Raw genomic sequence first — 227335 nt, 5'->3', positions numbered from 1 at the left:
TTGTTGATCTGGGGGATACACTTGCTCGATTGAAATATTCTTAAATATGAAGGCTACTTCATTACGTCATCACCTTCACAATTCCTTGATTATCGCCCATCGATTTCTTAGCTATTTCTTGCCAATCCCAAATCGGTTCGATAGCGCAAGCATTACAGGGGCTTATCCTTGCCACCTCGTTCCGCGGCAAGAAATACGGGCCGGATGGAGGACGATCGCCCTCGCAAAGCCACGGCACCGACTCGCTCGACGCGCGGTGCTCACTCCTCCGCCAGCGCCTGCTCCAGATCGGCCCAGATGTCCTTCGGGTCCTCCAGCCCGACCGACAGCCGGACCAGATCGGGCATCACGCCATGCGCGATCAGCTGTTCGACCGGATAGGTCGAATGGGTCATGCTGGCGGGGTGCTGGATCAGCGTCTCGGCATCGCCCAGCGACACCGCTCGGGTGATCAGCGTCAGGCGGTTCATCACGCGCTTGCCACCCTCATAACCACTATGCAGCTGGAACGCGATCATGCCGCCGGGCAGCGCCATCTGCCGCGCGGCCAGATCGCGCTGGGCGAAGCTGGCGAGGCCGGGATAATGGACCGCACTGACCGCCGGATGCGCCTCCAGCCGGGTTGCGATCGTCATCGCCGATGCGGCATGGCGCTCGACCCGCAACTCCAGCGTCTTCAGCCCGCGCAGGATCAGCATGGCGTTGAACGGCGACAGCACCGCGCCCGTCATGTCCTTCAGTCCGAACAACCGGATCTGCTGGATGTCCTCCGCACGACCCAGCACGACCCCGGCGACCAGATCGCCATGACCGCCCAGATATTTCGTCGCCGAATGCACGACGAAGTCCGCGCCCAGCGTGACCGGGCGGGTAATGACCGGCGTCGAATAGGTGTTGTCGACCACGCTCCACGCGCCATGCGCCTTGGCGAGCCCGCAGACCGCCGCGATGTCGACCAGCCGCATATTGGGATTGGCGGGCGTCTCGAAATAGACGAGCTTGGTATCGGGGCCGAACGCCGCCGCGACCGCCGCCAGATCGGTCATGTCGACATGGGTCACCCGGATGCCGAACCGGCCCAGGCCATGCTGCATGAAGGCGAAGGTACAGCCATAAAGCGTGATGTCGGTCAGGATCTCGTCGCCCGGCCGCAGCAGCGTCCACAGCGTCGCGGTGATCGCACCCATGCCCGACGCGGTCGCCAGCGCCGCCTCCGCGCCCTCGAGATGGGCGATGCGCCGCTCCAGCAGGTCGAGCGTCGGGTTGGAGATGCGGCTATAGACATGGCCCGGCCGCTCGCCCGAAAACCGCGCCGCGCCGTCCTCCGCGCTTTCGAAGGCGAAGGTCGAGGTCAGGTGCAGCGGCGGGGTCAGCGCACCGTCATGGTCGAGCGGGTCATAGCCATGATGGATCGCCGCCGTCGCGAAGCTGAATTCGGCATGCTTGGTCATATCGGGGCCTTCCTGTCCGCCAAGACCGCATCCTATGACGAAGCGTCCCCGTCGAAATTGCGTTTTCCGCCAGAAATCGCGCCCGACTTGGCAGAATCTGCTAAGACCGGACATGGACGCAAAAGATCGGCAGATCATCCGCCTGCTCCAGCAGGACGGCCGCCTCACCAACCAGGACCTGTCCGAACAGGTCCACCTGTCCCCTTCGCCCTGCCTGCGCCGCGTGCGCCTGCTCGAAGAGGCGGGGGTGATCCAGGGCTATGCCGCGATCGTCGACCAGCGGTTATACGGCCTGCCCGTCACCGCCTTCATCCGCGTCCGCCTCGAACGCCACGCCCGCGCGCTGGTGCAGCAATTCGAGGACGCCATCCGCCAGTTGGACGAAGTGATGGACTGCCACCTGTTGACCGGCGACGCCGACTATCTGCTGCGCGTCATCGTCGCCGACCTGGAAGCCTATGAAATCTTCATCCGCCGCAAGATGCACGCCATCCCCGGCATCGCCAGCCTCGACACGACCTTCGCTTATGGCGTGGTGAAGAGCAGCCGGACCTTTCCGACGCGGTGATGGGGGGCAGAGATGGCGGAGCGGGAGGGATTCGAACCCTCGATACGGTTTTGCCGTATACTCACTTTCCAGGCGAGCGCCTTCGACCACTCGGCCACCGCTCCGCATGTGTTCATGCCTGGAACACGCGCCCCTAATGCGCTTCTCGGCCTCGCGCAAGCGATTGCGTGGGGCGGGCGGCTGGGGCAGTCTCGTGTGTCATGACGATCGCGCTTCTGCTTGCCGCGCTTCTCGCGCAGGCCTCGCCCGCTCCCGCCGCCCAGGCGAGCGATCCGCTGCCCGGCGACTGGATCGCGGTTCCCGATGACGAGGTGCTGATCTTCACCCTGTCGAACGGCAGGACGGTGACGGTCCGCCTCGCCGCCGCGCAGGCGCCGGTGCATGTCGCCAATATCCGGGCGCTGGCACGGGCGCATTGGTGGGATGCGGGGACCAGCGTCTACCGCGTGCAGGAGAATTACGTCGCGCAATGGGGCGACGCGACCGAGAAGAAGCCGCTGCCCGCCGGCATCGTCGCCAATCCGCCGGCGGAATATGTCCGTGCCGGCAACAGCGCGGTCGCGCGGCTGAGCCGGCCCGATCCCTATTCCGCCTGGGCGGGCTATAGCCGCGACGGCTGGCCGCTGGCGGGGAACGCGACCGGCGAATGGATTCCGCATTGCTATGGCATGGTCGGCGTGGCGCGCGATCTGGCGCCCAGCACGGGGACCGGGGCCGAACTCTATACGATCATCGGCCATTCGCCGCGCGGGCTGGACCGCAATATCGCGGTGGCGGGACGCGTGATCGACGGCATGGAGGCGCTGTCCACCCTGCCGCGCGGGACGGGCGATCTGGGCTTCTACAAGGACGAGGCGCAGCGACTGCCGATCGTCTCGGCCAGGCTGGCGAGCGAATTGCCGGCGGGCGAACGGCCCCGCTTTCAGTATCGCGAGACGGTGTCGCCGCGTTTCGCCGCCTGGATCACATCGCGCGAGAATCGCAAAAACGATTTCTTCACCGTGCCCGCCGGGGGCGTGGACATCTGCGCGGCCCTGCCACCGGTTCGCAAGGCGCCCTGAGACGGCGGGGGAGTGCTTCCCCCATCACCCGTTGGGGCGGCTTGCCGGTCCAAGTGCGCCCATCCCGCAACGGCAAGTGTAAACACAATAAAAACAGAGTTTTCGCCTGTCGGAGCAATTGCGCTTGATCGGCCGCAAGATCACGCCATCCCCCTCTGTTCCTCGTAACAAAGCAACGCTACAGCGATGGCTGCGCCACGTTCGAGGGAGACGGACGAAGCATGACCGCGACTGCCCATGCCGACATACCCGCCGGTTTTGCCGCCGTTCTGGCGCGCAACGGCGAGATGGGGCGGTTGATCGCGGGCCATGACTGGGCCGCGACGCCGCTCGGCCCGATCGCGTCCTGGCCGCAGAGCCGGATGACGGCGATCGGCATCGCCCTGTCCTCGGCCATTCCGATGGCGACGATCTGGGGGCCGGAGGGCATCCTGATCTACAATGCCGGCTATGCCGCCTTTTCGGGCAACCGCCATCCGGCGATTCTGGGCGCGCGCCTGCTCGACGCCTGGCCGGAGGCGCGCGCGTTCAACGAGCAGGTCGTCCTGTCGGGCATGAACGGCCAGAGCCTGGCCTATCGGGACCAGGCGATGATGCTGGAGCATCGGGGCAGCAGCGAGCAGCATTGGCTGGACCTGGACTATACGCCGATCGCCGACGAACAGGGGCGGCCCGCCGGCGTGCTGGCGACGGTGATCGACAGCAGCGCGCGGATGCGCGACCGGCAGGAGCGCGAGATCGCGATCGTCGCCGCGCGCGAGAGCGAGGCGCGGTTCCGCAATGTCGCCGATCACGCGCCGATCATCATGTGGGTGACGCAGGCCGATGGCCGCTGCGTCTACATCAACCGCGCCTGGACCACCCAGACCGGTTTCGACATCGACCAGGGGCTGGATTTCCACTGGATCAAGGCCATCCATGCCGAGGATCGCGCGCTGGTCGAGAACGCCTTTCGCGCCGCGACCCGCGATCAGGTGGCGTTCAACCTGGAGTTCCGTCTGCGCCACCGCGACGGCGGCTATCACTGGGCGACGGTCACCGCGATCCCGCGCATCGACGACGGCGTCTATCTGGGCATGGTCGGCTCGGTCTTCGACATCGACGAGCGCCGCCGGGCGGAGGCGACGCTGCGCGACGTCAACGCCGTGCTCGAACGCCGAGTCGCCGAGGCGCTGGCCGAGCGCAAGCTGTTCGCCGACATCATCGATTCGACCGGCACGATGGTGCAGGTGCTGGGCTTCGACCATTGCTATCTGGCGATCAACCGCGCCGCGGCGGACGATTTCGAGCGGATTTACGGCCTGCGCCCGCATATCGGCCAGCATAAGGGCGACGCGATGGCCGCGCGGCCCGAAATCCTGTCGGTCATGCGCGATTACTGGACCCGCGCGCTGGCGGGCGAGGATTTCTCGGTCATCCAGGCGCTGACCGACCAGCTGGGCGAGCGGCGGCACTACGAACTGCGCTTCAGCCCGCTGGTCGCCGCCGACGGCACGCCGATCGGCGCGTACCAGTTCGCGACCGACGTCTCTGACCGGTTGGCCGCGCAGGAGAAGCTGGCCGATATGGAGGCGCAGTTGCGCCAGAGCCAGAAGATGGAGGCGGTCGGCCAGCTGACCGGCGGCATCGCGCACGACTTCAACAACCTGCTCCAGGTCGTGGTCGGCAATCTGGAAATGCTCGACCGGTTGCTGCCCACCGACGAACAGCCGCGCGCCCGGCGGGCCGCGACCAACGCCATGACCGGGGCCAAGCGCGCCGCGACGCTGACCCAGCGGCTGCTCGCCTTTTCACGCCGCCAGCCGCTGGCACCGCAATCGGTGGACCCGGTGCGGCTGGTCGACGGACTGTCCGACCTGCTGACCCGGACGCTAGGCGAGCAGGTGACGCTCGACATCCGCGCCGAGCCCGAACTGTGGCGGGCCGAGGCCGATCCCAACCAGCTGGAAAGCGCGATCCTGAACCTGGCGGTCAACGCGCGCGACGCGATGCCGCATGGCGGCACCCTGTCGATCACGCTGCGCAACGCCCGGCTGGACGGTCATGCGACGATGGTGGCGGGGCCGGTCCCATATCCCACTGATCCGGGCGACTATGTCGCGATCGATGTCAGCGATACCGGCACCGGCATGGACCGCGCGACGCTGGGCCGCGTGTTCGAGCCGTTCTTCACCACCAAGGAAGTGGGCAAGGGCACCGGTCTGGGCCTGTCGATGGTCTATGGCTTCGCCAAGCAATCGGGCGGACAGGTCCAGATCGACTCCAAGCCCGGCCAGGGCACCTGTGTCTCGCTGTTCCTGCCCCGCTTCGAGGGTGCGGTCGAAGCGCCGGTCGAGGCCCCCGCCGCACCCGGCGGCGCGGTCCAGGGGTCGGAGACGATCCTGGTGGTCGAGGATGACGCGGACGTCCGCGCCTATTCGACCGAGGCGCTGCGCGAACTGGGCTATGACGTGCTGGAGGCGGAGGACGGCGCCAGCGCGCTCGCGCTGCTGGAGGCGCCCGAGGCATCGCGCATCGCGCTGCTCTTCTCCGACGTGGTGCTGCCCGGCGGCATGACCGGCGCCGACCTGGCCTCGGCCGCGCGGTCGCTCCACCCGGCGCTCAAGGTGCTGTTCACCACCGGCTATGCCCGCGACGTGATCGTCCATGGCGGGCGGCTCGACGCCGGCGTCGCGCTGATCACCAAGCCGTTCGACTTTGCCGACCTGGCGGCACGGATACGGGCGATGCTGGACGGGTAAACCGCACACCGGAAAGGTGTCGCCGATCGCGATTACCTCCGTTTTCGATCAGTCTTCGGCATTGCGGATCGAAAATACGATTGCTCCTCTCACGATCCATTGAGATCGATGGTGTTGCCGGATACCTTCCCGGGTTCGTGCCGGCTTGTTGCTTTGCGTCATTCTCAATCCATTTCCGTGGGGGGATCATGCAAAAGTTTCTACATGCCGCTATCGGTATCGCCGCGCCTTTCGCTGCAACGGCGCAAGGTGCGCCGCCGCCGCAAAACGATAGCGCCGTCGTCGCCGAACAGCCCGCGAGTGCCGAACAGGTCGAGATCGACCGTATCAACCAGAAATATCAGGGCGAATATCAGCAGATCGAAAATCAGACCGACGATCTGGAGAAAAAGGGCGACATTTGCGGTTCGGGCACGGTGAAGTGGGATGTCACGACGACCGCCTTCGACGTTCCCGAAGTCACGATGAAAACGCGTCGATTCAGTTTCGACACCATCAAGACCACGTTCAAAAACCGTGGCTTTTCGCTCGACCTTCCGGATTGTAGATGGAAAATTCGGAACATCGGTTTCGGCATCAAGACGAAGCTGTGGTCATGCGGCATGAAGCGCCAGGACTTCAGCACGAAAATTCCCGAATTTCGGAAAGCACGAACCGATTTCTCGTTCAACATTCCCGAATTCCGCAAAAAGCGGATCGAATGGAAATATCACATGCTCAAGATCATGAGCCTGGATTCGATTTCGGCATCCTGCAAGGAGCTTGAAGGCGAAGGCATCAGGATTCAAAAGCAGACCGAAGAGATCAACAAAAACCACATGGCCGAACTACGGCCCGTGCTGCGCAAGCAGATTCAGGATGGCCTTGCGGAGATGTCGCGATCGGCCATGGTGGCCGAGCAGGACATGGCCGCCGCGCTGGCGGACATGGACAAGAGTATCGCCGAACTGGCGAAGAACGGGCAAAATCCGGCCACCATCATGACCGAGGTCGATGGCCAGCAGGTCAGCCTGGTCGATGCGCGCGCTCAGATCGCCAGGCAACGCACCGATCTGCAGACGCTCCTTGCGCAGCAACAGGCCGAGATGGAGGCGCGGCTGGTCGAGCTCGATCAAGGGCTGACCGCTTAGGGCCGATCGACATTCACCCCATTCCTCCCCTTGCAGGGGAGGTGGCAGGCCGCAGGCCTGACAGAGGGGTGTTCCGGCTGGCAAGGTCAGTCTAACCAACGACCGGTGACACCCCTCCACCATGCTTCGCATGGTTCCCCTCCCCTTACAGGGGAGGAATGAAATCCCGCAGGGGTTTGCTAAGGTCACTCGCGGGCATCTGTCCCCGGCTTGTGCGACGTGCGATCGTCACGCACCCGATTCAACGACTTGCGCGTTCGGCGCAGCGGGTCGAAAGGACAGGGATGGCGACGCGGTTTCGGCAATTCTGGAGCGAGGAGGAATGGTCCTTCGCTCCCCATGAACGGCCGACCATTCCCGGCTCTCCCGGCAATTTCGACCATCCGCTGCGCCGCCGGCTGGCCTATGGCCTGATCGCGGTGCTGATCGGGCTGACCGGCGGGTTGGGCAATGCGCTGGTCCAGGTCAATACCTTGCAGTTGCAGGGCGCGTTGGGGCTGGACCCGACCGAGATCGCGTGGCTGCCCATCGCCTATGTGATGACCAACGCGTCGATCAACCTGTTGTTGATCAAGTTCCGCCAGCAATTCGGCCTGCGCCCGTTCGCGCTGCTGTTCGTCGGGCTCTATACCGTCCTGGCCTTCGCGCATCTGTTCGTACGCGATTTCGGCACCGCCATCGCGGTGCGCGCGGCCAGCGGCATGGCGGCGGCGGCGCTGTCGTCGCTGGGCCTTTATTACATGATGCAGGCGCTGCCCGCGAAATGGCGGCTGAAGGCGATCGTACTGGGCATCGGCGTGCCGCAATGCGCGACGCCGCTGGCGCGCCTGTTCTCGCCCGAACTGCTCGCCATGTCGCAGTGGCGCACGCTCTATATGTTCGAGTTCGGGCTGGCCGCGATCAGCCTGGCTGCGATCGTCGCGCTCCGCCTGCCCCCCACTCAGCGGTTGAAGGCGTTCGAGCCGCTCGATTTCCTGACCTTCGCGCTCTATGCGCCCGCGATCGGGCTGATCTGCGCGGTGCTGGGCCAGGGGCGGCTGATGTGGTGGACGCAGGCGGCATGGATCGGCTGGGCGCTGGTCATCGCCATCCCGCTGCTTACCGCCGCTCTGTGGATCGAGCATAACCGGGTCAATCCGCTGCTCAACACCCGCTGGCTGGGGTCGGTCGACATCATCCGCTTCGCCATCGTCACGCTGATGGCGCGGATCGTCCTGTCCGAACAGAATTACGCCGCGGTCGGCCTGCTGACCACGCTGGGCCAGAATAACGACCAGTTCGGGACGCTGTTCACCATCGTCTTCATCGCCTCGGTCGCCGGGGTCGTCGCCAGCGCGGTGACGCTGGACGTGACCCGGCTGACCCATCCCGTCATGTTCGCGATCGCGCTGGTCGCCGTCGCGGCCTTTGCCGACAGCTTCTCGACGAACCTCACCCGCGCGCCGCAGCTTTATGCGACACAGGCGCTGATCGCCTTTTCGACGACCTTCTTCCTCGGCCCCTCGCTGCTGTTCGGCATGACCCGCGCGCTGCAACAGGGGGCGGGGCATGTGATCAGCTTCATCGCGCTGTTCGGGATGCTCAATTCGGTCGGCGGGTTGGGCGGCACCGCCTTGCTCGGCACCTATCAGGTGGTCCGCGAGAAGGCGCACAGCGCCGCGATCGTGCAGAATATCGACCCCACCGATCCGCAGGTGACGCAGCGTATCCAGGCCGGCGGCGTGCGCGTGTCGGGCGTCGTCTCCGACCCCACCCTGTCACGCGCGGAGGGCGGCGCGCTGTTGTCGCAGGCGGCCACGCGTGAGGCCAATATCCGCGCCTATAACGATGTCTTCCGCCTGGTCGCAGCGCTTGCGGCCGCCGTCACCCTGTTCCTCGCGCTGCTGACCTGGCGGCGCAATCGGCGCGCCCGCGCCGCTGCCAAGGCCTGAGCCATGACCGACACCCGCTCGCCCGTCTCCCCCACCCCGATGACCGAACAGGCCGCCGCCGAAGCCGGTGCCGGGCCGGTCGACGCCGCCCCCGTCCCCCCGCCCGCGCCGCCGCCGGCGTCGGGATGGCGGCCGCCCTCGGGCGGGTGGCGGTCGCGCGCGCTGATCCTGGTGCTGGTCGTCGGCGGCATCGCGGCGGTGCTGGCGGCCTGGCGGCTGCCGCCCTTTTCCAGCAGCATCCAGTCGACCGACAACGCCTATGTCCGCGGTCGCACCACCGTGATCGCGCCGCAGGTCAGCGGCTATGTCACCGCCGTCCTCGTCCGCGATTTCGAGACGGTGCGCGCCGGCCAGCCGCTGGTGCGCATCGACGATCGAATCTACCGCCAACGCGTCGACCAGGCGACCGCGCAGGTCGCGGCGCAGGAGGCGACGCTCGCCAATAGCCGCCAGGCGCAGGCCTCGCGCACCGCCAGCCTGTCCGCGCAGGACGCCGCCGTCGCCAATGCCGACGCGCAGCTGATGCGCGCGCAGGCCGATATGGCGCGCGTCAACGATCTGGTCACCGACGGCTCAGTGTCCTTGCGCGAACGCGACCAGACGCTGGCGGCACTGCGTCAGGCACAGGCCGCGCTGCGCCAAGCCAAGGCGGCGCGCGAGATCGCGCAGCAAGACGTCCGCACCGTCGTCGTCGGGCGCGGTGGGCAGCAGGCGGGCGTGTCGGGCGCGGAGGCCGCACGGCGGCTGGCGCAGATCGACCTCGCCAACACCATCGTCCGTGCGCCCGAGGATGGCCGCCTGTCCGAGGTTGGCGTGCGGCTGGGCCAATATGTCACCGCCGGATCGCAGCTGATGTTCCTGGTGCCGCCCGAAACCTGGGTCATCGCCAATTTCAAGGAAGCGCAGACCGCGCGCATGGCGGTGGGCCAGCCGGCCAGCTTCACCGTCGACGGCCTGAACAATGCCCGGCTGACCGGCCGGGTCGAGCGCATCTCGCCCGCCGCCGGGTCCGAGTTCGCGGTGCTCAAGTCCGACAACGCCACCGGCAACTTCACCAAGGTGCCACAGCGTATCGCGGTGCGCATCCGCGTCGATCCGGGCCAATCGCTCAGCCAGCGTCTGCGCCCCGGCATGTCGGTACAGGCCAGCGTCGATACCGCCGGCGGGCCGGTGGTGCGATGAGGCGCGCCGCCCCTTCCCTGATCGCCGCGCTGCTGCTGGCGGGCTGTATCGGCCCGCGGCCCGAACGGCCGGCGGCCAGCGCGGTCGTCGCGCCCCCCGCCTGGCGCACGACGCTGGGTCCGGGCAGCCCGATCGCGACCGAGTGGTGGCAGGCGTTCGGCGATCCGCAACTGACCGCGCTCGTCACCACCGCGCTGGCGAACAGCCCCGATCTGGGCAGCGCCGCCGCACGGGTCGAGGAGGCGCGCGCGCAGGAGCGGCTGGCACGGGCGCAGCTGTCCCCCAACATCACCGCCGGACTGCCGGTCAGCGAGGCGCGGACCGTCACCGCGCTCGGCACCGGGCTGGACGCCTTCGGGACGCAGCCGCTGGTCCAGGCCAGCTATGATTTCGACTTGTTCGGCCGGTTGCGCAGCGCCCGCGCGGCGGCGCGCGCGCAATTGCTGGCGACCGAGGCGGCACGCGATACCGTCCGGCTGGCGCTCGCGAGCGGGGTGGCCAGCGGTTACGTCACGCTGCGCGCGCTCGATCACCGGCTGACCATCGCACGCGAGACGCTGGCCGCCCGCGCCGACGCGCTGCGCATCGCCCGGCGGCGCGCGGAAACCGGCTATACCTCGCATCTGGAGCTGCGGCAGGCCGAAGGCGAGTATCGCTCGACCGAGCAGCTGGTGGCCGCCGCGCAACTGGCGGTCACGCGCCAGGAGAACGCGCTGAGCGTGCTGGTCGGCGGCACGCCGGGGCCGATCACGCGCGGCCTGCCCATCGACCGGCTGGTCCGTCCCGCCATCCCCGATGGCCTGCCCGCCGACCTGCTGCGTCGCCGCCCCGACCTGTTCCAGGCCGAACAGGCGCTGGTCGCCGCCGACCGCTCGCTGGACAGCGCGCGCGCCGCGATGCTGCCCAGCCTGGGGCTGACCGGAACGGCGGGCGTCGTCCTGTCGAGCGCGCTCAAGAACCCGATCACCATCTTCTCGATCGGCGGCAGCGTGCTCGCCCCGATCTTCGACGCCGGCCGCCTGCGCGCCCAGGCCGATGCCAGCGCGGCGCGGCGCGACCAGGCGGCCTATGCCTATCGCAAGGCGGCGCTGACAGCGTTCCGCGAGGTGGACGACAGCCTGGCCTCGGTCCGCCGCTCGGGCGAGCAGGCGGTGGCGCTGGCCGGACAGCGGACCGCACAGGCCGATGCGCTGCGTATCGCCTCCAACCGCTACCGCGCGGGCTATTCCTCCTATCTCGAACAGCTCGATGCGCAGCGCGGCCTGTTGAACGCCGAACTGGCACTCGCCGAGGCGCAGGCCAATCAGTTGACCGCCTATATCACCCTCTATCAGGCGATGGGTGGCGGCTGGTCGGACGCGGCGATCCAGGCAACCGCGCGCTGAACACCGGGAAAAGGGAACGCCATCCGCGCTGACGCGCTTGTGCCCCCGGACTCGTTTAGCATGGGAGAGCCGATATGGGCGTGAAAGCCATTTACAAGACGAAAGCGACGGCGACCGGCGGCCGCGACGGTGCGGCGCGCAGCGAAGACGGCTCGGTCGACGTCAAGCTGGTCGTCCCGAAGGAGATGGGCGGTCCAGGCGGCGAGGGCGCCAATCCGGAAAAGCTGTTCGCGGCGGGTTATTCGGCCTGTTTCCTGGGCGCGATGAAGGCGGTGTCGGGCAAGGAAGGCGTGAAGGTGCCGCAGGACGCGACCGTCACCGCCGAGATCGGCTTCGGTCCGCGTGACGAGGGCGGCTATGGCATCACTGCCGACCTGACCGTCAATCTGCCCGGCGTCGACCGCGCCGATGCCGAGCGGCTGATGCACGCCGCGCATCAGGTCTGCCCCTATTCCAACGCCACGCGCGGCAATGTCGATGTCGGCCTGACGCTCGCCTGAGCCGACCACGACGGCATGTGAAACCTCCGGGCCCTTCGCTTTTTCGAAGCGGAGGGCCTCCTTTTTTGACAAGGGACCGTTCATGACCCGCCCCGCCGGCACCGAATCCTTCGCGCTCAACCAGACCATGCTGCGCATCCGCGATCCCAAGCCATCGCTCGCCTTCTATCAGGACGTGCTGGGCATGACGCTGCTCCAGCAGCTGGATTTCGAGGAGATGCGCTTCTCGCTCTATTTCCTGGCCTATCTGAACGACGGCGAATCGATCCCGCAGGACCCGGCCGAGCGCGCGCATTTCATCTTCGACCGCGAGACCACGCTGGAGCTGACGCACAATTGGGGCACCGAGTCGGACCCCGATTTCAAGGGCTATCATGACGGCAATGCCGATCCGCGCGGTTTTGGTCATATCGGGATCAGCGTCGCCGATGTGGCGGGCGCTTGCGAACGCTTCGAGTCGCTGGGCGTGCCGTTCAAGAAGCGGCCGCAGGACGGCAAGATGAAGGATATCGCCTTCATCACCGACCCCGACGGCTATTGGATCGAGATTCTCTCGGCCGCCGGCATGAAGGACAGCCTGCCGCCGCGCTGACGACCCAGTCCCTTCCCGACCGAAAAATGGTTCCGCAACCGGATATTTACCGGTTCGGACCATAACGGGCAGATCGGAGAGGAAGGGAAGGGATTCGCAAGCCCCTTCCCGACCAAGTGCGAGTCTCCCACTCGCGGTCGATGGAGGGACCATCATGATTACCTGGTTCGCCAAAACGGCACCTGTTCGCCAGAAATTCGACGTGTTGACCGTCGTCTATGGCGCACTGGCGACCGCCGGGCTGATTGCGACCATCATGGCACATGGCGGCGTCGCGCCGACCCTGCCGATCATCCTGTCGGCGGCGGTGCTGCTGATCACGCTGGCCGTATCGCGCGTCAGCCGTTCACTGATTTGCAACCCCTATGTGGGCAGCGTCGAGGCCATGGAACGCCTGGCTGCCGGCAACGTGCACACCGATGTGCCCTATACCGACTATCGCGACTGTATCGGTCGGATGGCGAAGGCCGTGGCCGTGTTCCGCGACAATGCCGTCGGCGTGCAACAGGCCGCGCAGGCGCAGCAGGTCGTCGTGACCGCGCTGGGCAAGGGCCTGGGCGAACTGGCCGAGGGTAATCTCGATCAGTCGATCGATACCCCGTTCCCGGCCGAATATGAAAAGCTGCGCGCCGATTACAACCGCGCGGTCGGGGCGCTGGCGAGCACGATGGGCACCGTCATTGCCTCCACCCACGGCATCAATTCGGGCGCCAGCGACATCCGCCAGGCCTCGGACGACCTGTCGCAGCGCACCGAGCAGCAGGCCGCCAGCCTGGAGGAAACCGCCGCCGCGATGGACGAGATCACCTCGACCGTCCGCCAGACCGCCGAGGGCGCCAACCGCGCCAACCGCGCGGTCGCCGATGCGCGGGTCGAGGCCGAACAGTCGGGCGACGTCGTGCGCCGCGCGGTCGACGCCATGGCCGGCATCGAGCGCGCCTCCAGCGAAATCTCCGAGATCATCAGCGTCATCGACGGCATCGCCTTCCAGACCAACCTCCTGGCGCTGAACGCCGGTGTCGAGGCGGCGCGGGCGGGCGACGCGGGCAAGGGCTTCGCGGTCGTCGCCTCCGAGGTGCGCGCGCTGGCGCAGCGCTCGGCCGATGCCGCCAAGGACGTGAAGTCGCGCATTCTCGCCAGCTCCGAACAGGTCGAATCGGGCGTCGGCCTGGTTAGCGAGACCGGCAAGGCGCTGGAGCGGATCATCGCGCGCATCACCGAGATCAGCGGGCTGGTCGGCGACATCGCCAGCTCCGCCGAGAAGCAGGCGGTCGGACTTCAGGAGGTCAACACCGCCGTGTCCGCGATGGACGGCGTGACCCAGCAGAACGCCGCGATGGTCGAACAGGCCACCGCCGCCGCCCGCTCGCTGGCGGTCGAGGCCGATGGCCTGGCACGCGAGGTCGCCCGCTTCCGCATCGCCCATGGCGGTGGCCATCATGACGGCTTCGTCGCGCCGCCGGCCGCACCGATCGCACCCGCCGCCTCGTCGCTGCCGGTCCATCAGTTGCAGCAGCGCGCCGCCGCCGCCGGTCGTCGCATCGCGCAGACCTCACGCGCCGCCCGTCCGCCGGTGGCCGCGCCATCCCCGTCCTTCGCGTCCAGCGCCCCCCAGTCGAGCGGCAATGCCGCGCTGGCGGTCAGCGACGACGACTGGACCGAATTCTGATGCCGGCCCCGCCCTTCTGAACCGGGGCGGGACCGCTTCTTCCCTTCCTGCCGCTGCCTCGAACTGCCGACTGGAGTTTCACCGTGACCGCTCTGTCCCTTGCCCCCGTGCTCGACACCACCGCCGCCGCGCCGCTGCGCCAGGCGCTGCTCGACCTGATCGCGTCGGGCGACGCCATCGCGCTGGACGGTGGTCAGGTGACCCAGGCCGGCCAGGCCTGTCTCCAGGTGCTGGCCAGCGCGCAGGCGATGGCCGCCTCGATCCGCACGGACTTCGAGTTGCAGAACCCGTCCGAAGCGCTCGCTTCCATGATCACGCTGGCGGGCCTCGACCGCCTCGTCACCCCCGCCGCCTGAAAGGCCCGACCCGATGAATCTCGACGAGATCCAGCAGATTTTCTTCCAGGAATGCGAAGAAGGCCTCGGCGCTCTGGAAAGCGCCTTCGCCGATCTGAAGCGTGGACGGCATGATGACGAGACGATCAACACCGTCTTCCGCTCGGTCCACTCGATCAAGGGCGGCGCGGGTGCGTTCGGCCATGACCGGTTGCAGCATTTCTCGCACCATTATGAAACGGTGCTCGACCTGATCCGCAACGGCACGCTGCCGCTCAGCGAACCATTGATCGACCTGATTGTCGCGGCGTTCGACACGCTGACCGACCATGTCGCGGCCGCGCGCGGCGAAGGCGGCATGCCCGCCGACCAGGCGATGCTCGACCGCCTGGCCGCCGCCGCCGAGGGCAAGGTCGAGAACGGGGCCGAGGCCGCACCCGAGGTCGAGGCGGTCGCCGACACGCCCGCGCCCGCGCCCGCCCCGATGGACGATTTCGACGCGCTGTTCGCGATGCTGGAGGAACCCGCCGCACCGGCGGCCGAGACCGCACCGGCCGAATGGATCGTGACCGTGCATCCCGGCCCGCGCGCCTTCGATCACGGGGCCGAGCCGATGCTGGCGCTGCGCGAATTGTCGCGCATGGGCGCCCGCACGCTGTCGGCCGATCTGTCCGACCTGCCGCTGCTCGACGGGCTGGACGCCGAACGCTCCTATATGGGCTTCACCCTGGCGCTGCCCGGCACGACCGACGAGGACGACATTCGCGCGGTCTTCGACTTCGCCGATCCGCAATGCCGCCTGACCGTCACGCGCGCGACCGAGGAGGTGGTTCCGGCCGCCCCCGCGCCCGAACCCGAAGCGGTCGAGCCCGCGCCGGCGGCCCCGCCGGTCGCCGCGCCCGCGCCGGTCGCCGCCGCGCCCGCCCCTCTGGCCGCCGTTCCCGCCGCGCCCGCGCCCGTCGAACCGGCCGCCCCCTCGCTGGCCGAGGTCGCCAACAGCCCGCGCGTCGCCGCGGCCGCCGCGCAGACGATCCGCGTCGACCTCGACAAGCTCGACCGGCTGGTCAATCTGGTCGGCGAGTTGGTCATCACCCAGGCGATGCTGGCGCAGCGCCTGTCCGAGAACGAGATGGGCTCGATCCCCGAGCTGTCCGACCTCGACCACCTGACGCGCGAGCTTCAGGATTCGACGATGGCCATCCGCGCGCAGCCGATGAAGACCGTCTTCAGCCGCGTGCCGCGTATCATCCGCGAACTGGAGGTCGAGACCGGCAAGCGTGTCCGCCTCGAGGTCGAGGGTGAGATGACCGAGGTCGACAAGACCGTGGTCGAGCGCATCGGCGAGCCGCTGACCCATCTGATCCGCAACGCCGTCGACCATGGTCTGGAAACCCCGGCCGATCGCAAGGCGGCAGGCAAGGACGGCGAGGGCGTCGTCACCCTGTCGGCCGCGCACCAGTCGGGCCGGATCGTCATCACGGTCGCCGATGACGGACGCGGCATCGACCGCGCGCGCGTCAAGGCCAAGGCGATCGAGCGCGGCATCATCGCCCCCGATGCGCAACTGTCCGAGGAAGAGATCGACAATCTGATCTTCGCGCCCGGCTTCTCGACCGCCGCCGTCGTCTCCAACATCTCGGGCCGCGGCGTCGGCATGGACGTGGTGCGCAAGAACATCCAGGCGCTGGGCGGCCGCATCGGCATCCAGTCGGAACTCGGCAAGGGGTCGAGCTTCTCGCTCAGTCTGCCGCTGACGCTGGCCGTGCTCGACGGCATGATCGTCACCGTCGGCGACCAGACCTTCGTCATCCCGCTCACCCATATCGTCGAGAGCCTGCGCCCCGGCATCGACGAGGTGCATTTCGTCGGCGGCCAGTCGCCGCTGCTCGACGTGCGCGGCACCTATGTCCCGGTCCACCGCGTCGGCGAACAGCTGGGCGTCGGCGGTGCCACGCGCAAGCCCGAGGACGCGGTGCTGATCGTGGTCGAGAGCGACCAGGGTCAGGCGGTGCTGATGGTCGACTCGATCCAGGACCAGCGTCAGGTCGTCGTGAAGAGCCTGGAGGCGAACTACCGCGCCATCCATGGCCTGGCCGGCGCGACCATCCTGGGCGATGGCCGGGTCGCCCTCATCCTCGACGTCGATGCGCTGATCGGCCGCTGGCGCCGTGACGGCCGCAGCGGCGGCGCCTTCATCGAAGACCTGGCCGCATGAACGCCCCCGCCGCCATCCCCCAGCGCGAGATGGAGTTCGCCTTCTCGGCGGCCGACCATCGCGCGATCGCCGAGATGATCTATGCCGAGTCGGGCATCCTGCTGCCCGACAACAAGGCCAAGCTGATCTACGGCCGGCTGGCGCGGCGGCTGCGGGCGTGCGGGCTGGAGAGTTTTCCCGACTATCTTGCGCTCATCGCCAATGACACGGAGGAACGCGCGCGCGCCGTCGATGCGCTGACCACCAACCACACCTTCTTCTTTCGCGAAAACCATCATTTCGAGCATTTCCGCGACGAACTCTGGCCCGGTTTCGCCGATCGCCTCGCCTCGGGCGGGCGGGTGCGGGTCTGGTCCGCCGCCTGTTCCAGCGGCGAGGAACCCTATTCGCTGATGATGACCATCCTGGGCACCGACACCCGCGCGGCGGCCAAGCTGGCGGGTCAGGATTTCAAGATACTGGCGACCGACCTGTCGCCCAGCGTCATCGCGACGGCGCGCGCCGGTCGCTATCCGGTCGACACCACGCGCACCATGCCGCCGGCGATGCGCCAGGCCTGGTGCCAGCCGGCGGGCGACATGGAGGAGCTGTCCCCGACGCTGCGCGCGCCGATCGCGTTCCGCGAACTCAACCTGTTGCGCAGCTGGCCGATGCGGCGGCCGTTCGACGTCATCTTCTGCCGCAATGTCATGATCTATTTCGACGAGCCCACCAAGGCTCAGTTGCTGGCCCGTTTCGCCGATCAGCTTGTGGCTGGCGGCATTCTCTACATTGGTCATGCCGAACGCATCCCGCCGGAAGTATCGGCGCGCTTTCACTGCATCGGTCGCACCGCTTTCCAGAAAGTTTCCTGATGGCCGTTCGTACCCTGATCGTCGACGATTCCCCGACCATGCGCGCGCTGATCGCGGGGATGCTGAGTCGCGATCCCGATATCGAAGTGGTCGGCGCCGCCAACGGCCCGCACCAGGCGCGCGAGATGATCAAGGCGCTCGATCCCGACGTCATCACGCTGGACGTCGAGATGCCCGACATGAACGGGCTGGATTTCCTCGAGCGGGTCATGCGCCTGCGCCCGATGCCGGTCGTCATGCTCTCGACGCTGACCCAGGCGGGCGCGGACACGACGATCCGCGCGCTGGAACTGGGCGCGGTCGAATGCTGCGCCAAGCCGGCGGCGAACTGCCTCGATCCGCGCCTGGCCGAAAGCGTCAAGGCGGCGGCGAGCAGCCGGCGCATCCGGGTGCGCGACATGTCCGCGCCGCCCGCGCCCGTGGCGGCCGCCAACTTCACGCCCCGCGCCGGCTCGCTGATCGCGATCGGCGCATCGACCGGCGGCGTCGAGGCGCTGATCCAGGTGCTCAGCGGCTTTCCGGCGAACTGCCCGCCGACCGTGATCGTCCAGCACATGCCCGCGACCTTCACGACCAGTTTCGCGGCACGGCTCGACCGGCTGTCCAAGCCGACCGTGGCCGAGGCGCGTCACGGCCAGCCGCTGCTGCCCGGCCATGTCTATCTCGCGCCCGGCGGCACCCATCATCTGGAGGTCGGCGGCACTGAGGGCCAGTATCGCGCGCGGCTGATCCCCGACGATCCGATGAGCGGCCATCGCCCCTCGGTCGACCGGCTGTTCCACAGCGTGGCCAAGAATGTCGGCGACAAGGCGGTCGGCGCGATCCTGACCGGCATGGGCCGCGACGGCGCCGACGGCCTGCTGGCGATGCGGCGCAAGGGCTCGTTCACCGTCGGCCAGGACCAGGAAAGCTGCGTCGTCTATGGCATGCCCGGCGTCGCGCAGGAGGTGGGCGCGGTGACCAAGCAGCTGACGCTGACCCGCGTCGCGCCGGCGATCATCGAACGGTGTCGCGCATGACCCCGTCACCCGCCGGCATGGCGCGCAGCGATGGCTTGCGACGAATCAACATCATCCAGGGCGAGACGCGCGTGTCGCAGGAACGCGATGTCGTGCTGACGACCGTGCTCGGCAGCTGCATCTCCGCGTGCCTCTACGATCCGATCGCCGGAGTGGGCGGATTAAATCACTTTTTATTGGCCGAACCGGGCGCGGCGGAAACCGATCCTAAATCCATGCAGCGCTACGGTGTCTATGCGATGGAAGTCTTGATCAACGCCATGATGGCCCTGGGAGCCCAGCGACACAGCCTGAAAGCCAGGCTGTTCGGTGGCGCGACCATGCGCGACGGGTTCCGCGACATCGGCGGCGCCAATGCGCAGTTCGCGCGGCGTTTCCTGGCGGACGAGCGAATCGCGCTGGTCGGCGAGGATGTCGGCGGCGTCAGCGCGCGCCGCGTCGAATTCCGCCCCGCTCTGGGCCTCGCCCGGTGCCGCCACGTCACCGATACCGTGGCGCCGATGCCGCGGATCGCCCGCCCCGCCCCGCCGCCGCCGCCCGCCGCGACCGGCGACGTCGAATTTTTCTAATGTCTCTCGATCCTTCCAGGAAAGGCCAGTTCGTGTCCCAACTCATCATGACCGTGGACGATTCGCCCAGCATGCGAATGCTTCTGCGCGCCGCGCTCACCGATATGGGATATCGGGTTCTCGAGGCCGAAGACGGCGTCCATGCCCTCGATACGCTCGACGGCGTGACGGCCGATACCGTGCCCGACCTCGTCATCACCGACATCAACATGCCCCGCATGGACGGTTTCGGCCTGATCGAGGCGCTGCGCCGCCAGCCGGGTCATCGCAACCTGCCGATCCTGGTGCTGACCACCGAAAGCTCGGACGAGAAAAAGGCCCGCGCGCGCGAGGCCGGCGCGACCGGCTGGATCGTCAAGCCCTTCAACCCCGAAAAGCTGGCCGCGGCGATCCGCCGCGTGCTGCACTGATCCCATCCAGAGAGGAACCGACCATGTCGCGTCAGCTCATCACCTTCCAGCTCGGCGACCAGATCCTGGGCGTCGACATCATGGCCATCCGCGAAATCCGCGCCTGGTCGCCCGCGACCCCGCTGCCCAACGTGCCCGCGCATGTGCGCGGCGTCGTCAACCTGCGCGGCGTGGTCCTGCCGGTGCTCGACCTGCGCCACCGGCTGGGCTGGGGCGTGACCGACCCGAGCGCGCGCCACGTCATCATCGTGGTGCGGATCGGCGAGCAGCTGCAGGGCCTGATCGTCGATGCGGTCAACGACATCGTCACCATCCCGCCCGAATCGATGCAGCCGCTGCCCGACATGGGCGATGCGACTGCCGCCCATTATCTCGAAGGGCTGGCGACGATCGAACAGCGCCTCATCCTGATCCTGGCGCTCGATCGCCTGTCGGACAGCGTGGCGTTGACGGCGGAAGCCGCGTAACACCCTGTTTTTTCAAGACGTAACGGCGTATCCGTTGGAAGGTAAATGCGTAATGGCGGACGTTAAGGTTCTGGTCGTCGATGACTCGCTGACGATGCGGGTGCTCATTTCGGGCGCGCTCGAGCGGATCAAGGGCGTCACCGTGGTCGGCGCCGCCGACGGCGCGGCGGAAGCGCGCAAGATGGTCGAACAATATCGCCCCCAGGTGATGACGCTGGACGTCGAGATGCCGGGCATGAGCGGCCTCGAATATCTCGCCGAGATCATGGAGGAGCGGCCGATGCCGGTCATCATGTTCTCGACCAAGACCGCCGCCGGCGCCGCCGATTCGATCGAGGCGCTGCGCCTCGGCGCGATCGACTGCTTCCCCAAGCCCAAGGTCGCGGTCCAGGCCGAACTGGACGAGATCATCGGCAAGCTGGGCAAACGGATCAAGGCCGCGCGCAACGCCGACCTGAAGAAGACCAGCGCCGCCAAGTCCAAGAAGGGCAGCCCCGCCACGCCGATCGACTGGAACGGCCGCCTGCTGGCGATCGGCGCCGACGCCGCCAACACCCAGTCGATGTTCGACCTGTTCGCGACCTTCCCCGCCAACTGCCCGCCGACCCTGGTCGTGCAGCAGATGTCGCCCGGCCTGCTGACCCCGATGATCGAGCAGTTGAAGGACCAGATCGCCCCCAAGGTGGTCGAGGCGACCGACGGCATGAAGGTGGAGCAGGGCACCATCTATTTCGCGCCGCAGGGCGAGAACCACATGGTCGTCGACACCTGGCCCAACGGCAGCCTGCGCCTGCTGGCGCGCGAGCCGGTGGCGGGCGAGCGTCCGTCCATCTCGCTGCTGTTCGCCTCGGTCGCCAAGGCGGCGGGCAGCAACGGCCTGGGCGTGTTGCTGGCGCTCGACGACGAGGACGGCTCGGCGGGCCTGCGCGCCATGCTGGCGGGTGGCGCCTATGCCATCGGCCGTTCGGAAACCGACTTCACCCTGATGAAGGGCGCGGTCACGCAGCCGGTCGCACGCGATGCGATTTCGGCTAATATCCTCAAGCTCTGCTCGAAATAAGCGCGAGGGGCCAGCGGGTGGGAAGGGAATTTGGCATGGATCAACAGCTTGCCCATGCGCTGGCCGACGAGCTGGTCGAACTGACCCGCTCGCTCGCCGACCTGGCCTATGACCTGGGCAGCGACAGCGACACGCTGCGCCGACACATGGTCAGCATCCAGTCGGTCGACCGGATCACCCAGGCGCAACTGGCGATCGCCGACATATTGCGCTCGGACGCGCCGGTCGCGGCGCGAATCGACGGGGTCACGCTGGAAACGCTGGCCGACCGCCTGCGCGAGCGGGTGGCCGGCAACGCCTGACCCCCGCCGTCCTTGGCATAGAGTGACATGAATGAACCCACCCCGCTTCGGGGGATCACTGCGAAGCTCTTCACACCGTCCCGACGCAGACCGGGATGGAACGTGAAGAGCGAGGAAACTCTGATTTCGCCCCCTCCCCTTCAGGGGAGGGGATGGGGGTGGGGCGCTTCCGCGAGCCATGCGTCGGTGGAGAGGCCCCACCCCAACCCCTCCCCTGAAAGGGAGGGGCTCGCATGGATTCGATATGATGTCGTCCTGGCCTGAGCCATAGGCCGATCAGCCGCGCGGGGTCGCCCGTGCGGCCTCGACCCGTTCGAGGAGCGGGCGCAGGCCGCCCAACCATTGACGCATCCCCTCGCGCGCCTCGTCGCTCATACTGAGCAACGCCAGGCGACGGTCGGTCGGATGCGGCGCGCTGTGGAACAGGCCCATGCCGATCAGCATGTTGATCCAGCGCACCGCCGTGGTGCGCGGCACGCCCGAGGCACGGTAGCAAGCGCTGGTTTCGACCTGCCGCCCCTCCTCCTCTTCCAGAAACACGAACAACAGCATGTCGAAGGCCGGGTCGGCGAAGAGCGACCGGTCGAAGAAGCGGCCGATCCCCTCCCGCGCGGAGCGGATGACGTTGCCGATGTCCCCGGGGGTTAGCCGCGCCTCGCTCTCGGCACGGACCAGGGTTTCGACCACATCCAGCTCATCGCGAATCCGCCGCAGCCGGTCGTCGATCCCCGACGGATCGGACCCCGCCCCGTCCGTATAGCGATCGCTCACGAAATCCACGCTAGGCCCCTGATCATCCATTCCCCCGACAGTCGGACAGCCCTTCAACGCTTTGGCCGACGCTCCCTGACATCGCCGTGCCGCATGAAATCATAGGACATGTCCATCATAGTGTTCGAGACTATCGAAGTTTCATAACCGATTGAAACTAAATTCGTTTGCACCGATCCGGCTTTTTTGGACGGGATCGGATCAGAAAAACAGCTTGCGGATCGACAGCCGGATCGTGCGGCCCAGAGGATCGAGATAACCCGGCTGATAGCCGATCGGCACGGTGCCGGTGGCGTCGGTCACCCGCTGGCGCTGGTTGAACAGATTGTCGACCGACAGGCTGATCCGTGTGCCGCGCAGCCAGGGACGCGTGCGGACCAGGTCCAGCCGCTGCCCCAGATCGGCGAACAGCCGCAGGTCGATCGTCGCCAGGCTGCCGAACGCCAGCGGTTCGGGATTGGCGGGGGTGCCGCCATTGACGCGGGTGGCGCTGCGCCAGTTGCCCGACATACGCACGCCGATGCCGTTATTGGTATAGCCCGCCTGCGCCTCCAGCTGATGCCGCGAGCTGCCGCCGCTCGCCCCGATCGCATCGCCGCGCAGCAGGTCGAGGACCGGGCCACCATCGGCGACCGTCACCCGGTCGGCCAGCGTCCAGCTGTGATAGAGCGCAAACTGCAACCGGCCGCCGCCGCGCCCGCCGCCAAAGCCCCCGCCCCGGAAGCCGCCACCGGGGCGCCCGCCGCCCGGTCCGTTCGCCCCCGGCGCACCGCCCTGCCTGTCACCGCGCGGCCCATCGCCACGGGGGGCGTCACCGCCACGTCCTTCGCCGTCCCGCCCTTCGCCCCGAGGTCCGTCGCCGCGTCGGCCGGGGAAGGCCATGCCCGCAAAGGGATTGGGGCCGGTCCCTGCACGATACGCCTCGATCTCCTTCTGGATCTTGGACTTGATCGGCTTGGAGGAGTTGAAGCCCCAGCGCAGCTGCTGCCGCTCGGTCCGTGCGAAGTTGATCGGCCGCGAATCAACGCGCAGCAGATTGCCGGCGGCGTCGCGGGTGAAGCGATCGGGAAAGGCCGCCTCGATCGCGGCGGTCGGCGTCGGGAAGGACGCGATCGGATCGTCGGTGCCGATGCGGTAATAATTCGCGGTCAGGTTGATGTCGCGGTCGCGCCAGGGCTTCAACGTCAGGCCCAGCTTCATGACATGGCGGTTGTCGGCGATCAGGTTCGGATTGCCGCCGGTGACGGCGGTGATCGTCGCGGTGGTGCCGCGCACATAGTCGAACAGGCGGACATTGGGGGTGGTGATCGTCGGATTGCCCAGCTGCTGCGCGCTCGGCGCATCCTCCTGATCGGTCCAGGAGGCGATGATCCGCACCCCCTCCAGCGGCGCCCAGTTGGCCCCGTAACCCACCGTGGTCAGCGTGCCGAAGTCCGACAGGCGATTGGCCGCGGCATTGAGGTTCAGCGACAGATTGCCGATCGCGCCCAGCACCGAGCGATCGCGATTGGCGATCGGCAGGTCGAGGTTGAGTTGGCCGTTGACGATGTCGCGCGATACTTCACCGCTCTGTTCCTGTCCGAAGCGGAACGAACGGCTGGAAAAGTCGCTGGTCTGGCCACCGAACTTGACGCTCGCCTGCGCATCGCCCGCCGGCAGCGCGAAGACGCGGCCGTTGAGGAGCGCATCGACCTGCGCGGTGGACGAGGTCGAGCGTGCGAAGTTGCGCGGCGACAGGCCGATCGCCTCGATCGGGCCATAGGGATTGGCGGTCGGATCATTCGCGTTAAGCCGCGCCTGGAACGCGGCTGTGTCCAGCCCGGTATCGGTCGCGACCCGGCTTTCGGCGCGGTCATAGGCCCCCGTCACGGACCAGCGCCATTTGCTGCTGATCTGGCCGTTGAGCACCGTGCCGAAATGCGCGGTCAGCCCGGTATTGTCCTGGGTCAGCGGGCCATAGGCGTCGGTCAGCCGCGCAATGGTCGCGGTCGTGCCGAACGGCGAATAGGGATTGCCGACCGGCAGTTGCAGATTGGCGGACGGCAGGCCGTTCCAGCTGTTGCTCTGCGTCGCCTGCAACTCGGCGTTGAACGAGGCGGCGACATTGCCCAGGATGTTGCGCGCATAGACGATATTGGCGTCCCACTGACGCTGCGCATTCTGGAGCGTGCGATAGCGGGTGACGTCGGTGCCGTTGACCGGCATCGCGGCCAGCGCCGACAGCGTCGGGACGCCCGCCAGCCCTGCGGGAAGGCCGACCACGCTGGGATTCGAACCGGTCAGCGCGGCGAGGCCGGGGTCGGCGGTGACGATATTGCCGCCCAGCGCCGCATTGCTGGCGGGCGCGAGGATGTCGCGCTCCGCCTCGGTCAGGCGCGAGCTTTCCTGATAATCGGTATGGATGCTCAACCGCTTGTCGCGGCGGATGGTCAGCCAGTCGAGCCGCCCCTGCCCCATGGCCGAGCCGCCCTCGGTCGGCACCCGCGCGATCGCCTCGGTCGCCAGTGAGCGGAAACGCGGGCGGAGGACGAAGTTCACCACCTTCTGGTCGGCGCTATAGCCATATTTCAGCGCGACCTCCTCGGGCAGGATGTCGACGCGCAGGATCGCCTCGGTCGGCAGGTCGCGGATTTCCTGGAAGCCCGCAATGCGCCGCCCGTTGAGCAGGACGACGGGCGACCCGCCGCGCCCGCTGGTCGTCTGCGGCGCGAGTTCGGTCAGCAGGTCGGCGACGCTCGACACGCCGTAGGAGCGGATGTCAGCGGGGCTGAGCTGTTGCTCGGGCGGGATGTCGCCGGGCACGGTGCCGGGCTGCCGCCGCGCGGTGACGACGACATCGCCCTCCTCCGCGCCCTCCTCCTCTTCCGGCTCGGCCTGCGCGGCGGGCGGGGTGCGGGCCGGCGTCGGCTGCGCCGTGGCGGGGGCAGCGGTAACGGTCGTCGTGACGGCCGGCGGTTCGGGTGTCGCGGCGGGCGATTTCGACGGGGCAGCAGGGGCCGGGGCCACCTGCGCCTGTGCGATCGCCGGCATCGCACTCGCCAGCATCAAGCTCGCCCACAGCCGCATGTCCGTCCCTTTACCTGAAATCGAGGCTCCGGGCGTTAGGACGCAATTGTCGCACAAATGTGCCGCGTATTCGTAACAAATGTCGCGGTTCGGGAGGCAGCACTTCCTTCCCCATAGGGGGAGTGGGACCATGCGAAGCATGGTGGAGGGGTGTCACTGCCAGCGATCGTCCCGGCGATCAGCCGGGACACCCCTCCGTCAGGCCTCCGGCCTGCCACTTCCCCTTGCCGGGAGGAAAGGCTTAGCCCGCGAACGCCTTTTCGATCACATAGGCGCCCGGCTGCGCATTCGAGCCTTCGGGGAAGCCCATCTCCTCGAACTTCGCGCCCAGCGACTTGATCATCTCCATGCTGCCGCACATCATGATCCGGTCCGTCTCCGGATTGAAGCCGTGCGCGCTCGGCAGCCCGGCGAACAACCGGCCATCGTCGATCAGCGCGTCGATGCGGCCCGTGGTGTGGAACGGCTCGCGCGTGACGGTCGGGACATAGTGGAACTTCTCGGCCGCGACATCGCCGACCAGAGGATCGTCGGCCAGCTTGCCCGCCAGCTCGTCATGGAAGGCCAGGTCGCTGACGCGGCGAACCGAGTGGACGATCACCACCTCGTCGAACATGTCATAAATGTCCGGGTCGCGCGCGACCGACAGGAAGGGCGCAAGGCCCGTACCCGTCGACAGCATGAACAACCGCTTGCCAGGCAGCAGTGCGTCGGCGACCAGCGTGCCGGTGGGCTTGCGGCCCAGATAGATATTGTCGCCCGGCTGCACCTTTTGCAGCTTGCTGGTCAGGGGGCCGTCCTCGACCTTGATCGACAGGAAGTCGAGCTTCTCGTCATAGGAGGGGCTGGCCACCGAATAGGCGCGCAGCAGCGGCTTGCCGTTGTCGCCCTGCAACCCGATCATCACGAACTCGCCCGAACGGAAGCGGAAGCTGTCGGGGCGCGACACCGAGAAGGAGAAGAGATGCTCGTTCCAGTGATGGACGCTCTGAACCGTTTCGACGCTCAGCGCGGTGGTGGGGGTCAGTTCGGGAAGGGCGGTATCGGTCGACAAACCTCAAAACTCCTTTGCGCCCCCACCCGCCGATCGTCCGGCAAGGGGGGCGAATACGTCATATGCGAATGAATCGGATGCGCCCTTACCAAGAATAGCGCAGGCTGCCTACAAAGGTCCGCGATGCCCCGTAATAGCAGCCATTGTTGAAGAAACAGCTGGTGATGTGCCGCTTGTCGAACAGGTTGGCGACGTTGGCGGTCAGGCTCAGTCCCTCCATCGCCGGGCTGACCCGGCCGAGATCATAGCCCAGCATCAGATCGGCCAGCCAGTAATCGGGCGACTGGAAACGGCGGACAACGGTGCGCCCCGCGGCGACGGTGGTCGCAGTGCCATCCGATTCGCCGACATAGCGCACGCCCGCGCCCAGGCTCAGGCCACCCAGCGCATTACCCACGCCCGCCTTGCCCAGATCATAGGACAGGAAGCTCGACGCGCTCCATTGCGGCACGCCCAGGGGCCGCGTGCCGGTGACGCCGCTCATCTGGTCGCCGGTGCCGACCACGGGCGTGCCCTGCCGGACATAGGGGTCGTTATAGGTGGCGGCGACGACCACGTCGAAGCCGGGCGCCACGGTGCCGCGCCCGTCCAGCTCGATCCCGCGCACCGAAACCTCGCCGATCTGCACCTGCGAATTGCTGGGGATATTGCCCGTGCCCGCACGCGGATCGGCGACCGGCACGTTGCGGCGGCGCAGGTCGAAGGCCGACAGGGTGAACAGCGCGGTCGTCCCGCGCGGCTGGTATTTCAGCCCCGCCTCGTACTGGCGACCGGTGACGGGGACGAAGTTGGTGCCGTCCCAGGTGCTGCCCGCCTGCGGCTCGAAACTCTCCGAATAGCTGACGAAGGGGGCCAGGCCGAGCTTTGTCTCGTACAGCGCGCCCAGACGGGTGGTGAAGGCGTTCTGGCTGAGCCGCGTCACGCGGTTCGTGACACGATTCTGCGTCGTCTGGCCATAGCTGTCCCACCGCCCGCTGGCGATCAGCTGCAATCCGCCGATCGCGATCTGATCCTGAAGATACAGGCCGACCTGATCGCGCTTGGTGTAATTGTGCGTCTGATTGACCGGGAAGGTCGGCAGCGGCACGCCGTAGACGGGCGCGAACAGGTTCAGATCGGAGATGTTGAATACCGGATTGGCATTCTGCCCGGTGTAGAAGGCCTGGTAATTCTCGCCGCGATTATGCTGCCAGTCGACGCCGGCCAGGATGGTGTGCGCGACCGGGCCGGTGTCCAGCTTGCCGACCAGATGATTGTCGACGGTGAAGGTCTGGAACGCCTCGTCCGAACCGCCGCCGCCGCGCTGTAGCGTCGAGAAGTCGCTGTTCGCATTGGCGCCGGTCCCGCGCGTCACATAGCCCGAGCCGTAGATTTGCCGATAATGCAGGTCGATCGCCAGATAGCGGGCATTGGTGGTCCAGCTCAGCCGGTCGTTCAGATCGTGGCGGAACAGGATCGTCGCCGATTTCTGGGTCCGGTCGAACGCCTCATAGGACGGCTCGGACGTGTTGAAATCGACCGGCAGCACGCCGAACGGATTGGGCAACGCCGAGCCATAGACGGGCACGCCGCTATAGGAGGCCGATTCGGGATCGCGCTGATAGTTCAGGATCAGCGTCACGCTGGTCGCGCCATCGGGGGCGAAGCGCAGCATCGGGCGGGCGTAGTAGCGGCGATTGGCGGTTTGCTGGATGAAGCCATCCGATTCCTCGGCACCCGCGATCATCCGGAACAGCCAGCGATTGTCCGCATCCAGCGGCTGGTTCACGTCGATCGACGAGCGGAGCAGCGCAAAATTGCCACCCGCCAGCTCGATGCGCCCGCCCTCGCCGGCATAGGGCAGCTTGCTGGTCAGGTTCATCAGGCCGCCGGGCGTACCCGAACCATAGGTGACGCCCGCCGGCCCCTTCACCACATCGACCGATTCGACGAGGTGGAAGTCGATCTGCGGGCTGGAATAGACGCCGCCGAGCAGCCGCATCCCGTCCATGAAGATGCCCGGCTGGAATCCGCGCAGGAACAGTTGGTCATAGCGGGTGGCGACATTGCCGCGCTGGTTGGGCGCGACGCCCGCGACATAGCCGAGCGCCTGGTTGATCGACAGCGCGTTGCGCCGGGTCAGCTCCTCCTGATCGATCGCGATGATCGTCTGCGGCGTGGCGATCAGCGGAATGTCGGTCTTGGTCCCCGACACCGCGCTCTTCTTCGCGCGTTCCCCCTCGACCACGATCTCCTCGTTGCGCAGCCGCTGGGGATCGTCGTCATTCCCGGCCGCCGGCCCATTCTCTGGCAGACCCAGAGCGAGGGTCGGCGAGGCCCATCCCAGCACGGACCCCGTGACACAGGCCGCCAGCAGCATTGCGCGAAACCCCCGCATGTTTTTCCCCAACCTTGCTATTGATAGTTACTCTCAAATGCTGCTAAAGCGAGGCCGTCACGATGACAAGGGGAAAGACCGGGTGGCGCAAGGCCGGGCCATCACTGCCGCTGCAACGATCCGCTGGCGCGGTCCGCTGGCCATGGCGTGGCGCTGGCTGACCGCAATCGTCGGCGGCTATGCCTTCGCGGTGGCGACGGCGATGCTGGCCGCGCGACTGCTCCCCGTGTCGGACGCGCTGTCCCGGGTCGAGGCGACCGGATGGCCGATGATCCTGTCCTTCCTGGTCTATGCGTCGATGGGCCTGTGGGCGTTGCACGACATCCGGCTGGGCCGGGTCAGCGCGGTCATCTGGGGCGGCGCGATCGTCATGGCGGGGCTGCTCTGGTCGCTGGGCGTGCGCGCATGAGCGGCGTCGCGGCACCCGAACAGCGCGCGCTGCGCCAGACCATGGCTTGGGCGCATGGCTGGCTGGGGCTGATCGCCGGGTGGATTCTCTTCACCATGTTCCTGACCGGCACCTCGGCCTATTTCCGGCCCGAGATCACCCAGTGGATGCAGCCCGAAATCCATGCCGCAAGGACGACGCCGGCACAGGCGGCGGCCTCGGCGGTACGTTATCTGACGCGCACCGGTGCGGACGACCTGCAATGGTATATCTATCTGCCCGAGGAACGGACGGCCGCCACCCGCGTCTTCCGCATCCCCGCCAAGCCCGACCCCAAGGCGCGCGGCGGCGAGTTGCAGCTCGACCCCGTCAGCGGCGCGCCCCTCTCCGCGCGCGCGACGCGCGGGGGCGAGCATTTCTATCGCTTCCACTTCCAGCTGCAATTGCCGCACCCCTGGGGCCGCTGGCTGGCCGGGCTGTGCGCGATGGCGATGCTGGGCGCGATCATCTCAGGCGTGATCACGCACAAGCGGATCTTCGCCGACTTCTTCACGCTGCGTTGGAACAAGGGACAGCGCAGCTGGCTCGACGCGCACAATGTCTCGGCGGTGCTCGGCCTGCCCTATCATGCGATGATCACCTATACCGGGCTGATCACGCTGGTGACCATGTACATGCCCTGGCCGGCGATGATGAATTACGCCAAGCCCGCCCAGTTCCTGCAGGCCGCCTATGACACGCCCGCCGATGTGCCCGCCAGCGGCACACGGCAGTCGCTGGTGGCGATCGCGCCCCTGGTCCGCGACGCCGAGCAGCGGCTGGGCGGCCCCGCCACCCGTGTCATCATCCAGAATCCGGGCGACGCCGCCGCGCGCGTCTCCATCGCGCTCGCCAAACAGGGTGCGATCAGTTCGCGCACCCCCGCCATCGTCTATGAAGGGGCGACCGGTCGCTTCGTCAGCCAGAGCGGCGAGCCCGCCTCGGCGATCGAGACGGCGGGCGTGATGCTGGGCCTGCACCTGGCGTCGTTCGCCAGCACCGGTCTGCGCTGGGCCTATTTCGTCATGGGCCTGACCGGCGCGGCGATGGTCGGCACCGGCCTGCTGCTCTGGACGGCCAAGCGCCGCAAGCCGGGGGCCGCGCCGTTCTTCGGGCTGCGTCTGGCCGAGCGGCTGAACATCGCGGTGATCGCCGCCTTCCCCACCGGCATGGCCGCCTATCTGCTCGCCAACCGCCTGATCCCCGCCGACCTAGGCGGCCGCGCGGAGGCGGAGGTGTCGGCGATGTTCTGGACCTGGGGGTTGCTCGCGCTGGTGCAGCTCGGCCTGCCCGCACGGCGCGCCTGGACCAGCCTGTTCGCCATCGCCGCCATCGCCTGGACCGCGATTCCGGTGGTCAACGCGCTGACCACGTCACGCTGGCTGATCCCCTCGCTGCTCGATGGCGATCACCTGTTCCTCGCCTTCGATCTCGCCTGCCTGGCGATCGGCATCGGCTTTGCCGCCGCCGCCCGGCTGTCCGCCCGCCCCGCGCCGCGCGCACCCAACCGCACCCGCCGTTTTTCGGAGCCTGCCCATGCTTGATACGATCGTCCTGTGCTTCATCGGCTTCTGGCTGCTCGCCGCCGGCTCCTATCGCCATGCGCGCGAGGCCGGGACGCTGCACGATGCGCGGTTGCGCGGCGGGCTGAAGCTGCTGGGCGGCGCGGTGCTGCTGCTGGCGCTGTCGGGCTGCGGCACGGCGGTCACCGGCGAGCGGATCGTGCGGCTGGCCGGCGCGGCGTCGATCGCGGGTGTCGCGCTGAACCTGATCCTGTCGGTGCGCGCTGCGGCGGCCTTCGCCCCCTTGCGCGCGGTCAACCGGCTTGCGGGTCGAACACGGACCAGCCAGTCCGCTGCACCAGCCGTTCGAGCGCCAGCGTACCAAGCTGCGAATTCCCGCGCGCGTTGAGCCCCGGCGACCACACGGCGATCGAGGCCCGGCCGGGCACGATCGCCAGGATGCCGCCCCCCACCCCCGACTTGCCCGGCAGGCCGACGCGAAAGGCGAACTCGCCCGATCCGTCATAATGGCCGCAGCTCATCATCAGCGCGTTGATCCGCCGCGCCCGCTGCGGTGACACCACCGAGCGCCCCGTCCCCGGATTGACCCCGCGCGCCATCAGATAGCGTCCCGCCAGCGCCAGTTGCCGACAGCTCATCGCCAGCGCGCAGAAATGGAAATAGACGCCCAGCACCCGCTCGACCGGGTGATGCAGATTGCCGAAGGCGCGCATGTAATGCGCCAGCGCCTGGTTGCGGTGCCCCGTCGCCATCTCGTCATGCGCGACCGCGGCGTCGATGCGGATGTCCTCCTCGCCGGCCAGGGCGCGCACGAAGCGCAGCATCTCACCGATCGCCTCGCGCGGTTCATGGCTGCCAAGGAGGACATCGGCGACCACGATCGCGCCGGCGTTGATGAAGGGATTGCGCGGAATGCCATGCTCGGTCTCCAGCTGAACGATCGAGTTGAACGCGGTGCCCGACGGCTCGCGCCCCACCCGCCGCCACAGCTGATCGCCGACCGCGCCCAGTGCCAGCGTCAGCGCGAAGACCTTGGAAATGCTCTGGATCGAAAAGGCCCTGTCGGCATCGCCGGCCAAATGACAATTGCCGTCCGCCTCGACGATCGCCATCCCGAAATGCGCCGGATCGACCCCGGCGAGCGCGGGGATATAATCGGCAGGCGTCCCCCGATCGGGCGCGTCCGCCATTTCGGCGGCGATGTCGGCGACGATGGCGGACAGGTCCATGGCCCCGTGGTGCCGTGCGCACGCGCCTTTGTCGAGCCGCCGCGAACCCGTCACAAACCGGCGGTAGGGAGCCGGGGCTTCTGCAAAAGCACCGAAACGGACCGACATCAGCATCATGCGCGACAGGGACACCACCCCGCCCGCCCCCGGATTCTGGACGCTGGCCGGCGTCGAGGGATGGGAGCGTTTTGCGATCCATGGCACGAAGTCGCTGCTGACCCTGTACCTGCTGACCGATCTGCTGGCGCAGCCGGGCCTGCCGGTCGCCGGACTGGCGACGCTGCGCGCCGGTATCGAGGGGGTGACGGGGACGACGACCGATCTCGCCTTCGCGTCGCAGCTTTACGGCCTGTACGGCGCGCTGACCTATCTGGTGCTGCCGCTCGGCGGCTGGATCGCGGATCATGGGCAGCGGCGGCGGCCGGCCATGTATGTCGGCGCCGCGCTGATGGCAGCGGGCATGGTCGCGCTGGCCAGCCGGCAGGGCGCGCTGATCGGCCTTTGTCTAATGATCGGCGGCATCGGCCTGCTCAAGGGCAATCTGGCGGCCGAGGTCGGCACGCTGCGCGGACGATCGGGGAGCGAACGGCTGTTCGCGGCCTATCTGGCGTTCCTCAACGGCGGCGCGATGCTGGGGCCGCTGCTCGGCGGCTGGCTAGCGGCGCGCATGGGGTTCGCCACCGCCTTCGCCGCGATGGCGGGCAGCATGATCGTCGCGATGCTGTTGCTGCGCACCGCGCCGCGCGTCGCGCCGGCCGCCTCGCCGGTCGGCGGAGATCGGCGGGTCGACTGGGCGCGCGTGATACCGGCCATCGTGGCGGTGACCCTGTGCTTCTGCGCCTATGAGCAGTTGAGCAACATCGTCCTGGTCTGGGCCAAGGCACGGGTCGCGTTGAGCGTGCATGGCTTCGCCATTCCGCCCAGCTGGCTGATCGCCGCCGACGGGCTGTTCACCATCATCCTGGCGCTGACCGCCTATCGGCTCTGGCCCCGACTGGCCGCGCGCGGGGCCGAGCCGTCGAGCGGGATCAAGCTGTCGCTGGGCGGGGTGGCGATCATGCTGGCTTACGGCGTCCTCGCGCTGCTGTCGGCGGGGGTGTCTACGGGTTCCGGGCGGATCGGCCTTGGCGGGCCACTGGCGGCGATCCTGCTGCTCGACATCGGCGTGGTGCTGGCCTGGCCGGCGGCATTGGCGATCGTCACCGCCGCCGCGCCGCCCGCCCGGCGGGGCATGATGACCGGGCTGTTCTATCTCCACGGCTTCGTCGCGCATCTGGCGGTCGGCCAGCTCGGCACCCTCTATCCGGGGATGAGCCAGCCGGGTTTCTGGATGATCCATGCCTCCTTGGCGCTGGCGGGCGCCGCCGTCGCGCTCCTGATTCCGCGCGGTCAGGCGATGACGACCTCCACCTCGCCCAGCGCCGCCGCATAATCGGGATCGAGCGCCGCATCGGTCACCAGCATGTCGACCCCGTCGAGCGGCGCGACCTGCACCGTGCCATGGCGGTCGAACTTGCTCTGGTCTACCGCGATCAGCGTGCGGCGCGACCGGTCGATCATCATCCGGCACACCGCCGCTTCGCCGACATGATAATCGGCGAAACCATGGTCGAGATTGACCGATTCGACCGACAGGATCGCCAGTGACGGCGTGAAGGCGGCGAGATAGTCGCGCGCGGTCGCGTCGAAACAGGCGCGATATTCGTAATCCAGCTCGCCACCCGCCAGCAGCACGCGATTCTCGTTGCGCCCGCCCAGCTCGGCCGCGACGCCCACCGCATTGGTGATGACGGTCAGCCGCTGGTGATCGCGAAGCGCGCGGGCGACATAATGGCCGGTGGTGCTGGCATCGATGTAGAGCGTCTGGCCATCGGCGACCAGTTCGGCGACCGCGCCGGCGATCCGCTGCTTGGCCTCGGCATGGCGTTGCAGGCGGGTGGCGAACGACCCTTCGGTCTCCACCTTGGCCAGCCGCACCGCGCCGTGCGCGCGCACCACCGCGCCCGACGCCTCCAGCACGCGCAGCTCGCGGCGGATCGTCTCCTCCGACACCGACAGCGCCTCGGCCAGGTCGCCGATGCCGCGAAAATGCCCCTCGGCCAGAAGCGCCACGATCTCATGCTGGCGGCGCTGACGTTTCATCATGATCTTTGGCTTCCTCTCGTCGGGGGCATGCTAACCGCCCTCACGTTTCGGTCAATCGGGTGGGTTATCCGGTCCGAATCGTCGCCTCCCCCACAAAAAAACGCCGATGGCCACGGGACCATCGGCGTGAAGTTGCGCCCCGATACCTGCGGGGGTCGCAGATACCGGGTCGGGGAGAGGGTGAGATCAGAAGGCGTAGGTCATGTTGAGCATGTAGATGCGGCCCGTCTCGACATAGCCACCCTTGCGGTCGTTCGACAGATACGCCTTACGCTCGCTGGTCGTCGCCCAATAGCTATGTTCGTTGAACAGGTTCTGTATCGAAGCACCGACCGTCAGGCCAGAGGGCATCGTGTAGTTGACGATCAGATTCGAAATGGTCGTCGGCTGGATATAGGTGTCCGGCCGGCTGGAGCGCAGATCATACAGGCGGTCGCCGGTATAATTGTAGTTCCACTCCGCCGCGAACCCGCCATGGCTGTAGAACAGCGCGGCGTTGTACATCACCTCGGGCGCCTGGGTCATGCGCTGTTCGCGCATCTGGCCGTTGACGAAGACGTTCGCCTTGGCCTTTTGCAGCGTGACATTGGCCTGGACGCCCAGACCGCTGAGCAGACCCGGCAGGCCCTTCAGCGTGTAACGGCCGAACAGCTCGACGCCGTAGATCTGGCCGGTCGCATCGGTGGTCAGGCCCGACACCTCGACGCCGCCCTGCTGTTCCGGCTGCGGATTGCCCCAGATGTTGTAATCGCCGCCGGCATTGGTGGTGCCGGTCGCGAACAGGACATGGTTCAGCTTCTTGTAGAAGGGGCTGACCGAGAAGAAATCGGTGCCCTGCCCCTTGATCTCGAGCGAGGTGTCATAGTTCCACGAGGTCTGCGCATCGAGGTTCGGGTTGGGGATGAACACCCCCGTCACCTCACCCAGATCGTTGCGCGTCACCTGCGTCGGCCCGAGCAGCAGGTCGAAGGCCGGCCGCGAATAGCTCTTCCGGATCGAGGCGCGGATGACCATGTCGTCGTTGGGCCGGTAATTGGCGATGACGCTGGGCAGCCACTGGTCATAGTTGCGCGAGCTGTTCACGAACTTGCCGGTGTCATTCCCCTGATCCTGGAAATACATCCCCTTGAACCGGTTATATTCGTAGCGGACGCCCGGCACGACCTGAAGCTGGCCGAATTGCAGCGTCGCCATGACATAGCCGCTCAGCCGGTTCTCGCGACCGTCGAGCCGGTTTTCCTTCAGCTTCACGGGGTCGAGATTGGCGAGCTTGGGCAAGGAGAGCTGGCGGACCTGGTTCTCGATATAATCGGTGTCGATCAGATAGATCGGCACCTGCGCGGCGTTGTTCATGAACCCGCCCAGGAAGCGGCCGGGCAGCGAGGTCAGCGCCGGGCCGGTCGCGGCATAGCGCGGCGAGTTGCTGCCGTCCGCATTAGGGAAGGTATATTGCAGCGCGCCGTCATCACCCAGCGCATTGGCGTAGCGCTTGGCGTCCTCGACCTTGGCGCCGGCCGCGATCGACACCAGGCCCTGGTCGGCATGATGCCAGGTCGTGTCGAACTGGCCTTCCAGGCGGCGTTCCCAGGTGTTCTCGAACTGCTGGGTGACGTACCACTGCTTCAGCTTCGACGGATCGGCCAGATAGGCGCGCGCCGCGTCGGTCAGCACGACCTGCGGGAAGGTACGATCGCCGATCGAGGTGACCATGCGGTAAGCGGCCGTGCCGCTGTTGGTCGCGGTGCCGATATAGGGACGGCCGGCAAAGCCCGACTGGATACGCAGCGGATAGTCCTGCGACCCGCGCGAATAGGCGCCGTGATAGTCGAAGGTGAAGTCGCCCGACCGGCTCTGGCCGCCCAGCTTGGTCGTCACCAGCTCCTGCTTGCTGTGCTCGGTGCGGAAATAATGCGTCGCGGTCAGGCCGTAATCGGCGCGGAAGCCGGCGGCGTCGTACGAACCCTTGTTGGGATTCGGATTGATCTGGTCGGGCGCCAGGCTGGTCTGACGCAGCGCGGTCTGGTCCATCCAGCTCTTGAGATTGTACCGGCCATAGGTGGAGTGCAGGTACAGGTCGGTGCTCTCGCCCTTCCAGTCGAGGTTCAGCGTGCCGCCGACGCGCTCGATCCGGTTGCGGAAGGACTGCCACTGCACGCCGCGCGGGAACAGATTGTCCAGATTGTCGCGGATCATGCCGGGGATGTTGTTGTTATACTTCTCCCAGTCGTGCTGCATCGCGGTCGATTCGCCCAGCACATGCTTCAGGCCGTAATAGGCCGAAGCATAGACGCCGAGATCGCCGACGCGCTGCGCGGTTTCGACCTGCACGGTGCCGCCCCAGGGGTCCTGCCGACGCGCATCGGCGCGGCCCGCGAGCTGGCCCTGAAGGCGGATCTGGGTGCGGTGGTTGGGCAGGTCGAACGCGGTGATCGGCACCATGTCGATGATGCCCGCGATCGCATCGCCATCGAAGCGCGCGGTCGGCGCCTTGTCGACGCGCACCGTCTGCAGCGAGAAGGGCGACAGCAGGTTCATCGAGATGGCGCGGGTGCGCGCATCGGTCTGCGCCAGCCGCACGCCGTCGAGCGAATAGGCGTTGTACGAGGTGTCGAGGCCGCGGATCGAGACATATTGCGCCTCGCCGGTCGCCGCCGCGTTGCGCGACTGGTCGACCGACGAGCTGATGCCCGGCAGGCGGGTGAGCAGGTCGGCCAGATTCTGCTGCGGCAGGACGCGCAGTTCCTCGCCCGAGACGACGGTGGCCAGCGACTGGCTGCGCAGCTGTTCGTCCTGCGCGTCGACGATCGCCTGGCGATGGCCCTTGACGACGACTTCCTCGCCGACCTGCGGATCGACCGCCGGATCGGTGGTGGGCACGGGTTCGGCGGGCGCGGCGACGGGCGCGACGGGATCGTTGGCGAACGCCGGGCCGGCGATCAGCAGCGTGGCGGCGGTGCCGCACAACAGGCGCACGACATGCGCCCGCTTGGCAGAAGCGGTCATGATTTCCCCCTGGAACAATCTTGATTGGCGACGCCCCCGGGCGCCTTCGCCGGTCCCGCTAGAGATGCCCTGTGACAGTCCGATGACTTATTGACCGAATTTTGATGAATCTTGAAAATTACGTTCAGACCGCACGACGCAGCGTCATCATTCGGGCAATGTCACCAAGGTGACGCGGAAAGCGTGCAAGGCGCGCGCATGATCCTATCCCGTCTCGCTCCCCTCGGTGCGCTCGCGCTCCTCGCCTGCGCCGCGTCCTCCGCCACCGCCCAGACCACCCCCCGCACGACCGGGCTGACGCTCGACCGTGTCGTCGGGCTGATGCGCCACGGCGTGCGCGCGCCGCTGGATGGCGAGGTGCCCAAGGGCACCCGCACCGCCAAGCCCTGGCCACGCTGGACCACCCCGGAAAGCGAATTGACCCCGCGCGGCGCCGAAGCGCTGATGGCCGAGGCGCGCGCCGACCGCGCTCGCTGGATCGCGCAAGGCCTGCTGCCCGCCACCGGCTGCCCGGCCGAGGGCGCGGTGCGAATCGCCACGAACACATCCTCGCGCACCATCGCCAGCGGCGAGGCCTATGCGCGCGGCCTCGCCCCGCAATGCCCGGTGTCGGTCACGCATCTGCCCATCGGCCAGGTCGATCCCCGGTTCGAGCCGCTGCGCGCCCGCGCGACCCGATTCGACGCGGCGGCGGCGGTGGCGGACATCAACCGCTTCACCGGCGGCATGGACGCGCTGGTCGCCCGCCACCGGCCGGCGCTGCGCCTGCTCGACAGTGTGCTGGGCTGCGGCGATCCCAAGGGGTGCGACCCCGCCGGCCCGGCGCGGCTGACGCCATCGGCGGACGGGCATGGCATCGACCTGAGCGGTCCGATCCGTACCGCGTCGGGCACCGCGCAGGTGTTGCTGCTGCAATATGCCGAGGGGCTCTCGCCCTCGGTCGGCGGCGTGCCCGTCGACGGCGCGATGCTGGCGCGGCTGGGCGGCATCCATGCCGCGCTGTTCGATGTCTATTCGCGCTCGCCCTATATGGCCGCGCACCAGTCGGCGGCGTTCGGCGAACACATGCTGGACGCGCTGACCGCGTCGCAGGGGGCCAGGGTCGACATGCTGGTCGGGCATGACACCAATGTCACCGCGCTGGCCGCGCTGCTTGGCTTCGATCTGGTCGCGCCGGGCTATGCGACCAACGATGCCGCGCCGGGCGGCGCGATCCTGATCCAGCGCTGGCACGACCGGCGGGGCCGCGCCTTCGTCACGCTCGCCTATCGCACCCAGTCGCCCGAACAGATTCGCGGCCATGCGGCCAATGTCAGCGTGAAGCCCGTTCAGGTGCGTGGTTGTCCGGTCGCTGCGCCCTGCCCGCTCGACCGGTTCGTGACGCTGATGCGCGAACGGCTCGCCCCGCTCGCGCGGTGAGGGTCGTGAACGCTTCGCTTACGTTTTTTGCGCTATGGCGGCCAGCATGTCGCCCTCCGACTCGCGTTCCGGATCATCCGCCACGGGCCTGATGCCCGTGGTGCGCGGCTGCCGCCCGCATCTGATCGCGGCGGCGCTGTTCTCGGGGTTGATCAACCTCCTGAACCTCGCGCCGACGATCTTCATGCTGCAGGTCTATGACCGGGTGGTGCCGACACGCGGGGTGCCGACGCTCCTGTTGCTGACGCTGATCCTGGTCGTCGCGCTGGCGGTCTATGCGATCCTCGACGCGGTGCGCATGCGCCTCCTCCTGCGCGCCAGCATGCGGCTGGAGCGGCGGCTGGCCCCCGCCATCCTGCTGCGCATCCTGGGCTCGCCCAGTGGCACGCCGATGGAGCGCGCGCAGGCGTTGCGCGATTTCGACACGGTGCGCGGCACGCTGACCGGCGCGCCCGTCATCGCGCTGTTCGACGCGCCCTGGGCACCGATCTACATCCTGATCGCCTTCCTGCTTCACCCGTGGATCGGTCTGCTGACCCTGGTCAGCGCGCTGCTGCTCGGGGCGATCGCCATCGCCAGCGAGCGGTTTACCGAGCCGACCGTCGCGGCCTTGCGCGGCCGCACCGCGCTGGCGCAGCGCGAGCAGGACAGCTCGATCGTCGCCTCCGACGTGGCGCAGGCGCTGGGGATGCGCGACGCGCTCGTCACCCGCCATTTGCTGGAGCGCGCCGATCTGGCGCGGCGGCAGGCGGGGCTATCGAGCACCTCGGGCCAGTTCCTGGCGGTCACCAAATTCCTGCGCCAGCTGCTGCAATCGCTGGCGCTGGCGCTGGGCGCATGGCTGGCGGTGCGACAGGATATTTCGGGCGGCGCGATCTTCGCCGCCTCGCTGCTGCTGGGCCGGGCGATCCAGCCGGTCGAACAGATATTGGGCGCGATCAAGCCGCTGACCGCCGCGCGCAGCGCATGGCGCTCGCTCGACGCGTTTTGCAGCCGCCCCGGCCCCGACCGCGCGACCACCACGCTGCCCGCCCCCACCGGGCGGATCGAGGTGCGTGGGCTGAACGTCGTCGCGCCGGGCAGCGACCGGCCGATCCTGACCGACATAAGCTTCACCGTGCAGCCGGGCGAGGTCGTCGCGCTGGTCGGCCCGAGCGGTGCCGGCAAGTCGACGCTGCTGCGTGTGCTGGCCGGCGCGCAAAGCCCCGACAGCGGCGAGGTGCGGATCGACGGCGCGTCCCTGACCGACTGGAATCACGAACAGCTCGGCCGGCATCTGGGCTTCCTGCCGCAGGTGCCGACGCTGTTTCCCGCCACCGTCCACACCAATATCGCCCGCTTCCGCAGCGTCCTCGACGGCGAGAGCGAGACGCTGGACGGCGAGGTGGTGGCGGCCGCGCAGGAGGCCGGCGCGCATGACATCATCCTGGGTCTGCCGAACGGCTATGCCACCATGCTGGAACGCGGCGAGGCGGGGCTGTCCGCCGGTCAGGGTCAGGCGGTGGCGCTGGCGCGCGCGCTGTTCGGGCGGCCGACCCTGCTGTTCCTCGACGAACCCAACGCGCATCTCGACAGCGAGGGCGAGGCGCGGCTGGCGCACACCATCGAGAGGCTGCGCGCGCGCAAGGCGACGGTGATCGTCTCGACCCACCGCACCGGGTTGCTCCAAATCGTCGACAAGGTGCTGCTGTTGCGAGACGGCAAGGTGCAGCTGTTCGACGATCGCGCCAAGGTCATCCGCCCGCAGGCCGCCGGCCGCCCCGCCGATGGCGGCATCGTCACCGCCGGGGGTACGCGATGACCGACGCCGCCCGCACCCGGATCGCCGAACGGCTGCACCTCGACGATTCGCCCCGCCGTGCGATCCGGCTGGGCGCGATCGTCGCCATAATGTTCTTCGTCGTCGGGCTGGGCTGGGCCGCGCTCGCTCGGCTGGACGCCGCCGCCGCCGGCGAGGGTCAGGTGACGGTGTCGGGCAATCGCCGCACCGTGCAGCACCGCGACGGCGGCATCGTCAAGGCGATGCTGGTCCGCGACGGCGAGCATGTCCGCGCCGGGCAGGTCCTGTTCAGGCTGGAGGGGGCCGAGGTCGCCGCCAGCGAACGCGCGCTCGCCGCCAGCGTCATCGACCTGCAAGCCCAGCGCGCGCGGCTGGAGGCCGAGATCGCCGGCCGCGCCATCGTCTGGCCCGCCGAATTCGCCACCGCCACCGGTGACGATCGCCGGCTGGTCGAACGCGCCAAGGCGCTGCAACTCGCGCAATTGCGCAGCCGCAACGCCGCGCTCGCCGCCAGCGATCAGGTGCTGCGCCAACAGGCGGCCGAGGTCGGCAAGCAGACCTCCGGATTTAATGCGCAGGCGAGCGCCACCGAGCGCCAGCGCGCCAGCCTGCAACAACAGCTGGAGAGCACCCGCAAGCTCGCCGATGAGGGCTATGTCTCGCGCAACACGGTGCGCGCGATCGAACGCTCGATCCAGCAGCTCGAAGGGGCGGACGCCGACTATACCTCTCGCTCCGCCGCCGCGCGCGAACAGATCGGCCAGACCCGCGCACAGATGGTGCAGACCCGCCGCCAGCAGGTGGAAGGGGCCGCCACCGCACTGCGCGACACGCAGTTCCAGTTGAACGAGATGCTGCCCAAATGGGCCGCCGCGCGCGAGCAGCTGGCGCGCACCGAAATCCGCGCGCCCGTCTCAGGCCAGGTGGTGGGCCTGCGCGTCTTCACCGTCGGCGGGGTGATCCAGGCGGGGCAGCCGATCCTCGACATCGTGCCCGACGCCGCGCCGCTGATCGTGCGCGCCAATTTCGCGCCGGGCGATATCGACGGCGTCGTCGCGGGCCGGCCGGCCGAGGTGAAGTTCCTGTCGCTCCACGATCGTGGGCTGCCGATCCTGGCGGGTACGGTCCGCTCGGTCTCCGCCGATTCGCTTCGCGACGAAGCCTCGGGCCGCAGCTATTTCACCGCCGAGATCGCGGTGCCGCGCGATCAGATCGCCCGCATCGCGGCGGTGCGCGGCGGCGATACCGGCATCCGCGCCGGCGTACCGGTGGCGGTCACCGTGCCGCTGCGGGCGCGCAGCGCGCTGCAATATCTGCTCGATCCGCTGACCGAGACCTTCGCGCGGTCCTTCCATGAGCGGTAAGCGCTGGGCCCCGCTCGCCGGCCTGCTGCTCGCCGGTCCCGTCGCCGCGCAAACGGTCGAGGCGCCCGATACGCTCGACCGCGCGATCGCCGATGCCTATCGCTCCAACCCGACGCTGGAGGCGGGTCGCGCCCAGCTGCGCGCGCTCGACGAACAGATCGTCCAGGCCGGATCGCCCTATCGCCTGAACGTCGGCGTCAACCTGAACCTGCAATATCGCCAGCAGGACCAGCGCACCCTGCTCGACCAGTTCGCCACGGTGCGCAGCCGGACGATGGGCGCGACGATCACCGCCTCGCAGATCCTGCTCAACGGCGGGCGGACCGCCGCGCAGGTTTCCGCCGCCGAAGCCACCGTGCTGGCGGGGCGCGAACGGCTGCGCGAGACCGAGAACGGCATCCTGTTCGGCGTCGTCGATGCCTATGCCTCGGTGCTGCGCGACCAGGCGCTGGTCGCGATCCAGACGCGGTCGCTCGACAGCTATGGCCGTCAGGTCGACCAGGCAGTGGCGCGCGAGCGCGGCGGCGACCTGACCCGCACCGACATCGCCCAGGCGCAAGCGCAGCGCGAGATCATCCGCGCGCAGCTGGCGCAGGCGCAGGCCAATCTCCAGGCCAGCCGCGCGCGCTTCGCCGCGCTGGTCGGGCGCAATCCGGGCCGGCTCGCCCCGCCGCCGCCCTTGCCCGGTATTCCCGGCTCGCTGGAATCGGCGTTCCAGATCGCCGAGAAGGAAAGCCCGGCGCTGTGGCAGGCGATCATGGCCGCGCGCGCCGGTGACGCGCGGATCGCCGCGCAGCGCGCCGAGCGCGCGCCGATCGTCGCGCTGACCGGCGGCTATGGCTATACCAGCCCCTATTCCTACCAGCTGCGCGACATGGGCGGCCAAGCGACCGGCGGGGTCAGCGTGACGATGCCGCTGATCGCCGGCGGGCTGATCGGATCGCGCATCCGCGCCGCCATCGCCGAGCGCCAGCAACTGGGGTTCGAAGCGGAGGGCACACGGCGCGAGGCGCTGGCCAATGTGCAGGAGGCATGGAACCAGGCGGTCGCCGCCGGCGAGCAGCAGGATTCGGGCCGCGTCGCCACCCAGGCCGCCGAAGCGGCGCTGACCGGCGTCCGGCGCGGATTCCAGGAAGGCTTCCGCTCCAATTTCGAAGTGCTCGATTCCGAGCAAAGACTGCTCAACGCGCAGATCGTCGCGACCAATGCGCTCTATTCGGGCTATGTCGCGCAGGCGCGGCTGCTCGCCACGCTCGGCCGCTTGCAGGCGGGCGTGATCGCCGCCGGGGTGCCGACCTATGATCCCTCGGCCAATATCCGCGCGGTGAAGAAAGAGGTGTTCGGCCCGTTCGATCCGCTGCTCGCGCCGATCGACAAAGCGGCGCGTCCCTCGACCGCCGCACCGCCCGCCCCTGTCCTGGCGACGGGCAGCGCTCCAGCGCTCCGCCCCGCGACGACACCGACCCCATCGGGCACGTTGGGGCAATCCCTGCCCGTCACCTCGGCTCCAGCCCTGCCCGCCCCGTCCTTCGCCGAGCTGAGTGACACGGTGGTCACCGGCGGACGCTGACGACCATCCTTTCCCTTCTTAGACAGAAATGACGTCAGCGTGACCCGATCGGTCATTGCGAGCGTAGCGAAGCAATCCAGGGCGTCTTGCCCGGACACTGGATTGCTTCGCTACGCTCGCAATGACCGATCCATCTCATGTCATCCTTTTCCAGAGGAGAGGATTGCGCAGGGCTCACCCCCGCGCCGCCAATTCTCCGTACAGTCGGCGATACGCCCCGATGATCGTCGGATGGTCGTAATCGCGCTTCACCCGCTCGCGCATCGTCTCGCCCATGGTCCGGCGCAGCGCGGGGTCGTCCATGATCTGCCGGATCGCCGCCGCCGTCGCGGCCGGGTTGACCAGCGGGGTGACGATGCCGCCATGGCCGCTGTCCTGCCCCCCTCGCCCCTCGATCATCTCGCGGCAGCTGCCGACATCGGGCGCGACGACGGGGATGCCGCAGGCACCGCCCTCCAGAATGACCAGCGGCTGCGCCTCGGACAGGCTGGTCAGGACGAGCAGGTCGATCCGCATCATCCAGTCCTCGATTCTGACCCGCCCCTCGAAGGACAGCGCTTCGCCCAGCCCCAATTCGGCGACCAGCGCGGCGCATTCGGCGGCATAGGCGGGGTCCTCGTCCTCCGGCCCCAGCACCACGAAGCGGATGTCGGGCCGCGCGGCGTGGACGATCGCGGCGGCGCGGATGAAGGTCTTCACATCCTTGATCGGCACCACCCGGCCGAGCAGCGCGACGACCGGGCGGTCGGGGTCGCGCGCGTCGGGCAGATGCGCGAAGCGGCGGACATCGATGCCATTGGGGATCGCCCGCACCCGATTGGGCGCCGCGCCCAGCCGCCGCTGCACGACATTATTCTCGCCATAGAGCGCGATGACCGGATCGCAGGCGGCGTAACAGGCCTCGGCATAGCTGGTGAACGCGCGCACCCACAGGTCGCGCAGGTCGCGCACGCTGCGCTCCAGCTCCAGCCCGGTATCGACCTGATCGCCGATCCAGTCGGCCATCATCACCTCGATCTGGCGTTCGAGCAGATAGATGCCATGTTCGGTGATGAAGGCCGGCCGCCCCGTCCGATAGCGTGCCCGCGCCGCCAGCAGTCCGGCAAAGCCGGTGGAGATGGTGTGATAGACCCGCGCGCGCGGCAGCGGCGCGGTCAGTACGGTCAGCAGGCCACCGAGCAGCGTGCGCATCGCCCAGAAATAATGGTGGAACGACGCGCGCGGCAGGATCGCACGGTAATGCCGCTGCAACCGCGCGAACATCGCCGGATGCGCGAGGATGTCACCGGGATCGAGCGGCCGACGCGCGCTGGCGAGCAGGTCGAGCAACGTCGCCATCGCGTCCGGCCGCCCGGTCGCGACGAACACCATCAGCGCATCGGCGATCGCGGCGGCCAGCCGGTCGGGTATGGCGCGCGGCGCGACGGCGGCGGGCGCCAGCCCGATCTCGGTGACGCCCACGACATTGGCGGGCGGGGTGATGCGGAACGGCAGCGGCGCCGGCCCCGCCTTGATCGCCACGACATGGAAGCGGATGTCGGGCAGATGGGTGATCAGGTCCTGCAGCCAGCCGGAAACCCCGCCGATGACGTAAGGATAGGCCCCCTCGACGATCAGGCAGACATCGGCGTCCTCGCCGACACTGCTCACCGCGCGGCCTCGGTGCGCCACCAGGCGGCATCCGCGTCCTCAGGTACACGCGCCGCGATCCGGTCGATCGCGTCATAATCACGCCCGTCCCAGGCCATCTCGATCGCCAGCCGCTCCGCCTCGCCCACCAGATCGCCGCGCGCCAGCAGCAGCACGGCCTCCTCGCGCAACGCCGCGCGCTGCATATCGGACAGCAGGATATTGGCGCGACCATGCTCGGCGAGCAGCCGGCCGAGCGCGGGCACCGCCGCCGCATCGCCCCTGGCGATACGTGCCTCCAGCGCGGCGCGGTGCTCGCCCAGATTATGGACGATCCGTGCCGAGGCGGCGGCGGCGAGCGCGCGGATCGTCTGGTCGGGATCGTTCAACACCTGCGCGACCAGCGGCGACAGCCCCGGCTCGAACGAGCGCACCACTGTCTCCAGCGCGCGACGACGCTCGGCCACCGGCGCATGGCGCAGGATTGCGACCAGCGAATCGAGCCGTTCCGAGACGGGAAAATAAACCCGCCCGTCGAGCAGCCGCGCCATTTCGCGCGCCGCACCGCGCCGGGGATTGGGCGCGGGGCGACCGAAGACGCGCGCATGATGATCCGACGCGGACATCCTTGCCCAGCCGCGCTCGCTCCCGCGGCCGATCATCTGTCCCAGCACCAGCCCGATCGGTCCCGCCACACCCAGGATCGCGGCGGCGAACCCGCCATGCGGGTCGGAACGCAGCCACAGGTCATAGGTCAGCGCGCATAGCAGCGCATGGCCGAACAGCGCCGCCCCCGCCCCCATTCCGAACAGCATCGCCGCACCGATCCAGGCGAGGTCGAGGATCGCCAGCGCGACATATCTGGCCGTCATGCGATCCGTCCGGCGTTCCGCAGCACCCGCAGCGGCGCCTGTCCCTGATCGAGGATCAGCGGGCCGAGCCAATGGCCTATCTCGGCCAGTTCGGCGATACGGTGCGCATTGAACCGGTCGATCGGCAGGTCGTGGAACAGCAGCACGCCGCTCAGGCCGCCTTGCCCGTCGGCCAGCGGCACCGCCGCGACGCCCAGCCCGGCCAGCCATTCGCGATCACCCCGCCGCGCGACATGGCGGACGCGCATCTCGCCCGACGCGGCCAGCGCCTCGACCATCGCCGGCGGCAGGAGATCGGGCCGGCCCATGCTGGCCCCCGTCACCGCCCCGCCGCGCAGCCAGGCACGCGCGCCGTCCGGCCCCAACCGATAGCAGGTGAAGTCGTCGCCATACGCCGCCAGCCCAATCAGTTGCGACAGCGCGCCGCGCCGCGCGGCAGGGTCGGGCGAGGACAGGCGCGACGCGGTGGCGATGATATGGCCGGCGGTGCGGGGATCGGCGGCGATGCGGCGTTGCAGGTCGCGATTGGTGCGCGTCAGCCGCTCATGCGCATCGGTCATCCGCCCGACATCGCGCACCGCCTGCGCCCCGCGCCGCAGCGCCTTGGCGAGATGGCGTTTGCGCGCCAGCGTCACCTCGCCCACCGCGACCGCCACCACCGCCCAGAGCAGCGGCGGGATCGACAGATGCAACAGCCAGTCGAGATAGTCGCGCTCGCTGCCGTCCCGATGCGCGGCGAGCAGCCACAGGCCCGAGGCGATGACCGCCGCCGCGACGCCCGGCCCGGTGCCATAGACCAAGGCCATGACGAGCACCGGAATCCAATAGGGACTGGGCCGCACCCCGGCGAATCCCAGCCCGCCGGTCAGCCATTCGTCGAGCGCGGCCAGCAACGCAAAGGCGATCGCGATTTCCAGCGCGATGCGCGCATGACGCCGCCACCGCTGCGCGGGCTTGCGCTCCGCCACCGTCTCGGGCGTCATCGCGGCGGCCCCAGGCTGCGCGTCACCAGCGCCCGGGCGAACAGCTGCTGCCCCGAAAAGCCCGGCCGGCTGATCGAGGTGATGCCACCCGACGCCTCGACCTTCCAGAACAGGCCGATCGGCGCGACCAGCCCCAGGCTGGCATTGGGGCCGTCGCCGCCGAACCGGTCGATCGTCCAGCCGGCCATGCCAGTCAGCTGCACGTCGCCCAGCGCCTCGCCCAGCATCGCCTGCACGGTGTGATTCTCACGGTCCGCCAGCGCGATCAGCGGCAGGCCCGCCGCGTCGTCGCGCATGTGCTGCACATATTCCGCCTCGATCCGATAGCTCAGCCCGAACAGCGGATAACGGCGGCGGATCAGGTAATCGAGGCCGCCCGCCAGCGTCACGCTGTCGCTCGCACCGCGTGCCCCCGCCAGGCCGTAACGATTGACGCCCAGATCGCCCTGCACGACCACGCCCGATCCCAGGCGATAGGTCCCGCCCAGTGCCGCGCGCGACAGATAGCCGCCGGCCAGCACCTGCGCCGGGGTCGCGTAGTCGGGCATGTGCCGGGTCAGCGCGACGCGCAGTTGCGCCTCGCTCGGGCCATAGGTCATCTTCACCCCGCCGCCGGTCACCCCGTCGTCGAGCGCGGCGGCGGCCAGCAACTGCAACCGCGCGGCATCGCTGAGCGCCACCGCCAGCCCGGCATCGACGATCGTCGCGGTCTCGCTCCGGCGGCGCGCGCCCGTCTCGACCCGGCTGACCAGCTGGCGGACGCCCAGGCCAGCACCGATCCGGTCGTCGAGCGGCAGATCGACACGCGCACCCGCCTCGACCTGCGCCAGATCGCCGCCTTCGCGCGCGACCAGCCCGACGCTTGCGGTGCCGCCCGCCGCCGCCATCGCGCGGCGTGCGGGGTCATCGGTCGCCCCCGCCGCGCGATAACCCCGCGCCGCGCCTGCGACATCGCCGTCGATGGCGTCCGCATCGGCAAGCAGCCGCGCGGCACGCTGGTCCTGCGGATCGCGCGCGAGCAATGCGGCGGCTTCGCGCCGCCCCCGGCCGGGATAGCCGGCGACCATGTCAGCCTCGATGCGGGCATGGTCCAGTTCATTGCCGGCGCGCGTGGCGGCGGGCGCGAGTGCCTCGGCCAAGGGACGAAAGGCGGCGATCAGCGCGTTGCCGACGATCCGCGCGTCCATCGCCCATCCCGCCGCCGGGCGCAGCACCAGGCTGACATCGTTCCAGCGCAGATCGCCGATCGCCGCGCCCGCCTGCGACTGGAACAACGCCACCGCCTCGTCACCCGGCGGGCGATCGGCATGGACGATCACCTCGCCCCCCGCCCGCTCCAGCGTCAGCACCGCGCCGGCGGGCCAGATCAGCCGCGGGTCGCCCGGCGCGACGATGCGGTGGTCGACCAGCACCGTGTCGGGCACGGTCAGTTGCGGCAGGACCACGCCGTCCGATGGGGGCAAGGCGATAACGATCATGGCCTCAGCACCGCCCGCGCCCGCCCCGGCTGACCGGCCGCGATCAGCAGCCGCGCGTGCAACGCCGCCAGTTCCATATCACGCGGCGCATCGCGACGCATCGCCGTGACCAGCGCCAGCGCCTCGTCCCGCCGCCCGAGCCGGTCGAGCAGTTCCACCCGCGTCCGCCCGGTGCGCGGCGCCTGAAGCAGCGCCCGTTCGAGCCAGGGCCCCGCCGCCGCCGGGCCGCCCAGCCGCGCCTGCGCATCCGCCATCAGCCGCAGGGCGGGCAGGTCGCCGGGCACCTCGGCCAGATAATCGCGCAAGCGGTCGCGGGTCGCCGCCGCATCGCCCGCATTCCACGCCGCCCAGGCGAGATCCAGCCGGTCACGCGGTCCGGCAATCCCCGCCGCGATCCGCCGCTCGGCCAGGCTGCGCGCCTGCGCCGGATCAAGCCCGTCGGCCAGCCCTGAGACGCGGCGCAAGGTCACCGGCTCCAGCGACCGCCCGTCGAGCAATGTCGCCATCGCCTGTCGCGCGGCGGCCCGATCGCCCGCCGCCTGCGCCAATTGCAGACGCAGGATCGCGACATCCGTGCGCGCGGCGAGCGGATGCCGCTGGACAAAGGCCAGCGCCGTGGCCGGCGTATCACGCTCGGCATAGGCGGCCAGCCAGCGCGCCTGATCGCTCGCATCCCCCGCCAGCGCGCGGGCACGCAGCCAGTCACGATCGGCGGGCGCGGGGCGCGGCCCCATCAGATAGAGCAGCCGCTGCCCCACTGCCGAGCCGGGCGACTGGTCGGCGGCCGCCCGCCGCAACAGCGCGATCGCATCGGCGCGGGCGTCGAGTGCCAGTAGACGTTCAGCCAGCACCGGCAGGTCGGCCCCCGGCCGCGCCGCCTGCGCCCCTATCGCCGCGCGCAGCCCCGCCCGGTCGCCGGTCCGCGTCATCCAGGCGGTGCGTGCCGCGTCCCGCTCCCCGGCGGGCAGGGCATCGATGGCGCGCGACACCGCCGCTTGGTCGCCCGCCCGGCTCGCGACCCGCAGCGCCAGCCAGGGATCACTCGCGCGCCAGTCGGCACCCCCCGCCCGGTCGAGCCGTGCGATCCAGTCGAGCCGCCCGCGCGCCTCGGCCCGCTGTGCCAGGTCATGCGCCAGCTTCGCATCGGGCGGGGGGATCGCTCCCGATGCCACCGCCGTGATAATCAAATCGGGGCGATCCAGCGCATAGCCGGCCGCCACGATCGCCGCCGCCGGCACGCCGCCGGGACGCATGGCGGCGGTGGCGAGCAACGCTTGCGCCTCCTTGTCGCGGCCCAATTTGCGCAGCAGTTCGATACGCAGCGGCCACGTCGCGGGCGTCGCGCCATCGGGTCGCGCAGCCAGATAGTCGAGCGCCACCGCCGGACGCCCCGCCGCCGCCACATCGTAGGCGACCTGCGCGGTCGTGACCGCCACGCCCCGGTCGATCAGCGCCCGGGTCAGCCTGACCAGTTCGGCCGCATCGGCGCTGCGGATCGCGGGGGCGAGTTCGGGCGGGGCCGGGGTTGCGGGCGCAGCGGCGATGACGGGCTTCGCCGCCGGCAGGGCGGACGGCGCGGGCGGCGCGGCGCGACGCGCGGCCTGCTCCACCTCGCGCGGTCCGGGCATCAGGGCAAGACCCAGACCCAGGATCGCGAGACCCGCCGCGATCGGCAATCCGATCGCCATCCAGCGCTGCGACGGATGGCGCCTCATCCCGCCGGCTCCGCGATCAGATGGTCGAGCGCCAGCGTCGCGACATAAGGATCGAACCCCGCCGCGCGTTCGCGGGCATAGAGCGCCGCCACCGTCCGCCGATCGGCGGGGTCCCAATAGTCCAGCGTGGTCAGGCGCAGCGCAGGGTTACGCGCCTTGGCCCCGCGCAGCCGCTCGGCCTGCCACCCCCAGTCGCTGTCCGCCAGCATCTCGTACCGCTTGGCCGCGAAGCTCCAGCGCGACGCCATCGACTCGCCGAGCAGATAGTCGATGCGTGGCGCCACCTCGGGCAGCGCGGCATAGCCCCGGTTGAGCATCAACAGGATATCCGGGAAACGCGCGCGCAGCGCCGCCACCAGCGCCGCGCCGGCCGCGACCATGCCCTTATGCCCGACCGGATCGGTGTGCTCCATCGCCTCGGCATTGTCGAGCGTGTCGAGGAACAGCCCGTCATAGCCCATCGCCAGGATCTCGGGCACCACCCGGTCGATCAGGGCAGCGCGCCAGGCGGGATGGCGCAGGTCGACATGCCGCGCATCGGGCCAGTGCGGATTGGGTGCGAGCAGCGCGCCGTCGCGCGCCAGCGTCGCGAAATAGGGGCGGTTCTTCTCCACCTCGCCCAGGCTGACATAGCCGAGCAGCTTGCTGCCCGGACCGCGCAACGGCGCGATCGGGCGCGCGTGATGCGGCTCCAGCACCAGCAGGTCGAACCGGCGCGCCAGTACCGGATCGGTCGCCGCGCCATAATCGACGCCCCAGCGCCAGCGCCGGTCGGCCGCATCGCCGCCGTCCCGCTGGAACAGCGCCGTGCCCAGCGCGCCGGCACCCATCGCCAGCAGGGTCCGCCTTCCCATCATGCCCAACGTCCTTCGCGCCCGACCACGGCCGGGTTGTTGCCCACGAAGAGCAGATAGACCAGCCGGACGGTCGATTCCGCGACCATCGCGATGCCCACCGAGGCCCCCACCACCGCGCCCGCCATATAGCCCCAGCCAAAGGCGGCGAAGCCGGCATTCCATTGCAGCCAGGTGGCCAGCGCGCTCGCCAGCGCGAAGCTCCCCCAGATCAGCACCACGCGCGCGAAGAGGTCGTAATAGGACAGGACGACGGTCGCTCCGATCGCGACGAGATGAAAGACCGCGCCCGCCGACGTATGCCGAAAGGCGAAGATGCCGCGCGGGTCCGCGCCGATCAGCTCGAACAGCGGCACCGCGAGCACCCAGGCGAGTGCGGCGACCAGCGCCTGGATCAGCACCAGCAGGCGCAGGCCGTCGGACAGCGTCTCGATCAGTTCGGCTCGCGCCTCCTCGATCCGGGCCAGCGTCGAGGTGCCGGTGCAGCGCGCCATCAGGTCGCCAAAGGCCCGGTCAAACCGCGTCTCGCCGACGATCAGCACCAGCGTCAGCCCCGGCACGATGGTCAACAGCCCCAGGAAACTGCCCGCATCGTTGATCGGATTGAGCCGCAAATGCCCCAGCGTCGCGATGCTGTCGGGGCCGGCCCAGAGCAGCCATTTGTCGACCCAGATCGCCACCGCCCCCGCCAGCCCGGCCATGCCCACGATCAAAGCCAGCCGCGAGCCGATCAGGTCGCGCCCCGGCAGGATCGGCGGCGCGGTGAATTGCCGCCGCAATATGAAAAGGACGGCGGCCAGCGTCAGCCCGGCACCGCCGGTGACGCTCGCCAACACCCAAGTTCCGCCGGGATGCCCGGCAAGGGTGAGGCAAATGCCAGCGCCACCGACGCCCAGCAGATAGGCGAGCGGCACCGCGCGATACTGGCGCAGCGCGGTCAATAGGGGCGAGGCGATCCAGATTTGCGTCAACCAGGCAAGCAGCACGCTGGCCCAAGCGGCGCGCACCAGCGGCAGTTGTGCCCACGTGCCGAACACCAGCGCGCCCAGCGCCAGCGCCAGCGCACCGCCGCCGGCCAGCGCGACCAGCAATATCCCCGGAACCCCGCCAACATCGCGCGCGAACAGCCGGTCGGCCATCAGCCGCGTCGCCAGGATCGCGATCGGTCCCGCCGCCAGTGCCGACAGGCTGAAGGCATAGATCAGCACGCTGTGCACCATCAGGGCGTCACCCGCCGCCATGGCGCCGGGCGTCCAGCGCTCGAACGCCGCCATGGCCAGTGCGGTGACCAGCCACGGCCCGGCGCTGATGACCGCGCCGTGCAGCGCGGCGCCGGCGATCCCGCCGACTCCGCCCTCACGCGCCATCCTGGCCAGTTGAAAGCCGATTCCCGCCATGACGGCGGTCTTAGCCCCTATTTATAAATAAAAATCACCGGCGGTCAGGTTGTGATGCCCGAGCAGCGCGATCGAGAAGTCGGCTAGACCGAAGGCGTCGGTATTGCCCTCGACGATGGTATATTCCTTGCCGCCGACCATCTGGTAGCTGAAGCGCAACTGGCCCGCACCGGTGAAGGCCGCGCCGGGTTTGGACAACAGGGTGAAGGCTTGGTCGCCGCGCGCGAAGAGCGAGGTGTTGGCATCGATCGCCGACAGGTCGATCTTGTCCTCGCCCGAGCGGAAATCGGTGATGACATCGCGCAGCGACGACAGGGTCGAGCTTTCCTGCGTCGATTCGAAGCGGAAGACGTCCTTGCCCGCGCCGCCGGTCAGCATGTCCTTGCCCATGCCGCCGATCAGGATGTCGTCGCCGTCGCCGCCGTTCAGCGTATCGTCGCCCCAGCCGCCGATCAGCTTGTCGTTGCCGCCCAGGCCGTTCAGCACGTCATGGCCCCAGCCGCCGTCGAGCACGTCCTGCTCGCCGGTGCCGTTGATCGTGTCGCTGAAGATCGTCCCTGTCTTGGTGATGCCGACGACATCGGTGACGCCGATCGACAGCGTCTGCAGATCGACCGCGCCCTTGGCGTCGGTGGCGATCACGGTCACGTCATAGACATTGTCGTGATCGAGGTCGGTCGGATTCTCGTAATCCGGGCCGTTCAGGAACTTCAGCACGCCGGTCGTCGCATCGATGGCGAAGGCCGCGCCGTCGCCCTTGTTCGCGATCGAATAACGGATGCTGTCGCCCAGCGCGATGTCGGGATCGGTCGCGGTGATGGTGGTGACGGCGGTGCCGTTCTCCGCGATCGACATCCTGCCCGTATCGCCGCCGCCGAAGGAGGTGATGGTCGGGCCGCTATTGGCGACATGGCCGATGGTCACGTCATGCTGGCCGATCGACCCGATGTCGATGGTCAGGATCTCGCCGACCAGGCTGGCGACGGTCGCGCCCTTGACGGTGGTCCAGTCGGTGCCCGGCGCCTTCAGGTCGACGACGACCTTGCCCTCGCCCTCGACCGAGAAGCTCAGGTCGCGACCGTCACCGCTCAACGAGATCAGCGAGGCGCGCATCGGCAGGTCGGTGATATGGGTCACGTCATCGGCCGCCTGGCCCATGGTGATGGCGTAGGTGCCGCCCGCCTTGGGCAGGAAGACCTTGTTGGCGTCATAGGCGTACCAGCCGGTCACGCTCTTGATCACCTGCCCCGCCTGCTGACCGTCGACGTCGAGCGCGAAGGTGCCAAGCGTATCGCCGGCCGATGTCACCTTGGCGGTGATCGTGTCGCCCGCCACGGTGGTGGTGATCGATGCCTTCTGGAACGCGCCGATGCGCGCGGCCAGATCGGCCAGCGTCACGAACTCGACGCCGGCGGCGGCCGCCTTGGCGATGAAGTTGGTGAACATCGACGTGACATAGGGGCTCTGCACCGCCGCATCGCCGGTCCACATGGCGGGGCCGTAATCATGCCACGGCCATACGATCACCGGCGCATCGGCATGCGCGGTCAGCGTCGCCAGTTCCTTGCCCCATTCGGCCTCCGCCTCGGCGACGGTCTTTTTCTGGAACTCGATCAGCGAGAAGTCGAACATGGTGTTGGGGGCGAGATAGACCTTGCCGTCCGCCGCATTGCCCGGGGTCATATAGCCGAAGGCGTTGGGGTAGCCCGCGCCGACGCCGGTATAACCGCCCGACAGATAGTCGACATGCTTCAGGATTTCCTGGCTGGTCGCGATCGTCTCGGGCGCGCCCGGAACCGCCGCACCGCCCAGCGATACCTGCCGGCCCAGATAGGCGCTCATCTGCTTTTCCAGCTCGGCGCGCTCGGCCCCGAACTCATAGGCGATCTGGTCGGCGGTCAGGACATTGGTGTCCTCGGGATGGGTATAGCTGTGCAGCCCGATCTCGTTGCCCGCCGCCATCATCCTGGCATAGATCGGCGCCGACACCGACCAGTCGGTCGAGCGCTGCTGCGCCGGGTCGTTGCCGATATTGACGTAATAGCTGCCGACGAAATTATAGAGCGCCTTCCACTGATCCAGGATCGGCAGCATCTTGGTATAGATGCCGGCCGAGCCGTCGGTCGGCTTCACCTCGTCCGAATACTGGCTCTGGTCCATGTCGACACGGGACGCGAACAGGCCGGCGTCGCGGGTCATCTGCAGGCCGACGCGCAGGCCGCCGGCGCTGGCCGAGCCATGCACCGAATAGTCGATCGCCTTTTGCAGCAGATTGTCGTCGGCCATCGCCGCTTCGGTCGAGAAGATGACGTTGCGGCCGCCGGTATGGGTGGCGATGGCGGCGGCATAGGTCTGGCCGTTCACCGTCTGGGTCGCGATCGTCTCGCCCGTCCCGCTGACGCTGGTGAAGGCGTTCCAGCCGACACCCTTATAGTCGCGGATCGTCTCGCCATTGGCATAGCCGTCGAGGACGCTGCCCTGCGCATCGGTCGCCTTGATGGTGACGTCGGCCGGCCAGCCGCCGGTCACGCGGGTGGCATCGAACAGCAGCTTCATGCGCGCATAGCTGTCGCCCGCCAGCGCGCTGCCGTCCGCCGCATTGGTCATGAACTCGCCAGCCGCGACCAGGCCGATGCCGAACTGCTTGGTCGCCTGTTCCAACGTGTGGGCGATCGCATCCGCCTTGTCCGCCTGCACGTTGCGGAACGAGGGGAAGACGATCGAGTCGTACTTGGCCAGCGTCGACAGGTTGGTGAGATCGTCCTCGGTGATGATGTCGAACGGCGTACCCGCCTGCATCGCCTGGGACTGCGCGGCCATGAACAGCTGCGCATACGCCGTCTTGCTGAAATAGGCGTTGGCGGTCGTCTCCGACCAGACGATCGCGATGCGGTGGGACGGGTCGGCGGTGATGCCGGTGTCGTTGAAGATGGTGAAGGGCTTGGCCGAGTAATTGCCGGGCAGGAACGCGCTGTCGTTGACGTCGTACAGCGTGTCGATCGCCTGCGGATTGCCGATCATCGCCTTGGGCACGCGGAACTCGACCGTCTGGCGATCCGCCGACCATGCCGCCTGCAGCCCCGCCATCACCAGCGTCTCGCCCGCGCCGCCCTTGTAGAGCGAGACGGTGCCGTCGGCGTTGAAGTTGACGTTATATTCCGCGCCGCCGGCGAAGCCGAAGACCTGATAGCCGGTGGCGGCGTTGCGATCGGTGTTCAGCCAGGCGGTGGTGTTCGCCCCGATCGCCATCGGCGCGGTCATCGCGAAGACGAAATCGCCGCCATCGCTCTTGGCATAGATCGAATAGCCCTCGCCCAGCCCGCTATCGATGCGGTCGGTCGCGCGCCAGTCGGACAGGTCGCCGTCCAGGATGATCGAAGTCGTGGTCGCCATATCTCGCCTCTCGACCCCTTCGGGCCATCACCCGGCGCTCCGCACGCGGAAGCGCCCTTCTGTCGGCTTTGCTGCTACGCGTGCAACGCCGCCGGCGGAACCATGGAGTCCCTGCCCATCTGTCCCGACTGTTCCAGCGCGATACGAACCGGGCGATTGGGGCTTGGCTTTTTCCCCCGATGGGACGATTCGCCCGGTTCGAGATGGAATGCGCCCGATGAGTCTGCACCTGCTTCTGGTCGAGGACGACCGCGACTATGCCGCCGGCCTTACCGCCGACCTCACGCGGCTGGGCCACCGGGTCGAGCAGGTCGGCGACGGTCGCCTGGCGCTCGCCGCGCTCGATCGCGAACAGTTCGACGCGGTCATCCTCGACCGGATGATGCCCCGGCTCGACGGGCTGTCGGTGGTCGAGACGTTGCGCGAACGCGGGCTGACCATTCCCGTCATCATGCTGACCGCGCTGTCGATGGCGTCGGACAAGGTCGACGGGCTGGAGGCCGGCGCGGACGATTATGTCGTCAAGCCGGTCGCCGCCGAGGAGCTGAACGCGCGGCTGGGCGCGGTGCTGCGCGGCCGCCGCTGGACGACCGGCGACAGCGACACGATCCGCGCCGGCGACATCGTCGTCAGTCCGACCAGCTTTCGCGCCTGGCGCGGTGGACAGCCGATCGCGCTCGCCAATCTCGAACTCAAGCTGCTGACCGAATTGGCGCGCCATGCCGGCGAGGTGCTGACCCGCGCCATGCTGATCGAGCGCGTCTGGGGTTATGAGTTCGAGCCGGAGACCAATGTCGTCGACGTCTATATCCGCCGCCTGCGCATCAAGCTGACCGAGGGCGGCGCCCCGGACCCGATCGAGACGGTGCGCGGCATCGGCTATTCGCTGAAGCCGTGATCGATGCGGCGCTCCGCCGGGTGTCGCTGCGCGGGCTGACCGCCTGGGTCCTGGCGCTGTTCCTGATCGCCACCATCGCCACGGGGGTGTCGATCATCGCCGCCAACCGCGTGACCGTGGCGCGGCTGGTCGACCGGCGGATCGATGTGGTCAGCGACCTGCTCTTGGAGCGCGAGGGCCGCGCGGGACCGATCCCGACGCCCGCGCTGCTCACGCGGATCGCGACCCTGGCGGGCCAGCGCGACACCGGCGACATCGGCGTGCTGCTGCTCGATTCCGCCGACCGGCCGCTGGGCGGCAATATCCGGTTGCGCCACGCCCTGCCGCTCGGCCGGTCGGACCTGCGCGCGCCCGCCGGGATCGCCGGGCTGTCGCATGGCCGCGCGCTGGTCCGCGATGCGGGGGCCGGGCGGCGGCTGGTCATCGTCGCCGAGACCGAGCCGTTCGACGATTACCGGACGCAGCGGACGCGCATCTATCTGATCGGCTTCGGATCGATCATCCTGATCGTGGTCGGCGGCATCATCGCCTTTTCCCGGCTGGTCGGACGGCGGATCGACGAGCAGCGCGCCGCGGTCGACGCGATCATCGCCGGCGACATCCGCCACCGCGTGCCACTGACCGGATCGGCCGACGTCTTCGACCGCCAGGCCGCCGCCTTCAACCGGATGCTCGACCGCATCGGTGAGCTGATGGAGGGGATGCGCGGCGTGTCCAACGACATCGCCCACGACCTGCGCACGCCGCTGGCCAGTTTGCGCGGGCAGGTGGCGCGCATGGCCGAGGAAGCGGACGCCCCCGAACAGGCCGCGTGGGCGCAAGGCGCACTGGCCCAGTGCGACGCGCTGCTGGCGATGTTCGCCGCGTTGTTGCGCATCGCCGAGGTCGAGGCGGGCCACCGCCAGGCGGGCTTCGCGCCCCTGGACCTCGCCGCGCTGGTCGAGGAGACCGCGACGATGATGATTCCGGTCGCCGAGGAAGCGGGCCACCATCTGACGTTCGCCGTCACCAGCCGCCCCGCGCCCTTCCAGGGCGACCGCCAGCTGCTGATCCAGGCGCTGGTCAACCTGATCGGCAATGCAATCAAACATGGCCGCCCCGGCGGCACGATCCATGTCGAATTGGCGGCGACGGACGATGGAGGGATCGCCCTTCAGGTCCACGACGACGGTCCCGGCATCGCGCCCGAGGACCACGTCCAGGCGCTGCGCCGCTTCGGCCGCCTCGACAGCGCCCGCACCCGCGCCGGCCATGGCCTGGGCCTGCCCCTGGTCGCCGCGATCGCCCGGCTGCATCGCGGGCGACTGGACCTGGGCGATGCGCGGCCGGGGCTGGTCGTGTCGATGATCCTGCCGGGGTGACACGCCCAATTAAGCGGCCGGCATTCTCGACCAATGGGCGCGCTCCGTTTTTCCATAACGAAAAAAGCGGGCCGCCCCATCGGGGACGGCCCGCCAGGTCAGGATAAGACGATCCGGATCAGAACCGAACCGTGCCCTCCAAGCCGATGGTCCGGGGCGGATTGAAGTTGGCGTAATCGCCCAGCACCGCCGCGTTCGCGGCCGAGCGGCGGTAGATGTACGTGTTGTTGAGCAGGTTGCGGCTCCACAGCGAGATCGTCATCTTCGTGCCGTTCCCGGTCAGCGGCAGGTCGGCCAGCGCGATGCGGCCGTTCATCACGAAGCTCTTGTCGGTACGCGTCGTCTCGTTCTGGAAGCTGTAGACCGGGTCGGCGTAATTGCCGTCCAGGTGGAAGCGCAGCTTGGCCTCCGACCCCGGCATCGGCACCTCGTAATCGACATAGGCCGAGGCGGCGTTGCGCGGCGTGAACACCACGAAGACCTGGGTCGGCGCGTTGTTCAGGAACGGGTTCGGCGTCGCCGGCACGTTGGTGTAAGTGTACGCATAGGACGCGCCGACCGTCATCCCCTCGACCGGGTTGGTGGTCAGGTCCGCCTCGATCCCGCGAATCTTGGACGTGCCCGGCGCGTTGCGGGTTTCCTCGGTATGCAGATTATAGGTCGGGCTGGCGGGGTTGGTGTCGACATTGTCGAAGTCGATCTGGGTGCCGGTACGGTCCATGATGTACCCGGCGACGTTCAGGCGGACGCGGCGGTCGAACAGGTCCATCTTCGAGCCGATCTCATAGGACTTCACCGCTTCGGGGCCGAAGGCGGTGAAGGTCTGCGACCGCGCATTCGCACCGCCGGCGCGGTAGCCGGTCGAGTATTTGGCATAGAGATGGACGGTGTCGCTGGCGTCGAACGCCGCCGTCACCATCGGATCGAACCGGTTGTTGTCGAAGGTGAAGGGGAAGTTGGTCGACTTGCCCTGCACCAGATAGAGCGTGCCGTTGCGCTTGTCGTGGGTGTAGCGCCCGCCAACCGTCAGGTGGAAGGCGTCGAAGCCCGCCGGGGTATAGGTGCCTTGCGCAAAGGCGGCATAGCTATAGGCGCGCGCGAAGCTGCCGCGCTGGAGGAAGAACGAACCCGGCGCCCAGCCCTGGTTGCCCGAGGTGATCGTGCCCAGCGCGGTCTGCGACAGGATGGTGTAGCCGGTGCCGTCGCCATTCCACTGGTTGGTCGAGGGCGTCGCGGCGACCTCACGCGCGTTTTCGGTGAAGTAATAGAGGCCGGCGACGTAATCGAACTGCGGCAGGCTGCCGACCGCCTGGAACTCCTGACTGAACTGGTGCTGCTGCATGAAGGACAGGCTGTAACGGCTGAACTTGCCGTTCGGCAGGAACACGGTGCGATGCGCACCGCCCGAATTGTCCCACTGGTCGGTGTCGACGCCGCGCCATGCGGTGATCGAGCGCAGCTCGAGCCCCGGCATCACGTCGTAATTCAGCTTGGCCGAGAAGCCATGGGTGCGGTCGGTGCTCAGCGCCTGCGGTACGCCGATATCGGCGCGCTTCATGCGGTTGTCGCCCGACACGACGACCAGCGGCGACAGCGGCGCGATGGTGCCCGAGGGCAGCTTGCCGCCATTGGCGTTGATCTGCGCGATCGTCGCGACCGGCAGGCCGCGTGGGTTGTAGTTGACCAGCTGGCTGTAGAAGGGCGTGTTCTGGTCCTTGGCCTGGTCATAGGACAGCTCGGCCGAGAAGCCGCCGACCGGCTTCCAGAGGACGGCGGCATGGCCGCCGACGCGGTTGAAATAGCCCCAGCCGGCCGCCCCCGGCAGCGGGTTCGTCACGAACGCGTTCTGATGCTGGAGCACGCCGTCCAGCTTGACCGAGATATTGTGCCATTCGGGCAGGTTGACGTGCAGCGCGCTGTTATAGGCGCCGTAATTGCCGATTCCGGCAGTGACCGACGCACCGAACTTGCCGGTCGGCTTGGCGGTGACGATCGACAGCGCGCCGCCCTCGGTATTGCGGCCGAACAGCGTGCCCTGCGGCCCGCGCAGCACCTCGACCCGCTCGATGTCGAACAGCGCGGCGTTCAACCCTTGCGAGCGGCCCAGATAGACGCCGTCGATATAGACGCCGACGCCGGTGTCGCGCGCGGTCTGGTTCTGGTCGAAGGGGACGATGCCACGGATACCGATGGTCAGCGCCGACTGGCGCGCCTCGAAGGTGGCGACGCGCAGGCTGGGCACGGTGCCGTCGGCCAGGTCGAGCAGGCTTTGGACATGGCGGTCCTTCAGCACGGTCGGGTCGAGCACCGAGATGGCGATCGGCGTCTTCTGCAGGCTGGTCTCGCGCTTGGTGGCGGTGACCACGATCTCCTTCAGCTGGCCGGCATCGTCCGCCGGATCGGCGGCGGCGGTCGCGGGTGCCGGATCGGCCGGCTTGGCGTCGGCAGCGAGGGCGGGCGTGGCCGCGATCGCCAGGAATGCGGTGCCGCCCAGCAGCGTCGCGCGGATGAAATCGGTCGTCATGGTCGTCTTTATTCCTATCCCCCGATCGACCTTGCCGGTCGTCGCTGGCCGCGCGGATAGGGATACTCGGAGAAGGTAGCGTTACCCTTTGGTGACCGAGCGGGACTTTTTCATTTCATCTCGCGTTCATCCGGCGCCGGCGCGCTCAGCGGGTTCACCAGTTCCAGCCGCTGCGGCACGGTGCCGATGGTGATGCCGCGCTCGCGCAGCGTGGGGAGAAGTTGCAGCAGCACCGCGCTGCGGGCGCCATACGCCGCGCGCGGGCTGGCGACATGCGCGAAGCAGTTGAACAGGATACGCCCGTCGATGATCGAGTCGATAAAGGCCGAGGGTGCCGGTTCGGCCAGCACCGCCTCCTGCTGCGCGAAACAGTCGAGCACGATCGACCGCACCAGCGCGGCGTCCGATTCGATCGGCACCGAGAACTGGATCTGGATGCGGCCCAGCGGCCCCGACAGCGTCTTGTTCAGCACCGATTTGGTGATCAGTTCGGAATTGGGGACGATTAGCGTCGAATGATCGGCCAGCTCGATCTCGGTCGAGCGCACGCTGATCCGCTTGACGTCGCCCTCGTCGGTGCCGACGCGCACCAGATCGCCGATCTTGATCGGCCGCTCCGCCAGCAGGATCAGGCCGGAGACGAAATTCTGGGTGATCGCCTGAAGACCGAAACCGATGCCGACCGACAGCGCCGAGAGCAGGAGCGCGATCCGCTCCACCCCGATGCCGAGCGAGGCCAGGCCCCAGATGACGGCGAGCGCCACGCCGATATAGCGCGCGACGAGGCTGACCGAATTGCGCCCCGATCCGTCGAGATCGGTCGCGGGCAGATAGCGCTGGTCGAGCCAGCGCATGAAGGCGCGGACGATCGCCAGTCCGATAAACAGCATCAGCAGCCCGCGCAGGATCGCGCCGGGTGAAATCCAGACGCCGCCGACCTTCACCCCCTCGGCGAACTGACCGAGCTGGTCGAACACCGCGCCGGGATCGCTGCTCGCGCCGAAGGGGCGCAGCAACAGCCCCAGCGCCAGGATGATCAGCGTCAGCCGGACGACGCCCGACAGGACCAGGCCGAACTGGTCGACCATGCTGCCGCGTATGCCAAGCGCCCGCGTCAGGGTGACGCCGATCCGGCTGTCGCGCACGAACACGGTGGTGGCGATGTCGTCGGTGGCGACCAGCATCAGATAGAGCGCCGAGCCGAGCAGCACGGTCCAGCCGATCATCAGCGCGACGAACCACGCGAACCAGATATAGCCGATGACCAGCGCCACCGCCGCCACGCCCACCGCGATCCAGGCGAGGAGGATGGCGATGCTCAGCCCCGCGCTGATCCCGGCGCTCGTCGTCTGCTCGCGCGCGGCGCGCGCGGCGCGCAATCGGCCGAGCACGACCAGCGTGGCGACGATCAGCGCGAGGTGGATCAGCGCCTCGATCGCCTGGGTGGCGATGATCGCCGAACGGCTGCTGCCGATCGCGCCCTCGAACGATCCGATCATCGTCGTCGTGAAGGTCAGGACGGTCAGGACCCAGGACAGCGGCCGCAAGCGGTTGGCGGTCTCGTCATCGAACGGCGTGATCCGCCAGGACGGCTGGCTGCGCATCAAGACCGCGCCGGTCACCGCGGCGGTGAAGCCCGCGACGCCGGTGGCGAAGACGAACCCGTCGAGAAAGCCGCTCCAGCGCTGCGGCAGCAGGCCCGACCAGCGCAGCCCCTGCACGAACAGGAACGCGCCCGCCAGCGGGCACAGCGTGCCCACCGCCACCCGCCACAGGCTGTTGGCCGATCGCCGCACCCGGCTGGGCGGGGCCTCGGCGATCAGCCGCCGCTGCATCAGCCGGTGCGCCTTCAGCCGCACCGGCCCGACCAGGACGATCGCCAGCGCGAAGCCCAGGATCGCATGCCAGGGAATACCGCCACGCCATTGCCGCTGCAGCTGGGTGCCGCCCTGCTCCAGGAACAGCCATACCCGGCGCAGGTCGCGCGGCGTCTGGTCGAGGACGATCGTCCAGAAGGTCGGGCTGAGCGGCGACGGCACCTTGGAGGACAGTTTCTGGCTGAACTGCTCGGCCTGGCTGCGGTCGATCTCGTCGATCAGCTGGCCCGCCTCGACCCCCGCCAATCGGCCGCGCTTGATCGCGGCGTCCAGCGTCGTGCGCATATTGGTCAGCGTCCGCCGCTGCGCGCGCAATTCGGGCGCCTCCACCTCGCCGGGCGTCACCGTGCCCAGCCCGGCAATGCGCGCATTGACCAGCGCCAGCTGCTCGGTCAGGTCGGCGACCGCCTGGGTCGTCGCGGTCTGCGCCTCCTGCGCCTTGCCGCGCAGATCGCGACGGTCATCGTCATCGACACTCGCATCCAGCGCCCGGTCGACGCCGCGCACGTCCAGTTCGGCCTGCGCGATCCGATCCGTCGCGGCGGCCACCGGATCGCCCTGCGCCAGCGCCGGGCCTGCCAGGGCGAAGGCCGCGACGAGCCACAGGATCAGCGCGAGATGGCGGACAGTACGGGTTAGACGGACGACAAGGGGCATGGGAACAGGGCCAATCGGAACGGACCCAGCCCTCATACCCACCCCGCCCCCGTCAGGCGAGAGGCACCCGCCGGTGTCGCACGCGCATGGCATTTGCCAGCGGGGCGGAAATTGTGTGTACCGGGGACCCGGCACCGGTCGGGTTCGTTGGGAATACTCGGGAATTTTTGAAACCATGTCCGATTCGGCCGATCTGCCCCCGCGCGCCGCTATGCCCGAGCCGCCAGTCGACTCGGTGCAGCGCGACGCGCATGTGCTGGCCGGGATCAACCGCATCCTCCGCGAAGCGCTGAGCGCCTCGACCGAGGAGGATCTGGGGCAGCTGTGTCTGGAGGTGGCCGAGGACCTGACCGGCGCGGCGTTCAGCTTTTTCGGCGAGGAGCGCGATTCGAGCGGACGGCTCGACCATCTGGCGATCAGCGAGCGTGGCTGGGCCGCCTATCGTGGCAGCGACCCCGAATTTTCGCAGCGCAAGCTGCCCAATGGCCTGAAGATACATGGCATCTTCGGCGAGGTGATGATCCAGGATCGCACCCTGATCGTCAACGAACCCGCCAGCCATCCCGCGCGCGTCGGCCTGCCTCAGGGGCATCCGGTGCTGCACAATTTCCTGGGCGTGCCGCTGCGCCACAATGGCGAGACCTTCGCCATGTTCGCGCTGGGCAACCACCCGACCGGCTTTACCGAGCGCGAGAAGGCGATCGCCGAGGAACTCGCCCCCGCCATCGTCCAGGCGCTGCTGCGCAAGCGCGCCGAAGTGGCCTCGCGCGCCAGCCGCCGCCGGCTGCTGACCCTGATCGAGGGGATACCCCAGCTGGTCTGGACCGCGACCAGCGACGGCCGGTGGACCTGGGCCAGCCCGCAATGGGTGACAACGACCGGGCTGTCGGTCGAGGAGAGCCTGGGCCATGGCTGGCAGGCCGCCGTCCACCCCGAGGACCGCGATGCCGCGCACGCCTTCTGGGCGCAGGCCGGCGATCACGGCGACCTGACCATGGAGGGTCGGCTGTTCCATGCCGAGACCGGTCGCTATCGCTGGTACAAGACGCGCGCGACGCCGGTGCGCGACGATCACGGTGCGATCATCGAATGGTTCGGCACCTCGACCGACATCGACAATCTGCGCCGCCTGCAGGACCGGCAGGAGACGCTGGTCGCCGAGTTGCAGCACCGGGTCCGCAACATCCTGACCATCGTCCGGTCGATCTTCACCCGCACGGTCGAGGCGGGCGGGCCGATCGACGAGATTTCGGATCATTTCCGCGGCCGGCTGGACGCGCTGGCGCGCACCCAGATCGTCGCGACCCAGACGGTGTCGGGGCGCGTCGACCTGGAAAACCTGATCCGCGACGAACTGCTGGGCGTGGGGGCGATCGAGGACGAACGGCTGTCGATCCGGGGACCGGACGTCACCCTGCCGGCCGATACCGCCGAGTCGATTGGGCTGGCGATCCACGAACTGACGACCAATGCGTTGAAATATGGCGCGCTTCGTCATGCGACCGGGCGGCTGGCGATCGCCTGGCATGTCGAGGCGCATCCGAACGGCAAATGCGAACTGATTGTAAAATGGGATGAAACGGGTGTACCAGCCATGCCTGTCCCGCCGGTCCGTGAAGGATTCGGGACCGAGCTGATCCGTGAGGCTCTGCCCTATGGGCTGGGCGCGCGGACCGAATTGCAATTCCGTGGTGGCGGTGTCTTTTGCGTGATATCGTTACCATTGCCGGCTGAGGACGTCGGCCAGTTGAACCGGAGTGCCGAGGGATGAGCCACGATTCGCCGCTTGCCGCCAAGCGAATCCTCGTGGTGGAGGACGAATATTTCATCGCCCGCGACCTGGAGCGCGCGCTGCGCGCTGCCGATGCGATCGTCATCGGCCCGGTCGCGACGCTGGAGCAGGGATTGGACCTGGCCGAGACCCAGGAGCTGGATGCGGCGGTCCTCGACGTCAATCTGGCCGGCACCCGCGCCTTTCCCATTGCCGATCGGCTGTCCGCGCGGTCGGTGCCGTGGACCTTCCTGACCGGTTATGACGACTGGGCCCTGCCCGCCCCCTATCGCTCGGCCTCGATCGTCGCCAAGCCTTTCCATGCCGACCGCGTCATCCGCGCGATCGGCGCGCTGATGCCCGATGAAGGACGCGCATGACCCAGCTTTCCCGCAAAATCCGTCCCGAGGATGAGGTCGAGGGCCTCGACGCGCCCGCACTCCGCCGGCTGAACGCGCTCGGTCCGCTGGACGCGGCGGATCGCGAGCGGCTGCTTGCCGCGATGGCCGAGGCGCGGATCGTGCCGGTGCGTCACCCCATCCTGACCCTGGGCCGGCCGATGCCCGAAAGCCAGATCCTGCTCCACGGCTGGGCCGCGCGCGTCCGCATCCTGCCCGATGGCCGGCGCCAGTTCATGAGCTTCTATCTGCCCGGCGACGTGATCGGGCGCGTGCATCACGCCCTGCCGATCGCCTCGGCGACGGTGATCGCGCTGACCGAATGCGTGCTGTGCACCGCCCCCGCCGCGCCCGCCGGATCGAGCCTGGAACAGGTCTATGCCGTCGGCGAGGCGCTCGACGAGGCCTATCTGCTCGGCCATGTCGTCCAGCTCGGCCGACTGAACGCGCAGGAACGGATCGGCGACTTCCTGCTGGAAATCTATGAGCGGCTGTCGCTCGCCGGGCTAACCGTGGGCGGCAGTTTCGAGATGCCGCTGACCCAGGAGATGCTGGCCGACGCGCTGGGGCTGACCCCGGTGCACGTCAACCGCATGATCCAGCAGGCCCGGCGCGACGGCGACCTGATGTGGAAATCGGGCCGCGTCCTGCTGCGCGATCCCAATCGCACCGCGCGCACGATCGGCCGCCTCCGCCCGCAGGTGACGGGTGGCCAGCCCGAGTACGGGACCGATACGGCGTCGGAGCCTTCCCGACCGGCGTAAAGGCGATCATCACAAATTGACCGATATATGTTTGCCTTTGGTCTCTGATTGGCATTTTCATCATATCGTCATCGATATTTCGCCGATCTGACATCACCTCCCCCTAACGCCCCCGTCGAACCGGCATACCGGCCGATGGGGGATCATATTCATGCTTACGTCTCGCAGCCTGCTGAAGGCTTCGGTTTCGCTCATCTTGATGACCGGCGCGCTGGCCGCACCCGCCATGGCGCAGCAGGTGCCCACCGGCCCGACCGCCGCCGATGAGGGCGAACAGGGCGAAGAGATCGTCGTCAACGGCACCTATGCCCGCAGCCTGGCGGCCGGCATCGAGACGAAGCGCCGCGCGGCCTACGGCGTCGATTCGATCAGTTCGACCGACATCGGCAAGTTCCCGACGCAGAACGTCGCCGAGGCGCTGCAGCTCGTGCCCGGCGTGGCGATCACCCGCCCGCGCGGCGAGGGCCTGTATGTCAGCGTGCGCGGTCTGGGGCCGCAGTTCCAGAACACGCTGATGAACGGGCGCACCATCGCGCTCAACGACCTGATCGAAAATGGTGGTGCTGCCGGGCGGCAGTTCCGCTTCGAGATGCTGCCCGCCGAATTCACCTCGAGCATCGACGTGGTGAAGACTCCGACCGCCGACATGAGCGAAGGCGCGCTGGGCGGCAATATCGACGTCAAGACCTTCCGCCCGCTCGAGGTCGGCAACAAGACGACCGTCAACATCCGCGGCACCTACACCACCCAGACCAAGGATGTGCGCCCCAACGTCACCGTGCTGACCAGCGCCAAGAACGGCGACGGCACCTTCGGCATCCTGGCGGGCGCGCAATATTGGGGCAAGACGGTCCGCAACGACCGCTTCATGAACTTCGGCTGGCTGCTGAACCGCTACGTCGATCCGACCGATCCGAACGCTCCGAAGCGTGGTGGCGCGCCGACCGGCCTCTACTCGCCGACCCGCACCCGCCCGACCGTCGAGACCGAGGATCGCAAGCGCATCTCCGGCATCGTGTCGGCGCAATGGGCGCCCACGACCGAGCTGGAAACCACGCTGGACGTGATCGCGACGCGCCTGGACGTCGCCTATGACGAGTTCGGCCTCGACATCTATCCCGACGACGTCAACGTCACGATCGGCAACGTCAAGCAGCTGCCGACCGTGCTCCAGCCCGGCTATACCGTCACCGGCGACACGATCACCAAGGCGACGATCGCCAATGCCCGCTTCATGGGCACCCGCGAATACAGCCTCAACCGTCACGACCTGCTGACCATCGGCCTGAAGCAGGCGTGGAACCCGGATCGCTGGCATGTCACCGCCAATGTGAACTGGTCGGCGGCGCACAGCTATCACCCCGATTACCGCACCGGCACGGTGCGCAGCCGCGCCTATTTCATCGCGCCGCTGACCTATGACGCGAGCGCCGGCTATCAGACGATGCCGACCTTCACGACCCCGGTCGATGTCACCAATCCGGCCAATTACAAGCTGTTCCAGTTCAACATCGCGCCCAAGGACAGCAAGGACTGGGATTTCTATTCGCGCCTCGACGTTGCGCATGATTTCGACGGCTTCCTGTCGAAGCTGGCGGCGGGTGGCGAATATCACTGGCGCAAGCGCGACTATTTCCGCCGCGACTATCTGATCGACACCGGCACCAACCAGCCGCTGACCAATTACGGCGCGGGCGCCTATCAGCAGCTGCCCTATGACGATTTCCTGTCGGACGTGGGCGGCAATGCGTTCCGTAACTGGCTGGTCCCGACCACCGCGGCCTATGTCGGCAATTTCTTCACCCCCGCCATCCAGGCGCAGGGCCTGTCGCTGGGCGACCGCCGTTCGTCCTTCGTCGTCAGCGAAAAGATCGCCGCCGCCTATGTCCGCGCCGATTATCAGTTCGACGCAGGCGCGGTGCCGGTCAGCGGCAATGTCGGCGTGCGCTATGTCCACACCGATCAGGTGGCGAGCGGCACGCTGACCGCCGGCAGCACTTACACGCCGGTCAGCTACCCCAAGACGTTCAACAACGTCCTGCCCAGCTTCAACCTGCGCGCCGATCTGACGCAGAAGCTGGTCGGTCGTCTGGCGGCCAGCCGCGTGCTGACCCGCCCCAACGTCACCGACACCGCGCCGCGCATCACCGTGTCGACCGATGCGCAAACCGCCAGCGGTGGCAATCCGCAGCTCGTCCCCTTCCTCGCCACCCAGTTCGACGGGTCGCTGGAATGGTATTTCGCGCCCTCGGGCATGTTGTCGGGTGCGGTCTTCTACAAAGCGATGGACGATTACATCACCCAGTCGAATACCGAGATCAACATTCCGAATCGCGGCACCGTCCGCCTGTCGAGCTCGGTCAACGGCGGCAATGCCAAGGTCTATGGTGCGGAAGCGGCCTATAGCCAGGTCTTTACCTTCCTGCCCGAGCCGTTCGACGGCTTCGGCGTGCAGGGGTCCTACACCCATACCGAGGTAAAGGCCGACTACACAGCGGGCTCGCGCACTATCAAGGATCAGCTGATCGGCCTGTCGAAGAACAGCTTCAACCTGGTCGGCTTCTACGACAAGGGGCCGCTGTCCGCCCGCCTGTCCTATGTCTGGCGCGACAAATATCTGTCGAGCACGGGCAGCACGGTGCAGGCGCCGACCTATGTCGCGGCCTTCGGATCGCTCGACGGCCAGCTGTCGGTGCGCACCGCCGACAATATGACGCTGACGCTGGAGGGCATCAACCTGGCCGGCGCGCGCCAGAACACCTATAACGACAACAATCTGCGCTTCGGCGAGATCAACTATTATGGCCGGACGATCCTGTTCGGCGTGCGGGCCGAGTTCTGATGTCGGCCCGGACCTTCCTGACGCTGGCGGCGGTCCTCGCGACCGCCGCCGCCCCGGTGCCGCAAGCCCCGTTGCGGATGAACGACATTCAGGTCGTCGGCTCGCACAACAGCTACAAGAAGCGGATCGCGCCGGCGGTCTTCGCCGAACTCGAACGCCGCGATCCCAAGCTCGCCGCCGCGCTCGATTACGATCACCTGACGCTCGCCGAACAGCTCGATCGCGGGGTGCGCCAGTTGGAGATCGACATCTTCGCCGACCCGCAAGGCGGGCGTTTCGCCGATCCCAAGGGCGAGGCCATGGCACGCGCCGCCGGCGAGCAGACCGGTTTCGATCGCGCCGCGATGATGAAGCCGGGCTTCAAGGTCTTCCACATCCCCGAGGTCGATTACCGATCCTGCGGCACGTTCAAACAATGCATCGGCCAGATCGACGCCTGGTCGCGCGCGCATCCGCGCCATCTGCCGATCATGGTGACGATCAACGCCGCCGACCGGCCGATCAACAAGCCCGGCGTCACCGATCCGCTGCCGCTGACCGCGCCGCTGCTCGATGCGCTCGACGCCGAGATCCGCGACGTGCTGACGTCCGACCGCATCATCACGCCGGACGACGTACGCGGCAAGGCGCCGACGTTGCGCGAGGCGGTGACCACCAAAGGTTGGCCGACGCTCGATCGCGCGCGCGGGAAAATCTGGTTCGTGCTCGACACGCCCCCGGACGTGTCCGACCGCTACCGCGCGGGGCATCCGTCGCTGAAGGGTCGTCCGATCTTCGGCTGGTACGACACCGACCAGCCCGAGGCCTCGGTCGAGATCGTCGGCGACCCGCGCACCGATGGCGCCAAGATCAGGCAGTGGGTGAAACAGGGCTTCATCGTCCGCACCCGCAGCGACGCCGACACGCGCGAGGCTCGCGAGAACGACCATGCCCGCCAGCAGGCCGCGATCGACAGCGGCGCACAGGCGGTGTCGACCGATTATTATCCCGGTGCGCCCGCTCGCGCGTGGAACAAGGGCTTCACCGTGACCCTGCCCGGTGGGGTGATGGAACGCTGCAACCCGGTCACGCGCGCGCCGGACTGCACCTTGCCCCGATAAGGGCCTTCATCTCCGCAACAGCAAAACGCCCGCCGATCGACCATCGGCGGGCGTTTTCTTGTCGCCGCGATCAGCCGCCCCGGCCGGCCGCCAACGCCATCGGCTCGAACGTCATATGCGACGCCCCGGCGCGCACCCGTATATCGGTCAGCACATCGTCCAGCGTCAGGTCGGCGAGCTTCTCCTCCAGCGCCTCGCGCACCGGTGTTAGCATCGCCTCCAGGCTGGGGGTGATATGGCGATCGATCACGCTGTCGCCCTCGGGCGGCTGGCGGTGGAAGGCGAAGAAGTTGCGATCCTCGACCGCATGATAGACATCGACCAGCCGGATTTCCGACGACGGCCTGGCCAGCATCGCCCCGCCGCGATTGCCCAGCTGCGACCGGGTCAACCCTGCGCTCGCCAGCCGCAGCAGAAGCGCACGGACGACCGCGGCGTTGGAATTGACACTGGCGGCGATGTCTTCGGAGCGAAGGGGCATGTCGCCATGATCGGCAAGCAGCGCCAGCATATGCAGCGAGACGACAAAACGCGTACTGGTCGGCAAGTAATCCCGCTCCTGTTTCCCCGTTCCGCTCCGGCCCCAACGCCAGAGCGGCACTGCTGACCGCATATCATACCCATGCACGGTCAATCAGTTAATAACTCAGGTTAGTCTTATACGATCACCGATGCCACGCAAGCCCGGCATCGTTTACGGTCGGCAGAACACCGCGCGGCCGGGAAAGTGCCACGCGCCCCTATCCTTTCGCGCCACCACCCAGCCGGATCTCGTACAGCTCGGGCCAGTTCTTGCCGGTGACGAAAATCCGGTGCTTCGCCCGGTCATAGGCGATGCCGTTGGCCACCGAATCCCGGTCGGTGACGCCCGCGCGCGTGACCAGTTCGCTCAGGTCGACGACCCCCTTCACCACGCCGTTCGCCGGATCGATCCGCACGATATAGGGCGTCATCCAGACATTGGCCCAGATCTGCCCGCCGATATATTCCAGCTCGTTGAGATATTTGAGCGGCCGGCCATTGACCGTGACATCCAGCGTGCGTGCCACCGCCATGGTGGCGGGGTTCAGGAAGCGCAGGCGCGGCGTGCCGTCCGACAGGATGATCTGGCGACCGTCATCGGTCATCGCCCAGCCCTCGCCGGCATATTTCCATTCGCCGAGCTTCTTGAGCGCCGGCCGGCTCCAGCGGAAACCGCGTCCGCCATGCCAGGTCACGCTGCGCAGTTCGGGGCCCCAGGCGACGATGCCCTCGCCGAACAGGCCGGAGGGCACGGTCGCCTGGCGCAGCGTCCTGCCGCTCGCCAGATCGACCTGGCGGATCACGCTCTGCCCCTCGCGACCCGTGCTTTCATAGAGTGCGCCATCGGCGATCAGCAGCCCCTCGGTGAAGGCGGTACTGTCATGCGGATAGGCGCGGACGACCACTGGCTTTTCGACCGGCGGCGGTGCGGGCGCAGGAACGGGGGCCGTCGCCTGTGGTGCGGCGGCCGGCAGCAGCAGCGCGAGCGCGAGGATCAGCGGACGGACCGTCACAGCGTGCGCACCAGTCGCGCCACCCGCGCGATCCAGGCGGGCGCCGTCACCGTCACCCCCGCCGCCCCCGGCTCCAGCGGCAACAGATGCAACCCGTCGCCGGGTAGGCCCGCCAGGCGGGCAAAGACATAACCACCGGCCGACCGGGGAACGAGGATATCGCGATTCATGGCCTCGGCGAATCTATCGGGGCCAAGGGGTTCGCACCAGAGCTCATCGCCCGCCCGGTATTCGCCGACCGCGCCGGTCACCGTGACCGCCATCATCCCCGGCGCAGCGCAGGGCGGCGACACCACCCGCGCGGTCCGGGGTGCGACCGCGCCGCGTGGCCCCAGCAGCGCCGCGACGGGCAGCGTCTCGCGCACCGGCAGGGTCACCAGATCGGTCGCGGTACAGCCCAGCGCCGCCGCGATCCGGTTGAGCCAGGGCAGCGACACGGTGCGCGTCCCCATCTCCAGCCGCCCGATCGTCTGCGGCGTGGTCGGAGGGCAACAGGCCCGCGCGACATCGTCCAGCGTCATGCCCTTGGCGCGGCGCACTTCGCGGATCGCGGTGATCATCGCCATCTCCCCCCTTGAACCTTCCCGGTTCCAAGGTGTCGGACAGTCCCGCCGCGATGGCAAGCCCCGGCCCGCTGGCGGCCGTCCCCCGGCTGGGCTAAGCGGGCGGCTCGACAGGTTTTTCTCCGGAGGTGTCGCCGATGCGGTTCGCGATCGTCAAATGCCATGGGTCGGGCAACGACTTCCCGATGATCGACGCGCGTACACTGTCCCTGAGCGAGGCGGAATGGGCGGGCGTGGCGCGCGCTCTGGCCGACCGCGCCGGACCGGTCGGCGGCGACGGGCTGCTCCTGCTGGTCCCCGGCGACGAGCGCGCCGAATTCGGCATGGTGATGCGCAACAGCGACGGCAGCGAGGCCGAGACGTGCCTGAACGGCGTGCGCTGCGTCGCGCGGGCAGGGTTCGAGGCGCTGGGGATCGACGCCGCCACCGTCCGGCTCAAGACCTCCTACGCCACCGCGTCGCATGACGCCGATCTGATGCCCGGAGTCTATACGGTGCGCGAGACCGCCGGCCCCGCCGGGCTGTCGACCGCCGCCTGGCCGATCCATGGCGCGCCCGAGCGGCTGGTCGATGCGGTGCTGCCGATGCTCGACCCCGCGCGCCGCTTCACCGCCGTCACCATGCCAAACCCCCATTTCGTCCATTTCGTCGAGACGGTGGACGAGGCCGAGCTGGTCCGGCTGGGCGAAATCTGCGAGGCCGCGCCCGACTGGCTACCGAACCGCGCCAATGTCTCCTTCGTCGAGCTGCGCGGGGACTCGCTGTTCGTCCGCACCTTCGAGCGCGGTGTCGGCCTGACCGACAGTTGCGGCAGCGCGATGGCGGCCTCGACCTATGCCGCCTGCCTGACCGGCCGGATCGCCTGGGACGTGGCCACCGTGGTGTTTAACCGTGGTGGCCTGGTCCGCGCCTTTGCGGGCGAGGACGGCATGGTCACGCTGTCGGGCAATGCGACCTATGAATGGGCGGGTTCGGTCACGGTCGACCTGGACACCGAAACGGCGAGCGATCTGGTGGTGGAGCGACGCTTTCCGGACGAGATCGCGGCATGGGAGGCGGCCAAGCGGGGGTGAGGTGTCGGGCGTGGCCTTCGACTTCGCTCAGGCGGAACGGCGGATTGGGAATAGGGCTCACCGCCGTTCCATCTGAGCGAAGCGGCAGCGCGTGACGGGCTCGCACCATGCGCTCTGCCAGACCGAGCACATGGCCCAGGCCGGATCGACATTCATTTCATTCCTCCCCTGGAAGGGGAGGTGGCAGGCCGCAGGCCTGACGGAGGGGTATCCCGGCTGGAGAGATTGGACTGCATCCGCGACCGGGGACACCGCTCCACCATCTTTAGGATAGTCCCCAGTATCAGGACGAACACCCCCGACGGACGTTTTCCATGGCATCAGCGGGTTGATGCCTTTGCTAGCGAGAACGGCATGGTCACGCTGTCGGGTATGCGACCGACGAATGGGCCGGTTCGGTCGCGGGCGACGTGCGGGGCGAGGCCTTCGACTTCGCTCAGGCTGAACGGCCGTTGAAGTGCATGGCATCGTCAGGCGCGATGGATACAGCCTGACCTCCGTTCCGCCTGAGCGAAGTCGAAGGCCACGCGACTCGCCGCGACCAACGCAACACCCCGCCACGCGGCGCGTTATCCGATCATGCTTCCCGTCCGCCGCCAGATCGCCGACCAGATACGCGACGTCGTCGGCAGCGACCGGATCGACCTGTCGCGGCCGCCCGGCGATGACGGACTGTTCGGCCCCGGTTCGGCGACCTGGGCAGTGCATGGCGATTTCACCGCGATGATGGCGGGCGGCATCGCATCGCTACTCATCCAGATGCTGCACCCTGCCGCGCTGGCGGGCGTGTGGGATCATAGCGATTTCCGCCGCGACATGGCGGGCCGGTTGCGGCGGACGGCAGGGTTCATCTCGGTCACCACCTATGGCTCGACCGAGGCGGCGGAGCGGATGATCGCGCGGGTGCGCGCCGTCCATACCCGTGTGAAGGGCAGCCTTCCCGACGGCACGCCCTATGCCGCCGATGATCCGCACCTGCTGACCTTCGTCCATGCCGCTGAGGTCGACAGCTTCCTGCGCGCGCACCGCACCTATCGCGATCCGGCCTTTCCCGATGCACGAGCCGACCAGTATCTGGCGGAGATGGCGACGCTCGCGCGGCGGCTGGGCGCGCAGGAGGTACCCGAGGACCGGCAGCAACTGGCGCGCTTCCTCGCCTCGGTCCGCACCGAGTTGCGGGTCGATGCACGAACGCGGGTGGTCGCGCGCACGCTCCTCAATCAGCCGGCACCCAGCCCGGCGCTGGCGCCGGTCAGCAAATGGCTGACCCAGGCGGGGATCGCGCTGCTCCCCGACTGGGCGGCGCGACTGCACGGTTTGGAGGCGACCAGCGCGATGCGACCGGCGATCCGGGTGGGCACGCGCCAACTGGGCGGCGCGATCCGCTGGGCGCTGGCGGGCTGAGCCAGGCCGGATCGACATTCCTCTCATCCTCCCCTGGAAGGGAAGGTGGCAGGCCTAGACCGGAATGACATCGTATCGAACCAATGCGAGCCCCTCCCCTGAAGGGGAGGGGTTGGGGTGGGGCATCGCCCCACACTGCCCGCCTGTGGAAGCGCCCCACCCCCGCCCCCCCCCTGAAGGGGAGGGGTGTGCAGGCCTGAGAGACTGGACCGCATCCACGACGGGGGCCGCCCCTTCACTATCCGTCGGATGCCCCCCTTACAGGATAGGAAAGCCGGTGAAGCGGCTGAAAGTCGATCCGGCCTACAGCGTCCCCAGCCGCCGCATCGCCGCCAGATAGGCGCGCATCCCCTCCAGCGCGCGCTCGGTCAACACCATGAACGCGCGGCGGCGATCGACGGGATCGGGTTGCCGCGCGAACAGCCCCGCCTCGGTCATCTTGCCGATCCAGCGCAGCGCGGTCGTCGGCGCGACGGCGGCGGCGATGCACAGGCTCGACACCGATACCCGCGTCCCCTCCAGATGCGCGGCGTAGAGATCGAGCAACATGTCCCAGGCCGGTTCCTCGAACAGCCCCGATCCGAAAAAGCCGTCGCGCAGCCGCCGCGCACGGATCATCCGGCGGATCAGTTCGGCATCGCCCGGCTGGACGCGGGCGGTCGCGGCGTGAAAGCTCTGATGCCGGTCGCTGACCCCGCCGCCGCGCCGGTCGTCGTCGCCATGGGTCGACAGCCGCGCCAGCACCTCGGCGATGCGCGCCACTTCGGCATTCAGCTGGCGCAGGCGTTCCGATTCGCCTTCATGGACATGGCTGTGCAGCATCGTCGCGCCGCTATTGGTCGCGCCCGCCACCGCCAGCGCGGCGACCAATTCCAGCTCGCTGGCGTCGCACAGCATGGCGACGCGCGGGCCGAGCAGCATCGCCGCGACCAGATCGATGTCCTCCACGGGCAGGCTGACGACCACCGACAGGTCGAGCGCGGTCGCCACCGCGTCGATCCGCGCCAGCGCGACCTCCATCGCCGCCGCCGGCGCGCCATGCGTGTCGATCAGCAGCAGCGGCCGCCCCGCCTGTCGCCCGATCTCCTCGGCCACCCCCGGCCAGTCGATGCTGCGCATCACCCGCCCGCCGGCCTGCCGCACCGCCTGCGCCGCCGCCCCCGCCAGCGCCGGGGCGCTGATCAGGACGACCGCGAATCCGTCGCCATAAGGATCATGCTGGTCCACATTCGCTCCCCCGCCCCGCGCCCATGGCGGCGCGCTTCGTCATCTGCGGTCGCACGGCACGGGCAACGCCAGGCCCCGCGCCCGCCGCCCTCGCCCTGCGACCCATGCGGACGTCCGGGAGTCGACGTCCGCTCGAATCAGGTGCTCAGCCGAGCGCCTTGACGATCTCTTCGACCATCTTCTTGGCGTCCGCCAGCAGCATCATGGTATTGTCGCGATAAAATAGCTCGTTATCGACGCCCGCATAGCCGACGCCGCCCATCGAGCGCTTGATGAACAACACCGTCTTGGCCTTTTCGACGTCGAGCACCGGCATGCCGTAGATGGGCGAGGAGCGATCGGTCTTGGCCGCCGGGTTGGTCACGTCGTTCGCGCCGATGACGAAGGCGACGTCGGTCTGCGCGAACTCGGCGTTGATGTCCTCCAGCTCGAACACCTCGTCATAGGGCACGTTCGCCTCGGCCAACAGCACGTTCATATGGCCGGGCATGCGGCCGGCGACCGGGTGGATGGCGTATTTGACGCGCACGCCTTCCTTCTTGAGGAGATCGCCCATCTCGCGCAGGACATGCTGCGCCTGCGCCACCGCCATGCCGTATCCGGGGACGATCACGACCTGCTCGGCCTGGCTCATCAGGAAGGCCGCGTCCTCGGCGCTGCCGCGCTTCCATGGGCGATCGACCGCCGCGCCACCGCCGGCTGCCCCGGCATCGCTGGCACCGAAGCCGCCCGCGATCACGCTGATGAAGCTGCGGTTCATCGCCCGGCACATGATATAGGACAGGATCGCGCCTGACGACCCGACCAGCGCGCCGGTGATGATCATCGCGCTGTTGTGGAGCGTGAAACCCATCGCCGCCGCCGCCCAGCCCGAATAGCTGTTCAGCATCGACACCACGACCGGCATGTCCGCGCCACCGATGGGGATGATCAGCAGGAAGCCGATGGCAAAGGACAGGATCGTGATCGTCCAGAAGATCCACGGCGCCTGATCCCGCGTGAACATCGCGACCAGAATGACGATCGCGCCAAGGATACCGAGGTTCAGCGCATGGCGGCCGGGCAGCAGGATCGGCTTGCCCCCCATATTGCCGTTGAGCTTGAGGAAGGCGATGACCGAGCCCGAAAAGGTGATCGCGCCGATCGCGACGCCCAGCGCCATTTCCACCCGGCTGACGACATGGATGCTGGCAAAGGGCTGTCCGATCAGGGGCACGACCATGTCGGCGATGTCGAAGGCGAGCGGGTTCAGGAAGGCGGCGCAGGCGACCGCGACGGCGGCGAGGCCGACCAGCGAGTGGAAGGCGGCGACCAGCTGCGGCATTGCGGTCATCGCGATGCGCCGCGCGGTGGTGATGCCTACAGCCGCGCCCAGGCCGATGGCGGCGAGGATTTCGAAGGCCGTGACCAGATCGACGAAGTCGTCGCCGAACGCCAAGGACGGGCCGTGCGCACCGCTCACGCCGCCTAGCGGCACGTGGGTAACGAGCGTCGTGACGACGGCGATGGCCATGCCGATCATGCCGAATCGGTTGCCCCGCTGGCTGGTCGTCGGGCTCGACAGCCCGCGCAGCGCCAGGATGAAGCACACACCCGCCACCAGATAGGCGAGCGAGACCCAAGGGTTGGCGGCGATGGCCTCGACCGCAGGGGTGAGCGGCGCGGGCGGCAGCGCAGGTGACACTGGGGCGATCACGAGCGCTTCTCCTTCTTGCGGTACATGGCGAGCATCCGCTGCGTCACCGCAAAGCCGCCGAAGATGTTGATGCTGGCCAGCACCACCGCCGCCAGCCCCAGCCACTTGGCCACCCCCGACCCCGTCGATCCCGAGGTGGCGGCGGACGCGATCAGCGCGCCGACGATGATGACCGAGGAGATGGCGTTGGTCACCGCCATCAACGGCGTGTGCAGCGCCGGCGTCACCGACCAGACGACATAATAGCCGACGAAACACGCCAGCACGAAGATCGACAGAATCGATATGAAGTCCATGCTATTCCTCCCCGGTATGGCGGCTGGCGGCGGTGGTCAGGATATGGCTCGTCACGCCCTCGATGTTCTTATGGATGTCGGTCGCAGCAATGCGCAGCGTGGTCAGGCCACGGTCGGCGAACCAGTTGTCTCGCGATGCATCCCGTTTTGGCCGATCGCCGCGATTGTGCGCTTCGCTATCCACTTCAATGACCAGCCGTGCCTCATGGCAATAGAAGTCAGCAATGTAGGGGCCTGAGGGATGCTGACGCCGGAATTTTAATCCGCCTGGACGATAGCGGAGGACCTGCCACAGGGTGATTTCAGGCGCCGACATATCCTGCCGCAACTCACGCGCACTGTCGCCAACCCCATCGATTCCCTGCAACATTCAATTCCTCCCCTGCAAGGGGAGGTGGCAGGCCGAAGGCCTGACGGAGGGGTGTCCCCCTCTCGATAGCGCGACACCCCTCCGACGCGCTGCGCGCGCCACCTCCCCTGCAAGGGGAGGAATAGGGGTCATGACTGCAACCTCGGATTCACCACCTGCCCGTCTTTCGTCAGGCGGATCGCATCGCCGATCTCGACATCCAGCACCGGCCGGCCGGCATCCTTGTCCCAGAAGGCCGCGAGGAAATTGTACAGGTTGCGCGCGAACAGCGCGGAGGCGTCGGCGGCGAGCAGGCTGGGCATGTTGCGGTGGCCGACGATCGTCACGCCGTGCCGCCGCACCACCTCGCCCGCGACCGCGCCCTCGACATTGCCGCCAGCCTCGACCGCCAGATCGACGATCACGCTGCCGGGGCGCATCGACGCGATCTGCGCATCGGTGACGAGGCGCGGGGCGGGGCGGCCGGGGATCAGCGCGGTGGTGATGACGATGTCCTGCTTGGCGATATGCCCGGCGACCAGCTCGGCTTGCGCCCGGCGATATTCCTCGCTCGTCTCGCCGGCATAGCCGCCCGTGCCCTCGCCCTCGATCCCCGCCACGCCCTCGACGAAGATCGGCTTGGCGCCCAGCGACTGGATCTGCTCACGTGTGGCCGAGCGGACATCGGTGGCCGACACCTGCGCCCCCAGCCGCCGCGCGGTCGCGATCGCCTGCAGCCCGGCGACGCCCACCCCCATCACGAAGGCGCGCGCGGCAGGGATCGTCCCCGCCGCCGTCATCATCATCGGAAAGGCACGGCCATAGGCGCTCGCCGCCTCCAGCACCGCCTTGTAGCCGGCCAGGTTCGACTGCGACGACAATATGTCCATCGACTGGGCGCGGGTTATACGCGGCATCCAGTCCATCGCCAGCGCCTCCAGCCCGGCGGCGGCATAGCCGGCCACCGTCTCGCGTCGTCGAACGGGATCGAAGGCCGCGACCACCCAGCCCCCCGGCGCCATGCCCGCCAGCATCGCCGGCTCGGGCGCCTGTACCGCCAGCACGATGTCCGCCCCCGCCAGAACGCCCGCGCGGTCGGCGACGGTCGCGCCCGCCTGTTCGTAATCGCCGTCCGCGATCCCGGCCCGCTCCCCCGCCCCGCGCTCGACCGCCACGCGCGCGCCCAGCGCGATCAGCTTGCGCACCGTCTCCGGCGTGGCGGCGACGCGACGTTCGGCCTCGGCGCTTTCGAGCAGGACCGCGATGCCGGGGGGCATCAGGCGATCAGCCAGATGACGATCGCAACCAGGATGGCGGCCGCGACCGCGCCCCATTTGAGCAAGGCGATCATCAGGTCATAGGTCGCGACATTGCTCTTGATGTCGCCCGTGCCGGTGTCGTTGGCGGCCATGGTCCCTCACCTCCGATATCGCGTCGGGACATTGATCGCCCCGTTCGCCTTGGCCGCGAGTGTATGCGCCCGCGTGAGGGGATCAACCCCGAAAGGACCGAATCGCCGAACCCCGCATCCTTGCCGATGATTGGAAAGACGAGAGAAATTGACTCGGCCGCGCGGACAACGAAAACTGTCCCGAATTAACGCGGATTTTAACGAAATTGCGCTATAGAGCGGCCAACAGGGGTTACAGGACTGGTTATGACGCGCAACGGCCAACGTTTGCTGCTGCTGATTGACGATGAACCTGCCCAGCGCCGGCTGATCGCCGCGCTGGCGCAGCGGGGCGGCTGGCGTACCCTGTTCGCGACCGATGCCGACATGGCCGCCTCGATCATGGGATCGGCGCAGGGGCGCGAGCTGGACGCGGTGCTGATCGATCACTGGGCGCCGGGGGCCGATGCCACCGCGCTGATCGCCGAATGCCACGCCCTTCGCCCCGAACTGCCCATCCTGATGCTGACCGCCAATGATTCGGTGGCGCAGGCGGTGGCGGCGATGCGCGCCGGCGCCACCGACTTCCTGGTCAAGCCGCTGGCCCCCGAACGACTGCTCGCCGCGCTGGAAGCCTGCGTCGCGGCCCAGACCAGCGGCGAACTGCGCCCGCTGACCGAAAAGATCCCCGCGCTGCTCGCCTTTGACGAGATCGTCGGCGACGCCCCCGAATTCCGCGCCGCACTGGGTGTCGCGGCCAAGGCGGCACGCGCGCGCGTGGCGGTGCTGATCGAGGGCGAGGGCGGCGTCGGCAAGGAATCGCTGGCCGAGGCGATCCATGTCGCCAGCCCGCGTGCGCAGCGTGAGATGGTGCGCGTCAACTGCGCCGCCACCCCCGCCAACATGCTCGACAGCATCATCTTCGGCCATGAGGAAGGTGCCTTTGCCGGCGCGTTCGAACGCCGGGTGGGCAAGATCGTCGAGGCGGACGGGTCGAGCCTGTTCCTCGACGAGATCGCCGGCATGCCGCTCGATACGCAAGGCCGGCTGCTCGACATGCTCCAGACGGGCGCGATCGTGCCGCTGGGCGCGCGCCATGCCCGCGAGGTCGATGTGCGCGTGATCGCCGCCGCCGATGGCCGATTGCTGGAGGCGGTCGAGGCCGGGCGCTTCCGCGAGGACCTCTATTACAAGCTCAACGTCGTCCACGTCGCCATCCCGCCGCTGCGCGACCGGGCGGACGACATTCCCGCGCTGACCCGCCATCTGCTCGACCGGATCGCGCAGCAGCCGGGGCTGTTCGCGCTCGACATCACCGACGAGGCGCTCGACCTGCTGCGCCGTTACGACTGGCCGGGCAATGTCCGACAGTTGCAGAACGCCCTCTTCCGCGCCGCCGTGCTGTGCGAGGGCGATGCCCTGACGCCCGCCGATTTCCCGCAGATCGCCTCGCTGGGCGATCGGCCCGCCGCCGCATCGGGCGCACAGAGCGCGCTGCATAATGGCGGGATCAACCTGTTCCGCCCCGACGGCAATCTGCGTCCACTGGAGGATATCGAGGCCGATGTCATCCGTCTGGCGATCGGCCATTATCGCGGTCGCATGACCGAGGTGGCGCGCCGGCTGGGGATCGGCCGGTCGACGCTCTACCGCAAGCTGGGCGAACTCGGCATCGATAACGCGGCGTGAGTGTCAATTCCTCCCCTATAAGGGGAGGTGGCAGGGCGAAGCCCTGACGGAGGGGTGTCCCGCTATCGAATAGGTGACACCCCTCCACCAGCTTCGCTGGTCCCCCTTCCCTTGCAGGGGAGGATTTTCAGAAACTTTACCACAACACCCCGTCGACGGGCTTCATCGGCTCGGGCGCGGGGTCGCCGATCGCCTGGAGCAGGTCGATCTCGATCGTGCGGCACATCGCGCTCAGCGGCAGGTCGTGGACCGTGTCGCTGAACGGATCGACCAGATCGTCACCGATCTGCAGCGCCGCCAGGAACATCAGGCCCGCGATCGACGACCCCACGGGCGTCGCGAAGCCCAGCGTCTCGACCAGGCCGATCGGCAGCAATACGCAGAACAGCCGTGTGAAAAAGGCCGGGATGAAGCGATACTGGTTGGGCAGCGGCGTGTTCTTCAGTCGCTCCATGCCGCCCTGCGAATTGGCGATGTCGACCAGCACCGATTCCATCTGCGTCTGCTGGATGGTGTCGATCCAGCCCTTGCGCTGGGCGTCCGCGATCCGGCGGCCGGTGCCGTCGAGCAGGCCGTTGGCGGTGTTGGTCCGCTCGAGCGCCGGCTCAGCCTCGCCGCGCGACAGGAAGCGCAGCACCTCGCCATCGACGGGCTGCTTGCGCAGCTGGCAGCGCAGCGCGTTCACATAGGCGATCTGGCGCAGCACGATCGAGCGCTTCAGGTCATGCGCATCGGGTTCGGGCAGGAAGTTGCGCGCGCTGCGGGCGATGTTGCGCGAGGCGTTGATCATCAGGCCCCAAAGCTGCCGCCCTTCCCACCAGCGCTGATAGGCCGAGTTGGTGCGAAAGCCGAGGAACAGCGCCAGCGCCGTACCGAACAGCGTCAGAGGCAGCGACGGCGCCTTGAACGGCAGGACATAGTAAGCGACGGTGACCACCACGTCCCAGATGAACAGCGCCAGCAGCGGACGCCACACCTCGGCGATGATGACACGGGTCCGGGGTACGGCATCGACGATCAAAACAGGTCTCCCTCAAGCGGCCACACCATGGGTCTCATCGCGCAGCAACGCCGAACCATCCGGTTGGATGCGCCTGCGAAATAAGTGCGGGAGGCTCGGAGGAAAGAGCGAACCGCGCTCCGGACATCAAACGTCACGAACCGCCATGGACTTGCCTTGGACCGGGCGGCGCGCAAATCGTTCAAACATAGGCATTTGCGGCGATGGCCACGCCGCCGTCACCGCGACCGCGCCGCGTGCCGCCCTTGCCGCGCGGGGGCTTGGCGGGCATGACAAAAATTATGACGTCCGCTCCCCCGCCCCGCATTCTGATCGTCGCCGGCTCCGATTCCGGTGGGGGTGCAGGCATTCAGGCGGATATCAAGACGGTGGCGATGCTGGGCGGCTATCCGATGACCGCGATCACCGCGATCACCGCGCAGAACACTTTGGGGGTGCAAGCGGTGCACCCCGTTCCCACCGATATGGTCCTGGCGCAGATCGACAGCGTGCTGAGCGACATCGGCGCCGACGCGGTCAAGATCGGCATGATCGGATCGGCCGAGACCGCGCATGCACTCGCCGACCGGTTGGAGACGCTGGAACTGCCGGTCGTGTTCGATCCCGTCATGATCGCGACCAGCGGTTCGGTGCTGGCCGATGCGGATGTCATCGCCGCCTTCCGCCGTTTCCTGGGCCTCGCCGCGCTGACCACCCCCAATCTGCCCGAACTGGCGGCGCTGGGCGGCGAGGCGGTGGTGCGGCATCAGACGCGCGCGCTGCTGGTCAAGGGCGGGCATGGCGAAGGGCCGGTGATCGAGGACCGGCTGGTCGAGCCGGGTGGCGAACAGCGCTGGCAGCATCCCCGATTGGAGACGACGTCCACCCACGGCACCGGCTGTACGCTGGCCAGCGCGATCGCGACCGGGCTGGGTCAGGGGCTGCCGCTGGCCGATGCGGTCGACCGCGCCATCGCCTTCGTCCAGGCCGCACTCGCCGCCGCGCCGGGGCTTGGTGCGGGGCATGGGCCGATGGGGCACGGGCTGGGCATGGTGCCCTTCTACCACCTGCTCGCCGCGCTCAGCCGGGAAGGCTGGAATGCCGCCGCCTTCGCCGCACGCTGGGGGTAATCCTTATCCTCCCCTGTAAGGGGAGGTGGCAGGCCGCAGGCCTGACGGAGGGGTGTCGCCCTCTCGATAGCGGGACACCCCTCCGACGCGCTTCGCGCGCCACCTCCCCTTACAGGGGAGGAATGGGCGCCTTCCAATCGCAGTTCCTCCGCGATAGAGCGCCGCCATGGTCGATCACAGTTTTCCCGCCCCCCTGTGCGGCGTGGACGAAGCGGGGCGCGGGCCGCTGGCGGGGCCGGTGGTCGCGGCCGCCGTCATCCTGCCCGAGCGGGACTGCCCCGCCGGCATCAACGATTCCAAGAAGCTGACCGAGAAGACCCGCGCGCGCCTGTGTGCCGAAATCCGCGCCTGTGCGATCGTCGGGATCGGCGTGGTCGAGCCCGAGGAGATCGACCGGCTCAACATCTATTGGGCGACGATGAAGGCGATGACGCTGGCGGTCGACGCGGTGGTCGAGACGCTGGGATGCCAGCCGGCGCATGTGCTGGTCGACGGCAACAAGTTGCCCAAATGGAACTATGCCGCCACCGCGATCGTGGGCGGCGATGCCAAGTCGCTGGCGATCGGCGCGGCCTCGATCGTCGCCAAGCATGTCCGCGACGAGATGATGATCGCCGCCGCCGAGACATGGCCCGCTTATGGATGGCACAGCAACAAGGGCTATGGCTCGGCCACGCATCTGGCGGCGCTTCGCGAACATGGCCCCACCCCACTCCACCGCCGCAGCTTCGCGCCTGTGGCGCAATGTTATCTCGACCTTTGATCGCTTATTCCTCCCCAAGCTATGCTTGGGGAGGGGGACCATCGCGTTTGCGATGGTGGAGGGGCCAGACGAACCGGCCATGCCCCTCCACCACGCCCTGCGGGCGCGGTCCCCCTCCCCATCTGACGATGAGGAGGATTTTACGGTTAACCCGAGTCGCAACCGCCACACCCCACTCCCTTGGGGGCGGAGTTATCCACAGCCCCCATATCTGCCACGAAATCGCAACACGTCGTCGAATCTGGCGGAATCCCGCGAGTCGCGAACGCGAATCGCCTCTTGACGTATGACTCATTCCGGGTGGATGCGAAGGGCTGAGGGCAGAAGGAACGCAGACGATGGGGGTCATCCAGACGGTGGGAAGGCCGATCGCGGCACGGCCGGTTTCGGCGGAGCGCGAGGATGCCCTGCCGCTCGACCAAATCCTGATGGGCGACTGTATCGCCGCACTCCGCTCGCTGCCCGACAAGTCGGTCGACATGGTGTTCGCCGACCCGCCCTATAACCTTCAACTCGGCGGCGAACTGTTCCGCCCCGATGGCAGCCATGTCGATGCCGTCACCGACGCCTGGGACAAGTTCGACACCTTCGCCGCCTATGACGCCTTCACCCGTGCCTGGCTGGCCGAATGCTACCGCGTGCTCAAGGACAATGGCTCGCTCTGGGTGATCGGCAGCTATCACAACATCTTCCGCGTCGGGACCGCGGTGCAGGATCTGGGCTTCTGGATCTTGAACGACATCATCTGGCGCAAGTCCAACCCCATGCCCAATTTCAAGGGCACCCGCTTCACCAACGCGCACGAGACGCTCATCTGGGCGTCGAAGGGCGAGAAGGCGAAATACACCTTCAACTATCGTTCGATGAAGACGCTGAACGACGAAATCCAGATGCGATCGGACTGGGAATTCCCGATCTGCGGCGGGCAGGAGCGGCTGAAGAAGGACGGGCACAAGGTCCATCCGACCCAGAAGCCCGAGGCGTTGCTCTATCGCATCCTGCTCGCTTGCACCCGGCCGGGCGATGTGATCGCCGACCCCTTTTTCGGCACCGGCACCACCGGCGCGGTCGCCAAGCGGCTCGGCCGTCGCTGGATCGGGATCGAGCGCGAGCCGACCTATTGCGCCGCGGCGATCGAACGGATCGAGGCCGCGCTGCCCTTGGACGAAAGCGCGCTGGCGACGATGCAGAGCCCCAAGGCGCAGCCCAAGGTGGCGTTCGGGACGCTGGTCGAGAACGGCTACCTCATGCCCGGCATGCCGTTGATGGATGCCAAGCGCAAATGGCGCGCGACGGTGCGCGCGGACGGGTCGCTATTGTCCGAATGCGGGCAGGCGGGGTCGATCCACCGACTGGGTTCGCTGCTCCAGAACCGGCCGACCTGCAATGGCTGGACCTTCTGGCATTATGAGCTGGAGGGCGCGCTGAAACCGATCGACGCGATGCGCCAGACCTGGCTGCTCGCGACGCAGCCCTGACCCTATTCCTCCCCTGTAAGGGGAGGTGGCGCGCGTAGCGCGTCGGAGGGGTGTCCCCCTCTCGATGGCGCAACACCCCTCCGTCAGGGCTTCGCCCTGCCACCTCCCCTTACAGGGGAGGATTTTGGATTATCACGATGCACCTGCGCCCCGTCCAATTCGTCGACACCCCGGTCGGTCTGGAAGACGGCAGCGCCCTGCGTCTGGCGGGCGGAATGCAGTGGTTCGCCGCCTATGAGGTGCGCGAGGGCCCCAACCGCCGCATCGTACCCGTCGCACGGTTCGCGCAGGAACTGGGCGGCTCCCCCCGTGCCGAGGCGCTCCACGCCGCCTTCACCACCCCCCGCAGCCCCTGGGTCATGGGGCCGCGCACACTGCGCTTCGACCAGCCGCAGGTCGCTGCGATCCTGAACGTCACGCCCGACAGCTTCTCCGATGGCGGCAAGCATGTCGGCGATCCGGCCGCCGCCGCCGATAGCGGCATGGCGATGGCGGCGCTGGGCGCGGCCGTCATCGATCTGGGCGGCGAGTCCACCCGTCCCGGTGCCGCCCCCGTCTGGGAAGGCGATGAGGTCGCCCGCACCGCCCCGGTCATCGAGCGGCTGGCACGCGGCGGCGCGCTGGTGTCGATCGACACGCGGAAAGCTGCCGTGATGGAAGCCGCGCTCGCCGCCGGCGCGGGCATCGTCAACGATGTCGCCGCGCTGCTGTGGGACGACCGCGCGCTGGAGGTGGTGGCCAAGGCGGGCTGCCCCGTCATCCTGATGCACTCGCCCGATCCCGAAAAGGGCGGGCATGGCCGGGTCGGGTATGGCGATGTCGTCACCGAGGTGTTCGATTGGCTGGAGGCGCGCATCGCGGCGGTCGTGGCGGCGGGCGTCGATCGGTCGCGGATCATGGTCGATCCGGGCATCGGCTTCGGCAAGTCGCTCGCCGACAATCTGGCGCTGGTCAACGGCCTGGCGATCTTCCACGGACTGGGCTGCCCGATCATGCTGGGGGCCAGCCGCAAGCGGATGATCGGCGCGCTGTCGAACGAAGCGCCCGTCGACGCCCGGCTGGGCGGGTCGCTAGCGCTGGCGATCAAGGGCGCGGAGGCGGGCGTCCAGCTGATCCGCGTGCATGACGTGGCGGAAACGGTGCAGGCGCTGCATGTCTGGCGGGGCTTACGCGACCGCGCCCTGATGGGATAGCGCGGGGATAAGGCCCTCGCTTTTCGGGGCCCAAACGCCCACATAGGGGCGATGCAGCGTCCCCAGCCCCAGATTATCCGCGTCATCGATTTGGAGACGACCGGACAGGCCCCGCCCACCCACGGCGTGTGCGAGATCGGCTGGCAGGACGTCGCGCTGGGCAAGGACGGCCGCTGGGAGCTGGAAGGCGAAGGCGGCAGCATCCTGGTCAATCCGGGCCGCCCCATCCCGCCGATCACCCAGGCGATCCACCATATCCTCGACGAGCAGGTCGCCGATGCGCCGTGGTGGCATGATGTCGCGCGCCGCGTGCTCGATCCCTGGCCGCGCCGTATCGCGCTGGCCGCGCACCGCGCCGATTTCGAGCAGCAATATTGCACCCCCGCCATGACCCAGTCGGCCGACTGGATCTGCACCTGGAAGTGCGCGCTGCGCCTGTGGCCCGACAGCCCCAGCTTTTCCAATCAGGTGCTGCGATACTGGCGCAAACCCGATGGGCTGGTGCATGAGCGCGGTCTGCCCATCCACCGCGCCTTTCCCGACGCCTATGTCACCGCGCACCATCTACGTGATCAGCTGAACGAGGCGAGCGTCGCGCAATTGCTCGAATGGTCGCGCAGCCCCGGCCTGTTGCCGCGCGTCCGCTACGGCCCCGATCGCGGCAAGGACTGGCGCGAGATCGATGAGGAATCGCTGATCGGCTTCCTCAGCGACCGCGATCCCGATGTCCGCTTCACTGCCGAGACCGAGATGGCGCGGCGGCAGGGCGGCGGCCATGTCGGCCGCCCCAGCGCGCAGGAATTGTTGCTGTAACAGGGACGTAACGGCTCTGGCGCCGCCCCCGCTCCTTCGATAAGGCATGGCGTCATGCAGGGGGCCAGCACCACGCCATCCGCCGAGAGCCCGATCGGCCGCATCCTGATCACCGCGATGGTGACGGGCTTCCTGGCGCTGCTGATCGCGGCCGCCACCGCCGGCTATGCCCTGCAGCAGGGCAACCGGCATACCGATTGGGTCATCCACACCTATCGCGTCGAAAGCGTGCTGACCGAGGTGCGCCGGCTGGTCGAGCAGAAGGAGACCGCACGGCGCGGCTATATGCTGGCAGGCACACGGCCCTTTCTCGACAGCTTTGACCAGGCATCGGCCGCGCTTGCCCCGCGCGTTGCCGAACTCCACGCGCTGACCGCCGACAATCCCAACCAGCGCGCGCCGATGGCCGAGGTGCTGCGCCGCCTGGCCGCGCTCGACGCGGTGCAGCGGATGACCAACAGCCTTGTCGACCAGGGTCGCGGGGCCGAGGCGCTGCGCCGGTTCCGCGGCGATAGCGGCCTGGAGCGCGTACGGCGGCTGCGCGAGACCTTTCAGACCATGGCGCATGAGGAGCGGCGGCTGCTGAACCTGCGCGACGCCGAACAGAACGCCAACCGGCGGATGTTCTCGGTCGTGGTGGTGGTCGCCGGCCTGCTGCTGGTGCTGGTCACGCTGATCTCGTTCCTGACGGTCCGGCGCTATACCCGCGAACTGGGCGAGTCGCGCGACGCGCTGTCGACGCTGAACGCGACGCTGGAGGAGCAGGTGACCGAGCGCACCGCCGATCTGGCGCTGGCGAACGAGGAGATTCAGCGTTTCGCCTATATCGTCAGCCATGATCTGCGCTCGCCGCTGGTCAACGTCATGGGCTTCACCGCCGAGCTGTCGGCGGCCGCACAGCCGCTGGCCGAGCTGATCGACCGCGCCGAGGCGGAGGCGCCGCACATCGTGACCGAGGAGGCGCGGCTGGCCGCGCGCGAGGATCTGCCCGAGGCGATCGGTTTCATCCGCACCTCGACCGCCAAGATGGACCGTCTGATCAACGCCATCCTGAAGCTCAGTCGCGAGGGGCGCCGCGTGCTGGCGCCCGAGATGATCGCGCTCGACCAGCTGGTCGAACAGATCACCGATTCGATCCGCCACGTCATCGACGATCGCGGCGTCACGGTGACGATCGAACGCCCGATGCCGGTCATCGTCAGCGACCGGATCGCGCTGGAGCAGATTCTCTCGAACCTGATCGAGAATGCGACCAAGTACCGCCACCCGACCCGCGCCGCCGAGGTGCATATCTCCGCCGAGGAAACGCGCGGCCGGGTGATCGTCGCGGTGCGCGACAATGGCCGGGGCATCGACCCGCGCGACCATCAGCGCATCTTCGACCTGTTCCGCCGGTCGGGGCAGCAAGACCAGCCGGGCGAGGGCATCGGCCTCGCCCATGTCCGTGCGCTCGCTTACCGTCTGGGCGGTACGATTTCGGTCGAATCCCAACTGGGTGAAGGCGCGACCTTCTTCCTTTCGCTACCCCCATCCCTTTCCATCGAAAGTGCCTGAATGAACGACCATCGCTCCGTTGGCATCGTCATGATCGAGGATGACGAGGGCCATGCCCGCCTGATCGAGAAGAATATCCGCCGCGCCGGGATTCTGAACGACATCCGTCACTTCACCGACGGCACGACCGCGCTCGACTATCTGTTCCATGCGCCCGACGGCCCGGCCAAGAGCGGCCCGGCGATGGTCCTGCTCGACCTGAACCTGCCCGATATGAGCGGCACCGACATCCTGGCGCGGATCAAGGAAGAGGGCAGCCCCCTGAAGCGCGCGCCCGTCGTCGTGCTGACCACCACCGACGACAAGGTGGAGATCCAGCGCTGCTACGACCTGGGCTGCAACGTCTATATCACCAAGCCGGTGAACTATGAGAATTTCGCCCAGGCGATCCGTCAGCTCGGCCTGTTCCTGTCGGTGATCCAGGTTCCGGAAGTCGAGGGCTGACCCCGCTTCCTGCCCCGGCCGCGACGGAGGGTGCGCGCATCCTCTATATCGACGATGACGACGCGCTGCGCCGGCTGGTGACGCGCGCGCTCGCCCGGCGGGGCTGGACGGTGACGGGGGCGGCCTCGGGTGCGGAGGGGCTCGCGCTGGCGGCCGAAGGCGGTTTCGATCTGGTCGCGGTCGATCATTATATGCCGGGCTTGGACGGGCTGGAGACGCTGAGCGCGATCAACGCGCTCCCCGCGCCGCCGCCGGTGGTCTATGTCACCGGATCGGACGAGGGCCGCATCGCCGTCGCCGCGCTGAAGGCCGGCGCCGCCGACTATGTGGTGAAGGCGGTCGGCGAGGATTTCTTCGACCTGCTCGCCGCCAGTTTCGAACAGGTGCTCGACCGCACCCGACTGGAGCGCGCCAAGGCGGAAGCCGAGGCCGAGCTGCGCGCCTCCAACGCCCGGCTGGAGGCGATGCTGAGCGAGGTCAATCACCGCGTCGCCAACTCGCTGCAACTCGTCTCGGCGATGATCGGCCTGCAAAAGGGCGTGATGACCGACGCGCACGCACGCGAGGCGCTGGAGGATACGCAGCGGCGAATCCGCGCGATCGCGCAGGTGCACCGCCGGCTTTATACCGCCAATGATGTCGAGCAGGTCGATCTGCGCGACTATCTCGGCGCGCTGGTCGAGGAACTCGGCGAAAGCTGGTCGAGCGACGCCCTCCCCCGCACGCTGACCCTGACCGCCGAGCCGATCCGGGTAAAGACCGACCGCGCCGTGTCGATCGGGGTGATCGTCACCGAGCTGGTCACCAACGCCTGCAAATACGCCTATCCGGGCGCGGCGGGCGAGGTGCGCATTTCGGTGGCGCAGGGCGACGGGCATTGCCTGCTGGCGGTCGAGGATGACGGCTGCGGCATGGCGGCGGACCAGAAGCCGCAAGGCACCGGACTGGGCGCCAAACTGATCCGCGCGATGGCGCAAAGCCTGCAGACGGTGGTGGAATATGACCCGGCGCATAGGGGCGTGCGCGCGGTGATGCGGGTGCCGGTTTAGGCTTTTCGGTGGCGGGCGGTCCGTGGTCTTCGACTTCGCTCAGGCTGAACGGTTGTTGTGGAAGCCCCGCTCCCTCGCTCCGTTCAGCCTGAGCGAAGTCGAAGGCGACGCTTCACCCTCACCTCTAACCGCTCCCCTCCCGTAAACGGGAGGGGATGGGGGAGGGCAAAGGGGTCTCACCGAGACCATTGTCTGTGGCCTAGCCCCTCCCCAACCCAGTTCCAGGTAAACGATGCCCCCGCATCGTTTAGGTCATGCCGGGGGCATGACCGACCTTGAACTCCCTGCCGGGAGAGGGGCTTTGAACCTCAGGGCTTACGGAACTTATAAACGAACTGATCGGTCTGCCCACGAATGGCGGGGTCGAAGACATTCTTCGAATGATCATCCGCCGGATTGCGCAGCACCCGGCTTTCCCCGACGAAGCGGAAGCCCACCGACTGGACCTGTCGCTTCACATAGTCGGGATCGATCCGGTGCGTCGTATTGGTGTTGGCCAGCCCCCGGCCCGCCGTGTCGGCATGGTCGATGATGACATAGGTGCCGCCCGACTTCAGCAGCTTGAACACCGCCTGATCGAACGCCCGCAGCGCGGGTTCGCCCGCATTGTTGGCGACATCGTGATAGTTCTGGACGGTCCAGAACAGGTCGACCGGCTTGTCCGAGGCGGGGAGATTGACCGCCTGCACCTGCGCGGTCGCGTTGGGTAGGTTCCAGCTTTGGATCACGGGCAGCGACTTCTCGGCATATTTCTGCCCGGCGGCGGGCCAATAGGCATAGACATGGCCCTTCGGCCCGACGATGCCCGAGAAGATGCGCGTCCAGTAACCCTTGCCGGGCAGGTAATCGATCACCGTGTCGCCGGGCTTCACACCCGAAAAAGCGAGCACGGCGGCGGCCTGGCGCCGCGCGTCGTCGCCCGCTTGGTCGGCGCGCGCCGGGTCGGCCAGCGCGGCAGTGATGGTAGCGGGAACCTTGACCGGAGCGGCAGGCTTTTGCTGCGCCACCGCGACGGTTGCGCCCGCCGCCAGCATCAGTCCCAGTGCGATCGCCTTCATGCCTGCTCTCTCCTGCTTGCTACCGATGCCATCATTCCCAACCGCCGTTCAGGCTGAGCGAAGTCGAAGCCCAAGCGAATCCCGTGGCCTTCGACTTCGCCCAGCCTGAACGGAGGGTAGGAATATCCGAACCAGCCCGGATTTCCCGCTCGCCCAGCCCGAACGGAGCGGGGTTTTTACACGTCCAAATTCGCCACGTTCAGCGCATTGTCCTGGATGAACTCGCGGCGCGGCTCGACCACTTCGCCCATCAACCGGCTGAACACCTCGTCCGCCGCCGCGACATCGTCCGAGGTCACGCGCAGCATCGAGCGGACCGCCGGGTCGAGCGTGGTTTCCCACAGCTGCTCGGCATTCATCTCGCCCAGACCCTTGTAGCGCTGGATCGCGAGCCCCTTGCGGCCCGAGGTTAGAATCGCCTCCAGCAGCTGGCTCGGCCGCGCCACGCGGGTCTCACCGCGCGCCAGCGTGGTCATGTTGCCGTCTTCATCGGTCGGCACGACATCGGCGGACGGCTCGGTCGCCGCATTGCGCAGCGGCACCAGCTTGGCGGCATGCGCGAAGCTCTCGGCCTGTTCGGCGGCGAGCGCGTGCAGCTTGCGCGCCTCGGCCGAGGCGATGAAGCTGGCCTCGACGATGTGGTGATCGGTTACGCCGCGCCACAGCCGCTCGAAATGGACGCCGCCATCTTCCGTGAGACGCGCCGACCAGCGCGCCTCGTGATCGCCCGACTCCAGCCGCCGCGTGGTTTCCACCACCGTCGCCATGCGCTGCTCGCGGGTCAGCACGGGGTCGAGCGCACCCGCCAGCGCCAGCACCTCGATGATCGAGGCGTCATAGCGACGCGGCACATAGCGCATCAGCGTGCGCATCCGCCGGGCATGATCGACCAGCGTTTTCAGGTCGTTGCCCGAGCGCGCACCGCCCGCGCCCTCCAGCACCATCGTCGAGACACCCGCTTCGACCAAATATTCGTCGAGCGCGGTGTCGTCCTTGAGGTACACCTCCGAGCGCCCCTTGGTCGCCTTATACAGCGGCGGCTGGGCGATATAGAGGTGCCCACGCTCGATCAGCTCGGGCATCTGGCGATAGAAGAAGGTCAGCAACAGCGTGCGGATATGCGCGCCGTCGACGTCTGCGTCGGTCATGATGACGATCTTGTGATAGCGCAGCTTGTCCGCGTTAAAATCGTCGCGGCCGATGCCGGTGCCCATCGCCTGGATCAACGTGCCGATTTCCTTGGACGAGATCATGCGGTCGAACCGTGCGCGCTCGGTGTTCAGGATCTTGCCGCGCAGGGGCAGGATTGCCTGGAAATGGCGGTTGCGCCCCTGCTTGGCCGAACCACCGGCCGAGTCACCCTCTACCAGGAAGAGTTCGGACTTGGCGGGATCGCGCTCCTGACAGTCGGCCAGCTTGCCGGGCAGCGAGGCGATGTCCATCACGCCCTTGCGCCGGGTCAGCTCGCGCGCGCGCTTGGCCGCCTCACGCGCGGCGGCGGCGTCGATCACCTTGGCGATGATGGCGCGCGCGTTCTGCGGGTTCTCCTCCAGCCAGTCGGCCAGCTTGTCGGCGATCAGCGCTTCCAGCGGCTGGCGCACCTCGGACGAGACCAGCTTGTCCTTAGTCTGGCTGCTGAACTTCGGATCGGGCAGCTTGACCGAGACGATCGCGGTCAGCCCTTCGCGCATGTCGTCGCCGGTCAGCGTGACCTTCTCCTTCTTCAGGAGGCCCGACTTGTCGGCATAATTGTTGAGCGTGCGGGTCAGCGCGGCGCGGAACGCCGCGATATGGGTGCCGCCGTCGCGCTGCGGGATGTTGTTGGTGAACGCCAGGACGTTCTCGTAATAGCTGTCGTTCCACTCCAGCGCGACGTCCATGCCGATCGCATCGCGCTGGCCATGGATGGCGATGGGCTCGGGGAAGAGCGGCGACTTGGAACGGTCCAGCCACTTCACGAAGGCGGCGATCCCGCCCTCATAATAGAGCTCGACGGTCTTGGGCTCATCATGCCGCGCATCGGTCAGGAACAGCCGCACGCCCGAGTTCAGGAACGCCAGTTCGCGATAGCGATGCTCGAGCTTGGCAAAGTCGAACTCGGTGATCTTGAACGTCGCGGGCGACGGCAGGAAGGTGACGCGGGTGCCCTTCTGCCCCGGCTCGGCCTTGCCGACGACCTTGAGCGGCGCGACCGCATCGCCGTGGGCGAAGCGCATGTAATGCTCCTCGCCGTCGCGCCAGATGGTCAGGTCCAGGAACTCGGACAGCGCATTCACCACCGACACGCCGACGCCGTGCAGGCCGCCGGAGACCTTATAGGCATTGTCGTCGCTGGTGTTCTCGAACTTCCCGCCCGCGTGGAGCTGGGTCATGATGACCTCGGCCGCCGACACGCCCTCTTCGGGGTGGATGCCGGTCGGGATGCCGCGACCATTGTCGGTCACGCTGACCGAGCCATCGGCGTTCAGCTGGATGTCGATGCGGTCGCAATGCCCCGCCAGCGCTTCGTCGATCGCATTGTCCGACACCTCGAACACCATGTGGTGGAGGCCCGAACCATCGTCGGTGTCGCCAATATACATGCCCGGCCGCTTGCGTACCGCGTCGAGGCCCTTCAGCACCTTGATCGAGGAGGCGCCATATTCGTTCGTCTGGGGGGTATCTGCCATAGCGAGTATATAGGAATTACGAGGCTTCAAAGGAAGCGAAATGGGAGAGGCTGGAACCCTTTCACGCCTTCTTGCAAGCCGCCCCGCCGACGCGGATTTCACGGCCCCGTCGGGAGCCGGCAAGCCGCTCCATGCGTAGCATCCCTTGCATATCCCACAGGACGACCCGTGATGACCGGCAAGACTCCATTTCTGGCGACGCTGTTGGCGACCATGGTCGCGCTGCCCGTTTCGGCCCAGTCGATGCGGCGCGACTATCCCAGCTGCGACCTGGCACAGCAGCGCCGCCTGCGCGCGCCGACCGGCGGCACGATCCGCGACACACGGCAGGCGCATATCGCGATGCGCGCCAATATCCTGCAAGCCGACATCAGCAATGCCCGCAAGGCGCGTCGCCTGTCGCAGGCCGAGGCGCAAAAGCTGTGGCAGAGCGTCGAGCGGGTGCGACGCGATGCCGATGGGTTTGTGGCGAAACAGGGTTTCCTGAGCGCGGGGGAGGCGACGAGCTACGGCCGGGCGCTGGACTTGGTGGCGATGCGGGTGTGTCGGTGAGGTGATGGGCTCGGTGAGACACCCTGCCCTCCCCCATCCCCTCCCGCTTGCGGGAGGGGTGCGTTACCGGGCGATGTTCGGCACGCTCTTGAGGTAGATTCCCAAGGCTGAACCAAAGCACACCCCTCCCGCAGGCGGGAGGGGATGGGGGAGGGCTAAGGTGTCTCACCGAGCCCCACCTAAAACATAACCCGCGTCGCCTCCCCCGGTACGTCCGTAAACAACCCAGGCTCGGTCCCGGTCATCCACACCTGCCCCCGCCCCGCCAGCCGCTCGAACAGCGCCGCCCGGCGCGAGGGATCGAGATGCGCCGCCACCTCGTCCAGCAGCAGCACCGGCGGCACCCCGCGCCGCTCGGTCACCAGGTCGGCATGCGCCAGCACGATGCCCAGCAGCAGCGCCTTTTGCTCGCCGGTCGAACACAGCGCCGCCGCCTGCCCCTTGGCGACATGCGTCACCGAAAGGTCGGCCCGGTGCGGCCCCACCAAAGTCCGCCCCGCCGCCGCATCCCGCCTGCGCCCCATCGCCAGCGCATGGGCGAACCCGGCCGGATCGACCGCCTCCCCCTCCAGCGCGAGCGAGGCGCGCGCGAACACGCTGTCGGGTGCCTCCACCAGCCGCTGGTCGAGCGCCGCCACCGCCGCGACGCGCGCGGCATCGACCGCTGCACCATGCTCGACCATCCGCGCCTCGAGCGCACTCAGCCAATCGGGATCGACCGGACCGTCGCTGGCGAGCAGCCGGTTGCGCTCGCGCATCGCCGCGTCATAGCGGGTGGCGTGCATCCCGTGCGCCGGGGCCAGCGCCAGCACCAGCCGATCGAGAAACCGCCGCCGCTCGGACGCGGGCTCGACGAACAGCCGATCCATCGCCGGAGTCAGCCACAGCACCGACAGCCAGTCCGCCAGCGCATTGGCGCTCGCCGCCGCCCCCTGTACCCGTACCACCCGCCGCTCGGGCGCGGAAGGCAGCGCGCCGGTCGCGATCTCGACATCGCCGACGATCGTCGCGGCGACACCGAACCCGCCCTTGCCCCCCTGCCGCGCCATCGCCGACAGCGCGGCCCGGCGCAGCCCCCGCCCGGGGGCGAGCAGCGACACCGCCTCCAACACGTTGGTCTTGCCAGCCCCATTCTCGCCGGTCAGCACGACAAATCCCGCGCTGGGGGTCAGCGCGAGGTCGGCATGATTGCGGAAATCGGTGAGGACAAGGCGGGTGAGCATTGGGACCGCCTTAAACGATCCTCCCCAGCATGGGGAGGTGGCAGGCCGAAGGCCTGACGGAGGGGGGCATCCACACAGGACGCGCCGTGCGGCGATCCCCCTCCACCACCCTGCGGGTGGTCCCCCTCCCCGCAAGCGGGGAGGATTTGGGTTTTACACCCGCATCGGCATCAGCACATAGAGCGCCGGCGCCTTGTCATTCTCGCGGATCAGGGTCGGGGCGGCGGCGTCGGCCAGGTGGACTTCCACCAAGTCGCTGTCGATCTGGCCGAGAATGTCGAGCAGATAGCGGCTGTTGAAGCCGATCTCGAAGCCCAGCGACGTATATTCGCCCGGCACCTCTTCCGATGCGGTGCCGTTTTCGGGGCTGGTCACCGACAGGGTGATCCGGTCACGGTCGAGCGCCATCTTCACCGCGCGGGTCTTCTCCGTCGCGATGGTCGAAACGCGGTCGACGCCCTGCATGAACGCCTTGGGGTCCAGCTTCAGGATCTTGTCGTTCGCGGTCGGGATGACGCGGCTGTAATCGGGGAAGGTGCCGTCGATCAGCTTCGACGTCAGGATCGCCTGGCCCAGGTCGAAGCGGATCTTGGTGCCCGACAGCGACACACCGACCGAGCCGTCGACCTCGTCGAGCAGCTTGCGCAGCTCGGCGACGCACTTACGCGGGACGATCACGTCGGGCATGCCCTCGGCACCCTGCGGACGCTCGATGGTGACACGCGCCAGACGGTGGCCGTCGGTGGCGGCGGCCTTCAGCACGGGCGCGCCATTATCCTCGGCGACGTGCAGGAAGATGCCGTTCAGATAATAACGCGTCTCTTCGGTCGAGATGGCGAAGCGCGTCTTGTCGATGATCTGCTTGAGCAACTCGACCGACAGCTCGAACTGGGTCGGCAGCTCGCCCTCGGCGATCACGGGGAAGTCGTCGCGCGGCAGCGTGCCGAGCGAGAAGCGCGCGCGGCCCGCCACGATGGTCATGCGCCCCTCGGCGGCGGTCAGCTGGACCTGCGCGCCCTCGGGCAGCTTGCGCGCGATGTCGAACAGCGTGTGCGCCGACACGGTGGTCGACCCCGGCTGGTCGACCGCCGCCATCACGCTGTCGTTGATCTGGAGGTCGAGGTCGGTCGCCATCATGCGCAGCTGGCCCTCGGCCGTCGCCTCCAGCAGCACGTTGGAGAGGATCGGAATCGTGTTCCGCCGCTCCACCACCGACTGGACATGGCTCAATCCCTTGAGCAGCGTTGCGCGTTCGATCGTCGCCTTCATCTCGAAATCCCCCGCCGGAACGACCGCATGGTCCGATTCCGATAGTGATAAATGGCCTTGGTTCCTACCCGCGAAGAAGGGGCCGGAGCAAGGCTCCGACCCCTCCAACATTGGGGTAAAACCACCGTTAATGTGGAAAACCGCTTGTCGTCAGAAGCGCAGGCCCAGACCGGCCATCAACTGGTGGCGGTTCGGGTTGATGCCGACGCCGTCCAGCTCGTCATAATGCGAGTAGCGATATTCGCCCTTCACGAAGGTGTTGGGGCTGATCGCATATTCGAGACCCGCACCCAAACGATAGCCGCCGACTTCCTGCGAATTGACGGTGGTGACGCCCGCCGTGGTGTAGCGCGCATCGAACTTGGCGTTGGTGTAGCCGGCCTTCACATAGCCGAGTGCGACGGGCGAGATCGCATAGCCGACACGCGCGCCGGCATAGAGGTCGCGCCCCGCGCCCAGGCGGAATTCGTCGCCGGGCACGCGGATGCCGTTGCTGCGCGTGTCCGAGCTGCTGCCCGAGATTTCACCCTCGGCGCCCAGGATCACCGGGCCAGCGGGGATGTCATAGCCGATGCCGGCGCCATAAAGCACGCCGTCGCTCGAGCTGCTGTCCTGACCCTGACGGTCGTTCAGGCTGTCATAGCCGATCAGGCCTTCGACGCGGAAACCGGTGAAGGGCTGGCCCGTGGTCGTCTGGGCGGTGGCCGGCGCGGCGGCGGCAAGGACGGCCGAGGTCGCCAGGGTGGCGAGCATGAGCTTACGCATAAACTACTCCGTTACTGTACAGGCCGCCGTTACAATGGCGGTCGGGGGCTTAAATGGCGCGGAACGGCCTGCGTTGCATGAACCTCAGCTAAACAGGAAAAAGCGTTGCATCCGCGCAACAGCCGCGACAGGGAAAGGGCCATGTCGACCGCCACCGCCCTGCCCCCGCGACGGGGACGCGACTTCATCGCCCGGCATGGCGAGACGGTATTCAACCGGATCGGACGCATCCAGGGCGACCGGGTCGAGCTGCACACACCCCTGACCCGGCGGGGTTTCGCCCAAGCCGAGGCGATCGGCGAAGCGCTGTCCGCCCGGATGGGCGAGTCGCCCGCGCTGACGCTCTGGTCCTCGCCGACCGGGCGTGCGCTCCAGACGCTGGCGGTGATCGCCGAACATCTGCGCGTCGACTGGCATGCTACGCGGCAGGATATGCGGTTGATCGAGCTGGGCTTTGGCAGCTGGGGCGGCGAGACGCTGACCGCGCTGACCGCGCGCCACGGCCCGGTCGTCCATCCGCATGGCATGGCGGTGGGCGCACCCGATGGCGAGACCTATCCGGCGATGGCGGCGCGGCTGGCGGCTTGGTTGTCCGACACCCACGATCATGACGGCGACCGGCTGGTCGTGATGCATGGCCTGTCCAGCCGGGTGCTGCGTGGGCTGATGCTGGGCCTGCCCGACGATCCCCATTGCGGCGTGCCAGTGGCCGAGCGCTTGCCGCAGGGGTCGATCGTCATGATCGCGGACGGCGCCGAGTCGTTGATCCATCGCGGCATGGGTGCGGCGGCGACGTGAGCGGGCGGGCGGCGTTGTTGCTGGGGATCGCGTTGCTGGCGACGCCGCTCGCCGCGCGGCAGACGATCGGCGTCTACAAGGGCTGGGGTGCGTTTCGCGATCCCGATCGCTGCTATGCCATCGCTCAGCCCGTGCTTGCCAATGGCCGCCCCGGCGGGTTCGCCACCGTCGCCACCTGGCCCGCCCGGCGACTGCGCGCGTCCTTCCACCTGCACCTCAGCGCCGCGCGCGACCGCGCCGCGCCGGTGACGCTGGCGATCGGCGAGCGCCGCTTTCCGCTGGTCGGCACCGACCGCGACGTCTGGGCCCCCGATGGCGCCACCGACCATGCGCTGGTCATGGCGATGCGATCGGGCCGCAGCATGAGCGTCTCCGCCGTCGACCCGCGCCGCCGCCCCTTCGCCGACACCTATGCGCTGGCCGGCGCGGCCGCCGCGATCGATGCGGCGACGCTGGCGTGTGTGGCGGGTTAAATGGCCTTCCTCCCCTGGCAGGGGAGGTGGCGCGCGCAGCGCGTCGGAGGGGTGTCACCCCTCTCGATAGCGCGACACCCCTCCGTCAGGCCTTCGGCCTGCCACCTCCCCTTACAGGGGAGGAATTGACGCCCGGCTTCGACCCTGTGGAAATCGCCGCGATTTTACGCTATGGCCGCGCGATGCAGACAGTTTCGGCCGCCCCCATGCCCATCCCCGGGCACATCGATCCCGTGCCCGTGCCGCGTGGCGTGCAGCCGCGTCCCGATGGTCGTGTCGACCTGATCGGCCTGACCAAGGAACAGTTACGCGAGGCGTTGCTGTCCGCCGGCATGGAGCTGAAACAGGCCAAGCTGCGCTCGAAGCAGATCTGGCACTGGCTCTACAATCGCGGCGCGACGCGGTTCGCCGACATGACCGACATCGCCAAGGCGCAGCATCCCTGGCTGGAGGAGCGTTTCGTCATCGGCCGTCCCGAGGTGGTCGAGGCGCAGGTGTCGAGCGACGGCACGCGCAAATGGCTGCTCCGCTCGCCCGACGGGCAGGATTATGAGATGGTGTTCATCCCCGACGCCGATCGGGGCACCCTGTGCGTATCGAGCCAGGTCGGCTGCACGCTGAACTGCCGCTTCTGCCACACCGGCACGATGCGGCTGGTGCGCAACCTGACCGCGGGCGAGATCGTCGGGCAGGTGATGCTGGCGCGCGACTCGCTCGGCGAATGGCCCAGCCAGCCGGAAGGGCGCATGCTGACCAACATCGTCATGATGGGCATGGGCGAGCCGCTCTATAATTTCGATGCGGTGCGCGATGCGCTGAAGCTGGTGATGGATGGCGACGGCCTAGCGCTGTCCAAGCGTCGCATCACCCTGTCGACCAGCGGCGTCGTGCCGATGATGGCGCGCGCGGGCGCGGAGATCGGCGTGAACCTGGCCGTGTCGCTCCATGCCGTCACCAAGGACGTGCGCGACGAGCTGGTGCCGCTGAACAAGAAATACGGCATCGAGGAGCTGTTGCAGGCGTGCGCCGACTATCCCGGTGCCAACAACGCGCGGCGCATCACGTTCGAATATGTGATGCTGAAGGACAAGAACGACTCGGACGCCGATGCGCATGAGTTGGTCCGGCTGCTGCGCCATTACGACCTGCCCGCCAAGGTGAACCTGATCCCGTTCAACCCCTGGCCTGGCGCCGATTACGAATGCTCGACGCCGGAGCGCATCCGCCGCTTCTCCGACATCGTGTTCGAGGGCGGCATCTCGGCCCCCGTCCGCACCCCGCGCGGGCGCGACATCGACGCGGCCTGCGGCCAGCTGAAGACCGCCGCCGAGAAGAAGAGCCGCGCGCAGCTCGACCGCGAGGCGGAAGAGAAGTTCGCAGCCTTGGGGTGATATCTTTCCTCCCCTGGAAGGGGAGGTGGCAGGCCGTCATGCCTGACGGAGGGGTGTTCCGCTCTCGATAGCGGGACACCCCTCCGACGCGCTGCGCGCGCCACCTCCCCTTACAGGGGAGGAATAGGCCTTCGCTTGAACCACCGTCGGCGGTGAGGCACTGTTGCACCGCACCATGCGTTACCCCATCCGATGATCGACTGGACCTTTCTCGCACTGGCCGCCGCCGGGGGCTTTGTCGGGGGTGCGATGAACGCGCTGGCGGGTGGGGGCAGCTTCTCGACCATGCCGACGCTGATCGCGCTGGGCCTGCCCTCCACCATCGCCAATGCGACCTCCAATGTCGCGCTCCAGCCCGCCGCCATGGCCAGCGTCTGGGCCTATCGCCATGGGCTGGAGCCGGTGATGGGCGTGTCGATGCGGCGCATGGCCGTGCTCACCTTCGTCTTCGCGCTGTTGGGCAGCCTCCTGCTGTTCCTGACCCCGCCGCGCGCCTTCGACCTGATCGTACCCTGGCTGCTGCTGACCGCGACGCTGGCGATCGCGGGCGGGCGGCATGCCTCGGACTGGCTGGCGCGGGTCGCCCGGCCGGGACCGCGCGCGCTGATGAGCGCGCAGGCGGTGCTGGGCGTCTATGGCGGCTATTTCGGGGGCGGCATCGGCATGATGCTGACCGCCGCCTGGGGATTGCTGTCGGGGCGCAATCCGGCGCAGCTCGCCGCCCCGCGCACGCTGATGCTCGCCACCGCCAATGCGGCGGCGACCCTGGTCTTCGTCGTCACCGGCATGGTCGCCTGGGCGCAGTGCGTGCCGATGCTGCTCGGCGGCATCGTCGGCGGGTGGAGCGGTGCGCTGATCGGTCGCAAACTGCCCGCCGGGTTGATCCGCGCCTGGACGCTGCTGCTCACCACCGTCACCACGCTGGTGTTCTTCTGGCGGGGCTATATCGCCTGAGCCCCCTGCCCATGCTCTCGGGCAAGGATCAGGCGGTGGCGCCGATCCCGGGGCCGGTGGCATAGGACAACGACGGCAGGTTTGCCGGCACCGGCGACCCCAGATCCGCCATCAGCGCCCGGAGATGGGTTTCCTCGTTGCGCAGGAATTGCAGAATGGTCGGGCGCAGCCCCAGCGCCGCCGCGCGGTATCCGTCCCAGTCGGCGGCGATCGCATTGGCCGACCAGATCGCAACAAAGGCCGAAATCTTTTGCCGATAGGCGGGGATCGCCGCGCGCAAGGCGAGCATCGCGGTGCCGCTGGGCGAGTCCGCATGCTGCTCGGCGATCGGAAAGACGACATCGTTCAGGAATTGCATGCGCACGCGCCCGGCCTGTGCCATCTGCCACCGAACGGCCGACAGCGCCGTCCGATCGGGGGTGACCGACTGGCACAGCGTATAATGAACACGCATCGCCTTCAGAATGTCGCCATGGAAGGCCTGAAGTTCGGACAGCATCGAAAACCTCGAAGGATCGAAATGCGCGTCACGACGACCCGCCCCGCACGTCGCCGCTGGGGAGCATCGTCATGGACCGCGCGACGTGATGCCCCCCCGGGTCAAACCGCACGTTGGAGCCAGTGGCGAACCACGGCTCCGTTTCCTGAAATCGATTTAACGCTAACATCGCGTCGTTAATTTTGGATGAAGGCCATGGCGACGATCGGCGGTGACGATCCGGCCACGCGCTTCATCATCCGTTCAGGGCGCGGCCCCGAGATTATGACGCCTCCGTACCGAGAGGCGCCGACGGGGAGAGACATGATGATCGCGCTGTGCCTGGTCCTGGCTTTGCAAACCGCCGTGTCGCCGATCACGCCGCCCGGATCACCGGCGCGCGAATTGAAGATCGACATGGCCTTTGACGAGGCGTTTTTCGATGCGGCCGATCGCAACCACGATCAGCGGCTGACGCTCGCCGAACTGACCGCCGCGATGGAACAGCGTATCGAGCGCAGCTTCGCCGCGCATGCCGAGGCGAATGCCAAGGTTCCGCTCGACAAGCGCAGCGCGATGGCGCGTGAATTTTCCGAAAACATCTTCCGCCTGCTCGACGTCGATCCGGACCGGCTGCTGACCTTCGCCGAATTCACCAAGGGCGCCACCCGCAAGACGCCTGCCATGAGCTGACGAAACCCGGAGGGCGGCCAATCCGTCCTCCGGGTCCGGGCGAGGTTATTTCGCCGTATCGCACTCGCCGATGCGGCGGCCCTCGATGTGGATCTTCTGCGACATCGGATGCGCGCCGGTCATCTCCATCTGCTGATCGGTGGTGAAGCTGGTCGCGGTGAAGGTGCCGGTAGTCTTGCTCTTCATCGTCATGTCGCCGGGCATCTTGCAGGTCAGGTCGCTTTCGACCTTGCCGCCCGCGAAGTTCGAGCTGTTGATCGTGCAGTCCGAGCCCGCGCCCTTCAACAGTTCCGCCGGTCCCTTGGCCGCCTGTTCGGCGGTGACGCAGACGCTGTTGGTCTGGGCGGGCGGGTTCGCGCTGACGCCCTTGGGCATGTTCGCCATCTTCAGGTCGCTGACCTGGGTTCTGATCTCCCATTTGCCGGGCTGGAGATTGGCGGCGGGCGAGCCTTCGCCGCTGCGGCTTTCGGTCACTTCGCCGGTCGCGGCATTGGTCGTCACCGTGGTCGAACCGGTCTTCTGGTCGCACGCCGCCAGGGACAGCGCACCGACGAGAATGAGGGGGGCAAATGCTTTCACGAACCACTCTCCCTTAGTGTTAAGCCCAGACACGATAACAGGAATTTTCCGCGCCGCCCATGGCCGCGGACCGGTCCGCGCCGATCCTCAACCCGGCCGCCGCATTTCGAAACGGGCGGCTTCGGTAATCTCGAAATAATCGGCCGGGCCGCCGCCGCGCAGGATCGGGCGCGCGCGGGCGGTCTGATAGATGCCGTCGTCGATCATCGCGGTGGCGATATGGATGCCCACCGCCTCGCCCAGGACCAGCCACTGGTCGAGCTCGCGCCCCTCCTTGGTCTCCAGCCGGATCAGCTGGGTCAGCCGGCATTCGAACGACACCGGGCTGGCCGCCACGCGCGGCGCCGCGACCAGCCTGCCCTCCGCCATCGCGAGCCCGGACAGCGTGAACTCGTCCACCTCGGGCCCGACCATCGCCGCGCTGGCGTTCATCGGCTCGGCCAGATCCACGGTCGCCAGGTTCCAGGTGAAGACCTTGGTATCCGCGATATTGGCGACCGAATCCTTCCACCCCTGCGACGCGAAGCCGAGCAGCGGCGGGCGGTAGTTGAACAGGTTGAAAAAGCTGTAGGGTGCCAGATTGTTGATGCCCGCGCGCGACCGGCTGCCGATCCAGCCGATCGGGCGCGGGGCGACGATCGCGTTCAAGGGATCATGCGTCAGCCCATGGCCGTTGACGGGTTCGTAGAAATGCCAATCCTCGGTCATGCTTGCCCCGTCGGAGAAGAGTTGATGGAATCCCAAACGCCGCCAGACCCGCAAGGAGCCGATCGGCCGCGCGTCATCCGTCGTCACGGTGTCGTGACGCGGGTGTGGCACTGGGTCAACGCGGTGGCGGTACTGATCCTGCTGGGGTCGGGGCTGGGCATCTCGAACGCGCATCCCCGGCTCTATTGGGGGCGGTACGGCGCCAATTTCGATCCCGCCTGGGCGACCCTGCCGCGCTTTCCGAGCTGGCTGACCATTCCCGCCAATTACAATCTGGCGATCTCGCGGCGCTGGCATCTGCTCTTCGCGCTGGTCCTCGGCTTCGGGCTGCTCGCCTATATGATCGGCGGGCTGGTGACGCGGCATTTCCAGCGCGATCTGCGCATCCGGGGGCGAGAGTTGCGCCCCGCCGCGCTGTGGGCCGATCTGAAGCAGCATCTGGCCTTCCGCTTTCATAATCCGCGCGATCCGCGTGCGTATAATCTGTTCCAGAAGCTCAGCTATGTGCTGGTCCTGTTCGTCGCGCTGCCGCTCGCCATCCTGACCGGCATCGCGCTGTCGCCAGGGATGAACGCGGCCTGGCCCTGGGTGCTGGAGATATTGGGCGGGCGACAATCGGCGCGCTCGATCCACTTCATCACCGCCAGCGTGCTGGCACTCTTCACCATCGTCCATCTCGTGCTCGTCATCCTGGCGGGTGCGGGCAATGAGGTGCGTTCGATGATTACCGGCCGTTGGAGGGTGCCCGAATGATCCCCGAGTTGATCCGGCGCCGTGCCATACTGACCGGCGGTGCGGGGCTGCTCCTCGCAGGCTGCGACAAGATCATCCAGCAACCGACCGCGCGTAAGATCCTGTTCGCGGGGGAGGATATGCAGAAGGGCCTGCAACGCGCGCTGATGGACCGGGGTGCACTCGCCCCCGAATATCGCCGCGACCAGATGTCGCCCGTGTTCCGCACCAACGGCACGCGCGATCCGGGGACGCCGGAATATCGGGCGCTGGTCGAAAACCGTTTTCAGGACTGGCGGCTGAAGGTCGGCGGGCTGGTCGGCACGCCCCTGTCGCTCTCGCTGCGCCAGATCGGTGAGTTTCCCGCGCGCCGCCAGATCACCCGCCACGACTGTGTCGAGGGGTGGAGTGCGATCGGCGAGTGGACGGGGCCGATGCTGGGCAATGTGCTGAAGGCCGCGAACATCAGCGACCGCGCCCGCTATGTCGTCTTCACCTGCGCCGACCTTTATGGCGGCCAGCCCTATTATGAATCGCTCGACCTGATCGATGCCTTCCACCCCCAGACGATCCTCGCCTGGGGGATGAACGGCCGGATGCTGGATGTCGGGCATGGCGCGCCGCTGCGGCTGCGGGTCGAGCGGCAATTGGGCTATAAGCACGCCAAATATCTGATGCGGATCGATGCGGTCGACAGCCTGTCCAACATAGGTTTGGGCAAAGGCGGGTATTGGGAAGACCATGTCGATTATGACTGGTATGCCGGTATTTAAGGCACTAGGCGGTGCCATATGGCGCTGATCGATCTCTTTCTGTCGCGCGCGGTCCGCAAGGGCCGCCTGTCCCTCACCCATCATGACGGAAAGGTCCGCGAATTCGGCGCGCCCGAGCCCGGTTATCCCGATGTCGCGATCCGTTTCACGGATAGCCGCGTCGCCGGGCAGATCGTGCGCAACCCCGCGCTGGCGGCGGGCGAGTCCTTCATGGATGGCCGGCTGGTCGTCGAGAAGGGCGATGTCCGCGATCTGGTCGAACTGCTGACCGCCAACGACAAATGGGAAGCGGGTCGCGCGAACCTCAATCCATCCTGGCTGGTGCGCGCGGGCGGTGCGGTCAAGCACCGTATCGACCGGATCAACATGGAGCGCCGATCGAAGAAGAACGTCGCGCATCATTACGACCTGTCGGGCACGCTGTACGAACTCTTCCTCGACACCGACAAGCAATATAGCTGCGCCTATTACACCGATCCCAAGAACGATCTGGAGCGGGCGCAACGCGACAAGAAGGCGCATATCGCCGCCAAACTCGCCATCGAGCCGGGGATGCGGGTGCTCGACATCGGCTGCGGCTGGGGCGGGATGGCGCTCTATCTGCACCAGATGTGCGGGGCGGAGGTGCTGGGCGTCACCCTGTCCGAGGAACAACTGAAGGTCGCGCGCCAGCGCGCCGAGGCGCTGGGCGTGTCGGACAAGGTGAAGTTCGAGCTGATCGACTATCGCCGGGTGGAGGGGAAGTTCGACCGCATCGTCTCGGTCGGCATGTTCGAGCATGTCGGCCCGCCGCAATATCGCACCTTCTTCCGCAAGTGCCGCGACCTCCTCACCGAGGACGGCGTGATGCTGCTCCACACTATCGGGCGACTGAACGGGCCGGGCGTCACCGATGACTGGACGACCAAGTACATCTTCCCCGGCGGCTATAACCCCGCGCTGTCGGAGATCGTCCGCGCGCAGGAGGGGCTGCGCATGTTCCTGACCGATGTCGAGGTGCTGCGCTGCCATTATGGCTGGACGCTCGACGAATGGTATGACCGCACCGTCGCGGCGAAGGATCGCATCGTCGAGCTGTATGACGAGCGTTTCTATCGCATGTGGCTTTTCTATCTGGCGGGCGCGGGCGCGGCGTTCCGCAATGGCGGCCTGTGCAACTATCAGGTGCAGCTGACGCGCGGGCGGCTCTCGGTGCCGGTCACGCGGGATTATATGTATGAGGGGGAGCGCGAACTCCGCGCGAAGTAGACATCGTTCCTCCCCTGTAAGGGGAGGGGGACCAGCGAAGCTGGTGGAGGGGTGTCACCCTCTCGATAGGGTTATACCCCTCCGTCATCGCTGACGCGATGCCACCTCCCCTTACAGGGGAGGAATAGCGGATCAGGCCTTCAGCCGCCGGATGTCCAGCACATCGACCCCGGCCAGCGTCACCGGCCCGAACCGCCCCTCGACCTCGGCGATGATGCCCTCGGTGGTCGAGCGCACACGGGTCCAGGGAATTTCGCGCACCGCGAGCACCCGGCCCTGCAGCTTGATCGCCGCCACCCGGCCATCGGTCGCCACCGCCAGCGCGCCCTGCCCGTCCGCGCCGACCACCGCGCCCGATACGGTGAAGCCGCTCAGCGCCGCCTCGGCGGCGGCGGCCACATCCTCGGGCGAGCCGACGCGGCGGTCGCGCCGCCGCCGGAGCAGCAGGCCGATTCCGGTGCCGCCCAGCACCATGCCCGCGACCACACCCGCCACCGCCCAGCCGACCATGGTCCCGGCCAGCGGCAGGCTCATCCTTTCGCGCTCGCCAGCGCTTCGAGCGTCGGACGCAGGCCGGACAGGTCATAGCCCGCCGACTCCGCCTGCATCACGATCAGGGTCGGGTTGCGCCCCGCCTTGGCCGCCGCCAGCGCCCACAGATTGCAGCTGCGCGTGCCCGAGCGGCAATAGGCCAGCACCGGCCCCTTGGCCTCGACCAGCGCCTGGGTCATCTGGTCGACCATCTCGTGGCTGAACCCGCCCGGCGTCACGGGGATGGCGGTATAGGCCAGCCCCTGATCCTCGGCCGCCGCGCGAATCGCGTCGCCGGTTGGCTGGTTCGGCTCCTCGCCATCAGGACGGTTGTTGACGATGGCGGCATAGCCCGCCGCCTTGATCGCCGCGACGTCCTCGGGACGAATCTGGGGGGCGACGGCGACGCTTTCGTTCAGGGTGCGGATCATGCGGTTCACCTATTCAATGGGCCGTTTCACCGCAACATGCGCGGGCGCCCTTCGCGCCGAAAAGACGCATCGCGGCGGGCTTGGCTCCACCCGCCCTCCGCTTTCCTGCGCCAGGCGATGATGATCCACGTCGGCAACGGAACCGATACCCCTCGGCCGGCGTCTGTCCCCCCGATACCCCATCGTCCGGAAAGAAGGCCCACCCCATGTCGCTGATCGATCGCCGTCAAGGCCTATGGGGTCTGGCGGCTCTGGGGGTGGCGGCGACCCTGCCGATCGCATGGCGACGGGCGCAGGCTGCCGCCCCTACGGGCACGGGCACGCTTGCGCTGGTCGAGAAGGGCGAAGGCCGCGTCGCCTTCTACGACATCGCCGATGGCCGCCGCCTGGGCAGCGTGGCACTGGGCACCCAGCCGCATGAGATGGTCGCCGATCCCGCAGGCCGCTACGCCTATATCGGTGGGTATGGGGTCAAGGGCTGGCAGGCCGCCGGCGATGGCGGGCATCAGCTCTGGGTGATCGATCTCGCCGAGCGACGCTTGGCCCGCACCATCGACCTGGCCCCGCATCGTCGCTGGCACGGGATGCGGATGGATGCGCAGGGACGACTCTATGCGCTGTCCGAGACCGACAGCCTGCTCGCGCGGTTCGACACGCCCGCCACCACCGACACGCCCGACCGGATGATCCCGGTCGGCGGCGCGCGCAGCCATTATTTCGTCGTCCGCCGTGACGGCGCCCGCGCCTATATCGCCGACACGATGAGCGGCGTGGTCATCATGGTGAACCCCGACGATGCCAGCTTCGCCCCCGTGAAGCAGCATATCGGAAAAGCCCCCGAAGGCCTGGCGCTCAGCCCGGACGAGCGGACGCTCTATGTCGTCGACCGTCCGACGGGCATTCTTCACGCCCTCGACGCGACGACGCTTCGTCCCCGCGCCCGCACGAGTTTGCGCGGCGAAGCGGTGCGGGTGATCGTCCAGCCCGATGGCCGGCTGATCGTGTCGAACCAGGCGGACAAGAGCCTGACCCGTCACGTGCCCGGCACCCTGGCGGAGGAGGCGCGCCTGCCCCTGCCCGCCGCCGCACCGGGGCTGAACCTGCCGGCGGGAAGCACCACGCTCTATGCCGCGCTCGACAACAATCGACTGGCGATCATCGATCTGGCGGGCTGGAGGATCGTGCGCGATTTCGCCACCGGCGACGCGCCCGACACCGCGGTGCTGCTGTGACGCACCACCAACCCTTTGCGTGAGGATCGCTTTGCGGTAGCGATGGCGTGATGGCAGCCACGATTTCCTGCGATGTCGCGATTGTTGGCGCGGGGCTGGCCGGTGGCCTGATCGCGCTGGCGCTCAAGGCACGGCATCCCTCGCTCGACGTGCGTCTGATCGACGCGGCCGAGACGGTCGGGGGCAATCACGTCTGGTCCTTTTTCGGCAGCGATGTCGCCAAGCGCGATCGCTGGATCGTCGAGCGGCTGGTCGCGCATGGCTGGCGGCAATATGACGTCGCCTTCCCCGCCCATTCGCGCACGCTCGACCAGACCTATTATTCGATCGAAAGCCGCCGCCTCGACGCCGAGGTGCGCCGCGTCCTGCCGCCCCAGGCGCTGATCCTGGGGCGCAAGGTGTTGGCGGTATCGGCCACCGCCGCCGTCTTCGCCGATGGCGACCGCGTCGAGGCCAAGGGCGTGATCGACGCGCGCGGCGCGGGCGATCTGTCGGCGCTGTCGTGCGGATGGCAGAAATTCGTCGGGCAGGAATTGCGACTGTCGCGCCCGCATGGCTGCCCCCGGCCGGTGGTGATGGATGCCACCGTCAAGCAGATCGACGGCTATCGCTTCGTCTATGTCCTGCCCTTCGCCGAGGACCGGGTGTTCGTCGAGGACACCTATTACTCCACCTCGTCCGAGCTGAACCGCCGCGCCATCGTCCAGCGGATCGAACGCTATGCCGAGGCGCGCGACTGGGTGACGGCCGAGGTGATGCATGAAGAGGCCGGCGTCCTGCCGGTCGCGATGGGGGGCGATTTCGACGCCTATTGGCGCAGCGGCGGGGCCAAGACGCCCAAGGCCGGGATGCGCGCCGGGCTGTTCCACCCGACCACCGGCTATTCGCTGCCCGACGCCATCCGGCTGGCGGCGATGCTGGCCGAGCGGACCGACTTCGCCGGTGCCGACCTGCACGACGCGACCTATCGCATGGCACGCGACGCCTGGGACGCGCGCGGCTTTTACCGTATGCTCGACACGATGTTGTTCAAGGCCGCCGAGCCCGATGAGCGATACCGCGTGCTCGAGCGTTTCTATCGACTGGCGCCCGACCTGATCGGGCGATTCTATGCGGGGCAATCGACCATGGCCGACAAGGCACGAATTTTGACCGGACGGCCACCGGTGCCGATCCTGCGCGCCATCTCCGCGCTTCGCGGCAAGTCGGGAGGTCGCGCATGAAGAGCGCGGTCGTCATCGGATCGGGGTTTGGCGGGCTGGCGCTGGCCATCCGCCTGCAATCGGCAGGCGTGCAGACGACGATCGTCGAAGCGCGCGACAAGCCGGGCGGGCGCGCCTATTATTGGGAGCGCGACGGCTTCACCTTCGACGCCGGTCCCACCGTCATCACCGATCCGGCCTGTCTGGAGGAGCTGTGGGGCCTGACCGGGCGTAGCATGTCGGAGGACGTGCAGCTCGACCCCGTCCACCCCTTCTACCGGCTCAACTGGGCCGACGGCACCAATTTCGATTACAGCAACGACGACACCCAGCTGCGCGCCGAGATCGCCAAGCTGAACCCCGACGATATCGGCGGCTATGGCCGTTTCCTCGACTATGCCGCTGGCGTCTACCGCGAAGGCTATGAGAAGCTCGGCCATGTCGCGTTCCTCGACTTCGCCTCGATGGTGAAGGCCGCGCCGGCGCTGGCGAAGTATCAGGCATGGAACTCGGTCTATGCCATGGTGTCGAAGTTCGTGAAGTCGGAGAAGCTGCGCGAGGCGCTGTCCTTCCACACCCTCCTCGTCGGCGGCAATCCGATGACGACCAGCGCCATCTATGCGCTGATCCACAAGCTGGAGCGTGACGGCGGCGTCTGGTTCGCGCGCGGCGGCACCAATCGGCTGGTCGCCGGCATGGTCGCGCAGTTCGAGCGGATCGGCGGCGTGCTGCGCCTGGGCGATCCGGTCACCCGGATCGAGACGCTGGGCGACCGCGCGACGGGCGTCGTCACCAAGAGCGGCCTGACGATCCAGGCGGATGCGGTGGCGACCAATGCCGACATCATGCACAGCTACCGCGACCTGCTGTCCGACAACCGCTCGGCCCGACGCACGGTCAACCGGCTGGAGCGCAAGCGCTATTCGCCGTCGCTGTTCGTGGTCCATTTCGGCATCAAGGGCAGCTGGCCGGGCATCCCGCACCACATGATCCTGTTCGGTCCGCGCTATAAGGGGCTGCTGACCGACATTTACGACACCGGCGTGCTGTCGGAGGACTTCTCGCTCTACCTCCACCACCCGACCGTCACGGACCCGAGTCTGGCGCCCGAGGGGCATTCGACCTTCTATGCGCTGGCCCCGGTGCCGCACATGGGCAAGTTCCCGATGAACTGGGACGAGGTCGGCCCGATCCTGGAAAAGCGCATCCTGGACGAAGTCGGCCGCCGCCTGATCCCCGACATCCATGAGCGGATCGTAACCAAATTCCATTATGCGCCGTCGGACTTCGCCACCGATTTGAACGCGCATATGGGCTCGGCCTTCTCGCTGGAACCGATCCTGACGCAGAGCGCCTATTTCCGGGTCCACAACCGCGACGATTCGATCCCGAACCTGTATTTCGTCGGCGCGGGCACGCATCCGGGCGCAGGGATTCCCGGCGTGGTCGGCAGCGCGAAGGCGACCGCGGCGCTGATGCTGGATCGGAAATAGCCCCAGCCCCCAACCCCTTCCCCCGTTCAGCCTGAGCGAAGTCGAAGGCCAAGGGATTGCAGCCGCCACAAACGGGATTGGGGATAGGACTGTACGTGGCCTTCGACTTCGCTCAGGCTGAACGGGGGCTGGGGGTCGAGAGTTAGGAGGCGTAGGTCATTATGCCGTTCGTCACGCTGTTCGCCGCCCTGCTGGCCACCACCGCACCGATGGCGGACCGCGACATCGCCGCGCCCGGCCCGCAGGGGCCGCTGAAAGGCAGCTGGACGGGGCCGGAGGGCGCGAAAACGCCCGTCGTGTTGATGATTCCCGGATCGGGGCCGAGCGACCGTGACGGCAACAACCCACAGGGGATCAAGGCCGCCCCGCTCCGCCTGCTGGCCGAGGGGCTGGCGGCAAGGGGCATCGCCAGCGTGCGGATCGACAAGCGCGGCATGTTCGCCAGCGCGGGCGCGGTGCCCGATGCCGACCGGGTGACGATCGACGATTATGTCGCCGATACCCGCGCATGGATCGCGACCATCCGCAAGACGACGGGCGCGCCGTGCGTCTGGGTGCTGGGGCATAGCGAGGGCGGGCTGGTCGCGCTGACCACCGCCGCCGCCGATCCGGCGGGCTTGTGCGGCGTGATCGTGATGGCCGGTCCCGGCCGACCGCTGGCCGAGATCATGAAGGCGCAGATCCACGCCAATCCCGCCAATGCACCGCTACTGCCCGAGGCCGACCGCCTCATCGACACCCTGGCGGCGGGCAGGACGGTTCCGGCCGCGACGCTGACGCCGCCGCTGTCGATGATCTTTCGCGACGCGGTACAGCCCTTCGTGATCAGCCTCTATGCCAAACGCCCAGCCGCCCTGGCCGCCGCGATCACCAAGCCGATGCTGATCGTGCAGGGCGAGGCCGATCTCCAGGTGACGGTGGCGGATGCACAGGCGCTGAAGGCGGCGCAACCCAAGGCCACGCTCGTGCTGTTGCCCAAGGTCGGCCATGTGCTGAAGACGGTGGAGGGCGACAGCCGGGGCGCCAATTTGGCGACCTATGCCGATCCCAATCTGCCGCTGGCGCCCGGCGTGGTCGAGGCGGTGGCAGGATTTATCACGGCACATCCATAGCGGTCCATTCTAACCGATCCGGCCTTTTTGCAGCCATGATCCTCCCTGACGTTGCGGCTGCGCAACATTATGGGAGTAGATGTTCGTGGCCTTTCATTCCGCCCGACTTGCAGCATTACCCGTTCTTGTCCTTTCCATCGCGGCGACACCGCCGCCTGAGCGGGTGATCGCGCCCGATGGGCTGGAGCCGGTCACGATCAATGGCATCACGCGGACGATCCGGGTTGATCCGGGCGCCCCGGCGATGCCGATTATCACCCGCGACTATGCCGACGCGGCCGGCATGAAGGCCGGCATGTTCGGATTCGCCATGGGTTTCGGTCCGAAGGTCATGGTCTCCGGCGGCACCGCCGTGGCGCGCGTCGCCTTCGGGAAGGTCGAACCCGCCAAGCTTCGGATTGGCTTCACCCCAAAACCCTATGCCGTGAACGTCGCAGGAGTATTCGGCCCCGCCAGCCTGGCCGCCCCCGTGATCCGCTTTCGCCTGCGCGAGCCCGTCGCCGGCGAACGGACCACCAGCTTCCCCATGGTGGATCAAGGCGGCCTGTTCGGCGGTTGGGCGGAACGCTTTGCGATCATCATGGTGGAGGGCGAGCCGCTGCGCATCCGCTTCGATCCGCATCATCCCCGGACGCTCGCCAATGCGGGCGCTGCCGTGCGGCTGGCGCGGGCCTATGGCGGCACGCTGTCCGGTTCGACCAGCCCGGCGGAAATCGCCTTCGGCGTCGAGCGGCCGGTCCGTACCATGACGCTGGCCACGCCCCTTGCCATGGGGCCGCTGACTATCGGGACGCTCGGTGTGCGCACGGTCGACCACGGCCATACCGATACCATCGTCGATGCCGACGCGCATGCCGACCCCAATGAGGTGGTGGTCACCGGCAAGGGCAAGCACGACATCAAGCGCGACCGCCTGTCGATCGGCGCGGACCAGCTGATCCGCTGTTCGTCGATCGTGTTCGACAAGCCGGCCAAGCAGATACGGCTAAGCTGTCGCTGACATTTCTCCCCTGTGGAGGAAGAGGGGACCAGCAAAGCTCGCGGAAGGGTGTTGCCCTCTCGATAGCGGGACACCCCTCCGTCAGGCCTTCGGCCTGCTACCTCCCCTTGCAGGGGAGGATTTTGTTCACGCCGGCAGCGCGTCCTCCGCCGCCTCTTCCACCTCGGCGGCCTGGCGCGCCCACATTTCGGCGTACAGCCCGCCCCTGGCCAGCAACTCGCCATGCGTACCGCGCTCGGCGACGCGGCCGCCATCGAGCACCACGATCTGGTCGGCATGGACGATCGTCGACAGGCGGTGCGCGATGACCAGGGTGGTGCGGCCGCGCTCGATCGCCTGGAGGGTGGCGAGGATGTCCGCCTCGGTCCGGCTGTCGAGCGCGCTGGTCGCCTCGTCCAGGATCAGGATCGGCGGGTTCTTCAGCAGGGTGCGCGCGATGGCCACGCGCTGCTTCTCGCCGCCCGACAGCTTCAGCCCGCGCTCGCCGACCCGCGTCGCATAGCCCTGGGGCTGGCGTTCGATGAAGTCGGCGATGGCCGCGCCCTTGGCCGCGCGCTCAACCTCCGCCTCGCCCGCGCCTTCGCGACCATAGGCGATGTTGTAGCCGATCGTATCGTTGAACAGCACCGTGTCCTGCGGCACGATGCCGATCGCGGCGCGCAAGCTGTCCTGCGCCACCCCCGCCACCGGCTGGCCATCGATGGTGATCGCGCCCTGATTCACATCGTAGAAGCGGTAGAGCAGCCGCGCGAGCGTCGACTTGCCCGCCCCCGACGGCCCCACCACCGCACAGGTCGTGCCTGCCGGCACGTCGAGCGTCAGGCCTTTCAGGATCGGGCGGTCCGGCTCATAGCCGAAGACGACATCGTCGAAGCGGACATGCCCGCCCGTCACCGCCAGCGCGGGCGCACCGGGGGCATCGACCACTTCGGCGGGCGTGTCGATCAGGTCGAACATCGCGCCCATGTCGATCACCCCCTGACGGATGGTGCGATAGACCATGCCGAGCAGGTCGAGCGGGCGGAACAGCTGCGACAACAGGGTCGAGACGAACACCACGTCGCCCGGCGACGCCGCGCCCCGGCTCCATTCGCGCACGACCCAGGCCATGGCGAAGCCCAGCATCAGACTGGTGATCGCCGCCTGCCCGACATTCAGCCAGGCGAGCGAGTTTTCCGACTTAGTCGCCGCACGCGCATAGGCGGCGACGCCATTCTCATACCGCCGCGCCTCGCGCTCCTCGGCGTTGAAATATTTGACCGTCTCGAAATTCAGCAGCGAGTCGACCGCATGCGCCACCGCGCCGGTGTCGAGGTCGTTCATCCGCGTGCGCAGCGCGTTGCGCCAGTCGGTCACCTTGCGGGTGAAGACGATGTAGAGGACGACCATCACCAGCGTGGTGACGACCAGCACCGGCCCGAAGCTGCGCCCGAAGATCGTCAGCACCAGCCCCAGTTCAAGGACCGTCGGCGCGATGTTGAACAGCAGGAAATACAGCATCGTGTCGATGCTCTTGGTCCCGCGCTCGACCACCTTGGTCACCGCGCCGGTGCGCCGCTCCAGATGGAAGCGCAGCGACAGGCGGTGGAGGTGGCGGAAGACGTCCGCCGACAATCGCCGGGTTGCGTCCTGCCCGACCATCTCGAACACCGCGTTGCGCAAATTGTCGAACAACGTCGTGCCGAACCGCGCCGCCGCATAGCCGATCACCAGCAGCACGATCAGCATCACCGCGCTGCGATCGCCCTCCGCCATCCGGTCGATCGCGAATTTGAGCGTATAGGCCGCGCCCAGCACCTGGATCAGCTTGGACAGCACGACCAGCGCCATCGCCGCCACGATCCGGACCCGCAGCGCGGGCGCACCGGCGGGCCAGAGATAGGGGAGGAAACGGCGAAGCGTCGGGATCAGCGGCCGGTCAGGCGTACCGGCGGTGGGGTCGAGTGGCGGCATGTCGATCCCATGTCGGCGGAATGAGGGGGAAGTTCAATGGGGGGTGGCCTTGGGGATCACATCTGGGCAAGTCGCCCGTGGCCTTGCCCTCCCCCATCCCCTCCCGCTTGCGGGAGGGGAGCGGCTAGAGGCGATCGGTGGCCTTCCTAACGCTGGGTAGGTCCTCGCTTTCCCCAATTACCACAAGACTCCCCTCCCGCAGGCGGGAGGGGTTGGGGGAGGGCAAGGTGTCTCACAGAGCCCCCACCCCGCCTCACTTCAACCCGGTCACGAACTCCCCACCATGCTTCACCTGCGCGGTCGAAGCCTTCAGCGTCTCCCCGATCGGCTCGGCGCGTCCGCCCAGGCAGGGGCTGAGGAAATTCTCCGTCACCGCGTTGAAGGCGATGTTGTTCGCCGGCCGGGCAAAACCGTGCCCTTCGTCCGGGAACACCACATAGGTGACGGGGATGGACTTGGCCGCCATCGCCTCGACGATCTGGTCGCTTTCGGCCACGTTCACGCGCGGGTCGTTCGCGCCCTGCCCGATCAGCAGCGGCTTCGTGATCCGGTCGACGAAGGTCAGCGGCGAGCGTTCCTTGAGCAGCGCGCGACCCTCCTCGGTCGTGGGGTCACCCATCCGCTTGTAGAATTGCTGCTTGCCGGCTTCCCAATAGGGCGGGATCGTCTTGAGCAAGGTGAACAGGTTGGACGGGCCGACGATGTCGACGCCGCAGGCGAACGTGTCGGGCGTGAAGGTCAGGCCGGCCAGCGTCGCATAGCCGCCATAGGAACCGCCCATGATCGCCACCTTGTCGGGCCGCGCCACGCCCTGCTTGACCGCCCAGTCGACCGCATCGATCAGGTCGTCGTGCATCTTGCGGCCCCATTGCAGGTCGCCCGCCGAGATGAAGTTCTTCCCGAAACCGGTCGAGCCACGATAATTGACCGACAGCACCGCATAGCCGCGATTGGCGAGCCACTGGTGATAGCCGTTATAGCCGAAGCCGTCGCGCGCCCAGGGGCCGCCATGGACCAGCAGCACCATCGGCACCGGCCCGGTCACGCCCTTGGGCTTGGTCAGGTACGACACCAGCGTCAGCCCATCGCGCGCGGGGATCTCGACGGCCTCCATCGGCACCAGCGGCGCATCGGCCAGTTCGGGACGGCTGACATAAAGCTGGGTCAGCTTTTTACCCTTGCGGTCGTACAGCCAGGTCGAGGCGGGCGCGGTGACGGGGTCGAAGGTGACGAGCCATTTGTCATCGGCATCGGTGCGTGATCCGACCGAGAACTCACCCTTGTTCTGTGCCTTGAGGAAGGCGAGGTCGGCCTTCACCGCGTCGCCGATCGGCAGATATTCGTTCTTGAGATAGTCGACGGCATAGGCCTCGATCCGGCCGGTCCGGGGATTGAACAGCGCGCCCGACACATCGGCCTTCGGGCTTTCGCCGACGATCGTCATCTTTCCGCTGGCGACGTCCTGCGCCATCAGCGCGGCGGTGTTCCGCCCCCGGCTGTCGATCCAGTAAAGCGTCTTGCCGTCGACGGTGAAGCCCATCGGCGCGGTGGTCAGCGAATCGTCCAGCCCGAACTGGACGACCGGCGTCGCCTCGACGGTGGTGCCGTTCACGCGGTAATAGTCGGACCCACCATCAGGCCGCGCCTTGGACGCCATGCGCAGCTTCAATTGGTCGTCGGCGATAAAGCCGGCATAGCCGTCATTCTGCATCACCTTGGTCAGCGCGCCGCTGGTCAGGTTGAGCTCATACACGTCGTGCCAGCGCGGATCGCGGTTGTTGACGCCGATCAGGATGCGGTCCTTGATCGTCTCGCTGGTGCCGATGACGCGCACCCGGGTCTTTTCGAACGGGGTTAGCGCCTTTTGCGCGCCGGTGGCGACATTGACGCCGTAGAGCAGGAAATTCTCGTCGCCGCCCTTGTCGTTGACGAACAGGATCGACTGAGAATCGGGCGACCAGAAGGTCTGGCGGATCGGCCGCCCCTTCTCGGCGGTCAGCGGGCGCGCCTGATCGGGCGTGGCGATCGGCGCGACCCAGACGTTGAGCACGCCGTCGCGCGGCGCGATGAAGCTGATCCACTTGCCATCGGGGGACAGCTGGCCACCGACCTTGGTCGGGTTGCCGAACAGCTTGGTCCGCTCGATCAGGGGCACGTCCGCCGCCATCGCCGTCTGCGCCACCATCATCGCCGCACTCGCCGCCAAAAACGCCTTGAACACCATGTCATGCTCCCACCCTTTGACCGTATTATCAAAGCATGACACCGGCTCCCCGATCCGACAAGCGCGATTTCGGAACCGCTGGCCGCTGCGTACGTTTTTATCAGCAAGTGGAGGCGGTTACATGCAACCGATTTTCTATGTGATGGCGATCCTGGGCTGCGGCGATGGCAGCGTCGATTGCACCGAGGCGCGGATGATCCCGGCCCGTTACGAAACCATGGCCCAGTGCCGCGCCGATCTCGCCAACCGGATCGCCGCCAACACCGACGTGCCCTATCCGGTCATCGGTGCCGATTGCCGCCGCATCGGCGCGCAGATGGCAAAGGCCGAACGCAAGCCGTCGCGGGGCTGAGTCTCAACCTCTACCCCCGTTCGGCCTGAGCGAAGTCGAAGGCCACGCTTCAACATATGCCAAGATGATGGTAAGGGTACTCCCTTGGCCTTCGACTTCGCTCAGGCTGAACGGAGCGGTGGATTACCGGGGCCGTGTCCAAAGCGTTGGATCACGCGGGACGATCGTCATCTTGTCCCGCCGCGCCGCCTGCACGCTTGCCACCGTCATGAAGCGCAGCTTTTCCGCCTTGCTGGTCCCGACCCGGCTGTCCCAGGCGCGCCGTCCGCGCCTGGCGACCTTGCGCCCGATCGCGCCGTAGATCGCCGCCGCCGACAGCACCGCCCAGGCCGAGCGATAGGACAAGGCGGGCGTGCCCATCCGCGCGCTCGCCTCGAATAGGGCGGCCTGATCGGTCAGCCGGCGGGCCAGCGCGCTCAGCCCCGGCCGGTGCGACGGGGCCATGATCGCATCGGGCGCGATGCTCTTATAGGCCAGCCATTGGCGCGGCAGATAATGCCGCCCGGCGCCCGCATCCTCGGCGATGTCGCGCGCGATATTGGCCAACTGGAACGCCATGCCCAGATCGCAGGCACGGTCGAGCGTCGCGTCATCCTCCGGCGCGACCCCCATCGTCACCGCCATCATGCAACCGACGACGCCCGCGACATGATAGCAATAGCGGTAGAGATCCTCCTCGCTGTCGGGCCGCCAGTCCTCGGCGTCCAGCGCGAATCCGGCGATCAGGTCGCGCGGCCAGCGATGCGGCATCCCCGTCTCCGCCGCGACGACGCGCAGTGCGTCGAAGGCGGGATCGCCCACCACCCGCCCCGCCAGCGCCGCCTCGGTCTTGTCGGTCAGCTCGGCCAGCCGCGCGGGCGCATCCGCGACACGCGTCATGCCATGGCCATGATCCTGCCCGTCGGCGATGTCGTCGCACCGCCGGCACCAGGCATAGAGCAGCCAGGCGCGCTCGCGCGTTTCGGGATCGAACAACAGGCTGGCGGCCGCGAAACTCTTCGAGCCGCGCGCGATCGAGGCCTTGGCCGCCGCCACCAGCGCCGCCCGTTCGCTCGGGGCGGCGGTGTCGCTCACAGATCGCCCGCGTTCATGCGCACGATCGGCTGGGTCGGCACATGCGCCGCCATCCGGTCCAGCAGGCCGTCCAGCGTGGCGTCGACGATCAGCAGGTCGCGGTGCTGCGGCCGCAGGAAGCCGACCTCGCCCATCTTCTCCCAGAAAGCGACGAGATGGTCGTAATAGCCGCCCGTGTTGAGCAGCCCGACCGGATCGGCATGATAGCCGAGCTGCGCCCAGCTCAGCGCTTCCCACAGCTCATCCATCGTGCCCGTGCCGCCCGCGATGGTGATGAAGCCGTCGGACAGATCGGTGAACGCCTTCTTGCGCTCATGCATGCCGGGCACGACATGGAGTTCGGTCAGGCCGCGATGCGCGACCTCGGCATCGACCAGCGCCTGCGGGATGATGCCGATCACCTCGCCCCCCGCCGCCAGCGCCGCATCGGCCACCGCGCCCATCAGGCCCAATCGCCCGCCGCCATAAACGACTCCGATCCCACGCTCGGCCAGGCCACGCCCGACCTGCCGTGCGGTGTCGATATATTGGGGGTCCGAAGGGGTCGCCGACCCGCAGTAAATGGCCAATCGCTTCATCCTGTGAGCGCTAAGCGATGGCGCGGGGCGGGGCAAGCGGGGTTGCGGCCAGCCGACCGGTTCCGTCTTTCGCCGTGTCAGGCGAACAGGGCGACGGCACCGGCGATCAGCATCGCCCAGAACAGCAGGAAGACGAAATTGCCGCGCCAGCCCGACGATACCGCTGGACCGTCGAGATACTCGGCCGCATGCGCGCCATCCAGAAACCGTACCATGCGCCGCGCCAACGTCACGACGATCCAGTCGACGGCCCCGATCGGATCGAGATCGAGCAACTGGCGCAGCGGTGCCCGTTCGTAGAGGCTGACGATGCGACAGAAGCCTCGAACAGCTTTCATCGACATTCGTTCTCGCATACCCCCAGACAGCGCCCGCCTGGCCTTATCGGGGATGCGCAGTCTTCGCCATCATGCCGATGTCCTGCAACCATTGCCGCACCTGCTCCGGCCATTGCGTCGTGATCGGATCGGCGGTCGGTCGCAAGCCGAACGCATGCCCGCCTTTGGCATAGACCCGCATGTCGACAGGCACCTTCGCCGCGTTGAGCGCCAGCGCATAGGCCAGCGGCTGGCGGATGTCGTCCATCGGATCATCCATCGCATGCAGGATCATCGTCGGCGGCGCCTTGGCACTGATCGTCACCCAAGGGCGTAATTCGAGATTATTCTTCCCCCTGCTGTTGTCCAGCATCCGCGCCGTATAGGCGATGACCGCGAAATCGGGACGCGGGGACTGGCGATCGGCGGCATCCGCGATCGGATAGCTGCGCGCCTCGGTGTTACTCATATTCGCGGCGAGATAGGCCCCGGCGGAAAAGCCGATGACGCCGATCTTGTGCGGATCGATCCCGTAGGTTTTTGCCCGCTGGCGCAACAGCCCGATGGCACGCTGCGCATCCTCCAGCGCCAGCAGGGTCTCGGGCCGTTGTTGCCGGCCATCGACCACCGGCCAGACCTGCGGCGTGCGATATTTGAGCACGGCGCAGGTCATGCCCTGGCGTACCGCCCAGTCGCAGATCTCCGTGCCTTCGAGGTCCATCGCCACCACCTCGAACCCGCCACCCGGCAGGACCAGCAAGGCCGCACCGTTGCCGGGCCCCGTGGGGCGATAAAGCGTCATGGTCGGACGGGTGACATAGGTCGCCCAATGCCATTTCCGCCCCGCGACCAGCCCAGTGCCGTTGCCGGTCGCCTCCGGCCGATTCCCGGAGTCGGGCTTGGCAAGCGCCACATCGGGTGACCAAAGCGGTATCTGCTCGCCCCCATCGACCGGTTGCCAGATACCGACGCGCTCGTTCTTGGGAAGCGGCGCGGGCTTGGCCGGGTCAGTCCGTGCCGGGGCCGCCCCGGTAAGACCCCATGTCCCGAGCGCGATAGCCAACCAAAGTCGAGATACACGCATACCGCACCCCAAAGGACCGTGGCGGACGACCGCCATGCTGAATCGTCTGGACCACGCTATCGCCGCCGCCGCGTCCGACAAAGCCCGTTCGATACCGCACGGCGCCAATCTCTCTCCGGGCCAAAGGCAATTCCAGCCGCCCCACCCTTCCCCCGCCCCCATGCCGTCGCTACATGAGCGCGGATGGTCGCCGACCCCCTTGCCAAGCTCCATGAAGTCTTCGGGTACAGCCAGTTCCGGGGTGTCCAGGACCAGGTCGTTACCCGTGTCCTGAACCGGCAGCGGACGTTGGCGGTGATGCCCACCGGTGCGGGCAAGTCGCTCTGTTACCAGCTGCCCGCCGTGATGATGGACGGGTGCTGCGTCGTGGTCAGCCCGCTGATCGCGCTGATGCACGACCAGCTGCGCGCGGCCGAGGCGGTCGGCATCCGCGCCGCCACGCTGACCAGCGTCGACCAGAACCGCGCCGAGACGGTCGCACGCTTCCGCGACGGCCAGCTCGACCTGCTCTATGTCGCGCCCGAGCGTGCGTCGTCGTCGCATTTCCGCGAGTTGCTGGCGTCGGCTCCGCTCAGCCTGTTCGCGATCGACGAGGCGCACTGCGTCAGCGAATGGGGGCATGACTTCCGCCCCGACTATCGGCTGCTAGAGCCGCTGATGGATGCCTTTCCGGAGGTGCCCCGGCTCGCGCTGACCGCGACCGCCGACGCGCATACCCGCGCCGACATCGCCAAGCAGCTGGGGATTCCCACCGAAGGCATGATCGTCTCGGGCTTCGACCGGCCCAATATCCGTTATGCAATCAGCCCCAAGGCGAATGTGAACCTGCAGATATCGCGCGTCGTTGCCGACACGCCCGGCCCCGGCATCGTCTATGCCCAGACCCGCGCCGCGACCGAGAAACTGGCCGAAGCCCTTGCCCGAACCGGCCGCCCGGTGCGCGCCTATCATGCCGGGCTGGACCCCGCCGTGCGCGCCAAGAACCAGGCCGATTTCGTCGCATCCGAAGACATGGTGATCTGCGCCACCGTCGCCTTCGGCATGGGCATCGACAAGCCCGACGTGCGCTTCGTCGCCCATGCCGGCCTGCCGAAATCGATCGAGGCCTATTATCAGGAAACCGGCCGCGCCGGGCGCGACGGCGATCCGTCGGTCGCGCATCTCTTCTGGGGTGCCGACGACTTCGCCCGCGCGCGCCAGCGCATGGCCGAGGTCGAACCCGAACGACAGGCGGGCGAGCGGGCGCGGCTGTCGGCGCTGGGCGCGCTGGTCGAGACGGGCGGATGCCGCCGCCGCATCCTGCTACGCCATTTCGGCGAGGAGTTGGCGGAGGACTGCGGCAATTGCGACAATTGCCTCGGCTCGCCCGATGCGGTCGACGCCACGACCACCGCGCAGAAATTCCTGTCCGCCGTCTTCCGCACCGGCCAGATGTTCGGCGCGGGCTATATCGAACAGGTGCTGACCGGACAGTCGAGCGAGCGCAGCCTGATGAACGGGCATGAGGCTTTGTCGGTCTGGAACATCGTCTCGGGCGATGAGGTGGCGCTGCTCAAGCCCGTCCACCGCGCGCTGCTCCTGCGCGATGCGCTCCGCACCAATCCGCATGGCGGGCTGGAGTTCGGCCCCGCCGCGCGTGCGCTGATCAAGGGCGAGGCGCGGCTGTCGTTGGTCCTGCCGCCCAAGCGCGAGAAGAAGGGCCGCCGCGCCGCGCCCGTCGCCGCCAACCCGGCGGACAATCCGCTGTTCGAGGCGTTGCGCGCCAAGCGTCGCGAGCTGGCGCAGGAGGCAGGCGTGCCGCCTTACGTCATCTTCCACGACTCGGTGCTGCGCGACATGGCGGCACAACGGCCGAGCAGCCGTGCGGCGCTGTCGCTGCTGTCCGGCATCGGCGCGCGCAAGCTGGATGCGTATGGCGAAGCGTTTCTGGCGGTGATCCGCGAGGCGGGATAAGCTCTCGGGCCATGAGCGCCCCGACCCTGCCCCCAACCCTGACCACTGCGCGGCTGACCTTGCGCGGCCATCACCCCGACGATCTCGACGCGCTGGCCGCGATGTGGGCCGATCCGGCGGTGTACGGGATGATCGGCGGCAAGCCCCGACCGCGTGAGGAGGTGTGGATTCGGCTGCTGCGATCGGTCGGATGCTGGACGCTGTTCGGCTATGGCGCCTGGGTGGTGTGCGACCGCACGACCGGCGAGGTGCTGGGCGATATAGGCCTGCTCGAATCGCGCCGGGCGATCGTGCCGGAACTGACCGTGCCGGAGGTCGGATGGACCCTGGTCCCGGCGGCGCACGGGCGTGGCTATGCGGGCGAGGCGATGCGCGCGGTGCTCGGCTGGGCCGAAGCGCAAGGAATCGGGCGGACCTGCTGCATCATCGATCCGGACAATGACGCGTCGATCCGGCTGGCCGAGAAGCTGGGGTATGGCTCGCCGGTCGAGGGGGCGTATCATGAGCGGGCGATTTTGATTTTCCACCGGGGGTAGACACCCTCGGCCTGACGGAGGGGTGTCCCGCTATCGAGAGGGGTGACACCCCTCCACCAGCTTCGCTGGCCCCCCTCCCCTTACAAGCGAGGAATAGAAGGCCTTGGACCTCCGTTCGCACTGAGCGAAGTCGAAGTGCATGGGATGCGCTTGCCGACAGGGAGGGGCGTGGGCTTCGACTTCGCTCAGCCTGAACGGCGGTGGGGGTAAAGTTCGCGCGGAGACGTGGAGGCGCGGAGGGGGAGCGCCCAGCCAACAGGCCATCTCCTCATCCACGGTGCGGCATAGGCCAACGCCGAATGGACACTCGGCGCCGACGCGCGGGTCCACCTCTCTGCGCCTCCGCGCCTCCGCGCGAATAAAAGGCCCCGCGCCGGACGTTCGCGGTTCAAGCCCCGCCCCCGATAGGGTATACCGCCGCCGTGACACTTGCCCTGATCCTGTCCGCCATCGCCATGACGCTGATCGTCGGTGTCCGCTATCTGCTCGCGTCGGGCGCGTTCGCGCTGGCGACGAAGGCCCGGCATCCGAACCTCTATGCCGGGCTGGACCCGCAGATTCGGCGTGAAATCTGGTGGAGCCTCGCCTCGGCCGCGATCTACGGCGTGCCCGCCGGCATCGTCGCCTGGGGTTGGCAGAATCGGGGATGGACGCGGATCTACGCCGACGTGCACGACTATCCGCTCTGGTATCTGCCCGTCTCGGTGCTGCTCTATCTCATCGCGCACGACACATGGTTCTACTGGACGCATCGCTGGATGCACCGACCCGCCATCTTCAAGCGCGCGCATGCCGTCCATCATGCCAGCCGCCCGCCCACCGCCTGGGCGGCGATAGCGTTCCACCCGATCGAGGCGGTGACCGGCGCTGTGGCCATTCCGCTACTGGTCTTCGCAATTCCGATCCATGTCGGCGCACTCAGCTTGGTGCTGACGATCATGACGGTTATGGGCGTTACCAATCACATGGGCTGGGAGATTTTCCCGCGCTTCATGTGGCAGGGGCGCCTGGGGGGGTGGCTCATCACCGCAAGCCACCATCAACGGCATCACGAGCAATATGGGTGCAATTATGGCCTTTACTTCCGTTTCTGGGATCGACTGTGCGGGACGGACCGGGGACTGGGAGATTTCGCGCGCGCCCATGCGCAGGCGGCGCGGCGCATCGATGCTGCTGGCGCTGGCCGCGTTGCCGCTCATCGGCGCGGCGCCGGTCAGCCGGCTGGACATCGGGATTGATCAGCTGCGCTCGGCCAAGGGCATGGTTCGCCTGTGCCTGACCGCCGATCCGGACAATTTCCCGGCCTGTGTCGATGACGCGCGCGCGCTGACCCGCTCGGTGCCGGCGGGGCAGCGGGCCATCCATCTCGACGGGCTGCCCTATGGCCAATATGCCGCCGCCGTCATCCATGACGAGAACAACAACGCCAAGCTCGACACGCTGGCAGGTATCCCGCGCGAGGGGTTCGGGTTTTCGCGCAACCCGGTGATCCGCTTCGGCCCGCCGCGATTCACGGCGGCGCGATTCACGCTCGATTCTGTTGCCGAAACACAACAGATTCGGATGCGGTACATATTCTGACACAATCGCCGGAGCGAAATCGCCACCGTGGCGTTGCATTTCGGATAAGCCATTCAGGGAGTTTTCCGTCTTGCGCCTTTTTTCGCGCCCCAATTTATGCGGGGTCGCCCCGCTGATCGCCTCGGCGGCGCTCTCCCTCTCGGTCCCGGCGCATGCGCAGGATGTCCCGGCGGCCGATGTCTCGGACGCCGCCGCCGTCGGCGCGCAGATGGGCAAGAACACCATCACCATCGGCCTGGGCGGCGCGTATCTCCCCGATTATCAGGGGTCGAACGACTATCAGTTCACGCCCGCCCCCGCCGCCCTGGCCTATATCAACGGCCATACCATCACGCTGATCGGCAACCGCCTGTCGATCGACCTGATCGGTGACCGCACCAATCCCGGCTGGGATTTCCAGGCCGGCCCCGTGGGTGTCGTCAATCTGGACCGCACCGCGCCCTCGCGCATCGACGACGTCCGTGTCCGCGCGCTGGGCAAGATCGGCGCGGCGGTCGAGCTGGGCGGCTATGTCGGCATCGGCAAGGTCGGGGTGATCACCAGCCCCTATGATCGCCTGTCGGTCGCGCTCAGCTATCGCCACGACGTCACCGGCGTGCACGACAGCGGCATCTGGCAGCCGAGCGTCAACTATTTCACCCCGCTGTCGACCAAGGCGGCGGTCGGGCTGTTCGCGACCGCCGAACATGCCGGCAGCGGCTATGCCCGACGCTATTACTCGATCAACCAGGGCCAGAGCATCGCGAGCGGCCTGCCGGTCTATAACGCGCGGTCGGGCTGGAAGAACTGGACCGCCGGCGCGATCGGCACCTATTCGTTGACCGGCAACCTGCTTCAGGGTTGGAAGCTGGTCGGCAGCGTCGCCTATGGCCGGATGCTCAACGATTTCGGCGACAGCCCGATCGTGTCGCAGGCGGGATCGCGCGGCCAGTGGCTGAGCGCGCTGGGCGTCGCCTATACCTTCTGACGATCCGGGCCGGCCTGTCGGGGCCGGCCCGCCTCTCTCATTCCTGCGGGCATTCGCCGGGACGCGTGACGGGGGCGCCGCCCATATACCATTGGCTGCGCTCGCCCATCGTCTCCCGGTCGTGATAGCAGACCTGTGCCTTGCCGGTCTTCATATCCATCTGCATCGTCCAGTTGTTGTCGGCGCAGTCATGCGGGGTGCAGCCATGCGCGGCGAGGCCGGTCGCCCCCATCGCGAAGATCGGCACCGTCACCGCGCCGCGCGACATGATCCGCTGCACCAGCTTCTGGTCGCCCACCGCGTCGTGCAGCGCGTTCGCCACCTCGGTCCGGTCGAAGAAGCTGACGCCGTCGACCGCGTCGCCGGGATAATGGCCGATATAGGCCTTGAGCGGGGTCTCCTGCGCCACTCCGGCGATCGGGGTCGGGCGCGCGGTGCCGGGCGGGGTGAAGTTGCCCGGTGCGACCTCCGAATCCGCATCGCCGCCCCTGCCGCCACACGCGGCCAGCGCCAGCAGGGCCAAAGGGACAAGACTCACGACACCGCGCATCACACTCTCCTGACGATCACGTCGGCTCGACGCATCCGTTTGCCAAGGAACGCGCTGCCCGGGTGGACGGTTGCCACGCCATGGCCAGCCCCTCCCCCAGCGCGCTGACGCGTTTCGTCGAAGCCCAGACCCATGATTTCGCCACGGCGCTGCACGAATTGCAAGCCGGGCGGAAGCGCAGCCACTGGATGTGGTACATCTTTCCCCAGATCGCCGGGCTGGGCCACAGCGCGATGGCGCAGGCTTATGCGATCGCCGATGCGCAAGAGGCCCGCGCCTATCTGGCGCATCCGCTACTCGGACCCCGCCTGGTCGAGGTGGTACAGGCCGCCTGCGCCGCGCCCGGATCGGCCGAGGCGATCTTCGGCGGCATCGACGCGATCAAGCTGCGATCCTCGCTGACCCTGTTCGCGACGGTGGCGGAGGACCCTGCCCCGTTCCAGGCCGGGCTGAACCGCTTCTTCGACGGAGAGCCCGACCCCGAGACGCTGCGCCTGTTGGGTCACGCGGCGCGCTAGGGTCGATCGACGGTCCTTCTATTCCTCCCCTGCAAGGGGAGGGGGACCATCCGAAGGATGGTGGAGGGGTGTCCCCGGTCGCGCGTTAAGGCCGGTCTCGCCAACGGTTACACCCCTCCGTCAGGCCTTGCGGCCTGCCACCTCCCCTTACAGGGGAGGAACGAGGGGCGTGTCGACCGGGCTTGGGACGGGCGGGTGGACCGACCGGGCGATCCACCCGCCACGGCCTTTAGCCGTTCTTCTTGACCGGCGCGGGTCCGGTGACCGTCGCGCCGCCATCGGCGGTCAGCACGATCGTCCACTGCGCGACATTGTCGCAAATGGCGGTCCAGGTCGGATAGCCGTTGGTCGGCGCGATCTCGGTCATGCTGGTCACCGACTGGCAGCTCGCGCCGCTGGTGCCCGAATCGCGGATCGCACGGAACAGCACGCCGCGCCGCTGCCCCTCGGGCAGGTCGCGGACCTTCGTACCCAGTTCGCCCGCGCTCATCCCGCTGGCGTTGGTCGTCGCCGCCGCCGTCGCGTTGTTGGCCGGGGTGTCGTTCGATCCGCCACAGGCGGCCAGCGGCAGCGCGGCGGCCAGAATGGTGGAGGCGATGATCGTACGCTTCATGAACATGCTCCTGACAGGTCACGCGGCCGGCGGGAATGACGACCGTATCGCCTGCTCAACGATTATCCCCCGTGGCGGTTGCGCCGCGATGACGCCAGCGGCATGACACGCGGCATGAGCGATATTCGTCTGCACGAAAGCTGGCTGGCCGCGCTGCGGACCGAGTTCGACGAGCCTTATATGAAGGCGCTGAAGACCTTCCTGGCCGAGGAGCGGGCCGCCGGCGAGCGCATCTTCCCGCGCCCGGCCGAGTGGTTCCGCGCGCTGGACCTGACGCCGCTCGATCAGGTGCGCGTCGTCATCCTGGGGCAGGACCCCTATCATGGCGAGGGGCAGGCGCATGGCCTGGCCTTCTCGGTCCAGCCCGGCGTCCGTCCGCCGCCCAGCCTGGTCAATATCTACAAGGAAATGGCGACCGACCTCGGCATCACGCCGCCCGGCCACGGCCTGCTCGATCATTGGGCGCGGCAGGGGGTGCTCCTGCTCAACTCGGTGCTGACCGTGCGGATGGGCCAGGCCGCCTCGCATCAGGGGCGCGGGTGGGAGCGGTTCACCGACGCCGTGATCCGCGCCGTCGCCGCCAAGCCCGAGCCGGTCGTCTTCATCCTGTGGGGCGCCTATGCCCAGAAAAAGGCGGGCTTCGTGCGCGAGATGGGCGCGGGGCGGCACTGCGTCCTGACCTCGGTCCACCCCTCGCCCTTGTCGGCGCGGGGCGGCTTTTTCGGATCGAAGCCCTTTTCGCGCGCCAACGCCTTTCTGGTCGAGCATGGCCAGCCGCCGATCGACTGGGCGCTGCCGCCACTGCCTGATGCCGAGCGGGGATGATCTGTAATCATACTGGCATCATTTTGCGCAAGCGCGCATAGGGCCGCCCATCCACCGATCAGACAAGGGGCAAGCGCGATGGCCGACGAAGATTATGTCTATGACGAAACGACCGGCGAATGGATCAGCGCCGCCGACGCCGCCGCGAAGGGCGGGGCCACCAGCGACGATGATGCGGTCGTGGTGCGCGACTCGGTCGGCAACGTCCTGAGCGACGGGGATCAGGTGACGCTGATCAAGGACCTGACCGTCAAGGGCGCGGGCCAGACGCTGAAGCGCGGCACCCTGATCAAGTCGATCCGCCTGACCGGCGACGCGCAGGAGATCGACTGCAAGTTCGACGGGATCAAGGGACTGGTGCTGCGTGCGGAGTTCGTGCGGAAGCGGTGAACCTTGACATTGGACAGGTTATTGTACAATTTTACACATATGCAGGCTGTCTCCTATTCCGAAGCGCGCGAGAATCTGAAGGCGATGATCGACAAGGTCGTCGCCGACCGCGCACCCGTGGCGATCACCCGCCAGCGGGGCGAAGGCGCTGTGCTAATCTCGGCCAGCGAATGGGCGTCGATCGAAGAGACGCTGTATCTGTTGCGCTCACCCAAGAACGCCCAGCGGCTGCTGGAAAGCATTGCCGAGCTGGAAGCAGGCGGCGGCGAAACGCACGATCTTATCCAGCCGTGAAGGTCCAGTTCTCGTCACGATCTTGGGCCGAGTATCTCGACCTCCATGCGCATGACGCGAAACTGTTCGGGAAGCTCAATGCCCTGATCGAAGAATGTCGCCGTCACCCGTTCAAGGGGACCGGCAAGCCCGAACCGCTGGGCGGCAACCTGTCAGGCTGGTGGTCGCGCCGGATCAGCCATGAGCATCGGCTGGTATACCGGGTCGCAGGCAGCGGCGACGAGCAGGTGCTGCAAGTGGCGCAGTGCCGGTATCATTATTGAGTTTTAGACCACAGCTCCCATCTTCAAACGAAAGGGGGCTGAGTGAATGCCATTTGACGCTGCCGTTTTGGGACTTGTCGAGGAATCGCTAAGCGGAGTCTTCAGTTATCACGATGCGCTAGACGAATTCCTGTTGAGATCAGGCATATCACCCCCAATGCTTGAACACGCACGTCAGCAGGCAGAAGAAATATTCTTATCATCCGGCCGAGAATATAGCCGTGCACCGAAACGGTACGTTGTCAAGCAAGTGCTGAAAAAGGTCAATGCCCTGGGAAGCGATGGCGACGTAATTTTGGCCAACATCATTACGGGTCTAACCAAAGGTAGATTTCCTGACGCAAATGATCCCGCCGTCGCAGCTATCTCAGACCTGATAAGCCGTCAAAAAGACGATGTAGAGCAGAAACGTCGTGCCCAAGAGGAGGAAAAAGCTCGGCGGGCCGATATCGCAGAGGCGGAGGAGCGCAGAAAGACCGAAGCCCATCTCTTATCCCAGCAGAAACGCGATCAGCTCCGGGATGAATTCGTAAATTTAATGATGGAGACAAACGCTCAACAGCGCGGCTATTTGCTTGAGACCTTCCTAAGCGATCTATTCGATTCTGAGGGGCTCGAATCCCGCCGGTCGTTCAGACTCACGGGTGAACAGATCGACGGATCATTTTCTCTAGGGTCGCGAACTTACCTGGTTGAGGCAAAGTGGGTTAAGTCAGCGATTGCCGGAGCTGAGTTCAGCCAGTTCATCTACAAGATCGATGGAAAGACCGCAGATACGCGAGGCGTCTACATATCGGTAAACGGATATTCTCCTGAAGCTCTACAGGGTCTAAATGGCAAAGGTGCCCTTGAATTCATATGCTTGGACGGCGCGCATCTAATGCGCGTGCTCACGGGTGGTGAAAAACTGCCAGAGCTTCTTCGGAAGCTCTGGCGACATGCTGATGAAACAGGCGAGGCTTATCTACCCGCAAATCAACTTCACTAGTCACTCCGCCGGCAGGTAAACCTCCCCGCCCTTCTCGCGGAATTTCTCACTCATTTGCTGCATCCCCGCCTCGGCGTCCTCGGCCGCGACGAAGGTTTCGACCGGCGCGTTCTGCTTGGCGGCGAATTCCCGAGGTTCGGGATCGCGACCTGCCCCCAGCAGGTCGCTATTTGCTGCGCGAGACGCAGCAAATTCCCGAACCTCCTGCGTGATCTTCATCGAGCAGAATTTCGGGCCGCACATCGAACAGAAATGCGCGGTCTTGGCGCCCTCCGCCGGGAGCGTCTGGTCGTGGTAGGATTCCGCCGTGTCGGGGTCGAGCGACAGGTTGAATTGGTCGCGCCAGCGGAACTCGAAGCGGGCGCGTGACAGCGCGTCGTCGCGCATCTTGGCGGCCGGGTGCCCCTTGGCGAGGTCGGCGGCGTGGGCGGCGAGCTTGTAGGTCACCACGCCGACCTTCACGTCGTCGCGGTCGGGCAGACCCAGATGCTCCTTGGGTGTGACGTAGCAGAGCATCGCCGTGCCATACCAGCCGATCATCGCCGCACCGATGCCGCTGGTGATATGGTCGTACCCCGGCGCGATGTCGGTCGTCAGCGGCCCGAGCGTGTAGAAGGGCGCCTCGCCGCACGCCTCCAGCTGCTTGTCCATATTCTGCTTGATCTTGTGCATCGGCACATGGCCGGGGCCTTCGATCATGACCTGCACGTCCTGCGCCCAGGCGCGCTTGGTCAGCCCGCCCAGCGTATAGAGCTCGGCGAACTGCGCCTCGTCATTGGCGTCGGCGATCGCGCCGGGGCGCAGGCCATCGCCCAGCGAATAGGCGATGTCATAGGCCTTCATGATCTCGGTGATCTCGTCGAAGCGTTCGTAGAGGAACGACTCCTTGTGATGCGCCAGGCACCATTTCGCCATGATCGAGCCGCCGCGCGACACGATGCCGGTGACGCGCTTCGCGGTCAGCGGGATGTACGGCAGGCGCACGCCCGCATGGATGGTGAAATAGTCGACGCCCTGCTCGGCCTGTTCGATCAGCGTGTCGCGGAAGATCTCCCAGGTCAGCTCCTCGGCGATGCCGCCGACCTTTTCCAGCGCCTGATAGATGGGGACCGTGCCGATCGGCACCGGCGAGTTGCGGATGATCCATTCGCGCGTGTCGTGGATATTGCGCCCGGTCGACAGGTCCATCACCGTGTCCGCGCCCCAGCGGATCGACCAGACCAGCTTGTCGACCTCGGATGCCACGTTGCTGGCGACCGCCGAATTGCCGATATTGGCGTTGATCTTGACCAGGAAGTTGCGGCCGATCGCCATCGGCTCGGATTCGGGGTGGTTGATGTTGTTGGGGATGATCGCCCGGCCGCGCGCCACCTCGTCGCGGACGAATTCGGGCGTGACGTAATCGGGGATGGCCGCGCCGAAGCTCTCGCCGTCGCGGACATACTCCTTCAGCATTTCGCGGCCCAGATTTTCGCGGGTCGCGACATATTCCATCTCGGGCGTGATGATGCCGGCCTTCGCATAGTGCATCTGGCTGACGTTCATGCCGGGCTTGGCTCGCAGCGGACGGTTCAGCCCGGTGCGCGGGAATTGCGGCACGCCGCCCGAACGGTCGGGGCCGAGCTGGCCGTTATCCTCGGGGCGGATCTCGCGGCCGTCATAGGCCTCGACATCGCCGCGCGCCTCGATCCAGCTGCGGCGGATTTGCGGCAGGCCGCCCATGATGTCGATGCGTGCATTCGGATCGGTGTACGCGCCGCTGGTGTCGTACACGCGCAAGGGCGGCTCGCCTGAGGACGGGTCGAGATGGATTTCACGCATCGCGACGTTCAGCGGGCCGACGTGAATCTTCTTCGAGCCACGAATGGGGCCGGTGGTCACGCCGATCTCGGCCTTTGCGGGAATATCTGCCATAGTCGTCCACTCCATGCGGAGGAAACGGACCATGAGAGACGGGGCCGCTCCCTCCCTACGCCGGTGTCAACCGGATCAGGTTCAGCGGGTCGGGGGCTCTTGCCCCCCTCTCAAGCGCAGGCCAGCGCTCCCCCGGGGATGCCCCCTGCATAAGCGCAAATCGCGAACCAAAGAAGGGGTTTCGTCGCGCGCCGGCCCGAATGCCCGCATCCCGCGACGAACGGGCATAAAAATACCCCGACCGGCGAAAGGGAAAGAGGCCGGTCGGGGTCAGGACCCGTAGTGAAACGGCCTTTTTGACAAGGCCTTGGGGGTAACGCGGTTCGTCAGCCGCTGGCGGCGCTGGAGCGGACCGTGCCGTTGAGGCCGCCGGGGAAGAAGCCGCCGCTGGTGACCGAGGCCTTGTTCAGATAGACGATGTTGAGCACCTGGCCCGGCGTGCGGACAAAGGCGATCGCGTTGGAGTCGGCGGGGACGAGGTTCGCCACCTGCTGCCCGTTCACCGTCGCGACGATGCCCTGGTCCAGATCGCTCGAACCGTCCAGGCTGTCACGAGCGTCCGAGATCTTGCCAGCATTCTCGATCAGCGTGGACCCGGTGGTGCTCAGGCCCTTGCGATAGATCGTCGTGCGTACGAGACCGGCATGATAGGCCTCCGCCGCGTGGATGCCCGCCGCCGCCTCGATAAAGGTCTTGTTGGTCAGCAGGGTGACGCCGCCCATATAGGCCGTGACGCCGACATCCTCGAACAGGAAGGCGCCCAGCAGAAAGGCTTCGTCCGAGGCATAGGGGTCGAAGGTCGCGCTGCTGCCGACCACGCCCGCCGCGCGTGCCGCCGCCGTGAAAGCGCCATTGGCATCGCCCGACAGGTTGATCGCCGGCTGTGCCACCGCAGCACTACCCAGCGCGTTGCGCAGGAAGGTGACGTGCGCGATCTCGTCATAGGCGATCTCGCGCGCATATTGTGCGACGATCGGGTCCTGGAACCGGACCTGGCGCGGCTGGCCGGCACCATCGGTGGCGCTGGTGTTGATCGCGACCGATCCTTGCGTGCCCGCGCCGCCCAGCAGCGAGGAAGACAGACCGGTGCCAAACGCGGCATAGCTGTAGAATTGCGCTTCGAGATATTCGAGCTGAAGCGCGAAGTTCAGCACATCGGCATCGGTGACCGAGGCGGTCGAGGTCGGGGTGGGGGTCGGCGTCGGGATGACGATGACGTCGTCATCGTCGTTGTTGCACGCACCCAGCATCGCCAGCCCGCCCACGGCGCCGGCCCCGGCGGCCATGCGCATGAAACGGCGGCGGTCGGCCCGGCGCTTGGCCGATGCCTCTTCGATCACGTCGAGAATGAAGCGTTCTTCGCTCATGATTACGATCCTCTCCAGTCGAGGAAAAAAGGGATCAGTTCGCCACGCTCGCGCGCAGGTTACCGTTGACGCCGGCGGGGAAGAACCCGCCCAGGGTGGCGGCCGCCTTGTTCAGATAGACGATGTTCAACACCTGCTGCGGCGAGCGGCTGAACACGATACCGTTCGTGTCGGTCGGTACGATGTTGGAGACGAGCTGGCCGTTGACCGTCGTTTGGGCGATGCCCTGATCAAGACTGCTCGACCCGTCGACGCTGTCGCGCAAGGCGGAAATCCGACCGGCGGCGAGCGGCAGCAATTCCACCGGATTCGCCGGGTTGTAGCCGCGCGCATAGAGCGTCGTACGGATGATGGCGGCGTGATAGGCCTCGACCGCCAGAATGCCGGCTGCCGCCTGCAGGAAGGTCTTGTTGGTGATCAGCGGCGAGGCACCCTTGTACGCCGTCACGCCGACATCCTCGAAGATATAGGCTGCGAGCAGGAAGCCGCTGGGCGTTTCATAAGGATTGAACGTCTCGGTCGGACCGACGACACCGGCCAAACGGGCCGCCGCCGTGAACGGGCCATTGGCATCGCCCGAGATGTTGATCGCCGGTTGCGCCACCGCCGCGCTGCCGAGCGCGGTGCGCAGGAAGGCGACGTGTGCCGCTTCGTCCGCCGCGATCTCACGCGCATAGGCCTGGACGAGGGTATCGCCGTTGAACGCCACCTGCGCACCACCCGTGACCGCACCCTGCGTCCCCGTACCGGTCAGCTGGTTGGCGGGCAGGCCGACGCCATTGGCGGCATAGGCATAAAACTGCGCCTCGAGATATTCGAGGTTAAGCGCGAAGTTCAGAATATCGGTGTCGGTGATGGTCGACTGGGCGCCGGCCTTGCTGGTCAGCGTGAAAGCGGTGGCACCCGCCGCCGCCGCACCGATCGCCATCTTGAAAAAGTCACGCCTGTGATCCCGGCGCTCGGCCCGTGCCTCGAATGCGTCGAGCAATTGTGCGCTTTCCGTCATCATGCTCCTCCCACTAGGAAACCAACACAAACTCTATTCGTTGGCACGTTACCATCAAAAGAACTTGTACTGGGACCCGGCGGACAGACTTCATTGACGACCTACATTCCAACGGGCCAAGAAGAACAACGCCGGTTGGATGAAAAAGACGCAACTTTTTCGACCAACCGGTTTTGCCTGACTATTTATGCGCCCAAGCGTTTATGGCGCCAGACGAGCCGATTGCGCTTCGGCGAGATAGACGCTGAACAGATCGTCCGGATCGCTCCAGTGCGCGACCGGGGTCCAGCCGCCCGCGCGCAGCAGGATCTTGGCGTCGCGCGGCCCGTATTTGTGGCTGTTCTCGGTATGGATGGTCTCGCCCGCCGCCATGGCGAAGGGGCGGCCCTCGATGGTGAAGTCGACGTCGCGCTCCGCCGAGAGGTGCATTTCGATCCGCGAGCGGTCATCGTTCCACACCGCGCGGTGGCGGAACGCCTCGACCGGGATGGTGCCGTCGAGTTCGCGGTTGATCCGGTCGAGCAGGTTGCGGTTGAACGCCGCCGTCACCCCTTGCGCGTCATCATAGGCGGGCACCAGGATGTCGGCCGGCTTGGCGCGGTCCATCCCGATCAGCAGCATCGCCCCCTCGCCCAGCGAGCCGCGCATCGCGCGCAGCAGGTCGGTCGCCATGGCGGGCGTCATGTTGCCGATGGTCGAGCCGGGGAAGAAGCCCAGCTTGGGCATGTCCGCGACCATCGCCGGCAACGCCAGCGGATGCATGAAATCCCCCTCCAGCGGATGGATGGGCAGATCGGGAAAGGCCTGTTGCAGGTTGCGCGAGGATTCGCGCAGGAAGTCGCCCGAAATGTCGATCGGCACATAGGCCGAGGGTTCGACGCAGCGCAGCAGCACCGGCGTCTTGGTCGAGGAGCCCGAGCCGAATTCGACGACCGCACGGCCCCGGCCGACATGCGCGACCAGTTCGGGGCACATGGTCTTCAGGATCGTCGTCTCGGTGCGGGTCGGATAATATTCGGGCAGGTCGGTGATCGCCTCGAACAGTTCGGAGCCCTTGCGGTCGTAGAACCAGCGCGCGGGGATGGCGCGCGGGCGGCGCTCCAGCCCGGCGAGGACATCGGCGCGGAAGGCGGGGTCGGCAAGCGACATCTGACCGTCCTCGATCTCGGGCTTCAGCATGATTACAGGTCCTTTGCCAGACGGACGCCGGTGAACTGCCAGCGCTGATGGGGGTAGAAGAAGTTGCGGTAACAGGCACGGGCATGCCCCCGCGGCGTGGCGCAGCTGCCGCCGCGCAGCACGAACTGGCCGTTCATGAACTTGCCATTATATTCGCCGACCGCGCCCTCGACGGGGTGGAAGCCGGGATAGGGGCGATAGGCGCTGCCGGTCCATTCCCAGACATCGCCGAAGAAGGCGGGGCTGTCGGGCGACGGACGCGGCTCGACCGTGCCGGCATCGTCCATCTGGTTTCCGCCGGCCGGATCATGCGCGGCGGCGGCCGCCTCCCACTCCGCCTCGGTCGGCAGGCGCGCGCCGGCCCAGCTGGCATAGGCGTCCGCCTCGTAGAAGCTGACATGGGTAACGGGGGCGGCCGGATCGACCGGCCGGCGGCCATCCAGCCCGAAGCGGGTCCAGCCGCCGTCGCGCTCCTCCCAATAGAGCGGCGCGGCGATCCCCTCGCCCTTCACCCAGGCCCAGCCGTCCGACAGCCAGAGCCGAGGATCGCGATAGCCGCCATCCTCGATGAAGTTCATCCACTCGGCATTGGTGACGGTGCGGTCGGCGATGGCGTGCCGGTGGAGCAATGTGTCGTGGCGCGGCCCTTCGCAGTCGAAGGCGAAGCCCTGTCCGTCATGGCCGATCTGCACGATCCCGCTGGCCCCTTCGATCCAGCCGACCGGACCGGGCATCGCTACCGGCGTCTTGGGCTGGGCCGCATGAAGCGCCGGCTCAAGCGGATTTTCCGAGAACAGGTGCAGGATGTCGGTGACGAACAGTTCCTGATGCTGCTCCTCATGATGACAGCCCAGCGCCACCAGTTCGCGGGCCGCCTCGGGCAGATCGGGCAGCGCCGCCACCAGCGCGGCGTCGACATGCGCGCGGTACGCCCGCACCTCGTCCAGGGTCGGGCGGGTGATCATGCCCCGGCGGTGGCGCGCGTGGCGTTTCCCTTCCGCTTCGTAATAGCTGTTGAACAGGAAGGGGAAACGGGGATCGTGCAGGTGATAGCCCAGCACATGATCGCGTAGCACGAAGGTTTCGAAGAACCAGGTGGTGTGCGCCATGTGCCATTTGGCGGGCGATGCGTCGGGCATCGACTGGACGGTGGCATCGGCATCGGACAGCGGCGCGGCCAGCGCCAGGGTCAGCGCGCGGACGCCACGATAGCGGGAAACCAGCGGATCGGCAGGCGTCGGGGCCGTCGCGGGGGACGGGACAAGAGTCGGCATTCTGGTGCTCCCCGGACTAACGGGGAGCCTCGACCGGCCCGTTACCGTGTCGCGCGCACCCCTCCTGGAACCCAAAGAACGTCCGATGCGCCGTTTTGGTTCACCGCGCGCGCCGCGACGAACAGCCAGTCGGACAATCGGTTGAGATAGGCGAGCGCGGACGGATTGATCGGCTCATGGTTTCCAAGCAAGACGCCCGCCCGCTCGGCCCGCCGCGCAATCGCCCGCGCCAGATGCAGATGCGCCGCCGCCGGCGTGCCGCCGGGCAGGATGAAGCTGGTCAGCGGCGACAGCTGCGCGTTCATCACGTCGATCTGGTCCTCCAGCCGCGCGACCTGCTCGGGCAGGATGCGCAGCGCGCCTTCGACGTCGCCGGGCGTGGCGAGATCGGCACCCAGGTCGAACAGGTCGTTCTGGATACGCGTCAGATCGTCGGCCAGCGGACCGTCAAGGCTGAGCAACGCCACGCCGATCGCGCTGTTCGCCTCGTCCACCTCGCCGATCGCGACCAGCCGCGCATCGGCCTTGGACCGGCGCGTGCCGTCGACCAGCCCGGTCGTCCCCGCATCGCCGGTGCGGGTGTAGATCTTCGTCAGCTTGACCATCGGATCAGGTGCGCCCCGCGATGAACAGCAGCAGGACGACGACGGTGATCGCCAGCGCCTGGAAGAAGATTCGCTGCTGCATCATCCGGTTGGATTTTAGCTGCGACGCGGTCGGCCCCTCGCCGCGCGCCTCGGCCGAGGCCTCTTGCAGGAAGCTGACGATGCCGCGCACCAGCGCGACCAGGGTGGCGAGCATCGCCGCGATCAGCAGGATCACGAGAAAAGTGGTCATGCCTCGAGCTTACGCCTCCCCCAGCCGAAATCCAGCGGGAAGCATATTGCGGCGCAGCGCATCGCCGAGCGCAGGACCGTCCGCGCCGCCCTCGCGCATCGCCGCCAGCGCGGGGGCGCCATGGCGCTTGGCCAGCCGCTGCCCGTCCGCACCGACGATCAGCGGATGGTGGTGATAGCGCGGCGTCGGCAGGCCGAGCAGCGCCTGGAGCAGTCGGTGGACATGGGTGGCGTCGAACAGATCGACCCCGCGCACGACGTCGCTCACCCCTTGCGCGGCATCGTCGACCGTCACCGCCAGATGATAGCTGGCCGGCGCATCCTTGCGCGCCAGGATCACGTCGCCGTGGCTCAGCGGATCGGCGATGACCTCCCCCGCATATTCGTCATGCCAGGTCAGCGGCCCGGCGCGTTCGACCGCGCGCGCCATGTCGATCCGCCAGCTATGCGGCTGCCCCATCCGCGCCCGCCGGTCCGCCGGCGACAGATGGCGGCACGTCCCCGGATAGACCGGCGCGGGGCCATGCGGTGCGGACAGGCTGGCGGCGATCTCGGCACGGGTGCAGAAACAGGGATAGAGCAGATCGGCCAGCCTCCCCTGCGCCGCCGTATACAGGTCCAGCCGCTCCGACTGGAAGGACAGCTCGTCCCATGCCAGCCCCAGCCATCCCAGATCGCGCAGGATGGTCTCGACATGCTCGGGCCGGCTGCGCGTGCCGTCGATATCCTCGATGCGCAGCAGGAAGCGCCCGCCGGTGCCCCGCGCCAGATCATGCGCGCGCACCGCCGACAGCGCATGGCCCAGATGCAGCCGCCCGGTCGGGCTGGGCGCGAAACGGGTGACGACGGCCGGCGCTCCGCTCATCGCGCGCACCCTTGACCGCGATTCCAATCCCATGCTGTCATACGCCATAGTGTCATAGCCATGTCACGCGCCTGCGCGAAGAGCGTCGGCGTACATCGATGGGAGGAGCTGTGTTTCATCCCGATTTGATCCGACACCCGGACAGTTGTCCGGCGCTCGTGCTGAATGCGGACTATACGCCGCTGTCCTATTATCCGCTGTCGGTCTGGCCCTGGCAGACCGCGGTGAAGGCCGTGTTCCTCGACCGGGTGGATATCGTCGCCCATTACGAGCGCGAGGTGCGCAGCCCGACCGCCAAGGTCAAGCTGCCCTCGGTCATCGCGCTGAAGCAATTCGTGAAGCCGTCGCAATTCCCCGCCTTCACCCGCTTCAACCTGTTCCTGCGCGACCGCTTCTCCTGCCAATATTGCGGATCGCACCGCGACCTGACCTTCGACCATGTCATCCCCCGCGCGCAAGGCGGCCGGACCACCTGGGAGAATGTCGTCACCGCCTGTTCGCCGTGCAACCTGAAGAAGGGCGGGCGCACGCCCCGCCAGGCCGCGATGCCGCTGCATGTCGAGCCGATCCGCCCGACAAACTGGCATTTACAGGAACATGGCCGCAGCTTCCCGCCCAATTATCTGCATGAAACATGGCACGACTGGCTCTATTGGGACGTTGAACTGGAAGCGTAACGAGCCAAGGAGTCGGGAATGCGTGGTTGGGCGATAGGCCTGGGGCTGACAGCGTTGATGGCCACCACCACCGCGTGCGGCAAGAAGGAAGAAAGCCATGCGGAGGCCGACCGGGCCGCCGCCAAGGCCGGTTTCGTGCCGCCCTCCGTCACCAGCCGCATTGATTTCGGCAGCATGATGGCCCGCCGCTTCCGCGAACTCGACCGCGACGGCAACGACATCATCACCGCCGACGAGATGCCCACCACCAACTCGCGCCTGTGGGAACTCGACCGCAACAAGGACGGCGAGATCACCGAAAGCGAGTTCTTCGAGGGCATGCTCGCGCGCTTCGACCGCATGGACCTGAACCGCGACGGCACCGTCACCTCGGAGGAACGCGAAGCCTCGCGCACCGAACGCCCCGCCACACCGACTAATCCGGTCGCGACGGGGGCGGGTGCGACCCCGCCGGGGAATGCGAACTGAGGGGCCTCCCGATTTGCGCAATTATTGGTTAAGTCGGACAATAATATTATACCAAAATTGCCGTCCACAATCGGTTGACGCGCGCGCTATTGCGTTGCAGCAATGGCGCCCATGACGACCCTGCCCCCCATCGCCAACAATGCCGACATCCGTTTTCTGGGCGCCCAGCTCGGCGATGTGATCCGCCGTTATGGCGGCGATGCGCTGTTCGAGGCGACCGAGGCCATTCGCCGCGCCTCGGTCGATCGCTATCGCGGGCTGGGTGAGGACGGTTCGGTCGACCTGCAGCTGGAACGCCTCGCGCTCGACGAGACGCTGGATTTCGTGCGCGGCTTCATGCTGTTCTCGATGCTCGCCAACCTGGCCGAGGATCGTCAGGGCATCGCGCGCGAACCCGCCGCCGATATCGCCGATGTGCTGGCCACGCTGGCCGAACAGGGCATCGACCGCGACCAGGCGATGGCGCTGCTGGGGCAGGCTTTGGTCGTCCCCGTGCTGACCGCGCATCCCACCGAGGTGCGGCGCAAGAGCATGATCGACCACCGCAACCGCATCGCCGAACTGCTGGCGATGCGCGACGCGGGCCGGGACGTGACCCCGGACGGCGACGATGTCGAGGCGGCGATCGGGCGACAGATCGCGCTGCTGTGGCAGACGCGCGTGTTGCGCCGCGAGCGGCTCTACGTCACCGACGAGGTCGAGACGGCGCTGTCCTACCTGCGCGACGTCTTCCTGCCGGTGATGCCCGCCCTCTATCAGCGGTGGGACAAGGCGTTCGGCGCGCGCGTACCCGCCTTCCTGCGCCCCGGATCGTGGATCGGTGGCGACCGCGACGGCAATCCCTTCGTCACCGCCTCGTCGCTGACCACCGCGCTGGCGCAGGCGGCCGAGGCGGTGCTGGGCCATTATTGCGAGGCGGTGCACGCGCTGGGCGCCGAACTCTCCATCTCGACCGGCCATGCCGAGGTCGATGAGGCCGTGCTGGCGCTGGCCGAGGCGAGCGGAGACGACGCGGTCAGCCGGTCGGACGAGCCCTATCGCCGCGCGCTGTCGGGCATTTATGCGCGGCTGGCGGCGACGCATGAGGCGCTGACCGGCAAGCCCGCCCCCCGCCCCGGCCGGCTGACCGGCGAACCCTATTCCGACCCCAAGGCGCTGCGCACCAATCTGGTCGCGATCGCGCGCGGGCTGGCGGCGCGCGGCGATGGCGCCCTGGCGAGCGGCGGTGCGCTCGGGCGGCTGATCCGCGCGGTCGAGACGTTCGGCTTCCACCTCGCCACGCTCGACCTGCGCCAGAATTCGGCGGTGCACGAACGCGTCGTCGCCGAGCTTCTGAAGGTCGCCGGGGTCGAGGCGGACTATCTGGCGCTGGACGAGGAGGCGCGTGTCGCGCTGCTCCGCCGCGAACTCGCCAATGCCCGGCCGCTGGTCAGCCGCTATGCCGATTATTCGGACGAGACCCGTTCCGAACTGGCGATCGTCCAGGCCGCCGCCGATGCCCATGCCAAATATGGGCCGAAGTGCATCACCAACTATATCGTCTCGATGGGCAAGTCGGTGTCCGACCTGCTCGAGATCAACCTGATGCTGAAGGAATTCGGTCTCTACCGTCCCGGCGCGCCCGCCACCGCCGCGATCATGGCGGTGCCGCTGTTCGAGACGATCGAAGATCTGGAAGCCGGCCCCGAGATCATGCGCGCCTATTTCGCGCTGCCCGAAATCGCCGCGATCGTGCGCGCGCGGGGACATCAGGAAGTGATGATCGGCTATTCGGATTCGAACAAGGATGGCGGTTACCTGACCTCCACCTGGTCGTTGTCCAAGGCGTCGAGCGCCTTCCGCCCCGTCTTTGACGACGCGGGCGTCCGGATGCAGCTGTTCCACGGCCGCGGTGGCGCCGTGGGGCGCGGCGGCGGCAGCGCCTTTGCCGCGATCCGCGCGCAGCCGCACGGCACGGTGCAGGGCCGCATCCGCATCACCGAGCAGGGCGAGGTGATCGCGGGCAAATACGGCACGCGCGACTCCGCGCTGACCAATCTCGAGGCGATGGCCTCGGCCACCTTGCTCGCCAGCCTGGAGCCGGAGCGGCTGTCGGCGGACCAGAATGCGCGCTTCACCGCCGCGATGGAGCAATTGTCGGCGACCGCCTTCACCACCTATCGCGACCTGGTCTATGGCACCGAGGGGTTCCGCACCTTTTTCCGCCAGATGACACCGATCGCCGAGATTGCGGGCCTGAAGATCGGCAGCCGCCCGGCCAGCCGCAAGAAGTCGGACGCGATCGAGGATCTGCGTGCCATCCCCTGGGTGTTCAGTTGGGCCCAGGCACGCGTCATGCTGCCCGGCTGGTACGGCGTCGGCACCGCGATCGCGAATTTCGAGGACAAGGCGCTGCTCGCCGACATGGCCAAGAACTGGCCCTTCTTCGCCGCGACGCTGGCCAATATGGAAATGGTGCTCGCCAAGTCCGACATCGGCATCGCGCGACGCTATGCGGGCCTCGTCGAGGATGAGGGGCTGCGCAGCGCGATCTTCGGGCGCATTCATGACGGCTGGCACCGCGCGCGCGACGGCCTGCTGGGCGTGACCGGACAGAGCCGGCTGCTGTCCGACAACCCCGCGCTGGAGGCGTCGATCCGCCTGCGCCTGCCCTATATCGAGCCGCTGAACCTGCTGCAGATCGAACTCATGAAGCGCCACCGTGCGGGCGAGGACGATCCACGCATCGGCGAGGGCATCCTGTTGTCGATCAACGGCATCGCGACTGCGCTTCGGAACAGCGGGTAACGTGGCCGACTTCGTCGTTCATTATGAAGGCGGCCTGCGCTGTCATGTGACGCATCCGGGCAACGGCGCGGTGCTGATCATGGATGCCTCGCAAGAGCTGGGTGGGCGCGACGAGAATTTCTCGCCCAGCGACCTGCTGTCGGTGTCACTGGGCGGCTGCGTCCTGAGCATCATGGCGATGGCGGGGCGCGTCGCCGGGCTCGAACTGGCCGGGGCAACGGCGACCGTGACCAAGACGATGGGCAATGCACCGCGCCGGATCACGACGCTGAGCGTGACGGTCCGGGTGCCGGGGCGATACGATATGGCGCAACGCAAGCGATTGGAAGCGGCAGCGGCGGCCTGTCCAGTCCATGCCGTACTGGGGATCGACGCGCCGATTACCATCGTCTGGGAGGACTGAAGCACTGACCGCCCTCACCCTTCCCATCCACTATCGCGGCCGGGCCCCTTCCCTCTCCCGATGGGAGAGGGAGGGAGGCGCGAAGCGCCGGAAGGGTGAGGGTGTTGCCCCCCATGCGACCCACCAAAAGCGCCGAGGACGCCCTTTCATTCCTCCCCTGTAAGGGGAGGGGGACCATGCGAAGCATGGTGGAGGGGTGTCCCCGGTTGTGAGCGGAGGCTGATCTCGCCAACGGGGACTCCCCTCCGTCAGGCCTTTGGCCTGCCACCTCCCCTTGCAGGGGAGGAATAGGCTGAATGTCGATCCGCTATAGCCTTCTAGGGACGAAGGGTTACCGGTTCGCCCGATCGCACTCGGCCTGTTCCATCACCGCCGCCATCGCCCGGTCTCCTGGTGTGTCAGACGCCGACAGCCCGGAGATCACGCCGTGTCGGTTCGCCTCGGGATGATGCTGGGCAATCTTCCACACCCCCTCCAGTCGCATGACCCGCAGGGTCAAGCCGGCGATCCCTCGCTGCAAGGCCGCGATATAACCTTCCGGCGCATCGGCCAGCGACCACGGCTCCGGCCGGTCCGCTTCCCGGGCATCGGTCAGCCGCGCCAGATGCGCCACCAGCCAGTCGGGATCGCGCGTGACGGCCAGCGTTCCATGCGCCTGCACCACGACATAATTCCAGGTCGGCACGACCTTCCCATGCGCGCGCTTGGCGGGATACCAGCCGGGATGGACATAGGCGTGCGGTCCCTGAAAGAGCGCCAACGCCGCCGTGCCGCCCTCGGCCAGCCGCCAGAGCGGATTGGCGAGCGCGACATGCCCCTCCAGCATCAGCGCTTCGCCATCGCGCGTCATGATCATCGGCAACGACACCGCCTCGGGCATGCCTTCACGCACCACGACCAGCGACGCGAAGCCGATCTCCGCCACCGCCCCCAGCAGCACGTCCTCGCGCGTCTCGCGAAACGCGGCCGGCGGATAGCTCATGCCAGCGCCAGGGCCGGCTCGCCGCGTTCGTGCGCGAGCAGCCACCGCTTCACCGCCAAGCCGCCGGCAAAGCCGGTCAGCGTGCCGTCAGCGCCGATCACCCGGTGGCAGGGCGTGACGATCGACAGCGGGTTGCGCCCGTTCGCCGCCCCGACCGCGCGCGAGGCGCCCGGCCGCCCGATCGCGGCGGCGAGCGCGGCGTAGCTGCGCGTCTCCCCATAAGGAATGGCGTTCAGGCCGATCCAGACGCTCTTCTGGAAATCGGTGCCGACGGGATCGAGCGGCAGGTCGAACACACGGCGCTCCCCGGCGAAATACGCGGTCAACTGGCGCACCGCCTCGGCCAACACGGCATGCGCCGGATCATCGCGCCGCTCGGGCAAGGGCACGCGCCCCGCGCGTTCCTCGGCCCAGAGGACGGCGCGCAAGCCCTGCTCGCTCGCCACGAGGGTCAGCTCGCCCACCGGCGAGGCCATGATGCATTCGCTCAACATCGGGCGATCCTAGCGCAACGGCGTGCGCGATGCGTCCCGCTTCTTGCGCTCAAACCATGAAGGGCGCGGCGATCTCGGGCGTCACGCGGAGCAGCCGGCCGGTGGCGCGGTCGATCAGCGCCCAGGTCGTCACCGCCTCGACCTTCACCTGTCCGTCTTCCCCCAGGAAACGGACATGCCGGTCGAAGCGCGCGCCCTTGGGCGGGTTGGGCACCCAGGTTTCGGCGGTTACCGTCTCGCCGGCCACGACATTGCCGCGATAGTCGATCTCGTGCCGCGTCACGACCCAGACATGCGCCGCGACATGCTCGGGCGGCGCGACGGCCTCCCAATGCGCGGTGGCGATCGCCTGAATCCACTGGACCCAGACGGCGTTGTTCACATGGCCCAGCTCGTCGATATGCTCGGGGCCGGCGGTGATGGTCATGCTGAAACGGTTCATGCCGTGTCACCCGGTTCCTTGTGCCGTTGCCAAAGCGTGCGCAGGCCCCAGCCGATCGCGGCGGCGATCATGACCAGCGCGGCGGCCATCAGGATATGCGGCAGGCTGGGCCGCCAGCGCGCCGCCAGCTCCTGAAACGCCTCGCCGAACAGATAGCCGATGCCGATGAACAGCGACGCCCAGCATGCGGCGGACACGGCATTGACCACGACGAACAACCGGGTCGGCACGTCGCTGGTGCCGATCGCGACCGGGCTGATCGTGCGCAGGCCATAGAGGAAGCGGAAGGCGAAGATGAAGCCGACCGGGTGCTTCTCCATCATCGTCATGACGCGGGCATAGACACGCCGGCGGCGCAGCTTGCCCACCCATCGGCCGTCACGCGCACGCCGGCCGATAGTGAAGAAGATCTGGTCGGCCAGGAACGACCCGATCGCCGCCGCCACCAGCGCGGCGGGCCAGGCGACCAGGCCCTGATGCGCCAGGATGCCGCCGGTAACGACTGCCGTCTCCCCCTCCAGCCCCGCGCCCAGCGCGATCGCCACCGCGCCGAAGCGCGCGACGATCGCCTCGATACTCAGGACTCGACTCCCATCTGCCACAGGACGAAGGCATGCTCCTCCGCGCCTTCGCGCAAGCTCTCGAACCGGCCCGACTTGCCGCCATGGCCCGCGCCCATATTGGTCTTGAGCAACAGCAGATTGTCGTCGGTCTTGGTGGCACGCAGCCGGGCCGCCCATTTGGCGGGTTCCCAATAGGTGACGCGCGGATCGTTCAGCCCGCCCGAGATGAACATCGGCGGATAGGCCTGGGCCCGGACATTGTCATAGGGGCTGTAGCTGCGGATCAGCTCGAACGCCGCCTTGTCCTCGATCGGGTTGCCCCATTCGGGCCACTCACCGGGCGTCAGCGGCAGTTCGGCGTCCATCATCGTGTTGAGCACGTCGACGAACGGCACATCGGCGATCACCGCGCCCCAGAGTTCGGGGTCGGAATTGACCACGGCGCCCATCAGCTCGCCGCCCGCCGAGCGGCCCGCGATGGCGATCTGGCCCTTGGCCGTCCAGCCGCCGTCGATCAGCCCCTTCGCCACATCGACGAAGTCGTGGAAGGTGTTAGTGCGCTTCTCGAGCTTGCCGTCGAGATACCATTGCTGGCCTAGATCGTCGCCGCCACGAATATGCGCGATGGCATAGGCGAAACCGCGATCGAGCAGGCTCATGCGCCCGGTCGAGAAGCCCGGCGGAATGGCATAGCCGTAGGCGCCGTAAGCATAGAGGAACAGCTTGCCCGACCCGTCGCGCGGGAAGTCCTTGGGGTAGACGATCGATACCGGCACCATCGTCCCGTCGCGTGCCGCGATCTTCAGCCGCTCGGTCCGGTACTTGTCCGCGTCATAGCCCGACGGGATTTCCTGCACCTTCAGCTGGGTCAGCCCACCGGTCGCGACGTCATAGTCATAGACGGTACCCGGCGTGACCATCGACTCGTAACCGAGGCGTAAGGTCGACACGTCATATTCGGGATTGTCGCCCAGTCCCGCCGTATAGCTCGCCTCGGGGAATTCGATCCGCTGGGGTACGGTCGGCGTGTCGTAGCGGTGGATGGCGATGCGGTCCAAACCGTCCTCGCGCCCCTCCACCACGAAGAAGTCCTTATAGCACTCGACCCCGGTCATGTAGAAATGCGGGTTCGGGCCGATCAGTTCGTGCCAGTCGCCGGGGTTCTCGATCGAGGCGGTGCACAGGCGGAATTGCGGGTCCACATCGTTGGTGTGGATGAACAGCGTGCCGTCATGCTCGTCCACGTCATATTCGCGGCCCTCCTTGCGGGGCGCGACCAGGATCGGTTCGGCGAAGACATTGTCGGCGGGCAGCAGCCGCACCTCACTGGTGACATGGTCGCCGGTCGCGATCACGATCCAGTTGCGCGCCGACGTCTCGGCGACGGCGACGCGGTAACCTTCGTCATCCTCGTGGAACAGCTCGACATCTTCCGCGACGTCGGTGCCCAGCTTGTGGAAGCGGGCATTGTCGGTGCGCCACTGCGCGTTCGCCACGCCGTAGAGAAAGCCGCTGTCGTCGGCGACCCAGACGATTTCCGACAGCATGCCCGGAATCACCTCGGGCAGATGCTCGCCGGTGGTTAGGTCCTTGATCCGCACCTCGAACCGCTCCGAGCCATTGTCGTCGATCGCATAGGCCAGATAGCGGCCATTGTTGCTGATCGAGAAGGCACCCAGGCGGAAATACTCCTTGCCCTCGGCCAGCGCCGGTTCGTCGAGCAGCAGTTCGTCCGGACCGCCCGTAACGGGCTTCCTCCACCATTTGCGATACTGGCCACCCGTCTCGAACGCGGTCCAGTAGAGCCAGTCGCCATCCTTTTGCGGGACCGAGGATTCGTCCTCCTTGATCCGCCCCTTCATCTCTTCGTACAGCCGGTCGATCAGCGGCTGGCGCGGGGCCATCACGCCCTCGAAATAGGCATTCTCCGCCTCGACATAGGCGAGCACGTCCTTGTCCTCGACCTCGGGATAGGCGGGGTCCTTCAGCCAGGCATAGGGATCGGTGATCGTGATCCCGTGCGCGGTGAAGCTGTGGGCGCGGGTTTCGGCAATGGGGGGCGTAAGCGCAGGGCTGTCGGTCATCGCCCGGATGTAGCTAGGGTTACGCCCCGCCGGAAGGGGTGGAGGATGGTTTCTCCCAACCTCCGTTCAGGCTGAGCGAAGTCGAAGGCCACGGGACGCCCGGCGTGGCGCAACGCGGAACATGCGCTTCGACTTCGCTCAAGCTGAACGGCTGTGGGGGTCGCATATGGCCGGACACATCGCGCAAGCGCCTGCCAGGCTCGACGCTGTCATCCCACGAAGCTAGACCGGCGGCGTTTCCCATCCCTGTCAGGTCCCGCCATGCCCCATTCCACCCGCCTCTCCGCCCTTCGTGCCGAACTGGCCGCACAAGGCCTCGACGGTTTCGTCGTGCCGCTGACCGACGAGCATATGAGCGAATATGTCGGCGATTATGCACAGCGGCTGGGCTGGCTGACCGGGTTCGGCGGCTCGGCGGGGTCGGCGGTGGTGCTCACGACCAAGGCGGCGATCTTCACCGATGGGCGCTACACACTGCAGGTGCGCGAGCAGGTGTCGGGCGAGGACTATGCCTATATCCCGGTGCCGCAGGACAGCGTGGCGGGCTGGCTGGGCCGCGAGACGGCGGCGGGGCAGCGGATCGGCTATGACCCGTGGCTGCACACCCGCCAGCAGGTCGCCGATATGACCGCCGCGCTGGCGGACCGCGAGGCGGAACTGGTCGCGGTCACGGCCAATCCGATCGATGCGGTCTGGACCGATCGCCCGGCCCCCTCGCCTGCCGTACTGACCGTGCAGGACGATGCGGTGACGGGCGAAGGCTCGGCGGCCAAGCGCGCGCGGATCGGCGAGTGGCTGGCCGAGCAGCGTGCCGATGCGGTGGTTCTGTCGGCGCTGGACTCGATCGCCTGGGCGCTGAACGTGCGCGGCACCGACGTCGCGCATACGCCGGTCGCGCTGTCTTATGCGATCGTCCATGCGGACGGCGAGACCGACCTGTTCATCGCGCCGGAAAAGATCACGCCCGAGGTGCGCGCGCATCTAGGCAATGCGGTGCGGCTGCACGACCGGGCGGCGTTCGAGGGTTATCTGACGGGCTTTGCGGACAAGCGCGTCGTAGCGGACCCTGAGCGCGCGGTCGCGGCCATTGCGCAAGGACTGGAGGCGGGCGGGGCCAAAGTGCTGGCGCTTCGTGATCCGGTGGTGCTGACCAAGGCGATCAAGAACCCCGCCGAGATCGCCGGGCACCGCGCCGCCTCGATCCGCGATGGCGCGGCGATGGTGCGCTTCCTGCGCTGGGTGGAGGAGGAATGCCCCAAGGGCGGGCAGACCGAATTGTCCGCCGCCGCGCAGTTGCTGGCGTGCCGTGAGGCGACGGAGCTGCTTAAGGACACTAGCTTCTCGACCATCTCGGCGACCGGCGCGCATGGTGCCAGCCCGCATTATCATGTCACCGAGGAGTCGAACGCGGCGATCGAATTGGGGCAGCTGTTCCTGATCGACTCAGGGGGCCAGTATCAGGACGGCACCACCGACATCACCCGCGTCATGCCGATCGGCACGCCCACGGACGAAATGCGCGACCGCTTCACCCGCGTGTTGAAGGGGCATATCGGGCTGGCCACCGCCGTCTTCCCGGACGGGACGTTGGGCGGGCATCTGGATTCGCTGGCGCGGCGACCGCTCTGGGAGGTTGGGCTCGATTACGCCCACGGCACCGGCCACGGCGTCGGCGCCTATCTGTCGGTGCATGAGGGACCGCAGCGTATCGCCGCACCCAACTATCCCGGCGGCGCCGCGATGGAGCCGCTGCGGGCGGGCATGATGCTGTCCAACGAGCCGGGTTATTACAAGGCGGGCGAGTACGGCATCCGCATCGAAAATCTCGTGCTGGTCGAACCGCGTCAGATTGCGGGCGCGGATCGCGACATGCTAGGCTTCGAAACGCTGACCCTGTGCCCGATCGAGCGGACGCTGATCGTTCCTGAGTTGCTGACGGCGGGGGAGCGGGAATGGCTCGACGCGTACCATGCGCGGGTGGCGGAGATTCTGGCGCCGGAGCTGGAGGGCGCGGATCGCGACTGGCTGCTGGAGAAGTGCGCGGCGATCTGATTTTCGCGCGAAGCTGCGAGGACGCGGAGAAGAAGGTTGGTTCGCGCGGAGGCGCGGAGACGCGGAGGTGTCTCGCCCGCCGCGCCAGCGGCCCTCTCGTCTCGGGCGCGGATGAATAGAGGGCGCTGCGCGCCGCTTTATAGCAAGACGACATGAGGTTAACTCCCCCTCCCCTTCAGGGGAGGGGCCGGGGGTGGGGCGCTTCCGCCAGCGTGCTGCCTGTGGTGATGCCCCACCCCAACCCCTCCCCTGAAGGGGAGGGGCTTGCGCCGATTCACGTCAATGTCATCCTGCTCTAAACCTCTCTGCGTTCTCCGCGCCTCTGCGCGAACCCACCTTCTTCTCCGCGCCTCCGCGTCTCCGCGCGAAATCAATCTTCGCGTCATCGCGGCTTCGCGTGAACGAAAACGCCGCGCAGGAGGGCCTCCCACGCGGCGTCTTGCGCGCCTCAGACGGCAAAGGAACTGGACCCCGGCCTTCGCTGGGGAACAGATCAGCGCCCGAGCAGCACCCGCGCTTGCCCAGCGATCTGGGCCAGCATCGCGGCATTGGGCTGGGCCGCCAGGCGCGCGCGGTCGATCACCGCCTTGAACTGGCCCACGCGTGCTGCATTGCGCTCCAGCCAGGCCTCGACCGCCGCTTCGGGGTCGGTCGTGCCCGCACGGCCCAGGAAGTCGAGCCGCTGCTGCTGGAAATCGCGCGCGAGGCCGGCGATCAGCAACCGCTCCCACGGATCGCTGGGGCTGATCCGCGCCGCCTGACCCTGTGCCCAGTCGAGACCGAGCGCCTGACCCAGACGGGTAAAGGCATGGGTCAGCCGCGTCTCATCGAGCGACAGGCGCTGGCCGAGATCGGCCAACCCCACCGCGCCGTCGAGTTCGGACACCCGGACCACCTGCGCTGCGAGATCGGCGGGAGCCCCCGCTTCCTCCAGTGCCGCCACGACCCGCGCGCTCTGCGCCTTCGCCTCGTCGCGCAGCAGCGCGGGCGTTTCCGCCGCCAGCCGCGCGATGCCGGGCTGCAACCGCTCCAGCGCCGCACCGGGCGAGGTGCCCGCGGGCATGGAACGCAACAGGTCGGCGATCTGCGACCGGGTGGCACGCGCCACCTCGTCGAACAAGGCGATCCGCGCGGCCTCAGGCATCGCCGCCGTCTCGATTGCGGTCCACAGCGCGGGTAGGTCGAACAGCCGCTCGACCACGACGAACATCGCCGCGATGTCGGCCATCGCCGCGCCTTCCTCTTCCGCCAGCTCGAACGGGTGGAGGATGCCCATCCGGTTGACGATCCGGTTGGCCAGCTTGGTCGCGACGATCTCGCCGCGCAGGCGATGCTGGTCGATCGCCTCGCCGAATGCTTCCTGCATCGCAGGCGGGAAGGCCGCACGCAGATCGGGGAGCAGTTCGTCGTCGAGCGCCAGCGGGCTGGTCTCGATCGCGTCCTGCAAGGTCAGCTTGGCCGTCGCCAGCAGCACGGCGAGTTCGGGCCGGGTCAACGCGATGCCGTCCTGCCCGCGCCGCAGCAGCACATCGTTGCTGCCCAGCCCCTCGACCGCGCGGTCGAGCCGCCCGGCACTCTCGAAAATCTCGATGACGCGGACATAGCTCGGCATCGCGCCCGCGCCGTCCGCCTCGGCGATGGAGAGCCCCAACGTCTGGAGCCGGTTATCCTCCAGCACGATATGCGCCACGTCGTCGGTCATCGAGGCGAGCAGCGTGTTGCGATCGTCCTCCGCCAGACGGCCCTCGATCATCTCGCGGTTGAGCGCGATCTTGATGTTGACCTCGTTGTCCGAACAGTCGACGCCCGCCGAATTGTCGATGAAGTCGGTGTTGATCCGCCCGCCGCGCTCGGCAAAGGCGATGCGCGCGGCTTGCGTGACGCCCAGATTGGCGCCCTCGCCGATGGCGGTGACGCGCAGATCCTCGGCATCGACGCGCAGGCGGTCATTCGCCGGATCGCCGACCTGGACGTTATTCTCCGCCGCCGCCTTGATGTACGTCCCGATGCCGCCGAACCAGAGCAGGTCGGCCGGGGCCTTCAGGATCGCCGAGATCAGCGCGGTCGGCTCCAGCGACGTGGCGGTGATGCCCAAAGCCTCGCGGATTTCGTCCGACAGCGGGATGGTCTTGGCCGAACGCGGGAAGACGCCGCCGCCGGCCGAGATCAGGCTGGTGTCGTAATCCGCCCAGCTCGACCGGGGGAGCGCGAACATCCGCGCGCGCTCGTCCCAGCTGGTCGCAGGATCGGGATTGGGGTCGAGGAAGATGTGGCGATGGTCGAACGCCGCGACCAGCTTGATCGCCTTGGACAAGAGCATCCCGTTGCCGAACACGTCGCCCGACATGTCGCCGCAACCGACGACGCGGATCGGCTGGCTCTGCACGTCGACGCCCCGCTCGGCAAAGTGACGCTGCACCGACACCCAGGCGCCCTTGGCGGTGATGCCCATCGCCTTGTGGTCGTAACCCTGGCTGCCCCCGGAAGCGAAGGCATCGCCCAGCCAGAAGCCGCGCTCGAGCGCCAGCGCATTGGCGACGTCGGAGAAGGTCGCAGTACCCTTGTCGGCGGCGACCACGAAATAGGGGTCCTCGCCGTCCAGCACGCGCACGCCGTCCGGGTGCACCACCGCGCCCTCAACGATATTGTCGGTGATCGACAGCAGCGCGCGGATGAACACGCGGTAGCTTTCCTTGCCCTCGGCGGCCCAGCCGTCCCGGTCGGTAACGGGCGATGGAAGCTGCTTGGGGTAGAATCCGCCCTTCGCACCGGTCGGCACGATGACCGCGTTCTTCACCCGCTGCGCCTTCATCAGGCCCAGGATTTCGGTGCGGAAGTCGTCGCGGCGATCCGACCAGCGCAGGCCGCCACGCGCGACGGGTCCGGCGCGCAGATGGATACCTTCGACACGCGGGGAATAGACCCACACCTCGCGCCACGGCAGCGGGGCGGGCAGGCCCGGAATCTGGTGGCTGTCCAGCTTGAACGCCAGCGCCTCCTTGCCCGCCTCGGCAAAGGCATTGGTGCGCAGCGTGGCGGCGATCATGTCGCGGAAGCTGCGCAGGATACGGTCGTCGTCGATCGCCGACACCGCATCCAGCCCCGCCGCGATGGCGGCGTCCGCAGCGGCGATATCGCCCTTCGCCTTGGGATCATGCGCCGCCGTGAAGCGCTCGATCAGCGCGGTCGCCAGCTTCGGCGCGCGGCGCAGCGCATCGACCACGGTGGTCAGGCCGTAGGGCAACCCGGCTTGGCGCAGATAGCGGAACCAGGCGCGGAACAGCACCACCGCCTGCGGGCTCAAGCCCACATCGACGATCAACCGGTTGAACGCGTCATTCTCCGCCGCGCCCTCCAGCACGGCCGCGATCGCCCCCTCCAGCACCGCCGCGCCCTTGGGCTCGGTCGTCGCCTCGGTCTCGACGATGAAATCGTGGACGAAGGGATCGGAATCGTCGCGCAGCCGCGTCGGCAGCTCGCCGATCACGCGGAAACCGAAATTCTCCAGCACCGGCACCGCGTCCGACAAGGGCAGCGCACCGTTCAGCTTGTAGATCTTCAGCTGGCGATCCTGCCCCGGCTGAACCGGGAACAGACGGACCGAGCGGCTATTCTCGTCCTCCAGCGCAGACAGGCGCAGAATGTCGGCAGCGGCCTCCGACGCATCGCTGACATTGCGGTAATTGGTCGGGAAGCCATTGGCCCAGCGCAGCGCGAGACGCGCGGCACGCGGTGCCGGCACCTGTTCGGCCAGCGCCGCCTCGACATCGGGCATCCAGCCGCGCACCATCTTGCGTAACCGCTCGGCCAGTGCGCCCGTGTCGGGCAGGCGGCCGTCCTGGCGCAGATCGATGGTATAGCGGATCAACGCGACGACGCCGTCCTCCAGCGCGATCGACCAGTTGAGCAGCGAGCCATTCGCCGCCTCGCCCAGCATCTCGCCGATCGCGACGCGGCGCGCGGTGGTCAGCTCGTCGCGCGGCAGCCAGACGAAGGCGAACAGATGCCGCTGCAACACCGATCGGACCAGCACCAGCTCGGGCCGCGGACGATCGGCCAGCGACATGGCGGTCAGCGCCAGCTGCTCCAGCGCCTCGGCCGGGAAGGCCGTGACCAGATCATGCGGCAGCGCGGTCAGCGCATGGGTCAGCGCCTTGCCGGTATGGCCGCGCGGGTCGAAGCCGAACTTGGCCTGCAGCGCCGCCAGGCGGGTGCGCAGCACCGGCACCTCATGCGGCGGGCTGGCGAGCGCGGCGCTGGTCCACAGCCCCGCATGGATCGACAGGCCGACGGCGCGGCCCCCTTCCATCACCGGCACCAGCACCAGATCGAGCGGCACCGAGCGGTGGACGGTCGAGATCGCATTGGACTTGAGCAGCAGCGGCGCCGCGCCGCCTTGCGCGAAATAATCGAGTGCACGCTGGCGCGAGGTATCGGCGAGCAGCGGCACCTTGTGCGGCGTCCGCGCCACGCCCAGCGCGGGGGCGTCGCGGCCATCCTCATACCATTTCTCATGGCCCAGCAGCGTCAGCTTGCCGTTCAGGAACCACAGCAGGAGCGCCGCGCCCTCGCCATTCTTCTCGCCCAGCGTGGTCGCATCGGCGGCCAGCGCATCCTGCAACCCCGACCAGTCGGCCACGGCCGCCCGCACATCGGCCAGCACCGCGCGCAGATCGTCGACCAGCCCGCGCCGGTCGCGCGCATCGGCGCGTTCCATTTCCAGATAGATGAAGGATTCGGACTTCCCGCCCGCGCCGATGCCCTGCAAATGGCCTTCAGCATCGCGCGTCACGGGCAGGACGGGATGGATCACCCGGTCGATCGCGATGCCATCCGCGCCGACCATCGCCGCGATCGAATCGACCAGGAAGGGCATGTCGTCATTGACGATCGCCAGGCGCATGCGACGATGCGTGTCGTCGCCCGACATCGGCTCCAGCGCGATCGACGGCTCGCCGACCGCGCGCCGCTCGGCGACGCCAGCGACGAAGGCTGCCGCGGCAGCCACCTCCGCGGGGCCGAACCCCTGCAACTCCGCCGGAAGGGCGCCTTGGGTCAGCCGCGCGGCAATCGCGTCGGCCATCGGATGCGACATATTCGGTGCCATGGGTGAAAGTCCTAGGCCCGGCTTTCGCGCCGCTCAACCCTTTGCAGCCCGAGAAAAGATGTTGCGCCGCAGCGCAATTTTCATTGCGCGGCGCGCAAGACTCTATCGGTCAAGCGGGGATCATCCGCCACCGAACCCAAGATGGCGACCGTACCATCCGGCTCGACCCGTCCGACCATCACGATCAGGCTGCCGGGACTGGCGCCGCTTTCGAAGGTGACGTGCGTCAGCGCTTCGGGATCGCGCCGGATGCGGTCGCCCTTGGGCGGCTCCGCCACGTCCCACACGCCGTCCGCCGGCCCCACATCGGGCCGATTCGCGCCGATCGCATCGAACAGCGCCGAATCGAGCGTCGCCTGGAGCAGCGGATCGGCGACCTCCTTCCAGTTGACGACACCGTGGATGAAGTCGATCGTCTCGCCGGTCGACGAATAGGGCAACAGGATCGCGCGGTAGAGGGTGGTGCGCCCGCGTCCGTTCACGAACTCGGCCTCGAACCCGGCCGGTGCCTTGCTCGCCAGAAGCTGCGGATAATGGCCGATCATCCGCGACAGCAGCGATCCGGGCGGCAGCGCGCCGACCCGCATCGGCATCGGCGTCGCCCCACATTCGTCGCGCAGCGCGCCGCCGATATAGGCGATGGTCGGGTCACCCTCCCCCCCGCGAAAGTCGAGCAGCACCGAATGGGTGGCGAAGTCGGCGATTCCCTGCGGGTCGAGCGCGTCGATCAACGGATAGGGTGCATCGCCCAGCAGCGACACCCAGTGGTGATAGGCGCGCGCATGCAGCCGCCGCTCCACCCCCGCCAGCCCGAACAGCACGTCCTCGCCCAGCGACTCCCCCGCACCGTCCCGATCGACGGACGACGCCTCGTTCAGATCCGGCCCGGTGGTCATGATCGCCTTCCTCATTGTCCGGCGCTGTCATGCGGGCATCGTCCTTAACGGCGTGTAAAGACGCCAAAGCCGCTTGCCAGCCCCAGAAGGACCTGTTAAGCGCGCCATCCTCGACCGGGCACCAGCCGGTTTCGATGAAGGGCCGCTTTAGCTCAGCTGGTAGAGCATCGCATTCGTAATGCGGGGGTCACAGGTTCGAGTCCTGTAAGCGGCACCATCACGTCCCCGGAACAAACCTGGAAAACCGCAGAAATCTGCGGTAAACTGCCTCTCGGCGGTCCCGTGAAATCTCATTATGTTCCGCCGTGGCCCACTCAAAAGGGGCCACGAATCATGGGGTCACGAACGTTGCAGGAGGCGTGGCCCCATGCTTACGGTTGTGCAGATTCGGGCGCTGAAACCGGCAGAGCGTCCCTACAAGGTGGCCGATTCGGATGGCCTGTATCTACTGGTGCAGCCATCCGGCGCCCTGCTCTGGCGCTTTCGCTATCGATGCTGCGGCATCGAGCGCAAATTATCGCTGGGCAGTTTCCCCGATGTCTCCCTGGTCCAGGCGCGGCGGAAGCGCGACGAGGCCAAGGCCGAACTCGATGACGGGATCGATCCCGTCGAGGAAAAGCGCCAGCGGCGGCTAAAGGCCGAACTGGCGGCACAGACAACGTTCGCACTCGTCGCCGGGGAATATATCGAGAAAATGGAGCGTGAGGGCCGTTCCCCCGCCACCATCAAGAAAGCGCGCTGGTTCCTTGAACTTCTCGACGGCATCGCCAAGCGCCCAATAGCCGCGATCACCCCGCATGAGCTTCTCGACGTGCTGAAGCGGGTCGAGCGTCGCGGACATCATGAGACGGCGCTTCGGCTACGCTCCTTTGCCGGCCGTGTCTTTCGCTATGGTTTTGCCACCCTGCGGACCGAGCGCAATCCAGCCGACATCCTGCGTGGCGCCCTCACCGTTCCTCGGGTCAAGCATCATGCCGCGATCGTCGAGCCGAAGAAGGTCGGCGACCTGCTGCGAGCAATCGACGGGTACACGGGGCGGCCCGAGACCCTGCATGCACTCAGGATCGCGCCGCATGTCTTCCTGCGCCCGGGAGAGTTGCGACAGGCGAAGTGGAGCGAGATCGACTTCGCCGAAAAGGTCTGGCGCGTGCCGGCAGAGCGCATGAAGATGAAGCAGCCCCATGCCGTACCGTTGTCGCGGCAGGTACTGTTTTTGTTGCAGGATCTACGGTCGCTGGCACGGGACAGCGAATTCCTCTTCCCGGCGCTTCATACCACCAAGCGCTGCATCTCCGACAACACGCTGAACGTCGCGCTGCGCCGCCTGGGGTTCGAGAACGACGAAATGACCAGCCACGGCTTCCGCGCCATGGCCAGCACACTTCTCAACGAGTCAGGGCTGTGGCATCCCGACGCCATCGAGCGCGCGCTGGCCCATGGCGAGAAGGACAAGGTGCGCGCCGCCTATCATCGCGGCGCGCACTGGGCGGAACGGGTGCGCATGGCGCAGTGGTGGTCGGATTATCTCGATCAACTCCGGATCGGTGGTGCCGTCATCAAGGGCAAGTTTCGAAAGCGGGCGTAAGGCCGCTGCCCGAACACCTTCTTCTCCGCCGTCGCCCTCGCTGCCACCATCTTCTTCCGGCAATGATCAATGATTCCTGAACCTCGATTAGTCCAGAATCACGTCAAATGAATAGGCGGAGCATTTAAGATCAAGAAAGATGGTCGGACATTGCTTTGAGGAAGAGGTGCACCTTCTGCGGAGTAAGACGTCTGGTTGGCAGCACGGCCCATATGCCGTGATCAGGCACAGCTCCATCAGTCAGCGTGACATGCTGAAGCCGCCCTGCAGCGACGTCTTCGCGCACATTCCATTCCGATAATTGGGCTATACCGAGGCCGCGAATACTCGCCTCATGCAGCGCCTCCACGCTGTCCGCAGCAAAGCGGCCGCTGATCGACTGACGAACGGTTTTGCCCAATCGTTCGAATGTCCACTGCTGTCCGCTAGCGACGGCGAGACACTCGTGATCGCGTAGGTCAGCAACCTTGGTCGGAGTGCCGTGCATCGCCAAATAGGCAGGGGCGGCGTAAAGCCCCCTTGCATTGGTAGCCAGGCGGCGGGCAATCAGATTGCTGTCGCGTAAGTCCCCGAAGCGGATCGCGACATCGACACCCTGCGCGACGATATCGGCCACGGCATCGCTGAGTAGCAACTCTACCTTGAGCCGCGGGTGCTGGGCGAGAAAGCCGACCAGCATTGGCGTCAGGACCTTTCGTCCGAACGGAACTGATGCCGCTACCCGCAGCAACCCAACGGTGCCCGTGCCCCCACTGGCAACCGCCGCTCGCGCATCCTCGGCATGCGCGAGCATGGCCTTGGCATGAGGCAGGAATGCCTCGCCATCCGGTGTAAGCGACAGGGAACGGGTTGTCCGATGCACGAGCCGGGCACCGATCTCAGCTTCGAGCGCCGCCAGCCGCCGCGATGCGATGACCGGGGTCAAGCCGAGCCGGCGCCCTGCCGCAGAGAGACTGCCCTGCTGGACGGCTTCGACCAGCACAGCAATGTCAGCGAGATCCAGCATATCGCCTGATGATAAACCGTCTGATCAGATGAAGCTACTTATGCTTTCGCGCGATAAGGTTCAGATGGGCAGATGCGCATGCAGGAGGATCATATGACGCCCACCGCACCCATCAATAACGTCAACGAAAAAACGAAGCTTCGGCCGGGGTTGAACCTCGTGATGGCGGTCGCGGCGGGCGTCGCGGTCGCCAACATCTATTACAATCAGCCGATGTTGGGGATCATGGAAAAGGATCTTCCCGCTTCCTTGACCCGGTTCGTACCGACCGCAACCCAGCTCGGTTATGCGGCGGGGCTGTTCCTATTGGTCCCGCTGGGCGACCTGATCGAGCGCAGGCGCCTCATCGTCATCCAGTTCGGCGGCTTGGCCGTCGCTCTGGCGATCGCGGCGATCGCCCCAAGTGCGGCGATGGTAGTCCTTGCCTCGCTGCTCGTCGGCGTGCTGTCGACCGTCGCGCAGCAGATCGTGCCGCTTGCCGCGCATCTGGCGACGCCGGAGCGTCGCGGCGCGACGGTGGGCACGGTGATGGCCGGATTGCTATGCGGTATCCTGCTCAGCCGGACGCTGGCGGGTTTCGTCGCAACATATGGTGGTTGGCGCGAGATGTTCTGGCTCGGCGTGCCGATGGCGATTGGGGCGGGCGCGTTGATGCAATGGATGCTGCCCCACAGCGCTCCGGACACAACGCACAGCTATGGATCGCTGCTGCGATCGCTCGGCGGCCTCTGGTCGGAATTTGCCGCCTTGCGCAAGGCGGCGTTGACCCAGGCGCTGCTGTTTGCCGGTTTCAGCGCGTTCTGGACAATTTTGGCGCTGCATCTTCAGGAACCGAGCTTCTCGCTCGGCGCGGCCGCGGCAGGGCTGTTTGGGATCGTCGGAGCGGTCGGGGTGCTGGCTGCGCCTGTCGCAGGCAGGATCGCCGATCGTCGCGGACCGCAGCGCGTCATCCTGTTCAGCGCGGTGCTGACCCTGGTCGCTTGGGGCGTGTTCGGAGCCGTCGGATCAATCGCAGGCCTGATCGTCGGCGTCATCCTGCTCGATTTCGGCGTGCAGAGCGCACTCGTCTCCAACCAGCATATCGTCTACGCGCTGCGGCCCGACGCCCGCGCGCGGCTGAACACGATCTTCATGGGGGCCATGTTCCTGGGCGGCGCGGCGGGTTCGGCCGGTGTGACGGTCGCATGGCAGGCTGGCGGTTGGAGCGCAGTCGTCCTTCTGGGCGCGATCCTCTCCGCCGCCGCCGTGCTGATCCAACTCGTCGCGATCAAGCGGGTAAATCAAGTCCAGCAGCACGTCGGTGTGCCCGGCGATTAACGGGAATCGCCGCAGAAGGGCTCGGGCGCACCTCTTCTTTGCGGGCGCGCCGTCGGCTGGCGATCAGGCGAAAGGGGCCCGGGATCGCCACGGCGTTGGTATCGCTAAGGCTCGGTGATGATGCCATTCGGCATTGGGGCATAGCGCATTTTCCGCTGGAACCACGCGGAGATACGCCCGCATTGCTGGCACAAGAAAGTTTACAAGCGCAGAGGCGTTGTTGGAAAACCGCACACGGATCGGGGCCGCCCTGCGCCTTTCGTTCAGCTTCGCTTTCCTAAGGATGGATCGCCATTAGCAGGGAGCGTCATCATGCGCCTATCGACCATCATTCTCGCCATCGGCATGCTTACGGGAACCACGGCGGCGACGGCCAGCGTCGATACGTCGCCAAAGCCGGGCGGTGTCTATCGGTTGAAGCCCGGCATCTATGTCCAGAAGGGAACCGCCTGCGCATCGGCACCCAATGCCGCGATCCGGCAATATGACGGGCGTGGCATCAGTACGCCTCACACTCGCGAATGCCGCGCACGCATCCTGTCTCGCCGTGGCAACCGCTATGAGGTCAGCCAGTCCTGCATCGACGCTGGCGCAGGTCCGGCACCGCGTTTCGTCGAGCGCCAGACGGTCAGCATCCGCGATGCGCTCACCTTCGACATCAAGACCCGCGGTCCGACGACCGAATATCGTTATTGCCCGCCCTATATGCTTCCCGCAGGTATCCGGGCGACGACACGTTAGGTTCGGACGTGCTCCCACACCTTCGAGATGACGACGGAGCCTTCGCCGACGGACGAGGCCACGCGCTTGACCGAGCCCGATCGTACGTCGCCGACCGCGAAGATGCCGGGACGCGACGTGGCATAAGCCGATGTGGCGCCAGCGGAGGCACCTGTCAGGATGAACCCCTTGTCGTCCAGGGCGACGAGGTCGGCGAGCCAATGGGTGTTCGGCACCGCGCCGACCATGACGAACATCGCACAGGTCGGCAGGGTGCGAAGACCGGCGGCGTTGCGGATCGTAACGGCCTCCAGCGTCGTGTCGCCGTGAAGTTCGGTGACCTTCGCGCCATATTCGATGGTGATGGCAGGATCGGCCTCCAGCCGACTGGACAGATAATGCGACATCGACGTCGCCAGTGTGTCGCCACGCACCAACAGCCGTACGTGGCGGGCAACTCGACTAAGATACATCGCGGCCTGCCCAGCCGAATTCCCGCCCCCGATGACGACGACATCGGCATCGCGGCAGAAGCGCGCCTCGCTCTCGGTCGCCGCATAATAGATGCCCGCCCCCTCCAGTTCCACCAGCCGATCAAGCGGCAGTCGGCGATATTGCACCCCGGTCGCTACCACCACGGACGCGGCACGAATGCGCTGTCCGTTTGAAAAGTGCGCGCAGAAGCCGCCGTCGTCGAGCTGTTCGAGCGATGCCACCCGCCGGGGCATGACGAAGCGGGTGCCGAACTTCATCGCTTGGATCTCACCGCGCCAGACCAGGTCGCCGCCCGAGATGCCGGTCGGGAAACCCATATAGTTCTCGATTCGGCTTGAGGTGCCAGCCTGTCCCCCGATCGCGGTTTCGTCCACGACCAGCGCCCGTAACCCTTCCGCTCCCGCATAGACGCCAGCGGAGACACCGGCTGGCCCCGCGCCAATGATCAGAACGTCGAATTCGGCATCGTCGGGCAGGTCCTGCTCGATGCCCAAGAGGCGCGCGATGGTTTCCGGCGTCGGATCGGTGACAACCAGATCGCGGCCGAACACCACCATCGGCCTATCCTGCGGCGTGCCGCAGCTCGTCGCCACCTCCGCGGCCTGGGCGCTGCCCAGCGGATGGGAGCGATGGGGAATGCGGTTGCGTGCGGCGAACTCGGCGATCTGGCGGATGGCGCGATCCTTTTCCTCGCCGACCAGAACAAGCATGGCATCGCCGGCCTCCAACTGTCGTCTGCGGCGTGCCGCCAGGACCGTGATGATGATGTCGGACATCTCGGGGATTGCCGACATCAGGTGCAGGATGCGGTCGCGCGGCACCTCCACGACCCGCGTGTCGACGGCCGCGCGCATCGCCATCGACCAATTCCCGCCCGACAGGAGAGGGATTTCAGCCATGAACTGGGTCGGTCCCAGCGTCGAGGGCCGCAGCCGCTCACCCGTGAAGGGGTTCACTACTTCGACCTCGCCTGCCTCGACATAGACGAACCGGTCGACCGGCGTTCCGATCTCCGCCAGCCATTCGCCCGTCGCATAGCATTTCTGCACACCCGCGGCACGGATCGCCCCGACATGCGCGGGAGCGAGCGGCATCCGCTGCATCTCATTGAGATCACGCCCGATCGATTCCATGGCCCAAGCTCCCTGTTGCCCTTGGTGCTATCGATCATGGCCCTCTGCCGCAACGGACTGGCGCGCGCAGCGGCCAGCCCGTTGCATCGGCTCAGACGATCGTCGGCGTGATGCCTCCGTCGACACGAAGGGCCGCGCCATTGGTCGCCGCCGACAAAGGGCTGGCGAGATAGGCGACCATGGTGGCGATCTCCTCGGGCTCGATCATGCGCTGGATCAGCGAGGTCGCGCGGTCGCGAGCGAAGAAGGCGCTTTCGATCTCTTCGATCGGGGCGTGCGGATCATCGGCGACGCTCTTGAGGAAGTCGACGATCCCCTCCGAGCGGGTCGTGCCGGGCATGACCGTGTTGACCGTCACGGCGGTGCCCTTCGTCAGTCCGGCAAGGCCACGGGAGACGGCAAGCTGGGCGGTCTTGGTCATGCCGTAATGGATCATGTCGGGCGGCACCATCACGCCGGATTCACTGGCGATGAAGATGATCCGCCCCTGATTGCGCGCGATCATGCCAGGGAAATAGGCACGAGCCAGCCGCACACCGGACAGCACGTTGATCTCGAAGAAGCGACGCCAGTCCGCATCGGTGATGTCACCGAACGGCTTGGCCTCATAGATGCCGAGATTGTTGACCAGAATGTCGACCTGCGGAACCGCCGCGACCAACGTCTCCGCGCCTTCCGCCGTGGCCGGGTCCGCCAGGATCCCGCGCGCGCCGATGTCCGCCGCTGCCGCCTCCAGCTTCGCCGTTTGGCGCCCGCTAATGACGACGTCGGCCCCTTCCGCCGCCAGGCGACGCGCGATCGCAAGGCCGATCCCTGCCGTCGCGCCGGTGACGAGCGCCGTCTTTCCTGTGAGCCCCAGATCCATCTTACAGCCTTTCCGTTTGCAAGGAACGTCGCAACGCCCGTCGCTCAGGAATTTGGCGATGAGCCAAGTGGTTGATAACCAGGCCAGGGACCATTTGAGTTGTGAACTCAAGTCACAGGTGAGGTCGCATGGATAACCGCGCTGGCGAGATGCAGGTCTTCGTGGCCGTCACCGAAACCGGCAGCTTTTCGGAGGCGGCCCGGCGCCTGACGATGACGCCATCAACCATATCGAAGCTGGTCGCGCGGCTGGAGGAACGGCTCGGCGTGCAGTTGGTCGAACGCTCGACGCGGCGCCTGTCGCTGACGGCCGAGGGGCGCCTCTATCATGAGCGGGCGACGCAGATGCTGCGCGATCTCGATACGCTCGAACGCGATTTGGCGACCGGGAGCGCGAGCGAGCGGGGGACGGTGCGGATCAATGCCTCGGTGGCGTTCGGCACGCTCGCCATCGAACCGTTGCTGCCCTCCTTCTGGGATGCGCATCCCGCGATCGTCATCGACCTTTCCCTCTCGGACGCGATGACCGACCTGTATCTGGAGCGGACCGATATCGCGTTCCGGGTCGGGGGCCTGCGCGACTCCTCGCTGACGGCGCGTGTCATAGGGCGCGCACGGCGGCTGATCGTCGCATCACCCGGCTACCTAGCGCGTGCCGGTATGCCGGGCGGCGTGGACGACCTGCATCGGCACAATTGCCTGGGCTTCAACTTTCAACGCGCGCAGCCGGTCTGGCCGATGCGGACCGGCGGTCGCATCATCGATCGGATGGTGACGGGCAACCTGCTCGCCAACAATGGCGAGACGGTGCGGCGACTGGCGGTGGCGGGCGCGGGTCTTGCCCGGCTGGGGGAATATCATGTCCGCGACGACCTGAAGGCCGGTCGGCTGGTCGAGGTGCTGGCCGATCACGGCGTCGGCGACGAGGAGCAGGTCGCGGCGCTGTATCTGGGCGGGCGGCGGGTGCCGAAGCGGACGCGCGCGGTCCTCGACTTTCTGGTGCCGCGACTGCGCAGCTTCCTCGGCGTGCCGAAATCAGAATATTCTCAATGATATTTCCAGCGGTTACAGAAGCATGATCCGTCACCGCCAAAAGGTTCCATCATGACCGGCGCCCGCTATCGTTTCGGTCCCTTTCAGATGGACGTTCCGCAACTGGCGCTGACCCGTGACGGCGTGCCGCTGAAGCTGGGCGGCCGGGCGCTCAACCTGTTGGCGGTGCTGGTCGAGGCGGAGGGACGGCTGGTGGCGCGCGATGCGCTGATCGACCGGGTGTGGCCGAACCAAGCGATCGACGACAGCGCGATCCGCGTTCACCTGTCCGCCGCGCGCAAGGCGCTGGCGATGCCGGACGGCCAAGCGACGATCGTGGCGGATGCCGGGCGAGGCTATCGTCTGGCCCTCCCGGTCGAACGATTGGGGGGTGGGGACATCCCCGCATCGGTCGAGCGTCGCATATCCCGGCTGCCCGCCTCGATAGGGCGGATTTTCGGGCGTGAGGACGTGATCGCAACGATCGCCGACGAGCTGACCGAGCGGCGCTTCATCTCGATCGTCGGCCCTGGCGGAATCGGCAAGACGACCGCCGCGATTGCGATCGGTCACCGGCTGGTACGGGCGATGGGGATCGAGGCGTGGTTTGTCGATCTGGCGCCGGTGACGGATGCAACGATGGTGGTGGTGACACTGGCGACCATGCTCGAACTGCCCGCATCGGGCACTGATCTGCCCCAGCGTATCGCGGCAAGGCTGGCAGAGCGCCCCTCCCTTATCCTGCTCGACAATTGCGAGCATGTCATAGACGCCGCGGCCTCGCTCGCCGAGGCGGTCCTGCATGGTGCCCCGCAGGCGATGCTGCTCGTCACCAGCCATGAGCCGCTGCGTGCGCAGGGCGAATGGGTGCACCGCCTCGCCGCGCTCGAACTACCGGACGAGCATGCGACGACCAGCCTGGAGCAGGTTGCCCAGCTCTCCGCGCCCGCCTTGTTCGACGAACGCGCCCGCGCCGCCAATAGTGATTTCCGCCTCGACACGCAGAGCGTGCCGGTGGTCGTCGACATTTGTCGCAAGCTGGACGGTATTCCGCTGGCGATCGAACTGGCCGCCGCGCGGATCGATACGATGACGCCGCAGGCGATCGCCGATGCGCTGGACGATCGTTTCGCCTTGCTGACGCGCGGGCGGCGCACGGCCTTGCCGCGCCACCGGACGCTGCGCGGCGCGCTCGACTGGAGCTACGACCTACTCGCCCCGCCGCTGCAGAAACTGCTCGACCGGCTCGCGCTCTTCCGCAGCCATTTCGATGCGGAGGATGCGGCGGCCATGGCAGCGGGGGCGGGTATCAGCCGGTTCGAGGCGGATGATCTGCTCGCTGAACTCGTCGCCAAGTCGCTGGTCGTGGCGACGCCATCGCCCGGGTCGATGCGCTACCGTCTGCTGGATACCACGCGGCATTATGGACAGGAGCGGCTGCGTGCGACCGGCATGGCCGAACAGGCGCACCGCGATCATGCGCACGTGCTGCTGCGCGGGCTGGCCGACAGCGCCGCCGCCTGGGAGGGCAAGGCCCCGCGCGAATGGCTGGCCGAATATAGCGTGCGGATCGACGACGTGCGCAGCGCCATCGCCTGGGCGAGCGCAGGCAAGGACGCAGGCCTGGCGGCGGAACTGGTCATCGCCGCCGCGCCCCTGTGGTTCCACCTGTCGCTGCCCGCTGAATTCCTGCGCTATGCCAAGGCAGTCATCGCGAACATGGCCGAGGGGCAGGTGGAGCCTGCGCGGCAGGTCGAACTGCTGACCGCTTATGGCCATGGCCTCTGGCATACCGAGGGACCGGTGCCCGCGATGGCCGATGCCTTTGCCCGCGCGCTGACGCTGGCCGAGGGGATCGGCTCCGCCCCGCTGGCCCTACGCGCGCTCTGGGGCGTGTGGGCGCAGAGCATCCTGGCCGGACGCTACGACGAAAGCCTCGTCTTCGCCCGACGCTTCGATGTGCGGGTCGGCGGGGACGGCGCGTTGGCGGATCGGCAGACGGCGGCACACATGCTGGCCCTGTCGCTGCATTTCTCAGGCGATCACGCCGGATCGCGGCGCATGCTGGAGGTGGTGATGGCGGGCGACGCCGCCCCCGAGCGCGCCAACCATGCGAACCATGCGCAAGTCGACGGCAAAATCGCGGTGCTCAGCCTGTTGATGCGACTCCATTGGGCCGAGGGCGATCTGATGTCCGCGATGGCCATTGCCCGCGATTGCGCCGAGGATGCCGAGCGGATCGATCATGCGCTGTCGGTCTGTTACGGGCTAGCAGTCGGCTGCATTCCCGTGGCGATCGCCGCGGAGCAGCGTGAGCTGGCGGCCGAATGGATCGCAGCACTGTCGCGGCGCACGACCCGCCATGGCCTCAACCACTGGCACAGCTTCGTCGCGGGCTATGGGCAGGCGCTCGATCCCGCCACCCGCGCGCCCGATCGGGTCAGCGGGATGCAGGCCGAGATGTATGCCGTCGCGGCGGGCGGCGGGGGTGAGGTGCCCTGGCGACGCGAAGTCGCTTAACGACTCTTCACGACGCTTCACTCGCGGGGATCGGGTGCGGCGGCCATAGTCCTTCTTGTCAGTCGGTCAGTGATCGACACGCGATTTGAAGGACTTGAACCGTGCCTCACGACACGAACCCTGTCGTCCCGCCCCGCGCCGTGCGGCTTTCGACAGTCGCCGAGCATCCCGTGCTCGATCCCGTCGTCCAGTCGTTCCTGGATCGCTGGCAGGAAGGCGCCGGCCAGCAGGATCCAGGCGCGGCGTCGCTCGTGACGCTTCGTCCGGCGGGCGACGACCGGCCGCTGCCGCTGCTCCTGTATCTGGAGGTCGCCTCCGATCGTGACGGGGACCGGCTGCCCGCGCTTCGCGTGCTGGCCGAAGATGCCGGGGTGGCGATCCTGCGCTATCGCATCGCCGATGCCGATCTGTCGGGTGCCGCCGCCCTGGTCGCGGCGATGCCGCTGGCCGATCGGGGTCCGATCGCGATTGGCGGCGACGGCCTGGGCGCGGCCCTTGCGCTAGCGCTGGTCGTGGCGCGCCCCGCCGGCTGGTCGATCCGGCTGCTCATCCTGGCGACCCCGGTGCTCGGGCACCCCTCTGATGTCGCGGGCACGGAATGGCTGGACGCCGAACGGGCGACGCATCTGGCGGCCAAAGCCGCCGCGATCATCGATCCGGCCGCGCTGACGGTCGAGCCCTTCGCCTTTCCCCGAACGCTGCTGCTCACCGCCGAGGCGGACCCCTTTGCCGAACCGACCGAGGCGCTGGGCCGCCGGCTGATGGCGCAGGGCGTCGACCTGTCCGCCGCGCGGGTCATCGGCATGATCCATGATTTCACCTGGTTACCACCCTTACGCGACGCGGCCGGTGCCACCGACGCGATGCGCGTCATCGCAGCCGCCTTGCGCGATCATCTTCACACCCCCGCCTCCGAGGAGCTTTCCCCATGCTGATGCCACACGATCTGTCGCCGCCCACCGACCGGGACGCGCTGTTCCCCCGTATCCTGATCGGCGGCGGCGGGCTGCTGCTGGTGGGGCTCGCCTGCCTTGCCATGGGGCCGGACGGGACGCTGGCGATGCTGTTGTTCCTCTATCTGATCGGCCTCGCCATCGTGCTGCGCGCCGTGATGGCGCCTGCCGCACGCCAGTGAAGCGCTTCACCGTCTATTCGACTTTCTTGAACGCACAGGCCGAAACTATCGGGATATTCCGCCAAGCCGGTCCTGCATAATCTCCCCTCAACATCAGCCAAGTTGCTCAAAAACACAGGAAGGAAGACACGATGCCGAAAGCCACCCCGACCCCTGGTTCCTCGCTGCTCTCGCCGACGGACCACAGCTTGGTCCTGATCGATTTCCAATCGCAAATGGCCTTCGCCACCAAGTCGATCGCGCCCGAACTGCTGCGCAACAATGCCGCGCTGGTTAGCCGCGCCGCCAAGTCGTTCGGCGTGCCGACGATCCTGACCACGGTCGCCGAAAAGAGCTTTTCCGGCCCGATGTTCGACGAGATCGTCGAGGCGTTCGACGGCCAGCCGATGCTCGACCGCACCAGCATGAACACCTGGGAAGACGCCGCCGTGATCGATGAGGTGAACCGGATCGGCAAGGACCGGATCGTGTTCGCCGGGCTGTGGACCAGCGTGTGCATCGTCGGCCCCGTCGCCTCCGCGATCGACCAGGGTTTCGACGTCTATTTCATCGCCGATGCCTGCGGCGACATTTCGGTCGAGGCGCATGAGCGCGCGGTACAGCGGATGATCCAGCTCGGCGCCAAGCCGATGACCGCGCTGCAATATCTGCTCGAACTGCAACGCGACTGGGCGCGCACCGAGACCTACGAGTCGACCACCGGCATCGCGAAGAAATGGGGCGGTGCCTACGGCCTGGGCGTCACCTACGCCAAGGCGATGTTCGGCGCCTCCGAAGGCGGCCACGCCTGATCCCATCCCCCCACACAAGACGCGAAAGGAACGACCCATGACCTATGTGACCACGCAGGACGGCGCCGAAATCTTCTACAAAGATTGGGGCCTCAAAGACGCGCAGCCGATCGTGTTCCACCATGGCTGGCCGTTGTCGTCGGACGACTGGGACACCCAGATGCTGTTCTTCCTCAACGAAGGCTACCGCGTCGTCGCGCACGACCGGCGGGGGCATGGCCGCTCCAGCCAAATCGGCACCGGCCATGACATGGACCATTATGCCAGCGATGCCGACGCGGTCGCCCGCCACCTCGACCTGACCAATGCGGTGCATATCGGCCATTCGACCGGCGGCGGCGAAGTCGCCCGCTATGTCGCACAATATGGCATCCCGCAGGGCCGCGTCGCCAAGGCGGTATTGGTGAGTGCGGTGCCGCCGATCATGGCCAAGACCGAGGCCTATCCGAACGGCCTTCCGATCAGCGTGTTCGACGGGTTCCGCGAGGGCACCGCGGCCAACCGCGCGCAATTCTTTCAGGATGTCGCCGCCGGGCCGTTCTACGGCTTCAACCGCGAAGGCGCGACCGTGCAGCCGGGCGTGATCGCCAATTGGTGGCGCCAGGGCATGATGGGCAGCGCCCAGGCGCATTATGCGGGCATCAAGGCCTTTTCGGAAACCGACCAGACCGACGATCTGAAGGCGATGACCGTCCCGACGCTGGTCCTAGCGGGCGATGACGATCAGGTCGTGCCCTATCATCAGGGGGCCGAACTGCAGGCCAAGCTGCTGCCGAACCCGACGCTGAAAATCTATCCGGGATTCAGCCACGGGATGCTGACCGTCAACGCCGACGTCATCAACCCCGATCTGCTCGCCTTCGTGCGCAGCTGATCCCTCCGAACCTGCCTGAGGAGGCTGTCCGATGAAACCCTATCTTCTCTCGCTGGGTGCCGGTCTGCTGGTCGGCATCGTCTACAGCCTCCTCGGCGTCAAATCGCCCGCGCCGCCGGTGATCGCACTGGTCGGATTGTTCGGCATCCTGCTGGGCGAGCAAGCGGTGCCGGTGGCGCGGCACTGGATCGGCGCCCCGGCCAGCACGGTCGCAGCCCCGGCCCCGGACCACAAGCCATGATGCCCACCCGCCGCCAGACGCTCGCCGGGCTCGCCGCCACCGCCGCGTCCTCCCTGTTCGCCGCCCAAGGAAATGCCGCCATGACCGACCTGATCCTCGTCAACGCCAAGGTCACGACCCTCGACCGCGAAAATCCCGAGGCGCAGGCGATCGCGATCCGTGACGGCAAGTTCCTGTGCGTCGGCACCGAGCAGGAGGTCCGCGCCGCCGCGCCCCGCGCGCAGGTGATCGATGCGGGCAGGCGCCGCATCATCCCCGGCCTGATCGACAGCCACATGCACATCATCCGGGGCGGGCTGAACTATAATATGGAACTGCGCTGGGACGGCGTGCCGACGCTGGCCGATGCAATGGCGATGCTGAAGCGCCAGGTCGACAACACGCCCGCGCCGCAATGGGTGCGCGTGGTCGGCGGCTTCACCGAGCATCAGTTCGCGGAAAAGCGCCTACCGACGATCGCTGAGCTGAACGCGGTCGCGCCCGACACGCCGGTCTTCATCCTGCACCTCTACGACCGCGCGCTGCTCAACGCCGCCGCGCTGCGGGTTGTCGGTTATAGCAAGGATACGCCCAACCCGCCGGGTGGCGAGATCGTGCGCGACGCGGCGGGCAACCCGACCGGCCTGCTGCTCGCCAAGCCCAATGCGACGATCCTCTATTCGACGCTCGCCAAGGGACCCAAGCTGCCGCCCGACTATCAGCTCAATTCGACCCGCCATTTCATGCGCGAGATGAACGGGCTGGGCGTGACCGGCGTGATCGATGCGGGCGGCGGTTTCCAGAACTACCCCGACGATTACGAGATCATCGAGAAGCTGCACGCCGACGACCAGCTGACCCTCCGCATCAGCTACAACCTGTTCACCCAGAAGCCCAAAGAAGAACTGGCCGATTTCTCCGGCTGGGTGAAGCAGGTGTCGCCGGGGCAGGGCGACGACACCTATCGCCATAACGGCGCGGGTGAGATGCTGGTCTATTCGGCGGCGGACTTCGAGGATTTTCGCGTCGAGCGCCCCGACATGCCGCCGAGCATGGAGGGCGATCTGGAGCCGGTGATCCGCCTGCTCGCCGAGCATCGCTGGCCGTGGCGGTTGCACGCCACCTATGACCAGACGATCGGCCGCGCGCTGGACGTCTATGAGAAGGTCCACCGCGACATTCCGCTGACCGGCATCAACTGGTTCTTCGACCATGCCGAGACGATCAGCGACCGGAATATCGACCGGATCGCGGCACTGGGCGGCGGCATCGCGGTGCAGCACCGCATGGCCTATCAGGGCGAGTATTTCGTCGAACGCTATGGCCAGAAGGCCGCCGAGCGGACGCCGCCGATCGGCAAGATGATCGCGGCAGGCATTCCGGTCGGCGCGGGCACCGACGCCACGCGCGTCGCCAGCTACAATCCCTGGGTGTCGCTGAACTGGCTGGTAACCGGCCGGACGGTCGGCGGACTGTCGCTCTATCCCGGAGCCAACCGCGTCAGCCGCGAAAAGGCGCTGCGCATGTGGACGCACGAGAACACCTGGTTCTCCAACGAGGTAGGCAAGAAGGGGCAGATCAAGGTCGGCCAGCTCGCCGATCTGGCGGTCCTGTCGGACGATTATTTCGCGGTGCCCGAAAGCGACATTCCGCATTTGCGCTCGGTCCTGACCATCCTGGGGGGCAAGGTCGTGTCGGGCGAAGGGGATTATGCCCCGCTCGCGCCTGCGCTGCCCAAACCCATGCCAGACTGGTCGCCGGTCGCGACCTTTGGCGGTTATCACCGCTCGCCCGAAGCCAGCGCGAAACTGGCGAGTGCCTGTGGCTGCGCGAGCGGTTGCGCAGTCCATGGCCATGACCATGCCGCCGCGCTCGGCGCCGATGTGCCCGCCGCCGATGTGCAGAGCTTCTGGGGCTCGTTCGGCTGCGGCTGCTGGGCCGTCTGATCCATCCTGACCGAAGGAGAATTGTGATGAAGAAGACCATGTTTCTCACGGCGGTCGTCCTGTTCGGCACCGCGCCGGCCACTGCCCAGAAAACCCCCGATTTCGCTGTCGGCCCGCAATATGACACGACCCATGTCTATGTGCCGCAGGACCAGTATGACGCCTTCATGCGCAGTTTCGTCGCCACCTTTGGCGGCAGCCTGAGCAAACAGGGCCAGTTCCAGGTCACGCCGACGCCCAGCAAGACCAAGTCGCAACTGGCGCTGACCCCGGCGGGCAGCGTCTCGGCCTTCGGCTTCCTGACGCCCATCCCCTATCTCTTCGGACAGGAGCGGACCGGTTATCTCGTCACCGACATGGACAAGGCGGTCGCGGCGGCGGTGAAGCATGGCGCGGTGCGGGTCATCACGACCTTTCCCGATCCGATCGGGCGCGACGTGGTGGTGCAATGGCCGGGCGGCATCAACATGCAGCTCTATTGGCACACCACCAAGCCGAGTTACGCGCCGCTGGCCAATGTGCCGGAGAACCGGGTCTATCTGACCGCCGACGCGGCCGGAGCGTTCCTGAAGAGCTGGGGCGGCTATGCCCATGCGCGGGTGCTGTCGGATGACAAGGCGGCGGACGGCGTGGATATCGGCCAGCCGGGCAAGACCTATCGCCGGGTGCGCCTGACCTCGGGCTATGGCGACATGATGGTGATCGTCTCGGATGGGCAATTGCCCTGGCCCTATGGTCGCGAAGTGACGGGCTACACGGTCACCAACCTGCAGGCCACGCTGGCCAAGGCGAGCGCCGCCGGGGTCGAGACATTGGTGTCGCCGCATGTCGCGGGCGACCGCCAATCGGCGATGGTCCGCTTTCCCGGCGGCTATATCGCCGAAATCCACGCGCCCGTGATCCACTGACATGCGCCGCTCCGCCAACCCCGCCTTTGTCGAGGCCATCGTCCAAAACCGTGCGGCATGGTTCGCGGCCCGGCTGGCGCTGTGCGGCGCCTATCTGCTGGGCGGCATCGTCAAGCTGAGCGACTGGCCGGGGGCGGTGGCGGAGCAGGCGCATTTCGGCATGACCCCGCCTGCGCTCTGGGCCGCAGTCACCATTGCGGTCGAGCTCATCGGCCCGCTGCTGATCCTGACCGGGCGTTTCGTCTGGTTGGGAGCGGGGATGCTCGGCGTGTTCACCGCGCTCGCCGCGCTGACCGCCAATGGCTTCTGGACAATGCAAGCGAGCCCTGAGCGCTTCGCTGCCACCAACGCCTTTTTCGAGCATATCGGCCTGGTCGGCGGTTTCGTGCTGGTCGCGATGCTCGCCGGGCGGGATCGTGCTTGACCTCGCAGTCTTGCTGGCGGCGGCGCAAGTCGATGCCGGGGCCGTAGCACAAAGCGGCACCGAGGCGTGGCAGGCCCCCACGCTGACCATCGTGCGCTATAACGAGCATTGGGACCGGCTGGCCGATCCCAGCGCGCGCGACGATCACTGGACCGAGCCGTTCAAATATATCCCGATCGGTGACGGTGGCGCCTATCTGACCACCGGCCTGGAGCTGCGGGCGCGGCGCGAGGCCTATCGCGACAATCTGTGGGGCGGCGCGGCGGCCCCCGATGACGCCTATGTCTGGCTGCGCGCGCTGCCCTATGCCGATCTCCATGTCGGGCGGGTGCGCGGCTTCGTCCAGCCGATCGCCGCCTACGCGATCAGCGTCGCGCCCGCCGCCGGGCCGATCGACCAGACCCGTGTCGACCTGCTGCAGGGTTTCGCCGACCTCCGATTGGGTCCCGCCGACACCGGCGCGAGCGATGCGTCGGGCGTGACCCTGCGGGCTGGGCGGCAGATGCTGTCCTTCGGCAGCGAGCGGCTGATCGGCACGCGCTATGGCCCCAACGTCCCGCTGGCCTTTGACGGCGGTCGCGCCATCGTCTCGCTGCCCGGCGCGCGCATCGACCTGTTGGCGGTGCGGCCGGTCCAGCCGGGACCCCACAGCTTCGACGATCGCCGCTCGACGACCAAATCGCTTTGGGGCGCCTATGCCACGATGCCGTGGGGGCAAAATGGGCTGGACTTCTATTATCTCGGCTATCGCAATCGCCTCGCCCGGTTCGGCGGGCTGACGGGATCGGAGCGGCGCCACAGCCTGGGTGTCCGTCATTATGGCGCGGCCGGACCCTGGCACTGGAATGTCGAGGGGGTGGTGCAGTTCGGGCGGTTCGCCGATCGATCCATCCGCGCCTGGACCGTCGCGACCGAACTGGGCCACCGTTTTCCCGCCGTGCCTTTGTCACCCGACCTCGTCCTGCGGTTCAACATGGTCAGCGGCGACGCCCATGCCGGGGACGGGCGGCTGGGTACCTTCAACGCCCTGTTTCCCAAGGGCAAATATTTCGGCGAGCTGTCGCCCATCGGGCCGAGCAATATCGTCAACGTCAATCCGCGTGCCAGCGTCGTGCTGGGTCACGGCGTCTCGGCGAGTGTCGCCGCCATGGCCTATTGGCGGCAATCGCGCGGCGACGGCGTCTATGACATTCCCGGCAACCTGATCCGCGCGCCCGGCACCGCGAGCGCGCGCTTCATCGGCAAGCAGGCCGAGGTCGCGCTGGCCTGGCAGGCGACGCCTGAACTCGAACTGTCCACCTCGCTCTCGGCCTTCGTGCCGGGCGGCTTCCTCCGCCAGACCGGCCCCGCCCGTACCACGGGCCTGTGGGGGCTGGAGGCGAATTTCCGGTTCTAAGGAGCATGACCATGACCGATACCCCCCGTTTCGACCCGCGCGTGCCCCTGTTGCTGGTGCTGTCCGTGACGACCGGACTGGTCGATGCGGCCAGCGTGCTGGGTCTGGGCAAGGTGTTCACCGCCAACATGACCGGCAACATCGTCTTTCTGGGCTTCGCGGCGGCGGGGACACCGGGCTTTGCCTGGCCGCTGTTCGTCGCCGCCTTGCTGAGCTTTCTGGTCGGCGCGCTGGTCGGAGGGCGGACGGGACGCGCGCATGTCGGTCGGCCGGAGCGACGCTGGCTGCTGACGGCGGCGGCGATCGAGACCGCTTTGCTATGGATCGCGGCCGTGCTGGCGATCGGCATGGGGCGCAACAGCCCGGAGTCTGCAGCCCTATTCGCGATCATCGCGCTCACCGGCCTCGCGATGGGCTTTCGCAATGCAACCATCCGCCAGATGAAGGTCGCGGACCTGACCACCACCGTCCTGACGCTAACCCTCACCGGTCTCGCCGCCGATTCGACCGCCGCCGGGGGCGGCAATCCGAACTGGACGCGCCGGATCGCGGCGGTAGTCGCGATCTTCGTCGGGGCGTGCGTGGGCGCCGCGCTGCTGCTGCACGTCGGTCTTGCCGCCCCCCTCGCGCTGGCCGGAGCACTGGTGCTGGGCGGCACGCTGGCGTGCACCGCGCATCCCGCGGCGAACGGCGCGGTCAAGGCGTGAGAGGGGTGTCCTCGTTCACCAGCGCACGCGCGATGCGACGATCGGGGACCAGCCACAAGGCGATGACCCCAACATAAAGGGCGATTGCGGCGACCCGGCTGACAAAGGCGAGCGGCACCGCGACCGTGTAGATAAGGATGCTGCCCCACCCCTTCCAGTCGCGCCCGATCGCCTTCGCCACGCGGGACTGCGCGCCGTTGCACAGGACGATCGCCCGCTCGGTCAGCTTGTAGCCGACCGCGGCCATGCCCAGCACGACGCCATAGGCCGCGGTCGCCCCTACCGCGAAATGGCTTTCGTCATGCCAGCGAATGACGAAGGGCACGAGGCTCAGCCAGAACAGCAGGAACAGGTTCGCCCACAGCACCCGCCCATCGATCCGCTCGGTCGCGTGGAGGAGATGATGGTGGTTGTTCCAGTAGAGCCCGACATTGATGAAGCTGAGCACATAGGCCAGCAGCACCGGCGCTTCCTGCGACAGCGCCGACAGTTCGCCGCCCGCCGGCACCTTCAGCTCCAGCACCATGATCGTGATGATGATCGCGATCACCCCGTCGGTGAAGGCTTCCAGCCGTCCGGTGTTCATATCTCGCCCAGTCCCGGCATATCGCGATCCGCCGCGCCCGCCTCGACGAACTGCTGGAGCACCCAGGATGCGGCGGGCCCTGGCGGCAGGTCGCGTCGCCAGACGCCTGCGAAGCGGTACATGCCGCCGGGATGATCGGGCATGTGCAGCCGGACCAAGGCACCCGTCGCCAGATCGGCCTCGATCAGCGACAAGGGCATGTTGCCCCAGCCGATCCCCTCGCGCAGCAGCGAATGCTTGGCCCCCAGATCGGCGAGCCGCCAGGTCCTGGGGCTCATCACCGAAAAGTCGCGCCCCTCGGTGAAGCGCGACCGATCGGTCAGGACGAGCTGGATATGGTCTCGCCCTGCGCCCGGCGGGATGCGCTCCATCCGGGCGAGCGGATGAGCGGGCGACGCGACCGGCACCAGGGGCAGTGCGCCCGCGCCGATACATTCTACCCCCTCGATCCCCGCCGCGACGGGGCCGGAAATGCCGATCGCCGCCGTTTGGTCCAGCACCATCGCGGTGACGCTTCCCAACGCCTCGACATGCAGGCGCAGCGACACAGTGGGAAATTCAGTGCGAAAAGCGCGCAGGATCGTCCCCAACCGGGGCGCGGGCAGCATGACGTCGACCGCCAGATTGACCTCGGCCTCCAGCCCCTCCAGCAGGCCCTTCACCTTGGCGCGCAGACCGTCCACGCCTTCGCCGATCGCCCGCGCTTCGGCCAGCACGGCGCCGCCCTCGACCGTCAGGACCGGCTTCTTGGTCCCCTCGCGGTCGAACAGCCGCACGCCCAGCTGCCCCTCCAGATTGGCGATGCCATAGCTGATGACCGACACCGCCCGGTTCAGCCGCCGCCCCGCCCCCGCAAAGCTGCCCGTATCGACCACCGCCAGGAATATCTTGATCTGGTCGAAAGTCGGAAAGCCGGGATTGGCCATTTCAATTCCATCGAACGTTAGCGCCTGATTTATCTCACTGAGCAGGCATGTCGGCAAGGCCTATATCCGGGACAACAGACGGGCTGATCCGCCCGGTTTCAAGGAGATAGATGATGATCGAGGTTCGTCCCTTCGCTGGTCTTGGTGGTGCCGATCATGGCTGGCTGAATGCCAAGCACCATTTCAGCTTCGCCGACTATTACGATCCCGCCCGGATGAACTGGGGTAATTTGCGCGTGTGGAACGACGACACGATCGCCCCCAAGACGGGCTTTCCGCCGCATCCGCACCGCGACATGGAAATCATCACCTATGTTCGCGAAGGTGCGATCACCCATCAGGACAATCTGGGCAACAAGGGCCGTACGGAGGCGGGCGATGTTCAGGTGATGAGCGCCGGCACCGGCATCACCCATTCGGAATATAATCTGGAGGATGTCACGACGAAGATCTTCCAGATCTGGATCGTGCCGACCGCCAAGGGCGACAAACCCAGCTGGGGCGCGCGGCCCTTCCCCAAGGGCGAGCGGGCCGGGCAGTTCGTGACGCTGGCATCGGGCTTTGCCGAGGACGCGGACGCGCTGACGATCCGGACCGATGCCCGGATCGTGGCAGCGACGCTGAAGGCCGGCGAGACGGCGGAATACCCGCTGGGCGCAGACCGGCGCGGCTATCTCGTCCCCGCCACCGGCGCGGTCGAGATCGAAGGGCAGCGGGTCGGCACGCGCGACGGCGCCGCGATCGACCAGACCGGGACGCTGCGCGTCACCGCGATTGAGGATAGCGAGATCATTCTGGTCGACGTTGCGTAAGGCAGATTGGCGAGGGTCCGGCTACGTCGACCGATCCTCGCCAGAAGTCGCGAATGCCCGATATGCAAATTTGAACAATCCGTACGAGCTGACCAGCTACGGCTTCCGCGCCATGGCCAGCACGCTCCTCGACGAGGCAGGGCTGTGGCATCCCGATGCCATCGTGCGCTCTGGCCCAAGGCGAAAAGGATAAGTTGCGCGCCGCCTATCATCGCGGCGCGCACTGGGCGGAACGGGTGCGCATGGCGCAGTGTTAGTCGGATTATCTCGCCCTACGCCGGATCGGCGGTGCCGTCATCAAGGGCACGTTTCGCAAGCGAATGTAGGACTCGCGACGCCTGCCAGATGTTGGTGCTGTTATTCGGCAAGATGGTCGGAAGTGGGATTGCGCATCCACTCATCCACGGCCGACGCACGCCAGCCAACGCAGCGGGTACTGAGTTGAACGTTCGTCGGAAAGGTGCCGTTCGCCATCTTGCGATAGAGGGTGGAACGGCGAAGTCCCGTCTGAGCGAGGACGGCGTTCAGACGGAGGAAGCGGTCAGGGTTAGCGGACAAGGACGTCACCTTCCGGTTGTTGCGGCTGGGAAGCCGATAAGGTCCTGCTTTCGCTTGAAGGGGAGTAGAGCCTCCCTGAGGTCCCGGCGGTGCTCTGAAGGGACATTCGCAACCCTCTCTCGCGATACTGCAGGAACGGCATCTACGCCGCTGGAGTGATGCCAAGCCGCTCTGTCTGGGCCCGTACTGTTTTGAGCCTTACAGGCAAAGAATGCGCGAGTGTCGCACCATCCGGCGACGCACTGTTGCTACCAGGCTACGCAAGGGGGAGGCCGGGCGGACAAACGTCGAAAAGCACGTGTTAGCGGAGAAGATGGCATGCGCTCATCTAACGGTGCCGATAAGAACGGCTCATACCCGCTTCGGGCGGCGGCATTGCCGACGCCCCGGCATAGCCCAAGGTTTGCAGTTCCGATCATACCTCACAACGTATGAATCCGTGATATTCCCTACAGGGTATAGATCTGAAATATGCCCTGCATGGTATATGGCGCCCTTATCCCCGAACGGTATGCCGTCGTTGGAAGGCGTTCGGATGGCGCATATTGTACGCTCTCCCAAACAGCTCGGTGCGCTCATCCATAATGTGCGGATCCAGCGCAACCTCACCCAGCAAGCATTGGCCGCCTCGGTCGGAACAGGGCAGAAGACCATCTCCCGCATCGAAGGCGGGCAGACTGGTACGACGCTGGAAACCCTGTTTCGTGTCATAGCGGCGCTTGACCTCGACGTGCAGATCGCGCCGCACAGCAAGGGGGGAGCCGACCTGAGCGAAATCTTCGGAAAATGGCACGCTGCAAGATCTACAATACGCCTGCCCATTCGATCATCGTGAACTGCGTGCCCGCGCGTCGCGCTCGCGCATGAAGGCCCGGTCGCTGTCGAGAAAGGTGGCAAGCATGGCAGGCACCAGATCGGCGACCGGCTCCTCGACGCCATAGGTGGCGGTATAGATCGCCGCATAGGCCTGCAGCGCGGCCTGCAGGTCCGGCGTGATCGTGATCGTCAGCTTGACCGGCGTCCGGTCGGGCAGCTTGCCAAGTTTGAGATCGGCCATGTCAGTTCTCCCTGCCGCGCCATGGCGCGAGAATGAGATCACGGGTCACCAACACGCGAACGGGCGCGCCGGGTCGGATTGTGATCGTGGGTTGGACATCGAGGTTGCGTTGGGTGATCTGGCCGCCGGCCCGCGCGGCATTCGTCTGGGCGGACTGGCGGATCGCCTGTACGAGGTCGCCGTCGCCGCCGATCGACAGCTCGGACCCCACCCCGAGCATGGTCGCGACCGCGACGCCCTTGAGCAGCGTCCATGTGTGGAAATCGACCCGGTCGGCAAGCCCCGCATAGCCTGCCGGATCGGTCGCGGGCATGTTGTCGAGCCGCACCGAACTGCCGTCGGGCAGGATCAGCCGTTGCCAGATGACCAGCGCGCGGCGCTGACCGAACGCAACGACGCTGTCATATTTGCCAATCAGCCGAGCGCCCTGCGGCACGAGCAGGATGGTCCCCGTGATGGTATCGAACACGTTCTGAGTGACCTGCGCGGTGACCATGCCGGGCAGGTCGGAGTCCAAGCCGGTGATGAGGCTTGCCGCGATCACGCTGCCCGCCAGCAGGCTGTTGGGCGAAGCAAGCGTGACCAGGCCGCCGGCGTTGAGATCGCCGCCCGTGTCTCTGGCCACAGCGAACTGCTCATTGCGCGTTCCCGTCGCCGTCGCAGGGGCGGCATCAGGGATATCGGGACCGACGGAGGATGCAGGAGCGACCGCGCTACGGCCGGTCGTGACCTGCGCCATCAGGCCCGATTCCCGGGCTGCCTTGAGGTCGGCCATCCACTGTTGCCGTGCTGCCGTTGCGGTGTCGACCGATGTGGGGACAGGGTTCACTCCGGCCCGTTCCTGCGCGCGAAGGATCGGCCGGCCAAGATCGCCGGGAAGCGGTGGGCCGAGCCTGGGCGCATCGCCATAGCTCGCCGGCAGGCCCGAAAGTGCGTCGGCGGCGGGCTTCGCCATCGGCTGAGACAGTTCGCTGTCCTGGGCGACATGCCGGAAGACCTGCGGCTTCAACGCCATCCAGGCGATACTCATGAGGCTGGCCGAGCCCAGCGCGGCGACGCCGATGATCGCACCCTTGCGGAAGCGGATCGCGCGGGCCGGACGGGAACGGATGGCCAATGTCTCCGGGTCGACCTTCGGCGGCTGGGCGGGCGCCTCGGGTGCGGGCGCGTCAAGCATGGGTTCGGCGGGCGAAGGTGCGGCTGACAAAGGTTCGGCAATCTCGGTCATGCGCCCCTCCGCGGCGCGGATGGCCCAATCCTGTCGATGCGGACGACCTGCTGCTTCTTCAAGCCGAGCCGGAGTTCGGCCGCGTCGAAGATCCGGTCGACGACGTAGAAACGATCACGCAGCCGGTAATTGACCAGTTCCACCTTCCCATCTGGGCCGACGACGAACAGGGGTGGTGCATCGCCATTGGCCAGCGAAGCCGGAAACTCGACATAGGTCCTCGCCCCGTCGTCGAACACGCGCAATGGCCGCCATGGCGGGCGGTCACCGCTGATCGCGTAGTCGAAATGCAGCTGCTCGATCGCCAGCCCCGTCGCCACCGGCGCTGCAGCCTGCGCGGCTTCCGCCTTGCGTCGCACGGCCAGCAGCTCATCCTGCGGATAGGTCCAGCGCAGCGAGGACAGCGCCGTTGCCGGGGTGCTGGCGAGCCTGAGATGATAGGCACGCCGGTCGGTCGTGATGACCAGGTTGGTGAGCAGGCCTGACGAGACTGGCTTGACCAGCACATGCGTCTGCTTGCCGTCGCCCGAGCCGCTGCCACTCCCTCCGGAAGTGGTGTCACCGATCACCCAACGGGCGGTGTCGCCGCTCGCGACCGCGACGAGCGTCTCACCCGGCTGGAGCCTGATGTCGGTCACCAGTCCCGGCGCTGTATAGACTTGATAGATCGTGCCGTCGTTGAACGGATAGACCTGCGCGCCGCTGACGAACCCGGTCGCTGCCGGCTCGATCGTGGCATTCTGCGTGGCGGACCGCACCGCCTTGAGTGGTGCCGCGGCCTGATCCCGCGCCCACGCGGGACCGGCCAGGACCATGGTGGCTATGGCCCGCAAGATGACGAGCTTCATGGGTTCTTCTCCTGCATGTTGGACAGGTTTGCGGCTTCAGGTCGGGCGCCGAGGGAAGGGTCGAGCGGCGATCCGAGCGGCAGGGTCGCGGGCGACTGGGCGGCGGGGCGTGTGGGTGGCGACGATGGTGCAGCGTCCAGTTCGCGGCTCCAGTCGATCGCGTCGACATAGATGCCGAGCGGGTTCTTGCGCAGCACCTCGACCGATGTCGGCGCGCGCGTGACGATGGTGAGGATGGCCGTCCAGCGCTGGACGCCCGCCTGGCTGCCGCGCTCGAACATGGTCTCGGTCCATTTGACCTGGAACGACGTGTCGGACGCGCGCACGACGCTGGTGACCTGCACCGACACCGTCCGGTCGCCGACCTGGGCAAAGGGCGCTGCCGATCGGGCATATTCCCCCAGGAACTGGGCCCCGCGCTGGGTCGCGAAGTCATAGGCCTCGAGCCAGTCGCGGCGCATCAGCACCGGGTCGAGCGACACCGAGCGGATGTTGGTGATGAATCGCGACAGGTGCCACGCCACCTGCGGGTCGGTCGGCCGGTATGCGACGTCGGCCGGCTGGACCGCGCGCGCCTCGCCGAGCTTGTCGACCTCGACGACATAGGGCGTGACGCGGCTCTGCATCGATTGCCAGGCAAGGGCTGCCGACGTGCCTGCGGTCAGGAACAAGCAGCCGAACGCCATCAGCCGCCAGTGGCGCGCCTGCACGCGCGCCGCGCCGATCCGCTCGTCCCACAGCTGCCCCGCACGCTGGTAGGGCGTCTCGGGCTGCGGCGTTCGCCCGTAGCGCTGCACGCTTCGCTTGAAGACCATGGTTCAGTCGTTCCTTTCCTTGATGTCGGGAATGGCGGAGCCGCAGCCACGATCGCCTTGGCTGAGCGCGTGGATCGCGACTTGGCGGCGATGGCGGCTCGTCTGCTGGTCGCGCATCGCCCGCGCCCAGGCGGGCATGCCGCCCTCGGCATCCTTCGTGCCCGGCGACGCGTCGGAGGTTCGATTGAGCGCCGACCAGGCGGCGTTGCGACCTCGCTCTGCAGCAGCGCCGAGCCCGAAGGTGCTTTCGATCTTTTGGGCCGCCGCACCCTTGGCGGCGGCGGCCATGCCGCCGGCCGCCGAGCCGCCCGTCTCACGACCAAGCTGCGCGGCGGTCGAGGCCGCCGATCCCATCGCAGTGCCGGCACGCACCGCCCCCAGCGCAGCGCCGGCCAGGGCGCGCGCGCCGCCTACCGCCGCACCGCCCGCCAGCATCGCGATGCCGCCGGCGCCGACCGCGGTGCCAAGTGCCGCGCCGGCGCCGAGTTGCGGGGCGCCGGACACCAGCCCCGAGGCGATCGACGGCCCGAAGATGCCGAGGCCGAACAGCGACAGGCTGGCAAGCACGAGGCTCATCGCCTGGCCGATGTCGGGCTCCTGGCCCTGCAGCGCTTGCGTGAACTCGGCGAAGAAGTTGGCGCCGATCCCGACGATGACGGCGAGCACCATCACCTTCACGCCGGACGAGACGACATTGCCCAGCACGCGCTCGGCGAGGAAGCTGGTGCGGTTCCACAGCGCGAACGGCACGAGGATGAAGCCCGCCAGGCTCGTCAGCTTGAACTCGAGGATGCAGACGAACATCTGCACCGCGAGGATGAAGAAGGCGACGATCACCAGCGCCCAGGCGAAAAGCAGGATCATGATCGTCAGGAAGTTGTCGAAGAAGGTCGTGAACCCGACCATCTCGCTCGCCTGGTCGAGCAGCGGCCACGCCGCCGAGAAGCCGGTTCCGGCGAGCCGCCCGGGTTTCAGCAGGTCGTCCGCGGACAGCGTGCCACCGCCAGCGGTCAGCCCGGCCTGCGCGAACGAGCGGAAGATGATGTCGGCGAGACGAGAGAAGCTGTTCAGGATGAAGGCGAAGGCGCCGACATAGAGGATTTTCCTGAGGAAGCGGCCGATGACATTGTCCTCGCCGCCCATCGCCCAGAACAGGCCGGCAAGCGTGATGTCGATGCCGATCAGCGTTGCGGTCAGGAAGCCGACGTCAGGACCGAGCAGCCCGAAGCCGCTGTCGATGTAAGTGATGAACGCCTGCAGGAAGCGGTCGATGACATTGAGGTCGTTCATGGGATCCTCTTCCTGGCAAAGTGGCGAGAATGTCGCGGGGCGCGGTGGGGAGCGGGACCGCGCCCCGCGACGGCGACCGATGATCGGGACATCACCGGCCACTTGCCGGATCGAGCCTGTCTACGCCGTGGGGCTATTGGGACGTGTAGGCTGATCCGGAGCCGAGGAACTTCCTGGTCGCCGCGCGTGCCTCCTGTGCCTGCGTCGCGCGCCGTGCCTGCTCGATCGCCTCGCTACGGAATTGCGCGGCCATCATCTGCTGGAGCTGCAACTGCTGCTTGGCGGTCAAGGCAAGGAGCTGGTTGGTGGCTTGCTGTGCCTGGAGCGAGCCTTCCGCGCCTTGGCTGCGCGCGACGATGTCGGCGAGCGCCTGTGTGTCGGACCGGACGTTTTCGACGACCTGCGCCTGCACCGTCATCGTCTGGCGAAACGCGCCCATGCTGGCATCGAGCCGCGCGCGGGCATCACGCAGGCGGGCATCGGTGCGGAGCGCCGAGGAGAAGTCGGCGGGAAACAGCGATTTAAACTGGTCGTCGAGCTGGCCGACCCGGAAGTCGATCGCCTGCGCCCGGCCCATCAGCCGGTCGATCTCGGCAAGCTTCTGCTTGAGGACGTCGAGCTGCGGGAAGTCGATACGGCGCAGATTCTTGCCCATGGCGACTAGCATCTGCGCCTCGTTCTGCAGCTGCTGGATCTGCTGGTTGACGCTCTGCAGCGTGCGCGCGGCGGTCAGGATATTCTGCGCATAGTTTCGCGGATCGAACACGATCCCGCCGAACTGCGCATGGGCCGGCGTCGCCGCCGACATGACCCCCATGATGAAACTGCCGCTGGCAGCGGCGGCGAGCATGGCGGCGATGACGCGGCGGCGGTCGAGGAACGGCATGACGATCTCCAGTGCTTGGGCACCCGTACCCGCGTCGATCGCGGTCGGGTTCGGCATGGAGTGTCGGCTTCTTGGCGCCTCGGCGTCAGATACCGGTTGGGGTCTGCACGGGTCCTAATGGGGACAATCACGAAACCTTCCCCAAAGACCCGGCAGTTGTTGTGGCCAGACTTCGACGCCGCTATGTGTGGTATATGAGTAATACAGCCAATCTTCTGAAGTGGACAGTTCACGCAGGCTTGATTGCGCTGCTGGCTTCCGCCTCAATGGCGGACGCCAGAGCCAACGCCTCTCTGCCGGATATGACCACGGCTCTCCGAGAACTGCATGTGGAGAGTGCTTCGGTCGCCGTGATCCGCAACGGACGGATCGTCTCGACGGGCGCCTGGGGCATGGCAGGGCCGAACCGGGCTACGACCGTCGCCACACCCTATAATCTCGCCTCGCTGACGAAGCCGCTGACGGCGGAAGTCATCCTGCGCCTGGTGTCAGCCGGCAGGCTGTCGCTCGACGAGCCGATGGATCGCTACTGGAGCGATCCCGACCTGTCGCGTGATCCCCGACGGATGAAGCTCACCGTCCGCATGGCGCTGAGCCATCGCACCGGGTTGCCAAACTGGCGCGATGCCAAAGGGCTGGCGTTCGATCATGATCCTGGCACGACGACCGGCTATTCGGGCGAGGGGTATCAATATGCCGCGCGTTACGCCGAGCGTCGTACCGGACAGTCGTTCGAGACGCTGGCTGGCCGCTGGCTGTTCGCACCCACCCACATGCGCGCTTCCGGGTATGTGTCGGCGCAAGGCGAGGCGGCGCCGATCGCCGAGCCCTACGACGACGCCGGCAAGCCGATCCCTGTAGAGCGGGTGACGCGCTACAACGCTGCCGATCTCGCGCACGCGACGGCGCGTGATTATGCGCGCTTCCTCATCGATGCGCGCAGCGACAGGGGCCTGGTCGCGTCCGTCGCGGCGGAGCGCAGCAGATCGCAGGCCGATCTGACGCCCGGAATATGTGCCGGATCGAAAGCAGCCAGCTGTCCACCCTGGACCGGCTTTGGCCTCGGCTGGCAGCTTCTAGGATTTCCCGGAAGCACAACGATGCTCCACACCGGCAAGGATGCCGGGGCCTTCACCTTCGCCGCGATCGATCGTGCGAGCGGCGACGGCATCGTGATCCTGACCAACAGCGACAACGGATGGCGGGTCATCCTGCCCATCCTCGAACGCACCGGCAGCGACCCGAAGCTGATCGCCTTCCTCCGTGGCCAGATGAACTGACAGGACCAAGGTCATGCTGACTGCCCTTGCCGCCGCCACAGTCCTGCGGACGACGGCTCCGTGCTGACGTCCTTCTCGTCTTCGTTGCAGTTTAGCCGAGCGGTAGCAGGCGACCAATCGCGATCGGTTCAGACTTGGCCGCGGATCGTGGCGGCGCGCTCCGCGAGTACGGCCGCCGGCCCTTCAAGCTCGTAGAAGGCAAAGGGATTGAGGAATTGCCGTCCCCAGAACAGCGCCCTGTCCACCGGTCCCAGGCTCGCCTCGTCGCACAGCGCGAGCCATTGTGCGCCAATGGTCTCGATCTGCCTGGACACGATCGCGATGGCCTGGTCGGACGTCATATGGAAGTCGCCGGCGGCGGCCAGGCAGGTGGCGATCTGGCTCGAGCGGTGCCGGCCCACAATCAGCATTGCTTGGCTGGCTTCTTGGCCGGCTCGCGCCTGTGGGCAAATGTCGTAGGCGGGCGTGAGGCCAAGCTGCGACCCGTCCCAGAACGCGGCGTGGTTGCGCGCATGATCGTCGACATTGCCGACGAGGATATTGAACGTCAGGCGCGCGAACAGCTCGTGCAGGGTCGCGGTCGGATCGATGAAGCGGAAGCGTATCTTCTCGGCAAGATCCTGATAGCTCGCATAGCGCGCCTGCATCTCGTCGAGCTCGAGGATGGTGAGCGCCGAGACCATCGCCCGCCGATGCCAGTCATTTTCGGTCGGCACGCGATCGAACCGCTCGACCAGAAGCACATCCTTGCCCGCAGCATGGATCAGCCGGACCGGCGCGACCGACAGCCCAGCGAGCGCGGCCAGGCGCATCGCGATATATTCACCCTTCACGACCGAATAGGTGTCGCCGCTGCTGGAGAATTTGGCGACATATTTCTGCGCCCCATCCGTGAGCAGCGCCTTGGGACGGGCACCGCCGATCGAACTGCCATGATGGAGGGCCTGGTCGAGTTCCAGCGTGAGCGGCAGGTTCTTCTCGACCTTCTCCGCAGACGCGAGCAGTTCCTCGACGGTCGCGTGCCTGCCGCCGCGCGGAGCATAGGCGGTCGCAGACTTTTGGAAATCTAGGGCGCCGATCCGGTCCGAGCCGGATTCGAGCAGGAAGACCAGCTCGTCCAGCTCGATCCCGTCAAGGTCGTCGCCCTTGACCCCGAAGGTCCTGTTGAGGATGACACGCCGTCCCCAGGCGTCAGGGGCGCCGTCGCGGATCGCGCTCGCCATCGCAAGTGTGCCGAGGGGTGCGATGGGTTCGCCCACGAGCGGGAGTTCCGGCATATAAAGCGGGATGGCGTCGGTCCGCTCGCGATACGAACGGCCATACATGAACTGGATACGCTCGCCGTCGGATACCAGCCGGCCAGCAACGACCGGCGTCGTGGCTCCGGGCAGCCAGGTCCAGACAAAGGCCTCGCGCGGATGGGGCAGCTTAGAAGTCATCGCTGATGCTCAACGGCTTCGGCCGCACGCGGCGAGGGAGCAGTGCGAGGCGCTTGCCCGCTTCGTCGAGCCGCATCGACACCCCCTGTGCGTCCTCTTCGAACAGCGGAATGCCGAGGATGGCACACGCCTCGAAGGCAAGTCCCAGCTCGACCTTCGGATCCCCCTGTTCGAGTCGATGCAAGGTGCTGCGGTCGACGCCGAGCCGGTCCGCCAAGTCTTGCGCGGTCATCCTGCGCGACTTGCGCTCGACCTGTACCAGCATGCCGAGGAGCTCTACCGCGGCAATCGTATAGCGTGCGTAACTGCGCTTCTTTGAAGCAGGCATCCGTGGCACCCATCCGGCATCAGGCGGGTTAACGCGTGATGTATCCGGCAATGCATTCTCAAACGTCGATTGTCAAATTTTATGCTGCATGCATCCATCAGCATTAGTGTTAATGATGGATGCATCCATCGATCATGTCCTATCGCCAACGGCTCGTCGTTCGCGTGAGAAAGGCACAAGGCGATCGATTTTGCCATTATCGCGCATCTCGAATGCATGATGATCTCAGACCGAGGCAGCCTAGGCTCAGGACCTATTAAATCGCTTGCGTGAGCGGTGGTGGGTTGATTCATTGGCGGTGGAGGAGCCGCAGATGAGTGACCTGTTCTGGCTGACGGACGAGCAGATGCGCCGGATCGAGCCGTACTTCCCGTTATCGCATGGCGTGCCGCGAGTGGATGATCGGCGGATCGTCAGCGGGATCATCTTCGTGATCCGCAACGGCCTACGCTGGCGCGACACCCCTGCGGCTTATGGTCCGCCCAAGACGATCTATAACCGCTTCATCCGCTGGAGCCGGATGGGTGTCTTCAACCGTATCTTTGCCGGGCTGGCAGCCGAGGGCGGGCCACCGGATCAGTTGATGATCGACGCCACGCACCTGAAGGCGCATCGCACGGCCGCTAGCCTGCTCAAAAAGGGGCTCTTCCCCGATGTATCGGGCGCACCAGGGGCGGCTTGAACTCCAAGCTGCACGCCGTCTGCGATGATCGGGGACGCCCGCGCGTCATGCTGCTTACCGAAGGGCAGATGAGCGACTATAAGGGCGCGGCGCTCATGTTCGAAGCGATGCCCGGAGCACCGGTGCTGCTCGCAGATCGCGGCTACGACGCCGACTGGTTCCGCCAAGCGCTTGCCGCGCGCGGCACCACCGCCTGCATCCCGTCACGCAAGGGCCGCAAGGTGCCAATCCCGCATGATGCCACCCTCTACCGGCGTCGCCACAGGATCGAGAACATGTTCGGCCGCCTCAAGGACTGGCGACGCATCCACACCCGCTACGACCGATGCGCTCACGCCTTCATGTCAGCCATTGCCCTCGCCGCATCCATCATCTTTTGGATCAATCAATGAGTCCTGAGCCTAGCTGTGAACGCAGCAGGCGTCGCGTGATCCTGCATCGCTAGAGTGATGCTCCGCCAGGTTCCGGCTGCGGGGCATCGGCCATGAGGTCGGCCGCCCAATCGAGGCCAGCGTCGCGAAGGAAGGCACTGGCGAAGCCATCGCGGCCATGTTCGGCGAGCACAGCATTGATCCGCTTCTGCGTCGCCGGGTCCGACGCGCCGCACAGCGCGAGTGCGATGGGACCAAGCCCCAGCTCGAACAGCCGGTTCCCGCGCGCCGACTGGAGGTAGTAATGACGCTTGGGGGTCGCGCGGGCGATCAGCTCGATCTGGCGGTCGTTGAGGCCGAAGCGCGCATAGATGTCGCGGCCCAGCGGCTCGATCGCGCGATCGTTGGGCAGCAGGATTCGCTGCGGGCAGCTTTCGATGATCGCGGGCGCGATCGTTGAGCCCGCGATGTCGGCGAGGCTCTGCGTCGCGAAGACGACTGCGACATTCTTCTTGCGCAGCACCTTCAGCCATTCGCGGATACGCGCGGCGAACAGCGGGTGGTCGAGGAAGATCCACGCCTCGTCGAGGACCAGCAGCGTCGGGCGCCCGTCGAACCGCGCCTCCAGCCGGTGGAAGAGATAGGTCAGCACCGGCGCGACCGCGCCGGCCTGGCCCATCAGCGCCTCGGTCTCGAAGCATTGGACATCGGCAAGGTCGAGTTGCTGCTCGGCCGCGTCGAGCAATCGGCCGTGCGGTCCCTCGAGCGTGTAGGGCTGGAGCGCGAGGCGCAGCGCGTTGGACTGGAGCAGCAGCGCAAGGCCGGTCATGGTCCGCTCGTCACGCGGGGCGGAGGCAAGGCTGCCGAGCGCGGTCCAGATCGCGTCCTTTACGTCAGGGGTGACCGGCACGCCCTCGTGCGCCAGCAGCGCCGCGATCCATTCGGCGGCCCAGCCTCGTTCAGCGGCATCGTCGATATCGGCGAGCGGTTGGAAAGCGAGCGTCGTGCCGTACGCCTCCGCCGCGCCCAGCGCATGGTGCGCCCCGCCCATCGCCAGCACCGACGCACGCGCGCTGTTGCCCTTGTCGAAGATATAGACCTGGGCTCGGCGATAGCGGCGGAACTGGAGCGCGATCAGGTTCAGAAGCACCGACTTGCCGGCGCCAGTCGGCTCGACCACCATCATGTGCCCGACATCGCCGACATGGGTCGACAACCGAAACGGCGTCGATCCGGCGGTCTTGGCGACGAGCAGCGGCGGCGCTTCCTGGCCCGTGACCGCGGCGAGATGGTCGTTGCCGGCCGGGCCGGCCCAGACGGAGGAAAGCGGCATCAAATGCGCGAGGTTGAGCGTGTGCACCAGCGGCTGCCGGACATTGGCATAGGCGTGGCCCGGCAAGGACGACAGCCAGGCCTCGACCGCATTCACCGTCTCGCGCTTGGCGGTGAAGCCGAGTCCGTTGACGATCCGCTCGACCGCGCGAACCTTGTCCTCGACTGCTGCCTGATTGCGGTCACTGACCGTGATCGTCGTCGTCAAATAGCCGAAGGCGACATGGTCGCCGCCGAGCACCTGAAGCGCCTGGTCGGCATCGGCGACCTTGTTGTCGGCATCGCTGTCGAGCAGCTGCGCCGGGGTGTTGTACATGACCTCGCGCAGCAGCGCAGTGATCGACTTGCGCTTGTTGAACCATTGGCGCCGAAGCGAAGTGAGCGTCCTGGTCGCCTGAGTCTTGTCGAGCGCGATGAAGCGCGTGACCCAGCGATAGCCGAAATCCTGGTGGTTGAGCGCGTCGAGGATGCCGGGGCGACTGAGGTTCGGAAAGCCGAGCACCGTCAGCGTGCGTAGGTGCGCACGCCGACATAGGGCTGCACATTGTCGTAGATCGCGCGCGTATAGCCGCCGCGCACGTCGAGATGCGACATGTCCCCCCGCCAGCCGACCGAGGCGATGCCGCCATAGGTCTTCTTGTCCCAGGTATCGTAGCGATAGCGCGAATAGATGCTGTTGACCTGCGACCGGCCGCCGGTCGGCGTCCGCGCGACGATGGTGCTGCGCGTGTAGAAGTCGTTCTTGTTCATCGTCGAGGATTCCCACAGACGATACCCGAAGCCGAGCAGCGAGGCGCGGACGCGGTCGCTCGCCTGCCATTCCAGCTTGCCGCTGCTGCCCGCCGTGCGCAGCCGGTTGGTATAGCTGCCATAGCTGTGGTCGCCCGGCACCGCGCGCCCGTCCCAGTTGCCCGCCTCGGGACCGGACAGCAGGCGGCCGCGATCGTCGAAATAGTTCTTCACCGGCTGCCACCATTTGGCGGAGTTGCGCGTGCGGCTCTGGTAGCGCGCCGACAGCAGGATGCCGAACTGGCCCTGCGATCCGAAGCGATCGGCGAACACGCCCTTGGCGCCGCCGCCCCAATGCTGCGCGCTGCCGCCGATCGTGTTGCGCCCATCGGGGCCGCGAAACGACTGATAGCTGCCATAGCCGTCGAGCAGGGTGTAGCGCCGCTTCAGGTCGAGCGGGCTGCGCGTGATGATGTCGACGATGCCGCCGATCGCGCCGCCATCCTGTTCGGCGGTGAAGGTCTTGTAGACGTCAGTGCGCTGCGACAATTCGGAGGGGATGATCTGTAGGTTGATCATCCGCGACCCTTCACCGTCATTGCCGATCGAGGCCAGGGTGATGCCGTCGATCGTCGTCTGGTTCAGATCGGGCGAAATGCCCCGGATCGTGACGAAGCGCGGCGCATCGCCCTCGTCGATCGTGCTGATGCCGGGCAGCAGCCGCAATTGCTCGGCGATATTGCCATCGGCGGCGATCGTCTCGACATCGTCATAGACGATGCTGTCGACCACGGCGGGGGACTGTTCCTTGCGGGCGGTCGCGAGCCGTTCCGCGGTGACGACGATGTCGGACTGCGGGGGGACCGAATCCGGCCGGTCGGACGCGGCGGGATTCTCCGCCTGCGCCGGGATCGCGGTCAGCAACAGACTCGACGCGCAGCACAACAGGCGCGCCCGAGCGGCGCCCAGAAACATCGTCATGGTCAATCCCCCGTTATGTTCGCGACGCCGGGCCAGCCGGGCGCGCGTAGACGCGACGCGCTTAGCCGACCGCAGGGGGTCGCTCCGTCATCGCGGGGGCACCGCTAGTCGTCGATAATTACAGTTGGATGGTCATTTCATGACATTATTGTAAATATGTCAGTTACGCTGTTATATTATGCGGCGAGGTGTGGACCGACATCAGGGACGATGTTTATGTCTCGCCCTGCCCGCCCCCGTCATGCGCAGGCGGGAACGATGGCGATGGGGGCGAAGGTGATCAGCGTCGCCGCGACGCCCACCCAGCCCAGCGCCGCCGCCGCACGGTCGAGCGGGGTCGTACGCCGCCGGTTCAGGATCAACGCCACGATCAGCGTTGCGAGCAGCGACCCCGCCCATGCCGCCAGCAGGGTCCAGCGATGGACGCTCAGTCCCGCGAACGGGATCGCGTTCCATCCACCGGCACAGCCCAACCCATGCAGCGCATAGATCAGGCAGAAGGCGGCGGCCCAGCCGATCAGCCCGGCGGTGAGGCGCAGCAGCATGATCATGCGAACCACCCCGGCAGCACGAGAAGCAACGCGACGAAGGCCCCCGCCCCCGCGCCATGGTCGCTCCACAGGCGCAGGATGCGCGGCTCCGTCGCGCGCGCGGCGGAGTGGAAGCCCGCCTTCGCCCGCGCCATCACGAAACCGGTCATGATCGCCGCCAGCCCGGCATGGAACAGGCCGTACGCCGCCAGCGCGGCGCTGGTCGCGGCATAGGCATGGGTCGAGGGACCGGGTGCGGTCGTCAGCAGCAGGATGAGCGCCGCGACGATGGCGAGGTGGCCGCCCAGCACGACCGGCATCCGCCCCGCCCGGACCGCGATGCCGGCGGCGGCGGCCCCCGCGATAGCGAGCAGCGGCACGACCAGCGATGGCGGGATCAGCGCGGGCGGCGGCCAGTTGGGCGCGATCGTCCAGAGAAAGGCATAGCCGAAGAGCAGCGAGGCGAAGAGCGTCGCGCTGGCCGCCAGCGCGAAGACACTGCCCCACCAGCCGGTGGTGCGCGGTGCCTCGAAACTGGTCGGCAGCGACTGGCCGCCGCCGATGGCGACCCTGCCGACATCGCCGCGCGTGCCGTTGGTCCAGGCCCAGCGCCATCCCAACCAGACGGTGCCGACCAGAAAGACGGGCGCGAGCGCATACAGCCCCGCCAGCATCATCAGGAAGAAGCCGCCCAGCATCGCGGCGGTCGCGATCGGCAGCCAGCTATTGCCCGGCAGGATCGCGACATGCTCGGGCGTGCCGCTGGTCATGTCGACCGCGAGCGTCTCGCGCCAGCCGTGACGCGCCTCGGCCAGCAACCCCTTGCCGCGTGCCAGCGCGACGCCCAGATCGGGATCGTCGGCCAGCGGATCGCGCGTGGTCACGGTCGGCAGGCTGGCGAAGTTGTAGGTGGTCGACGGGATCGGCATCGCCCATTCCAGCGTCGTCGCGCCCCAGGGATTGCGGCGATGCACCCGCCCCAGCCAGATTTGCAGCACCACGTCGATCAGGAACAGCGCAAAGCCGAACGCCTGCAGGAAGCCGCCGACCGACGACAACAGGTTCAGCCAGGTCCACCCCATCCCTTCGGGATAGGTGTCGATCCGCCGCGGCATGCCGAGCAGCCCGGTCAGGTGCATCATGAAGAAGGTCAGGTTGAAGCCGATGAAGATCAGCCAGAACGCCGCTTCGCCCACCCGCATCACCCGCTCGCGCCCGGTGATGTGCGGCAGCCAGTAATAGGCGGCGGCCAGCATCGGGAAGACGAACCCGCCGACCAGCACATAATGGAGATGCGCGGTGACGAAGGCGGTGTCGTGCGCCTGCGCATCGAACGGCACCATCGCCAGCATCACGCCGGTCAGCCCACCCAGCACGAAGACGATGAAGAAGCCGATCAGATAGAGCATCGGCAGCTTCATCTCGGGCCGCCCCTGCCACAGCGTGCCCAGCCAGGCGAAGATCTGCACCGCGGTCGGGATCGCAACCAACGCCGAGGCGGCGGAAAAGAATCCCAGCGCCATGTGCGGGATGCCGGTCGTGAACATGTGGTGCACCCACAGCCCGAAGCTGAGAAAGGCGAGCGCCATGACCGCCGCGACGATCGCGCCGTATCCCAGCAGGCGGGTGCGCGCCATGACGGGCAGGATGGTCGACACCGCCCCCGCCGCCGGCAGGAAGATGATGTAGACTTCCGGATGGCCGAACAGCCAGAACAGATGCTGCCACAACAGCGGCGATCCCCCGAGTTCGGGCGAATAGAAGGGCCAGCCAAAGGCGCGCTCGACCTCCAGCAGGATCGACCCCAGGATCAGCGGCGGAAAGCCGAACACCATCATGCCCGCCGTCCCCAGCAGATACCAGGCGAAGATCGGCATCCGGTCGAACCGCATGCCCGCCGCGCGCAGCTTCAGGATCGACACGGTGATCTCGATCGCCGCGCACATCGCCGAGATTTCGACGAAGGTGATGCCGAGCAGCCAGACGTCGGAATTGATGCCCGGTGTATAGGTCTTGCCCGACAAGGGCGGGTACAGGAACCAGCCCGCATCGGGGGCGACACCGGCCAGCATCGCCAGCACGATGATCGTGCCGCCGAACAGATAGCACCACCAGCCGAGCGAGGAGAGGCGCGGAAAGGCCAGGTCGCGACTGCCCAGCATCTTGGGCAGCAGATACATGGTCAGCCCCTCGAACATCGGGATGGCGAACAGGAACATCATGATGCTGCCATGCATCGTGAACAGCTGGTTATAGACCTCCGGCCCGACGAACGCGCTGCGCGGCGTGGCGAGCTGCGCGCGGATCAGCATGGCCAGCACGCCGCCGATCGCGAAGAAGACGAAGGCCGCGACGATGAACCGCTTGCCGATGTCGCTATGGTTGACCGAGCGCAGATAGCCGCGCCAGCCCGGCTCGTTGCCCCAGATCGCCGTCAGATCCTGATGCCGCTTCAGCGCGCTCATCGTGCCCCCTCCGTGAACGCCGTCCACCCCGCCGCGTCATGCGCGACGACGGTGAAATTGTGATCCTTGTGCCCCACGCCGCAATATTCGGCGCATTCGCCGCGATAGGTGCCCGGCGTGTCCGCGACGATGCGCAACCGGTTGGTGTGACCGGGGATCGCGTCCATCTTGCCCGCCAGCCGGGGTATCCAGAAACTGTGGATGACGTCGCTTGACGTGATGACCAGATCGGCCGGCCGCCCCGCCGGGATGTGCAGCACATTTTGCGTCCGGATGCCGCCGGGATGGACCATGTCCCATGCATATTGCCGCGCGTTCACCCGCACCTCGACCGCGCGCGGGTCCGGCGTCGGCAGCGTGCCGATGCCGACCGTCAGCGCATAGCCGACCAGCGCAAGCAGCACGACGACCGGCATCGCCAGCCCGAGCCCGCCGATCCACAGCCGACCCGATGCGGTCCGCTCCCCGCCCCGCCCCCTATCCCGCCGGCGAAAGGCCAGCGCGAGCAGCACGAAGACGAGGCCGGCCAGGACCGCCGATCCGCCCAGCATCACCCACCACATCGTCGCGACCGATCGCGCGTGCGGCCCCGCCGGATCGATCGTCGACAACGCGCCCGTGCAACCCGAAAGCGCGACGAGCGTTGTCGCGCACATGCCGGCGCGGCCCGCCCCGGTCAGGAGAGCTTTGCCCCGATGACGATTGATACCGCCCGCCAAGAGGTTGCCGAGACCCGCCTCGTCGATCCCGTCGAGCAGAATCCCGGCTTTCATCGCACCGAATCCAAGATCGCGGTGGCCGGCCATCCCATCCACGCCATGCTGGTCGCCTTTCCGATCGCGCTGACCACCTGCACCCTGGGCGCCGACCTGCTCTATTGGTGGACGGGCGACCTGTTCTGGGCGCGTGCCGCCTTGTGGGCGTCGGGCGCGGGTTTCCTGTTCGGCGTGCTGGCGGGCATCGCGGGCACCGTCGAACTGCTGCTGGTGCCGGGCATCCGCGCCCGCTCGGCCAGCTGGACGCATTTCATCATCGCGGTGATGCTGCTGTCCATCCTGGGCGCCAATTGGGGGTACCGCCTGACCGGATACGAACAGGCGGTGCTGCCCTATGGCCTGCTGCTGTCGCTGTTCGCAGTCGGCTTCACGGGCTTCACCGGATGGCACGGCGGCAAGCTGGTGTTCGAGTATCAAATCGGTGTCTCTTCGACAGGGAGCTGACGATTCTGGGGTGCCTTCAGCCAGGCCGGTGCGAGATCGGGCACGACCGGCTTGGCGAGCACCAGGATGAGGACGACGATCATCGTCGCGATGCTGCCCACGATCAGCGGCACCGGCGACGGCGGCAGATATTCACCGCGCCGCTCGCTCATCAGCAGGACGGTGTGCCCGACCAGCGCGTGCAGGCAGACGAGCAGCCCCACCGCGACCAGCTTGGCGAACATCCACGGTTCGAACACCCCGCGCAGATAGATCAGCGCGGTCCCGGCCGCGATCGCGGTGACCGCGGCGGGGGTGACGATCATCGTATAGCTGTCATGCGTCAGCAGGCGCAGCCGGGCATAGGAGGCCTGGCTCTCCCCCGCCTGATGCTTGCCCAGCATCAGCGGCAGCGCGACCAGCCCCGCGCACCACAGGATCAGGGCGGCGATGTGCAGCCCCTTCACGATGCTCAGGATCATGCCGATGCTCACGGTCATGCCAGCGCCATCCGCCGCCAGGTCGCGCGCGCGACCAGCGCGCCGATGACCGCATAGGGGATGAGGCCGATCACCCACATGGCGAGCCCCGCCAGTTGCTGATCGACGACCGGCCCGATCCCGAACGACACGGTCGTCGCCAGATGCGCGGCATAGATCGGCTGCGCGACGAAGGTCAGGATCGCGCCCAGCATCCCCATCTGCGCCGCCCCCGTCGCGATCAGGGTCAGCGCGACCGGCGGATCGGCGCGGCGGACCGCATCCCAATAGGTCCAGGCGGTGGCGAGCAGGCTGGCCTGCATCGCCCAATAGAGCAGCTTGTTCGACAGCGCCGCATCATAGGCGGCGGGCAGATGCCAGAACCACAGGGTGATCGTCGACAGCGCCAGCGCGACCATGGGGGGCAGCGGGGTACGCACCGGCACTGCGACCGCCAGCAAGGGCGCGGCCACCCCGATCAGCAGCAGATGATGCAACGTCCGCGCCGAGAACAGCGCCACCGACAGGGCGCAGAGCGGCGACAGGAAGACGATCGCGAGTACGCCGATCGCTACCCATCCCGCATGCCGCGCATGCCCGCGCAAACGCATCATCGCCGCCGCCGCACCCAGCAGGGTCAGGATCAGGAAGGGGTCGCCATTCCATCGCCCCATCCAGGATGCGGCGGTCGGTGCCGACCCGCAATAGCTGCCGAATATGTCGATCATGACGTCCCCTTTGGCGGACGAAACGCACACGTAACGGAGCGGGTCCTTTCTCTAATAAAACGAATTGTTGCTGGTGGAGCCTTCCAACCGATTTCCGGTTTGCGGTGTCGAACATCATCGTTTCACATCAGGGGGATCGCGCATGCGGAACGTTGCCACGGCGGCATTGGGACCGGTCCGGTGATCGACGGCAGAAGCGTGAGCGGGTTCGCGCTGCGGGTCGTCATCGCCATCGCGCTGGTCGCGCTGGCGCTCTTGGTCTGGCGGCTGCACGACATCCTGCTGCTGGTCTTCGCCGCCACGCTGGTCGCGGTCATCCTGCATGCGGCGGCGGATACGCTGTGCGGGGTGGTGCGGCTGCCCCGCTGGCTGGCGCTGGCGCTTTCAGGGCTGATCATCGTCGGGGTCATCGCCACCGCCGCGACGCTGTTCGGGCATGAGGTCGCCGCGCAGCTGTCGGGCCTGGGCGAGGCCTTGCCGGGCGCATGGGCGACCTTCGCCAACTGGGTCGGCGAGGATCGGCTGCAATCGGTGATCTCGACGGTGTCGCCCGACGGCGCGACGGTGGCGTCGATCGCCCAGACGACGCTGGGCATGATCACCGCCAGCATCACCGGGCTGACGCTGGCGGTGCTGGGCGGCGTGTATCTGGCGGCCGATCCCGGCGGCTATCGTGGCGGCGCGCTTCTCCTCCTGCCGGAGGCGGCGCGCACGCCGGTCGGCGGGGCGATGCGCGACACCGGACGGGCGCTGCGCAACTGGTTGCTGGCGCAGCTTCTGTCGATGCTGGCGACCTTTACCGTGGTCTTTATCGGCCTGTCCTTGATCGGCGTGCCCTCCGCGCTCGCGCTCGCCATCGTCGCGGGGCTGCTGGAGTTCATCCCGCTGGTCGGGCCGTTCCTGGGCGCGGTGCCCGCGCTGCTGATCGCGCTGACCGGCGGGCTCGAACTGTTCCTGTGGACGGCGGGCTTCTCCGTGGTGTGGCAACAGATCGAGGGCAATGCGCTGGCGCCGCTCGTCATGCGCTATGCGGTGCGGATTCCGCCGGCGGTCACGCTTTTCGCGCTGTTCCTGTTCGGCGGGCTGTTCGGGATCGGCGGGATCATCCTGGGCGGGCCGCTGACGGTGGCGACCTGGATGATGGTGCGACGACTTTGGATCGACGAACGGGAAAAGGCCGATGTTTGAACAGGACACCGCACGCCATGACGCACGCCACCGGGTCGTCATCGTCGGGGGCGGCGTGGCGGGCCTCGACCTGGCCGGGGCGCTCGCGCGCGACACCGGCCTGGCGGTCACGCTGATCGACCTGGCGACCGCGCATGTGTGGAAGCCGATGCTGCACAGCATCGCGGCGGGAACGCGCGCCAGCGCCGGGGTCGAGGTGCCCTATGTCGCACAGGCACGCCGCCACGGCTTCACCTATGCCGCCGGCGCGGTACTCGACATCGACCGAGCGGCGCGCACCGTCCATGTCGATCGCTTCGTCCTGCACGGCCGCGACCTGCTGCCCGAGCGGCGCATCGCCTATGACACGCTGGTCCTGGCGGTGGGCAGCGTCGCCGCGCCGTTCGGGGTCGAGGGGGTGGAGGCGCATGCCCGCCATATCGACACGCTGATTGAGGCGCAGGGCTTCCAGGCCGATCTCCTCCCCCGGCTGGTCGAGGCGGCGCATGCCGGCCGCCAACTGCGCATCGCGATCGTCGGCGGCGGTGCGACGGGCGTACAGCTCGCCGCCGAGCTGCTGCAGATGGCCGACATCGCGGGCGGCTATGGCCTGAACGATTCGCGCGCGACGCTCGACGTGACGCTGGTCGATCGCGGCCCGCGCCTGTTGCCCGCCTTTCCCGACACCGTGTCCGCCGCCGCCCGGGCGCGGCTGGAGGGTCTGGGCGTCCATGTCCGCACCGATGTGAAGGTCGTCGCGGTCGACGAACAGGGCCTGCGGCTGGACGATGGCGCGATCCCCGCCGACATGACGGTCTGGGCGGCGGGGGTGCAGGCCGCGCCGCTGGCCAAGTCGCTCACGTCGCTGACGCAGGATCGATCCGGGCGGCTGTGCATCGACCGGCATTGCCGATCCGTCGACGACCCCGCGATCTTCGCGATCGGCGACTGCGCCTCGCTGACGCCACCAGGCGAGGAGCGGCCGCTGCCCCCCACCGCGCAGATCGCCTATCAACAGGCGGTCTATCTGGGTCGGCACCTGCCTACGATGCTGGCGGGGAAGGAAACGCCGCCCTTCCGCCACCGCGACTTCGGCGCGCTGGTGAAGCTGGGCGAATATGACGGCTATGCCGATCTGGGGAAGTTCGGCATTTCGTCGGGTGTCATTCGCGGGCGGCTGGCGCGGCTGGGGCACGAGATGCTCTATCGCCGTCATCAGATGCGGCTGCATGGCCGGGCGGCGGTGCTGCGGCTGTGGCTGGCGGACCGGCTGACATCGTCGATCCGGCCCGATGACCGGGTGGCCAAGGGCGACTGACCGCCCGGCACGGCCCCCGGCCGGAGCCGTGCCGGGGATGGATCAGAAGCGGGCGCGCAACCCCGCCAGCGCCAGTCGCGGTGCGCCCGGCCGCGCGCCGGCGGGCGAGAAGGCGACATTGTAGCGGTCGTCGAACAGATTCTGCACCGTGGCATAGGCGCTGATGCCGGGCATCAGATCGACCTCGCCCGCCAGATCGACGACGGTGCGTGCGTCGATCCGCTCCGCCGCCGGGATGGCGCCCGATCCGGCGAAGCCGCGCGTCGCGCTGACATGATTGGCGGTCGCGGTCAGCCGCGCGGGGCCGGCATCGATCCCGGCGGTCAGCGTCAGCTGGTGCGGCGGCAGATAGGGCAGCCGGTCGCCGCGCGTCACGTTGCCGAAATAGCTGCTGACGAAGCTCGTATCGAACCGCGCCCGGGTATAGGTATAGGCCAGCGCCAGCGGCGCGCGCCATCCGCCGCCCAGTTTCAGGTCATAGCCGCCCGACACTTCGACGCCGCTCGCATCCGCCTTGCCGCCGCTGAACTGGTCGCCCAGGTCGCAGGTCACCCCAGTCGAGGCGGTACAGGTGCCGACCAGATTGTTGTAGTCGTTGAGGAAGCCGATCGCCTCCAGCCGCCAGTCGCTCTGGCCCAGCCGCACCCCCGCCTCGTAATTCCACGAGGTTTCGGGATCGATCGTCGATCCGGGCGCGGGGGCGGCGAAGCCGCGGTGGACGCCGCCGACCAGGCTGACCGCATCGCCCAGCCGCACCGTCGCGCCGATGCCGGGAATCCAGACATCGACCCGGCGGCGGACATTGGCGGTCGGGGTCGCCCGCGCCACGTCGCCCAGTGCCCAGCGCGTCTGTTCCAGCTGAATCGTCTCATAGCGCAGTCCCGGGGTCAGCACGACCGGACCGGCGGTGATCCGGTCCTGCGCGAAAAAGGCCCAGGCACGCGCATCGCCGCGCCGGTTATCCTGGGTGCCGCGCACGCCGGTGGTGGTCCGCACCATGCGACCATCGACCATGCGATAGCGGTCCTCCTGTTGCAGCCGATCCTCGAAATCCTCGTGGTAGCGCGCCGACAGCTCCAGCCGGTGCGCAACCGCGCCGGTGGTGAAGTCCGCGCCCAGCACCGACTGGATGCCCATGCTCTGATACAGGCGATTATTGTCGCGCACGCGGAGCGCCCCCGTCCGGCCGACATAGCCCGGCGCGCCGACGATATCGGCAAAGGCCAGCGGGTTGGCCGCCGGGTTCGCCAGCACATCGGCCATCGAGGTCCAACCGGTGTTCGCCGCGTTGCGCACGTCCTGCAACTTGTACCAGGACCGGGCGGTGTCGGTGCGATAGGCGACGGTCGTCAGGTCCAGCGCCTGGCCGATGCGCGAGCGCCAGGTCAGCTGATAGCCGCTGTGCCCGACATTCATCACGTCGCGCTGGCTGGCATTGTAGCGGCGATCAGGATCGGCGGCGAAATCGGCGAGCGACAGGCCGAGATAGGTTTCGTCGCTGCGTTCGTCATAGGTCTGATATTTGAACTCGACGATGTGCCGCCCGTCGCTGGAGCGCAGCCCCGCCTTGGCGACGACATCGTTGATTCGAAAGCCGGTCGGGCCGCCTATGTCGATCCGCTTGAAGCCGTCGGAGCGTTCGTACAGCCCCTCGACCATCGCCCCCGCCTCCAGTCCCGCACCCAGCGTCTGCCAGCCACCCAGCGCGCCGTGCAGCCGCGCACCGCCATAATTGCCCGCCAGTATCTCGCCCCGGCCGCTCATCTCCCCCACCGGCTTGTCCGAGATCGGCGTCGAGAAGAAACCCAGCGCGCCGCCGATCGTCGAAGGGCCGTATTTGATCGCGGCGGGGCCCTTGGCCACCTCCACGCCGACCATGCGGGCGACACGCGGGAAATAATAGGCGGCGGGCGCGGCATAGGGCGCGGGTGCGGCGAGCACGCCGTCCTCCATCACCACGATCCGCGCGCTGCGATCGGTGCCCGAGCCGCGAATACCGATATTGGGCCGCAGCCCCAGCCCGTCCTCCTCCTGCAGGGTCACGCCCGGCACCTGACGAAGCACGCGGTTGATGTCGCCATAGGAAAAGGTGCGGAGCTGCTCTTCGTCCAGGCGGTGGACCGAACCGCCCGCCTTGTCGGCGTCCTCGCGGTTGGCGGTGACGACGATGCCGCCGAGCGGATCGCTGTCGGTCACGGGATCGGCATCATGCGCTATGGCGGGTGCGGACATCATCGCGCACCAGGCGAGGGCGCCCAGACTGACGGCTTGCACTTTGATCTGCATCACATTCCCCTTTGCTCTTGCCGCAGCGGCTAGAAGGAAATGCGATTCACTATCAATATCAGTTTTGTGTTGTTTTGTTGCCTGCGGAATAAGTGTCTGGCTTTGCGGCTATTCCCGTTCGTCCGCCGCCGCCTGCGGATCGCCGCCATTCCCGTGCGGTGCCGCCGGACCGTCGTCCAGCCCCCGCGCCTGCGCCTTGCGCCGCTTCAGATTCTCGCGCAGCGCCGCTGCCAGCCGCTCAGCCTTTTCATCTTTTGCCATGATGATTTGCATAATCCGACGATCCAGCGCTTGACAATGTCCCGCCAATCGTCTCTAGGCGCGCTTCCCGCGTTGAGACGCGAGTGCTGCCGTAGCTCAGTGGTAGAGCGCATCCTTGGTAAGGCTGAGGTCGTGAGTTCAATCCTCACCGGCAGCACCATTCTCCCCATCACTTCCCCTAAAGGGGTCCCCGCCCCCTAAGGGCGCGGAATTGGGGAGCTTTCCGCCCCCCACGCAAAACTTGGTTGGGATCGTTTCGCCGGCTCGCTAGCTATGGTCGGATGAGACTCCGTTTTTCCTTTGGGGTGCAGGTGTTCGTCGGCATGGCCGTGGGCCTGCTGCTCGGCCTGCTCGCCCGGTCGCAGGGGCTGGCCGGCCTGGCCGAAGCGCTGCGCATCGTCGGCGAAAGCTTCGTGCAGTTGCTGAAGGTACTGGTGGTGCCGCTGGTGTTCACCGCCATCGTCGCCTCGATCGCCGCGCTGCGCGACCTGAACAATGCCGCGCGGCTGGTTGCCGCCACCTTCATCTGGTTCGCCATCACCGCGCTGATCGCGGTCACCATCGGGCTGACGCTGGGCACGGTGCTGCAACCCGGCCTGCATGCCGGCGTCGCGCCGGGCAGCGCGGTGCGGCCCGACACCGCCGGCTCGTGGCTCGACTTCCTGCGCGGGCTGATCCCCTCCAACATCCTCGGCCTGTCCGCCTCGACCAGCGCGGGCGATGGCGGCGCGCTCAAGACAGGCCTGTCGTTCAACATCCTCCAGATCATCGTCATGGCGGTCGCGATCGGCGTCGCGGCGGTACGCGTCGGCGACAAGGGCGAGAGCTTCCTGTCGTTCAACGCCTCGGCGCTCGCCATCTTCCGGCGTATCCTGTCCTGGGTGATCCGGCTGACCCCGATCGGCTCGGGCGCGCTCTTGGGCAATGCCATCGTGCGCTATGGCTGGCAGTCGCTCTCCGCGCTCGGCAGCTTTGCGCTGGCCATCTATATCGGCCTCGGCCTCGTGCTGTTCGTCGTCTATCCGCTGCTGCTGCTCGCCAACGGCATGTCGCCCAGGCGCTTCTATGCCGCCGCCTGGCCCGCCATCCAGCTGGGCTTCGTGTCGCGCTCGTCGATCGCCACCCTGCCCGTCACCGAGGACGCGGTCGAGCGCCGACTGGGCGTGCCGCGCGCTTACTCCGCCTTTGCGGTGCCCTTCGCCGCGACGACCAAGATGGACGGCTGCGCCGCCATCTATCCCGCGATCTCGGCCCTGTTCGTCGCGCAATATTATGGCCTGCCGCTGCATGTCGGCGATTATGTGCTGATCGTGCTGGTCTCGGTACTGGGCTCGGCGGCGACGGCGGGGCTGACCGGGGCGGTCGTCATGCTGACGCTGACGCTGTCCACCCTGGGCCTGCCGCTGGAGGGCGCCGGGCTGCTCCTCGCCATCGATCCGATCCTCGACATGGGGCGGACCGCGATCAATGTCGCGGGCCAGGCGCTGGTCCCGACCATCGTCGCGCACCGTGCCGGCCTGATCGAAGACACGCCGCCTGCGGACCGCTTGCCGGAGGTGCCGCAAACAGGGTAAACATGGGGCCATGCTTGCGCTCGGTGTTCTGGTAAAGTAATACACGAGTGGCCGACCGCCGGAACCCTGTGATGCGCCCCGACCCGTTCAATCCCGACCGTATGCCGATCGACCGCCCCTATGAGCCGGTCGGGCACCATTATCCGCTCTATGACGCGGAGACGCAGAGCTGGTCCTTCGGCCCCGACGAGGAGGAGCCGACGCCCGGCCGGCCGCGTCGCCAGATCCGCTGGGGCCGGTGGATTACGCGCGGGCTGGGCGTGGGGATCATCCTGCTGATCATCGCGGTCATCTGGCTGGCGATCACGGCACCGCTGTCGCGCTCGCTCCAGCCGCCGACGCCACCCTCGATCACGCTGACCGCCGATGACGGCACGCCGATCGCACGGCGCGGCGCGATCATCGGCGCGCCGGTCGACGCCGCCAAGCTGCCCCCGCATGTGCGCGAGGCGTTCTTCGCGATCGAGGACCGGCGCTTCTATTCGCACTGGGGCATCGACCCGCGCGGCATCCTGCGCGCCGCCTGGCACAATCTCGGCTCGGGCGGGGTGCGCGAGGGCGGATCGACCATCACCCAGCAGCTGGCGAAGAACGCATTCCTCGATTCCGACCGCACCGCCGGGCGCAAAATCCGCGAGGCGATGATCGCGCTGTGGCTGGAGGCGTGGCTGACCAAGGACGAAATCCTCTCGCGCTATCTGTCGAACGTCTATTTCGGCGACAATGTGTATGGACTGACCGCCGCGTCGAAACATTATTTCGGGCGCACGCCGGACAAGCTGAACATCGGTCAGGCGGCGATGCTCGCCGGGCTGGTCAAGGCGCCGTCGCGGCTCGCCCCGACCAGCAATCTGAAGGGCGCGCGGGCGCGGCAGGCAGTCGTCATCGGCGCGATGGAGGATGCCGGCTTCCTGACCAAGGCGGAGGCAGACGCGGTGCAGCCGCAGCGCGTCCTCGCCGCCCGGCCGGAAACGCTGCCCTCGGGCACCTATTTCGCCGACTGGGTCCTGCCCGAGGCGCGCGACCAGGCGGGCGAGATCAAGACCGAGGCGACCGTCCAGACGACGCTCAATCCGCGCCTGCAACGCATCGCCGAGCGGACGGTGCGCAGCGCCGGCCTGCGCGAGGCGCAGGTCGCGCTGGTCGCGATGCGTCCCGATGGCCGCGTCGTCGCGATGGTCGGCGGCAAGGACTATTCCAAGAGCCCGTTCAACCGCGCCACCCAGGCGCGGCGTCAGCCGGGCTCCGCGTTCAAGCTGTTCGTCTATCTGGCGGCGCTGCGTTCGGGCATGACGCCGGACTCGACCATCGAGGACGAACCGGTCGACATCGCCGGATGGAAGCCGCGCAACAGCGATGGCCGCTATCTGGGCAAGATCACGCTGCGCCAGGCGTTCGCGCGCTCGTCCAACGTGGCGGCGGCACGGCTGACCCAGGCGGTCGGCGTGAAGGCGGTGACCAAGGCGGCGCGTGATCTGGGCATCTCCACCCCCATCGCCAATGAGGCGACGATCGGTCTGGGCACCTCGACCGTCAGCCTGCTGGAGCTGACCGCCGCCTATGCCGCGGTCGCCAATGAAAGCTATCCGGTCGCGCCGCATGGCCTGACCGACGTCCGCGAAAAGGGCTGGTATCAGTCGCTGACCGACCGCAAGACCGGCTTTTCCTCGGCGGTGCATGACGGGATGCTCGACCTGCTGTCCGCCTCGATCAAGTCGGGCACCGGGCGTCAGGCGATGCTGACCGTCGATGCTTACGGCAAGACCGGCACGACGCAGGATTCGCGCGACGCGCTGTTCGTCGGCTTCGCGCGCGACCTGGTGGTCGGCGTGTGGGTCGGCAATGACGACAATACGCCCAATCCCGGCCTGTCGGGCGGCGGCGTGCCCGCGCGCATCTGGCGCGCGTTCATGCAATCCGCGCTCGACATCCCGCCGGTGGCGGCACCCGTGGTGCAGGAAGAGGTCGATCCCGATGCCTATGCCAACGGCGTGGACGAAGAGGTGATGCCCGCCCCCGCCGATCCGGTCGGCGAGATCATCCAGGGTCTGGGGCTGGACCTGCGCACCGGTGACGACGGGTCGATCACCGTCGGCCCCGGCCGCCGCCGCCCCGAACGCGCCGGCCCCGGCCCCGACGACCGCCGCCCGCCCGACGAACGCTATGAGGGCGAGGGGGAGTAGCGAACGCTCTCGGGCTGCAGACGCTTTTTCCTTCGCGGCTTTGCGTGATGCCATTTGATGTTCACGCGAAGCCGCGATGACGCGAAGAGGTTTGGTTCACGCAGAGGCGCGGAGGACGCGGAGAGGGCGGACGATCGAGCCTTCAACTCCTCCCCTGCAAGGGGAGGGGGACCATGCGCAGCATGGTGGAGGGGTGTCCCCGGTCGCGGGGAATGGACCGTTCACCAGCGGCGACACCCCTCCGTCAGGCCTTCGGCCTGCCACCTCCCCTTGCAGGGGAGGAATTAGAGGCCAAGTCGCGCATCCTCTATGTGTCCTCTGCGCCTCTGCGCGAACCAAGGCCTTGAGCCTCCGCCGTTGGGGCTTGCCCTTCCCCCCTCATACCGATTAGACGCGCGGTCATTCGCAAGGACCCGGTGCAATTCCGGGTGGCTATTCCGGCCGCCGATCCGCCGGACAACAGAATGCATGGCCCCATCGCCGCTCCTGCCCTCAGAGAGCGTGTTCGCCATGCGCGATATTCTGGTATTTCATGACTCTCCAAAGCTACCGAACCCAATGGTTCTCCAACCTGGGCGATGCGCGGCGCGATGTGCTGGCGGGTATCGTCGTCGCCCTCGCGCTGATTCCCGAGGCGATCGGCTTTTCGATCATCTCGGGCGTCGATCCGCGCGTCGGCCTTTATGCCTCGGTCGCGATCGCGATCGTCATTTCCTTTACTGGTGGCCGGCCGGCGATGATCTCGGCCGCGACCGCCGCCGTCGCGGTCGTCGTCACCCCGTTGGTCCGTGAGCACGGCGTCGATTATCTCTTCGCCGCGACCATCCTGATGGGGCTGATCCAGATCGCCGCCGGGCTGCTACGCCTCGACCTGGTGATGCAGTTCGTATCGCGCTCGGTCATCACCGGCTTCGTCAACGCGCTCGCCATCCTGATCTTCATGGCGCAGCTGCCGCAGCTGATCGGCGTCAGCTGGCACAGCTATGCGCTGATCGCCGGCGGGCTGGCCATCATCTACCTGCTGCCGCGCATCACTAAGGCCGTCCCCTCCCCGCTCGTCGCCATCCTGGTGCTGGCGGCGATCAGCATCGCCATGGGCCTGCCGGTGCGCACGGTCGGCGACATGGGCCGCCTGCCCGAGGGGCTGCCCAGCCTGGCGCTGCCCAATGTGCCGCTCAGCTTCGAGACGTTGCGGATCATCCTACCTTATTCGTTGACCATGGCCGCCGTCGGCCTGCTCGAATCGCTGCTGACCGCGCAGATCGTCGACGACATGACCGATACCGACAGCGACAAGCGGCGCGAATGCGGCGGTCAGGGCGTGGCCAATATCGCCGCCGCGCTGGTCGGTGGCATGGGCGGCTGCGCGATGATCGGCCAGTCGGTGATCAACGTCACGTCCGGCGGGCGCAAGCGGTTGTCGACGCTGACCGCCGGGCTGTTCCTGCTGTTCCTGCTCGCCGTGCTGGGCCCCGTGGTCGGGCGCATTCCGATGCCCGCGCTGGTCGCGGTGATGATCATGGTGTCGATCGGCACGTTCAGCTGGAACTCGATCCCCAATCTGCGCCGCCATCCGCTGACCTCCTCGGTCGTCATGCTGGTCACGGTGGCGGTGGTCGTCGCCACCCGCGATTTGGCGCAGGGCGTGCTGGCCGGCGTGCTGCTGTCGGGCGTGTTCTTCGCCGGCAAGGTCCGCCGCCTGTTCGCGGTCGAGCGGATCGAGGAGGCCGGCACGGTACGCTACCATGTGACCGGGCAGATCTTCTTCGCCTCGGTCGACCGCTTCACCCGCGCCTTCCTGCCCGAACGGGGACGGACCGTGGTGATCGACGTATCGGCGGCGCATTTCTGGGACATTTCGGGGGTCGGTGCGCTCGACAAGATCGTCGCGCGGCTGCGTCGCGACGGTTCGACGGTCGAGGTGATTGGCTATAACCGGGCCAGCGCCGATCTGGTCGACCGCTTCGCGCTGCATGACAAGACGGGGTTCGAACTGGGCGCGGTGCCGCACTGACGCATCGCATGGGGCGGTGGTGTTGACCTGACCCACCGCCTCCCCCAAACGCCTGAGCCATGCGCTTTTTCTCGGACAATGCCGCCCGTATCCATCCCAAGGTGATGGAGGCCATCGCCGCCGCCGACCATATGGATACCGCCTATGACGGCGATCGCTGGTCCAGGGCGCTGGACGGGCGGCTATCCGAGCTGTTCGGGACGGAGGTGGAGGTGTTGTGGGTGCCCACCGGCACCGCCGCCAACTGCCTGGCGCTCGCCGCGCTCTGCCCGCCTTATGGCGGCGTGGTCTGCCACCGCGACTCGCATATCCAGAATGACGAAGGCGGCGCGCCCGAATTCTACACCCACGGCGCCAAGCTGATGCTGGCGGATGGCGAGGGAGCGAAGCTGACTCCCGATACGATCCGCAGCCTGATCGACGCGATCGCCAACGATGTGCACCGGGTCCAGCCGCACGCCATCTCGATCACCAACGCCACCGAATATGGCCGCGTCTACAATCCGGGCGAAGTCGCCGCGATCGGCGCGCTCGCCAAGGAGCGGGGCTTAGGCTTCCACATGGACGGCGCGCGCTTCGCCAATGCGGTGGCGCGGCTGGGTTGTACGCCCGCCGCAATCACTTGGCAGTCGGGCGTCGACGCGCTGTCCTTCGGCTTCGTCAAGAACGGCGCGATGAGTGCCGAGGCGCTGGTCTTCTTCAAGCCCGGCCTCGCTGAGGTCACCCGCCGCCGCCGCAAGCGCGCCGGGCTGCTGATGTCCAAGGGCCGCTATCTGGCCGCGCAGGTGCTGGCGATGGTCGAGAACGACCTGTGGATCGCCAATGGTGCGCTAGCCAATGCCTGTGCCGAGCGGCTGGCCGGGGCGGCGGGCGACCGTCTGGTCCACCCCGTCGAGGCGAACGAGGTCTTCCTACGCGCCACGCCCGAGGAAGCCGCCCGCTTGCGGGGGCAGGGTTTCGACTTCTACGACTGGGCGGAGGGCGAGATTCGCCTGGTCACCGCCTGGGACACCGACGCGCATCATGTCGCCGCGCTCGCCGATGCGATCGCCAGCCTGTGAGCGAGTTCGACACCGGACCGCGCTCCACCCGCGCCGCCGTCCTGATCCCCTTCGCGATCGTCACGCTGATCTGGGGATCGACCTGGCTGGTCATCCGCGACCAGATTTCGGTCGTCCCCGCCACCTGGTCGGTCAGCTATCGCTTCCTGGTCGGCGGGCTGGCCATGGGTGCGTTCGCGCTGGCCAAGCGTGAGAGTTTCCGGCTCGGCACCACCGGCTGGCTGTTCGCAGGCGGCATCGGGCTGTTCCAGTTCGTCCTCAACTTCAACTTCGTCTACCGCGCCGAGGCGTACATCACCTCCGGACTGGTCGCGGTCGTCTTCGCGATGTTGCTGATCCCCAATGCGGGGTTCGCGCGGCTGTTTCTGGGGCAGCGCATGGGACGGCAGCTGCTGGTCGGCTCCGCCATCGCGATGGCGGGTGCGGCGCTGCTGTTCGTGCATGAAGCGCGGGTCGATCCCGCGGGCCCCTCCCGCGCGCTGACCGGTATCGCGCTGACCATCGTCGCGATCCTGTCCGCCTCCACGGCGAACGTCATGCAGGCGACCAACACCGCCAAGCGCTTCCCGATGCATGCGACGCTCAGTGTCGCGATGCTGATCGGCTCTGCGCTGGATGCGGTTATCGCCTATAGCCTGAACGGCCCGCCGGTGTTCGAGATGCGCGCCGGCTATATCCTCGGCATCCTCTATCTCGGCCTCTTCGCCTCGGCGCTGGCCTTTCCGCTCTATTACCGGGTGCTGCGCACGATCGGCCCGGCCAAGGCGGCCTATTCCAGCGTGATCGTCCCCGTCATCGCGATGAGCCTGTCGACGGTGTTCGAGGGCTATCGCTGGTCGCTGCTGGCGGGTGCGGGCGCGGGCGTGACCGCGATCGGGCTGGTCATCGCGCTCAAGGCGCGCAGGCCCAACCGGTAATCGGGATAGCGGGGGCGCCAGTTCAGCACCCGCTTGGCCTTGCCATTCGCCACCCGCCGGTTCTCAGCATAGAAACCCCGCGCCGCTGCCGACAGGCTTTCGAGCGGCACGAGCGGCGGCGGCGGCAGGCCCGCCAGTTGCGCGGCGTAGGACACCACCGCATCCTGATCGCAAGGGTGATCGTCGGACAGGTTATACGCGCCGGCCGGACCGTCGAACCCGGCGATCACGCCCGAGACGATGTCGGCGATATGCACTCGGCTGAACACCTGTCCGGGCAGCCCGACCCGGTGCGCGCGTCCGCCACGAACCCGGTCGATCGGCGAACGGCCGGGGCCGTAGATGCCCGGCAGGCGAAACACCCGCGCCCCCAGCGCCTGCCAATCCGCATCCGCCGCCGCGCGCGCCGCGCGTCGTCCCGAGCCGATCGGCGCGGTCTCGTCCACCCACGCGCCGCCGGTATCGCCGTAAACGCCGGTCGAGGAGAGATAGCCGATCCAAGCCTCGGACCGGGCCAGTTGCGGGCCATAGGCGACCAGCACCGGGTCCTGCTCGCCCTCTGGCGGCACCGAGGACAGGATATGCGTGGAGGCGGCCATCTCCGCCTCCACCCGCTCGCGGTCGTCGAACCGCACGGTGCCGCCGCACCCGTCGCGTGTGGTGCCGATAACGGACCAGCCGCGCCCTTCCATCAATGCCGCCAAATGGCCGGCGGCATAGCCCATGCCGAAGACGAACAGCTTACTCACCCAACCTCCGTACATGGCCTTCGACGTCGTTCAGCCTGAACGGGCGTGGCGGAGGTTTGGCTGCAAAAGCCTGCCCGCTCCGACCGCCATCGCCGCCAGCCCCAACCTCCGTTCGCACTGAGCGCAGTCGAAGTGTATGCCGGGGACGGGCCACCTGGCGAAGGTTATCCCTTGGCCTTCGACTACGCTCAGGCTGAATGGGTGTGGGGTGGTTTGGCTGCAAATGCCTTTTCGCTCCAGCCACCGTCGCCGGCCGCCCCAACCTCCGTTCGCACTGAGCGAAGTCGAAGTGTACGCCGGGGACGGGCCGTTTGGCGAAGGTTATCCCTTGGCCTTCGACTTCGCTCAGGCTGAACGGGTGTGGGGTGGTTTGGCGACAAAAGCCTTCCCGCTCGAACCACCGTCACCGGCCACCCCCAACCTCCGTTCGCACTGAGCGAAGTCGAAGTGCACGCCCCGGACGGGCCACTTGGCCCAGCTTATCCCTTGGTCTTCGACTTCGCTCAGGCTGAACGAGCGTGGGGGAGGTTTGGCGCCAAATAGCCGAAACGCTCCCCCTCCCCCTCACTTCGCCGCCATCGGCCCCTTGTACAGCGTGCCGAAATAGTCGCCCTTGTTCCACACCGGCCGCTCCGCGCCATCGGCGATCTCGCGCGCGATGGCGTAGTTCACGCTCACGAAGCGCGGGCCCTGGCTCCAGTCGATACCCTGATCCACCTCGTCACCGGGCTTGTGATAGCGGTGGCTCATGAAGTCGGCGACCGCCGCCTTGCCCGGCCCGGCCTGGCCCGGCCACAGGAAGACCGAGGGGATGCCCTTCTGCACGAAGCGGAAATGGTCGGAGCGGACGAAGATCCCCTCCTCAGGCATCGGATCGGGCGCGACCGGCAGGCCCATCGCGCCCACCGCCTTGCGCACGATCGGCCCCAGGGTCGAGCGGTCCGCGCCGAACACCACCATATCCTCGAACTTGTAGGTCAGGATCGGCATGTCGAGATTGACGTCGGCGACGATCGACGACAGCGGCACGGTCGGATGGTTGGCGAAATAGTCCGAGCCGACCAGCCCCTTCTCCTCCGCCGTCACCGCCAGGAACATGACGGTGCGCTTCGGTGCCGCCGCCGCCTTGAAGCGCTTGGCCTCCTCGATCAGGCTGGCGATGCCGATGGCATTGTCGAGCGCGCCGTTGTTGATCCGGTCGCCATCGCCGCCCTCATTGACGCCGATATGGTCGAGATGCGCCGACAGGACGACGACCTGGTCCTTCAGCTTGGGATCGCTGCCCGGGATGATGCCGATGACGTTGCTGCTGTCCATCGGCTTGAAGCTGGTCTTGCTGGCGACCGTCATCTGTCCCCGGGCCGTGACGGGCGTGAAGCGCGGCTTGGCCGATGCAGCGGCCTTGGTGATCGCGGCCCAGTCCTTGCCGAACAGCTTGGCCGCGCCGGCTTGCGACAGCGTGCCCAGCACCGGGGTGGTCGGCGTCATCGCATGCGCGGTGCCGTCCGGGTTGGCCCAGGTCACGCGCTGCGCATCATAATAGCGTGCCAGCGCGGCGAAGGGGCGCTGGCGGCCATTGGCGCGCGGCATGTCGATCTGCACAGCGCCGACAGCACCCCGCGCCGCCGCCAGGGCGGCCTTGTTCGCCGCCGATCCGAAAAAGGCGCGCTCCTCGCCCCCCAGCCCCTCGGGCGTGCCGGGCAGGAAGGCGACGATCTTGCCGCGCACATCGACGCCCTTGTAATCGGTCAGCCCATATTGCGCGGCATCGATGCCATAGCCGACGAAGACGACCGGCGCGCTCAGGCTGGTCTCCTTGGCATTGGGCACCGGCGAGGGCACGAAATCCTCACCGAAGACCAGCTCCTGCGGCTGGCCGCCCATGGCCGTCCACATCGCGCTGCCCTTGTCGGCGACCTTGTAGCCGACCAGCGGCACCGTCTGCAGATAGCCGCCCTCGTCACCGCCGGGGCGCAGGCCCGCGGCATAGAATTGCGCGGCGACATATTGCGCGGCGATGTCGTAATCGCGGGTCCCCGCCTCACGCCCCGCCATCGCGTCCGACGCCAGGAACATGACATGCGCCTTCATCGCCGCCTGATCCTCGGGCAGCGGGGCGGTGATGGTCGCGTTGCGCTCGGCGGGACTGCGCTGGGGCGTTATGGTCTGGGCCGTGGCCGGCGCGATCTGGGCATGATCGTGGCCAAAGGCGTGATCATGGTCGTGCGCGACAGCGGCGGTGGACAGGAGAAGCAGCGGCAGCAGAGCCGTCGAACGCGACATGCAGGACCTTTCGGGAAAAAACAGTCCCTAGGGGTATCATGCCGCCCCCCGCGATCAAGCGGCATGCCTTGTCGCACCACGCTTTTTTCCGCCGCGCCCGCCATGGCCCTATCGGATCGGCAGGGCTATATTCCCGCGATGGACATCCAGCACAGCGTGGCCCAGCCCAGCACCGCCCCCGCCGTCATCCGGCGCGAGGATTATTGCCCGCCGGCCTGGGCCGTGCCCGAGATCACGCTCGATTTTCGGCTCGACCCGGCCGAAACCCGGGTCCGTGCCACCCTGTCGGTGACGCGAAACGGCGCGCATGACGAGCCGCTGCGCCTCGACGGCGCAGGGCAGACGCCGGTGTCGGTGACGATCGACGGGGCGGCGGTCAACGACTGGCGGATCGAGGGCGAGCAGCTGGTCGTGCCGCTGTCCGGCGACGCCCATATCGTCGAGACCGAGGTCGTGATCGCCCCCGATCGCAACACCCAGCTGATGGGCCTTTACGCCTCGGGCGGCAATCTGTGCACCCAGTGCGAGGCGGAGGGGTTCCGCCGCATCACCTTCTTCCCCGACCGGCCCGATGTGCTCAGCGTCTACCGCGTCCGCATGACGGCGGATGCGCGGCGTTTCCCGGTGCTGCTCGCCAATGGCGATCCGGTGGCGAAAGGGACCAACGACGACGGCACGCACTGGGCCGAATGGCACGATCCCTTCCCCAAGCCCAGCTATCTGTTCGCGCTGGTCGCGGGCGATCTGGCGGTCAACCGTTCGACCTTCACCACGATGAGCGGGCGTGAGGTCGAGCTCGGCATCTGGGTGCGCGCCGCCGATCTGGCCAAGACCGACCATGCGCTCCACGCGCTGAAGCTGTCCATGGCGTGGGACGAGCGCGTCTATGGCCGCGAATATGACCTGGACGTGTTCAACATCGTCGCGGTCGACGATTTCAACTTCGGCGCGATGGAGAATAAGGGGCTGAACATCTTCAACAGCCGCTATATTCTCGCCGATCCCGACACCGCGACCGATTACGACTATGACGCGATCGCCGCCGTCGTCGCGCATGAATATTTCCACAACTGGTCGGGCAACCGGATCACCTGCCGCGACTGGTTCCAGCTGTCGCTGAAGGAAGGCTTCACCGTCTATCGCGACCAGTGTTTCTCCGCCGACCAAGGATCGGCGGCGGTCAAGCGGATCGAGGAGGTTCGGGGGCTGCGCGCCAGCCAGTTCCCCGAGGATTCCGGTCCGCTCGCGCATCCGGTGCGCCCCGAAAGCTATATCGAGATCAGCAACTTCTACACGGCGACCATCTACAACAAGGGTGCCGAGCTGATCCGGATGATGGCGACCATCCTGGGGCCGGTGAAGTTCCGCGCCGCCACCGACCTGTATTTCAGCCGCTTCGACGGGACGGCCGCGACCTGCGAGGATTTCGTTGCCTGCATGGAGGAAGCGGGCGGCGTCGATCTGCGCCAGTTCCGCCTCTGGTATTCCCAGGCCGGCACGCCGCGCGTCTCGGCTGGCCTCTCGCACGAGCCCGGCGGCGGCCGCGCGGTGCTGCGCCTGGCCCAGCACGTCCCGCCGTCGCCCGGCCAGCCGGTCAAGCAGCCGATGGTCCTGCCGCTGAAGGTCCGGCTGTTCGGCGCCGAGACCGGCCGGCCGCTGACCGACGAACAGCTGATCCTGCTCGACCAGGCGGCCGAGACGATCACGTTCGAGGCGGTGACCGAGCGTCCCGTCCTGTCGATCAATCGCGGCTTTTCCGCGCCCGTCGTCATCGAGAGCGATCGGTCGGCGGCCGATCTGGCGTTCCTGTCGGCGCATGACGACGATCCCTTCGCCCGGTACGAGGCGATGCAACAGCTGATGCTCGACACGCTGGTCGCGGGCACGATCAACGGGGAAATGAATGCGCAGGCGGTGATCGACGCGGTCGCACGCACGCTGGAGGCCGAGGGGCTGGAGCCGGCCTTCCTCGCCGAGGCGGTGCTGCTGCCCTCGGAGAATTTCATCGGCGATCAGCTGGCGATGGTCGACCCCGATGCGATCCATGCGGCGCGCGAGTCGTTGCGGCGGCAGATCGGTCAAGCCCTGGCGCCTGTGTGGCGGCGGCTCTACGGCGAGATGGCGCAAGGAGCCTATGTCTATTCCCCCGATGCCAAGGGCCGTCGCCGGCTGCGCAGCGTCGCGCTCGGCTATATTGCGGCGAGCGGGGCGGAGGACGCCGCCGCGCTGGCGCTGGCGCAGTTCGACGCCGCCGACAACATGACCGACCGGCAGGCGGCGCTGACCACGCTGGTCAGCTCCGACGCGCCCGAGCGCGACATCGCGCTGGAGCGGTTCCATGCGCGCTATGCCGACAATGCGCTGGTGCTCGACAAATGGTTCCAGACCCAGGCGCTGTCGTCGCGCGACGATACCGGTGCGGTCGTGGCGACGCTGGCCGAGCATCCGACCTTCACCCTGGCCAACCCCAATCGCGCTCGCGCGCTGATCGGTGCGTTCGGGATGAACCAGCGCGCGTTCAATGCCGCCGACGGCTCGGGCTATCGCTTCCTGGCGGACCAGCTGATTGCGCTCGACCGGCTCAACCCGCAGACGGCGGCGAAGCTACTGCCGCCGCTCGGCCGCTGGCGCCGGTTCGACGGGAACCGTGCGCAGCTGATGCGCGCTGAACTGGCGCGCATCGTCGCGACGCCGGGACTGTCCAAGGACCTGTTCGAGCAGGCGTCGAAGAGTTTGGATTGAACAAATTCCTCCCCTTGCAGGGGAGGTGGCAGGCCGTCAGGCCTGACGGAGGGGTGTCCCGCTCTCGATAGGGTGACACCCCTCCGACGCGCTCCGCGCGCCACCTCCCCTTACAGGGGAGGAATGTTGCTGCGCCTTGGGCTTCAAAAACCCTTCCATGACGATCCAGCGGTAAAAAGCATCGAACCAGCCGGTGCTGGTCGTCGCCTTCGGATACATGCCGAAGCCGTGGCCACCCTGTCCGTACAGGTGGAACTCGACCGGCTTCTTGGCGGCCAGCCACTGATCGATCAGACCGAAGCCCTTGCCGGCGAACAGCGGATCGTCAGCGGCGATCGCGGCGAACATCGGGGGCGCGTCGGCGGGCACGGTCATCGGCTGGAGCGGGCCATAGATGTCGCCGATAAAGGCGGGCTTGGCCTGTCCGTCTAGGACGGTCGCGACGGTCAGCATCGCGCCCGCCGAAAAGCCGACCATGCCGACACGGGCCGGATCGACCTTCCATTCGCCCGCCCGCTGGCGGACCAGCGCGAAGGCGGCGCGGGAATCGGCGATCTGCGGTGCGAGCCCCTTCAGCGCCTCCTCCGGGTTCGGCCGCGCGGTCGGACGTGCCACGCTGGAGAACATCGCCGCCATCGACTTTTCGAAATCGGCCATGCCGGCGGGCGTCTGGTTGAGCCGGTACTTCAGGACGAAGGCGGCGATGCCGCGATCGGCCAGCGCCTTGGCCACGTCCCAGCCCTCATTCTGCATCGACAGGGTGCGGAAACCGCCACCCGGAGCGACGATGACCGCGGCGCCGGTCGCCTTGGCGGGATCGGGCAGGAAGGGGGTCAGCGTCGCCTCGGTCACGTTGCGGGCGAACACGCTGTTATACTGGCTGTGCCAGCTTTCCTTGGTCTTCGCGCCCGGCAAGGGCCCGGTGTTCAGCGGAATGGCATTCGGTTGCGCCGGCACCGCGATCGGCACCATCCTGTCGGCCTGCGCCATGGCGGGCGCCGCCACCGAGAGCGTTAGCAAAGCGGCCAGCGCATGGCCGGCCCAGCGTTTGGACGTCATATCCCCTCCTATCCTCCGTGGGTTATGTCCCTACGGTCGGAGGGGGATGCTACGCTTCGGGGCGTGGGGCGCAAGGGGTAATGTTAAGGCTAACAGGGGGTTGGGGCGTGGGCTTCGACTTCGCTCAGCCTGAACGGCTTTTGGTATCCAGCCCGGGGCCCCCACCTCCATTCAGCCTGAGCGAAGTCGAAGGCCACGTCCAAAGCTCAGAACAATCGCCCCCCGTTGGGCACACCCAAATCCGGTGCAATCAGCACCACTTCCCCATCCGCATCGGGAAAGCCCAGCGTCAGCACCTCGGACATCATCGGCCCGATCTGGCGCGGCGGGAAATTCACCACCGCCGCCACCTGCCGCCCCACCAGCGTCTCCGGCGTATAATGCCGGGTGATCTGCGCCGAGGAGCGCTTCACCCCAATGACCGCGCCGAAATCGATGGTCAGCTTGATCGCGGGCTTGCGCGCCTCCGGAAACGGCTCGGCGGCGATGACGGTGCCGACGCGGATGTCGACCGCCAGAAAATCCTCGATCCCGATGCGCTCAGAGGACATGGGCGCAGGGACGTCAGAAGTCGACATTGTCGTAATGGATCGGCGGGGTGACCATCTCCATCCGCTCGGACAGCAGCGGGCGGAAGGAGGGACGGCTCTTCAGCCCGCGATACCAGCGCGCGGTCTGTTCATGCCCCTTCCAGTCGATGCCGCCCAGATAATCGGCGACCGAAATCTGCGCCGCCGCCGCCAGATCGGCCAAGCTCATCGTCGCGCCGCCCAGCCAGTTGCGATGGTCGAGCAGATAATCGGTATAGTCGAGATGCCCGACCGCCGCCTTCATCGCCTCGCGCAGTCCCTTGGCATCGGGGCTGCCGGTGCGCGCGACGCGCTTGACCATGCGTTCGTGGAGCAAGGGGCCGGTCACATCCTGATAGAAATGCGTGTCGAACCACGTCACCAGCCGGCGAATCTCGGCGCGACCGACGGCGGTGCCGTTGATCATCGCCGACTTCTCGACCGTCTCCTCGAAAAACTCGCAGATCGCCATCGAGTCGACCAGGAGGACGCCGCGCTCCTCATCGACCATCACCGGCGTCTGGCCGGCGGGGTTCATGTCGAGGAATTCGTCGCGCCGCTGCCACGGCGACTCGCGGACCAACTCGTACCCGACGCCCTTCTCACCCAGCAGCAGCCGGACCTTGCGCGAGAAGGGACAGAGCGGGAATTGGTAGAGTTGCCACATATTCCCCATCTAAGCGGGCGCATGGGTTCACGCCAACCCCGCCACGCATGTTTTCACGCCGCCCGGCGCGCGGGCCGGCGCAATCGTCGCCAGCCGATGACGACCCCGCTGACCGACATCACCAGCCCCGCGATCGACCAGAGCCACATCCACACGTCCCAGGCGGGGCGATGCGCGGTGAGCCAAGGCCAGTCCCAGGTGTGGAGCAGCGTGTAGACCCAGCGATAGGCACGCCGCGTGGCATCCTGTCGCTGGACCAGCGCGCCGCTCATCGGATTGATATAGAGCCAGGTCCGCGCCGCATCGTCGAACCGCAATCGCAGCAACGGCAAACGCGCGGCGTCGGTCCAGTAGAAATCGGGCCGCACCAGCGTCTCGGTCGCGATCATCCGGCCGTCCGGGACCAGCATCGCTGCCGAGGCCATGGCGCTGACCGGCCGGACGGGCGAAAGCGTCGCACGGTCCAGCCAGCGCGGGTGCGGCGAGGCACGATCGATCGCGATCCGCGCCAGCCCGCCGTCCGCGCTCCACGCGATGCTGCGCGCACCCCCGGCAAGGCGGGCCAAGGCGGCGAGGTCCCCCGTCACGCGCGTTTGCCCCGCATAGTCCCGCATCGCCGCCACCGGCGCGGCACCGCCGGCAAAGACCCGCCCCGGATCGACCGACAGCCAGCCGCTGACGATCCAGGTGGTCAGCATCACCCCGCCCAGCAGGCCGCTGACATGATGCCACATCATCCATCCGCGATAGGGGGTGATCCGCCCGCCGCGATAACGCCGCCGCCCGATCCGCATGCGCAGGATGCCGATCCACATCCCCGTCAGCGCCACCGCGATGCAGGGGCCCGATACCCACATCACCACCTGCCGCCACATCGCATTGTCGCGCCGGACGACCGTGGGATAGAGCCAGTGCGGCACCGACCCCAGCCAGTTCCAGACACGCTGTTCTCGCGTCGTGCGCTGCACCGGCTGGCCGGTCAGGCTGGAGATATAGAGATGGGTGGCATCCGCATCGTCGATCGCCGCCTTCCACAAGGGGCGATGCCGGTCGAAGCCGCCTGCGACCGTCCATTGATCGTCATCGATCCGCTCGACCGACATGACGGGGGCATGTTCGAATCGGCCAGCGACGCGGCGGACATATCCGGCGTCGACGGGGGCCGGCCTGACCCCGCGCTGCGCCGGGATGATCCGTGTCTCCCCCTCACCGCCCTCGATCCGCCAGACCGGCTGACCGTCGCGCATCTCCAGCGTGATCCGCCGCGCGGTAACGGCGGGCACCTCCGTCACCCGCGTCCAGTCGATCGCCGCCGCCCCCGCCCAGCCCTGCGCAGGGCCAAGCGCGGGATAAGGGACGTAGAGCATGACCAGTCCGCTCGCGAACCACATCGCGAAGAACAGGCAAGCGACGATCCCCGCCCAGCGATGGGTGAGGAAGGCGAGCCGCAGCGCCGCCTTCCCCCAAGACCGGTCAGAACGCGGCACGAAGCGCCACATCCAGCGAGCGCGGCCGCCCCAATATCCATTGCTGATCGCCATAAGCGGTGACGGCATAGGCCTTGTCGAACAGATTATAGACGCGCAGATCGACCGCCATATGCGGGCTCAGTGTATAGGACAGCGTGCCGTCCACCGTCGCATAGCCGGGAATGCGGAACGCATTGCCATTGTCCGAGAAGCGCCGTCCGACATAGCGCAGTCCGGCACGCGCCTTCACGCGGCGCGTCGCATCCCAGCGCAGCCAGACATTGCCCAGCGCCTCGGGCACATCGGGCGGCGTGCGACCGCTATAGTCGGTGCCGCCCGAGCGGAAATCGTCGAACCGCGCATCGAGCAGCGTGCCATTGGCCTCGATCCCGAAGCCCTGCGGCAAATCGACCGCCACCGCCGCCTCGACGCCTTGCGCCGAGCGCTGGCCGACCTGTTCGACCGGGCTCGACAGGGTGCGCTGCGCCAGCAGCCCGGTCTTGACGATCCGGTACGCCGCCAGCGTCGCCATGCCGCGCCCGCCCAGGAACGACAGCTTGGCCCCCGCCTCGACCTGATTGCCGCGCGCATTGCTGAACGCCACCTGCCCCGTCGACACGGTGGTCAACGTACCCAACGGATCGACGCCGGTCGCATATTGGCCGTAGAGCGACAGGGTCGGCAGCGGCTGATAGACGATGCCCGCCCGCCAGGTCGCGTTGCGGAAGGTCTTTTCAAAGGCGAAGCGGTCGCTCCGCACGCCCCCCGGATAAGCGATCGCCCAGCGGCGCACCTGATTTTCCTCATAGCGAAAGCCGCCGACCACCGACCATTTCGGCCCCAGCGTCACCCGGTCCTCAGCGAACACCGCCAGCGCGGCGGTGCGGGTGCGGTATCGCGGCGCGATTCCCTGCGTATCCAGGAAGCGTCCCGGATCGAAATTGAAGGGGTCGACGCCGTCCTCCTGCGCCTCCGATCCGAAGTCGTTCTCATGGGTGAAGCGGACCAGATTGACGTCCGCCCCGATGACGAAGGCATTGGCGATACCGGGTGCCAGCGGCGTGCGCAGCGTCACGCTCGCCTGATCGCCCCATTGGGTCTGGTCGTGGCGGATACCGTAATTGCTGCTCCGCCGGATCGTACCGGGCCGGCCGGGCGATCCGTCCGCGCAGGCCCCGGTGCTGCCGACCCAGCAATAGCTTTCCAGATTGCGCCAGAAACGGTCGCTGGTCAGATAATAGGCGATGTTCGACACGCTGACCGTCGCGCTCGGCGTCCAGTCGACCTGGACCGAGGCGCGGTCGTCGCGAAAGCGCATCCGCGCGTCGGCGACATTATAGTTGCGCTCGCGCACCGCCAAATCGAGCCGTCCGTCGATCAGCGGGGTGCCGAAATAGGTGATAGGCCGCTGATCGCCATGATCGCCGCGGATCGTCACTGCCAAAGTCGGCGATGGCGTCCACAACAGTGTCCCCGACAGCGCGACGCTGCGTGAATCCCCGCGATCGACATAGCCGTCCGAGCGTCGATAGCTGGCGTCGACACGGTAGGACAGCGTATGCCCCACCGGCCCGCCGATCCCGGCCGCCGCGCGAAAACTGTCTTGCGCGCCATAGCCGATCTCGGCCTGTCCTTGCGTCCGCGCGCTCGGCTTGCGCATCACGACATTGACCGCGCCGCCCAGCGCACCCTGACCGTAAAGGACCGAGGCCGGGCCGCTGAGTATGTCGATCCGCTCGACCATCCAGGGGTCGGTCGGGAAGGTGATGGTCCCCGCCGCCGGGAACAGCCGCACCCCGTCGATCAGTTGCAGCACCGACCCCTGCCCCGAAAAGCCGCGCGCGGACAGGGCCGTGCCCCCATTGCCGGGATTGGCGACGCTGGCGATGCCGGGCGCACGGCTCTGCGCCTCGACGATCGACTGGTCGCCGCGCGCGCGGATAGTATCGCCGTCGATCGTGGCGATACTGGCGGGCGTCTCGAACGGGGTCAGCCCCAACCGGCTGGCGGTCGCACTGGGCGTGTCCAGTACCGGCGTCTCGCGCGTGCCAATGACCAGCACCGACCCGTCGCCACTTCCCGCTTCACCTGCCCGCTGCGCCATCGCCGGGCTGCCCCCCACCATCAACGCCGCGCCAGCGACCAATCCCCAGCGGTTCTCAATGTAGTTACGATATAACATCTTACTGCCTGTAGCGTCTTATTGCGAACAAGCCGAGGCCTTCCGTCCGATCCCGAACGGACGGGTGCCATGCAGGCTGGACGCTTATTCCGCACTTCCATGGTCACCCATGCCTCCGCCACCATTGGCGTCGCTCGTCGGAAAAGACCTTAGCCACGGCCATCCCCTGGACCCGGCAAGAGCGACCTGACGCCGGCAGGTCTCCTGGCTCACGGGTCATCGCGAAACATGCGCCTTCCCAGGTTGCCCCAGTGGCTGGACCGACCATCGGGGTCGATCCGTGCATCTCCGCTCACCGCTTACAGTTGCAGGGACAGCCTCGGATTCGGGCGATCGCTCGCCCTCACCGCGTTCCCTTTTAATCTTCCTTGTCGGGAAGAACCGGCGCGATCATTGACCGGATCATTCCGGCCGCGTTCTGTCTGGGCGATGACGCCATGCGCGTCAAGCGGATGCGCTGGCTCCCGATCCGCGCTATCGCGAACGCCATGGCACGCAGGACCCGCTATCTGACCGCAACCATGGCGGACGGCTATGTGAAGACGATCGGGCCGACCGCGTCGCCCTTCACCCATTATTGGCGCATCGTCGCCGATCTGGGCAACGGCAAGACCGAGGTGTTCTGGGGCCATGCCAAATCGCTGAAGGACGCGACCGGCAAGAAGAACGCGGTGGCCGATGCGGCGCGCCAGCGCGGCTGGGCGGGGTTCGCGTTCGAGATCGTGGAACTGGTCGAAACCACCGAACCGCCCGAAACCGAAGCCCCCGCCCGCCGGGCTCGCCGGCGCGGATAGGAAAACGGGGGCGGTCCATGACCACCCCCGTCCGTTCACGGTCACCCCGTGACGTTATTTCTTCGGCTTGTCCTGCCCCGAGGCATCGGACATCGCGCTTCCGGCGGAGCGCAGATCCTTGCCCGCGCCATTGACCGTGTTGCAGGCCGAGAGGGCCAGCATGGCGCACAGCGTGGCGCCGAGAGCGATCTTCGTCATGGTGATGATCTCCTCTTTCAGGAAAGGTGCGGCGGGCCCGATACGCCGGCCCGCCGCGGGCACTCAGCGCGGACGACGGCGGGCGGCCGCAGTCGCGCCAAAGGCGGAGGCACCGGCGCCGACCAGCAGCGCGAGCACCAGGATGAACGAAGTCTTCGACGCAGCACCGGCGGCGGCATCCGCTGCGGTCTTGGCCGCCTGCACCGTCTCGTTCTTGGTGCGGATGAAGTCGGCCTTGGCCTGGCTCACCTGTGCCTGGGCCTGCTCACGGCTGATCTTGCGCTGCGCCGCGACGATGTCGACGACACGAGCCTCGGCACGGACACCATCGGTGCCGCCGCGCGCCATGGCGGGCAGCTGCTTGGCGATTTCCTTCTGCGCCTGCTCGGGAGTCATCTGCGCCGGGTCGGTCGGAGTATCGCTCAGATACTTGGCGGCTTCCTGACGGACGTCGCCTTCATCGACACCCGCGACCTGCGCGACCTTGGGCGCGGCCGCGCCAACCGTCGAACCGGCCGCCCCGGCCACAGTGCCGACCGTGCGGAACGCGCCGCCGATGATACCACCGACCGCCGAGGTCAGCAGATACAGCGTCAGGATCAACGTGACGCCCCAGACGACCAGGCCATGCACCAGCGCATCGAACCGCTCGGTCACACCCGACATGCGCGCGGCGACATAACCGCCCGCACCCAGCGCGATGACGGTGGTGATCAGCCAGTAGATGCCGGCGCCGATGCCGAAGCCCGCCGCACCCGGCGTCGAACCATCGGTCGGATCGACCATCGACAGGCCGATGCCGGTGCCGAGAATGCCCAGGACCAGCTGGACCGCCACCGCGATGACCACACCGGCGAAAATCGCACTCCAGGAGGCTCGACGACCGAGATGACCGATCACGCCACCCTCCACCGATGCAACATTATGGGCCATATCTACTCCTGTTCCTGTGACGTGCGGACGCGCACCGATCCTGTCGACCGGTCGTCATTCGCAGCATGATGAGGGGGGGATGGCGCCCGGGCCGCCGCTCACGCGCGCGCCTCGCCCGGTGCCGGATGTGTCAGTTCAGCCGCGACGGCGGTGGATCAGCCAGCCCAGGGCATAGCCGCCCAGCGCAGCCGCAATGGCGAACACCGTCGCCTCATTGCCGCGAATATGATTTCGCGCCTTGTCCGAACCGCGCCGTGCGGCATCGACGGAGCGATCGGCCGCATCGCCGACCTTCTCACGGGCATGCTCGATCAGGCTCGGGGTCGCATCGACGACATCGCCCGCGATCGACTGCGCACGACCGAACAGATGCTCGGCACCACCCGCCACCTGATCGGTGACGCCGGCGACCTTCCAGTCGCGGCTATCGACGACATCGCCGACCGCCTTTTCGACCTTGCCACCGACATAGCGGGCACCGCCGCGAAGTTCATGCTTGTTCATGGGTTTTCCTCCGAAACGAGGGGTGTGTCGTGGTCAGGGCGCCACGCCGCAGCCTGCGGCGGCCTTGCCCACTTCCAGAGCGACGCGCGGGTCCTTGATCTCGCCCGCGACACGGATCAAATCGCTCATCGTCAACCGCGTGGGGTCGCTGTCATCGCGACGATAGGCGGCAGCCGCCTTGCCCAGCTGCTGCAGCTGGCCCAGCGACAGATTCCGCTCGAGCCGCTGGCCGATACAGGTGGAACGCTCGGCATCCAAGCCATAACGCTCCAGCCCCGTCGCAATCCGGGTCGACGGCGCGGCGCACGCCACCGTCAGGCAGCTCAAGGCGATACTGGCGAAAATGCGGTACACGCGTTTGCCTCCACACGATCGGCGACGATACGTTGCCGATCAGGTGGTGCTAAACTTATGATAGGTTAAGTCGTTCCCAATTTTCTTGATGCGATAAATATGGCGGTCGCAATCGTTCCGTTGAGGCGATGCGACTGGCCGTGCGTCTGTGTCGAAACGACGCAGCGGACGCAGTTGGTGCAGGCCTCTGCCCCGCGCCAATGGCAACGAGCAGTATTTGCGATCGTACTCTCGACCGAACACCATCCATTCCAGCCCTACCCACGCGACGCGTAGATCCTGTCTAGGCCGTCACGTTACATAGCACTCTGCCAAGCGGACAGGTAATGCCAGGCGCTTGACAGGCGTTATCCATGGGGCCGTAGGTAGATGATCTAAAGGGAGGCGCAATTGCCTCTTGCGAACATGGCCGACATACCGAGTTGCAAGGTGGTTCTCGATGCCATGGGCAAGCTGAACCGTGTGCCCATCGACGCAGATGGCATGGTGACGCCTACAATCCGGCAGCTATGCTTGAGCGTAAGCTGCACCCCGTCGTGGTGGTCATCACCGGCCGCAGACCTGTGGAGCAACCTCCCAGGCTGGGAATTATCGTGTTCGACAGCGACAAGGGCAGCCAGCAGCAGGCATCACAAGCGCGCGAACGACATTCAGGGGAAACCTGTGTCATTCGGGGGTTGATGCGGAGCATGGTGGATGGGTGTGGCCTGCTGCGAGGCAAGGCTAATCTTTCTCACTGGAGACGCCCTGTGGCAGGCCTGTGGCCTGCTTTTTTGCCTAATGGGGGAGTGACAGAACGCAGGAGAGCCCCGGAGCGGCGATGCTACGGGGCTGTGGCTGTGTGTGTGCGTGTGTGGGATGGTTGCGGGGGCAGGATTTGAACCTGCGGCCTTCAGGTTATGAGCCTGACGAGCTACCGGGCTGCTCCACCCCGCGCCAATTTTGGAAGGTGTGTGAGACGATGTGAATGGGTTTTGTGTGTGTTCGCGGACTGTAATGCCTGGCGACGCCCTACTCTTCCACTGCTTGAGCAGTAGTACCATTGGCGCAGTCGGGTTTCACGGCCGAGTTCGGGATGGGATCGGGTGGGACACCGACGCTATGGCCACCAGGCAATAGAGTCCGCGAATACTGATCCCCATCAGGTGGTACCTGGTGGGGAAATGGGGGTTAAAATCGATGCGTGCACTGGCTGGATTTGCTGACCAGACCCTCAGTCTATCAGCCCAGGGCTGATGGTGGGGGTGTGGAGCTCTCAAGCGCGAATAGGACAATTAGTATCGGTTAGCTCCATGCGTTACCGCACTTCCACATCCGATCTATCGAGGTCGTGGTCTTCGACCGTCCTGAGAAATCTTATCTTGAGGGAGGCTTCCCGCTTAGATGCTTTCAGCGGTTATCCCGTCCGTACATAGCTACCCTGCTGCGCCGTTGGCACGACGACAGGTACACCAGAGGTACGTTCAACCCGGTCCTCTCGTACTAGGGTCAACTCCTCTCAAATTTCGACGCCCACGGCAGATAGGGACCAAACTGTCTCGCGACGTTCTGAACCCAGCTCACGTACCACTTTAATTGGCGAACAGCCAAACCCTTGGGACCTGCTCCAGCCCCAGGATGTGATGAGCCGACATCGAGGTGCCAAACAACCCCGTCGATATGAGCTCTTGGGGGTTATCAGCCTGTTATCCCCGGCGTACCTTTTATCCGTTGAGCGATGGCCCTTCCACGAGGGACCACCGGATCACTATGACCGACTTTCGTCTCTGCTCGACTTGTCAGTCTCGCAGTCAGGCTGGCTTATGCCATTGCACTCTAACAGACGGTTTCCAACCGTCCTGAGCCAACCTTCGCGCGCCTCCGTTACTCTTTAGGAGGCGACCGCCCCAGTCAAACTACCCGCCACAGAGGGTCCCTGTACCGGTTTCACGGTACGAGGTTAGACATTAAACAACAACAGGGTGGTATTTCACCTATGGCTCCACATCGGCTGGCGCCAATGCTTCAAAGCCTCCCACCTATGCTACACAGTTCTTGTCCAATGCCACTCTGAAGCTGCAGTAAAGGTGCACGGGGTCTTTCCGTCTAACCGCGGGTACTCCGCATCTTCACGGAGAATTCAATTTCGCTGAGCATGTCCTGGAGACAGTGGGGAAGTCGTTACGCCATTCGTGCAGGTCGGAACTTACCCGACAAGGAATTTCGCTACCTTAGGACCGTTATAGTTACGGCCGCCGTTTACCTGGGCTTCATTTCAGAGCTTGCACTCCTCCACTTAACCTTCAGGCACCGGGCAGGCGTCAGGCCCTATACGTCGTCTTGAAGCCGACTTAGCAGAGCCCTGTGTTTTTGCTAAACAGTCGCTACCCCCTGGCCTGTGCCCCCCATAAGTGCTTGCGCATATATGGGGCCTCCTTCTTCCGAAGGTACGGAGGCAATTTGCCGAGTTCCTTCAGGACACTTCTCTCAAGCGCCTTGGTATACTCTACCTGACCACCTGTGTCGGTTTCGGGTACGGTCTATACGGTGGGGCTATTTCCCGGGACCTCTTCGAGGCACGTCCAATCCGATAAGGACGTACAACACACGAGATCCGTCACACACCACCAGGCCCACGAATATTAACGTGGTTCCCATCGACTACCCCCTTCGGGCTCGTCTTAGGGGCCGGCTCACCCTGCGCGGATTAGCCTTGCGCAGGAACCCTTGGTCTTTCGGCGAGAGGGCATCTCACCCTCTTTATCGCTACTCATGTCTGCATTCGCACTTCCGATACCTCCACGACCCATTACCAGATCGCTTCGCAGGCTTACGGAACGCTCCGCTACCGCGTGCACTAATGTGCACACCCTAAGCTTCGGTGCGTGTCTTGAGCCCCGTTACATCTTCGCCGCAGAAACCCTTGTTTAGACCAGTGAGCTGTTACGCTTTCTTTAAAGGATGGCTGCTTCTAAGCCAACCTCCTGGTTGTTTTGGGATTTCCACATGCTTTCCCACTTAGACACGACTTGGGGACCTTAGCTGTAGGTCAGGGCTGTTTCCCTTTTGACGACGGACCTTAGCACCCGCCGTCTGTCTCCCGAGTATCACTCATAGGTATTCGGAGTTTGGTTAGTATTGGTAGATCTCGCGACCCCCGCAACCATCCAGTGCTCTACCCCCTATGGTGTCCGCTCGAGGCACTACCTCAATAGTTTTCGCGGAGAACCAGCTATTTCCCGGCTTGATTGGCCTTTCACCCCTAAGCACAACTCATCCGGTAACTTTTCAACGTTAATCGG

199 protein-coding genes, 4 tRNA genes, 2 rRNA genes, 2 pseudogenes, 2 riboswitches and 1 other annotated feature (1 of these 210 only partly in view) are annotated in these 227335 nt (G+C 67.2%); of the genes and pseudogenes, 108 read left to right on the top strand and 99 right to left on the bottom strand.

Translation table 11 applies throughout. The annotated features are described in order from the left end of the window. Window positions 1–260: 260 nt before the first annotated feature. Window positions 261–1451: a methionine gamma-lyase gene (locus ACQHGV_RS01045; RefSeq protein WP_440979105.1), complete on the bottom strand. Its 1191-nt coding sequence runs from the start codon at window positions 1449–1451 to the stop codon at window positions 261–263. 112 nt (window positions 1452–1563) lie between these two features. On the opposite strand from ACQHGV_RS01045, the gene ACQHGV_RS01040 reads away from it, so the two are divergent. Continuing rightward, window positions 1564–2019 (top strand): Lrp/AsnC family transcriptional regulator, encoded by a 456-nt coding sequence (locus tag ACQHGV_RS01040; RefSeq protein ID WP_440979104.1) that lies wholly within the window; start codon window positions 1564–1566, stop codon window positions 2017–2019. Between the two features lie 13 nt (window positions 2020–2032). Here ACQHGV_RS01040 and ACQHGV_RS01035 read toward each other — a convergent pair. Continuing rightward, a tRNA-Ser gene (locus ACQHGV_RS01035) sits at window positions 2033–2123 on the bottom strand. A gap of 96 nt (window positions 2124–2219) precedes the next feature. Here ACQHGV_RS01035 and ACQHGV_RS01030 point away from each other — a divergent pair. The 18 genes from ACQHGV_RS01030 to ACQHGV_RS00945 all read left to right on the top strand — a co-directional run bounded on the left by ACQHGV_RS01030 (window position 2220) and on the right by ACQHGV_RS00945 (window position 21441). Beyond that, a complete protein-coding gene (locus ACQHGV_RS01030; RefSeq protein WP_440979103.1) occupies window positions 2220–3080 on the top strand; it encodes a peptidylprolyl isomerase in 861 nt (286 codons plus the stop codon). A gap of 221 nt (window positions 3081–3301) precedes the next feature. After that, the gene (locus tag ACQHGV_RS01025; protein WP_440979102.1) at window positions 3302–5821 is read left to right on the top strand and encodes a PAS domain S-box protein; all 2520 of its coding nucleotides are present in this window, start codon (window positions 3302–3304) and stop codon (window positions 5819–5821) included. Between the two features lie 188 nt (window positions 5822–6009). Then, entirely contained in the window at window positions 6010–6951 is a 942-nt protein-coding gene (locus tag ACQHGV_RS01020) for a hypothetical protein (RefSeq protein WP_440979101.1), read from the top strand. A 284-nt stretch (window positions 6952–7235) separates the two neighbouring features. Next, entirely contained in the window at window positions 7236–8882 is a 1647-nt protein-coding gene (locus ACQHGV_RS01015) for an MFS transporter (protein ID WP_440979100.1), read from the top strand. Between the two features lie 3 nt (window positions 8883–8885). Beyond that, window positions 8886–10064 carry an HlyD family secretion protein gene (locus ACQHGV_RS01010; protein ID WP_440979099.1) on the top strand — a complete coding sequence of 393 codons (1179 nt, stop codon included), beginning with the start codon at window positions 8886–8888 and terminating at the stop codon, window positions 10062–10064. Continuing rightward, window positions 10061–11449, top strand: coding sequence for an efflux transporter outer membrane subunit (locus tag ACQHGV_RS01005; RefSeq protein WP_183951254.1), 1389 nt, complete (start codon window positions 10061–10063; stop codon window positions 11447–11449). Before ACQHGV_RS01010 ends, ACQHGV_RS01005 begins: the two co-directional genes overlap by 4 nt. Before the next feature lie 74 nt (window positions 11450–11523). After that, window positions 11524–11949 (top strand): organic hydroperoxide resistance protein, encoded by a 426-nt coding sequence (locus tag ACQHGV_RS01000; protein WP_183951252.1) that lies wholly within the window; start codon window positions 11524–11526, stop codon window positions 11947–11949. A gap of 82 nt (window positions 11950–12031) precedes the next feature. Beyond that, window positions 12032–12541, top strand: coding sequence for a lactoylglutathione lyase (gene gloA, locus ACQHGV_RS00995; RefSeq protein ID WP_440979098.1), 510 nt, complete (start codon window positions 12032–12034; stop codon window positions 12539–12541). A gap of 154 nt (window positions 12542–12695) precedes the next feature. Beyond that, window positions 12696–14210 carry a methyl-accepting chemotaxis protein gene (locus ACQHGV_RS00990; protein ID WP_440979097.1) on the top strand — a complete coding sequence of 505 codons (1515 nt, stop codon included), beginning with the start codon at window positions 12696–12698 and terminating at the stop codon, window positions 14208–14210. Between the two features lie 83 nt (window positions 14211–14293). Beyond that, entirely contained in the window at window positions 14294–14566 is a 273-nt protein-coding gene (locus ACQHGV_RS00985; RefSeq protein WP_037568354.1) for an STAS domain-containing protein, read from the top strand. A gap of 13 nt (window positions 14567–14579) precedes the next feature. Beyond that, window positions 14580–16760, top strand: coding sequence for a chemotaxis protein CheA (locus ACQHGV_RS00980; protein ID WP_440979096.1), 2181 nt, complete (start codon window positions 14580–14582; stop codon window positions 16758–16760). After that, window positions 16757–17614: a CheR family methyltransferase gene (locus tag ACQHGV_RS00975; RefSeq protein WP_409792163.1), complete on the top strand. Its 858-nt coding sequence runs from the start codon at window positions 16757–16759 to the stop codon at window positions 17612–17614. The genes ACQHGV_RS00980 and ACQHGV_RS00975 overlap by 4 nt, the downstream gene beginning before the upstream one ends. Then, complete coding sequence (locus ACQHGV_RS00970; RefSeq protein ID WP_183951243.1) at window positions 17614–18633, top strand: protein-glutamate methylesterase/protein-glutamine glutaminase; 1020 nt, start codon at window positions 17614–17616, stop codon at window positions 18631–18633. Before ACQHGV_RS00975 ends, ACQHGV_RS00970 begins: the two co-directional genes overlap by 1 nt. Beyond that, window positions 18630–19202: a chemotaxis protein CheD gene (locus tag ACQHGV_RS00965; protein ID WP_183951241.1), complete on the top strand. Its 573-nt coding sequence runs from the start codon at window positions 18630–18632 to the stop codon at window positions 19200–19202. Before ACQHGV_RS00970 ends, ACQHGV_RS00965 begins: the two co-directional genes overlap by 4 nt. Before the next feature lie 32 nt (window positions 19203–19234). After that, window positions 19235–19612 (top strand): response regulator, encoded by a 378-nt coding sequence (locus ACQHGV_RS00960; protein ID WP_183951239.1) that lies wholly within the window; start codon window positions 19235–19237, stop codon window positions 19610–19612. A 23-nt stretch (window positions 19613–19635) separates the two neighbouring features. Beyond that, window positions 19636–20079 carry a chemotaxis protein CheW gene (locus ACQHGV_RS00955; RefSeq protein WP_183951237.1) on the top strand — a complete coding sequence of 148 codons (444 nt, stop codon included), beginning with the start codon at window positions 19636–19638 and terminating at the stop codon, window positions 20077–20079. 52 nt (window positions 20080–20131) lie between these two features. Further along, window positions 20132–21139, top strand: coding sequence for a chemotaxis protein CheB (locus ACQHGV_RS00950; protein WP_183951236.1), 1008 nt, complete (start codon window positions 20132–20134; stop codon window positions 21137–21139). A gap of 35 nt (window positions 21140–21174) precedes the next feature. Beyond that, on the top strand, window positions 21175–21441 hold the full coding sequence (locus ACQHGV_RS00945; RefSeq protein WP_183951234.1) for a hypothetical protein: 267 nt from the start codon (window positions 21175–21177) through the stop codon (window positions 21439–21441). A gap of 276 nt (window positions 21442–21717) precedes the next feature. On the opposite strand, the gene ACQHGV_RS00940 is transcribed toward ACQHGV_RS00945, so the two are convergent. The 4 genes from ACQHGV_RS00940 to ACQHGV_RS00925 form a co-directional block, all read right to left on the bottom strand. Continuing rightward, window positions 21718–22212 carry a hypothetical protein gene (locus ACQHGV_RS00940; protein WP_440979095.1) on the bottom strand — a complete coding sequence of 165 codons (495 nt, stop codon included), beginning with the start codon at window positions 22210–22212 and terminating at the stop codon, window positions 21718–21720. A gap of 201 nt (window positions 22213–22413) precedes the next feature. Further along, window positions 22414–25278: a TonB-dependent receptor gene (locus tag ACQHGV_RS00935; RefSeq protein ID WP_440979094.1), complete on the bottom strand. Its 2865-nt coding sequence runs from the start codon at window positions 25276–25278 to the stop codon at window positions 22414–22416. A 241-nt stretch (window positions 25279–25519) separates the two neighbouring features. Continuing rightward, a complete protein-coding gene (locus tag ACQHGV_RS00930; protein WP_327556449.1) occupies window positions 25520–26332 on the bottom strand; it encodes a ferredoxin--NADP reductase in 813 nt (270 codons plus the stop codon). Window positions 26333–26417: 85 nt separating this feature from the next. Then, a complete protein-coding gene (locus ACQHGV_RS00925) occupies window positions 26418–28709 on the bottom strand; it encodes a TonB-dependent siderophore receptor (RefSeq protein WP_440979093.1) in 2292 nt (763 codons plus the stop codon). 37 nt (window positions 28710–28746) lie between these two features. Here ACQHGV_RS00925 and ACQHGV_RS00920 point away from each other — a divergent pair, with 37 nt between their 5' ends. From ACQHGV_RS00920 to ACQHGV_RS00910, 3 genes are read left to right on the top strand one after another with little or no spacing between them, the layout of a single operon-like run. Next, on the top strand, window positions 28747–29118 hold the full coding sequence (locus tag ACQHGV_RS00920; protein ID WP_440979092.1) for a hypothetical protein: 372 nt from the start codon (window positions 28747–28749) through the stop codon (window positions 29116–29118). Then, window positions 29115–30680: a PepSY-associated TM helix domain-containing protein gene (locus ACQHGV_RS00915; RefSeq protein WP_440979091.1), complete on the top strand. Its 1566-nt coding sequence runs from the start codon at window positions 29115–29117 to the stop codon at window positions 30678–30680. Before ACQHGV_RS00920 ends, ACQHGV_RS00915 begins: the two co-directional genes overlap by 4 nt. Beyond that, complete coding sequence (locus tag ACQHGV_RS00910) at window positions 30673–31047, top strand: hypothetical protein (protein WP_440979090.1); 375 nt, start codon at window positions 30673–30675, stop codon at window positions 31045–31047. Before ACQHGV_RS00915 ends, ACQHGV_RS00910 begins: the two co-directional genes overlap by 8 nt. Here ACQHGV_RS00910 and ACQHGV_RS00905 read toward each other — a convergent pair. After that, complete coding sequence (locus ACQHGV_RS00905; RefSeq protein WP_440979089.1) at window positions 30953–31888, bottom strand: glutaminase; 936 nt, start codon at window positions 31886–31888, stop codon at window positions 30953–30955. The two genes, ACQHGV_RS00910 and ACQHGV_RS00905, sit on opposite strands and share 95 nt — an antisense overlap. 115 nt (window positions 31889–32003) lie before the next feature. On the opposite strand from ACQHGV_RS00905, the gene ACQHGV_RS00900 reads away from it, so the two are divergent. Further along, the gene (locus tag ACQHGV_RS00900) at window positions 32004–33320 is read left to right on the top strand and encodes a POT-type proton-dependent oligopeptide transporter (RefSeq protein ID WP_440979088.1); all 1317 of its coding nucleotides are present in this window, start codon (window positions 32004–32006) and stop codon (window positions 33318–33320) included. Here ACQHGV_RS00900 and ACQHGV_RS00895 read toward each other — a convergent pair. Next, a complete protein-coding gene (locus ACQHGV_RS00895; protein WP_183951214.1) occupies window positions 33278–34033 on the bottom strand; it encodes a DeoR/GlpR family DNA-binding transcription regulator in 756 nt (251 codons plus the stop codon). The genes ACQHGV_RS00900 and ACQHGV_RS00895 overlap by 43 nt on opposite strands. A gap of 186 nt (window positions 34034–34219) precedes the next feature. After that, on the bottom strand, window positions 34220–37036 hold the full coding sequence (locus ACQHGV_RS00890) for a TonB-dependent receptor (RefSeq protein WP_440979087.1): 2817 nt from the start codon (window positions 37034–37036) through the stop codon (window positions 34220–34222). A 198-nt stretch (window positions 37037–37234) separates the two neighbouring features. Between ACQHGV_RS00890 and ACQHGV_RS00885 the strand changes: the two genes are divergently transcribed. Genes ACQHGV_RS00885 through ACQHGV_RS00870 form a run of 4 tightly spaced genes read left to right on the top strand, consistent with a single transcriptional unit; the run spans window position 37235 to window position 43169 of the window. Continuing rightward, window positions 37235–38455 (top strand): histidine-type phosphatase, encoded by a 1221-nt coding sequence (locus ACQHGV_RS00885; RefSeq protein WP_440979086.1) that lies wholly within the window; start codon window positions 37235–37237, stop codon window positions 38453–38455. 34 nt (window positions 38456–38489) lie between these two features. Next, window positions 38490–40256: a type I secretion system permease/ATPase gene (locus ACQHGV_RS00880; protein WP_440979085.1), complete on the top strand. Its 1767-nt coding sequence runs from the start codon at window positions 38490–38492 to the stop codon at window positions 40254–40256. After that, window positions 40253–41599, top strand: a complete 1347-nt coding sequence (locus ACQHGV_RS00875; protein WP_440979084.1) for an HlyD family type I secretion periplasmic adaptor subunit — start codon at window positions 40253–40255, stop codon at window positions 41597–41599. Before ACQHGV_RS00880 ends, ACQHGV_RS00875 begins: the two co-directional genes overlap by 4 nt. Continuing rightward, on the top strand, window positions 41589–43169 hold the full coding sequence (locus ACQHGV_RS00870; protein WP_440979083.1) for a TolC family outer membrane protein: 1581 nt from the start codon (window positions 41589–41591) through the stop codon (window positions 43167–43169). The genes ACQHGV_RS00875 and ACQHGV_RS00870 overlap by 11 nt, the downstream gene beginning before the upstream one ends. A 174-nt stretch (window positions 43170–43343) precedes the next feature. Here ACQHGV_RS00870 and pelF read toward each other — a convergent pair whose 3' ends face one another. The 8 genes from pelF to ACQHGV_RS00830 are packed head-to-tail and all read right to left on the bottom strand — an operon-like array spanning window position 43344 to window position 55490. Next, window positions 43344–44819, bottom strand: coding sequence for a GT4 family glycosyltransferase PelF (gene pelF / locus ACQHGV_RS00865; RefSeq protein ID WP_440979082.1), 1476 nt, complete (start codon window positions 44817–44819; stop codon window positions 43344–43346). Further along, a complete protein-coding gene (locus tag ACQHGV_RS00860; RefSeq protein WP_440979081.1) occupies window positions 44816–45670 on the bottom strand; it encodes a hypothetical protein in 855 nt (284 codons plus the stop codon). The genes pelF and ACQHGV_RS00860 overlap by 4 nt, the downstream gene beginning before the upstream one ends. Continuing rightward, the gene (locus ACQHGV_RS00855; RefSeq protein ID WP_440979080.1) at window positions 45667–46653 is read right to left on the bottom strand and encodes a hypothetical protein; all 987 of its coding nucleotides are present in this window, start codon (window positions 46651–46653) and stop codon (window positions 45667–45669) included. Before ACQHGV_RS00855 ends, ACQHGV_RS00860 begins: the two co-directional genes overlap by 4 nt. After that, on the bottom strand, window positions 46650–48131 hold the full coding sequence (locus ACQHGV_RS00850) for a hypothetical protein (RefSeq protein ID WP_440979079.1): 1482 nt from the start codon (window positions 48129–48131) through the stop codon (window positions 46650–46652). The genes ACQHGV_RS00855 and ACQHGV_RS00850 overlap by 4 nt, the downstream gene beginning before the upstream one ends. Further along, window positions 48128–49819, bottom strand: a complete 1692-nt coding sequence (locus tag ACQHGV_RS00845; RefSeq protein ID WP_440979078.1) for a hypothetical protein — start codon at window positions 49817–49819, stop codon at window positions 48128–48130. The genes ACQHGV_RS00850 and ACQHGV_RS00845 overlap by 4 nt, the downstream gene beginning before the upstream one ends. 23 nt (window positions 49820–49842) lie before the next feature. Next, window positions 49843–50703: an endo alpha-1,4 polygalactosaminidase gene (locus ACQHGV_RS00840; protein ID WP_440979077.1), complete on the bottom strand. Its 861-nt coding sequence runs from the start codon at window positions 50701–50703 to the stop codon at window positions 49843–49845. Then, window positions 50700–52097, bottom strand: a complete 1398-nt coding sequence (gene pelG, locus ACQHGV_RS00835; protein WP_440979076.1) for an exopolysaccharide Pel transporter PelG — start codon at window positions 52095–52097, stop codon at window positions 50700–50702. The genes ACQHGV_RS00840 and pelG overlap by 4 nt, the downstream gene beginning before the upstream one ends. A gap of 21 nt (window positions 52098–52118) precedes the next feature. Further along, complete coding sequence (locus ACQHGV_RS00830) at window positions 52119–55490, bottom strand: M10 family metallopeptidase C-terminal domain-containing protein (protein ID WP_440979075.1); 3372 nt, start codon at window positions 55488–55490, stop codon at window positions 52119–52121. A gap of 217 nt (window positions 55491–55707) precedes the next feature. Here ACQHGV_RS00830 and ACQHGV_RS00825 point away from each other — a divergent pair, with 217 nt between their 5' ends. Together ACQHGV_RS00825 and ACQHGV_RS00820 are read left to right on the top strand one after the other, a co-directional pair. After that, window positions 55708–56388: a response regulator transcription factor gene (locus ACQHGV_RS00825; RefSeq protein ID WP_440979074.1), complete on the top strand. Its 681-nt coding sequence runs from the start codon at window positions 55708–55710 to the stop codon at window positions 56386–56388. Further along, window positions 56385–57749, top strand: a complete 1365-nt coding sequence (locus tag ACQHGV_RS00820) for an ATP-binding protein (protein WP_440979073.1) — start codon at window positions 56385–56387, stop codon at window positions 57747–57749. Before ACQHGV_RS00825 ends, ACQHGV_RS00820 begins: the two co-directional genes overlap by 4 nt. A gap of 118 nt (window positions 57750–57867) precedes the next feature. On the opposite strand, the gene ACQHGV_RS00815 is transcribed toward ACQHGV_RS00820, so the two are convergent. Together ACQHGV_RS00815 and ACQHGV_RS00810 are read right to left on the bottom strand one after the other, a co-directional pair. Further along, a complete protein-coding gene (locus ACQHGV_RS00815; RefSeq protein ID WP_440979072.1) occupies window positions 57868–60273 on the bottom strand; it encodes a TonB-dependent receptor in 2406 nt (801 codons plus the stop codon). 110 nt (window positions 60274–60383) lie between these two features. Further along, window positions 60384–62807, bottom strand: a complete 2424-nt coding sequence (locus ACQHGV_RS00810) for a DUF3772 domain-containing protein (RefSeq protein ID WP_440979071.1) — start codon at window positions 62805–62807, stop codon at window positions 60384–60386. A gap of 175 nt (window positions 62808–62982) precedes the next feature. Between ACQHGV_RS00810 and ACQHGV_RS00805 the strand changes: the two genes are divergently transcribed. The 5 genes from ACQHGV_RS00805 to ACQHGV_RS00785 all read left to right on the top strand — a co-directional run bounded on the left by ACQHGV_RS00805 (window position 62983) and on the right by ACQHGV_RS00785 (window position 69682). Further along, a complete protein-coding gene (locus ACQHGV_RS00805; RefSeq protein ID WP_440979070.1) occupies window positions 62983–64578 on the top strand; it encodes a sensor histidine kinase in 1596 nt (531 codons plus the stop codon). Continuing rightward, window positions 64575–64958, top strand: a complete 384-nt coding sequence (locus ACQHGV_RS00800; protein ID WP_183951190.1) for a response regulator — start codon at window positions 64575–64577, stop codon at window positions 64956–64958. Before ACQHGV_RS00805 ends, ACQHGV_RS00800 begins: the two co-directional genes overlap by 4 nt. Beyond that, window positions 64955–65740 (top strand): Crp/Fnr family transcriptional regulator, encoded by a 786-nt coding sequence (locus tag ACQHGV_RS00795; protein WP_440979069.1) that lies wholly within the window; start codon window positions 64955–64957, stop codon window positions 65738–65740. The genes ACQHGV_RS00800 and ACQHGV_RS00795 overlap by 4 nt, the downstream gene beginning before the upstream one ends. Before the next feature lie 151 nt (window positions 65741–65891). Continuing rightward, window positions 65892–68582 carry a TonB-dependent receptor gene (locus ACQHGV_RS00790; RefSeq protein WP_440979068.1) on the top strand — a complete coding sequence of 897 codons (2691 nt, stop codon included), beginning with the start codon at window positions 65892–65894 and terminating at the stop codon, window positions 68580–68582. Continuing rightward, on the top strand, window positions 68582–69682 hold the full coding sequence (locus tag ACQHGV_RS00785) for a phosphatidylinositol-specific phospholipase C1-like protein (RefSeq protein WP_440979067.1): 1101 nt from the start codon (window positions 68582–68584) through the stop codon (window positions 69680–69682). The genes ACQHGV_RS00790 and ACQHGV_RS00785 overlap by 1 nt, the downstream gene beginning before the upstream one ends. Before the next feature lie 70 nt (window positions 69683–69752). Here the strand turns inward: ACQHGV_RS00785 and ACQHGV_RS00780 are convergent, their stop codons facing one another. From ACQHGV_RS00780 to ACQHGV_RS00770, 3 genes are all read right to left on the bottom strand, one after another. Next, the gene (locus ACQHGV_RS00780) at window positions 69753–70229 is read right to left on the bottom strand and encodes an Rrf2 family transcriptional regulator (protein ID WP_440979066.1); all 477 of its coding nucleotides are present in this window, start codon (window positions 70227–70229) and stop codon (window positions 69753–69755) included. A gap of 193 nt (window positions 70230–70422) precedes the next feature. Next, window positions 70423–71217 carry a glutaminyl-peptide cyclotransferase gene (locus ACQHGV_RS00775; protein ID WP_440979065.1) on the bottom strand — a complete coding sequence of 265 codons (795 nt, stop codon included), beginning with the start codon at window positions 71215–71217 and terminating at the stop codon, window positions 70423–70425. After that, window positions 71214–71777, bottom strand: a complete 564-nt coding sequence (locus tag ACQHGV_RS00770; RefSeq protein WP_183951186.1) for a helix-turn-helix domain-containing protein — start codon at window positions 71775–71777, stop codon at window positions 71214–71216. Before ACQHGV_RS00770 ends, ACQHGV_RS00775 begins: the two co-directional genes overlap by 4 nt. Window positions 71778–71917: 140 nt before the next feature. On the opposite strand from ACQHGV_RS00770, the gene dapF reads away from it, so the two are divergent. Next, on the top strand, window positions 71918–72853 hold the full coding sequence (gene dapF, locus ACQHGV_RS00765) for a diaminopimelate epimerase (protein ID WP_440979064.1): 936 nt from the start codon (window positions 71918–71920) through the stop codon (window positions 72851–72853). Between the two features lie 579 nt (window positions 72854–73432). Further along, window positions 73433–74257: an oxygenase MpaB family protein gene (locus ACQHGV_RS00760; RefSeq protein ID WP_440979063.1), complete on the top strand. Its 825-nt coding sequence runs from the start codon at window positions 73433–73435 to the stop codon at window positions 74255–74257. Window positions 74258–74560: 303 nt separating this feature from the next. On the opposite strand, the gene ACQHGV_RS00755 is transcribed toward ACQHGV_RS00760, so the two are convergent. The 6 genes from ACQHGV_RS00755 to ACQHGV_RS00730 form a co-directional block, all read right to left on the bottom strand. Continuing rightward, window positions 74561–75484, bottom strand: coding sequence for a winged helix DNA-binding protein (locus ACQHGV_RS00755; protein ID WP_440979062.1), 924 nt, complete (start codon window positions 75482–75484; stop codon window positions 74561–74563). A gap of 145 nt (window positions 75485–75629) precedes the next feature. Further along, window positions 75630–77156, bottom strand: a complete 1527-nt coding sequence (locus ACQHGV_RS00750) for an NAD(P)(+) transhydrogenase (Re/Si-specific) subunit beta (RefSeq protein ID WP_440980101.1) — start codon at window positions 77154–77156, stop codon at window positions 75630–75632. Window positions 77157–77176: 20 nt separating this feature from the next. After that, window positions 77177–77476: a proton-translocating transhydrogenase family protein gene (locus ACQHGV_RS00745; RefSeq protein ID WP_440979061.1), complete on the bottom strand. Its 300-nt coding sequence runs from the start codon at window positions 77474–77476 to the stop codon at window positions 77177–77179. Window position 77477: 1 nt separating this feature from the next. Further along, window positions 77478–77846 (bottom strand): endonuclease domain-containing protein, encoded by a 369-nt coding sequence (locus tag ACQHGV_RS00740; RefSeq protein ID WP_440979060.1) that lies wholly within the window; start codon window positions 77844–77846, stop codon window positions 77478–77480. Between the two features lie 128 nt (window positions 77847–77974). Continuing rightward, on the bottom strand, window positions 77975–79102 hold the full coding sequence (locus tag ACQHGV_RS00735) for an NAD(P) transhydrogenase subunit alpha (protein ID WP_440979059.1): 1128 nt from the start codon (window positions 79100–79102) through the stop codon (window positions 77975–77977). Then, window positions 79102–79236, bottom strand: coding sequence for an aa3-type cytochrome c oxidase subunit IV (locus ACQHGV_RS00730; RefSeq protein ID WP_221211521.1), 135 nt, complete (start codon window positions 79234–79236; stop codon window positions 79102–79104). The genes ACQHGV_RS00735 and ACQHGV_RS00730 overlap by 1 nt, the downstream gene beginning before the upstream one ends. A 246-nt stretch (window positions 79237–79482) precedes the next feature. Between ACQHGV_RS00730 and ACQHGV_RS00725 the strand changes: the two genes are divergently transcribed. Then, window positions 79483–80904, top strand: coding sequence for a sigma-54-dependent transcriptional regulator (locus ACQHGV_RS00725; RefSeq protein WP_440979058.1), 1422 nt, complete (start codon window positions 79483–79485; stop codon window positions 80902–80904). Window positions 80905–81040: 136 nt separating this feature from the next. On the opposite strand, the gene ACQHGV_RS00720 is transcribed toward ACQHGV_RS00725, so the two are convergent. Continuing rightward, window positions 81041–81925 carry a bestrophin family protein gene (locus ACQHGV_RS00720; protein WP_440979057.1) on the bottom strand — a complete coding sequence of 295 codons (885 nt, stop codon included), beginning with the start codon at window positions 81923–81925 and terminating at the stop codon, window positions 81041–81043. Between the two features lie 281 nt (window positions 81926–82206). Here ACQHGV_RS00720 and thiD point away from each other — a divergent pair, with 281 nt between their 5' ends. From thiD to ACQHGV_RS00680, 8 genes are all read left to right on the top strand, one after another. Continuing rightward, entirely contained in the window at window positions 82207–83034 is an 828-nt protein-coding gene (gene thiD / locus ACQHGV_RS00715; protein WP_440979056.1) for a bifunctional hydroxymethylpyrimidine kinase/phosphomethylpyrimidine kinase, read from the top strand. Between the two features lie 166 nt (window positions 83035–83200). Further along, window positions 83201–83797, top strand: coding sequence for a ribonuclease HII (locus tag ACQHGV_RS00710; RefSeq protein WP_440979055.1), 597 nt, complete (start codon window positions 83201–83203; stop codon window positions 83795–83797). A 338-nt stretch (window positions 83798–84135) separates the two neighbouring features. Beyond that, complete coding sequence (locus ACQHGV_RS00705) at window positions 84136–85275, top strand: site-specific DNA-methyltransferase (protein ID WP_276208019.1); 1140 nt, start codon at window positions 84136–84138, stop codon at window positions 85273–85275. Window positions 85276–85412: 137 nt separating this feature from the next. Continuing rightward, the gene (gene folP, locus ACQHGV_RS00700) at window positions 85413–86468 is read left to right on the top strand and encodes a dihydropteroate synthase (protein ID WP_440979054.1); all 1056 of its coding nucleotides are present in this window, start codon (window positions 85413–85415) and stop codon (window positions 86466–86468) included. Window positions 86469–86519: 51 nt separating this feature from the next. After that, entirely contained in the window at window positions 86520–87281 is a 762-nt protein-coding gene (locus ACQHGV_RS00695; protein ID WP_183952506.1) for an exonuclease domain-containing protein, read from the top strand. Between the two features lie 54 nt (window positions 87282–87335). Continuing rightward, on the top strand, window positions 87336–88835 hold the full coding sequence (locus ACQHGV_RS00690; RefSeq protein WP_440979053.1) for a sensor histidine kinase: 1500 nt from the start codon (window positions 87336–87338) through the stop codon (window positions 88833–88835). Further along, window positions 88836–89279: a response regulator gene (locus tag ACQHGV_RS00685; RefSeq protein WP_409792940.1), complete on the top strand. Its 444-nt coding sequence runs from the start codon at window positions 88836–88838 to the stop codon at window positions 89277–89279. After that, window positions 89276–90328: a sensor histidine kinase gene (locus ACQHGV_RS00680; RefSeq protein ID WP_440980100.1), complete on the top strand. Its 1053-nt coding sequence runs from the start codon at window positions 89276–89278 to the stop codon at window positions 90326–90328. The genes ACQHGV_RS00685 and ACQHGV_RS00680 overlap by 4 nt, the downstream gene beginning before the upstream one ends. 308 nt (window positions 90329–90636) lie before the next feature. On the opposite strand, the gene ACQHGV_RS00675 is transcribed toward ACQHGV_RS00680, so the two are convergent. Both ACQHGV_RS00675 and gyrB read right to left on the bottom strand, forming a co-directional pair. Further along, window positions 90637–91386: a class I SAM-dependent methyltransferase gene (locus ACQHGV_RS00675; RefSeq protein WP_440979052.1), complete on the bottom strand. Its 750-nt coding sequence runs from the start codon at window positions 91384–91386 to the stop codon at window positions 90637–90639. A 176-nt stretch (window positions 91387–91562) separates the two neighbouring features. Further along, entirely contained in the window at window positions 91563–94055 is a 2493-nt protein-coding gene (gene gyrB, locus ACQHGV_RS00670; RefSeq protein ID WP_440979051.1) for a DNA topoisomerase (ATP-hydrolyzing) subunit B, read from the bottom strand. 171 nt (window positions 94056–94226) lie between these two features. Between gyrB and ACQHGV_RS00665 the strand changes: the two genes are divergently transcribed. Further along, a complete protein-coding gene (locus ACQHGV_RS00665; RefSeq protein ID WP_183952511.1) occupies window positions 94227–94607 on the top strand; it encodes a hypothetical protein in 381 nt (126 codons plus the stop codon). A gap of 179 nt (window positions 94608–94786) precedes the next feature. Here the strand turns inward: ACQHGV_RS00665 and recF are convergent, their stop codons facing one another. The 3 genes from recF to ACQHGV_RS00650 form a co-directional block, all read right to left on the bottom strand. After that, a complete protein-coding gene (gene recF, locus ACQHGV_RS00660; protein WP_440979050.1) occupies window positions 94787–95830 on the bottom strand; it encodes a DNA replication/repair protein RecF in 1044 nt (347 codons plus the stop codon). A 153-nt stretch (window positions 95831–95983) separates the two neighbouring features. After that, window positions 95984–97099: a DNA polymerase III subunit beta gene (gene dnaN, locus ACQHGV_RS00655; protein WP_440979049.1), complete on the bottom strand. Its 1116-nt coding sequence runs from the start codon at window positions 97097–97099 to the stop codon at window positions 95984–95986. A gap of 150 nt (window positions 97100–97249) precedes the next feature. Then, on the bottom strand, window positions 97250–97864 hold the full coding sequence (locus ACQHGV_RS00650; protein ID WP_440979048.1) for an outer membrane protein: 615 nt from the start codon (window positions 97862–97864) through the stop codon (window positions 97250–97252). A gap of 141 nt (window positions 97865–98005) precedes the next feature. On the opposite strand from ACQHGV_RS00650, the gene ACQHGV_RS00645 reads away from it, so the two are divergent. The 4 genes from ACQHGV_RS00645 to ACQHGV_RS00630 all read left to right on the top strand — a co-directional run bounded on the left by ACQHGV_RS00645 (window position 98006) and on the right by ACQHGV_RS00630 (window position 101480). Continuing rightward, a complete protein-coding gene (locus ACQHGV_RS00645; protein WP_440979047.1) occupies window positions 98006–98662 on the top strand; it encodes a histidine phosphatase family protein in 657 nt (218 codons plus the stop codon). Then, window positions 98659–99135: an invasion associated locus B family protein gene (locus tag ACQHGV_RS00640; RefSeq protein WP_440979046.1), complete on the top strand. Its 477-nt coding sequence runs from the start codon at window positions 98659–98661 to the stop codon at window positions 99133–99135. The genes ACQHGV_RS00645 and ACQHGV_RS00640 overlap by 4 nt, the downstream gene beginning before the upstream one ends. A gap of 206 nt (window positions 99136–99341) precedes the next feature. Then, a complete protein-coding gene (gene rlmN, locus ACQHGV_RS00635) occupies window positions 99342–100526 on the top strand; it encodes a 23S rRNA (adenine(2503)-C(2))-methyltransferase RlmN (protein WP_420854072.1) in 1185 nt (394 codons plus the stop codon). A 192-nt stretch (window positions 100527–100718) separates the two neighbouring features. Continuing rightward, on the top strand, window positions 100719–101480 hold the full coding sequence (locus tag ACQHGV_RS00630) for a sulfite exporter TauE/SafE family protein (RefSeq protein WP_440979045.1): 762 nt from the start codon (window positions 100719–100721) through the stop codon (window positions 101478–101480). 28 nt (window positions 101481–101508) lie between these two features. Here ACQHGV_RS00630 and ACQHGV_RS00625 read toward each other — a convergent pair whose 3' ends face one another. After that, entirely contained in the window at window positions 101509–101979 is a 471-nt protein-coding gene (locus ACQHGV_RS00625) for a hypothetical protein (protein WP_440979044.1), read from the bottom strand. A gap of 195 nt (window positions 101980–102174) precedes the next feature. On the opposite strand from ACQHGV_RS00625, the gene ACQHGV_RS00620 reads away from it, so the two are divergent. Continuing rightward, window positions 102175–102651, top strand: coding sequence for an EF-hand domain-containing protein (locus ACQHGV_RS00620; protein ID WP_440979043.1), 477 nt, complete (start codon window positions 102175–102177; stop codon window positions 102649–102651). A gap of 45 nt (window positions 102652–102696) precedes the next feature. Here the strand turns inward: ACQHGV_RS00620 and ACQHGV_RS00615 are convergent, their stop codons facing one another. Continuing rightward, complete coding sequence (locus ACQHGV_RS00615; RefSeq protein WP_409789489.1) at window positions 102697–103230, bottom strand: DUF3617 domain-containing protein; 534 nt, start codon at window positions 103228–103230, stop codon at window positions 102697–102699. An 87-nt stretch (window positions 103231–103317) separates the two neighbouring features. Next, window positions 103318–103938: a flavin reductase family protein gene (locus ACQHGV_RS00610; protein WP_440979042.1), complete on the bottom strand. Its 621-nt coding sequence runs from the start codon at window positions 103936–103938 to the stop codon at window positions 103318–103320. A gap of 24 nt (window positions 103939–103962) precedes the next feature. Between ACQHGV_RS00610 and ACQHGV_RS00605 the strand changes: the two genes are divergently transcribed. Genes ACQHGV_RS00605 through ACQHGV_RS00595 form a run of 3 tightly spaced genes read left to right on the top strand, consistent with a single transcriptional unit; the run spans window position 103963 to window position 106691 of the window. Further along, window positions 103963–104691, top strand: coding sequence for a cytochrome b/b6 domain-containing protein (locus ACQHGV_RS00605; RefSeq protein ID WP_440979041.1), 729 nt, complete (start codon window positions 103963–103965; stop codon window positions 104689–104691). Further along, window positions 104688–105443 carry a molybdopterin-dependent oxidoreductase gene (locus ACQHGV_RS00600; RefSeq protein WP_183952523.1) on the top strand — a complete coding sequence of 252 codons (756 nt, stop codon included), beginning with the start codon at window positions 104688–104690 and terminating at the stop codon, window positions 105441–105443. The genes ACQHGV_RS00605 and ACQHGV_RS00600 overlap by 4 nt, the downstream gene beginning before the upstream one ends. Before the next feature lie 18 nt (window positions 105444–105461). Continuing rightward, on the top strand, window positions 105462–106691 hold the full coding sequence (locus tag ACQHGV_RS00595; protein ID WP_440979040.1) for a class I SAM-dependent methyltransferase: 1230 nt from the start codon (window positions 105462–105464) through the stop codon (window positions 106689–106691). Between the two features lie 132 nt (window positions 106692–106823). Here the strand turns inward: ACQHGV_RS00595 and ACQHGV_RS00590 are convergent, their stop codons facing one another. Continuing rightward, complete coding sequence (locus ACQHGV_RS00590; RefSeq protein ID WP_183952525.1) at window positions 106824–107225, bottom strand: hypothetical protein; 402 nt, start codon at window positions 107223–107225, stop codon at window positions 106824–106826. Continuing rightward, window positions 107222–107653 (bottom strand): TIGR01244 family sulfur transferase, encoded by a 432-nt coding sequence (locus ACQHGV_RS00585; protein WP_183952526.1) that lies wholly within the window; start codon window positions 107651–107653, stop codon window positions 107222–107224. The genes ACQHGV_RS00590 and ACQHGV_RS00585 overlap by 4 nt, the downstream gene beginning before the upstream one ends. A 206-nt stretch (window positions 107654–107859) precedes the next feature. On the opposite strand from ACQHGV_RS00585, the gene ACQHGV_RS00580 reads away from it, so the two are divergent. The 5 genes from ACQHGV_RS00580 (at window position 107860) to ACQHGV_RS00560 (ending at window position 113692) form a co-directional block, all read left to right on the top strand. Then, on the top strand, window positions 107860–108885 hold the full coding sequence (locus ACQHGV_RS00580) for a YncE family protein (RefSeq protein WP_440979039.1): 1026 nt from the start codon (window positions 107860–107862) through the stop codon (window positions 108883–108885). 50 nt (window positions 108886–108935) lie between these two features. Further along, complete coding sequence (gene crtY / locus ACQHGV_RS00575) at window positions 108936–110108, top strand: lycopene beta-cyclase CrtY (protein WP_440979038.1); 1173 nt, start codon at window positions 108936–108938, stop codon at window positions 110106–110108. Beyond that, window positions 110006–111580, top strand: a complete 1575-nt coding sequence (locus ACQHGV_RS00570) for a phytoene desaturase (RefSeq protein ID WP_440980099.1) — start codon at window positions 110006–110008, stop codon at window positions 111578–111580. The genes crtY and ACQHGV_RS00570 overlap by 103 nt, the downstream gene beginning before the upstream one ends. Before the next feature lie 161 nt (window positions 111581–111741). Next, complete coding sequence (locus tag ACQHGV_RS00565; RefSeq protein WP_440979037.1) at window positions 111742–112692, top strand: alpha/beta hydrolase; 951 nt, start codon at window positions 111742–111744, stop codon at window positions 112690–112692. 163 nt (window positions 112693–112855) lie between these two features. Next, a complete protein-coding gene (locus tag ACQHGV_RS00560; RefSeq protein ID WP_440979036.1) occupies window positions 112856–113692 on the top strand; it encodes a hypothetical protein in 837 nt (278 codons plus the stop codon). A gap of 126 nt (window positions 113693–113818) precedes the next feature. On the opposite strand, the gene ACQHGV_RS00555 is transcribed toward ACQHGV_RS00560, so the two are convergent. Then, complete coding sequence (locus ACQHGV_RS00555) at window positions 113819–115645, bottom strand: ABCB family ABC transporter ATP-binding protein/permease (RefSeq protein WP_440979035.1); 1827 nt, start codon at window positions 115643–115645, stop codon at window positions 113819–113821. Between the two features lie 253 nt (window positions 115646–115898). Beyond that, window positions 115899–117869, bottom strand: coding sequence for an alpha/beta fold hydrolase (locus ACQHGV_RS00550; RefSeq protein WP_440979034.1), 1971 nt, complete (start codon window positions 117867–117869; stop codon window positions 115899–115901). 121 nt (window positions 117870–117990) lie between these two features. Here ACQHGV_RS00550 and ACQHGV_RS00545 point away from each other — a divergent pair, with 121 nt between their 5' ends. Continuing rightward, window positions 117991–118221, top strand: coding sequence for a hypothetical protein (locus ACQHGV_RS00545; RefSeq protein WP_440979033.1), 231 nt, complete (start codon window positions 117991–117993; stop codon window positions 118219–118221). 123 nt (window positions 118222–118344) lie between these two features. Here the strand turns inward: ACQHGV_RS00545 and ACQHGV_RS00540 are convergent, their stop codons facing one another. The 4 genes from ACQHGV_RS00540 to ACQHGV_RS00525 all read right to left on the bottom strand — a co-directional run bounded on the left by ACQHGV_RS00540 (window position 118345) and on the right by ACQHGV_RS00525 (window position 121253). After that, complete coding sequence (locus ACQHGV_RS00540; RefSeq protein WP_440979032.1) at window positions 118345–119295, bottom strand: phytoene/squalene synthase family protein; 951 nt, start codon at window positions 119293–119295, stop codon at window positions 118345–118347. Continuing rightward, window positions 119292–119873, bottom strand: a complete 582-nt coding sequence (locus ACQHGV_RS00535; RefSeq protein WP_440979031.1) for a TIGR00730 family Rossman fold protein — start codon at window positions 119871–119873, stop codon at window positions 119292–119294. Before ACQHGV_RS00535 ends, ACQHGV_RS00540 begins: the two co-directional genes overlap by 4 nt. Window positions 119874–119950: 77 nt before the next feature. Beyond that, window positions 119951–120211 carry a hypothetical protein gene (locus ACQHGV_RS00530; protein WP_440979030.1) on the bottom strand — a complete coding sequence of 87 codons (261 nt, stop codon included), beginning with the start codon at window positions 120209–120211 and terminating at the stop codon, window positions 119951–119953. Window positions 120212–120254: 43 nt separating this feature from the next. Then, the gene (locus tag ACQHGV_RS00525) at window positions 120255–121253 is read right to left on the bottom strand and encodes an alpha/beta hydrolase (RefSeq protein ID WP_440979029.1); all 999 of its coding nucleotides are present in this window, start codon (window positions 121251–121253) and stop codon (window positions 120255–120257) included. Window positions 121254–121457: 204 nt separating this feature from the next. Here ACQHGV_RS00525 and recQ point away from each other — a divergent pair, with 204 nt between their 5' ends. The 5 genes from recQ to ACQHGV_RS00500 all read left to right on the top strand — a co-directional run bounded on the left by recQ (window position 121458) and on the right by ACQHGV_RS00500 (window position 126311). After that, on the top strand, window positions 121458–123227 hold the full coding sequence (gene recQ / locus ACQHGV_RS00520; protein WP_440979028.1) for a DNA helicase RecQ: 1770 nt from the start codon (window positions 121458–121460) through the stop codon (window positions 123225–123227). Between the two features lie 11 nt (window positions 123228–123238). After that, a complete protein-coding gene (locus ACQHGV_RS00515; RefSeq protein ID WP_440979027.1) occupies window positions 123239–123763 on the top strand; it encodes a GNAT family N-acetyltransferase in 525 nt (174 codons plus the stop codon). Between the two features lie 455 nt (window positions 123764–124218). Continuing rightward, on the top strand, window positions 124219–125001 hold the full coding sequence (locus ACQHGV_RS00510; protein ID WP_440980098.1) for a sterol desaturase family protein: 783 nt from the start codon (window positions 124219–124221) through the stop codon (window positions 124999–125001). Next, window positions 124931–125344, top strand: coding sequence for a DUF2141 domain-containing protein (locus ACQHGV_RS00505; protein ID WP_440979026.1), 414 nt, complete (start codon window positions 124931–124933; stop codon window positions 125342–125344). The genes ACQHGV_RS00510 and ACQHGV_RS00505 overlap by 71 nt, the downstream gene beginning before the upstream one ends. 70 nt (window positions 125345–125414) lie before the next feature. Next, window positions 125415–126311: a MipA/OmpV family protein gene (locus ACQHGV_RS00500; RefSeq protein ID WP_440979025.1), complete on the top strand. Its 897-nt coding sequence runs from the start codon at window positions 125415–125417 to the stop codon at window positions 126309–126311. A 37-nt stretch (window positions 126312–126348) separates the two neighbouring features. Here ACQHGV_RS00500 and ACQHGV_RS00495 read toward each other — a convergent pair whose 3' ends face one another. Then, window positions 126349–126861 carry a hypothetical protein gene (locus tag ACQHGV_RS00495; protein WP_440979024.1) on the bottom strand — a complete coding sequence of 171 codons (513 nt, stop codon included), beginning with the start codon at window positions 126859–126861 and terminating at the stop codon, window positions 126349–126351. 80 nt (window positions 126862–126941) lie between these two features. Between ACQHGV_RS00495 and ACQHGV_RS00490 the strand changes: the two genes are divergently transcribed. Continuing rightward, window positions 126942–127379: a DUF1810 domain-containing protein gene (locus ACQHGV_RS00490; RefSeq protein ID WP_440979023.1), complete on the top strand. Its 438-nt coding sequence runs from the start codon at window positions 126942–126944 to the stop codon at window positions 127377–127379. Between the two features lie 229 nt (window positions 127380–127608). On the opposite strand, the gene ACQHGV_RS00485 is transcribed toward ACQHGV_RS00490, so the two are convergent. Further along, the gene (locus tag ACQHGV_RS00485) at window positions 127609–127992 is read right to left on the bottom strand and encodes a hypothetical protein (protein ID WP_440979022.1); all 384 of its coding nucleotides are present in this window, start codon (window positions 127990–127992) and stop codon (window positions 127609–127611) included. A 114-nt stretch (window positions 127993–128106) separates the two neighbouring features. Here ACQHGV_RS00485 and ung point away from each other — a divergent pair, with 114 nt between their 5' ends. From ung to ACQHGV_RS00460, 5 genes are all read left to right on the top strand, one after another. Beyond that, window positions 128107–128817, top strand: coding sequence for a uracil-DNA glycosylase (gene ung / locus ACQHGV_RS00480; protein ID WP_440979021.1), 711 nt, complete (start codon window positions 128107–128109; stop codon window positions 128815–128817). 78 nt (window positions 128818–128895) lie between these two features. Beyond that, complete coding sequence (locus tag ACQHGV_RS00475; protein WP_440979020.1) at window positions 128896–129207, top strand: alkylphosphonate utilization protein; 312 nt, start codon at window positions 128896–128898, stop codon at window positions 129205–129207. Between the two features lie 39 nt (window positions 129208–129246). Then, window positions 129247–129501: a type II toxin-antitoxin system Phd/YefM family antitoxin gene (locus ACQHGV_RS00470; RefSeq protein WP_058733588.1), complete on the top strand. Its 255-nt coding sequence runs from the start codon at window positions 129247–129249 to the stop codon at window positions 129499–129501. After that, a complete protein-coding gene (locus ACQHGV_RS00465; RefSeq protein WP_440979019.1) occupies window positions 129498–129764 on the top strand; it encodes a Txe/YoeB family addiction module toxin in 267 nt (88 codons plus the stop codon). The genes ACQHGV_RS00470 and ACQHGV_RS00465 overlap by 4 nt, the downstream gene beginning before the upstream one ends. A 46-nt stretch (window positions 129765–129810) precedes the next feature. Then, window positions 129811–130752 carry a restriction endonuclease gene (locus ACQHGV_RS00460; protein ID WP_440979018.1) on the top strand — a complete coding sequence of 314 codons (942 nt, stop codon included), beginning with the start codon at window positions 129811–129813 and terminating at the stop codon, window positions 130750–130752. On the opposite strand, the gene thiC is transcribed toward ACQHGV_RS00460, so the two are convergent. The 8 genes from thiC to gluQRS all read right to left on the bottom strand — a co-directional run bounded on the left by thiC (window position 130753) and on the right by gluQRS (window position 139193). Further along, window positions 130753–132666 (bottom strand): phosphomethylpyrimidine synthase ThiC, encoded by a 1914-nt coding sequence (gene thiC, locus ACQHGV_RS00455; protein WP_440979017.1) that lies wholly within the window; start codon window positions 132664–132666, stop codon window positions 130753–130755. It lies immediately after the preceding gene. Window positions 132667–132714: 48 nt separating this feature from the next. Then, window positions 132715–132805: riboswitch (TPP riboswitch) on the bottom strand. A gap of 187 nt (window positions 132806–132992) precedes the next feature. Then, window positions 132993–134033 carry a ferritin-like domain-containing protein gene (locus ACQHGV_RS00450; RefSeq protein WP_409789443.1) on the bottom strand — a complete coding sequence of 347 codons (1041 nt, stop codon included), beginning with the start codon at window positions 134031–134033 and terminating at the stop codon, window positions 132993–132995. A gap of 34 nt (window positions 134034–134067) precedes the next feature. Further along, window positions 134068–135039, bottom strand: coding sequence for a ferritin-like domain-containing protein (locus ACQHGV_RS00445; RefSeq protein WP_409789512.1), 972 nt, complete (start codon window positions 135037–135039; stop codon window positions 134068–134070). 201 nt (window positions 135040–135240) lie between these two features. Then, complete coding sequence (gene egtD / locus ACQHGV_RS00440) at window positions 135241–136218, bottom strand: L-histidine N(alpha)-methyltransferase (RefSeq protein WP_440979016.1); 978 nt, start codon at window positions 136216–136218, stop codon at window positions 135241–135243. Between the two features lie 2 nt (window positions 136219–136220). Further along, window positions 136221–137492 (bottom strand): ergothioneine biosynthesis protein EgtB, encoded by a 1272-nt coding sequence (gene egtB / locus ACQHGV_RS00435; protein ID WP_440979015.1) that lies wholly within the window; start codon window positions 137490–137492, stop codon window positions 136221–136223. A 41-nt stretch (window positions 137493–137533) separates the two neighbouring features. Continuing rightward, on the bottom strand, window positions 137534–138097 hold the full coding sequence (locus ACQHGV_RS00430; protein ID WP_440979014.1) for a cob(I)yrinic acid a,c-diamide adenosyltransferase: 564 nt from the start codon (window positions 138095–138097) through the stop codon (window positions 137534–137536). A gap of 4 nt (window positions 138098–138101) precedes the next feature. After that, entirely contained in the window at window positions 138102–138329 is a 228-nt protein-coding gene (locus ACQHGV_RS00425; protein WP_440979013.1) for a twin transmembrane helix small protein, read from the bottom strand. A gap of 9 nt (window positions 138330–138338) precedes the next feature. Continuing rightward, a complete protein-coding gene (gluQRS, locus tag ACQHGV_RS00420) occupies window positions 138339–139193 on the bottom strand; it encodes a tRNA glutamyl-Q(34) synthetase GluQRS (protein WP_440979012.1) in 855 nt (284 codons plus the stop codon). Window positions 139194–139303: 110 nt separating this feature from the next. Here gluQRS and ACQHGV_RS00415 point away from each other — a divergent pair, with 110 nt between their 5' ends. From ACQHGV_RS00415 to ACQHGV_RS00400, 4 genes are all read left to right on the top strand, one after another. Then, window positions 139304–139870, top strand: coding sequence for an HNH endonuclease (locus ACQHGV_RS00415; RefSeq protein WP_183952556.1), 567 nt, complete (start codon window positions 139304–139306; stop codon window positions 139868–139870). A 57-nt stretch (window positions 139871–139927) separates the two neighbouring features. Further along, window positions 139928–140338, top strand: a complete 411-nt coding sequence (locus ACQHGV_RS00410; RefSeq protein ID WP_440979011.1) for a hypothetical protein — start codon at window positions 139928–139930, stop codon at window positions 140336–140338. A 111-nt stretch (window positions 140339–140449) separates the two neighbouring features. Further along, window positions 140450–143125, top strand: coding sequence for a phosphoenolpyruvate carboxylase (gene ppc / locus ACQHGV_RS00405; RefSeq protein ID WP_440979010.1), 2676 nt, complete (start codon window positions 140450–140452; stop codon window positions 143123–143125). Window position 143126: 1 nt separating this feature from the next. After that, complete coding sequence (locus tag ACQHGV_RS00400) at window positions 143127–143528, top strand: OsmC family protein (protein ID WP_440979009.1); 402 nt, start codon at window positions 143127–143129, stop codon at window positions 143526–143528. Window positions 143529–143859: 331 nt separating this feature from the next. Here ACQHGV_RS00400 and ACQHGV_RS00395 read toward each other — a convergent pair whose 3' ends face one another. From ACQHGV_RS00395 to ACQHGV_RS00375, 5 genes are read right to left on the bottom strand one after another with little or no spacing between them, the layout of a single operon-like run. Next, complete coding sequence (locus tag ACQHGV_RS00395; RefSeq protein WP_440979008.1) at window positions 143860–144510, bottom strand: FMN-binding negative transcriptional regulator; 651 nt, start codon at window positions 144508–144510, stop codon at window positions 143860–143862. Next, entirely contained in the window at window positions 144507–145004 is a 498-nt protein-coding gene (locus ACQHGV_RS00390; RefSeq protein ID WP_440979007.1) for a methylated-DNA--[protein]-cysteine S-methyltransferase, read from the bottom strand. The genes ACQHGV_RS00395 and ACQHGV_RS00390 overlap by 4 nt, the downstream gene beginning before the upstream one ends. Window positions 145005–145053: 49 nt before the next feature. Beyond that, window positions 145054–145446 (bottom strand): acyl-CoA thioesterase, encoded by a 393-nt coding sequence (locus ACQHGV_RS00385; protein WP_440979006.1) that lies wholly within the window; start codon window positions 145444–145446, stop codon window positions 145054–145056. Continuing rightward, complete coding sequence (locus tag ACQHGV_RS00380; RefSeq protein WP_440979005.1) at window positions 145443–146048, bottom strand: DedA family protein; 606 nt, start codon at window positions 146046–146048, stop codon at window positions 145443–145445. The genes ACQHGV_RS00385 and ACQHGV_RS00380 overlap by 4 nt, the downstream gene beginning before the upstream one ends. Further along, the gene (locus tag ACQHGV_RS00375) at window positions 146024–148093 is read right to left on the bottom strand and encodes a S9 family peptidase (protein ID WP_440979004.1); all 2070 of its coding nucleotides are present in this window, start codon (window positions 148091–148093) and stop codon (window positions 146024–146026) included. The genes ACQHGV_RS00380 and ACQHGV_RS00375 overlap by 25 nt, the downstream gene beginning before the upstream one ends. Window positions 148094–148354: 261 nt before the next feature. Here ACQHGV_RS00375 and ACQHGV_RS00370 point away from each other — a divergent pair, with 261 nt between their 5' ends. Further along, window positions 148355–150145, top strand: coding sequence for an aminopeptidase P family protein (locus tag ACQHGV_RS00370; protein ID WP_440979003.1), 1791 nt, complete (start codon window positions 148355–148357; stop codon window positions 150143–150145). A gap of 493 nt (window positions 150146–150638) precedes the next feature. Here the strand turns inward: ACQHGV_RS00370 and ACQHGV_RS00365 are convergent, their stop codons facing one another. Beyond that, window positions 150639–155228, bottom strand: coding sequence for an NAD-glutamate dehydrogenase (locus ACQHGV_RS00365; protein ID WP_440979002.1), 4590 nt, complete (start codon window positions 155226–155228; stop codon window positions 150639–150641). A 104-nt stretch (window positions 155229–155332) separates the two neighbouring features. Next, the gene (locus ACQHGV_RS00360) at window positions 155333–156148 is read right to left on the bottom strand and encodes a hypothetical protein (RefSeq protein ID WP_440979001.1); all 816 of its coding nucleotides are present in this window, start codon (window positions 156146–156148) and stop codon (window positions 155333–155335) included. Between the two features lie 141 nt (window positions 156149–156289). Here ACQHGV_RS00360 and ACQHGV_RS00355 point away from each other — a divergent pair. Together ACQHGV_RS00355 and ACQHGV_RS00350 are read left to right on the top strand one after the other, a co-directional pair. Then, a tRNA-Thr gene (locus ACQHGV_RS00355) sits at window positions 156290–156365 on the top strand. 150 nt (window positions 156366–156515) lie between these two features. Next, on the top strand, window positions 156516–157733 hold the full coding sequence (locus ACQHGV_RS00350; RefSeq protein ID WP_058717138.1) for a tyrosine-type recombinase/integrase: 1218 nt from the start codon (window positions 156516–156518) through the stop codon (window positions 157731–157733). A 130-nt stretch (window positions 157734–157863) separates the two neighbouring features. Here the strand turns inward: ACQHGV_RS00350 and ACQHGV_RS00345 are convergent, their stop codons facing one another. Beyond that, on the bottom strand, window positions 157864–158739 hold the full coding sequence (locus ACQHGV_RS00345; protein ID WP_058744363.1) for a LysR family transcriptional regulator: 876 nt from the start codon (window positions 158737–158739) through the stop codon (window positions 157864–157866). Window positions 158740–158832: 93 nt separating this feature from the next. Between ACQHGV_RS00345 and ACQHGV_RS00340 the strand changes: the two genes are divergently transcribed. Together ACQHGV_RS00340 and ACQHGV_RS00335 are read left to right on the top strand one after the other, a co-directional pair. Continuing rightward, window positions 158833–160056 (top strand): MFS transporter, encoded by a 1224-nt coding sequence (locus ACQHGV_RS00340; protein WP_440979000.1) that lies wholly within the window; start codon window positions 158833–158835, stop codon window positions 160054–160056. 312 nt (window positions 160057–160368) lie between these two features. Next, a complete protein-coding gene (locus ACQHGV_RS00335) occupies window positions 160369–160797 on the top strand; it encodes a hypothetical protein (RefSeq protein WP_440978999.1) in 429 nt (142 codons plus the stop codon). Here ACQHGV_RS00335 and ACQHGV_RS00330 read toward each other — a convergent pair. After that, window positions 160794–162404 carry an FAD-dependent oxidoreductase gene (locus tag ACQHGV_RS00330; protein ID WP_322538701.1) on the bottom strand — a complete coding sequence of 537 codons (1611 nt, stop codon included), beginning with the start codon at window positions 162402–162404 and terminating at the stop codon, window positions 160794–160796. The two genes, ACQHGV_RS00335 and ACQHGV_RS00330, sit on opposite strands and share 4 nt — an antisense overlap. A gap of 91 nt (window positions 162405–162495) precedes the next feature. Continuing rightward, a complete protein-coding gene (locus ACQHGV_RS00325; protein WP_440978998.1) occupies window positions 162496–163269 on the bottom strand; it encodes an SDR family NAD(P)-dependent oxidoreductase in 774 nt (257 codons plus the stop codon). A gap of 128 nt (window positions 163270–163397) precedes the next feature. Here ACQHGV_RS00325 and ACQHGV_RS00320 point away from each other — a divergent pair, with 128 nt between their 5' ends. The 12 genes from ACQHGV_RS00320 (at window position 163398) to ACQHGV_RS00265 (ending at window position 175221) form a co-directional block, all read left to right on the top strand. After that, window positions 163398–164321: a LysR family transcriptional regulator gene (locus ACQHGV_RS00320; protein ID WP_440978997.1), complete on the top strand. Its 924-nt coding sequence runs from the start codon at window positions 163398–163400 to the stop codon at window positions 164319–164321. 51 nt (window positions 164322–164372) lie between these two features. Continuing rightward, window positions 164373–166820 carry an ATP-binding protein gene (locus ACQHGV_RS00315; RefSeq protein WP_440978996.1) on the top strand — a complete coding sequence of 816 codons (2448 nt, stop codon included), beginning with the start codon at window positions 164373–164375 and terminating at the stop codon, window positions 166818–166820. A gap of 101 nt (window positions 166821–166921) precedes the next feature. Then, entirely contained in the window at window positions 166922–167755 is an 834-nt protein-coding gene (locus tag ACQHGV_RS00310) for an alpha/beta hydrolase (RefSeq protein WP_440978995.1), read from the top strand. After that, complete coding sequence (locus tag ACQHGV_RS00305; protein ID WP_058744356.1) at window positions 167749–167955, top strand: hypothetical protein; 207 nt, start codon at window positions 167749–167751, stop codon at window positions 167953–167955. Before ACQHGV_RS00310 ends, ACQHGV_RS00305 begins: the two co-directional genes overlap by 7 nt. Before the next feature lie 131 nt (window positions 167956–168086). Further along, window positions 168087–168746 (top strand): hydrolase, encoded by a 660-nt coding sequence (locus tag ACQHGV_RS00300; RefSeq protein WP_058744355.1) that lies wholly within the window; start codon window positions 168087–168089, stop codon window positions 168744–168746. 37 nt (window positions 168747–168783) lie between these two features. Beyond that, on the top strand, window positions 168784–169620 hold the full coding sequence (locus tag ACQHGV_RS00295; RefSeq protein ID WP_440978994.1) for an alpha/beta fold hydrolase: 837 nt from the start codon (window positions 168784–168786) through the stop codon (window positions 169618–169620). A gap of 31 nt (window positions 169621–169651) precedes the next feature. Then, complete coding sequence (locus ACQHGV_RS00290; RefSeq protein WP_058744353.1) at window positions 169652–169861, top strand: DUF1427 family protein; 210 nt, start codon at window positions 169652–169654, stop codon at window positions 169859–169861. Window positions 169862–169941: 80 nt separating this feature from the next. Next, window positions 169942–171786 carry an amidohydrolase gene (locus tag ACQHGV_RS00285; RefSeq protein ID WP_440980097.1) on the top strand — a complete coding sequence of 615 codons (1845 nt, stop codon included), beginning with the start codon at window positions 169942–169944 and terminating at the stop codon, window positions 171784–171786. Window positions 171787–171812: 26 nt separating this feature from the next. After that, entirely contained in the window at window positions 171813–172694 is an 882-nt protein-coding gene (locus tag ACQHGV_RS00280; protein WP_440978993.1) for a glyoxalase, read from the top strand. A 1-nt stretch (window position 172695) separates the two neighbouring features. Next, on the top strand, window positions 172696–173118 hold the full coding sequence (locus ACQHGV_RS00275; protein ID WP_440978992.1) for a DoxX family protein: 423 nt from the start codon (window positions 172696–172698) through the stop codon (window positions 173116–173118). Then, on the top strand, window positions 173111–174514 hold the full coding sequence (locus tag ACQHGV_RS00270; RefSeq protein WP_440978991.1) for an alginate export family protein: 1404 nt from the start codon (window positions 173111–173113) through the stop codon (window positions 174512–174514). Before ACQHGV_RS00275 ends, ACQHGV_RS00270 begins: the two co-directional genes overlap by 8 nt. A gap of 11 nt (window positions 174515–174525) precedes the next feature. Continuing rightward, window positions 174526–175221 (top strand): YoaK family protein, encoded by a 696-nt coding sequence (locus tag ACQHGV_RS00265; protein ID WP_440978990.1) that lies wholly within the window; start codon window positions 174526–174528, stop codon window positions 175219–175221. Here the strand turns inward: ACQHGV_RS00265 and ACQHGV_RS00260 are convergent. Beyond that, on the bottom strand, window positions 175211–175807 hold the full coding sequence (locus ACQHGV_RS00260; RefSeq protein WP_440978989.1) for a TMEM175 family protein: 597 nt from the start codon (window positions 175805–175807) through the stop codon (window positions 175211–175213). The genes ACQHGV_RS00265 and ACQHGV_RS00260 overlap by 11 nt on opposite strands. Next, a complete protein-coding gene (locus tag ACQHGV_RS00255; RefSeq protein ID WP_440978988.1) occupies window positions 175804–176733 on the bottom strand; it encodes a LysR family transcriptional regulator in 930 nt (309 codons plus the stop codon). Before ACQHGV_RS00255 ends, ACQHGV_RS00260 begins: the two co-directional genes overlap by 4 nt. A gap of 113 nt (window positions 176734–176846) precedes the next feature. Between ACQHGV_RS00255 and ACQHGV_RS00250 the strand changes: the two genes are divergently transcribed. After that, on the top strand, window positions 176847–177545 hold the full coding sequence (locus ACQHGV_RS00250) for a pirin family protein (protein WP_440980096.1): 699 nt from the start codon (window positions 176847–176849) through the stop codon (window positions 177543–177545). A gap of 85 nt (window positions 177546–177630) precedes the next feature. Beyond that, window positions 177631–177802 (top strand): annotated as a pseudogene (locus ACQHGV_RS00245) (integrase); the annotation flags it as partial. A gap of 100 nt (window positions 177803–177902) precedes the next feature. Here ACQHGV_RS00245 and ACQHGV_RS00240 read toward each other — a convergent pair. After that, the gene (locus ACQHGV_RS00240) at window positions 177903–178112 is read right to left on the bottom strand and encodes a helix-turn-helix transcriptional regulator (RefSeq protein WP_440978987.1); all 210 of its coding nucleotides are present in this window, start codon (window positions 178110–178112) and stop codon (window positions 177903–177905) included. Between the two features lie 526 nt (window positions 178113–178638). On the opposite strand from ACQHGV_RS00240, the gene ACQHGV_RS00235 reads away from it, so the two are divergent. Continuing rightward, window positions 178639–178938, top strand: a complete 300-nt coding sequence (locus ACQHGV_RS00235) for a helix-turn-helix domain-containing protein (protein ID WP_440978986.1) — start codon at window positions 178639–178641, stop codon at window positions 178936–178938. Here ACQHGV_RS00235 and ACQHGV_RS00230 read toward each other — a convergent pair. From ACQHGV_RS00230 to trbJ, 6 genes are all read right to left on the bottom strand, one after another. Next, window positions 178930–179160 (bottom strand): DUF2274 domain-containing protein, encoded by a 231-nt coding sequence (locus ACQHGV_RS00230; RefSeq protein ID WP_322538715.1) that lies wholly within the window; start codon window positions 179158–179160, stop codon window positions 178930–178932. The genes ACQHGV_RS00235 and ACQHGV_RS00230 overlap by 9 nt on opposite strands. A gap of 1 nt (window position 179161) precedes the next feature. Beyond that, on the bottom strand, window positions 179162–180337 hold the full coding sequence (locus ACQHGV_RS00225) for a TrbI/VirB10 family protein (protein WP_440980095.1): 1176 nt from the start codon (window positions 180335–180337) through the stop codon (window positions 179162–179164). Between the two features lie 47 nt (window positions 180338–180384). Next, window positions 180385–181236 (bottom strand): P-type conjugative transfer protein TrbG, encoded by an 852-nt coding sequence (trbG, locus tag ACQHGV_RS00220; RefSeq protein ID WP_440978985.1) that lies wholly within the window; start codon window positions 181234–181236, stop codon window positions 180385–180387. Next, window positions 181233–182051 (bottom strand): conjugal transfer protein TrbF, encoded by an 819-nt coding sequence (gene trbF, locus ACQHGV_RS00215; protein WP_440978984.1) that lies wholly within the window; start codon window positions 182049–182051, stop codon window positions 181233–181235. Before trbF ends, trbG begins: the two co-directional genes overlap by 4 nt. A gap of 3 nt (window positions 182052–182054) precedes the next feature. Next, window positions 182055–183341 carry a P-type conjugative transfer protein TrbL gene (gene trbL, locus ACQHGV_RS00210; RefSeq protein ID WP_440978983.1) on the bottom strand — a complete coding sequence of 429 codons (1287 nt, stop codon included), beginning with the start codon at window positions 183339–183341 and terminating at the stop codon, window positions 182055–182057. A 133-nt stretch (window positions 183342–183474) separates the two neighbouring features. Further along, window positions 183475–184227, bottom strand: a complete 753-nt coding sequence (trbJ, locus tag ACQHGV_RS00205) for a P-type conjugative transfer protein TrbJ (protein WP_440980094.1) — start codon at window positions 184225–184227, stop codon at window positions 183475–183477. A gap of 194 nt (window positions 184228–184421) precedes the next feature. On the opposite strand from trbJ, the gene ACQHGV_RS00200 reads away from it, so the two are divergent. Continuing rightward, window positions 184422–185507: a serine hydrolase domain-containing protein gene (locus tag ACQHGV_RS00200; RefSeq protein ID WP_440978982.1), complete on the top strand. Its 1086-nt coding sequence runs from the start codon at window positions 184422–184424 to the stop codon at window positions 185505–185507. A gap of 128 nt (window positions 185508–185635) precedes the next feature. Here ACQHGV_RS00200 and ACQHGV_RS00195 read toward each other — a convergent pair whose 3' ends face one another. Together ACQHGV_RS00195 and ACQHGV_RS00190 are read right to left on the bottom strand one after the other, a co-directional pair. Next, entirely contained in the window at window positions 185636–186946 is a 1311-nt protein-coding gene (locus ACQHGV_RS00195) for a type II toxin-antitoxin system HipA family toxin (protein WP_440978981.1), read from the bottom strand. Continuing rightward, a complete protein-coding gene (locus tag ACQHGV_RS00190) occupies window positions 186936–187274 on the bottom strand; it encodes a helix-turn-helix transcriptional regulator (RefSeq protein WP_440978980.1) in 339 nt (112 codons plus the stop codon). The genes ACQHGV_RS00195 and ACQHGV_RS00190 overlap by 11 nt, the downstream gene beginning before the upstream one ends. A gap of 313 nt (window positions 187275–187587) precedes the next feature. Between ACQHGV_RS00190 and ACQHGV_RS00185 the strand changes: the two genes are divergently transcribed. Then, window positions 187588–188348, top strand: a protein-coding gene (locus ACQHGV_RS00185; protein WP_440978979.1) for an IS5 family transposase whose coding sequence is annotated in 2 segments (ribosomal slippage) — window positions 187588–187921 and window positions 187921–188348 — 762 coding nt in all. Because the reading frame shifts where the segments join, the coding sequence is not laid out codon by codon here. A gap of 49 nt (window positions 188349–188397) precedes the next feature. On the opposite strand, the pseudogene ACQHGV_RS00180 reads toward ACQHGV_RS00185, so the two are convergent. The 5 genes and pseudogenes from ACQHGV_RS00180 to coxB all read right to left on the bottom strand — a co-directional run. After that, window positions 188398–190179: pseudogene (locus ACQHGV_RS00180) on the bottom strand (TraG/VirB4 family ATPase); the annotation flags it as partial. Beyond that, the gene (locus ACQHGV_RS00175) at window positions 190164–191363 is read right to left on the bottom strand and encodes a TonB-dependent receptor plug domain-containing protein (RefSeq protein ID WP_440980093.1); all 1200 of its coding nucleotides are present in this window, start codon (window positions 191361–191363) and stop codon (window positions 190164–190166) included. The gene ACQHGV_RS00175 and the pseudogene ACQHGV_RS00180, both read right to left, overlap by 16 nt. Window positions 191364–191608: 245 nt before the next feature. Further along, window positions 191609–191920 carry a hypothetical protein gene (locus ACQHGV_RS00170; RefSeq protein ID WP_440978978.1) on the bottom strand — a complete coding sequence of 104 codons (312 nt, stop codon included), beginning with the start codon at window positions 191918–191920 and terminating at the stop codon, window positions 191609–191611. Further along, window positions 191917–194364, bottom strand: a complete 2448-nt coding sequence (ctaD, locus tag ACQHGV_RS00165; protein ID WP_440978977.1) for a cytochrome c oxidase subunit I — start codon at window positions 194362–194364, stop codon at window positions 191917–191919. Before ctaD ends, ACQHGV_RS00170 begins: the two co-directional genes overlap by 4 nt. Next, window positions 194361–195020 carry a cytochrome c oxidase subunit II gene (gene coxB, locus ACQHGV_RS00160; RefSeq protein ID WP_183952735.1) on the bottom strand — a complete coding sequence of 220 codons (660 nt, stop codon included), beginning with the start codon at window positions 195018–195020 and terminating at the stop codon, window positions 194361–194363. The genes ctaD and coxB overlap by 4 nt, the downstream gene beginning before the upstream one ends. A 39-nt stretch (window positions 195021–195059) precedes the next feature. Here coxB and ACQHGV_RS00155 point away from each other — a divergent pair, with 39 nt between their 5' ends. After that, a complete protein-coding gene (locus ACQHGV_RS00155) occupies window positions 195060–195584 on the top strand; it encodes a DUF2231 domain-containing protein (protein ID WP_440978976.1) in 525 nt (174 codons plus the stop codon). Here the strand turns inward: ACQHGV_RS00155 and ACQHGV_RS00150 are convergent. After that, complete coding sequence (locus tag ACQHGV_RS00150) at window positions 195554–196063, bottom strand: CopD family protein (RefSeq protein ID WP_440978975.1); 510 nt, start codon at window positions 196061–196063, stop codon at window positions 195554–195556. The genes ACQHGV_RS00155 and ACQHGV_RS00150 overlap by 31 nt on opposite strands. Continuing rightward, the gene (locus tag ACQHGV_RS00145) at window positions 196060–196770 is read right to left on the bottom strand and encodes a cytochrome c oxidase assembly protein (protein ID WP_440978974.1); all 711 of its coding nucleotides are present in this window, start codon (window positions 196768–196770) and stop codon (window positions 196060–196062) included. Before ACQHGV_RS00145 ends, ACQHGV_RS00150 begins: the two co-directional genes overlap by 4 nt. A 180-nt stretch (window positions 196771–196950) precedes the next feature. Between ACQHGV_RS00145 and ACQHGV_RS00140 the strand changes: the two genes are divergently transcribed. Both ACQHGV_RS00140 and ACQHGV_RS00135 read left to right on the top strand, forming a co-directional pair. Continuing rightward, window positions 196951–197958, top strand: coding sequence for an AI-2E family transporter (locus ACQHGV_RS00140; protein WP_440978973.1), 1008 nt, complete (start codon window positions 196951–196953; stop codon window positions 197956–197958). Then, on the top strand, window positions 197951–199255 hold the full coding sequence (locus ACQHGV_RS00135; protein WP_440978972.1) for an NAD(P)/FAD-dependent oxidoreductase: 1305 nt from the start codon (window positions 197951–197953) through the stop codon (window positions 199253–199255). The genes ACQHGV_RS00140 and ACQHGV_RS00135 overlap by 8 nt, the downstream gene beginning before the upstream one ends. Before the next feature lie 42 nt (window positions 199256–199297). Here ACQHGV_RS00135 and ACQHGV_RS00130 read toward each other — a convergent pair whose 3' ends face one another. Further along, complete coding sequence (locus ACQHGV_RS00130; RefSeq protein ID WP_440978971.1) at window positions 199298–201541, bottom strand: TonB-dependent receptor family protein; 2244 nt, start codon at window positions 201539–201541, stop codon at window positions 199298–199300. A gap of 108 nt (window positions 201542–201649) precedes the next feature. Continuing rightward, entirely contained in the window at window positions 201650–201802 is a 153-nt protein-coding gene (locus ACQHGV_RS00125; protein ID WP_440978970.1) for a hypothetical protein, read from the bottom strand. Between the two features lie 85 nt (window positions 201803–201887). Between ACQHGV_RS00125 and ACQHGV_RS00120 the strand changes: the two genes are divergently transcribed. From ACQHGV_RS00120 to ACQHGV_RS00095, 6 genes are all read left to right on the top strand, one after another. Beyond that, window positions 201888–201962, top strand: a tRNA-Thr gene (locus tag ACQHGV_RS00120). 121 nt (window positions 201963–202083) lie between these two features. Then, on the top strand, window positions 202084–203376 hold the full coding sequence (locus ACQHGV_RS00115; RefSeq protein ID WP_440978969.1) for a dicarboxylate/amino acid:cation symporter: 1293 nt from the start codon (window positions 202084–202086) through the stop codon (window positions 203374–203376). A gap of 71 nt (window positions 203377–203447) precedes the next feature. Beyond that, window positions 203448–205559 (top strand): transglycosylase domain-containing protein, encoded by a 2112-nt coding sequence (locus tag ACQHGV_RS00110; RefSeq protein ID WP_440980092.1) that lies wholly within the window; start codon window positions 203448–203450, stop codon window positions 205557–205559. A gap of 406 nt (window positions 205560–205965) precedes the next feature. Then, window positions 205966–206021: a sequence feature (sul1 is cis-regulatory element that is thought to sense ions involved in sulfur or methionine metabolism; They are found in Alphaproteobacteria), on the top strand. Window positions 206022–206091: 70 nt separating this feature from the next. Continuing rightward, a complete protein-coding gene (locus ACQHGV_RS00105) occupies window positions 206092–207573 on the top strand; it encodes a SulP family inorganic anion transporter (protein ID WP_440978968.1) in 1482 nt (493 codons plus the stop codon). Window positions 207574–207632: 59 nt separating this feature from the next. Continuing rightward, on the top strand, window positions 207633–208634 hold the full coding sequence (locus ACQHGV_RS00100) for a threonine aldolase family protein (RefSeq protein WP_440978967.1): 1002 nt from the start codon (window positions 207633–207635) through the stop codon (window positions 208632–208634). Then, window positions 208631–209551, top strand: coding sequence for a DMT family transporter (locus tag ACQHGV_RS00095; RefSeq protein ID WP_183952747.1), 921 nt, complete (start codon window positions 208631–208633; stop codon window positions 209549–209551). The genes ACQHGV_RS00100 and ACQHGV_RS00095 overlap by 4 nt, the downstream gene beginning before the upstream one ends. On the opposite strand, the gene ACQHGV_RS00090 is transcribed toward ACQHGV_RS00095, so the two are convergent. Beyond that, window positions 209461–210300 (bottom strand): NAD(P)-dependent oxidoreductase, encoded by an 840-nt coding sequence (locus ACQHGV_RS00090; RefSeq protein WP_440978966.1) that lies wholly within the window; start codon window positions 210298–210300, stop codon window positions 209461–209463. The two genes, ACQHGV_RS00095 and ACQHGV_RS00090, sit on opposite strands and share 91 nt — an antisense overlap. A gap of 564 nt (window positions 210301–210864) precedes the next feature. Further along, window positions 210865–212583, bottom strand: coding sequence for a M28 family peptidase (locus ACQHGV_RS00085; RefSeq protein WP_440978965.1), 1719 nt, complete (start codon window positions 212581–212583; stop codon window positions 210865–210867). Between the two features lie 138 nt (window positions 212584–212721). Here ACQHGV_RS00085 and pepN point away from each other — a divergent pair, with 138 nt between their 5' ends. Continuing rightward, a complete protein-coding gene (gene pepN, locus ACQHGV_RS00080) occupies window positions 212722–215325 on the top strand; it encodes an aminopeptidase N (RefSeq protein WP_440980091.1) in 2604 nt (867 codons plus the stop codon). Window positions 215326–215361: 36 nt separating this feature from the next. Here pepN and ACQHGV_RS00075 read toward each other — a convergent pair whose 3' ends face one another. The 5 genes from ACQHGV_RS00075 to ACQHGV_RS00055 form a co-directional block, all read right to left on the bottom strand. Then, the gene (locus tag ACQHGV_RS00075) at window positions 215362–216384 is read right to left on the bottom strand and encodes an alpha/beta hydrolase (RefSeq protein ID WP_440978964.1); all 1023 of its coding nucleotides are present in this window, start codon (window positions 216382–216384) and stop codon (window positions 215362–215364) included. 206 nt (window positions 216385–216590) lie between these two features. Beyond that, window positions 216591–216935, bottom strand: coding sequence for a tRNA-binding protein (locus tag ACQHGV_RS00070; protein ID WP_440978963.1), 345 nt, complete (start codon window positions 216933–216935; stop codon window positions 216591–216593). A gap of 13 nt (window positions 216936–216948) precedes the next feature. After that, window positions 216949–217620 carry a glutathione S-transferase family protein gene (locus tag ACQHGV_RS00065; RefSeq protein WP_183952752.1) on the bottom strand — a complete coding sequence of 224 codons (672 nt, stop codon included), beginning with the start codon at window positions 217618–217620 and terminating at the stop codon, window positions 216949–216951. A 53-nt stretch (window positions 217621–217673) separates the two neighbouring features. Continuing rightward, window positions 217674–219107, bottom strand: a complete 1434-nt coding sequence (locus ACQHGV_RS00060) for a PepSY domain-containing protein (protein ID WP_440978962.1) — start codon at window positions 219105–219107, stop codon at window positions 217674–217676. Further along, on the bottom strand, window positions 219094–221271 hold the full coding sequence (locus tag ACQHGV_RS00055) for a TonB-dependent receptor (protein WP_440978961.1): 2178 nt from the start codon (window positions 221269–221271) through the stop codon (window positions 219094–219096). The genes ACQHGV_RS00060 and ACQHGV_RS00055 overlap by 14 nt, the downstream gene beginning before the upstream one ends. Before the next feature lie 177 nt (window positions 221272–221448). Further along, a riboswitch (cobalamin riboswitch) is annotated at window positions 221449–221672 on the bottom strand. A gap of 87 nt (window positions 221673–221759) precedes the next feature. Between ACQHGV_RS00055 and ACQHGV_RS00050 the strand changes: the two genes are divergently transcribed. Beyond that, window positions 221760–222065 (top strand): hypothetical protein, encoded by a 306-nt coding sequence (locus ACQHGV_RS00050; RefSeq protein WP_183952755.1) that lies wholly within the window; start codon window positions 221760–221762, stop codon window positions 222063–222065. 54 nt (window positions 222066–222119) lie between these two features. Here ACQHGV_RS00050 and ACQHGV_RS00045 read toward each other — a convergent pair whose 3' ends face one another. From ACQHGV_RS00045 to ACQHGV_RS00015, 7 genes are all read right to left on the bottom strand, one after another. Next, window positions 222120–222263, bottom strand: coding sequence for an entericidin A/B family lipoprotein (locus ACQHGV_RS00045; protein WP_183952756.1), 144 nt, complete (start codon window positions 222261–222263; stop codon window positions 222120–222122). Window positions 222264–222326: 63 nt separating this feature from the next. After that, window positions 222327–223196 carry a hypothetical protein gene (locus ACQHGV_RS00040; RefSeq protein ID WP_440978960.1) on the bottom strand — a complete coding sequence of 290 codons (870 nt, stop codon included), beginning with the start codon at window positions 223194–223196 and terminating at the stop codon, window positions 222327–222329. Window positions 223197–223331: 135 nt separating this feature from the next. Next, complete coding sequence (locus ACQHGV_RS00035) at window positions 223332–223700, bottom strand: CsbD family protein (protein WP_440978959.1); 369 nt, start codon at window positions 223698–223700, stop codon at window positions 223332–223334. A gap of 33 nt (window positions 223701–223733) precedes the next feature. Further along, on the bottom strand, window positions 223734–224054 hold the full coding sequence (locus tag ACQHGV_RS00030) for a hypothetical protein (protein WP_440978958.1): 321 nt from the start codon (window positions 224052–224054) through the stop codon (window positions 223734–223736). 859 nt (window positions 224055–224913) lie between these two features. Then, window positions 224914–224990, bottom strand: a tRNA-Met gene (locus tag ACQHGV_RS00025). A 62-nt stretch (window positions 224991–225052) separates the two neighbouring features. Continuing rightward, window positions 225053–225167: ribosomal RNA gene (gene rrf, locus ACQHGV_RS00020) — 5S ribosomal RNA — on the bottom strand. A gap of 141 nt (window positions 225168–225308) precedes the next feature. Beyond that, window positions 225309–227335, bottom strand: a 23S ribosomal RNA gene (locus tag ACQHGV_RS00015); it runs 765 nt beyond the window's last position.

The organism is Sphingomonas pseudosanguinis (assembly GCF_052056765.1).
Taxonomy (GTDB): Bacteria; Pseudomonadota; Alphaproteobacteria; order Sphingomonadales; family Sphingomonadaceae; genus Sphingomonas; species Sphingomonas pseudosanguinis.
This window is presented reverse-complemented; position numbering and strand designations above follow the sequence as displayed.

Excerpts from the sequence above, each read along its gene's own strand:
- ACQHGV_RS00880 (WP_440979085.1), top strand. The coding sequence starts at position 38,490 with ATGGCGGCCAGCATGTCGCCCTCCGACTCGCGTTCCGGATCATCCGCC.
- folP (WP_440979054.1), top strand. The coding sequence starts at position 85,413 with ATGCACCTGCGCCCCGTCCAATTCGTCGACACCCCGGTCGGTCTGGAA.
- pepN (WP_440980091.1), top strand. The coding sequence starts at position 212,722 with ATGGACATCCAGCACAGCGTGGCCCAGCCCAGCACCGCCCCCGCCGTC.
- ACQHGV_RS00295 (WP_440978994.1), top strand. The coding sequence starts at position 168,784 with ATGACCTATGTGACCACGCAGGACGGCGCCGAAATCTTCTACAAAGAT.
- ACQHGV_RS00230 (WP_322538715.1), bottom strand. The coding sequence starts at position 179,160 with ATGGCCGATCTCAAACTTGGCAAGCTGCCCGACCGGACGCCGGTCAAG.
- ACQHGV_RS00340 (WP_440979000.1), top strand. The coding sequence starts at position 158,833 with ATGACGCCCACCGCACCCATCAATAACGTCAACGAAAAAACGAAGCTT.
- ACQHGV_RS00790 (WP_440979068.1), top strand. The coding sequence starts at position 65,892 with ATGCTTACGTCTCGCAGCCTGCTGAAGGCTTCGGTTTCGCTCATCTTG.
- ACQHGV_RS00970 (WP_183951243.1), top strand. The coding sequence starts at position 17,614 with ATGGCCGTTCGTACCCTGATCGTCGACGATTCCCCGACCATGCGCGCG.
- ACQHGV_RS00430 (WP_440979014.1), bottom strand. The coding sequence starts at position 138,097 with ATGGTCAAGCTGACGAAGATCTACACCCGCACCGGCGATGCGGGGACG.
- ACQHGV_RS00250 (WP_440980096.1), top strand. The coding sequence starts at position 176,847 with ATGATCGAGGTTCGTCCCTTCGCTGGTCTTGGTGGTGCCGATCATGGC.
- ACQHGV_RS00695 (WP_183952506.1), top strand. The coding sequence starts at position 86,520 with ATGCAGCGTCCCCAGCCCCAGATTATCCGCGTCATCGATTTGGAGACG.
- ACQHGV_RS01000 (WP_183951252.1), top strand. The coding sequence starts at position 11,524 with ATGGGCGTGAAAGCCATTTACAAGACGAAAGCGACGGCGACCGGCGGC.
- ACQHGV_RS00475 (WP_440979020.1), top strand. The coding sequence starts at position 128,896 with ATGGCCGACGAAGATTATGTCTATGACGAAACGACCGGCGAATGGATC.
- ACQHGV_RS00155 (WP_440978976.1), top strand. The coding sequence starts at position 195,060 with ATGACGATTGATACCGCCCGCCAAGAGGTTGCCGAGACCCGCCTCGTC.
- ACQHGV_RS00315 (WP_440978996.1), top strand. The coding sequence starts at position 164,373 with ATGACCGGCGCCCGCTATCGTTTCGGTCCCTTTCAGATGGACGTTCCG.
- ACQHGV_RS00070 (WP_440978963.1), bottom strand. The coding sequence starts at position 216,935 with ATGTCCTCTGAGCGCATCGGGATCGAGGATTTTCTGGCGGTCGACATC.
- ACQHGV_RS00195 (WP_440978981.1), bottom strand. The coding sequence starts at position 186,946 with ATGACTTCTAAGCTGCCCCATCCGCGCGAGGCCTTTGTCTGGACCTGG.
- ACQHGV_RS00810 (WP_440979071.1), bottom strand. The coding sequence starts at position 62,807 with ATGCCCCTTGTCGTCCGTCTAACCCGTACTGTCCGCCATCTCGCGCTG.
- ACQHGV_RS00945 (WP_183951234.1), top strand. The coding sequence starts at position 21,175 with ATGGATCAACAGCTTGCCCATGCGCTGGCCGACGAGCTGGTCGAACTG.
- ACQHGV_RS00505 (WP_440979026.1), top strand. The coding sequence starts at position 124,931 with ATGCTGCTGGCGCTGGCCGCGTTGCCGCTCATCGGCGCGGCGCCGGTC.
- ACQHGV_RS00630 (WP_440979045.1), top strand. The coding sequence starts at position 100,719 with ATGATCGACTGGACCTTTCTCGCACTGGCCGCCGCCGGGGGCTTTGTC.
- ACQHGV_RS00130 (WP_440978971.1), bottom strand. The coding sequence starts at position 201,541 with ATGCAGATCAAAGTGCAAGCCGTCAGTCTGGGCGCCCTCGCCTGGTGC.
- ACQHGV_RS00105 (WP_440978968.1), top strand. The coding sequence starts at position 206,092 with ATGACTCTCCAAAGCTACCGAACCCAATGGTTCTCCAACCTGGGCGAT.
- ppc (WP_440979010.1), top strand. The coding sequence starts at position 140,450 with ATGACGACCCTGCCCCCCATCGCCAACAATGCCGACATCCGTTTTCTG.
- recQ (WP_440979028.1), top strand. The coding sequence starts at position 121,458 with ATGGTCGCCGACCCCCTTGCCAAGCTCCATGAAGTCTTCGGGTACAGC.
- ACQHGV_RS00150 (WP_440978975.1), bottom strand. The coding sequence starts at position 196,063 with ATGACCGTGAGCATCGGCATGATCCTGAGCATCGTGAAGGGGCTGCAC.
- ACQHGV_RS01020 (WP_440979101.1), top strand. The coding sequence starts at position 6,010 with ATGCAAAAGTTTCTACATGCCGCTATCGGTATCGCCGCGCCTTTCGCT.
- ACQHGV_RS00490 (WP_440979023.1), top strand. The coding sequence starts at position 126,942 with ATGGCCAGCCCCTCCCCCAGCGCGCTGACGCGTTTCGTCGAAGCCCAG.
- ACQHGV_RS00275 (WP_440978992.1), top strand. The coding sequence starts at position 172,696 with ATGCGCCGCTCCGCCAACCCCGCCTTTGTCGAGGCCATCGTCCAAAAC.
- ACQHGV_RS00145 (WP_440978974.1), bottom strand. The coding sequence starts at position 196,770 with ATGATCGACATATTCGGCAGCTATTGCGGGTCGGCACCGACCGCCGCA.
- crtY (WP_440979038.1), top strand. The coding sequence starts at position 108,936 with ATGGCAGCCACGATTTCCTGCGATGTCGCGATTGTTGGCGCGGGGCTG.
- ACQHGV_RS00035 (WP_440978959.1), bottom strand. The coding sequence starts at position 223,700 with ATGAACAAGCATGAACTTCGCGGCGGTGCCCGCTATGTCGGTGGCAAG.
- ACQHGV_RS00815 (WP_440979072.1), bottom strand. The coding sequence starts at position 60,273 with ATGACGACCGATTTCATCCGCGCGACGCTGCTGGGCGGCACCGCATTC.
- ACQHGV_RS00175 (WP_440980093.1), bottom strand. The coding sequence starts at position 191,363 with ATGTTTCTGGGCGCCGCTCGGGCGCGCCTGTTGTGCTGCGCGTCGAGT.
- ACQHGV_RS00515 (WP_440979027.1), top strand. The coding sequence starts at position 123,239 with ATGAGCGCCCCGACCCTGCCCCCAACCCTGACCACTGCGCGGCTGACC.
- ACQHGV_RS00045 (WP_183952756.1), bottom strand. The coding sequence starts at position 222,263 with ATGACGAAGATCGCTCTCGGCGCCACGCTGTGCGCCATGCTGGCCCTC.
- ACQHGV_RS00900 (WP_440979088.1), top strand. The coding sequence starts at position 32,004 with ATGCGCGACAGGGACACCACCCCGCCCGCCCCCGGATTCTGGACGCTG.
- ACQHGV_RS00860 (WP_440979081.1), bottom strand. The coding sequence starts at position 45,670 with ATGACGGCCAGATATGTCGCGCTGGCGATCCTCGACCTCGCCTGGATC.
- rlmN (WP_420854072.1), top strand. The coding sequence starts at position 99,342 with ATGCCCATCCCCGGGCACATCGATCCCGTGCCCGTGCCGCGTGGCGTG.
- ACQHGV_RS00565 (WP_440979037.1), top strand. The coding sequence starts at position 111,742 with ATGCCGTTCGTCACGCTGTTCGCCGCCCTGCTGGCCACCACCGCACCG.
- ACQHGV_RS01045 (WP_440979105.1), bottom strand. The coding sequence starts at position 1,451 with ATGACCAAGCATGCCGAATTCAGCTTCGCGACGGCGGCGATCCATCAT.
- ACQHGV_RS00895 (WP_183951214.1), bottom strand. The coding sequence starts at position 34,033 with ATGATGAAACGTCAGCGCCGCCAGCATGAGATCGTGGCGCTTCTGGCC.
- ACQHGV_RS01025 (WP_440979102.1), top strand. The coding sequence starts at position 3,302 with ATGACCGCGACTGCCCATGCCGACATACCCGCCGGTTTTGCCGCCGTT.
- ACQHGV_RS00825 (WP_440979074.1), top strand. The coding sequence starts at position 55,708 with ATGAGTCTGCACCTGCTTCTGGTCGAGGACGACCGCGACTATGCCGCC.
- ACQHGV_RS00730 (WP_221211521.1), bottom strand. The coding sequence starts at position 79,236 with ATGGCCGCCAACGACACCGGCACGGGCGACATCAAGAGCAATGTCGCG.
- ctaD (WP_440978977.1), bottom strand. The coding sequence starts at position 194,364 with ATGAGCGCGCTGAAGCGGCATCAGGATCTGACGGCGATCTGGGGCAAC.
- trbF (WP_440978984.1), bottom strand. The coding sequence starts at position 182,051 with ATGGTCTTCAAGCGAAGCGTGCAGCGCTACGGGCGAACGCCGCAGCCC.
- ACQHGV_RS00910 (WP_440979090.1), top strand. The coding sequence starts at position 30,673 with ATGCTTGATACGATCGTCCTGTGCTTCATCGGCTTCTGGCTGCTCGCC.
- ACQHGV_RS00705 (WP_276208019.1), top strand. The coding sequence starts at position 84,136 with ATGGGGGTCATCCAGACGGTGGGAAGGCCGATCGCGGCACGGCCGGTT.
- ACQHGV_RS00840 (WP_440979077.1), bottom strand. The coding sequence starts at position 50,703 with ATGATGGGAAGGCGGACCCTGCTGGCGATGGGTGCCGGCGCGCTGGGC.
- thiD (WP_440979056.1), top strand. The coding sequence starts at position 82,207 with ATGACGTCCGCTCCCCCGCCCCGCATTCTGATCGTCGCCGGCTCCGAT.
- ACQHGV_RS00485 (WP_440979022.1), bottom strand. The coding sequence starts at position 127,992 with ATGAAGCGTACGATCATCGCCTCCACCATTCTGGCCGCCGCGCTGCCG.
- ACQHGV_RS00645 (WP_440979047.1), top strand. The coding sequence starts at position 98,006 with ATGTCGACCGCCACCGCCCTGCCCCCGCGACGGGGACGCGACTTCATC.
- ACQHGV_RS00965 (WP_183951241.1), top strand. The coding sequence starts at position 18,630 with ATGACCCCGTCACCCGCCGGCATGGCGCGCAGCGATGGCTTGCGACGA.
- ACQHGV_RS00190 (WP_440978980.1), bottom strand. The coding sequence starts at position 187,274 with ATGCCTGCTTCAAAGAAGCGCAGTTACGCACGCTATACGATTGCCGCG.
- ACQHGV_RS00745 (WP_440979061.1), bottom strand. The coding sequence starts at position 77,476 with ATGGACTTCATATCGATTCTGTCGATCTTCGTGCTGGCGTGTTTCGTC.
- ACQHGV_RS00055 (WP_440978961.1), bottom strand. The coding sequence starts at position 221,271 with ATGTTATATCGTAACTACATTGAGAACCGCTGGGGATTGGTCGCTGGC.
- ACQHGV_RS00200 (WP_440978982.1), top strand. The coding sequence starts at position 184,422 with ATGAGTAATACAGCCAATCTTCTGAAGTGGACAGTTCACGCAGGCTTG.
- thiC (WP_440979017.1), bottom strand. The coding sequence starts at position 132,666 with ATGGCAGATATTCCCGCAAAGGCCGAGATCGGCGTGACCACCGGCCCC.
- ACQHGV_RS00395 (WP_440979008.1), bottom strand. The coding sequence starts at position 144,510 with ATGAGCTATCCGCCGGCCGCGTTTCGCGAGACGCGCGAGGACGTGCTG.
- gyrB (WP_440979051.1), bottom strand. The coding sequence starts at position 94,055 with ATGGCAGATACCCCCCAGACGAACGAATATGGCGCCTCCTCGATCAAG.
- ACQHGV_RS00760 (WP_440979063.1), top strand. The coding sequence starts at position 73,433 with ATGCTTCCCGTCCGCCGCCAGATCGCCGACCAGATACGCGACGTCGTC.
- ACQHGV_RS00225 (WP_440980095.1), bottom strand. The coding sequence starts at position 180,337 with ATGCTTGACGCGCCCGCACCCGAGGCGCCCGCCCAGCCGCCGAAGGTC.
- ACQHGV_RS01015 (WP_440979100.1), top strand. The coding sequence starts at position 7,236 with ATGGCGACGCGGTTTCGGCAATTCTGGAGCGAGGAGGAATGGTCCTTC.
- ACQHGV_RS00365 (WP_440979002.1), bottom strand. The coding sequence starts at position 155,228 with ATGGCCGACGCGATTGCCGCGCGGCTGACCCAAGGCGCCCTTCCGGCG.
- ACQHGV_RS00325 (WP_440978998.1), bottom strand. The coding sequence starts at position 163,269 with ATGGATCTGGGGCTCACAGGAAAGACGGCGCTCGTCACCGGCGCGACG.
- ACQHGV_RS00345 (WP_058744363.1), bottom strand. The coding sequence starts at position 158,739 with ATGCTGGATCTCGCTGACATTGCTGTGCTGGTCGAAGCCGTCCAGCAG.
- ACQHGV_RS00830 (WP_440979075.1), bottom strand. The coding sequence starts at position 55,490 with ATGGCGACCACGACTTCGATCATCCTGGACGGCGACCTGTCCGACTGG.
- ACQHGV_RS00470 (WP_058733588.1), top strand. The coding sequence starts at position 129,247 with ATGCAGGCTGTCTCCTATTCCGAAGCGCGCGAGAATCTGAAGGCGATG.
- coxB (WP_183952735.1), bottom strand. The coding sequence starts at position 195,020 with ATGTGCGCGACAACGCTCGTCGCGCTTTCGGGTTGCACGGGCGCGTTG.
- ACQHGV_RS00545 (WP_440979033.1), top strand. The coding sequence starts at position 117,991 with ATGCAACCGATTTTCTATGTGATGGCGATCCTGGGCTGCGGCGATGGC.
- ACQHGV_RS00390 (WP_440979007.1), bottom strand. The coding sequence starts at position 145,004 with ATGTTGAGCGAATGCATCATGGCCTCGCCGGTGGGCGAGCTGACCCTC.
- ACQHGV_RS00425 (WP_440979013.1), bottom strand. The coding sequence starts at position 138,329 with ATGACCACTTTTCTCGTGATCCTGCTGATCGCGGCGATGCTCGCCACC.
- ACQHGV_RS00280 (WP_440978993.1), top strand. The coding sequence starts at position 171,813 with ATGAAGAAGACCATGTTTCTCACGGCGGTCGTCCTGTTCGGCACCGCG.
- ACQHGV_RS00555 (WP_440979035.1), bottom strand. The coding sequence starts at position 115,645 with ATGCCGCCACTCGACCCCACCGCCGGTACGCCTGACCGGCCGCTGATC.
- dnaN (WP_440979049.1), bottom strand. The coding sequence starts at position 97,099 with ATGAAGGCGACGATCGAACGCGCAACGCTGCTCAAGGGATTGAGCCAT.
- ACQHGV_RS00360 (WP_440979001.1), bottom strand. The coding sequence starts at position 156,148 with ATGACCACCGGGCCGGATCTGAACGAGGCGTCGTCCGTCGATCGGGAC.
- ACQHGV_RS00770 (WP_183951186.1), bottom strand. The coding sequence starts at position 71,777 with ATGATCACCGCGATCCGCGAAGTGCGCCGCGCCAAGGGCATGACGCTG.
- ACQHGV_RS00510 (WP_440980098.1), top strand. The coding sequence starts at position 124,219 with ATGACGCTGATCGTCGGTGTCCGCTATCTGCTCGCGTCGGGCGCGTTC.
- ACQHGV_RS00980 (WP_440979096.1), top strand. The coding sequence starts at position 14,580 with ATGAATCTCGACGAGATCCAGCAGATTTTCTTCCAGGAATGCGAAGAA.
- ACQHGV_RS00800 (WP_183951190.1), top strand. The coding sequence starts at position 64,575 with ATGAGCCACGATTCGCCGCTTGCCGCCAAGCGAATCCTCGTGGTGGAG.
- trbL (WP_440978983.1), bottom strand. The coding sequence starts at position 183,341 with ATGAACGACCTCAATGTCATCGACCGCTTCCTGCAGGCGTTCATCACT.
- ACQHGV_RS00260 (WP_440978989.1), bottom strand. The coding sequence starts at position 175,807 with ATGAACACCGGACGGCTGGAAGCCTTCACCGACGGGGTGATCGCGATC.
- ACQHGV_RS00855 (WP_440979080.1), bottom strand. The coding sequence starts at position 46,653 with ATGACGCCCGAGACGGTGGCGGAGCGCAAGCCCGCGCAGCGGTGGCGG.
- ACQHGV_RS00870 (WP_440979083.1), top strand. The coding sequence starts at position 41,589 with ATGAGCGGTAAGCGCTGGGCCCCGCTCGCCGGCCTGCTGCTCGCCGGT.
- ACQHGV_RS00885 (WP_440979086.1), top strand. The coding sequence starts at position 37,235 with ATGATCCTATCCCGTCTCGCTCCCCTCGGTGCGCTCGCGCTCCTCGCC.
- ACQHGV_RS00620 (WP_440979043.1), top strand. The coding sequence starts at position 102,175 with ATGGCGACGATCGGCGGTGACGATCCGGCCACGCGCTTCATCATCCGT.
- ACQHGV_RS00110 (WP_440980092.1), top strand. The coding sequence starts at position 203,448 with ATGCGCCCCGACCCGTTCAATCCCGACCGTATGCCGATCGACCGCCCC.
- trbJ (WP_440980094.1), bottom strand. The coding sequence starts at position 184,227 with ATGCCGTTCCTCGACCGCCGCCGCGTCATCGCCGCCATGCTCGCCGCC.
- ACQHGV_RS00685 (WP_409792940.1), top strand. The coding sequence starts at position 88,836 with ATGAACGACCATCGCTCCGTTGGCATCGTCATGATCGAGGATGACGAG.
- ACQHGV_RS00050 (WP_183952755.1), top strand. The coding sequence starts at position 221,760 with ATGGCACGCAGGACCCGCTATCTGACCGCAACCATGGCGGACGGCTAT.
- ACQHGV_RS00285 (WP_440980097.1), top strand. The coding sequence starts at position 169,942 with ATGACCGACCTGATCCTCGTCAACGCCAAGGTCACGACCCTCGACCGC.
- ACQHGV_RS00850 (WP_440979079.1), bottom strand. The coding sequence starts at position 48,131 with ATGATCGTTATCGCCTTGCCCCCATCGGACGGCGTGGTCCTGCCGCAA.
- ACQHGV_RS00550 (WP_440979034.1), bottom strand. The coding sequence starts at position 117,869 with ATGGTGTTCAAGGCGTTTTTGGCGGCGAGTGCGGCGATGATGGTGGCG.
- ACQHGV_RS00135 (WP_440978972.1), top strand. The coding sequence starts at position 197,951 with ATGTTTGAACAGGACACCGCACGCCATGACGCACGCCACCGGGTCGTC.
- ACQHGV_RS00625 (WP_440979044.1), bottom strand. The coding sequence starts at position 101,979 with ATGCTGTCCGAACTTCAGGCCTTCCATGGCGACATTCTGAAGGCGATG.
- ACQHGV_RS00445 (WP_409789512.1), bottom strand. The coding sequence starts at position 135,039 with ATGACGGAAAGCGCACAATTGCTCGACGCATTCGAGGCACGGGCCGAG.
- ACQHGV_RS00725 (WP_440979058.1), top strand. The coding sequence starts at position 79,483 with ATGACGCGCAACGGCCAACGTTTGCTGCTGCTGATTGACGATGAACCT.
- ACQHGV_RS00595 (WP_440979040.1), top strand. The coding sequence starts at position 105,462 with ATGGCGCTGATCGATCTCTTTCTGTCGCGCGCGGTCCGCAAGGGCCGC.
- ACQHGV_RS00125 (WP_440978970.1), bottom strand. The coding sequence starts at position 201,802 with ATGGCAAAAGATGAAAAGGCTGAGCGGCTGGCAGCGGCGCTGCGCGAG.
- ACQHGV_RS00320 (WP_440978997.1), top strand. The coding sequence starts at position 163,398 with ATGGATAACCGCGCTGGCGAGATGCAGGTCTTCGTGGCCGTCACCGAA.
- ACQHGV_RS00805 (WP_440979070.1), top strand. The coding sequence starts at position 62,983 with ATGTCCGATTCGGCCGATCTGCCCCCGCGCGCCGCTATGCCCGAGCCG.
- ACQHGV_RS00890 (WP_440979087.1), bottom strand. The coding sequence starts at position 37,036 with ATGACCGCTTCTGCCAAGCGGGCGCATGTCGTGCGCCTGTTGTGCGGC.
- ACQHGV_RS01005 (WP_183951254.1), top strand. The coding sequence starts at position 10,061 with ATGAGGCGCGCCGCCCCTTCCCTGATCGCCGCGCTGCTGCTGGCGGGC.
- ACQHGV_RS00330 (WP_322538701.1), bottom strand. The coding sequence starts at position 162,404 with ATGGAATCGATCGGGCGTGATCTCAATGAGATGCAGCGGATGCCGCTC.
- gloA (WP_440979098.1), top strand. The coding sequence starts at position 12,032 with ATGACCCGCCCCGCCGGCACCGAATCCTTCGCGCTCAACCAGACCATG.
- ACQHGV_RS00785 (WP_440979067.1), top strand. The coding sequence starts at position 68,582 with ATGTCGGCCCGGACCTTCCTGACGCTGGCGGCGGTCCTCGCGACCGCC.
- ACQHGV_RS01030 (WP_440979103.1), top strand. The coding sequence starts at position 2,220 with ATGACGATCGCGCTTCTGCTTGCCGCGCTTCTCGCGCAGGCCTCGCCC.
- ACQHGV_RS00335 (WP_440978999.1), top strand. The coding sequence starts at position 160,369 with ATGCGCCTATCGACCATCATTCTCGCCATCGGCATGCTTACGGGAACC.
- ACQHGV_RS00385 (WP_440979006.1), bottom strand. The coding sequence starts at position 145,446 with ATGAACCGTTTCAGCATGACCATCACCGCCGGCCCCGAGCATATCGAC.
- ACQHGV_RS00650 (WP_440979048.1), bottom strand. The coding sequence starts at position 97,864 with ATGCGTAAGCTCATGCTCGCCACCCTGGCGACCTCGGCCGTCCTTGCC.
- ACQHGV_RS00065 (WP_183952752.1), bottom strand. The coding sequence starts at position 217,620 with ATGTGGCAACTCTACCAATTCCCGCTCTGTCCCTTCTCGCGCAAGGTC.
- ACQHGV_RS00265 (WP_440978990.1), top strand. The coding sequence starts at position 174,526 with ATGACCGATACCCCCCGTTTCGACCCGCGCGTGCCCCTGTTGCTGGTG.
- ACQHGV_RS00375 (WP_440979004.1), bottom strand. The coding sequence starts at position 148,093 with ATGACCGACAGCCCTGCGCTTACGCCCCCCATTGCCGAAACCCGCGCC.
- ACQHGV_RS00610 (WP_440979042.1), bottom strand. The coding sequence starts at position 103,938 with ATGACCGAGGATTGGCATTTCTACGAACCCGTCAACGGCCATGGGCTG.
- ACQHGV_RS00530 (WP_440979030.1), bottom strand. The coding sequence starts at position 120,211 with ATGAAAGCTGTTCGAGGCTTCTGTCGCATCGTCAGCCTCTACGAACGG.
- ACQHGV_RS00350 (WP_058717138.1), top strand. The coding sequence starts at position 156,516 with ATGCTTACGGTTGTGCAGATTCGGGCGCTGAAACCGGCAGAGCGTCCC.
- gluQRS (WP_440979012.1), bottom strand. The coding sequence starts at position 139,193 with ATGAGCGGAGCGCCGGCCGTCGTCACCCGTTTCGCGCCCAGCCCGACC.
- dapF (WP_440979064.1), top strand. The coding sequence starts at position 71,918 with ATGCGGTTCGCGATCGTCAAATGCCATGGGTCGGGCAACGACTTCCCG.
- egtB (WP_440979015.1), bottom strand. The coding sequence starts at position 137,492 with ATGCCGACTCTTGTCCCGTCCCCCGCGACGGCCCCGACGCCTGCCGAT.
- ACQHGV_RS00040 (WP_440978960.1), bottom strand. The coding sequence starts at position 223,196 with ATGGCCCATAATGTTGCATCGGTGGAGGGTGGCGTGATCGGTCATCTC.
- ACQHGV_RS00495 (WP_440979024.1), bottom strand. The coding sequence starts at position 126,861 with ATGCGCGGTGTCGTGAGTCTTGTCCCTTTGGCCCTGCTGGCGCTGGCC.
- ACQHGV_RS00990 (WP_440979097.1), top strand. The coding sequence starts at position 12,696 with ATGATTACCTGGTTCGCCAAAACGGCACCTGTTCGCCAGAAATTCGAC.
- ACQHGV_RS00905 (WP_440979089.1), bottom strand. The coding sequence starts at position 31,888 with ATGGACCTGTCCGCCATCGTCGCCGACATCGCCGCCGAAATGGCGGAC.
- ACQHGV_RS00955 (WP_183951237.1), top strand. The coding sequence starts at position 19,636 with ATGTCGCGTCAGCTCATCACCTTCCAGCTCGGCGACCAGATCCTGGGC.
- ACQHGV_RS00915 (WP_440979091.1), top strand. The coding sequence starts at position 29,115 with ATGAGCGGCGTCGCGGCACCCGAACAGCGCGCGCTGCGCCAGACCATG.
- ACQHGV_RS00675 (WP_440979052.1), bottom strand. The coding sequence starts at position 91,386 with ATGAAGGCGATCGCACTGGGACTGATGCTGGCGGCGGGCGCAACCGTC.
- ACQHGV_RS00115 (WP_440978969.1), top strand. The coding sequence starts at position 202,084 with ATGAGACTCCGTTTTTCCTTTGGGGTGCAGGTGTTCGTCGGCATGGCC.
- egtD (WP_440979016.1), bottom strand. The coding sequence starts at position 136,218 with ATGCTGAAGCCCGAGATCGAGGACGGTCAGATGTCGCTTGCCGACCCC.
- ACQHGV_RS00590 (WP_183952525.1), bottom strand. The coding sequence starts at position 107,225 with ATGAGCCTGCCGCTGGCCGGGACCATGGTCGGCTGGGCGGTGGCGGGT.
- ACQHGV_RS00370 (WP_440979003.1), top strand. The coding sequence starts at position 148,355 with ATGCCCCATTCCACCCGCCTCTCCGCCCTTCGTGCCGAACTGGCCGCA.
- ACQHGV_RS00795 (WP_440979069.1), top strand. The coding sequence starts at position 64,955 with ATGACCCAGCTTTCCCGCAAAATCCGTCCCGAGGATGAGGTCGAGGGC.
- ACQHGV_RS00975 (WP_409792163.1), top strand. The coding sequence starts at position 16,757 with ATGAACGCCCCCGCCGCCATCCCCCAGCGCGAGATGGAGTTCGCCTTC.
- ACQHGV_RS00690 (WP_440979053.1), top strand. The coding sequence starts at position 87,336 with ATGCAGGGGGCCAGCACCACGCCATCCGCCGAGAGCCCGATCGGCCGC.
- ACQHGV_RS01010 (WP_440979099.1), top strand. The coding sequence starts at position 8,886 with ATGACCGACACCCGCTCGCCCGTCTCCCCCACCCCGATGACCGAACAG.
- ACQHGV_RS00290 (WP_058744353.1), top strand. The coding sequence starts at position 169,652 with ATGAAACCCTATCTTCTCTCGCTGGGTGCCGGTCTGCTGGTCGGCATC.
- ACQHGV_RS00600 (WP_183952523.1), top strand. The coding sequence starts at position 104,688 with ATGATCCCCGAGTTGATCCGGCGCCGTGCCATACTGACCGGCGGTGCG.
- ACQHGV_RS00585 (WP_183952526.1), bottom strand. The coding sequence starts at position 107,653 with ATGATCCGCACCCTGAACGAAAGCGTCGCCGTCGCCCCCCAGATTCGT.
- ACQHGV_RS00460 (WP_440979018.1), top strand. The coding sequence starts at position 129,811 with ATGCCATTTGACGCTGCCGTTTTGGGACTTGTCGAGGAATCGCTAAGC.
- ACQHGV_RS00075 (WP_440978964.1), bottom strand. The coding sequence starts at position 216,384 with ATGACGTCCAAACGCTGGGCCGGCCATGCGCTGGCCGCTTTGCTAACG.
- ACQHGV_RS00935 (WP_440979094.1), bottom strand. The coding sequence starts at position 25,278 with ATGCGGCTGTGGGCGAGCTTGATGCTGGCGAGTGCGATGCCGGCGATC.
- ACQHGV_RS00925 (WP_440979093.1), bottom strand. The coding sequence starts at position 28,709 with ATGCGGGGGTTTCGCGCAATGCTGCTGGCGGCCTGTGTCACGGGGTCC.
- ACQHGV_RS00735 (WP_440979059.1), bottom strand. The coding sequence starts at position 79,102 with ATGCCCCCCGGCATCGCGGTCCTGCTCGAAAGCGCCGAGGCCGAACGT.
- ACQHGV_RS00100 (WP_440978967.1), top strand. The coding sequence starts at position 207,633 with ATGCGCTTTTTCTCGGACAATGCCGCCCGTATCCATCCCAAGGTGATG.
- ACQHGV_RS00605 (WP_440979041.1), top strand. The coding sequence starts at position 103,963 with ATGGAATCCCAAACGCCGCCAGACCCGCAAGGAGCCGATCGGCCGCGC.
- ACQHGV_RS00950 (WP_183951236.1), top strand. The coding sequence starts at position 20,132 with ATGGCGGACGTTAAGGTTCTGGTCGTCGATGACTCGCTGACGATGCGG.
- ACQHGV_RS00665 (WP_183952511.1), top strand. The coding sequence starts at position 94,227 with ATGACCGGCAAGACTCCATTTCTGGCGACGCTGTTGGCGACCATGGTC.
- ACQHGV_RS00300 (WP_058744355.1), top strand. The coding sequence starts at position 168,087 with ATGCCGAAAGCCACCCCGACCCCTGGTTCCTCGCTGCTCTCGCCGACG.
- ACQHGV_RS00875 (WP_440979084.1), top strand. The coding sequence starts at position 40,253 with ATGACCGACGCCGCCCGCACCCGGATCGCCGAACGGCTGCACCTCGAC.
- ACQHGV_RS00920 (WP_440979092.1), top strand. The coding sequence starts at position 28,747 with ATGCTGCTAAAGCGAGGCCGTCACGATGACAAGGGGAAAGACCGGGTG.
- ACQHGV_RS00410 (WP_440979011.1), top strand. The coding sequence starts at position 139,928 with ATGGCCACCACCACCGCGTGCGGCAAGAAGGAAGAAAGCCATGCGGAG.
- ACQHGV_RS00255 (WP_440978988.1), bottom strand. The coding sequence starts at position 176,733 with ATGGCCAATCCCGGCTTTCCGACTTTCGACCAGATCAAGATATTCCTG.
- ung (WP_440979021.1), top strand. The coding sequence starts at position 128,107 with ATGAGCGATATTCGTCTGCACGAAAGCTGGCTGGCCGCGCTGCGGACC.
- ACQHGV_RS00235 (WP_440978986.1), top strand. The coding sequence starts at position 178,639 with ATGGCGCATATTGTACGCTCTCCCAAACAGCTCGGTGCGCTCATCCAT.
- trbG (WP_440978985.1), bottom strand. The coding sequence starts at position 181,236 with ATGAAGCTCGTCATCTTGCGGGCCATAGCCACCATGGTCCTGGCCGGT.
- ACQHGV_RS00535 (WP_440979031.1), bottom strand. The coding sequence starts at position 119,873 with ATGAAGCGATTGGCCATTTACTGCGGGTCGGCGACCCCTTCGGACCCC.
- ACQHGV_RS00450 (WP_409789443.1), bottom strand. The coding sequence starts at position 134,033 with ATGAGCGAAGAACGCTTCATTCTCGACGTGATCGAAGAGGCATCGGCC.
- ACQHGV_RS01040 (WP_440979104.1), top strand. The coding sequence starts at position 1,564 with ATGGACGCAAAAGATCGGCAGATCATCCGCCTGCTCCAGCAGGACGGC.
- ACQHGV_RS00740 (WP_440979060.1), bottom strand. The coding sequence starts at position 77,846 with ATGTTGCAGGGAATCGATGGGGTTGGCGACAGTGCGCGTGAGTTGCGG.
- ACQHGV_RS00170 (WP_440978978.1), bottom strand. The coding sequence starts at position 191,920 with ATGATCATGCTGCTGCGCCTCACCGCCGGGCTGATCGGCTGGGCCGCC.
- ACQHGV_RS00845 (WP_440979078.1), bottom strand. The coding sequence starts at position 49,819 with ATGGCGATCGGATTGCCGATCGCGGCGGGTCTCGCGATCCTGGGTCTG.
- recF (WP_440979050.1), bottom strand. The coding sequence starts at position 95,830 with ATGCTCACCCGCCTTGTCCTCACCGATTTCCGCAATCATGCCGACCTC.
- ACQHGV_RS00710 (WP_440979055.1), top strand. The coding sequence starts at position 83,201 with ATGGTCGATCACAGTTTTCCCGCCCCCCTGTGCGGCGTGGACGAAGCG.
- ACQHGV_RS00580 (WP_440979039.1), top strand. The coding sequence starts at position 107,860 with ATGTCGCTGATCGATCGCCGTCAAGGCCTATGGGGTCTGGCGGCTCTG.
- ACQHGV_RS00085 (WP_440978965.1), bottom strand. The coding sequence starts at position 212,583 with ATGTCGCGTTCGACGGCTCTGCTGCCGCTGCTTCTCCTGTCCACCGCC.
- ACQHGV_RS00305 (WP_058744356.1), top strand. The coding sequence starts at position 167,749 with ATGCTGATGCCACACGATCTGTCGCCGCCCACCGACCGGGACGCGCTG.
- pelG (WP_440979076.1), bottom strand. The coding sequence starts at position 52,097 with ATGGCGGGAATCGGCTTTCAACTGGCCAGGATGGCGCGTGAGGGCGGA.